The sequence below is a fragment of the Acinetobacter sp. ANC 3813 genome (assembly GCF_002135435.1).
Classification (GTDB): Bacteria; Pseudomonadota; Gammaproteobacteria; order Pseudomonadales; family Moraxellaceae; genus Acinetobacter.
The window spans coordinates 57,672-288,357 of the sequence record NZ_NEGK01000003.1 but is presented as its reverse complement, the minus strand read 5'-3'; the positions used below and the strand labels follow the sequence as shown (position 1 = coordinate 288,357).

Genomic DNA, 230,686 nt, shown 5'->3' with positions numbered 1-230,686 from the left:
GTCTGGGCCAGCCAATAAGAAATTGCCTGCTTCATTACCCGTTGCACGGCTACCAATATAATCAAAGTTATGAGTAAACATATCAATCATTTGGATAGAGTAATATCGTTTAGCATCTACTTTGGGTACGCTAATGACCATGGGTTCGGTGCGTAAATCTACGCCAACAAATGAATAAGGCGTGTCAGAGTTTGGTGTTTGAATGGCGGTGTCTTTTGGGGTAAAGACGCGTGCAACATTGTGAACTTTATTCCATTCACCTTTATATTCGGGATTTGCTTTATCAATAAAGTATGAGTGCTGGATTCGATAGCTGTCTACAATCGGGTAGCCATAAGTATAGGCGTCTTTAACGAGAGCAACAGCTTGCTGTTCGGTGAGTTTAGCAATCGCCGCAGGACTCATACCTAGGCTCAATCCAATGGCCGCCGCCATTAAAAATTTATTATTCATCATCATATTTATGTATTCCATTTGAGCAGATCAAAAACAAAAGGGAAGCAAATACTTCCCTTAGCGTCATTTATTTAGGCTGAGCAACAGGGAATTTCCATGTTCCATTCAAAATAGACTCTTGTGGCTGATACAAGCGAACCATGTAGTTCCAACCATCTGTAGTTGGTAAGCAGTTGACTGTGGACTTGGTGCAGTTGCCAAACTGAATCTTATATTGACCATCTTTATCTGCTTTGGCTGTAATGTTGTTCAGTGTGTAACGATCGATATCGTTCTTTTGGAAATATCCATCTTTGTTATAAACGCTGATAGACCAGAAGCCATTCACTGGTACGTTGTTCGGTATAGTAATGGTATGTACAGTTTTCCCATCATTTTTTTCTGGGTAGACGTTTAAGTAGGTTGCATCACGTTGTGGATTGCCACCCCATGCAGATGCAGCCCCAATTAGATAGCGAACTGGATCGACTTCATTTTTCTTACCAAACATACCGTTGGTATTTGGCAATGGTTTATTCAGTACAAGCAGTGCTTCGCGGGTTTCTTTTTGGCTTACAGTATCCCATTCAGGCAGTTCAAGTTTACCTGGGCCACCCGGTTGGGACACTTTAATGCTGTCTTGAATTTTATGCGCAATTTTCAGATCTTTAGGATCATCTGGATTGGTAAATGTACGTATTGCTAAGGCGACATAGCGTGTACCTACATTTTGTTCGTTCAGTGTGTAACTACCAGGTTTGTATACCACCATTGGGGTATATTGATCCTGTGAAATTACTTGCATTGAAATAAAACGTTTACCTGCATCTGGTAAAGTAATGGTGAGTGGTCCAGCTGCTAGATCAAATACACCAGAAGAATATAATGTATCGCGATTAAGGCGTACCACATTTTGTTGATCGAGTGGGGCAGGTTCACGCGTGTGAGTGAATTTACCAAAGCCTTTGTTTGCCACTGCAATATTTTTGAAAAATAAATCACTTTCTGCGCGGACAAAGTTATCAATAGTGACGGGTGTGGGTGCAGCGTGAAGTTGTAATGAGCTTGTAACTAATGCTGCTAGTACGAGTGCTTTGTTTGAAAATTCCATATTTATTTTTACTCAAGTTGATTAAATGAAGTGGTTAAATGAATTACTTAGGAAAAATGAAAGAGGCGATTAAACGTACGCCAAAATCTTTCGGGCTACTGTCTGTATCATGTGCCCAGTAACGTACGCCAGCACCAACGCTAATCAGTTGTTTTTCAATTTTGACAATTTTTGTCGCACTTAAATTAACAGGAATGGTGTAATCATCTGTGTTCCAGTCATAAGTGCTTTCTGTATTTAATGAATAGGTCACACTGGTAGGTGTGGTGTAGTTAATAAAGGGCTGCAAAAAGGTATTGTTGATACCTTCGTCACCGTCTTTTTTTTCCACTGCCCAAATGTGGTTTGCCAGTGCGCCAACCGTCCAGCCATTGGTTTGCTTGGCAATCACAGCAGTTGGTCCGAGTCCATATTGGTCTGGGCCAAATACTTTTTCAGATGCAGTAGGCAGATAAATAACAGGGCCAAAGCCTAAAATTAGGCCATCAGGGCTTTTGGGTGTTGGAGTAAAGAAAAAGCTTTGGGTAATATCGCCGACACCCCAGTCATCGTCTTTATTCATGCCGTCATATTGCTGGTAAATGACTGGCAAAACGGTACGCGAAATGACATTCCAATCATCATTCAGCTTGATTGGAATAACAGGTTGAATATTCAGTTGGTAGCGTTCAATATTTTCAGCAGGGCCTATGTTTTGGTCATAGTTCAGCTGAAATGGCATATTGATGACATCTGCCACAGGGTTGGAAAGCTTTTTCGCAAGTTCTGCTGCATCATCGGCTTGAGCTGTGTTACTGAATATGCAACATAGCGAAACAAACGGAATGCTGATTGTTTTGAATGTTACTCTATGCATGCCTAAGTCCTTGTTATTAAAATTAGTATTGATAATTTAAGCTAAATTGGTATGCCTCACCTTCAGGACGATTTTTAACATCAAATTCGTATACGCCTCGTAATGAAGCAGATATTCCTGCTGTTTTACTCAGTTTTTTGTCATAAGTGATAATTGGACCAACACCCATCGATTTGCCTTTGAAGCCATTCATCAAATCTGCCAAAGGGCCTTTGTCATCGGTTGTTTGTTCAATCCAGCCAAATACTGCGCCAACGCCTAATCCATCTCCACCTAACTCACCAAAGCGTTTTAGTCCTAATAAATCCAGACGGAAAATGTCGCCATTTTCATATTGGGTTGCATCATTTTTGCTATAGAACTCATATGCCATATTGGCGGTGATTTCGCCGTTCATTTTGGGAAGAATGGTTGTAAATGCGAGATTGGGAACAATTGTCCAAGTATTTTGGCCAGCATTGGCTAAGGCATCTACGTCATAGCTACCCGTTGGCGCATAAAATGTGACACCGAATAAAGCATGCATGATTGGGTTTAGGTGATAGTTCAACATAAGCGGTGAGAACATGACATCGCCAATTTTAGTCGAGCTTTCTTCATATTCACGGTTGTTAATGTAAGCACCAATTTTGGTATGTTGTACGGGTGCTGCAACAGTGGTTGCTAAGCTCCACTTTTCATTGGTTTTCCAAACAAAAATGCCATTTAGCAAGTTATAAGAAACACCGTAATCTAAGCCGGCGGTTACTTTTCCAATCAGCGGTGTCGTACGGCTGCGTTCGAAGTTTCCATCATAATAAATACTTGAAAGGGTAAGTACTCCGCCTTCTTCGATGGGCAATAAACCGTTGAGTGGTTGAACTTGCATCCCAGTAATGGGACGACCAATGCCGCCTTCTACAGCTAAAGCAGATTGAAAGCCGCCAATTGTAAGTAGTACCGTAAAAGCAAGTTTGTGAATCATGCATAACCCTCATTTTGACTTTAAAATTTGTTATAAATTAGAATGATTTTTGTACTGGTTAATATTTATACACCTGTGGTATTTTTGCTTCAATGCTTTTTTTATACAAACGTAAGACCAAGAAAATACTGTTTTTTAGATGGAAAAAATATAATATATTTTTTAACGATAGGTATAATAATTATAACTGCATGTTTTGTTTTATGAATTTTTTGTATTAAATAATAAGATAATATTTTTACTTGAATGTTCAGTAAAAAATAATAAAAGTCTATAGCTAATCATTTATTTTTCTAAAAATAGGATAATTATATGATGCATCTATTGTATTAGTATGGTGAAGATATCAAGGTTTTCTCAAAAATTTGTAGGCTAAATTTAATTTGTGTTGTGATTTATTGACTGTCATGAAACATCATGAAAGTGTCACATGGTTGTAACCTATTTGTCATACTCTAAACTCAAAATGCAGTTATCGAAATAAGTACAAAACTGAATAAAAAGTGGCGTACTCCTAAACTGTATCAAATATGAGAGATCAGAATGCGCTTTAATAACATCGCACTTGCTTTGGCATTAACTGGGGCAGCGGCTGCAACAACTGCAAACGCAGCACGTGACACAATTCAAATCGCTGGTTCTTCAACAGTATTGCCTTATGCAAGTATTGTTGCAGAAGAGTTTGGCAATACTTTCCCGCAATTTAAAGCGCCTGTCGTTGGCTCTGGCGGTACGTCTGGCGGCTTGAAGCAATTTTGTAATGGTGTAGGCGACAATACCATTGATATTGCAAACGCATCTCGTAAGATTAAAGACACTGAGTTAGCTGCATGTAAAAAAGCAGGCGTTAATCAAGTTTTAGAAATTAAAATCGGTTATGACGGCATTGTATTTGCGTCAAACTCGCATAAAGCTGCATTTAAACTGCGTCCACAGCATGTATTTGCTGCTTTAGCTGCAGAGCTTCCATCAAACGGTAAAATGGTGCCTAACCCATATACCCGCTGGAACCAAATTGATAAATCATTGCCAAATGAGCCAATCACTTTAGTGATTCCAGCATCTAACCACGGTACACGTGAAGTGTTCCAAGAAAAAATGGTTGATGCGGGCTGCGAAACTTATGAAGCTTACGCAAAATTAGACAAAGACGCTCAGAAAAAAGCATGTTCAACTTTCCGTAAAGATGGCCGTGTGATCGAAATTTCTGGCGATTACACAGAAACACTGGCTCGCTTAAAAACTTCTCCAAGCGCAGTAGGTGTATTTGGTCTAGGTTTCTATGACCAAAACCGCGATAAATTACGTGTAGCAACAGTGAATAATGTAGCGCCTTCAGAGAAAACGATTCTGAACGGTTCATACCCAGTTTCACGTCCATTGTTCTTCTACGTGAAAGGCGAACACTTAAAATCAATTAAAGGCTTGCCACAGTTCACTGAGTTCTTCTTGAGCAAGAAAGTATCAGGCAAAGGTTCTAAATTGGAAAAATCTGGTCTGATTTCTATGTCTGACAAAGAACGCGCTAAAGTTCTAGCAGACTTTAAAGCAGGCAAAGCGGTTAAATAAGATTGAACAATAAGCTGAGGGCAGGGATAACCTGCCTTTGGCCTTTTGCAAAGAAAATGTTTTTTCAAAGAATGAAAATTGAAAAAACGGTGGAGAATACATGAATCTGCTCCTTATAGGTGTACTGCTGGCGATTATTGCCATCGCCTACCAAATAGGCTTAACCAAAAGCCGGAAGATGGCAGGCAAGGGAAATAATTCTGCATTGCTGCATTCGCGTCCAGGCTATTATGGCGCGCTGGTTGCACTTTGGTGCGGTATCCCTGCTTTTTTAATTTTGATTGTTTGGAATATTGTTGAGCCCAGCATTTTAAAGCATGTGGTACTTGACAGTGTCCCTGCACAAATAAAAGCAACACTGGATCCTGCGAGTACCAGTGTGTTGATTGATCGTGTACAGGCGATTGCTTCAGGCTTTGGTGTTAGTGATCAGCCAGCAGCATATGAAACTGCTGCGGCAAATCAGCTGGCAAAATTTGAAAACATTGCTTCATTTGCCAAATTGGCGGTGGTGATCTGTGCTGCGCTCATTGGCTTGGTATGGGCGAAAAGCCGTGTGGCTAAACAGTTCCGTGCCCGCAACCAAGTAGAAAAAGTCATTAATGTCGCTTTGGCGCTGTGTTCTGGTGTTGCGATCCTCACTACGATTGGCATTGTGATGTCGATGTTCAGTGAAGCGATGCGGTTCTTCAGCTTTGTCAGCCCGCTAGATTTCTTCTTTGGTACAGAGTGGAACCCAGGTTTCAGTACATCAGGCAATGCAGAAGGCAGCTATGGTTTGCTTCCTTTGCTTTGGGGGACCTTGATGGTCAGCGGTATTGCACTGCTGGTTGCGGTTCCTGTCGGTTTAATGATTGCGATTTATCTTGCTGAATATGCAAAACCAAGCTTCCGTTCATGGGCAAAACCTGCTATCGAGATTCTAGCGGGTATTCCGACCATCGTTTACGGCGTGTTTGCTTTAATGATTATTGGCCCGTTTATTAAACAGCTGGGTGCTTATATTGGCTTGGACATCAATGCGACAAGCGCACTTACGGCTGGTTTCGTGATGGGGATTATGATCATTCCATTTGTGTCTTCACTGTCGGATGACATTATTACCCAAGTGCCGCGTTCACTGCGTGATGGTTCATTAGGCCTTGGCGCAACCAAATCAGAAACGATTCGTCAGGTGGTTGTACCAGCGGCGTTGCCAGGTATTATTGGCGCATTTTTGCTGGCTGCTTCACGTGCCATAGGTGAAACCATGATTGTGGTTCTCGCTGCCGGCAACAGTCCGCTGCTGCATGCCAACCCGCTTGAAGCGATTTCTACAGTGACCATTACCATTGTTAACCAGCTAACAGGTGATACTGATTTTGCTAGCCCGCAAGCGCTGGTGGCATTTGCACTGGGATTAACCTTGTTTGTGATTACCTTAGGTTTAAACATTGTTGCGCTGTACATTGTGCGCAAATACCGTGAGCAATACGACTAATGAGTACTTCAAACACATCATCTATGGATCCGGTTTTAGATCCTCGAGCTGCGGCTGAATTACGCGAAAAACGTAAGAAGACCATTGAAAGCTCATTATCGAAGCGTCACCGTAAAGAAAAAGTATTTAAATTCTTCGGTTTCTCTGCAGTCATCACAGGCTTATTTTTTGTTGCGCTGCTGTTTGGAAGCATTTTAATTAAAGGCTTGCCATCATTTTGGCAAAGCAGCATGACAGTGCCTGTATATTTTGATCCAGCCATTATTACTGCTGGGCCAAAACCTTTGCAAAAAGCTGGCGAGTCTCCTGCACACTATCAAGAGCGCTACGTGGCTTGGCAAACTGATATGGGCATGGTGGATTGGGATGCTCTGCTTGCAAACGGCCTGATTGCCAAAGATAAAGCATTGGAATCTAAGCGTGATGATTTAACCTCACTGTATACCAGTTCTGAAGCCTACCGCTTGCGTGACATGGTGTTTGCAGATCCATCTTTGGTGGGTAAACAGCAGGATATTAAGATTCTGGCAGATGCCAATGTTGACGTCTGGCTGGCAGGAAATATTGACCGTTCTTTACCGGATGAACAGCAGCAGTTAAGTCCTGAAGTTCGCCAATTGGCGGATCAGCTGAAAGCGCAAGGCATTATCACGAATAGTTTTAATACCAGCATTTTTAGCAATCCAGACTCACGCAGCTCACCTGCAACATCAGGTCTGGCGGGCGCATTCATGGGCTCTCTGTTCATGATGATGATCGTGATCATTATCTCGATTCCAATTGGTGTCGCATCGGCCATTTACTTGGAAGAGTTTGCGCCTAAAAACTGGATTACTGATGTGGTTGAAGTCAATATCAATAACTTGGCTGCTGTTCCATCAATTGTGTTTGGTTTGCTGGGCGCGTCTATCTTTATTGGCTGGATGCATCTGCCGCTGTCAGCTCCGCTCGTGGGCGGCTTGGTACTCAGCTTGATGACGTTGCCTACGGTGATTATTACCACGCGCGCATCTTTAAAAGCCGTGCCGCCATCGATCCGTCAAGCCGCTTTAGGCTTGGGCGCATCACGCTTGCAAACCGTATTCCACCATGTGCTGCCATTGGCGCTGCCTGGTATTTTAACGGGCGCGATTATTGGTGTAGCGCAAGCTTTAGGTGAAACAGCTCCATTGCTTTTAATCGGCATGAGCGCATTTGTAGCGAGTGTGCCGGCAACACCATTAGATCAGTCTACGGCTTTGCCTGTACAGATTTTCTTATGGCAAGGCAATGAACTGCGCAACTTCTTTGAAGGCCGTACCGCGGCTGCCATTATTGTACTTCTTGCGCTCATGATTGGCTTAAACAGTTTAGCCATCTGGTTACGAAAGAAATTTGAAGTCCGCTGGTAATTGAGAGCATGATATGAATACTGCAACGGCAACATCTAAAACAAATTCCTTAGGTCAGGATAAATCAGTGAATCCAGAGCAAACAAATTTTACAGCTTCTTCGGATGCTCAAAAGCAAACTACGACTTCATTTGTATCGCAGTTTGATACACAGCAGCATTCTAAAAAAGACGAAAAATCCAAGAATGTAAAACTCAGCACTTCAGATGTGCATGTGTATTATGGCGAAGCTGAAGCGATCAAAGGCATTGATTTGCAGGTGTATGAGAATGAAGTCATCGCATTTATTGGGCCGTCTGGCTGCGGTAAATCGACTTTCTTACGTACCTTAAACCGTATGAATGACACCATTGATACTTGCCGAGTGACAGGCAAGGTGATGCTGGACAATCAAGACATCTATGACCCGAACCTAGATGTGGTACTGCTGCGCGCTCAAGTGGGCATGGTATTCCAAAAACCGAACCCATTTCCAAAGTCTATTTTTGACAACGTTGCTTATGGACCGAAACTGCATGGTCTTGCGCGTGATAAATATGACATGGAAGAGATTGTAGAAAACAGCCTGCGTAAAGCGGGTCTGTGGGATGAAGTGAAAGACCGTTTAAGCCAGCCGGGCACAGGCCTTTCTGGCGGTCAACAGCAGCGTTTATGTATTGCGCGTACTATTGCGGTCAGCCCAGAAGTGATCTTGATGGATGAGCCATGTTCGGCGCTAGACCCGATTGCGACAGCAAAAGTGGAAGAGCTGATTTCAGAGTTGTCTAATCAATATACCATTGCAATCGTAACGCACTCTATGCAGCAGGCAGCACGTGTTTCTGACCGTACCGCTTACTTCCATTTGGGTGATTTGATTGAAGTGAACTCGACTGAAAAAGTATTTACGCAGCCAGATCACCAGCTGACTGAAGCTTATATTACAGGGCGTTTCGGTTAATTTTGTTTTAAATGCTAATCTGAAAATAAAAAACAGAGCCTTATGGCTCTGTTTTTTATTGTGTATGCTGTAAATCTGGCTTACTGTCTATTCGATGACAGGTTCTTCAATGCAATAGGCTGGTGCGCCAATAATAAGATTACTGAATGCTATTGAAAAATACTCTCATTGACCTAATCTAAGAAACAAGCCTGCCTCTATTAGAGTAAAGAATTTATATGTTATTTCATACGTCTAAACTGCCTGCCGAGATTCGTATTCATCATCTGAATGCGCGAATTAATGAGCAGCGAAAAAAAATGGCTCAGTCTGCAGGGTCTAAATTAGAATTTTTTCAACTGACGCAGCAGCTTGCAAAAGAAGCCCGTGCGCGTAAGAAAAATAGTCAAAAAATTTATGTTTTGGATTTTAAAGGTGATACAGCAGCCTCTGCTGTAGAGCAATTGCGTGAAGAAATTACCTTGATTTTAGCCACTGCAAAATCTGGCCGTGACCGTGTAGTGGTTCGACTTGAAAGCCCAGGCGGTATGGTGCATGGTTATGGTTTAGCAGCTGCGCAGCTGGTACGTTTGCGTGATGCAGGTTTTCATCTCACCATTTGTGTAGACAAAGTGGCTGCTAGCGGCGGGTATATGATGGCTTGTATTGCCTCTGAGATTGTCTCTGCGCCGTTTGCGGTTGTGGGTTCAATTGGCGTGGTTGCGCAAGTGCCGAACTTTAACCGGTTACTAAAAGAAAAGCATATTGATTTTGAGCTGTATACCGCGGGTCAATTCAAGCGGACTGTAACCATGTTTGGTGAAAATACAGCAGAAGGCAAAGCGAAGTTTGAAGAAGAGCTGCAGCAGACCCATGAGCTATTTAAGCACTTTGTAGAAAAATACCGTCCAAAACTGAATGTAGAAAAAGTAGCGACGGGTGAGCACTGGTATGGGAAAGATGCGCTGGATTTAAACTTGGTGGATCAGCTGAAAACTTCAGATGAATTCTTATTAAGTCTATTGCAGCAGCACGATGTATATGTAATAGAAACGCGAAAAAAACCGACTTTAGGCGAAAAGTTGGGTCTGCAGGCGGCGCAAATTGCAGATTCACTGGTGCCAGCAGTCATGTCAAAAGTGATGGAATCACTGAGCAAAGCAAATGCAAGTTTGGTGCAGCTGCGTGATCCAAAACTCTAAAACTTTATTGTTATAAAGTAGTTAAGGCTCACTTCGGTGAGCCTTTTTTATTGAAACTTTTAGTCATGTGTTAAATTTGATGTTGAGCAAACATATTGACTAAATAAAGTCTAATTTTTTGATTATATTCGGGTTATTTTTTTCTTCTATTTTTCGGTTTTATGAGCGATATCAATATTCACATTTAAAAAGTTCACAGATTACACAGTGGCTTGAGCTTTGAATAAAGTCTAAGGGGGGGATAAGCATGTTTAGCTTTATGGTTTTGATTGGGCTGCTCAGTTTAATGATGATCCCATTTTTGACGATAATCTTTATCGTACCGAAGTTAACGGATAAAAATTATCGGGATACTTTTTCGTATTTTGCATTATTGCCGGGCTGTTTAATTTTGGTCTTAGCTGCATATTTAAAAGAAGAAAAAGTGATTTTACCGTCACAAGCATGCGGTGTAGTACAGTTTTATAAGACGTATTCAATTAAGCATGATTATTTTGAGCGGATTACAATTTTATTTGAAGGTCGAAAATATAATCGGCACCTGCGTTTTGATGAAAGTATTGAGCGAAAGCAGAGAGGCGATCATGTCTGCTTTGAATATTTAGATAAGTTTAAATTCCCAGATTTGGCTGAATCTAAAATTTTAAAATGGATAGATCGATAGTGTATTCGACCGATGTGGCGCGAAAAGTAAACACATGATGTCACTGCTGTTTATTTTAGCTGGTGTAATTTGCCTGATTGTTTGGCCTTGGGTGTATGTGCTGTATGTTCGCAGTGCTCAAACATCTGTGCCGAAGCAGTATGCCATGCTATTTGGCCCTGCAATGGCGCTGTTGGTGGGCTATTTTTATTATTCGGCACAGCAGACAGTAATTCGTTCTCAAGCTTGTGGGACAATTGTGGGTTATCAAAACTATATGAGCAGCGGCAACAAAAATAAAAGACAGCCTTTTGAGCGGGTAGAAATTGTAGTCGATCACTTGGAATATTCACGGCATTTTCGCATTGAGGATGATCTGCAAAAATCGCCTGCGGGGACTAAGCATTGCTTTGAATATTATGATCGGAAACTGAATCCGCAGATGCAGGATTCAGTTTTGATTCGATGGCTAAATGAGCTGAATTAAGAGTTTAGCTCAACACTGTTTGTGGCTAATACGATTTAGACGGGTTAGATTTCACTAAGCAAATAGCGCCAGTCACCATCGCTCCAAGCGTTGCCAGCAGCATATCTTTATGCGCATCCCAAATGTCGCCTTGCTGGCCGTTGTATTTTTCAGCATCATCTGGAGACAGGCCAATTGCCAACAGCCATTCGATCCATTCATAAAATAGGCTGCTTGCCATTACGAATTGTACAACCAGCAGAAACAGTGCTTTGGGTGTTAGGCTCGGCAGCCAGACTTGAAATAAGCGCAAGAAAAAAGGGTAGAGTAATAATCCATAAGCAAGATGTACAAATCGGTCAAACATATTGCGCGTCCAGCCCATTTTCTCATTTAGGCTGAATCCAAACAGCTGTTGAGTCCATTCGTTGTAAGGAACATAAGAATAAAGATAATGCGCTGCCGTCACATGAACCAGTAAAAAGCTTAAATACAGGCAAAAGCTGGTGAATGACAGTCCAATTTTATATACACAGATAATCAATACGGCCAGCATAATGACTGTGCCTGCCTGATGCAGTAAATAGGAGTCAAATTCGAGCGGGTTGATACTTGCAAAGATGATGGCGCAGCTAAGAATTGCAAATGCAATGAAATGTTTAGGATAAAGCTGAAAGTCAATCATTGAAGATTTCTGCAATGTTATAGTTGAATTTTCGCGCATTATAAATCAATCTGCTGCTGATAGAGCAATTATAAATAAAGAAAAACCTACTGGCTGTTTAATTCAAAAAATTGAATGAATACCGCATGCGCTGAAGTGGCTACTCAACCTCGCCTAAAGTTTTAAAAGGTCATAAGTTTATGGATTGAGCAGTTGTCAGCCACTTTAAAGCCTGAATCTATTACACTGGCAGTTATTTATCTTAGGTATTGAAAATGGCGGCCGCAGAAGCATTTGAAGCAAAACAGAATTGCTACTTTAATTATGATTTTGAAGAACTGTATTTGGCAGATGATTTTCCGGAAGAGCTTTCAGTTTCTTTACGCGGCACGCTGTACCGTAATGAAATTCAGTACCCCAATGTGACTTACTATATTTATTACAGCGATATTTTAACGGGCTGTGAATTACAGCGAATGAAAGATGACTGGGCTAAATATTGTCCTGTGGAATAAAAATTCCTTCTAAATTTCCCCTCTCCTTGTAGGAGAGGGTTAGGGAGAGGTGGATACCCTCATCTCCTTGTGGAGCATGCTCCTCATCCCAAAGGGATGAAGGAGTATATAAGTGGAAATAAAAAACGAGGCATAAAGCCTCGTTTTTTGATTTATCTAAAAATTAGATTTTAGAAATCAGATCAGCAACTTGTTTTGCTTGAGTCGATGCATTACCTGTATAAGTCGCAGGAGTCATTTCTGCAAGGCGTGCACGATCTTCAGCAGGAACGGCAGTAAGTTCTGTACCGTTTACAAAGTCAACCATCATGTCACGAGTCATGGCTTGACCGCGAGTCAATGCTTTCAGTTTTTCGTATGGTTTTTCAACTGCATAACGGCGCATTACTGTTTGAATTGGTTCAGCAAGCACTTCTTGAGCATGGTCAAGATCTTCAAGAATACGCTGAGCATTCAATTCAAGTTTGCCAATACCTTTAGAGCAAGCTTCAAATGCGATCAAGCTTTGTGCAAAACCAACACCCATGTTGCGAAGAACAGTAGAGTCAGTTAAGTCACGCTGCCAGCGAGACACAGGAAGTTTTTCACCCAAGTGTGCAAGTACTGCATTTGCAATACCCAAGTTACCTTCAGAGTTTTCGAAGTCGATTGGGTTAACTTTGTGCGGCATGGTTGAAGAACCCACTTCGCCATCTTTTAAACGTTGTTTGAAGAAACCAAGAGAGATGTAGCCCCAAACATCGCGGTTAAAGTCGATCAGAATCGTATTAAAACGGCGCAGCGCATCAAAAAGTTCCGCCATGTAGTCATGTGGTTCAATTTGAGTGGTGTACGGGTTGAACTCTAAACCTAAAGACTCAACAAATGCTTGTGAGTGCGCAGGCCAGTTGATTTCTGGGTAAGCAGAGTAGTGTGCGTTGTAGTTACCTACTGCACCGTTGATTTTACCGAGTAATTCAACTTGTTTGAATTGTTTGATTTGGCGAGCAAGGCGGTAAGCCACGTTGGCCATTTCTTTACCCAAAGTTGTAGGGCTTGCAGTTTGGCCGTGTGTACGAGATAACATTGGTTGTTCAGCATGAGTTTCAGCCAAAGCAACAATTGAATCGATGATTTGCTGCATTGCTGCAACTAAAACTTCACGGCCATTTTTAAGCATTAAAGCATGAGACAAGTTGTTAATGTCTTCAGAAGTACATGCAAAGTGAATGAATTCGCCTGCATTTTTAAGCTCATCAATATGCGCGATTTGTTCTTTTAAGAAGTACTCAACCGCTTTTACATCATGGTTTGTTGTACGTTCAATTTCTTTAATGCGGTTAGCATTGTCTTCAGAAAAGTTCGCAACGATTGCATCAAGCGCAACATTGGTTTCTGCAGAAAAAGCAGGAACTTCAGTGATTTCAGGACGGTTTGCAAGCGCCTGAAGCCAACGCACTTCAACAGTCACACGAGCATGGATTAAACCAAACTCAGAGAGGAAAGGGCGCAAAGCATCACATTTGCTAGCGTAGCGTCCATCTAATGGAGAAAGTGCGGTTAAAGCGTTCATAGCGATTCCTTAAACTTTGGAATTAAACGTAAAACGGGAAGCAAGATACAGTTCAAGTTAAACCACCTGATACTGCAATCGTGCAAGATCTTGAATATCTTTAAGCAGCTTGCGCTTGCTGAAAATCATGCCCCAAGAACTGCCGCCATGCTGACGCCATAAATGCGCCATTTGCAGGCCAGTAAAAAGGGATGCGCGAATTCGGTTGGTATGCGAAGAATCTTTAAAGGCTTCTGCATTGCCGCGCACCATAATGCGCGGATTAATCTGACCCGCAGTATCTACATAGGCTTGCGCAAGACTGGCAAGCACGCTGGGGTGTAAATAATTATGATCAAAAAAAGAAAGCTGACGGAGAATTTTTTGCTGGGATTGTTCTATGATTTCGACAAATTTTGGATTGCTATACACTTTTTTTTCTAATTGCAGCAAGGCCATCGCATAGCTCATTGGGAGTTTTGCGCTGGACAGTTTGGGAATTCTTGAAGTAGGAGAAGTGTTGAAGGGTTGATTGATGCTGCTTTCTAGGGTTTTTAATCCAAGGGAGACATCTGAGAGCTGATGGAAAAAATCTAAGGTCTGGCTGCTGCATTTACCGCTTGCGCGAATGTTTAAACTGGCCTTAATCATCTGCTCTAAATAAAAGTTACCGCTTTCGCCAATGCTCTTTTGGCCCGTCAGCGCCGTCATATGCGTCAGCTGGGCCGCTTGAAAAACGCCCGCTAACGCCAATGCACGATTATGGCGAACATTCAGAGTTTGAGACTGTTGAAACGGTAACTCTGTCATGCCGAAACAATCCTTTTAAATAAAATCCGGTTTAGGCGCATTGGTATGATGAATCACACCGCCGCCTAAACAAACTTCACCTGAGTAAAACACCACACTTTGGCCTGGTGTAACAGCGCGCTGCTGTTCATCAAATTCTACGCGGACACCATTTTGAGCAGTTGGGTCTTTGTATAAAGTACAAGCCTGATCTTCTTGGCGGTAACGGGTTTTTGCCGTACAGCGGAAACCTGTTTCTGGAATGTCCTGTTCACCAGCCACCCAATCAATCGCTTCACTCCAAAGTATAGTACTTTGCATGAGCGGATGTTCATGACCTTGACCAACAACCAGACGGTTGCCTTCGATATCTTTATGCAGAACAAACCAAGCGCCTTCTTCAGCGCCTTTTAAACCGCCAATGCCAATACCGCCGCGCTGACCGAGCGTATAGTACATTAAGCCGTGGTGTTCACCAACCTCTTTGCCCGTATCCAGCACAATTTTTCCAGGCTGAGCGGGTAAATATTGTTTTAAAAAGTCATTAAAACGGCGTTCCCCAATAAAGCAGATACCCGTTGAGTCTTTTTTCTTCGCTGTAGCCAAGCCCAGCTCTTCTGCAATTTTACGCACTTGCGGCTTTTCAATTTCGCCGACAGGGAACAAAGTTTTATTGATTTCACGACCATGCACAGCATGCAGGAAATAGGTCTGGTCTTTGTTGTTGTCCACACCGCGCAGTAAAGGCGCATATTCTTCACCGCGGGAATTGGTTGCGGTCTCACCGCGGCGGCAGTAGTGGCCTGTGGCAATAAAATCTGCGCCTAAATTCACTGCATGATCTAAAAATGCGCGGAATTTAATCTCTTTGTTGCATAGGATATCTGGGTTTGGTGTACGGCCTGCAGCATATTCTGCCAAGAAATGCTCAAACACGCGGTCCCAGTATTCCATTGCAAAGTTGGCTGTATGCAGTTTGATGCGAATTTTGTCGCAAACGGCTTGTGCATCAGCTAAATCATCCATTGCCGTGCAGTATTCTGTACCGTCATCTTCTTCCCAGTTTTTCATGAACAGGCCTTCAACCTGATAACCTTGCTGAAGAAGAAGCGCTGCAGAAACAGATGAATCTACACCGCCAGACATACCGACAATGACACGTTGTTGCATAGGATTAAGCATCCAAATTTGAAATTAAGGGAGAGTTGTGATGCTCATAAACGAGCGATAAAGGAAATTTTTGACCTGATAAGGCATCTTTTACAGCTTTAATCACCAATGGGCTGCGCGCGCGGGCAGATTCCAGCAGTTCATCTAAAGTCATCCACTTTGGACCGACAATACCTTTGTCTAATTCAGCTTCTGGAAAATATTCCAGCACATGCGCTAAAAAGCAGAATCTGTAATAAGTGCGGTCAGGAAACATCGGCGGGGTATAAGTGTAAATGCCTAGAAGGGCATCAACGTCTACAGCGTGGCCAGTTTCTTCCATGGTTTCACGAATCGCTGCCTGCACGATGGTCTCACCGCATTCTACATGACCAGCCGGCTGGTTAAAGACGGTATGCGTAACGCCTTCTGTATGTTCTTCTACAAAAAGAAATTTTCCATCTTTTTCAACAACAGTTGCAACGGTAACGTGAGCAGTCCAAGCGGTCATAGAAAAGCACCATGGTAAGGGATGCGCTATTGTATAAAATTTTGGGGTGTGTGGCTATGTTAAGAGGGGATTTCTTTGTTGGTTTATAAAATTGCAATGAATGAATGTCTTTTTAGAATTTCCTTTTACAAATAGGTTGCATAAATATAAATTATTAATAATAGCTAACTAAAATCGTGGAACAATGTTTGAATAGTGAGCGTGAAACTTGAATATTTAGATAAAAGTCCCTCAATTGCGCTGCTTACTGGAGTGATTTGAGTTAAGGTATTGATGTTAAAATGGAAATTTTGAGTATTTCGTATAACGCCCATTATGTTAATTTTAGAAAAATTAAATTCTAATTCCTTTAGAGATTATTGATCCAATGTTCAAATTTATTATTCCTGTCCTTTTAATGATTAGTCCAATTACCTATGCTGGCTATAATGTGTATATAACAAAAAAAGAGTTTTATCTTAATGATGGAGAATGTATTGCCAAACAGGAATGGAATACATATTTAGAAACAGACCCAACAATAACGGCAGACCTTCAAAACTCAGAAGAAGACTTTCTTGTATCCATTGATGAACAAGAGTTTTCTCTATGGTATGACGACCGTAACTCTTGTGATTTACTAACGAAAAATCCAACACCTGAAGCTATTGGTAAGATGATTGATATATCAAAAAAATTAAAAGCCACTGTACAAGGTGAAGAATCAGAAATTTATCTCACTCCTAATGATGTGATTAAACGATAAATACCCCATTTAACATAATGGCTGTTATACGAAATTTTTAAGCTGCTGATATTGTAATAAGTCAATTGGCAGTGCCATTGTATGTACAGTTAAAGTGTCATCTAGCTTCTTCCATTTTTCCAAAAAGTAGCATCCATGTAGTACATACACTGTAGAAGATGACACAAAAAATTCTTCGATTTTCAGACTCTCAGTATTTTCAATTGTTTTAATTGAATAGATATCGAATTGATTTTTATTATTTAAAATAAAGTTAAATAAATTATTATTAATTTCGATAGTTTTTTCAATTTGCTCAAATCCAGATTCTAGATAAACGCTGAGATAAAAATTATTAGAATATTGAATGATTCTAAAACTTGTCTGAGGATTCGACAGATGAAAAATTTCTAGGTAATTTTGTTCCAAGTAAAACTTTCCTAAATTAGTTCTATCATATTAAATCTTCTAGTCATTATTTAACATAAAATCTCTTATGCGAAACAATCCTGATCTAAATAATTCCCCGCCACTTTCACATAATACCGTGCCGAATACGGTAAAAATTCTTTTTCTTTATCGGTCAGTGGGCGAACTTTCTTAACGGGACTGCCCACATATAAATAACCACTTTCTAGAACTTTATTGGGTGGAACAAGAGAGCCTGCGCCAATCATGACGTCATCTTCAATAATGGCATCATCTAAAATAATCGTACTGATGCCGACCAGTACACGATTGCCAATGGTACAGCCGTGCAATTTTACATGATGTCCAATTGTTACATCTTCACCAATAATCAATGGAGAGCCTTCAGGCTTATCGGCTTTTTTATGGCTGACATGCAGCATAGCGTGATCTTGCACATTGGAATTACGGCCAATATGAATATGATTGACATCACCGCGGATCACAGCAAAAGGCCAGACAGAAACATTTTCCGCCAAAGTCACTTCACCAATCACCACAGACATTTCATCTATATAGCAAGTCGAATCTATTTGAGGATGATGTTCTAAATAGGGGCGGATATTCTTTTTCATGACGGTCCATCGTAAAACTTTAAATGTGGAGAGTATAAAATAAAAAAGCATCCGAACCGAGGCTGGGATGCTTTAGTCTAAGCTGAAAAAAATCAGCTTTCGAAAATCTTAGAACAAGTTAGCAAAGAATTGTTTGATGTGATCAATCATTTTTGCAAAGAAACCCGCTTCTTCAACGGGTTTAAGCGCTACAAGCGGCTTTTCTGCAATTACTTTGCCGTTTAAAGTTGCAACATATTTACCCACCACTTGACCTTGTTTTAAAGGTGCAGTCAGTTTTGGCTGAACAACAAGCTGGGTTTTGATTGCGTTAGCATCGCCTTTAGGCATAGTCACGTTAAAGTTTTCAGGCAAACCAATTTGCACATCGCTTTCTTTACCGTACCAAACTTTAGCTTTAGCTAAAACTTGATTTGCAGGCTGTACTTTAACCTTTTCGAAGTTTGCATAGCCCCAAGCTAAAATTTCACGAGTTTGCGATGCGCGTTCGTTCATGCTTGGCGCGCCAAAAATCACAGAAATTAAACGTAAAGGACCACGTTTAGCAGAAGTGGTTAAACAGTAGCCGGCTTCGTCAGTGTGACCCGTTTTTAAACCGTCAACACTTGGGTCTGTATAAAGCAAGGCATTACGGTTGCCTTGTTTAATGCCGTTAAAGCTGAATTCTTTTTCAGAATAAATAGGATAGTACTTTGAGCTGTCATGGATGATGTGCTGTGCAAGCGTCGCCATGTCTTTTGCAGTAGAGTAGTGGCCTTCTGCAGGCATGCCTGTAGAGTTGATGAATTGAGTATTCACCATGCCAATACGCTTAGCTTCCTGGTTCATCATGTGGGCAAATGTGCCTTCATTGCCGGCAATGTGTTCAGCCATAGCTTTAGACGCATCGTTGCCTGACTGAATGATAATGCCACGAAGCATTTCAAGCGCTGTTGCTGTACCGTTCAATGGCACATACATGCATGACTCTGTGCTGCTGCCGCGGCACCAAGCAGACTCATTCATGCGGACTTTTTCATTTTCAGTTAACTCTCCGCTTAATAACTTTTGTTCAATGATGTAACTGGTCATCATTTTAGTCATTGAAGCAGGCGCTAATTTTTCATTTTCATTTTTTGAAGCAAGGATTTGCCCTGTCTCATAGTCCATTAGCACATAAGATTTATTATTTAATTCTGGCGGTGCGGAAAGGACAGTTGCCGCGAAAGAAAAACTAGGTGCAAGTAGTAATGCGGCAAGGACGGTTTTTCGGGTCATTGTGGGGGGTTCCAATAACTTGTTATAAGCTCGAAGAGCCTAGCATTTTAGGACAAAGCTAGGCTGACTTCTATGGGGGAAAATAGCTTATTTTAAAAGTATTGTAACCAAGTGGAATTAATTTGCGTAAGCGGTGAGCTCTTGGCAAATTTCTTTGTTTTTTGCAGTGCCTGCTTTTTTCGCATCGTTTTGCGCTTCATCTAAAATTTTGGCAAAACTTTTCTGTTTGCTCAGCTTTTCTAAAGCGGCGACAGGTGATTTTTCATTGGGCATATATTCTTTGGCAAGCTTTGCATAGCCTTGATCAAATTTAGCCTGATCATTAACCAGTTTAGGGCAAACTTCAGACAAGACATAAATTGCGGCCAACTCTTGTTTTGAAATTTGAGTGGTTGGCGTAACTTCAATTTTTTCATCTGCGGCAAAGGCAGTGCTGGCATTTAATGCAAATACGGAAAACGTTGCAGCAGTAAAAGCTTTAAGTAAAACATTTTTCATTTAATCACAACCTGAATATTTCAATAAAATTAAGCAATGCGCATAGCTTAAAACGATTTGGCAGAAATAAAAGCAGCACTTTGTATTGAAGCTGTTGAAAAATGAAGGGATTGTGAAATAAAAAAGGATAATGTACAGCGCATTATCCTTTTTTCATTGCTTTTAATTAAGCTTCGTAATCTAAAACATCACCGCAAACCATTTTTTGCTCATCTGCAGATGTTTCTTTCGCAGCTTTACGCGCTTCGTCTAACACCGCTTTATATTCGCTGTCAGATTGCATTTTTTCATAGCTCATCGCTTTGTCAGAGTATTCTGCCAAGTAGCTTTGAATCAGTACTTTAATATTGCTGTCAAATTTTGCATTTTGACCAATCACAGCAGGGCAGACTTCTGCCATAACTTGAGCAGATGCAAGGTCTTCTTTTACGATGGTATTTGCTTCAGCCTGCGTTAACCCCTCATCAGCCATAACGGCTTGGGAAAAAATTGCTGCAAAACCTAAACCTAGGATGCTGCGAAATGATATAGTTTTAATCATTTGAAAATCACACATTTATGATGGATGTTGAGCTTTGAATATATATAATTCTTGATATTTTTCAACGAAAAGTTCTGCTCAGTCATTTTTTGAAACGAGATTTTAGCCAGTGAATATTTTAATTGCCAACGATGATGGCGTTTTTGCTCCCGGTATCCAAGCTTTGGCCAAAGCATTGCGTCCTTTGGGCCGTGTTGTGATTGTTGCGCCTGAAGCAGAGCGCAGCGGCTTTTCAAGCGCTTTGACTTTAGATCGTCCACTGCGTCCAATTCAAATTGCACCCGATATGTGGGCGGTGAATGGGACACCTGCAGACTGTGTCTATCTGTCTATGAATGGTCTATTTGACTTCGAGTTTGATCTTGTGGTGAGCGGGATCAATAGCGGTGCAAATTTGGGTGACGATGTATTGTATTCAGGCACTGTAGGCGCAGCTTTTGAAGGCCGTCTTATGAAGCAGCCAGCAATAGCTGTATCGCTTGCTGGACCCAATGTACGTTCATATGAAACGCCAGAAGGCTTCGCATATGCCGCACAATGGGTGCATGATTTTATTGCGGCGGGTTTACCTGTTTTGCCGCCGCGCCATATTTTTAATATTAATATTCCAGATGTCACAGAGTTTCTGGGCGCTAAAATTACCTATCAAGGCCGCCGCAGCCAATCAAAACCGATTACCAGTCACGTAGATCCGCGTGGCCGTCAAGTGTATTGGATTGGTTTGTCGGGCGAATCTGTGGCAGAACCTAAGAAAGGTTTAACGGAGATTGAGTCTGATTTTTTTGCCGTTGCGAATGGCTATGTCAGCATTACGCCAATTCAAATGGATGCGACTAATTATGAAATTTTAAATGACTTACATATAGAATTTTCTAAAAATGCGTAACTAATGTTATAACTTTGTGAAAATGCCGGTGATGCGGCTTTTTGTACGGCTTTTTTTGCTACTCTTAGCCACATTATCGCATCCCATTTTTCGTGTGTAGAGAGGAAAATAATGTCTCTGGTGTCGCAATCTCACCTAAAAGCAGCCCCTGCGGGTTTAATAAAGTTACTGTTTCTTTCAGTGGCGGCTGTTTCGACCATTATTTTGAGTGGCTGTGCATCAAAACCACTGGTGAATAATACAGCCCGCTATGCTGCGGCGCCTGATTTTTATACCGTGCGGTCTGGTGATACTTTAAGCGGCATTGCTGGGCGCTATGGCCTAAGCTATATCAGTGTAGCGGAAATGAATGATATTGCTTCGCCGTACCGTATTTATGTCGGCCAATCTATCCGTTTAAAAAATTCAGCTTCACGCCGCGCTGCATCTACGCAAGCAATGACGCAAACTGCGCCAATTCAGCGTCAGACCATTCCATTGCCGCAAAATGCGCCAGTCGCTCCAGCAGTTGCGGCTCCAGCTGCAGCCGCGCCTGTGATCTCTTCAAATACGCAAAGCACCAATTTACGCTGGGTTAAACCGTCAGCTGGCGCTGTAATTGCGAGATTTAATCTGGCAAATAACATTAAAGGTACACGTTATGGCGGCAATGTTGGCGATCCAATTCTTGCAGCTGCAGATGGTCAAGTAGTTTATGCTGCAGATGGTTTGAAAGAATACGGCAATCTCATTCTGTTAAAGCATATCAATGGTTACATTACTGCCTATGCACATAACAGCAAAATGATTGTTAAAAGCGGTGAAAATGTTCAGGCTGGACAAAAGATTGCAGAAATGGGTTCTAGCGGCACAAGCAGCACTATGCTTGAGTTTCAAGTTCGCCTAGATGGCAAGCCGATTAATCCTGAGACGGTTCTGCCTGTTAATTAAATTTAACTAATGCAAAACATAAATATACTCGTATAATGAATTGAAATGCTTTTAATATGATTAAAAGCATTCATAAATTTGGGGGGGATTTATGTTGGATCAACTACGGGCAATGGGCGTCTTTGCTTGCGTTGTAGAAAAAAATTCATTCAGCGGCGCAGCCAAAGAATTAGGCATCACTACAAGTGCGGTGAGCCAGCAAATCCGTTCATTAGAACAGGATATGGAAGTTGTATTGCTTCATCGTTCTACACGCAAACTGAGCCTGACAGAAGCGGGACAAGCTTTTTTACATAGCTGCCAAGAAATGCTTTCTGCCGCAGAGCGCGGCAAAGTCCGCATTAATGAATTGCGTGATGATTTGGTTGGTGATTTACGTATTGCTTCTACACCGGAACTTTGCGCAAATCATATTGTGCCAGCACTTTCACATTGGTTGTCTGCACATCGCGGGCTTTCTGTGCATTTTGAAGCAGATAATCAATATATTGACTTAATTGAAGGCCGCATTGATATTGCACTGCGCATGAGCCCAAATATTGAATGTCATAATTTAAGTGTTATTCCGTTAGCGCGGGTGGAGCAAATTCTTGTTGCATCTCCTAGTTTTGTTAACCATTCGTCTTTGATTTCACGGCCTGAAGATTTAGCCGAACATGCTTTATTGGCATTAAATACTGAAAAAAACCAAAACCTATGTTCTTTTGAGAATAGTGTTACGGGTGAACGAGTTAATGTTGATGTATCTTCGCGTTTGTCGACCAATAACATCCTTGTATCTAAGTCGATGTGCATGCTGGGGCAGGGTGTAGCGAAAATCCTGTTTTTAGATGTGCAAAAAGATTTGATGAATGGATCTTTAATTGAAGTTCTTCCAGAGTGGCGCCTGCCAGCATTTACTTTATATGCTGTTGTGGCAAAGCATGAAGAACAGCCCGCTAAAATTGGCCGCTGTTTAGATGTGCTTAAGCAATATTTTGCGCAGATACCTGCCGGACGGGTCTACCAAGAAGCATCATAATCTGAATTTTTGACTTGATTGAGTTCAATAAAACCAGATATAAAAAAAGCCGCAATGCGGCTTTTTTTATGGGTATTCAATTCAGCTTAAGCTAAGAATTTTTTAACCATAGTCACTATACGCTCAATCAGCAGGTCAGTTTGTTCTTGCGTAATATTTAAAGCTGGCAGTAAACGGATGACAGAGCCTGCAGTCACATTAATGATCAAGTGATGCTCATCACGCGCAACTTCAACCAGTTCGCCGCAAGCTTTAGGCAGTTCAATGCCAATCATCAGGCCAAAGCCACGGACAGTGACATTTTGCTCTGCTAGCTTTTCACTCAGCTGCTGTACAATGTATGCGCCTTTTTCAGCAGCATTCGCAACTAAGTTTTCCTTTTCAATGGTGTCCAGTACTGTGTAAACCACACGAGAGCCTAGCGGTGTGCCGCTATAAGTAGAACCGTGGTTGCCTGCAGTCAATACGCCTACACCGCGGCCTTGCGTCATTACGGCACCAATAGGGAAGCCATTGCCTAAGCCTTTTGCAGTGGTTAATACATCTGGAATAATATTGGTGTGCTGATATGCAAAGTATTTACCGGTACGGCCATTACCCGTTTGCACTTCGTCCAGCATCATCAGCCAGTTGTGCTGATTGCAGATTTGGCGGATTTCTTCTAAATAGCTGAAACCTTGAGGAGCAGTATTCACACCGCCTTCACCTTGAATAGGCTCGACTAAAATGGCCACGATATCTGGGTGGTTAATCGCTGCTTCCTCAATGGCTTCAATATCGCCAAATGGAACACGGATAAAACCTTCAACCAGCGGAGCAAAGCCTTCTTGAACTTTTTTGTTGCCAGTTGCAGACAGGGTAGCCAATGTGCGGCCGTGGAATGAATGATCCGCAACAATAATCTTCGGGTTCGCAACGCCTTGCATATGGCCAAACTTACGGGCGATTTTAATTGCGCCTTCGTTTGATTCTGCACCTGAGTTCGAGAAGAACACTTCTTCCATACCAGCAGCAGCAGCCAATTTTTGCGCAGCGGCAGTTTGCCAAGGCACTTCAAAGATATTGCTGGTATGAATTAATGTCGCAGCTTGATCTGCAATCGCTTCAGTAATGGCTGGGTGAGAGTGGCCTAAACCGCAAACAGCAATGCCTGTCAGCGCATCTAAATACTCAGTGCCATCTTCTGTATAGAGATAAGAACCTCGGCCTCGGACAAAGCTGATCGGCTGACGGCCAAATACAGGCATCAAATGTGACGGTTGATCAGTTTGCACAGGGGCAAGGGTAATGTTATTCATGACTAACTCTTATCTGTTAGGTGGATTGAAAAAATGCATAGGAGCACAATATAGATTGATGCGCCAAGACGTTCTATATAAGCAAAAACTCCCCCAGATTTAAAGCCCGATTGTAAATAAAATTGGATTTATTGCTTTAGTCATACTGTTTTGCTGAGTTTTGGGTATAATGCCAAGCAGAATTATTGAGGATTTATCAATGACTGAACAAGCACGCGATACAGAAGCGTTAATTCGTGACCAAATTGCTAAACATGCGGTTCTACTTTACATGAAAGGCACACCACAATTTCCACAATGTGGTTTCTCTGCTCGTGCTGTAGAAGCGCTCAGTCAAATTGGCCGTCCTTTTGCATATGTAAATATTTTGGAAAATCAAGATATCCGCGCAATTTTGCCGCAAATTGCAAACTGGCCGACTTTCCCGCAATTATGGATCAATGGCGAATTGATCGGCGGTAGCGACATTATGCTCGACATGTTCCAAAAAGGTGAATTAAAAACTTTGGTTGAACAGTATAGCCCAGCGCCTGAAGCTTAATTCAGACGATGTAAAAAAGCGCCTATAGAGGCGCTTTTTTTGTGCTGAGTTTAATTGGATTAGAATTGGGAACAACCTGCATTAATCTTTCGCAGGCTGTTCAATATCTACACTTGCAGCAGATTCAGCTGCTTGTTCGAGCGCTTTTTTTTCTGCTTTTACTTTTTTCTTGTCCTTCTTCTTTTTTTTCTTTTTCTTAGGTTCTTCTTCCAATTCTGCGCCATCTTCTATGGCTTGCCAGTATTCCAGCTGTTCCATAACAGCAGCAAAGATAGAATTTTTGCTGTAACGGCCTTTTTTATCCAATGTGCCAACAGGGCGGGCCATTAAAATTTCAAGCGCTTGGTCAATTGTATCAATTGCATGAATATGGAACTGGCCTGCAGTCACAGCTTCAATCACATCTTTACGCAGCATGAGATGCTGCATGTTTTGACGTGGAATAATTACACCTTGCTTGCCAGTTAAGCCTTGCAGCTTGCAGGCATCATAAAAGCCTTCAATTTTTGCGTTTACGCCGCCAATCGGCTGCACTTGGCCCAATTGGTTCATGGAGCCGGTAATGGCCCAAGACTGATCAATTGGCAATTGGCTAATTGCTGAAATCAAAGCAGACAATTCTGCAACGGTTGCGCTGTCACCATCCACCTGACCATAACTTTGCTCAAAGGCGAGGGCTGCAGAAAAGTGCAGGATCTGCTCACGTCCAAAGTGTGCTTTTAAGAAGCTGGACATCAGCAGTACGCCTTTGGCATGCAAAGAACCGCCAAGTTCTACGCTGCGTTCAATATCTAAAATATCGCCGCCGCCTTGATATACAGAGGCTGTTAGACGTGAAGGCAGGCCAAACTCTACATCGGCATAATGAATGACAGATAAGGCATTGATTTGACCAAGCCGGTGACCGCGGGTTTCAATCAGCTGTGTGCCGCGCGATAAATCTTGCCAATATAATTCACGCAAATAGCCTAAGCGATATTTGCGGTGATCCAATGCCATATTGATATGCTGTTCGGTCACCATAGTATCGCCCGCTTTGGCCGCATGATGATGCGATTCGCGGATTAAATCACCTAAGGTGAGGGCATGTAGCGATAGTGAGCTTTGGTCTTCTGCCTGACGGCTGGAATCAGTTAAGAGCGCAGCGAGGGCAGAACGGTCAAAGGGCAGCAGTTTGTCGGCTTGCACATAATCGGCAATCAGCTGCATATAGGCCTGTTCATTGCTTTCATTGCGCTGGAGGGTATCGGTAAAATCTGCACGGATTTTAAAGACGCTGCCAAGCTCTGGCTCTAGCTCTAAAATTTCATAATAAATTTCAGGTTCTGCCAGTAAAATCACTTTGATGTCTAAAGGGATAGACGCAGGTTCAATCGAAATACTGCCCGTTAAAGTCAGCATATGCTCTAAGGATGACAGTTTAAGCTGACCTGATTTTAATGCGCGTTTCAAACCTTGCCATGCATAAGGCTGTTCGAGCAGCTGCTCTGCTTCCAGCATTAAAAAACCGCCGTTAGCTTTATGCAAAGCGCCGGGACGGATTAGGGTAAAGTCAGTGGTAATGGTGCCGTTTTGGGTCAACTGTTCCACATGGCCCAGCAAATTATAATGTGTCGGGAAGTCATCAAAAATGACTGGCGCGCCTGAATGCGGTTTATGCGACACGATAATATTGGCTTGATAGCGTGACGGAACGCGGCTGAATGCACCAGGTGTAAAGTCATCTTCTTCTTGCTCAAGTACAATTTCAACATTATTGATAATGTCGTCAGCATAATACTTGAGATAGTTTTCCAGCCCATCAATATCAATATATTTATTCAGCAGAGAGTCAATGCGCGGCAATACCACTTGTTTGGCAATATCACGGTTCAGGACTTGCACTTGATCACGGGCATCGTCTTCTAAATCACCCAGATGCAGACCTAAACGTTCCAGCTTTTTATTCATATAGCGGATATTAGAAGCAATTTCTGCGCGTTCTTTATTGTTCAGCGCATTAATTTCATCTTTGTTCATTTCCTGAATTGTATTGTCTTTGACATGAACAGGAACGAAGCAATGTTCATCTTCTTGTGAAATTAACTTTAAATCTAGTTCGGCGCCTTCTTTGGTTAACTCGACCAGTGCTTGATGCTGCTCATCGCCAGTTTGCTGGCGAATCATTTCAATGCGGTTGTGGTAGGTTTCCGCTGTAAAGCGGCGTTCCAGCTGTTTTAAAATGATTTGCCAAGTCTGATGCAGCACGCTTTGAAATTTAGGCGCCTGGCCTGCAGGAAGCTGTAAGGCAATGGGCTGGCGCGGCGATTTAAAATTATAAACATACACCCAGTCATTCGGGGTTTTCATGCTTTTTGCGTGCTGCTGCAGCAAACGCTTAATCATTGTGCGTTTGCCCAAACCCGCTGTACCAACGGCAAAAATATTGTAGCCTGAATACGGCAGGGAAATGCCTGCTTCAACCGAGGCTCGGGCACGGTCTTGGCCTAAGAAATCATTTAACGGTTTAATGCGTTTGGTTGATGTTGGAATTTTCTTTAAATTGGTCGGATGTGTCAGCTGTTCAGCGGCTAGCTTGGTTTTGCTTAATGTCGTTTGAATTTCTGTGCAGTCGAAGACACTGTTCAACTGGTTTTTCGCTGGCTGTAGAGTTTGTTCGGAATTGTTTTGTTCTGAAAGTTGAGTAGATAGAGAAGATTGAATATTGTCTAGTTTTTGGGGCACTGTTAAATCCAAAACAAATTAATGACGGCAGAATTTAAAGGTATACTGGATTGATCCGAAAGATCAAGCAAGCGCAATGCTTTTCTCGATAAATAAAACAATCATTGCGTAAATCTAGTTGAAACCAAAGCCATTAAGAGTTTGAATAGCATCAATCGTTTTTTTGACAAAAATAATGTAATGACAACACAAGCATCCGGATGGAAGTCGGCTTTTACTGCATTTTTAGACCGCCGCGCATTGATTATGCTGTTTTTAGGTTTTTCTGCAGGTATTCCTATTCTGCTGATTTTTTCAAGCTTGTCTTTATGGCTGGGCGAGGCAGGAATTGATAAAAGCGCTGTAACTTTCTTCAGTTGGGCCGCGCTGGGCTATTCATTTAAATTTGTTTGGGCGCCGCTGGTAGATGAGCTGCCTGTTCCATTCTTAACTAAAATGCTGGGCCGCAGACGCGCTTGGCTGCTGATCGCGCAATGTCTGATTATTTGCGCCATCTGTATTATGGCGTTTTCAGATCCATCTTTAGGTCAAAGCTATTTATATCAAATGGCGGCAGGCGCAGTATTGCTTGGATTTTCTGCTGCAACGCAGGATATTGTGATAGATGCTTACCGGATTGAACTTGCAGAAACAGAAATGCAGACGGTTTTGGCATCGACTTATAATGCGGGCTACCGTATCGGGATGATTGTGGCGGGCGCAGGCGCATTATTCTTAGCCGCGTATTTAGGCACAGCGAAAGGCAATTATATCTACGAGGCATGGAAAACCACATATCTAGCTATGGCCGGTGTGATGCTGGTCGGTATTTGCACCACATTGATGATTCGCGAACCACAAGTGGATCGCAAGTATAAAGAATATAAGCGCGTAGATTATTATCGTTTGGTTGCTGTATTTTTTGTGGCTGTAATCAGTTTTGTACTGAGCTACATCTATTCAGGTGTGATGGTCGAGGCTTTAAAGACCCAGTTGCAAATTAAGGATTCTTTCCTGCTGTTCTGTTTAGAATCAGTTCGTTTTATTGGTTCTGGAGCTGCTGCTTTGGCGGCGGGTTCTATATTGATTAAATTGGGCGCAGTCAATAAGCAGATGGCTTATGAAACTTGGGTCAATCCAATTGCGGATTTTTTCAAACGCTACGGCATGAAATTGGCGCTGGTTCTGCTGTTGCTCATTGGTTTTTACCGGATTTCAGACATTATTGCGGGTGTGATTTCCAATGTTTTTTATCAAGATTTAAACTTCAGTAAAGAGCAGATTGCAGAAGCTGTAAAAGTTTATGGGGTCATTTTCAGCCTTGTCGGCGGCTTCTTAGGCGGCCTGCTGGCGCAGCGTATGAACATTATGAAGCTGATGTTTGTTGGTGCAGTGCTGGCGAGCTCAACCAATTTAATTTTTATTGGTTTAGTGAAGTCTGGGCAACCTTTAAATGATGTTGAAGTTATCGCTGGCGGGAGAAGCTATATTGTGCATCCAGATGAAACTGGCGCTTGGAAAATTCAAGTTCCAGCGGAAAGTTTGAAGGCAGGAGAATCAATTCAAACTCGCGCAAGTTATTTAAAAGATGAGTCAGCGCCAGTGACCGTTTCTATGCCGTACTTAAATGGCGCTTCTGCAAATCAGCTACTGCTGTTGCCTGTTACTGCCGATAACGTTATCAATGCCAATGAGAGCCAAAACAGTATTGTGGTGCGTGGGCAGTTTGCGCAAACGCTGCAAGACAATCAAAAGCTGCAAGTTGTACTGGATGGAAAACCATTTGAAGCTAAATTAGATAAAGATGGTATTTTCAGCGCAGCTATTCCAGGAAAAGATTTAGCTTCTTCTGCTTCTCAAAAAGTAACTGCACAACTTCTAAATGGCCAGCAAGTACAAGCGAGCATAGATCGATCTTATAATGTAAATACTTCAGCCAATATGGCAGGCGTGCTGGATATTGATATTCAGCCCATTAATCTAGCATCTACAGATCAAGGTCAAATTGAGCTCAAGGGCAAAGTCATTAAATCGTACAGTTCGCTGTGGCTGTATTTCGCGATTATTGTAGATAACCTAGCCTCAGGTTTGGCGGGCGCGGCATTTATTGCATTTTTATCCAGTTTGACCAGTGTGTCATTTACTGCGGTTCAATATGCAATTTTCAGCTCTCTCATGACTTTAACCCCTAAGATTTTGGGCGGCTATTCAGGTACTATAGTCAGCAATATTGGTTACCCAAAATTCTTTCTCATGACGACTTTAATTGGCATTCCAATATTGCTGCTGGTCGTTTGGGTTGGAAAATTACTGCGTGATCACAACAACGCACAATTGAACGAAAAAGGTGAATAACAATGCGCATGCTGCATACCATGTTACGTGTAGGCAATTTAGAACGCTCTTTGCAGTTCTATACTGAAGTACTCGGTATGACTTTACTTCGTAAGCGTGATTATGAAGAGGGTCGTTTTACCTTGGCATTTGTAGGCTACGGTGCGGAAGACAGCCACACAGTTTTAGAGTTAACCCATAACTGGGATACTGACCATTATGAATTGGGCAATGCCTACGGCCATATTGCCATTGCTGTAGATGATGCATACAAAGCTTGCGATGAAATTAAAGCACGCGGCGGTAATGTGGTACGTGAGGCAGGCCCAATGAAAGGCGGTGTAACTGTCATTGCATTTGTAGAAGATCCTGACGGCTATAAAATTGAGCTGATTCAGCAAGATGGTAATGCCCGTAATAACTAAGTTAGATCATTAAATGTTAATTATTTGCTGATTAAGCGGCATAGCTTAGCGAAATGATGAACATTGCGTTGAAAAACTAGCTTTATTATCGAAGCCCAGTAAGATGAAACTTACCGTATGGTAAATAAATCTTATTGGGCTTTTGTATGTTTCTTATGGCCCATTTTACTAAGACAGTTTTAAATACAGGATGTAGACATGCTGAAATTACTGGCGCTAGACCGTTTTACAATACTTCTATTTGTCATGGTGTTATTGGCAACTTTTTTGCCTGTTTCGGGGCAGGCGGCGGAGATTTTTGGTGTGGTCACTACCGCAGCAATTGCGATCTTATTTTTTCTGCATGGCGCTAAATTATCAAGGGAAGCAGTCGTTGAGGGGTTGATGCACTGGAAATTGCATGCATTGGTTTTTGCATTTACTTTTGCGTTATTTCCAATCCTCGGCCTTATGGCTAAACCGATATTGGTTCCTATGCTGGGGCAAGAGCTGTATTGGGGATTCTTGTTCATGTGCTTTTTGCCTTCTACTGTACAGTCCTCTATTGCATTTACATCTGTTGCACAGGGTAATGTTGCCAGCGCGATATGCAGCGCTTCATTTTCAAATATTGCAGGCATGTTCATTACACCAGTATTGGTCAGTTTATTTATTCTGGGTGAGACGCAGCACGATTTTGATCCTACGGCTTCGATTATTCAAATTACACTGCTATTGCTTGTACCGTTTGTGTTAGGGCAAATTTTAAGACCTTATGTTTTTCCATATATGAAAAAAATGCCAAAGATTGTAAAAGTCTTTGATCAAGGTTCAATTTTGATGGTGGTCTATGGCGCATTCAGCAGCGCCGTTGTAGCTGGATTATGGCAGCAGGTCAGCGGGACAACATTAATCTTGCTGATTATCGCGTGCTCGGTACTATTGACTGTGATTATGCTGCTGTCACTCTATGTGCCGCGCTGGATGGGCTTTAATCGCGCGGATCAAAAGGCGATTTTCTTTTGCGGTTCAAAGAAAACCCTAGCCAGTGGTGTACCTATGGCGCAAGTATTATTTATCGGACAACCACTAGGCATGATTGTATTGCCGATCATGATTTTCCATCAAATTCAGCTGATGGTTTGCGGCGTAATTGCGAATTTATGGTCTAAGCAAAGTCGTGGTGTTGAATAAATTGCATTTGATTTGAGAATTTCAGTGTTAAAAGACTCGGGAGCTACCGAGTCTTTTAATGGATCATGTAAACTGAGTGTGTTGTCTATAGCTAAAATCTAAAAACAGAATGGATAAAAATGAAAAAAAGAATTGCTGGTTTTAGTTCTCAGCTGTAATACAGCGTGTATAGCTGATGATGATTTAACGCTAAGAGTGAATCGAGATCTTATAAAAAGATGCCTTTGTTGACGCTGCAGCCGATGCTGGACTTTTACCGTGATCAACAGCTGCAGCTCAATCCTGAACTTGAACGAGCCTATGCAGGCGCTAAAGCAAAAGTGCTCAAGGTTGCAGAAGAGGGTGCAATCTCTGTCCTTAAGCATAGTGAAGAATCATTTCAAGAAGATGAGCTTAATTAACCTATAGATAGAGGCAAACTTGAAACGGCAGTTTCAAGAAAAACTGGAAATGATGAGTAAATCTTTACAGCAGGTGGATTCAGCCGCCTATTGTCCTGTATTGATTCAGCGTTTGAATCAGTATGACCAGCGCGCTTTTCAGCAAAGTGTAGAAATGAAATTTAAACAAATGTCAGAGCAAGCAAAAGTACAGAAGAAAGTCATTCAGCCTGAATGAGCTATTTATTAACAGTAAAAAATCAGCTATAATTTCCCCCAACTTGTTGTGCTTAGCTCTGACGGAAGCCGTCTCGGTGGGCCAAAAGAATGGTCTGTTATGGTGTTGATCTGCTGGTGACAGCACTTCCTCCTGCTTGCAGGAGAGTGGTCAATTGCGATGACAGCAAAACCTTCTTAACTTTATGGAGTAATCGACGATGCGCGCCGATATTCACCCAAAATACGATACTTTAGTTGCTACTTGCTCATGCGGTAACGTAATCGAAACTCGTTCTGCACTTGGTAAAGAAACTGTTTACCTAGACGTATGTTCAGCTTGCCACCCATTCTACACTGGTAAACAAAAGAATGTGGACACTGGCGGCCGTATCGACAAATTCAAACAACGTTTTGCTGGTATGTCTCGTTCAATCAAACGCGACTAATCATCAAAATGAGAAAAAACGGGCGATTAGCCCGTTTTTTTATATCTAAAATTTAGCACAAAAAAACCGAATCAATTTGATTCGGTTTTTTTGATATTCAGTAATTACTGATCTTGTACGTCAATCAAATGATCCAGTTTCTTCTGGAAATAATCGCCTTGAATGAAGCGCGCATCGACATTCCATGCATTTGCAAAGAGAGTCATGTCATTAAGTTCACGTAGCATAATTTGCAAAGGTCGAATATCGTGGAAAATACACAGCTTTTCACGCAATTCTTGACATTGTTTATCAGTACCAAGCAGTTTGGTCAGATTCTGATGCAGTGTTAAGCAATGGACGTCTAATTTACGCAATAACGTTTCACTAAACATTGAGTCGCCAAATTCACGCAGAGAAATCTCAGCGCCATTTTTACGCAGCTCTTTGAATGCTTTCTGAGCTTCATCAATATTTTGGTCAATATCTAATTCAGAGAATTGCAGTACCAGAGGGTTTTGCAATTTGCTTCGGATAATAGTGATGAGCTTAGAAATAAATTCTGGGAAGGTGCGGTCTTGCAGCAGTATTTCTTTATTTAAGTTAATAATCAGTTTTGCATCTGGATATTGAGTAATAAAGTTATGCAGCTGTTTGCAAGATTCCACCAAAATCCAGCGATCTAATTTAATGGACAGCTCGCTATCATCAGATAATTCTTTAAGCGTCGAAATATCTTTCCATTTATTTTCAAAAATGAATCCGCTGGTCACTTCATAAGTGTATAGGTTCAAATCTTCTTTATCATACAGCTGCTGATACTTCAGGTGAATTTCACCGCGCTCTAAGCAGGTGCGCAGCGCCTTAATTACTGCAGGCTCATTTAAAACAACAGGCGCTTCAATTTCAGGCTTGCTAAAATTGATGCTGAGCGGAATTTCAGCTGATGCGATTTCAGGAGTTGCTACTGGTTCTTGAATAGAAAATTGCAGTTCGGGAATTGATAGATCTAATTCAGGCGCAGGCTGATTTTGCGGCAGGGCAGTAGAAAAAGCTTTTCCTACATATTGATCGAGATGAGCCTCATCACGCAAATCACCGTCTAAAACAGTATAGCCGATGCGTAAATTGAGCGGGTAGCTTTCATTATTTACGCTAATCAGCTGCGGTTTAGTAAGCGCATTTAAGCCGATCAGTTTTGAATCCAGTTTAGCGGTCGTTTCTGCTTGGAATAGCCCTGTGAAAATGCCACTTTCCAGCTTGAACAATGGCGCATGTGTTTGTTCTTTTAGGAAGTTGCTCACACCTTGGAAGTATGCTGTATAAGTTTTCCAGTCTGCATGTAAGATACTTTCTTCATAAGAAGATAAAGAGAACGTCACCAAAGCATTAATGTCAGAAGGCTGCTTAGTCATGGTTCTATTGATTTGCTGGAAGGCATTGGCTTTTGCAGGGCCTTTTTCTACTGCAGGACTGCTATTGCCAATATCAATCGTAATTTGCAGCGCATCATCTTCAGTAGCTGGAATAAACTCAATTTTCAGAGGATTTTGTGCGGTAACATGATTATTTAATGAATTTAATTCAAATTTTCCAAAATCAAATTGTCCTTGATTAATCTTTTTGAATCGCACTTTAAAATCATTTAGGTCTTTCGGCTGCAATAAGTCTAGTAACGGTAAGCCGATGATTTCATCTGCAGTTTTGAAACCGAAAAGTTTCAAATATTCATCATTGGCTTCCAGATGGATGCCTTCTTGAATCATGGCTACGGCTTTGTTGCTGTCTTCAACGAATGACTGTGCCTGACTTTGTGCAGTTTCCAGTTCATCCATTAAGTGCTTTTGAGTTTGCACTAAACGGCTGAACGAAAGCGCACGAATAAAGCCAATATAGAATTGATCCAGATGCTCTAAATTGAGGACATCGTAGATGCCTTTGTGCACATAGTTTGAATATTTTGCAGCATCAAAATCTTCAGGCTGAATCAGAATGAGCGGCAGATTCGGCTGGCTGGATAAACGAATTAAACTTAACGCTTGATCATACTTTAAATCATACGCACGGCCGAAAATTACAAGATCCCAAGGTAAATTCAGCTGTTTTTCAAAGTTTTGCAGATCATCAAGCAATGCTGCTTGTACGTGATGTTCACTGTCAGTTAAAAGATCACGGATCTGGTTAAAACGTATTTGATTATCATCAATAATGAGTAAACGTGTTTCGGTACGTTTTAACTTTTTAGACAATAACGGATTTCTCACTTCAATGCTTCCCATAAATCGTGATTCTTGATCTCATTGACTTGTTTGTTAATAAAATCTTTCACAGTGCTTTCTTGCTGATCATTTAATAATTCGTATTCAAAGCGGATAAAGCTTTGAGTGATCAGCTGCGCTTTCGTTAAATAAACTTTCAGCTCTTCTTTGCCTAAGCGAAGATGAATCGTTTGCTTTTCTCTGTATAGATGAGAGCCTTGCAAAATAAGTGTTGTTGTCGTCTGATCCAGCTGAGATGTTTGCACCAGCAGTGCAGGCTGGTAGTTTTGCGTATTGCGGTCTGTACGGACGTATGATGCGCAAGGATACATATCTTGCGTAAGCACTTCTAAGCCAAGTTCAAGACTTTTATCTGTAGATTGCTTGATCCAGCGGATCACCCCGCCACGCCATTGGCTTTGCGCATTTTCCTGAATCAAAATGAATTCACCGGTTTTTAATTGGGCAGGGGTTTCACCTGTCCATTTAATACGGTAACCATTAACACTGATATCCAGTACTTCTGCAGAGTGTATTTGTTTGGCTTCACGGTCCAAGGCTTTGGCATTGGAAAGCGAAACTTGCCCGCTGGTATCCATTGAGTTGACGAAACTGGATTCATTATGGAAATTGTAGTTGGCTTCCACATCCAGCGTTTCATGCAAATTTTTGCCATTTGATAAATAGAAATGCGCGACAGACAAGCCAAAGCAAATATTGATTTGTGCCGAGTATTCATAACGCTCATGGCGGCGTTCAGTATTGTTGGTTAATAAGTTATGAATATGGAAATGCAGGGCAGGTGTTAAAAAAAGCTTTTCATTTTTGGACAAATATTGGCCGTTTTTGGTTTGAGTTTCACTCAGGTGATCCAGTAAATTTTGAGTAGAGATAAACACACTGGCCTGATAGTTTGCAGGCTGATCAATATTGAACGCAGGCGGATGATCTTTAGAAATATCTACTGTATAGCGAGAAAGAGTCGTTTCTTTCGGTAAAATTTGGATCAGTTTTGCCCAGTCAACGCTGCACAGGAATAACCCTTGAATTTCTGCGGGGCGAATTTGGTTGGTATTGAAAATATCTAACAGAATAAGCTGTGCATAGGCCTGAGAAATCGTCGAGATCTGATGCTGAGTGCCTAAAATCTGGTTGAGATTGCTCTGATAAAAATTATGCTGAATCGCGCAGTGTATTAATTGATGCGACGCCAGCCATTGTCCCGGCATAGGTTCAGTATAAAGCATCTGCTGTTGATACAGCAGCATCGTCAACTGCTGAATGGCATAGTAGATTGATGCCATGCGGGCAGTTTGAAGGCTCTTTTTATGGCCGAAAGAGAAAATTGAAAATTTCTGCTGACTCAGCTGTTCTTCACATCGCTTAGCCGTGTCGATATACACTTTGGCAAAATGGCTGCGCAGCAGCATCGCCAGCTCAATGATCTGATCATTGCGGTCTGTTGTGATTAGACTCTGGTTTGAGAAGTGCTTTTCTAAACTGGTTAAAATATTTTCGATTGTAGGATGTAAAATTTGAATTAAGTCAAAGCGCAGCATTTCTTGGCATTTCAGTTCTGAAATTTCCAGCAATGCATTGAACAATGCTTTAGATGATGTTCCCAACTGCAGAATTGAAACACTGCCGAGCCATTCCTGCAGGCCTTTAGCATTGGTCGGGCAGAAGCTGAGTTTGTCTAACTTAAGTTCTGTCGGATTTTGAAAAATATCTGAAGTATGCTTAGTCATCTTTATTATTTAACTCAAAAAGTTGAAACCCCAAAAAGCGGTGTTTTGTTTTTTTCGCCCGCAATTTCCCGCACTAGCTTAGGCACCAAATATCCAGGTAGTCTGGCTAAAACCTCTGCATAAAGTTGATTTATGTACTCTGGCGATCGATCAAAGTGATGAGCGCCTTTAACTTTATCAAGTACATGTAAATAGTAAGGCATTACGCCTGCGTCAAATAAGCGGTAGCTTAAATTGACCAATACATCTGCAGTATCATTTACCCCTTTCAACAATACTGCTTGATTTAGTACAGTGATTTGTTCCTTGACTAACTCAGAAAGTTTGCTGCAGGTAAAATCATCTAATTCAGATGCGTGATTTGAGTGTACCACTAGAATAATGCGCAGCCTACTGTTTTTTAATATAGAAATCAGCTCTTCGTCGACACGGTTGGGGATTACAATCGGAACCCGTGAATGAATTCTCAAAAATTTTATTTGAGGCAGTGTCTCTAGGCGGTCAATCCAGAGTTTTAATTTCCGATTTGACAAAGTTAAGGGGTCACCGCCGCTTAAAATGACCTCATTAATGTCGGGCTGGCTTAAAATGTATTGCTGAATGTTTAGCCAATCTTCACTTTTTGGCAGATTTTCCTGATAGGGGAAATGGCGTCTGAAACAATAGCGGCAATGCACTGCACATGCGCCAGTCAGTGTCAGTAAGAAACGCGATTGATATTTATGCAGTACACCGGGCTGCTGGTTAGCCTGCTCTTCGCCTAATGGGTCTGTCACATAGCCTGCATGATCTTCTAATTCTAAATGATGCGGCAGAACTTGAAGCAATAGCGGATCGTGCGGATTTCCCGCATTCATTTTGGCAGCAAACGCGCGCGGAACACGCAGTTTAAACTGTTCAGAGGCAAGTATAGCGCCTGACAATAATTGATCAGGTGAAAGCTTAAGCGTCTCCAGCAGGTCTAAAGGATCAGTAATTAAGTCACTGAGTTGTGATTGCCAGTTTTGCTCTTGATACAAATAGTTTATCATGCCACGTGTTATATAATGCTAGGTTAGGGATTGCAGGCAATTCATATGACCTAAATAAGTGTTATTAGGCTAAATTGTCTCGATTAGGGCGCGAACTTAGTCAATGGGTTTGCCATTGTCAATTTTTTCGTTCATTTGCAGATAGTTTACCTTTAAGCCGAAGGTTCAGGGTCATTTTTTACGTTGCTTCGCTGTGTATTGCTCATTTAGAATACTAAACATCACAATATACGCATTGCTTTCGGTTAAAAACTTCGCTGTCAAAAAGCTAATGTATTAGCAGAATTCCTTCGCATTCATAGATTAAACTAGTAAGTTTGGAGTGCCAGTCATGGCCTATTATTCTACAAATGATTTCAAGTCAGGCCTTAAGGTTATGCTTGACGGAAACCCATGTTCAATCATGGAAAATGAATACGTAAAACCTGGTAAGGGCCAAGCGTTCAACCGCGTGAAATTGCGTAACCTGCGTTCAGGTAAAGTGTTGGAAAAAACATTTAAATCTGGCGAATCTCTAGAAGCTGCAGACATCCAAGAAGTAGAAATGAACTACTTGTATAACGATGGCGAAATGTGGAACTTCATGGATCCTGAATCTTTTGAACAAATTGCTGCAGACAAAGTTGCTATGGGCGACGCTGCAAAATGGTTAAAAGACGACTCTAACGAATTGTGCACAATCATGCTGTTCAATGGTGTTCCATTGAACGTAAGTGCGCCGAACTTCGTGGTATTGAAGATCGTTGAAACTGATCCAGGTGTTCGCGGTGATACATCAGGCGGCGGCGGTAAACCTGCTAAGCTTGAAACTGGTGCAGTTGTACGTGTTCCATTGTTCGTACAGCAAGAAGAAAGCGTTCGTGTAGATACTCGTACAGGCGATTATTTAGAACGTGCATAATGGTTTTAAAATAGACTATTATTGGAAGGGATGATGAAAATCATCCCTTTTTTTATGCCAAAGTCTTACATGAAAAGTAGAACATCAGGAGTAGAGTCGCAAGGGAAGAAACAGCAGTACCTCGAACAAGAAAAAATTTAAAGCTGATTTAATGCAAACAGATATGAGGGATTGAAATGGAATCTATTCAAAAAAAGTCAGGACCATTTTCCAAACTTATTTGGATTTTGGTTGCAATCGTGGGCGCAGTATCCTTTGGGATACTTGCCGTCAGCCGCGGTGAGCATGTGAATGCCGTATGGCTTATTTTGGCAGCAATCTGTGTATACAGCATTGCATACCGCTTTTATAGCTTATTTATCGCCACCAAAGTTTTTGAACTCAATCCGCGGCGTTTAACGCCAGCGCATCGGCTGAATGACGGCTTAGATTATGTGCCGACCAATAAAAGCGTTTTGTTTGGGCATCACTTTGCAGCCATTGCTGGCGCTGGACCTTTAGTCGGGCCGATTCTCGCTGCGCAAATGGGTTATTTGCCGGGGACACTCTGGCTTTTAATTGGTGTGGTGCTGGCCGGTGCGGTACAGGACTTTTTAGTACTGTTTATCTCGACGCGCCGTGATGGACGTTCGCTGGGTGAAATGGCCAAGCAGGAACTGGGTTCCTTCGCTGGTGTGATTGTCATGCTGGGTGCTTTAGGTGTAATGATCATCATCCTTGCTGTATTGGCCCTAGTGGTTGTCAAAGCATTGACCAATAGCCCTTGGGGTGTATTCAGTATTGCTGCGACGGTGCCAATTGCAATTTTTATGGGCATTTACATGCGTTTCCTGCGCCCAGGTAAAATTGCTGAAGTTTCAATCATTGGCTTTGTGCTGATGATGGCCGGCATTATTTATGGCGGCGATATTGCACAGCATCCATACTGGGGCCCATTCTTTACCCTGAGCGGTACGGAGTTAACCTGGTGGCTGATTGGTTACGGCTTTGTTGCGTCAGTATTGCCTGTATGGTTATTGCTTGCGCCGCGTGATTATTTATCAACGTTCTTAAAAATTGGTGTAATTGCAGGTTTGGCGTTCGGCATTATGGTGGCTATGCCTATGCTGAAAATGCCATCAGTTACGCATTTTGTAGATGGAACAGGTCCTGTATTTGCAGGCTCTATGTTCCCATTTTTGTTCATCACCATTGCCTGCGGCGCAATTTCAGGCTTCCATGCATTAGTCTCTTCAGGTACAACGCCAAAGTTAGTCAACAACGAAACAGATATTCGCATGATTGGCTACGGCGGCATGCTGATGGAGTCATTCGTTGCGATTATGGCAATGATTTGTGCAACTGTGCTTGAGCCGGGTGTTTATTTTGCCATTAATGCGCCTGCGGCCGTACTGGGTACAACTGTAGAGTCTGCAGCTGAAGCAGTGCGCAATCTTGGTTTTGTCGTTACGCCAGAAACGCTTAGCCTACTGGCGAAAGAAGTGGGTGAAAACTCGATTCTGTCACGTACAGGAGGCGCACCGACTTTTGCTATTGGTATGGCGCATATCATCACGGAAATTTTTAATAACCGTTCAATGATGGCGTTCTGGTATCACTTTGCAATTCTGTTCGAAGCATTGTTTATTTTAACTGCTGTAGATGCGGGTACACGCGCATGCCGTTTTATGGTGCAGGATACTGTAGGTATTGTTATTCCTGCAGTGAAGAACTCTCATAACTTCTTTGGTAACTTGCTGGGTACAGCGGTTGCAGTTGCTGGCTGGGGCTTCTTTGTTTATCAGGGCGTAGTCGATCCGCTGGGTGGCATTAACAGCTTATGGCCGCTGTTTGGTATTGGTAACCAAATGCTGGCAGCAATGGCGCTGATTTTGGGTACAGTGATTTTGTTCAAAATGAAGAAAGAAAAATATGTGTGGATCACAATTATTCCAACCATTTTCCTTTTCATTACCTGTATGACTGCAGGCTGGCAGAAAATCTTCCATACAAACCCGAAAATTGGTTTCTTGGCGCAGGCCGACCGCTTCAATGCTGCAATTGCTAAAAATGAACTTTTGGCGCCAGCTAAAACCATGGCGGAAATGCAGACCGTGGCGATGTCTAATCAAATCAATGCGGCCTTATGCGCATTCTTTATGATTGTTGCTGTCGTAATGCTGATTGCTGCTATAGGCGTGATCCGCAAAGCATTAGCCAGCCCAGTGCCAACAGTGAAAGAATCAGAAGCAGTTTACCGCGATCCTGAAGATATTGTCGCATCGAATCAGCACTAAGCAGGAGATGGCGATGAATCTGAAATTTGCAAAAAGTGGTAAAACGGTGATTTATAAAATCATCAAAATGACCATCATGTCGCAAAAGGATTTGATCCTGAATCCTAAAAATTGGTCACGTATTGCAACGCTTTGGCAGCGTCTGCAGCAGAGTTTTCGTTTGATGGTGGGTGTGCCAGATTATCAAAACTATCTGGAACATATGAAAAAGCATCATCCGGATTTAGAAGCAATGGATGCAAAAACATTTTACCGTTACTGTGTGGATGCGCGTTATCCATCTGCAGGCGGGAATATGAAGAAATGTCCTTGCTGATCAATGTTTAAAATAAAAAATGCGCCTTTCGGGGCGCATTTTTTTATGGCTTAAGTTCTTCGATTGGAATGCAGGCTGTATTACTGATTTTGCGCTCTAAATACCCTGCTGCCGAAGCAATGTGCTTTAAATCGAGAACATGACCTGATAATTGTATTTATTAGTGCGCATTTTCATATCAAGTTGTGCGCTGGCAACTTTGCGTATTGTGAAAAAGCCTGTATGTTTAAGCCTGATGATGCTTTTGTATTTTTGGGGAATTAAAGTGTTTTTGGGAAAAGAAAATTCTAAAGAAGTCATGACCGTAGAAATGGATCAGCAAAAGCTGGCTTCGCTATATCCCAAAATTCAACAATTTATCACTCAAATTAATTACATCATTTTAGATAAGCAACAGCAGACCAGACTGGCTTTATGCAGTCTGATTGCAGGCGGGCATGTTTTATTTGAGGATTTGCCGGGTTTGGGCAAAACCACATTGGCCAGCAGCCTATCGCATTTGGCAGGGCTGTCTTTTCAGCGGATTCAATTTACCAATGATATGCTGGCCAGCGACGTAATTGGCATCAATATGTTTAATCAAAAAGAACACAGTTTTGAGTTTAAACAAGGCCCGATTTTTACTCAAATTTTACTGGCGGATGAAATTAACCGCAGCAGCCCGAAAACCCAAAGCGCTTTGCTGGAAGCCATGGAAGAAGGGATTGCCACGGTAGATGGAGTGCGCTATGTATTGCCGCAGCCATTTTGGGTGATTGCAACGCAAAATCCGCTGTTTCAAAGTGGGACATATGCTTTGCCTGAGTCGCAGCTGGATCGTTTTATGATGCGCTTAACCATGGGCTACCCATCACGTCAGGCAGAAAAGACTTTATTGCAGCAAAGCTCCCGCCAAGCGCTCATCGCGCATCTGCCGCATGTATTTACGGAGCAGGATATTTTAGATTTACAGCAATTGGCTGTGCAGATTCATGTTGCTGAACCAGTATTGGAATATCTGCTGGATTTAGCCGCAGAAACCCGTAAAAGCCAGCATGGGCTCTCAACCCGAGGCGTACTGGCGTTGAAAAAAGCAGCGCAGGCGCATGCTTTAGTTGAGCAGCGCAGTTTTGCAACACCAGATGATGTTCAGGCTGTTTTTAATGCTGTTGTGGCGCATCGTATTGGAATGAGTGAAGCTGAAACCACCCAAATTATGCGGCGTGTAGCTGTTGCCTAAGCCGGCTGTATAGGGAGTCTGTCCGTGGGATTTGCATGGCAAAACTGGCTGTTTAAGCGTTTTAAATTTCAGGGTGAAAAAAAGCTGAAAGAGAGTGATGTGCTGATCTTTATGTATCAGCAGGGTTATCTTTTTGCGGTGCTGATTTTAATCACCTTTATTGCAGGAATAAATTACGCCAATAATTTGATTTTGGGTTTTTGCTTTTTAATCAGCGCCGTGCTTTGCATCAGTTTTTATCTGACTTTTCAGCAGCTTTATGCCTTAAAAATAGAAGTCCATTGCCAAGAAGTAGGGCAAGTTGGCGAAGAATTGCATCTGGATTTTTATTTTAGCCAGATGCACAAAAAATCCCGCTATTTATGGCTAAAAGCAGATGATCAGCTGCATAAGCTTGCGCTCAATGATTTAAAGCAATCTTTTCAGTTGAGTTTTTTAGCAGATGCGCGCGGGCAGTTTCATTATCCTATGATCCAAATTTTTTCAGTTTATCCCTTTGGCCTAGTGCGAGCTTGGACATATCTTAATCTGCAGTCCTTTAGCTGGGTTGCGCCGCAATCGTCGATGGCGGTGCCTGAAAATAAAAACATGCATCACCGTTTTGAACAGGATGTCGATGAGTTTCGTGAGTTAAAGGCATACAGTGAAGGACAGTCTTTACAAGCAGTGTCGTGGAAGCATGCTGCGCGGGGGCAGGGTTTATATATAAAAGTCTTTGAGCAGTATCAAGAGCAGCATGAGGTTGAAATTCGTTACGATTATATGCCAAGTTCCTCCCACGAGGAAAAACTCAGCTTGATGATGGGTCTGGCGGAACAGTGTGATCATTTGAATTGCGCATACTCATTATATTTGCCTAATGTGCAGCTGCCGAGCGCTTCCGGTGAGAAGCAGCTGCATCAAGCCAAACTTCTTTTAGCGCAGGCTGAGTGATGATTGCAGTTTCGGTTCGAATTTCTATGCTGATCAGCTTGGCATTATTGCTGGCAGCGCAAGCGCTTTTTCTATCACCAGCATTAACTGCAGTACTTGGGTTAATCTGGCTGTACTTGCTTTATGCAAATTTAAAGCCCAATCGAAAAATCAAAAAAATATGGACTATGCTGCTGATTGGCTTGGCCTTGGCGAGCATTTATTTCAATCATAAAACCTTTATTGGGGTGGATGCAGGTGTTTCGGTTTTAATGACCTTTTTATTTGCAAAAGCCTTAGAAACCAAAAATCAGCGTGATGCAATTATTCTGTTTAATTTCGCTCTATTTGTGAGCGCCAGTTCATTTTTATTTAGCCAATCTTTTCTGATGGCAGTCATGATTTTAGGCTGCTTAATCAGTAATTTTATAGGGCTTTACCGCATACAAACCAGTGCATTCGCAACACAGCAGACAGCAGTATGGCATTCGCTGAAACAGGATTCGGCAGATGTCGCTAAATGCATTGTCTATGCGCTGCCATTTTTTGTTTTACTGTTTCTATTTTTTCCGCGTCTGCCGCCTTTGTGGCATATCCCGATTCCTGAAAATAAGGCTGTAACAGGTATCAGTGACAGCATGTCTCCGGGCGAGATAGCTGAGCTTTCACAATCGAGTGAATTGGCTTTTCGGGTGCTAGGCGATATGCGGTATTTGCCTGCACGTACAGAGCTGTATTGGCGGGCTATGGTTTTAGATGACTATGATGGACAGCGCTGGACCAGCAGTCCATTAAATCAGCAGATTATCTCCCCTGATCAGCTTAGTGCATTCGCTGCAGAAAGCATTTGGCAATATCAATATTTGCCTGCTGACCCCAAAGTACAATGGATTATGGGCTTGGAGCAGTCACTTCCGCAGGGAAGCCGATACTTGTTGGGTTTCGATGGGAGGATTACACCGCGGCGCATGACATTGAAGACGGATCCGATAGCGTTGCATTGGATACAGCAACAGGCGCTGCCGCCGTTGAATCCGCAGCAAATCAAATGGATGCAATTGCATAATACCGCGGTGCAGCGTGGATTGGATTTAAAGGCGCAGCGGCTTGCACAGCAGCTTTTTGCTAAAAGTCAGAATAACACAACGATCTATATTCAAAATGTGCTGGCTTGGTTCAAGCAGCAGGGGTTTGCATATACTTTGACGCCTGGTGTACTGGGAGACAATCGGATAGACGTTTTTTTATTTGGAACGCGGCAAGGTTTTTGTGAACATTATGCTTCGAGTTTTGCGATGCTGATGCGTTATGCAGGAATCCCAGCACGCGTGGTGGTTGGCTATCAAGGCGGGCAATTAGCCCCAGATCAGCAAAGCTGGGAAATCCGCCAGTTGGATGCCCATGCATGGACTGAAGTGTGGGTAGAAGGGAAATGGGTACGTTATGATCCTACTGCAATCATTGCACCCAACCGTATAGATCAAGGCATGCAAAATTATTTAGAGAATGATCAGCATGCATTTGGCAGCAGCCGTTCGAATTTTGCTTATCGTCAATATGCTTTCATGACTAAAATGCGGATTTGGAGTGATTATGCCAGCTATCAATGGCAGAGCAAGATTGTTGGTTATAATGCTGAATCGCAGCTCAATTGGTTCCAGAAAATAGGTTTAAATTCTGTCTATTCTGGGGTAATCAGCCTAATGGTTGGTATATTCAGTTTAGTTTTGCTTTATTTTACCTATATCTTCTGGAATTCTAGACAGCGTAGGTCAGTTTTGGATCATGCCATTGTTCAATTTAATGCCAAGCTGAAAATAGAATTGCAGCAAAAGAAGGGGGAAACATTTTCTGCTTGGATGGAGCGTTTGGCAGATCATGTGCCAGCAGATGAAAAACAATATTTTCTGCAGCTCAAGACAAAATATGAGCATTATCGGTACATGCCGAATGGGTCGGAGAGTATAGATATTCAAGAAATTACAGGTTTGCTTAAAACTTGTTCATCTGTGATTAAAAAAGTGATGAAAAATCTTGTCTAACGAAATAAAAATGAATATTATGCTTGAACTTCAGGTGTATAGCTCAGTTGGTTAGAGCGCTACGTTGACATCGTAGAGGTCTCCAGTTCGAGTCTGGATATACCTACCAAAATATTTCAAAGCCCTACACGTTATTTTTATTAACTTGTGGGTCTTTTTTTGCAAGAAATTTGACAGAAATAGTTTGGAATTTGTGCATTTTAATAAAAATAAGCCAAGACCGTTAGAATAGAATTATTCAAGCTCAGAAAAAGAAGTGAGGCTTATCGAATTGAAATTATGTTTGATGGCAATCGCCATTCAGTAATGCGCGATAGTGAAAAGAATTTGAACAATAGGCTGTTCTAAAAAATAAAAGAATTATTTTGGCTATGCACCTAGTGATGTGAAGCTATTTCATTTTTTGTGCTTTTTAAGACGACCCGCTTTGACTATTTAATAATGACTTAAATTTACGCATTGAAGAGCTAAAAATTAGGTTACCTAAAAGTGCTTCATTTTGTGAAAAATAGCTGCAGGGATGGTTGAAAATTAAATAGCCTAAAAATTGATAAAGTATTTTTTTTTTGCAGTTCCCAAGAATGATTAAACAATTGCGTTGCCTGCTATACTTCTAATTTTAGCAGCTTCGGAAGGTGCTGCATAATATGCCAAAATTTTAGGATATTAAGAATATTTTCACTGCTTGCCCTTGGTCAGGCATATGGCTTAACTATTGCGATAAAAGTGAGTTTAAAATCTCTAGACTGTTTAATAGCACGCCAATTGATGGGCTTTTCTGCTGCTTAAAATGGTATGATTACAACAATACTTAAGTACTTGGTTACATGTCAGAATCTTACAGATACATTTATACTCATTTTAGTACATTTGGTTCCTTGCCTACCTATAAGGTTTTTTTAGATGAAGTCGGTGGAAGAGTAAAATTTATATTTGCAGATAATAGCTTTATGTATGGAACTATTTCTGATTGGGGACTGAGACATTCGGGCCTCAATAAGCGACATAGCTTATGGTCTGATGAACCTAAATCATTTCTCGAAAGTGAAAAAAATAGGCTGCTAAAATATAGACATTCACATCCCGAGTTTGTGACGGAAATTAATAATAGTCATGTTTAAATTACTATAGATTTCCTGCAAAATTTAAAAGACTTCATTTAAAGTTTGCTTAGTTCTTGTATAAGGCGTATAAAGGTACCTCGTTGATGCGGGATGGAGCAGTCTGGTAGCTCGTCGGGCTCATAACCCGAAGGTCGTTGGTTCAAATCCAGCTCCCGCTACCAACGAAAAATTAAAAGTTTATATACCTGCTTTCTAATAAAGCAGGTATTTTTTTTGTGTAAAAATAACCTAAATAAATGATGCTCTAAACACGACAGAACGTACATCAGCGCACAAGACATAGTTAAAAGCCTAACCCAAATGTTAGGCTTTTTTGTGCCAGCTGTTTAATCCCATCTGCTTTAAAATGAATTCAGCCAGCGCCAATAATCCTATGCTCCAATTTTTTTAAATGTCCATTTGGCCGCTATGACGAAATCGAAATCGAGTACTTAAGACTGATGGCAAAATTAAATTGAGGCGCAATTGTTCAAAAAAATGTAATTTAGCTCGACCTATTACGTTATTCTAGACTTATTGGATTTCTAAGGTTGGCAGGGTTTTACTTTTAAAACATTCAGCTAAAATATAGTCATGAAAAGACCGTATAGACGAAAAGCAATTTCAGCATCTGTTTGGACTACAGAGCAGGACATCTTTCTAATCGAAAACAGTTCACGAAATTTAAGTGAGCTTAGTGCGCAGCTGCCATACACTGAGGAGCAGATTGCCGAACGTAAGGAATTACTTGGTTTGATCAGGCGTGAGTGGCAAATGAGACAGAAATTTTAAATTTTTGTTTAAAAAAAATAGTGATTTATTAATCATTTTTGTCATTGATGTTTCTTTGCATTTCATTGAATAATTAATCAATAATTATAAAGATGGAATAACAAAATGATGGCCAGTAAATTACCAATTCTACTATTCTTATTGTTTGCAGTTATAGTATTTCTCTCAGTTACATTTTATTCTGAACGTAAGCGCGCACGGAGCGAAGAGATCAAGAAGATCATTCAAGAAGCTGAACAAAGTCTGGATCAGTCACGGATGAATTCGCAGTATAAAAAATCGATTTAAAATACTTAATTTGAAATATTTTGCCAATCCTAGCTTTTGTAACTTTAAACAGGTAAGACTTGAAAATAGCTTGGGTTTGCCTAATTGAAATCAATGTATAAATTTTATAGCCAGCTATCTATGTGTGGCTTTTTATAAATAAATAGCCACATTAATTGAGCAATTTAGAGAAATTTCATAGCAGCATTTTATTGTGTGAAATATCTAGAAAATTCAAAAATGATGAGTGGAATAGATTTTTTGAAAGTATTGCCAGCAAAATTGAAATAAGATTTTAGACTTAATTGATAATTTTGCGATATTCATTCCGCCGTTTGAAGATAAAAGTGAATTGATGTGATTGAAAACGTTCTACTCTGAACGCCATAGACTCATCATTAAATATTGAGCAGCCTTATCAGCTGATCGGTAGAACTTCCTTTTATTTTGATATCAAAGGGAGTGGAGTAATTGCGGCACTAATGATAGGAACGGCAGCTTGAGCAGGTTATTGATTGCCGCAGTTGCAGACATAACAGAGCTTGCTTTAGGGCTCGATATTTTAATAGCGGATTTAGGTGAACGAAAAAGGCTTCTAATGCTAGAGCTTGGGAATTGGCACTCGAAGCAAGGTATAAATTTTGACCTAAACAAATTCAAGCCCTATATTGGAGTGGGTATTATGTTTGCTTACTTTAATGACATTAAACCTGAGTCGGCAACTGGTTCAGATTTGAAAGCAGCCGTTTATATGATTCAAAATAAGTAAGACGTAAAATCAGGTCAATTTTTGAGGGGCGGCAACTGCAAATACAATAAAATAAAGGCTGATCCAAATACAGTAATTGCGTCAAGAGAAAGCCCTCAATTGAGGGCTTTCGTGACAGTACAGCAGAGTTTAAGCTTCAATCCAATTATCTTTGACTTCTTGAGAGTCTTTAATGAGTGTAATTTTATTGTCGGTAATTTCACCAACCCAGGAAGCAGGGATTAAGTGGTGGTGACCATCCCCATGCTTTGTCAGCTTAATTTGATCAGAGCCTTGCATGTGGTCGACTTCACCTACTTTAGTTCCGCAAGAAGCAATTACATCTGCATGTTTCTTAATATTTTCAACATTAATAGTAGTCATTTGATTACTTTCCTATCTAAATGTGATTGAAAATTTAGCCTATACGAATTCTTTAGTGATAACTGATTTTGAAATAGAAGGGATACAAAGTGGATATTATACTTACGGTCTAATACAGATAACTTACATTGTATTATTTAGAAATAAGTCCCCCATATGAGGACTTATTACATTTTACTTATGCTTGGTTTTTATCAGATCGGATAAATCAAAACCTAATGATTGCGCATAATTCAGATATTCATCAATCGTGGCTTGTTCGGGATTTGCTGTTCTGCTTAAGACCCAAAGATACTTTTTATTTGGTGAACCAACTAAAGCAGTTTGATAATCGTCATCAATTTTCAATACCCAATAATCGCCGCGGGCTACAGGAATCCAGCGGATCGCTTTGGGTAAAAAGCTGACTTTTAATTTGGAGTTGGCAGGAGAATTTTGAACAGATGCCTCACCAATAGACTGGTTTAGCTTACCATCTGCACTGTAGCAGCTATTATCAACTTTCACGTTGCCATTTTCATTTAACGAATATTTGGCAGTAACGTTGTAATCACATTTTTTTTGGAAATATAAAGGTTTTCTGGCAACTTCATGCCATGTGCCTAGATATTTATTTAGATCAACCTGTGATACAGCTTTGACTTCTGGGACGTTTGCATTTGCTGTAGAAAGTAAGGAACCCGCTATTAATACAGCCCCGCCGGCTAAAAGGAGCTTACGCGTTATTGAATTCATGTAAAGCCTGCTTTAATTTGAAAGTTAATTAATTACTATAAAATGATTTTAAACATATTTTGTTTTTTTATGTATTATGTATTTAACAATTTTAATTGAAAAATTTATGTTTATAATCATTTAAATACATAATTTTAATTTAAAAATAATAATATTAGTTATTTTAATAATTTATCTATATTATTGATATGTATGGTTTTAAATTAATAATTTTCCTATAGTATTTAAAAATATGATAATTCGTCGCTTTAGGTTTGATCGTGAAAAATAGCCCTGATGTATATTAATCTCAATTAAATGGTGTTAAATAATAAATATTCATCATATTTTTAAAATGAAGGACTATTTTTAGGAAGGAGATCCATGGAGGTAATAAATGTATATTAAATAGCGTGTAGTTGCTTGATGCGAAGTACACAAATTTTTAATTGCCGACAGAAAATATTCAAATAGTGACAGTTCCAGATAAAGCGAGCTTAATCTCAAATAAGGACATTATTTACCATGGGGATGATATTGTTGTTAATTTGAGCAGTATTTTAGATATGGACATCGGAACGAAGTGATTACTGAATAAAAAGTGGTTTTTTATTAAACATTTTTCTTTTCGTCAATTAAAGCGCAAAGTGAAGAGCCGCATGTTATAAAAAATATTGGCTACCATTTTATAGAAGTAATCAATTACCTTAAAAAAGTTTGCAGAACAAAGATAAAGGAGAGCTTTATGTAGATGAAGTCCATCTATAGACATGCTTTGCATGCTAAGTTTTTCCAAGTATAGCTATACATGCATTGCGCAGCATCAGGCAAGCTAAATACATATTTTGTGTCTATTGAGGGATGAAAATATATGTTGTATGAGCTATGCCATATCGGAAGCATAAAAAAGGAAAGGGTCAAATTGTCAACTTAAGACCTTGATCCTAAATTTGAGTTGAAAATACTTTCACATGAGTGAGACTTGTTGCTGCAGAAAATAGAACGACTTTTCGTGATTTTTTATAATAAAAACAAAGCTGGATTGCCAGTTTGGGATATTTGAACCGCTTAATAGCATTAGGCGAAAATGCAAATTTTTCAAAAGTGATTCATATTAAACTTGATTTTTACACGAATTAATGTATCATTAGGACAACTAGAAAAAAAGTATTGTTTAGTAAATTTTCTTAAAGTATCGCAGTTTTAGTCATAATCCTCCGTTTTTTTTGATATTGAGCTTATCTTATATTATTTTCAAAGTTATGTAGCTAATCTAATGCTAGCTATGAATTTCTACAAATCAATAGGAAATTATTATGTCTAATACTGTAACCGGTACTGTTAAATGGTTTAATGAAACTAAAGGTTTTGGCTTCATTCAACAAGAATCTGGTCCAGACGTTTTTGCTCACTTCCGTGAAATTACTGGCTCAGGCTTCAAAACTTTGCAAGAAGGCCAACGAGTATCATTCAGTGTAGTAGAAGGTCAAAAAGGACCTAATGCTGTAAATATTGTAGCTCTGTAAGTCTTTGTAAAAAATAAGAAAGCACAAAATTGTGCTTTCTTTTTAAATTTAAAATTAAATAAATCGGTGTAATTAATTAATACTCTCAATCATGTAGCAACCTCTCAAAACGGTACTGAAATCTTAGTATCTTTAATACCTTTAAATAAAATTCAAAATACGCGTAAAGGCTTTAAAGCCATTGAAGTCGGTAAGCGTGTACTTCTCGAATCTGGGATTATCGTCGATCTAAATTTAGACGGACAAACCTTCTATACCTCTTTAAATAAAATGTTTAAATTAAATTTTAAAGCAATGTAATTTTATTAAAATTGAATGTAGGTGAAAAAATGTTTAAAAAAGAAATCACAGTAAAAGATCAGTTTGGCGAACAATATGCAGTAGAAGCTGCAATTGAAAAGCACCGTAATGGTCAAGAATCATCACTCTCACATTTAAAATACATTACGATAGATGGCGAGGATATTCGTCCTGGTTTTGATATGTGTTTTCAAAGTTTGCTGAGTGGCAAAATTTTTAAATTAATTTAGTAGTTTTGAAGGCTTTACAGTATAAAGATTTATAAGTACGAGCATTCCTAAGTCACTCAAATTTAAGTCCGACTTGGGTATGGTTCTTCATAATTTTGTGAATTTATTAATACTTTAAATATTCGCATGTGCTTTATAGATATAATTTGAAAAGAGTTTTTTGATTATCCTATCGCCAAATAATTCAATCTCATATATTTTTGTTTCAAACAAACTTCGACAATAATATCTAGTCATTTTTCAGACTTTCCAGCCTAAACCTTAACCGTTCTAATCAGTTCATTTCTTTATCGAGAGTGAACTTTTGTATTTTTCCACGGTTTCACCTTTGTTCTTGGCTGAATCACCGCATGTTATTGTTTATCTGCAATCGTCTTTTTTTGTATCATAGACACCATCGATATATAACAATCTGCGTCTCTTCTGGAATTTAATCGAATAAATCAGCAACATTGTTTGTGGTGCACTGAATTGCCTGTATCAGCAAGGTTTTAGCATCGATATCAATGTGGAGTTTACGAGATTGCCGCTGGTATTCAGGGTTATGTTTCTTGCACTTTTATTCGCTATGACCTAGAGGCTTAAGCCAGTAGAGTTGATAAGCAAATGAATTCCGTTATTACCATTCTTAATAGCTGACCTCAATTTCAATATTTTTTGTTTTCTACTTAGCGTCAAGTAGTTCTGGCTGTCCAATCTAAAACACAAAGTTTAATGAGACTCTAAACAACGCCTGTAAGCATAGGTTAAGCGCTTCGATAATAAAGGTTTAATCTTGTGGCAACATTGGGTAGTTGCATCAGCATAAATTTGTTTTCGTCCTTGTTTGCCTTTGGTATTTAGATCAAACCAAATCAAGTATTTCCTTGATTAATCAATTTTTGATTATAGAAAGACCAATGAGTATGCGAAAGATTTTAGGTAAAGCCTATTCATACGAGCAATATATTGTGGAATAAAACCCCAATAGCAGGTTTGTGCAACAAGACAGTATATATTTAAAAAAATTAAAAGAATGACTGATTTGGATGGGGGCGGAAAATTTCGCGATTTAAAAAATTCTGCTTGAGAATGGAAGTATATTGAAGCGGTGATTTTTATAGTAATTATAAAAATCTGCTTATATTTTTTGTATAAGCAGGGATTAGCCATTTGACTTCAATATTCACTGAGTAAGTAAAAAGTAATTAACTACTTACGTAAAATCATTAATGTTGCAGTGGCGTGAGCGTAAATTTTACCATTTTCATCAACAATTTTGCCTTCTGTACTTACGATGGTACGGCCTGCGTTGATCAATGTACCTACACCTAAATAGGTTTTTCCAGCCTGCATAGGTCTGATCATCTTAATGTTTAAATCAATAGTCGCAAAGCCAACGCCCGTGTCCATTAAACTATGTGCGGCAGCACCGGTCACGCTGTCTAGAACAGTTGCGCAAAATCCGCCATGAATTCCGCCTTGAAGGTTTAAATGTTCTTCATTTGGTGTAGTTTCATAGATGATTTTTCCAGTTTCTGCCTGAACCAATTTCATCGGAATGACTTTTGCCATCGCAGAATGAGGAATACTGCCGTCAATTAATCCTTTAAGCGTGTCTAGTCCTGAAAGCTGCTGTGTGGTCATGCGGTTCCTTTACATGAAAAGTTGAATAATTTAATTCAATATTATCATATTTGATTTATAGTTTTGTATAGTGAAATAAAACAATTTAAATGATTTAATTTTGTGCTTCATATAAACAGACTTTGTAGATTATAAGGGTGCAGAATGTGGAACCTGTTTCTGAAAGTACATGCATTTTATTGCAAATACTGAAAGCTTAGCCCTATACAGACATCGTACTAGAATTAAAAAAAGGAGCGCAAAGGCTCCTTTAAAATGAATGGATCTGTTGAAATTACATATTATTCAAAGTTAGACCAATATTACTTACCATATGAATCAGACGTGGGCCAATTTCATTTTCTAATTTTTCTTGATTCAATAAATAGCTCGGCGCACCGCAGTTAAAAACTAAAATGCCGTGCTTAGAGTGAATCAAAGGTACAGCAACAGAGTTCACATCTTTTGCCCAATCGCCAATCGATAAGCAATAGCCATAGTCTTGATAATCGCGCACAGCGCGTTCTAAATTCCGTTTAATGGTTTGCCAGTTGTCTTCATTGCGCTTTTTAATGGCATCAAATAAGTACTCACGTTCTTTCACTTCCATGGCGGCCAAACATGCACGGCCCATAGAGGTGGAGTGGATTGGCAGGGTAGAGCCAATAGGGCGGCGCATGGTGAGTTTTGCGTCAGTATCAACCACTTCAAGATAAATCATGCTTAAACGGTCACGAGTTGCCATGGCCACAGGCGCTTGCGCATAGCGTGACATTTCTTCCATAAAGGGATGCGCTTGGGTACGTGCGGAAATGTTGGAAAGGGCAGCATAACCTAAAGCCAATACGCCAATGTCCAGTAAATATTTTGTGGTATTTGGAAGCTGCTTTAAATAGCCAAGCGAAACCAGAGTGCTGGTAATACGTGCAACAGTTGGCTTTGGAAGATTGGTTAACTGCGCAATTTCCTGATTGCCTAAAAGCTGATTCGTTGATGAAAAGCAGCGTAAAATTTCAAGGCCGCGTGCAATTGACGCAATAAATTGCGGATTATTTTCACGATGAATATGTGAAATCGGATCTAATCGAATTTCATCTAAGTGTGTACTGTCGACGAATTTATTTTTTGTCATATTAAAAAAGTTAAAGAGGATTGAGCGCATCATAACAATATAATTTCACGATGCAAAATAAATATCTATATATGGAATTATATTATAGATAAGCGGAGGTTTGAGCTATTTTTGAACAATCCTAAAAAATGGAAAGTGTGAACCACCATTTTTTAGGTCGTATATACGTTTCTTTTAGGTGATATGCGCGGTAAAAACCCGCAGCTTATGCATTTGTATTTTGAATAACCATAGCTAAACCTTGGCCCACACCAATACAGAGGCTGATGACTGCATATTTTTGTCCTGTGCGCTGCAATTGGCGGGCAACGGTTAATGCTAAGCGTGCACCCGATGCGCCTAATGGATGACCGACAGCAATTGCGCCGCCATTGGGGTTTACACGAGGGTCATCCAGTGCAATATCTAACCCTTTTAGACATGAGAGTACCTGCGATGCAAAGGCTTCATTAATTTCAATAATGTCCATATCGTCTAAGCTGAGCCCAGCACGTGCAACAGCTTTTTTTATCGCTTCAATGGGGCCTGCGCCCATAATACGTGGTTCAACACCTGCTGCGGCGGCAGACAGAATTTTCGCCATAGGCTGCATACCATATTGCTGCTGTACAGCTTCACTACCAATTAAAAGCGCGGCTGCACCGTCATTGACGCCAGATGCATTTCCAGCAGTCACCACGCCATTTGCAAATAAAGGACGCAATTTTTCTAAGGCACTCAAATCAGAGGCTGGGCGAGGGTGCTCATCTTGTAAAATGACTTTAGGCGGCAGTTTTCGGCCTTGTGAAACTTCAACCGCTGTAATTTCATGATCAAAAAAGCCTGCTTGTTTGGCTGCTTCATATTTGGCTTGAGAGGCTGCAGCAAAAGCATCGGCTTCTTCGCGGCTGATGCCAAATTCAACAGCAACATTATCGCCAGTTTCAGGCATGCTGTAGCTGCCAAACTTTTGTTCAATGAGCGGATTAGGAAAGCGTGCGCCAATGGTGGTATCAAAAATTTTAGCTTCACGGCTGTAGGCACTTTCTGCTTTTGCCATGACAAATGGCGCACGTGTCATAGATTCCACACCGCCTGCAATATATAAATCGCCTTCACCGCAGCTGATGGCGCGGGCGGCATCAATGACAGCCGCTAGGCCTGAAGCACATAAGCGGTTAACCGTTTGGCCAGGCACAGTCACGGGTAATCCTGCAAGTAAAGCGGCATGGCGTGCAACATTACGGCAGTCTTCTCCTGCCTGATTGGTATTGCCAAAAATCACATCTTCTACATCTGCGCCAGGAATACCTGTTTTTTCGATTAAGCGTCGAATGACTAGAGCGGCCAAATCATCTGGACGGACTGAAGCCAAAGCACCTGCATGGCGGCCAAAAGGAGTGCGTAATCCATCATAAATATAAGCATTGAGCATTTTCTTTCCTTGAAATTAAGCAGTAAATGTTAAAGATTGATTTAGTTTGACGCGGCGCTGCAGCCATGGGCTAGGGCGGTAGCGAGGGTCTGCGGTAATTTGTGTCATGCGCTCAAGCGTGAGCAGTATTTTTTCTTTGCCTAAAGTATCACCCCAACTGATCGGCCCTTGCGGATAGCCTAAGCCTAAATGTACTGCCGCGTTAATATCATCTACGGTTGCTATGCCTTGCTGCGCAATATCGCAGGCCAAATTAATCACCATGGCAATAACACGCTGTGCGACAAAACCAACACTTTCTTTAATCACGCTTATTGAGCCGCCATCTAAATTAAACATGCTGTGTGCAGCTTGGATCATTTCAGATTGTGTAATCAGACTAGGCATGAGCGTACGGTGGCTGTTCAAACCATTAATTAAATCAATAGCAACTGTTCTTTCGGCATCAAGATTTAAGCGCTGTATGACCGAACTGGCATCTTCACCATAGGTCGCGGTTAAAATGAGGCTGTCCGCTGCTGGTGTTTCGTGGAGATCTAACTGAATATGCTGCGCAGTCAGATAGTTAACCAGTGTTTGGCGGTCTTGCTCAAAGTCTGCCGCAATCCAAACCGCAGGATATGCAGCCTGTTTTTCTAGCAGTATAGATTGCTGTTCTTGGCTTTTTTTCCCATCAGCATAGGTATAAAAGCCCTGTCCAGTTTTGCGTCCTAGCTGTTTAGCAATCAGCATTTGCTTGGTCAGCACATTTGGACGGTAGCGCGGCTCTTGATAGTACTGCTCATATACAGATTCCATCACAGGATGGGAAACATCTAAACCTGTTAAATCCAACAGCTCAAATGGGCCCATTTTAAAGCCGAGGCTGAGTTTTAAAATGCGGTCAACTTCATCGATAGAAGCCACTTGCTCATTTAGAATTTTTAAGGCTTCTGTGCCATAAGCGCGCCCAGCATGATTAATAATAAAACCAGGCGTGTCTTTGGCTATAACAGGACGGTGGCCCATTGTATGCGCAAGCTTCGAAAGCAGTTCTACAATGTGCTGATCTGTGCGGATGCCGGGAATGACTTCAACCACTTTCATTAATGGCACTGGGTTAAAAAAATGATAGCCCGCGATCCGTTCGGGATGGCGGCTTTCAGCAGCAATTGCGGTAATGGACAGTGAAGAGGTATTTGAGGCAATGATCGTGTCTGCAGGCAAAAGATCTTCTAACTGCTGCATTAACTGCTGTTTAACAGTTAGGTTTTCGACGATGGCCTCAATAATTAAGTCGCAGGTTTTTAGCTCAGTCAAAGCTCCTGCAATGACCAATTGAGACATGGCTTGTTCTGCTGCATCTGCAGTGAGTTTATTTTTTTCAACCAATTTATCCAGTGTGCTGCTCAGCCGTGATTGTGCGGCAAGGGCGGCACCTTCTTTGGCATCGAATAAAATAACTTGATGATTGGATTGCAGCGCAATTTGGGCAATTCCAGTACCCATTACACCTGAACCGATTATGCCAATAGTGCGGATTTCAGTTTTCATTGCAGTAAATGTCCTTATTGAATGTACTGATTCAATCAGCAGATGAGGTTATCTTTATTTGCCTTGATACTGCGGATGGCGTTTTTCTATAAAGGCATTCATCCCTTCTTTCTGGTCCTGCGTATCAAACAGCAATTGGAATGATTTACGCTCTAAGCTCAAGCCGGCATTTAACGGCACATCTTCAGACATCAGCGCCACTTCTTTAATATGTTCTAAGGCAATGGGCGGCAGGCGGGCAATGCCTTTTGCCATTTTAATGGCAGTATTTAAAGTTTCACTGTCGGCAACCACTTGAGAAACCAATCCTATTTGAAATGCTTCAGCTGCTGGAACCAAGCAGCCTGTTAAGATCATGCGCATCGCATGAAATTTGCCGACAGCGCGAAACAGGCGCTGTGTGCCTCCCGCACCAGGCATGACACCGACTTTGACTTCTGGCTGGCCAAATTGCGCAGACTCACCAGCAATAATAATGTCTGCATGCATGGCCAGTTCGCAGCCGCCGCCAAGCGCATAACCGTTTACAGCCGCAATAACAGGCTTATGATAATTCGCAATGGCTTGCCAGTAGCGCTCTGTATGGCGCAAATACATTTCTGTGCTTTGCGCAGCAGCCAGTTCCTTTAAATCTGCACCAGCGGCAAATACATCTTCGCCGCCTGTCAGTACGACAGCTCGAATGTCATCATTTAAAGCCAGTTCATTAAAAATTTGAGCCAATCCTTTACGCACGTCGGTATTCAGGGCATTTTTAGCTTCAGGGCGTTGAATGCAGACCATTGCAACACCGTCGCCTAGGCATTCCACTGTTACTGATTGTTTCATTATTAGTCCATTTATTTCGCTATACGGAATTATATTTTTTACTAAATTAATGCTATTTAAATAAAAACTCAATATTTTTGTCTTCAGAAAATAATATTTAATGTTTTTCTTGCTGTTTTTGTAATTTTATGGTTATTTATTTCGTATTGCGAAATAATATAAATGGGTAAAGGAATTTACCAGAAAACGGAAAAAAGGAGCCTTAGCATGATTCGTGATCCTGAAATGCTGGAACAATTACTGTCGACGATTCGTGATTTTGTAAAAAATGAATTGGTGCCGCGTGAACATGAAGTAGAAGATAGCAACGCGATTCCAGAAGATATTGTGAATCAAATGAAAGAGCTGGGACTTTTTGGATTAACTATTCCAGAAGAATACGGCGGCCTTGGCATTACCATGGAAGAAGAAATTCTCGTTGCCATGGAAATGGGGCGTACCTCTGCAGCTTTCCGCTCACTGATTGGCACCAATAATGGCATTGGTTCAAGCGGCATTTTGATTGACGGCACTGAAGCGCAAAAACAGAAGTATTTACCGCGCTATGCCAGCGGCGACATTATCGGTTCATTCTGCTTGACCGAGCCAGATTCAGGCTCAGATGCTGCAGCCTTAAAAACTTCTGCGGTTAAAGACGGCGAGTACTATGTGTTAACTGGCACAAAACGCTTTATTACCAATGCGCCACGTGCGCAAACTTTTACAGTAATGGCGCGAACAAACCCGGAAATTAAAGGTGCAGGCGGCATTTCAGCGTTTTTAGTTGAAGCAGGTACTGCAGGACTGTCTTTGGGAAAAATTGATAAAAAAATGGGCCAGCACGGTTCATATACTTGTGATGTGATTTTTGACAACTGCCGCGTGCATCAGGATCAATTGATTGGCGGTGTAGAAGGCATTGGCTTTAAAACGGCAATGCGCGTATTGGATAAAGGCCGTTTACATATTGCAGGCTACAGTGTCGGTATGGCGGAGCGTATGCTGGATGATGCGCTGAATTATGCGGTAGAAAGAAAGCAGTTTGGACAGCCTATTGCGAATTTTCAGCTCATTCAAGGCATGCTGGCAGATTCTAAAGCGGAAATTTATGCATCTAAATGCATGGTTTTAGATGCTGCCCGTTTACGTGATGCGGGACAGAATGTCACCACTGAATCTTCATGCGCAAAAATGTTCGCAACAGAAATGTGCGGACGTGTAGCAGACCGCTGCTTGCAGATTCATGGCGGTGCTGGCTATATCAGTGAGTATTCAATTGAACGCTTTTACCGTGATGTGCGCTTATTCCGTTTGTACGAAGGCACAACACAAATTCAGCAGATTATTATTGCACGTGAAATGATCAAACAGGCAACAGCTTAAGCCGATTGAAAAGGAAAACAAGACATGTCGACAAATGCAAAATTTAATTGGAAAGACCCGTTTTTATTGGAACTGCAGCTGACAGAAGAAGAACGCATGATCCGCGATACTGCGCATGCATACTGCCAAGACCGCCTGCAGCCGCGTGTGCTGGAACAGTTCCGCCATGAGCAAACCGATGCTTCAATTTTCCGTGAAATGGGTGAGCTTGGCCTTCTAGGTCCAACTATTCCAGAGCAGTACGGCGGTGCAGGTCTAAACTATGTCAGCTATGGCCTAGTGGCGCGTGAAATTGAATATGTTGATTCGGGCTACCGTTCAATGGCCAGCGTACAAAGTTCTTTGGTGATGGTTCCGATTAATGAATTTGGCTCAGAAGAACAAAAACAAAAATACCTGCCAAAACTGGCGACAGGTGAATACATTGGCTGTTTTGGTTTAACCGAGCCTGACCATGGTTCAGATCCTGGCAGCATGATTACTCGTGCCAAAAAAGTAGACGGCGGCTACCGCTTAAGCGGGGCGAAAATGTGGATTACCAACAGTCCAATTGCCGATGTATTTGTGGTGTGGGCCAAAGAAGTATCAAAAGAAGGCAATGTTGGCGACATTCGCGGATTTATTTTAGAAAAAGGCTGGGAAGGCCTGTCTGCACCTGCAATTCACGGCAAGGTGGGTCTACGCGCATCCATCACAGGTGAAATTGTGATGGACAATGTTTTTGTCCCGGAAGAAAACGCTTTTCCAGAAGTACGCGGTTTAAAAGGCCCATTTACTTGCCTAAACAGTGCACGTTATGGCATTGCTTGGGGCGCAATGGGCGCAGCAGAATTCTGTTGGCATACGGCACATCAATATACGATGGATCGCAAGCAGTTTGGCCGTCCTTTGGCAGCGAATCAGCTGATTCAAAAGAAGCTGGCAGATATGCAGACTGAGATTGCGTTGGGGCTACAAGCTGCACTGCGTTTTGGCCGCATGAAAGACGAGGGCATTGCCGCAGTAGAAGGCACATCACTGATTAAGCGCAACAACTGCGGTAAAGCACTAGATATTGCCCGTGTAGCGCGAGACATGCTGGGCGGCAACGGCATTTCAGATGAGTTTGGTGTGGCGCGCCATTTGGTGAACCTTGAAGTGGTGAATACCTATGAAGGCACGCATGATGTACATGCGCTGATTCTTGGCCGTGCGCAAACAGGGATTGCAGCCTTCTGTAATTAATATTTTTTGAAATTAAATCAGCCAGCTTTTGCTGGCTGATTGTGTTAGGTATAGAAATTTTAAAATATGCATTACTTCTGTGGCTTTAAGAAAAATGAATGATCTTAGTTATAAGGTGCTTATGATCATTCATTGTTCATAAAACGTATATACCTATTCAAGTAGGCAAAAAATCTACTATAAAGAGTGGCGATGGATTCTGGAGAAATTCAGTGCTCTGGCTAATTTGATATAAGGAATAGCTTATAAATGCTGCTGAAATAAAAAGGAACCCAATTGGATTCCTTTTTATTTAAATCATAAATGGTATTAACGCTGCTGAATAACGCCTTGTGCTTTCAGCTGTGCAATTTCGTCTTGCGAAATAAATTGGCTCAAAACAGTATCAGTGTCTTCACCAAGGCAGGGCGGCGCCTTTTTATATTCGACTGGCGTTTTAGACAGCTTAATTGGAGAGCCGATTGAGGTGTAATCTTCCCGCAGAGTATGCGGCATTTTAATCACCATTTCACGGGAGAGTAAGGCTGCTTGAATGGCAATCGCTGAATATAAACCTGTTGTTAAATCAGCAAAGGCTAATCCTGCTTTTTGCGGTCCGCCGCCAGGCAAATCATCTCGCTCACCGGTCACACTCATCATGCCGCCCATACCTTGCACAATAAAGTCATAGCCAGGTTCTGCTGCGCGAGGCCCATTTTGCCCAAAACCTGTAATTGAGCAATACACGATTTTAGGGTTCAGCGTGCTCAGGGTTTCGTAATCTAGGCTGTAACGCTTTAAAGAGCCTGCTTTGTAGTTTTCAATGACGACATCACTTTCAAGCACCAGCTTATGAATCAGCGTTTGACCTGCTGGCGTCGAAATATCCACAGCAACAGAATGTTTGCCGCGATTGGCAGAAAGGTAGTATGCAGATTCATGTGTATCTTCGTTACTGTTGTTTTTGAGCCATGGCGGCCCCCAGATTCGGGTGTCATCGCCATGATCCGGCTTTTCTATTTTAATCACTTCTGCGCCCAGATCAGCCAAAATTTGACTGCACCAAGGGCCGGCTAAAATTCTGCTCAAGTCCAGTATGCGAAAGCCTGTTAACGCACCCATTTCACACTCCGTGTTTTTTGTAATTCGGTATTAAGTCCATTTTAAACATAGCTTAAAAGCGGTAATTTATCAATTATTTGATAATAAATTTCGCAATACAAAATTAATATTCAAAAATTGTTGAATTATCATCCTGTTTTGATTAGTCTCAAACCGCGATATGGGCTTTTAGAAAAGCCTATTTTTATTCAGGATTAGTACAAGCGGAGAATTCATATTGGGATTTAAAAAAGTGTTTATTTCATAAACAAAATTTTCTTCCTAAGGATTGAAAGATAATTTTGAAAAATAACGAATTGACCTAAATAAATGAAATAAGGGAATAATTTACATGACGGATGCATTAACAATTGAGCTGGCGAAAATCAAGCCAGCAACCAAAAATACTCAAAAAATTGCTTTTATCTTCGCATTTCTAGCACTGCTGGTGGATGGCGCGGATATGCTGCTGCTTTCATTCAGTTTAAATAGTTTAAAAGCAGAATTTGGATTGACCAATTTGCAGGCGGGAGCACTAGGCAGTTTTACACTTGCGGGTATGGCCGTGGGCGGTTTTATGGGCGGCTGGGCATGTGATAAGTTAGGCCGAGTAAAGACGGTGGTCATTTCAATATTAGTTTTTTCAATTTTAACTGCAGCCTTAGGCTTTACCCAAAACTTTGAGCAATTTGCAGTACTGCGTTTCCTCTCTGCTTTTGGGATTGGCTCTTTGTATATTGCGGCCAATACACTGATGGCTGAATATGTGCCGACCGAATATAGAACAACGGTATTGGGTACATTACAGGCAGGCTGGACGGTTGGCTATATTGTAGCGACTTTGCTGGCAGGCTGGATCATTCCTGATTATGGCTGGAGAGTTTTATTCTTTGTCGCAATTATTCCTGCAGCTTTAGCGATCTTTATTCAAAAACTGGTGCCAGAGCCAGAGTCATGGCAGCGTGCGCGTTTAATGCAAAAATATGCACCGCAGCAAGCAGTACAAGCAGATGTGAAGAAGAAAAGCACAGTCAAAGAAATTTTTGCTGACTCGCGTAACCGCAAAATGTTTATCCTTTGGATGATCACAGCCGGCTTTCTGCAGTTTGGCTACTATGGCGTAAACAACTGGATGCCCGCGTATTTAGAATCAGAGCTACACATGAACTTTAAAGCGATGGCAGGGTATATGATTGGTACGTATGTGGCGATGATTTTCGGTAAGGTGATTGCTGGCTATGCAGCTGACCGCCTAGGACGCCGTTTTGTTTTTGCCTTTGGCGCAATTGGTACTGCTGTGTTTTTACCTGTGATTGTTTTGTTTAACTCTCCAGATAATATTGCTTACTTACTGATTTTCTTTGGTTTCCTTTATGGCATCCCATACGCAATTAATGCAACCTATATGACAGAAAGCTTTGCAACTTCTATTCGCGGTACGGCGGTGGGCGGTGCTTACAATGCTGGCCGTATTGGTGCAATGTTTGCTCCAGCCATTATTGGCGCGGCGGCGAGCGGCGGTTCTATTGGCCTCGGTTTCTTAATTATGGGCGGCGCTTATTTCTTATGCGGCGCTGTCTCTGGTCTGTTCATTAAAGACAAGCAGTACGATCCGCAAAAGGCAGAATAATCTAAAGCATAATATCTTCAGGCTGGCCCTGATCGCTGATTCGTCAATGGTTAGGGCTTTCTTTTTACAGCGCACAATAAAAGCTTGTTTCACAGCCTATATTGAAAATAAAACGAATTGAAGCATCAGTATTCAAATCTTTATAGTTAATCTAAATCAATTATTTAAATACAATTGATTAAAAATCATTCGCTTGCATCGTCAATATCTTCGATTTTAATCTGCTTGAGTCCATCATTTAATTTATTCAGTAAATGAATCAGTGTAACTGCATCATCAAAGACAAAATTTTGCATGCCCTGACTATAGAACTGAAAAAACTTCATTTGATAATCGTCCCAGCTTTGGTGGCCTAAAGGAGTCAGCGCGACATTCTTTGCGCGTTTGTCATGGCTTGCAGTCACTCGCTGAACGATATCTTCACGTTCCAGTCTTTTCAGTACATTGTCCAAACTCTGCCGGCTAATGCCTAAATATTCGGTTAGATCAGAAAAAGACATGCCGATATTTTTAACATGCGGGCGGGAAAGCGCACCAAGAACAGACCAGTGCACAGGCGAAATGCCTAACTCTTTTAAGCATTGACGGTCTAAGCTATTGCCCACTTGAAACAATCTAAAGAACAGCCGGTTATGGACGGAGTATAAGGACTGATCGTATGGCGGTGTATTTGAACCTTGCATGTATTTCCGTAAGTCTTTGTTCACGTATGGCGCCTATAGTATATCGGCTAGACATATAAACAGAAGAGGGCAGTTTTAGCAGAGCGGTCCATTTGATGAATGAACGCATCTGCTGAGCATTATTTCTGAACTTAAGCACCCTAATGAAGCGATCTATATGTATAGGCTTATTGTATATCCATTATTTTTGCTGAAATTGAGCGGGGCGTTTGGCTAAAAAAGCATATATACCTTCCGCAGCGTCTGCTGTTTGGCTCGCGCCAATAAATAAATCAGCTTCTAAAGCCAGTCCTGTATGAATATCTAAATCTGAGGCACTCTGTACAGCTTTAAGCGCATGCTGCACTGCTGCTGGAAATTGTGCACCAAAGCTGTCTAGGTATTGCAGGCCAGCATTTACGGGATCTTCTGACTCAAAAATGTGCTGCACTAATCCGATTCTGAACGCTTCTTCTGCATTGATGATTTTCCCGCTGAGAATTAATTCAAGTGCTTTAGATTGGCCTATCAGACGTGGCAAACGCTGTGTGCCGCCATATCCAGGAATGAGCCCTAATTTAATCTCTGGCAAGCCTAAACGTGCGGCCGTGCTGCAAATTCGAAATGTGCAAGCCAGTGCCAGTTCCAGACCGCCGCCCAAAGCAGCGCCTTGTATGCAGGCCAGTGTAGGAAAGTTTAATTGATGAATCTGCTGAAATAAGTTTTGACCTTTGCGTATTGTATCCAAATGCCTTTCAGCACTGCGATGCTGAAGCTCGGTGATATCTGCGCCAGCGCAAAAAGCTTGTGTACCATCGCCAGTGAATATTGCTGCACGCAAGCTGCGCTGTGAAATTTTACTCACAATGCTTTCAAGATTGGCAATCATCTCTGTGTTTAAAGCATTTCGAGCTTCAGGACGCTTTAAAGTAATGATTGCAATATTATTTTGATATTTTAATTCTGCGCTCATGCGCTTCGTCCTTGCTGAATATCTATTAAAAAGCATAGATTTTATTGAAAATATGTCAATACATATAAATTAAAAAATTATAAAATATTGTATTTAAAGTAATTATAAAAATGAATTTAAAAATATATGTAATGGTATTGACATAAAATCATTGTATGATTAGTCTAATTTCAGTGGCAGTATAAAAATAATCGCACTGCATTTCTTGAGCAGCCTCGCTATCAGCAGAGGCTTGTAAAACATAGAAAGCAGGCAATTTTAAATAATACATAAGGATGAAAACGGATATGAAAGGCCTCAAGGATAAAGTCATTATTGTAACTGGCGGCGCTGGCGGTATAGGCAGTGCAACATGTAAGCGCTTAGCGCAGGAAGGCGCAAAAGTTGCAGTTTTTGATATGAATACTGATGCTGCGCAAAAGCTGGCTGCAGATATTCAAAAAGCAGGCGGCGTTGCACTGGCAGTACAGTGTGACATTACCAATAAAGACGTCGTTGATCAGGCCATTGCGCAAACAGAAGCTCAGCTGGGTCCAATTGACGGTTTAGTGAATAACGCAGGCTGGGACATCTTTAAGCCATTCATTAAATCTGTTCCAGAAGAGTGGGAAAAACTCATTCAAATCAATTTGGTGGGTATGCTGAACATGCATCATGCGGTGCTTAAAGGTATGGTTGAGCGCAATCAAGGCCGCATCGTGAATATTGCTTCGGACGCTGCGCGTGTGGGTTCTTCTGGTGAAGCGGTCTATGCAGCCTGCAAAGGCGGATTGCTGGCTTTCTCTAAAACGCTGGCGCGTGAACATTCCCGCAATAACATTACTGTCAATGTGATTTGCCCTGGCCCAACCGATACGGCGCTTTTAGCAGGTGTCACCGAAGGCGCATCAAACCCTGAAAAACTTCGTGAAGCATTTACCCGTGCGATCCCGCTCGGCCGTTTAGGGCTGCCAGATGATCTTGCTTCATCGATCGCATTTTTCTTAAGTGATGATGCCAGCTTTATTACAGGACAGGTGCTGAGTGTTTCAGGCGGTTTAACCATGAATGGTTAAGCGTTTTAAACGAGCAGAGTTAAGCAATAGGCAAAGGCTCTGCAGAATGCTCAAACGCTCAAAATGAGATGCAATAAAAGTTAAAAGCAGTTTTCAAGGAAAGGAACAGTTTATGAATTTTGAAGATATTTTATACGAAGTAAAAAATGGCGTGGCATGGATCACAATTAACCGCCCAGAAAAAATGAATGCTTTTCGTGGACAAACCTGCGATGAAATTATCCGTGCCCTCAACAAAGCTGGCTATGACCGTGAAATTGGTGCGATTGTACTGACGGGTGCTGGTGAAAAAGCCTTTTGTACTGGCGGAGATCAATCTGCGCATGACGGCAACTATGATGGACGCGGCACCATTGGCTTGCCAATGGAAGAGCTGCATACTGCGATTCGTGATGTGCCAAAACCAGTGATTGCCCGTGTTCAAGGTTATGCCATTGGCGGCGGCAACGTTCTAGCCACCATTTGCGATTTAACCATTTGCTCTGAAAATGCAATTTTTGGTCAAGTTGGTCCAAAAATGGGTTCAGTCGACCCAGGATTTGGCACTGCATATTTAGCGCGTGTGGTCGGTGAAAAGAAAGCCCGTGAAATTTGGTATTTATGCCGCCGCTATAAAGGTCAAGAAGCTGTTGAGATTGGCCTAGCCAATAAATGTGTACCAGCGGATCAATTAGATGCCGAAGTACAAGCATGGGCAGAAGAAATTTGTGAGCGCAGCCCAACCGCAATTGCGATTGCTAAACGCAGCTTCAATATGGATACCGCTCATCAAGCGGGTATCGCAGGCATGGGCATGTATGCTTTGAAACTGTATTACGATACGGAAGAATCGCGTGAAGGCGTCAATGCGTTTAAAGAAAAGCGTAAACCTGAATTCCGTAAATTTTTTAAGTAAGGAGGAGTGAGCCATGAGTAAAAATCCTTACATCACCGAAGATTTAGAATTTTTAGCGGAAACTGCAGAAAAATTTGCGCAAAAATATATTGCGCCGGGTTTTTTAGAACGTGATCAAAGCCGAATTTTCGACCGTGATTTAGTCAAAAAAATGGGTGAAATGGGCTTTATTGCACCTGAACTGCCAGAGCAATATGGCGGTCAAGGCATGGGTCGATTAGCCGCAGGTGTAATTCATGAAGCCGTTGCTAAAGCAGATTTAAGTTTTTCGTATATTAATTTACTGGCATCGTTAAATGGTCAAATTTTGGCGGAACATGGCGATCCAGAAGTAGTAGAGCCTTGGCTGCGAAAATTAACGGCGGGTGAGGCCATTTTTTCCATTGGTCTCACTGAGCCGCGCGGCGGATCGGATGCAGGGAGTCTGCGTCTTAAAATTGAACGTGATGGCGATGAATATGTTTTAAATGGTGAAAAAACTTCAATTTCAGCTGCCGATCAAGCCGATGCATCGGTTATTTTTGGACGTACAGGCACGATTGAATCTGGTGCGCATGGCGTCACAGCAGTACTTGTCCCTATGGATTTGCCGGGAATCACCACCACACGTTTCGATTGTCATGGTCAGCGTGCGATTGGCCGCGGTTCTATTTTCTTTGATAATGTGCGAGTTCCAGTGAATCACCGTCTAGGTGAAGAAAATAAAGGTTTTGTTCAAGTGATGCAGGGTTTTGACTTTTCCCGTGCATTGATTGGGTTGCAAGTACTGGCGGTTGCACGTGTGTCTTTGGATGAGGCATGGGAATATGCAGCGCAGCGTGAAGCGTTTGGCAAACCGCTGACTGCATTTCAAGGGGTTTCACATCCATTGGCGGATTATGAAACGCAAGTTGAAGCAGCTCGCTTGCTTTGCCTGCAAACCCTCTGGCTGAAAGACAATCACTTGCCGCATACTGCAGAAGCAGGCATGTGCAAATGGTGGGGGCCAAAATTGGCTTATGATGTAATCCATCAATGTCTACTGACCTTCGGTCACGCAGGTTATGACCGCGGCGTGATGGAACAGCGCATGCGTGATGTCTTGGGTTTCCAAATTGGTGATGGTACTGCGCAAATTATGAAAACCATTATTGCCCGTCACAAGGCGGGGCGTAAGGCAGTGCCAGCTTAAATTAATGCAAAAGGTTTGATGTGTCTATTACCGATGTTCAGCTTGGGTAATAGACAAAATTTGAAATAAAAAACAGTTGTGAAACTGGCAATAACGCGGTTTGAAGTAAAACGGTTGGATAACTATAAATTGGAGTTACGGAATGGATTTCGATGCGGTTCTTTTACACCCTCGCAGGGAAAAAATGATTCAAGAAGGTTACTGGTTGAATAAGACCATCCTGCAATCCTTAAATGAAGCGGTGCACCAATATCCCGATAAAATAGCCTTGGTCAGCTACAAAACGGAAACCCGGTCTGAAACTAGCTTTACTTACCGTGAAATGCTGCATACAGCCAATCGAATTGCTTTGGGTTTAAAGCGCCTAGGCGTGCAAAAACAAGATATCGTTTCTTGCCAATTGCCCAATTGGTGGGAATTTACACTGCTGTATATTGCTTGCCGCCGCATTGGTGCTGTACTGAATCCACTCATGCCGATTTTCAGAGAGCGCGAGCTTTCTTTCATGTTGAAACATACTGAAAGCAAAGTATTTATTGTGCCAAAAATCTTCCGTAAATTTGATTATGAAAAACAGGCCAATCAGCTGCAAAACCTCATTCCGAGCCTTGAGCAGGTTGTTGTGATTGGTGGAGAGGGTGAAAACAGCTTTGAAAAATTGCTGCTCAACCATGGCTTAGACAATGATCCGCAAATTCTCAACACTTTAAATGATGTCACGATTACTGCAGACGATATAGCACAGTTGGTCTTTACTTCAGGGACAACGGGTGAACCCAAAGGTGTGATGCATACAGCGAATACATTATTTTCTAATATTGTGCCTTATGCCAAACGGCTGCATTTGGATAAAGATGATGTGATTTTGATGGGATCGCCAATGGCGCATCAAACGGGCTTTATGTATGGCTTAATCATGCCTGTACTGCTCAAAGCCAAAGCCGTGCTCTTGGATGTTTGGGAAGTGAATGCGGCCATTGATTTGATCCATAAGCATCAAGCGACCTTTACCATGGCATCTACGCCATTCTTAAATGATCTGTCTGAGGCGGTTTTAGATACGCATCAATCGCTAGAGAGCTTGAAGTTATTCCTATGCGCAGGTGCGCCGATCCCAAGTGCTTTGGTGCAAAAAGCGCGTCAAAATATGGGCGTTAAAGTGATTTCCGCGTGGGGAATGACGGAGTGCGGCGCCGTGACTATGACCTGTCCAGAAGACGATGATGAGCGTTCATTCAATACGGATGGGCGGCCGCTGCCTGGCGTAGAGGTGAAAATAGTGGGGGATGAGGGCGAAACTTTAGCGCCTATGCAATCTGGCACGTTGATGATCCGCAGCTGCTCAAATTTTGGCGGTTACTTAAAACGTCCACATTTAAATGAAACAGATGCTGAGGATTGGTTTGATACTGGTGATATTGCCTATCAGGATGAGCAGGGCTATATCCGCATTGCAGGACGCAAAAAAGATGTGATTATCCGAGGTGGGGAAAATATACCTGTGGCGGAAGTGGAGTCATTGATTTATCAGCATCCTGAGATTGCGACAGTCGCTTTAGTGCCATATCCGGATGAACGCATGGGGGAAAGAGCGTGCGCCGTGGTGAAACTAAAAAATCCAGAACATGAACTGACACTGCCATCGCTATTGGCATTTTTAAAAACCCATCAATTGGCCAATCAATATTTACCAGAACGCTTAGAAGTTTGGGATGAACTTCCAATGACGCCGTCAGGTAAAATTCAAAAATTTAAAATTCGTGAATTATTGAAAAACGATTAAATACAGAGGCGTATTTAACTTACCAAAATTTAAACAGATCCATTTGATAAACATCATTTTATGAGTTTATCAATGGCTTTGTTCGGCCTGAAAAAACAGTAGGTATACCCAATTACGCATTTGGGGCATAAAAGGACTTTAATAATGAAAAAAAATGTACGATTTTTTGCTAAAAGCACATTAACACTCTCCATGCTGGTGCTTACATCGCTTACGCATGCAGAGATGAGCTTGGAACAGCAAGTTGCGAAGTTGCAGCAGCAAGTTCAAGCCTTGCAGGAATTGGTGCAGCAACAGCAAAAAGCCAATGAACAAAAATTGAATGAACAGACCATGGCATCTGTACCTGCAAGGGTTGAAAGCGCGGCACCGCAAAAAACGGCTGCACCTGTTATGCAGCATACGACAAAGGGCGGTGCTGAGTTTGAGTTATACGGCAATGTGCGCGCGGACATGAGTTATCAAATGAAAGGTCCAAGCACCATGTATAACTTAATCAGCGCCGTGCCGCTTGAAGGATCGGCAGAAGAGCGTAAAAATTCAGATAAATTCCAAAGCACTTTAAATGCCACACGTTTCGGCTTCAATTTTAAAACCCCTCAGCTAGGAGAGCATGCTGTTGGCGGTAAAGTGGAAATGGACTTTTTTGGCGGATCTGGCCGCGATACTTTCCGTATTCGTCATGCTTATATGACCTATGATCAATGGTTATTGGGTCAAACTTGGTCGAACTTCAATGCGATTGAATATTACCCTGAAACGGTTGATGCCTCACTTTCTGTCGGCGGGTCACTCACACGTGTGCCGCAAATCAAATACTCGGTTCCGGTAAATTCCAACTTGAATTTGGCCTTTAGTTTGGAAGACTCTAAAGCTGAAACCGTAACGCGTACAGGAACGCAGGACTTTACAACGGATCCAGATGCAAAATTAAAACTGCCTTCAGCAACTGGACGGTTAAATTATAAATTTGATAATGGTTCAGCACTTTCAGGCCGAGCTTTTGTTACGCAAAAAGCAACTAATCATGCAGGCAATGATGATTTCTTGGCATGGGGTGTAGCGCTAGGCGGCAAATATCAAGCTGCGGAAAATACTTTAATTCGTGTTGACTATAACCATATTAAAGGCGATACCAAAAACTTGCTCTGGTCTAATATGGCCTATGTTTTTGATGATAATAACAAAATGCGCGCCAATCAGTTTGATGCAGTCACTGTGGGTTTAACCCAAAAATTAACACCTAAAATCCGTTCCACTTTAGGTTTTGGCTACATGAAAGCAGATGATAATAATGCCTTTTCGCGGCTCGTACATAATGATGAAACCCAAAATGCAGAGCTTAAAGAAGGCTGGATTAACCTATTCTACAATCCAGTAAAACCAGTCAATTTTGGACTGGAATATATGTATGGTGAGCGTAAAACATTTAATGATAAAAAAGGGATTGATAACCGAGTCAATTTCACAGCAATTTATGATTTTTAAACAAGAATCGATGTAAATTGAATAACGATGCACTCCAAGCAGAACGCACAATGTTCTGCTTTTTATTTGTAGGAAAACTATGGATATTCGTTTTAAACCACGCGATTTATGGTCATAAAAAAATCATAATGCTTATAAATACTGAATGATTAACCCCGTGCATTGATCAGAACGACAGATAGGATGACTGCAGTGAGCTGATCTTGCTGGAGGCATATTTATATTGATGTAAGCAGTAATTGTTTGCCAAGGCTGCAGTTATGGCATTACATGGTTTTCAATTAAATGAATTAATTGGCTTTTGTTCTTTTTACGGTAACTGATATACAGCGGGACTTTTAAATAAATATTTTCCGTGAGGCAGTTTAAATGCTCTAAGAGATGCTGTGGCACAATTGACCAACATGTAATCGATTTAAAAATATTTAAAAACTGGAATAAATTGGAGGTCACAATGCGCTTTTCCACATCTATATTGGACTGGCGGATATAGTGATTGGCTTGTTCATTGACAATCGGATCTTCAAAAGGAGAAAAAGCAAGATAAGGTGTTTTGGATAAATTGCCTTTGTTGCTGGTTTTATTCATGACCAAATACAGGTCTTCTTCTTTAATGAGTTTACTCACATAATCAATTTCTTTGACCGAAAACCGAGAAAAGGTGACATCAATTTTAAAGTTCTTGAGGTCATGAATATTGTTCATACAGCTGTCACTGTTTAGCTCTAAAGCAATATTATGATGCTCCAAATAGGCGCAAATATCCGATAAGAAAAAATGTTCTGCAGCAGAATTCATTCCAATTTTGATTTTCTGCTCAGCATTATTGACTACCTGTTTGGCAATAGTCACGGCTTTGGTGGCACTGGCAAGGGTTTCATAAGCATACTTTAAAAACTCTTCTCCTGCAGCGGTAAGGCAGACTTTGCGTTTATCTCGTTCGAATAGAAGTACTCCAACTTCATCTTCAAGATCTTTAATTTGCTTACTCAAAGAGGGCTGCACAATGCATAAACGTGTGGCGGCTTTGGTAAAGTTCAGCTCTTCTGCGACGGCAATAAAATACCGCATATGTCTTAGTTCCATTAAAGATTCCTTTTTTAACATGAACTTAGCTTGTTATGGTTTTAAACTATTTTATTAGCTCTAATAAATATAATTTACTATAGAACGAGCGTTCTATAAATAGATAGCTTAAAAAATAGAAATAATCAATCACAAAAGGGAGCATGTGATGAAAGGTTTTTCGAAGCTTAGCTATATTGCCATCGAGGCTAAAAACCTAGATCAATGGAAAGAGTTTGCACAATGCCTAGGTTTGCACATAGATGCCAGCACTGTTGGGGGCGTTAAATCTGCGTACCAATGAAAAAGTCTATTCATTGAAAGTTGTGCAGGGTGATGCTGATGATGTTGTAGCATTGGGTTGGGAGTTTCAGCATCCGCAAGATTTACAGAATTATGTTGCTGGTTTGCAGGCAAAAAATTATGCCATAGCAGAAAATAGCGATTTGGCTGCGGACCGCCACGTGCAGCGTTTATTTGCTCTTGCAGATTTAAATAATATCAGCCATGAGTTTATCTATGGCCTAGCAGATACGGATGCAGCACTAGCAGCGAATACCACAGAGTTTATGACTGAAAATGGTATTGGTCATGCCTTGGTCTGTGCACAGAACAAAGCAGATAGCCTGAAATTTTATCAAGACTTGGGCTTAGGCATTACCGATACGATTTTGGAAGAAGTCATGCCGGGTATGGTCATTGATGCAACCTTTATGCATGTGAATGGACGACACCATTCTTTTGCCTTTGCGCCAATGCCGCCGGGCTCAAAAAAAGTCCACCATATTATGCTAGAGTGCCTTTCAATAGATGATGTTGGCCGCGCTTACGAAAATTGCATTCAGCATAAAGACAATATTGTGCTGGATTTTGGCAAGCATCCAAACGATGAAGTATTTTCTTTTTATGTGAATACACCGTCAGGCTTTGCCATTGAAATTGGTACAGGCGGCAAGAAAATCAATTTTGAAAATTGGATCCCTGAAAGCTTTGAAAAATTAAGTGCATGGGGGCATAAACCTAAACTTTAACAGTTATGACGATTCTAATGAGCGAAAAACAAAAGACTGAACTGAAGGCTAAACAAAGACTGAGAAATATTCCAGATCCAGACAAAATTTTGAAAATGACCTATGAGTTAATGTCAATCAATGGATATTCTGGAACGACGATTTCCATGATTTGTGAAAAAAGCGGTTATCCTCCAGCCTCAATTTACTGGCACTTTGGCAATAAAAAAAATCTTTTGTTAGCCGCATTAGAATTTGGCATCAAGCAAACTTTAGGGCGCATGGATGTCCAAAATTTGAATCAGGATGATTATGACGCTGCGATTCTGATCGCCGATGTCGAGTTTTTCGGCGAACCGCCTTTAATCTACCGAATGATGTTTCTCATCGGCTTAGAAAATAATGGTGAAGATCAGGAGTTGGCGGACTTTATTTATAAAGTCAGGGAATATGCCCGCACAATCATGCGAGAACAAATTAAATTCTATGCACATAAAAAGGAAAAAACACTCAGCTTAGATATACAGGAATCGATAGCGGATATGGTGCTGATCATGGCAGACGGCATCATCTTATCCACTCAGTTAGAGCCAGGAAAAATCCAGATTGCGCAAATAACTGAGATGTTTAATTCCGCGATTCAGGGGCTGATTGATAAATATGGTTAAAAAAATTGGGAAATCATATGGAAACGAATTATGGCGAATCTGCTTTTGCAGAAACTTCGGATGGAACAGTTGTACATTATCACCAATGGGGTGAAGGTCCATATTTAGTCTGGTTGCATGGCGGTGGTCCAGGTGCAACAGGGCTAAGCAATTATGCAAAAAATATTTCTGCTTTTGCCAATTACACAAATATAGTGATTGATATGCCGCGTTATGGTTTATCGAGTAAACCAGTCATTAACGGTTCTTTACCGACCATTTTGGCAAAATATTTAATTGAAGCACTGGAATCAATTGGTGTCAAAAAAGCCAGTTTTATTGGTAATTCTTTGGGCGGCGCAGTATCTATTTCAATACATGATTTAAAGCCTGAGCTGGTAGAAAAATTAATTCTAATGGCGCCAGGCGGTATGCAAAATTCAGAGTTACCTTTATCTGACCCGCTTAAATTGATGCTTCAGGCAATTGCGGGACATCCAAGCAAAGAAAATATTTATCAGTTCTTGGAGCATTTGGTTTTTGATAAAAAAATGCTGACAGAGGAAACCAAAGAAGCACGCTATTTGGCGGCTATGGACCCTGAGCTGATTGAAAGCGCGAAGCAATCAAAGTTTCATGCTGAATCTTTAAGACCAGCACTGGCAAAAATTAAATCACCTACTTTGGTGCTTTGGGGGCGTGAAGATGAAGTTTTGCCGCTCAAAGATGCCTTTGATTCTTTTAACTATATAGAAAACTGTGAGGTGCGGATTATCAGTCAGTGCGGCCATTGGGTGCAGGTGGAACACCCAGAGTTTTTTAATAACGCAGTAAAAGAATTTTTAGCTTAAGTCGACATTTTAAAGGATTAAAATGCTATGAAATATGATGCTGATGTAGCAATTGTAGGATATGGGCCTTCTGGCGTAGTGGCAGCAAATTTGCTGGGCCAATATGGCATTAAATGTATTGTGCTGGAAAAAGATAAAGACATTTATGCACGTGCACGCGCCGTGACAGTAAATGACTGGACAATGCGCTGTTTTCAAGCCATGGGTTTGGATCAGGAATTAGCCAAAACCATGGATGAAATGGCAGGGCTGCGCTGGGTTACTTATGATGGCAATGAAATTTTACGCTTAACATTTCCAGACAGCATGATGGGACGTCATCCTTCCACGTATTCAATATACCAGCCAGCAATGGAAAAAATATTGAGAGATGGTGTAGACCGCTATAAGGACAATATTGAAATCCGTTATGAAACAATGTTCAGCGATATACAGGAAGTTGATGCTGGTGTTGAGGTCCGTTATAAAAACTTAAAAACAGATCAAGACGAAAGTATTAATGTTCAATACGTCTTAGGCTGTGATGGCGGCTCAAGCTTAGTACGTGAAAAACTCGGCATTAAGCTGGTCGGAGATACTGTTAATACACGTTGGGTGGTGATTGATGCGCGTGTTAAACGTTGGTGGAAAAATCGCCATTTGCTGACTTTCTGGTCGGATAAAAAATTCCCAGTGGTGGATATTGCATTGGCGCTTGGGAACCATCGCTGGGAAATCCCATTAGATGAAGACCAGTCCTTAGATGACTTCCAGACACATGAACAGTTGTGGCCAATTTTGAATGAGCTGGGTGTGACAGATAAAGAAGTCGAAATTCATCAGCATGCATTCTATCGCCACCATGTGCGTCATGCAGAGAAATGGTCAGAAGGCAGAACGTATCTCTTGGGTGATGCTGCACATATGATGCCGCCTTGGGCAGGTTCTGGCATGCAGTCAGGCATCCGTGATGCTTTTAACTTATGCTGGAAGTTAAAACGGGTGCTCAATGGCGACGTATCTGCAGACATTCTAAGCAGCTATGAAGTAGAACGCGCACCTGATGTTGCTTTCTATACCGATGTCTCAGTGAAGTTAGGCCAAATTATTAAACAGGAGCTGTCTCAAGAAGAGTTGTCACATATTGTGCCAATGCTGGAAAAAGAACGTCCAATGTTCCGAGTGCCAGAGTTGAATGAAGGCTGGTTGCTGCAAAAAGCAGAGCAGAATCCAGCAGTCGGTAAGATTTTGCCACAGCCGATGGTAACCAATTCACAAGGTAAACTGGCTTATCTGGATGATTTGCTAGAGGATAATTTTGTTGCTATTGGCAATAAAAAAGATCCGCGTCAGATCATGACTGCCGAAGAACAGCAATCATGGGAAAAGCTGAATCTGAAATATTATACGCTGATGGATGTCGATGCCGATGGCAAAGGCTATGACGATATTATTGACATCAAAGGCAGTTTAATTGAATGGATGACGCAGCATAATGCAGATGTCGTGATTGTACGTCCAGATAAATTTATTATGGCAGCAAATCATAACCTTGCGTTTAATGCATAGATTTAATAAAAAAAATTATTGTATTTTAAATTAAAATAATTTCACTATTTAAAAGGAGCTGAGGTTCCTTTTATTAATTGTAATTAAAAAGTTATCATAGTTATAAAATATATCATTATGGTTTTTTAATTTTAAATTTGTTAATAATTTAACTTATTAATTTTCTAAAGTATGATTAATATTCAAATTGTATTGAAATGGAAGTTCAATGTATAAAAATATTATGTTGCTCATGCTGTCAGGGTTGTCTTGCTCTGCATTTGCCTTAGAAAATGGTGTCTCTATTTATAAGCATGGTGTTGAAAGCTTCTTGGGCGGTGCAGTGCCGCCGCCGGGTGTACACTCACTGGTTTATGCAAATTATTATAATGCAGATCAATTAAATGATGGAAATGGTGATAACCGAAATATTCCTGGTTTTGAAGTAAGTGCTGTAGCTCTTGCACCGCGGGTAATTTGGGTCTCAGAGCAAAAGCTATTTGGCGGTAATATGGTGCTGGGTGCAATTTTGCCTTTGGTGCGTATGGACAGCAAAATGATGGGGCAAATTGAGCGTAAAGAAGGCTTAGGCGATGCAATTTTAGAAGCCGCATTGGGCTATCATCACTCGCCAAATTTGCATACTGCAGTCGCGCTGGAAATGTATTTCCCGACAGGTGATTACGATAAAAATGATTTTGCGAATATTGGTACTAATCGTTATGCAGTGGAACCATTATATGCCTTATCTTTTATTAATGGTCGCTACAGTGCAGATTTTAAGGCGGGATATATTTTTAATGGTGAAAATAAAGATACAGATTATAAAAGCGGTGATGAATTTCATTTTGATTATGCGCTGGGTTTGAATTTTGGTAGTTATACTTTAGGTGTTGGCGGGTATTATCATCAGCAGATTCAAGAGGATGAAGTGAATGGTGTGAGTCTTGAAAATAGTAAAACACGCGGTTTTTCAATTGGCCCAAATGTGAAATATCAAGTGGGTGATTGGTTTGCGACTTTTAAGTACGAAAAAGAAATTATCGCGGAAAATAAAACCAAAGGTGATTCAGTCTGGCTAAAAGTGATTATGCCTTTCTAATTTACTTCTTGTACAAATCAAATATTAATGAGCATTCGGTTTATACTGAATGCTCTTTTTTTAGTATCAGAAATGTTGTTCCGCAGGTGAGCAAGCATTTATGTAAACAGTTTCTTAAATCTCTTGCGGGGGCATGCTTCGCATCGCTACGAGAGAAGCAACTTTTCTTTATTTATTGAAAAATTAATTCTGAATGTTTTTGATTTTTGGCAAGAGATCAAATTGATCCTAATAAAACTCATTTTTTTAATGAGTTTTATTTTTTACTGATGAAATAAGCGAAAAAGCAGATTAAACAACTGCCATTGAAAATACTGCCGAAGCAATATTTTTTCCTGCTTGCTGATACAGCTTGGCTGATGCAAAGACCATTTTACTCCCAGCTTTGTCTAATTCAGCTTCTACAAAATACTGTCCAGCAGGCGCCGCACGCAGATAATTGATCGATAAATTTGTAGTCACGACAACTTTATCTGGCTCAGTATTTAATAGACCAATATAAGCTGCGCCAAAATCCAGCATTGCGGAAACAATACCGCCTTGAATGACGCCATTGCCTTGGGTAAACATGCGGCTGATCGTAAATTTTAAAATTATTTTATGCAGTGAAATTTTTTCAATATGCAGCTGCATTGCCTCACCTAAAGGGTTTCCTGCAAAATGCGAATTTATTGTTTCACCATTTAATAATTTATTTAGAAAAATTTTATCTGCATGGGTGTCAGTACTCATGTGTTCCAGTCCTTGGCCAAAATTCGTTTCAAATGCATAAAATCTTCTTCACCTAAAAGCTGACTCAGCTGCTGCTCTAGGCTCGCCAAATCCCTGATTGCAGATTTAGACATGATTTTGCCTTGTTCAGTAAAAATTACTAATTTAATGCGCTTATTTTTTTCATCGTCAATTAGTTCGACATAGCCTAATTCTTTGGCTTCCATCAGCAATTTGTGTACGGCCTGACGTGAAATCACCATCTTGCGTGCCAGATCCGAAATAGAAACAGGCTTCTGCCGCATATGACCAAAAAGACGTGTTAATGCAGGCGTAAGATGCCCATAGCCCGCTTTAACCGCGCTGTCATGGATTTGGCTTTCAATCCAGTCATATTTTAAACCCAGCAGCTGTCGTAAATAGGGATGTGTGATGTTCATAAGACATTTAATTTTTTGAGTTATTCATAGCAGAAATCTTAGCTTAAAAAATAATTATGTCAATGTGGTTGACAATTATTAGAACACTGCATAGGATGATTAATGTCAACTAAGTTGATGTTTAATTAAAGAGATATGCAAAAGAAAAACTTAAGGATAAGTGGATGACACAGTATCAAGCGCCAATTGATGATGCGAAATTTTTAATTGAAGGTGTGATTGGCTTAGATCGCACTGCAAAAATTCGCCAGCGCGATGACATCAGCCCTGAATTGGTGGATATGCTGCTGCAGGAAGCTGGGAAATTCTCAAGTGAAATATTGGCGCCGCTGAATCATTCGGGCGACCGTGAAGGTTGCCGCTGGGAAAATGGCACTGTATTTACCCCTAAAGGTTTTAAACAGGCCTATCAACAGTATGTAGATGCAGGCTGGAATGGTATCCGATGTGAAGAAGAGTTTGGCGGACAAAATCTGCCGCATTTATTGGCCATAGCCATTGAAGAAATGATTACCTCTGCAAACTTGTCATTTGCACTCAGTCCAGCCTTAAATATGGGGGCAATTGAGGCGTTGAGCTTTGGCGCTTCTGAAGAATTAAAACAGACGTATTTAGCCAAAATGGTGTCAGGCGAGTGGGCAGGCACTATGAATTTGACAGAGCCGCAAGCAGGTTCAGATCTAGCGAATATCCGCACCAAAGCTGTTCCACAAGATGATCATTATTTAATTTCTGGTCAGAAAATATTTATCACCTATGGTGAGCATGATTTCACCGACAACATTATTCATTTGGTTTTAGCCCGTACACCGACTGCACCTGCTGGGGTAAAAGGCATTTCATTATTTGTTGTACCTAAATGTTTAGTCAATGCTGACGGCAGCTTAGGTGCACGCAATGATGTGCAGTGTGTATCTATTGAGCACAAATTGGGAATTCATGGCAGTCCAACTTGTGTCATGAGCTATGGTGATAATGGCGGTGCAGTAGGCTATTTGGTTGGAGAAGAAAACCGCGGACTGGAATATATGTTCGTGATGATGAATTTATCGCGTCTAAATTCGGGTATGCAAGGCCCAGCCTTGGGCGAACGAGCTTATCAGCAAGCCGTGGACTATGCCAAAACCCGCGTGCAGGGTGGACGAAATGCCGCAGGTGAAAAGCTGCCGATTATTGAATATCCAGATGTCAAACGCATGCTGCTGAGCATGAAAGCGCAAAATGAAGCGATGCGTGCCTTGGTCTATGCTGCAGCTGAAATGCTGGATGGAAGTTTAAGTCACAATGCAGACCCATCACTTTCAGCCTTGCCAGAACTGCTGACTCCAATTGTGAAAGGCTGGTGTACAGAAGTTGGGCAGGAAGTGACTTACTTAGGTATACAAGTGCATGGCGGCATGGGCTTTATTGAAGAAACTGGTGTTGCACAGCATTATCGAGATGCACGAATTATTACCATTTATGAAGGTACTACCGCGATTCAAGCCAATGATTTGCTGATGCGTAAAATTTACCGAGATAAAGGTGAAATCTTTAGACAGCTGTTGGCCTTAATGCAAAAGACAGAAGACCAGCTGGCTCAAATTCCCGAATTGCAGAGTATTTACCGACCTTATGCGCAAGGTGTGGAACGTTTAGAGCAGGCATTAACAGATATGCTTAGCCTGGAGCTGAATGAAAAGCTGGCGGTCGCTGTACCATTCCTAATGCTTGCGGGCTATACCGCAGGTGCATGGATGATGGCGCGTAGTGCAATTGTGGCTCATGAAAAACTGCAAAATAGCCCAGCGAATAGTGTGTTTTATCAAACTAAGATTCAGACTGCTGAATTTTATATGCATGGCATTTTAAGCAAGGGCATTTATTTTTCCGCGCTTCTGCAAAGCGGAGCTGCATGTATTGCATCATTTGAAAGCCAAGCACTATAAGGATAATCAGATCATGCCATATCAATATTTAAACGATCATATTGCCTTAGTTGAAATGTCGAATGGGCCAATGCATGTGCTGAATCAGGTACAGCGTCAGCAACTATTTGATGCTTTGTTGGCAGCAGAACAAGATGACCAAGTACAGGCAGTCATTATTTCTGGTAAAGATGGTGTATTTTCTGTCGGTGGTGATTTAACAGAATTTGCAGCAGGACAAGCCTTTGCTTATCCGCATTTGACACAAGATTTATTTTACTTGATTGAAAATTATCAGAAACCTATCGTAGCGTGCTTGCAAGGTTTTGTGTTGGGCGGTGGTTTGGAATTAGCCATGGCTTGCCATGCCCGTGTTGCAGATGCGAAATGTAAAATTGGCTTGCCTGAAACAAAATTAGGTCTGATTCCGGGCGGTGAAGGTACGCAACGTTTACCGCGTGCAGTGGGTTTAGAGCGTAGTATGTCAATGATGCTGTCAGCAGAATTAAGTAATGCAGACTCATTCAAAGACACATTGCTGCTGCAGGCTATAGCGGATCAAAATGTATTGGATGAAGCGCTTAAGCTGGCAGAACAATTGATCCAAGACAGCCAAAGCATTGTCCGTTTATCACAAGTGAAATTGGATCAGCTCAGCGCAGCACCGTTGCTGGAATTTGCCAAACTACAGCTGCGTGCTTATCCGCATAATAATCCTGCTTTAGAAAAAGTGTTGGATGCTGTCGCTGTTGGCATTCACAAAGGTTTTGCACAAGGCTGTGAGCAAGAAGCCCAGCTTTTTGCACAAGTATTGTATTCAAAAGAATCTGAAGCATTGCGCCATATCTTTTTTGCTGAAAAATCAGCACAGAAATTGCCAAAGCTAGCACCAGACGCGCCCAAAATTCAGCGTGCTGCAGTGATTGGTGCAGGCTTCATGGGGCAAGGAATTGCTGCCTGCTTAAACAGTGCTGGAATTAAAACCTATGTATTTGATATCAATACAGAGGCAGCACAAAAAGCGGTAGATAAAATAGCAGTTTCCAAAGGTGCTAAAGCTGAAAAAATCCATGTTTTAAATGGCCTTGAAAATGCAAGTGATATGGATTTGGTGATTGAGGCTGTCAGTGAAAATTTAGCGCTGAAACAATCTATTTTTAAAAGCTTGGGTGAACACTGTCCAGCATCGGTTATTTTGGCCAGCAATACCTCTAGCTTAGATTTAAATCAGATTGCTTCGGTCACGGCTCATCCAGAACGTGTATTAGGCCTGCATTTCTTTGGCCCTGTACAGTACATGAAATTGCTGGAAGTGATTCAGGGTGCTCAAACAGCGGATGCCGTTTTGGCGCATGCCAAACATTTAGCGCAGCGTATTCGAAAAATACCTGTTGTATCGCAAGTTGGACCAGGCTTTATTGGCAAACGTATTTTTGATGCTTATTTATCACAAGCTTTGGCTTTAGCTTCTACAGGTGTTTCACCTGAGCAGATTGACCGTGCTATGCGCAGCTGGGGCATGAAAATGGGGCCATTCCAAGTGATGGATCTCATTGGCAATGATTTACTGCTTAGTTCATGGAACGGCAAATTTAATGGTGCAGGCATACGGCTTTTGCAAAAGCTCGTTGATGCCCAGCTTTTTGGCCAAAAAACACAGCAGGGATGGTACAGCTATGAAGCTAAAAATAGCCATTTCAATTTAGACAGCTTGTCTGAGCTTTCAAATCAAGCATTTAAAATCAAATTGCCTGCAGAACAGATTGCGCAGCGCCTAATCTTAAGTTTGTATCTTGAAGGATTAGATGTGCTAAATGATGAGATTGCTTCCACTAAAGCAGATATCGATTTGGTTTTTGTACATGGTTATGGTTTCCCAGCAGGACGCGGTGGGCCAATGCATTACATCGAACAGCATTTTTCGGATGCTTTGATTCAGCGTCAAATTCGAATGTTGGCCTCTGACCAAGCTGATTCATTTTGGCAGAAGCATGTGAAAACCCAAGCACTAGAAAAAATTGCTTAAGAATTTAAGGATAATAAAATGAAAAAAGCAGTCATTGTTTCTACTGCACGGACACCGTTCACAAAATCTTGGAAAGGATCTTTCAACACAACACATACCGCAACACTGGCAGGCCATGTCATACAGGCGGCAGTTGAACGTGCAGGCATTGAAGGTGCCTTGGTAGAAGATGTAGTTTTGGGCTGTGCGAATCCGGAAGCGGCCAACGGTTTTAACCTTGCTCGTATGGCGGCGCTACGAGCAGGTTTGCCAGCAAGTACTAGCGGCGTAACGGTGAATCGTTTTTGCAGCAGTGGTTTACAGGCCATTGCACAAAGTGCGCACCGCATTATGCTGGGTGAAAGTGAAATTTTAGTCGCTGGTGGTGCTGAGTCTATTTCATGTGTACAAAACCAGCTCAATATGCACATGTCTCAGGAAGTATGACTAAAAGCCAATAAACCAGAAATTTACTGGAATATGCTGCAAACTGCAGAGACAGTGGCAAAGCGTTATCAAGTCAGTAAATCCGAACAGGATGCTTATGGCGCATTGAGCCAGCAGCGAGCGGAAAAGGCCTGTGTAGAAGGACTGTTTCAGCAGGAAATTGCACCGATTAAGATCAGCCGTACATTGTTTGATCGGGCTTCGGGAAGCATTCAAACTGAAACTGCAGAAGTGTCTTTAGATGAAGGCATTCGCGTAGGCACAACGCTGGAAGATGTTATTAAAATCCGTACAGCAATGCCGAAAGGGACGGTGAGTGCGGGGAATGCCAGTCAATTCTCTGATGGTGCATCTGCTTGCGTATTAATGTCTGAAGATGAAGCTACGCGTAAAAATCTGCAGCCTTTAGGCGCTTTTAGAGCCTTTGCTGTAAGTGGCTGTGAGCCTGATGAAATGGGCATTGGTCCAGTCTATGCCATTCCAAAACTGCTGAAACAGCAGGGCCTGACTGTAGATGATATTGATTTGTGGGAAATTAACGAAGCCTTTGCTGTACAAGTGCTGTATTGTCAGCAAAAGTTGGGCATACCCATGGAAAAATTAAATGTGAATGGCGGGGCCATTGCTTTGGGTCATCCTTATGGTGCCAGCGGTTCGCGCTTAACAGGCCATCTGCTGATTGAAGGGCAACGCCGTAAAGCCAAATTAGGTGTAGTCAGCATGTGCATTGGCGGCGGTCAAGGGGCTGCAGCATTGTTTGAAATTTACTAATTAGATCAATATTTAAAAAATCAAAAGGAAATCAAAATGGATGTGATTGACTTTAATGCATTGCGTGAAGCGCATGCAGCTCAGGCGATTCAAAACACAATGATGAATGTGCCGCTGCGGGTAACTGATTTAATTAAACGCGCAGAACTGATCTTTCCAAACCGTAAAATTATTTCACGCATTGGGCCGAATCAAACAGAGACTTTGACCTATCGCGAATTAGCGCATCAGGCAAAAAGTATTGCTGGCGGTTTAAAAGCACTAAATATTCCATCGGGTACCCGTGTTGCAACGCTGATGTGGAGTCATGCTGCGCACTTAGCCTGTTACTACGCTATACCAGCAGTAGATGCCATATTGCATCCGTTAAATTTACGTCTAACGCCAGAAGAGCTGGCTTATATTATTGCTGATGCAGGTGACAGTATTTTAATTGTTGATGAAGATCTGATTCCGCTGCTGAAAAAGATTGAACAGCTGGTGAAGATTCCAACCATTATTGTGAATGGTCAGCATGCTGATTACCCATTGACTTTGCAGCAGTTAAAAAATGCTGAGCCATTAGAGGATTGGCCTTCTGGAGCATTTGATGAAAATGCAGCGGTTGGCATTTGCTATACATCGGGGACGACTGGTCGCCCTAAAGGTGTGGTGTACTCACATCGTTCCACTGTGCTGCATGCATTAAGCTGCTCGCTGCAAAGCGGTTTTGGTTTTAGCAGCAATGATACTTTGCTGACTTTAACGCCCCTGTTTCATGTTAATGCATGGGGTATTCCATATTCAGGCACCATGCTGGGCATTAACCAAATATTGCCGGGTGCGCGAATTAACATGACCGAAGTTCTGGATTTGGCCGTGCAGCATCAAGCGACGGCTATTCTTGGAGTGCCAACTTTCTGGACTGAAATTTTAGACCTATTGGAAACTCAGCCTGAGCGCTGGCATTTTGATTACCGCATGCGTATTCATTCTGGCGGTTCTCAAGCAACGGATGATATGTTCTACCGTTTCGAAAAGCTGAATATGTCACTGCAAAATGGCTGGGGCATGACGGAATGTTCACCGATTGCAAGTCAGACTTGGCTGCAGCAAGAACATTTTCAGTTGCCTGAAGCAGAACAGTTTGAAATTAAAACCAGCAATGGCTTGCCTATTCCTTTGGTGGATATGCGCATTATGGGTCATGACGGAACAGCACAGGCATGGGATGGCGAAAGCTGTGGTGAGCTGCAAGTACGCTCTGCGTGGATTACACAAAATTATCTTTCTTGGGAGCAAACCATTAGCGCATGTTCGGAAGATGGCTGGCTGCTCACAGGGGATATTGCAACCATCCGTCCAGATGGCTATATCCGCATTGTTGACCGAATGAAAGATCTGATTAAGTCAGGCGGCGAGTGGATCAGCTCTGTCGATATGGAGAACCGTTTATGCAGTCATCATCAAATTTCTGAAGCTGCAGTGATTGCTATACCTGATGCAAAATGGGGCGAACGTCCAATGGTGGTACTAGTCAGTCAGAGTGGATTGAGTGAGAAGGATGTCAAAAGCTATTTGGCGCAGTTCTATGAGAAGTGGATGTTACCTGAGAGCATCGTGATTACAGGCAGCTTGCCCAAAACATCTACAGGGAAACTCGATAAAAAATTGCTGCGTGTGCAGTATCAGCCGAGTACAGTGGCTTAATTTGCTTCGGCAACCCACAGCTGAATAGGTTCCGTTTATGCGGCAGCTGAAAGGATATCAGTACGCTGATTAAAGCAGAATCTTAAAATCTTTATTCAACTCTCACTTTTCAGCGAAGTTCATCTTCGCTGAGGGGAAAACTTTTACTGAAAAAAGCTGAACACAGGAATTTGTTCAGACTTCTTATTAAAAATGCATCGTGATGATGCTTGCTGAAAGGGATAGACAATGTCGATAGATATTAAAGCAGCAATTGAAAATAAAGCCATGAGCCGTTACCAATGGGCCGTGGTGACTTTACTGGCCGTACTTTTTTTAATTGACGGTCTAGATTTTATGATTATGACCTTCGTCGCAAATTCAGTGGCGCAGGATTTAGCGTTAACCTCAACGCAAGTTGGATTGCTGATCAGTATGGGGTTGATCGGTATGACAGTCGGTTCAATTTTTATTTCGCCTTTGGCAGACAAAATTGGCCGCCGTAATTTGATTTTAATCAGCCTCGTGATTTGCTTCACGAGCATGTTTGGCTCAGGCATTGCCAATACTATGAATGAATTGTTGGCATTGCGTTTCATTTCGGGCTTAGGTTTGGGTGGAATTTCAACAGTTTGCATGGTTTTGGCCAGTGAATATTCTTCTAAAAAGAATAAAGGGCTTTCGGTTGCCATACTTTCAGCATGCTACGGTGCTGGAGGCTTTCTAGGCGGAATGCTAACTAAGTATTACATCAATGACTTTGGCTGGCGCTATATCTTTATAGCAGCAGGTGTCATTACTTTAGTGATGTTCTTTGTTTCTCTAAAAGCCTTGCCAGAATCGATTGAATATCTGATGTATAAGAAACCAAAAAATGCGCTGCAGCGCCTGAATCATTTGCTCAATAAAATGGAGATGGATACAGTTCAAAACTTGCCTGAATTGGAATTGAAAACTGAAGCGAAAGGGTCATTTAAATTATTGCTTTCGGGTCAATATATCCGTCAGACAGTACTTCTTTGGTTTGCCATGTTCTTTATTTTATTTGGTTTCTATTTTATTTTGGGCTTTACGCCAAAAATTATTGCGGCATCAGGATTAAGCAATGAGCAAAGTATTCAAATTGGCATGATGGTGAGTTTGGGAGCAATTGTCGGCTCAATTATCTTGGGCGTATTGACGACTAAAATTGGCCTGTTTAAATCGCTGATGGCATTTTTAATTTGCAATGCAATTTCTATGATTTGTTTTGTTGCCCTGTCAAATGTACTCACTTTCATGATCGTATTTGGCATTGCATTGGGCATGTTTGTAGCGGGCTCTCTGGCAGGTACTTACTCAACCACCATGAATGTTTACGACGCCAATATGCGTTCGACAGGTTTAGGTGTGGCGACCGGTGTAGGCCGTTTTGGTGGAATATCATCTCCAATTACAGCCGGTTATTTACTTGATCAAGGTATTCCAGCGCTCACGCTTTATGGATATTTTGCACTAATTTTTGTCTTTGCTGCATTGGCTATATTCGTACTGTACAGATTGATTAACCGACAGCCGCACCTAGCAGCGCAGACGTCATAAAACACGTCAGATTTAATACTTCAAATTTAAATTTTCGATTTTAACTAAAGCACATTTCAGGACATGCACTGCATGTCTTGTGCTGAACTATGCATGGAATAAAGCAAATGGAATTTCGTTTAACACAAAGTGCAGTGATTTTAGGGTGTTTCATCAGCTCAGCGGCATTGGCTGATTTTGTTGAAGATAGCAGTGTTGCTGTAACTGCCCGTAATTTTTATTTAGACCGCAATTTTACCGATCCAGAAGTGAAACAATCAGCTGCCCGCCAGTGGTCGCAAGGGTTTATTTTAAATGCAAAGTCTGGCTATACAGAGGGTGCCGTTGGGTTGGGTATAGATTTATATGCAGGTGCAGGCTTTAATCTCTGGGGGAAAGAAGGCTATCAAGGTACTGCTTTGATGCCTGTAGATAAAAATGGTGATCCAGCCGATTCTTTTGGCAAAATTGGCCTGACTGCAAAAGCCAAAGTGTCACAAACTGAAATTAAAGCAGGCACGCTATTTCCAAATATTCCTGTTTTGCTTGGTTCTCCAGCACGACTCTTGCCGCAAATCTATCGGGGTGTGGCTTTAGAATCTAAAGACTTAGAAAACTTTAAATTAGAAGCGGGCTATGTAGACCGTGTAACGCATCGAGATTCTACCAACTGGGAAAAAATCAAGCTTTCAGGCGCGAACATGAAATATCCGTCGGTGGAAACCTCAGGCCTGCATTATGCAGGCGGCTATTACTACTTTAACCCTGAACGCGTGGTGGGTCTGTTCTATGGCAATTTACATGATGTATATAACCAATATACGTTGTGGTCGAAAAATACCTACCATTTTGATGAGCACTACAGCCTATTCAATGATTTCCGCTATTTCCAAACAGTCGATGAAGGTGAAGCTTTAGCGGGTAATATTGATAACCATCATGGCAATATGATTGTGGGACTCGGCATTGATAACCATAAAATTAGCGCAGGCTATATTCATAACTCAGGTGATACAGGTTTTCCCTACTTAAGTGGCGGCGAAACCAATACTTATATGGATGCCTGGGGCAGTGATTTTTTAAACCCAAATGAAAAAGCATGGTCTGTCCGCTATGACTACGACTTTAAAAATCAGCTGCCGGGTTTGAAATTGATGACTCGCTATACCAAAGGCTCAGATATTCATCTTGAAAACTTAAAGCCGGGTCAGGAACTCGAAGAGCGCAAATTTGGTATTGAGTTAAGCTATCAGCTGCAAAGCACGCCGTTAAAAGGCTTGTTTATCCGCCTGCGCCATGAAGATTACAAAAATGATTTTGGCCCCAAGGCAACCTTTAAAACGGCCAAAGAGCAGCGTGTAAATATCGACTATACGTGGAAGTTTAAATAATTCTTTCCACTTGTTTAAGTCAAGATAAAGAATAATCCTGCAAGAGGATTATTCTTTATTTTTTCAGAGGATTATGCGGTAAAAGAAATCCTCAACTGAATAAAAAAACACATTTTTAAAAACTTGATTTTTCATATTTCTAACAGCATACTTATTAAAAATTACTTAATATGTAAATAAATTATGTAATGCATAATTTATTAAATAAGAGAAAATATTTTGCAGTCTGAAATTTGGGTATTGAAGCTGTTGAGACACAAGTGAACGTATCCAGCTGAATCGGCAACTGTAATGAAAATGAAGAATGAAATGACAAGGAGTCAATGATGCATAACCCAGCTACAGAGCCTAGAAAGTCTTTGTATTATAACTACCAAGTGTATCCATATTTTCACACTGCTGAAGCTGATGCAGCAGATGATCAGACAGTCACAGTGGTGGGGGCAGGTCCTATAGGCATGACGGTTGCACTTTTGCTCGCGAAGCAAGGTGTTAAGGTTATTTTACTTACTGCCGAACAGCAGCTGTCTGAGGGCAGCCGAGCTTTGGTGTACACCAAACGGTCCATGGAAATTTTACAAGCGGCAGGTGCTGCTGAACGCATCATGACTAAAGCTTTGCCGTGGACGCATGGCAATTCTATTTATAAAGGCCAAATTGCTTTCCGTATGGCATCGCCGACCAGTGTTCATGATCAGTTTGCGCCTTTAAATAATCTGCAGCAGAACTGGCTGGAACATTTCCTTTTAGACAGTATTCAACAGCAGCCCAATATTGAGGTGCGTTGGGGCAACAAGGTTAGTGATCATATTCAAGAAAATGATCAAGTCACTTTAACAATTGAAACGTCGGAGGGCAGCTATACACATCACGCAAAATGGGTTGTTGCAGCCGATGGCGGCCGTTCCCCAATCCGTGAGCGCATGAAGCTGCGAATGCAAGGTGCCAGTTATGAAGGTCGGTTTGTGATTGCTGATATTCGTATTAAGCTGGATTATCCAACTGAGCGTTTAGCTTATTTTTCTCCAGACTGGAATCCCGGCAATACTATTTTGATGCATCGTGAACCAGACAGCATTTGGCGATTTGATTATCAGCTAGACCCTGCGATTTCTCCGGAAGAAGCGCTGTTGCCTGAAAATTTGCATAAGGCTGTCAATGACCAGCTGAAAATGATTGGCAAAGACCATTTAGAATGGGAAATGGATTGGAGTACCGTTTATTCTGCACGTGCTTTAACTTTAGATCGTTATGTTCATAATCGAATTATTTTTGCGGGTGATGCAGCTCATTTACTGCCTATTTTTGGTGTGCGGGGAGCCAATACAGGCTTTCAAGATGCGCAAGATATAGCGTGGAAACTCGCTGGCGTAGTGAAGGGCTGGGCCTCAGAGAAACTATTGCAGAGCTATAGTTGTGATAGAGTTGGTGCTGCACGGGAAATTATTGCAGAAGCAGGAAAATCCACGCGTTTTATGGCGCCGCCAACAGAGGGCTATCGCTTATTGCGTGACGCGGTGCTGTCATTATCATTGGAGCATGAATTTGTGCGCCCGCTTTATCATTGGCGTACCTCAAGACCGCATGCATATACACTTTCACCTTTAAATAGTGCTTGTGATGACAACGCTAAAATGAATGAAATCACAGAAAATGGCGCGTTAATCCCGAATTTAAAATTTGCAGATGGCTCATATTTATATGATGCAATTTCTGGAAAATTTACTGTCCTAGCGATAACGGAGCAAGGCCAGCTGCCTGCGACTTTAAGTGCAGAAATAACTGCGCTGAAAGTGCAAGGTATTCCAATTCAAATCATCGCTTTAGCAGTAGACGGACAAAAGTCAACAGAAGCTGAGCATACTTTTAGTATTACACCAGAAATTGCTGCAGAACAATTTTTTGCTCAAGCTGGCGCTGTTTATTTAGTCCGTCCTGAACACCATATAAATGGACGTTGGATGAACTATGTCGAACAGTCCATCACACAAACTTTAAATCAATTTCTGCACAGCGCACAAGGAGTGACAGTATGAACACAATCAGCATTCCAGATTTAGAAAAAGTCTATGATCTGCTGGCAGAAACTTTAGATAGCGTTTCTGAGTCCAAACGAGAACTTTTTTTAGTGAAACTGGCATTACTCAGCGCCAACCAAATACAGGATGGGGCTGTATTTCAGGACTTGGTGCATCAAGCCAAAGTATTTGAAGATTAATGGCGAGATTTATCGTGTAGCTCATGTTTAAAAACAAGCTAGTACTGCTTTGAAATAGCGGTGTGATTTCAGCATCTCTATTTCATGGAGCTGAGCTGTCTATCTCAAAAAAAAAGCAGAATGCTTTAGATTCTGCTTTTTTTAATTAAAATTCATGATTTTTTTGATTATTACTCGTCTCATTCTTATAGATAGAATTGCTATTTATGCTGCTGCAGCATCACTCTGGTATCTATTAATTTCATAACTGAATTCGTGTTTTTTTGGTGACTTTATTTTGTACATTTCAATAGTTTAACAACTGGAATAAACAAAGCTAATGGAGTCAGCAATGTTAAAAAAACAATTAAAGCAGGTATTTGCTTTAAGTATTTTGAGCATGTCTATTGTTCAAACGGTTTGGGCTTTAGAGCCAGGGGCAGCACCGCAGGCGCCAGCAGGCAATACCATGGGTATTCCTTTAAGTGCGCCGCTTCCGCCAGGTTTGTACTACACCAGTTCAACCAAGCATCTAAACGGCCAATTGAAGGATGATAACGGCGACAATATGGGGCTTAAATTAAATGCGCCAGCGTCTACCTCTATTTTTATCTATACCCCAGGCTTCCAGCTGTTAGGCGGTGATTATCGTGCATGGCTGGCTGTGCCATTTATTCTGGCAGAGGAAGAAATCAGCAACCCTATGCTTGGGGAAGTAGGCACGCATTCAAATACCAATATTGCCAATATTGATGTGCATTTTGCAGATATTGCTTGGACTTTAAGCCCAGGGCAATTTGTCAGTGCAGGGGTGGGCGCCATTGCAACAACAGGTTCTTGGAAACTTGGCGGCACCAATACCAGCGGTGAATACTGGTCAATTAATCCACGTGTTGGCTATAGCTTAATGAATCAAGACTGGAATATGTCTTTTGAATCTCATTATTTTTATAACTTTGAAAATGATAAGACCAAGTACCTCTCTGGCGATGAATTTTTCTTTGATGCTACTGTGCTGAAAAAACTGGATTCGATTCATCAGGGCCTGCAAATTGGACCGATTGGCTATGTGCGTGAGCAGGTAACCAGTGATGAAAACAACGGCACTGCTTATTATGGCACGACCAATGGCAAAGCGCGCCAGATTGGTTTAGGCGTACAGGTGCTGAAAGATTTTGGCCGCGGCTTGTTCGTAGGTTTGAGCTGGTCTAAAGATTTAGAAACTAAAAATGCAGTCAGCAATGATGGCCGTTTTGCGCTGAATATTTCAGTGCCAGTGTTTATGAAAAATAAGCCTAAACCTGCTAACGCGCCAGCAGAATTTTAAATAAAATTGGAAAATAGAGCCTGTGATATGCAGGCTCTTTAAATGAAAGGACGGACATTATGCTGCTGCAAAATCATACGATATTGATCACAGGCGCGGGCTCAGGATTGGGGCTGGGCATTGCAAAATACTGCAAGGCGCAAGGCGCAGAAGTTATTGTTACAGATATCGCAGAAGAAAAGCTGCAGCTAATTGCTTCTGATTTTAATGAGCAGGATTTATTGCTTTGCTGTGATGTCACTAAAATTGCAGACTTGCAGCGCTGCAAATCTGCAATTTTAGATAAATACTCAAAATTAGACGCCGTAATTGGCGCACAGGGTATTTTTGATGGCAATTTGCCGATACAAAGCATGACAGCAGAGCATTTGGATCAACTCTTTGATGAACTGTTTCATGTCAATGTAAAAGGCTACATGCTGACAGCACACATTTTTGCCGATTTGCTGAAAGCCAGCAAGGGTGCACTGGTCTTGACGACGTCTACGGCTGCCTATGCTGCAGATGGCGGCGGCGCTGTATACACAGCAACAAAAGGCGCAATCCGCAGTTTAATTCAGCAATTGGCTTTTGAGTTTGCACCCGAGATTCGGGTCAATGGCGTAGCGCCAGCGGCGATTGGCAACAGTCAATTAAAAGGCCCGAAAGCCTTGAATTTGGATCATCAAAAACAGTCTGATATTCCTAAAGATGCCTTTTTAAATCTGTTTCAATCCATCAGTCTGCTGCAGGATTTGCCGGATGCAGAAGATTATGGCGCAATTTACGCCTTTTTAGCTTCACAGCAAAACAAAGTGATGACAGGGCAAACCATTGTGGCTGATCAAGGGCTATTAAACCGTTCTGTATTAAGCCAATCACACTAAAATCTGACGTTATATGTTAAGCAGCTTGCTGAGTAACGGCGGGCTGCAGACTGATATTTAAAATAATAAGGAAAATGGACCATGCAAGTGACTGCATCTTCAAATCCGTACCGTAAGAGCTGGATTTTATTGCTGGCTGTCCTTACAGCCATTGCGCCATTATCGACAGATATGTATTTGCCTGCTTTGCCAGATATGGCGCAGGACTTTAATGTGTCTACAATCTTGGCTGCAAATTCACTGCCAGCCTATTTTTTGGGCTTAGCTATCGGCCAGCTGATCTATGGGCCGATCAGTGACCGCATTGGACGTAAAATACCGCTTATTTTTGGTTTAAGCCTGCATATTATTGCCAGCATCTTATGTATTTATGCAGACAGTTTAAGCACCTTGCTGATTGTCCGTGTGCTGCAGGCGCTGGGCAGCTGTGTGGGGCTTGTTCTTGCGCGCGCAGCAATCCGTGATGTTTTAGATACTGCCAGTGCCGCCAAAGCATTTGCCAGCATGATGATTGTGATGGGGATTGCACCTGTCATTGCTCCGACACTTGGCGCATGGCTGCTGATCTTTTTTCCATGGCAGTCTATTTTTGTAGCCTTAACAGCGTTGGGGATTGTCAGTCTCATTTGGGTGCTGCTGCAATTTAAAGAAACGTTGCCTGCAGAACGCCGTTTAAAGCTGTCCTTTATGCAGGCAGGTCAATTGTATGTGCATATTGCGCAAGACCGCAGTTACATATACCCCATGCTGGCTGGCTGCTTCAGCTTTGGTATTTTGTTCTGTTATATCAATGCAGCATCTGCGGTTTTAATGGACCAATACCATTTCAGCCAGCAGCAGTTCGCCTATGTTTTTGGTTTAAATGCTGTAGGCACAGTTTTGCTTTCATCTATGAATCATAAGCTGGAAAAGAAACACAGCGTAGCGCAGCGTTTGAAAATGGGCGGTGCAGTACAAGCATTTGGTGTAGTTATATTGCTGCTTGCATTTATCTTTTCGGCATTTGAGCTGCCTTTAATGCTGGTAGGTCTGTTTTTAGCTGTCGCTGGTATCGGGTTAACTGCGCCTAACTCTACGGCTTTAGCCATGTCGCAGCAAGGGCGTCAGGCAGGGTCTGCCAGCGCTTTGATGGGCAGCTTGCAATTTGGCTTTGGTCTGCTCAGCGGGGTGTTGCTGAATGTTCTGTTATGGACTGCGCAAATCAATATGACCCTTTCAATGCTGTTCTTTGTGGTCTGTGCAAATGCAGCAATTTTTATGACGCAGCGCTATTTAAAATCGCAGCTCCTTTTTGCCAAATAAAATATCAAAATAACGCTGAAACCGTTTTCCTTGGTTGCCGTTCGAAAGAGCGGTTTTTTTTGTTATCTATTTTTGCCATAGCTAATATCCAGCTTCATCCATTTAAGTCTAAAAAGCCTGCGCTATGCTAAAAATCTCTAATGATTAAATGCATAGACAAGGATGCGCATATGCATATTCAAGCATTTTTAGATCAGCATGGCTGGACTAAATTTCAATGGTTTATATTTATCATGATGTTTTTGGTGGCGTTCTTCGACGGTATGGACACGGCTGTGATGGGCTATATCGCGCCAGATTTAATCCGTGACTGGAATATCAGCAAAACTGATTTAATTCCTGTCCTCAGTGCGGCGCTGGTTGGCGCAGCGATTGGCGCAATTGTTTTAGGTCCATTGGCAGATCGCTTAGGACGTAAGACATTACTCTTATTTTCGGTCTTTATTTTTTCATTCAGCTGTGTACTATCCAGTTTTGCACAAAATCTGACTCAGCTGGAGATTTTACGCTTTATTACCGGTTTAGGGCTGGGTGCGGCCTTGCCGAATGCCGTGACGCTGCTTTCAGAATATTGTCCTAGCCAGCGCCGTGCATTTATTGTGAATACCATGTATTGCGGGTTTCCAATAGGAGCTGCTGCGGGCGGTTTTGCGGCCGCTTATATTATTCCGTATTTTGGATGGCAAAGCATGTTAATGCTATGCGGCGCTTTGCCTTTGCTTCTTTGCATATTTATGGCGGTATTTCTGCCTGAATCTGTCCGCTACTTATTGTTAAAAGACGCATCGAATGATCGTGTACAGAAGATTTTACAAAAGCTAAAGCCAGCTGTGCAGCCCATCCAGATTCATTTAGAAGAAAAGAACACGCCATTGTCAGCTATGCAGTCTATGAGAATGGTCTTTTCCAGAAAATACGCCGTTGGAACCCTCAGTTTATGGCTATGCTTTTTTTCAGGACTGATGATTTTTTACGGCATTATTAACTGGATGCCTGTACTGTTTAAAGAAGCGGGCATGCCGCCGCATTTAGGCCCAGCAGTATCTGGCTTATTCGCTTTGGGCGGCATAGGCGCGATGCTGAACGGCTGGCTCATGGACCGCTTTAATGGCAATCGCATTATTGCCATTTGTACTTTTCTAACAGCTATTTGTGTTGCACTGATTGGCACAGTCATCGATTTTTCTTTAGCGCTGTTTATCCTCTTGATGATTTGTGCAGGCACACTGCAAAATACTGCTCAATCATCATTGCCAGTTTTGGCGGCAAAATTTTACCCCACAGCTATCCGTACGACAGGAGTATCTTGGATGTGCGGTGTCGGCCGTTTTGGTGCTGTGGCGGGAACCATGAGTATGGGTTATCTAGTCAATAGCTCAATGAGCTGGGGGCTTATTTTTGCCGTGTTAGCGATTCCTGCTGTGGTGATGACCGTGTGCATGCTGCTTAAGAATCATTATGAAGAAAAGGCAGATGAAGGAAAGTATTCAGCTTCATCCTATTCTGCAGAATAAATTGAAATGGAAGGCAAATCCGCTTTTGCTATCACAATTTTGCATAACTGTTTTCAGGCTAAAGAGCTAGAGCAAAAGCTGGAATTTAACTAAGATCAAAAGATTGCAAAGGAAAATTTGCAGTCTCAGGACTCAACAATTAAGGATTAATAATGAATATACTCGTGCTTGGCGGCGGTATTGGCGGCATGGCGGCTGCAATAAAATTAAAACAGTCTGGACACGCAGTAGAGCTGGTCGAAAAATCTGCTGATTGGAAAGCCTTGGGCACTGGGCTGACTTTATCTGTATTAACGCTTCGCGCACTTTGTGATTTAGGCGTTCAAGATGAAATTGCTGCGCAAGGCTTTGTGCACGATGGCGTTGATATTTATGATCAGCACGGCGGTTTTATCCGTACAGTATTGTCCAAGCGAATGATTTCTGATGATTTTCCATCTGAAGGCGCAATTTTACGTCCTGTACTGCATGATATTTTATCTAAAAAAGTCATGGCTTTAGAAATCCCAGTATTTTTAGGTGACAGTATTGCTGAAATACGAAGCAGTTTAGAGCATGGCAACTTTGTAAAATTTGAAAGCGGACGCGAACAGCATTATGACTTAGTGGTAGGCGCAGACGGCGTGTTTTCAAAATTGCGCCAGCTGCTGATGCCAGAACAGCAAGCGCCTGAGTATACGGGGCAAGCCTGCTGGCGTTTGCAGTTTGACCGTCCAGCAGACATTGTGCGCGGCCGTATGTTTCAGTCAGAAAAGATGAAAGTTGGTTTTAATCCCTGCAGCCCAACGCAAATGTATATGTATATGATGGAATGCGTGCCTAAAGAGCAGGTATGGCGTGAGCCTGAAGATTTGCCTCGTATTGCTAAGGAACTGCTTCAAGAATTTGATGCCGTCTTAAAACCGTATATTGACAGTATTGATGATCAAACGCCTATTATTTACCGTCCTTTAGAACGGGTTATGGTCAATGGTGATTGGCACCGCGGCGCGGCTTTGCTCATTGGCGATGCTGTGCATGCAACGACACCGCACTTAGGCTCTGGCGCGGGTTTAGCGGTTGAAGATGCGATTGTACTGGCGCAGATCATAGACCAATATGGCAATGATTTAGAAAATGTATTTAAAGCTTTTATGCAAAAACGCTTAGATCGCGCCCGCTTTGTGGTGGAAACTTCGGGCGAAATTGGCCGTATGGAAATTGCAGGCGAGTCGATGATGGCGCGCAGTATGCTGTTAGCCAAAGGTTTTGAGCAGGTGACAACTCCATATCTATAAGCAAAAATCGACATATGAAAAAAGCCTGCTGAATGCAGGCTTTTTATTTCAATTCATTTATCGAATGCGCACCCAAGACAGTTTGCGGCTGGCTTTATCAGAATCGGAAGGACTGCGTAAAATCATCATATTGCCACGTTTGCTTAGCTTGCCTTTAACTTGATACTGCTGATTAATCACAGGGTCTGTAACGGAACCAGAAGTCAGCTGATAAGGGTCTTTAAGATCCTGCTTCATATCTTTCAGTAAATGAAAACCTTTTAGTTTGGATAAATCTTGAGCAGGCACGTTAGGCGGGTTAAATGCTTCGACAATATGGCCTTGATAGAGATTTGGACGAGGTTCAGTAATTTGAACCTTCACTAATGTAAATCCGCTTTTATCATCTATAACTTTCCATTGGCCTGCCAAATCAGTGGCCTCACTGGAAAAAACCGACTGAGCTATGGCTAATGTGATTAGCGCGCTAAAAATCCTTTTAAGCATAATTTCAACCATGAATATTCAAAAAGAGTGAAAAATCATCAATTTTTTAAAATCATAAAAATTAATAATTTGAGTGTTAAATTGAAAAGAAAATATATGATTTGATTAGAATTTATGCAATGGCATAGACAGAGTGCAGCGCCATTGAATTGTGATATCAGATATATAGGAATTGTATATCTTTTAATCAGATTTAAGACTTAGAAGATTCTGCTTAAATCTATTTGTTGAATTAGAAATGTTTTTAGCGTGAATATAAAAAATATAATGCCGATGGGGGCTGCGCAGAATAAAAACTGGCATTAAACAATAATAAAGACATTAAAAATGTGGATTGAATTAAAGCAACGCAGAGCGTGATAAAACTTTAACTCGTACAAGTTTAAATCGGACTCCAATCCGAAATAATGAAAATGCCGATACACACCCATGTTCGGCATTTTCAAGCTCTATTTAATTTGCTGCTTGGGTTTCTTTTTCCGCTTCAGATGAAACTGGAATATTGGTTTGCCCGTTCAAAACGGCTTTACGAGTTTGGCTAAATAAGAAAACTTGCACAGCCACTGCCACACAACAAGCGTAGCCGATTGCTTCGAAGCCAATGAATTTTACCAATGTGCCACTGATAAAAGGCGCAATGGCAGCACCGACCATCAGCATGGCTGGTGTACCAGCCACTGCACGTCCTGTTGGATCTAAACGCGCCAGCAGACCGAAGGCAAAGGTATGTACAAACAGAATGGTAAATGCCATAAATGGCCCAGCAAATGCAAAGATGTAATATTGATTGGTTTGTGTAACCATCAAAGCAAAAATGGCTTGGAATATTGGACCAAAAGCAATAATGGCAGTAATGCTGACGCGTTTTTCCAAAAGTGCGGCTAAAGGAGCTGGGAAGATCGTGACTATGCCATAGATCACTAAGGCCATAGTGACCATATCCCGGCCAAAACCGCGCTCTAAACCAATCCGCTCATAAAAGCTTAAGGTCATCGCTTGTGTCATCGCGAGAAGTGCAACACCAATCATACAAAACCAAACCGGTTTGCCTAATGGGGGAAGATTTTTGATTTGCTCAAAATTATCAAAATCCACAGAACGCGTTGGTTTAGGAAAGAAAAATAAACAGGCGATCGCGGCAAGGCCCATCACAGCGGCCATCACCAAAAACATACTGCTACCGCCAAACTGTTGAATGATGCCCGGTGTACCTCCTAAGAAGATGACGCCAAAAATACCAATAGCAAGACCTGCAATACCAAAAATACGGTGAGGGTTTAAGCCATGTCCCATGGTGCCATGCGTGACACTCAGTGCTGCACCTGCCGCCATACCGCCAAACAAATGTAAAGCTGCTAAGACAGGGAAACTATATGTATTTGCAGATAAAATAAATGCAACCATTGCTAAGGCAAAGCCTAATACAGCGGCGATTTTTACCTGTATTTTATTGAACCGTGGTGCAAAATAAAGACTTGCCCCAGCGGCTCCCATTAAGAATAGTGTTGCTAAACCACCTGCTTGCTGAGGGTCAAAATGGTAATGCGCAATCAATGTACCAACCCAAATTGGTAATGCAACCAAGTCAACCATACCTGCACAATGCGCGAGCATGAGTGCAAGCATTCCTCGCTTACTTTCAATTTTAACCATAATGTTTCTCCTATGGCGTACTTGCCATGTATTTGCTCGTCTATGAGCCCGATTTATGTAATGTTGATCCGTTTCTATTTCTTGTTTTTATAAAAAATAAGCCCCCGCAAATGATGCAGGGGCTTTGAATTAAATGGCTTCTTTTAACAGTTCTAAGGCTTTGCTGACGACAGCTGTTTGCGCTTCGACAGGCGCGCGCTGCTGTTCTAAACGTCCTATCTCCATAGAGCTTTGTGTGACTAGGCGGCAGCGCTGTTCACGCCGCTGCATAAACTGCGTAAAGGCTTTTTCCACGTCAGATTCTGCTGCAAATATTTCAGCCAATACCAAGGCATCTTCAATTCCCATGCCTGCACCAGAAGCCAATTGCGGGGTAGTCGGATGCGCTGAATCACCAATCAGCAAGATGCGGCCTTTATACCAAGGCCCCGGCAGATCAAAGCATTCCAGCGGGCGGAAGTTGATATCTTTATTATCCGCCTCAGTCAGTGATTCGCGGATGTCCGCCAAAATGCCGTCATAGCCTTCAAGCAACTGCTTCAAATTTTTGTAGTTGTCTTCTGGTTCCTGCCAGCGCTGTTCACAGCGTTCAAGTAAGAACATATACATATGATCTTGCGATACTGGAGTAAAACCGACTTTAACTGGGCCGCCAAGGAAATAGGTGCGGCGTTCGACCGAAGCTGGGCGTTTTAAAAATAAACGCCAGCAGCTTTGACCGGTATATTCGGCTTTCGGCGCATCTGGGAACAGCATTTGACGGGTTTTAGACAATACGCCATCTGAGCCTAAGACAAAGTCATAGCGGCCCGAAGTGCCGTCGCTGAAAGCAACCGTCACTGCATTTTCGCCTTGATCAAAAGCATCAGCAGTAATGCCTAAACGCATTTCAATGCCCGCATCTTTGACATATTTATGCATAATCGAATGCATGGTCGGACGCATGATGCCGCCGCTGCCTGCCGTGTCAGCATCTTGCAGCATAGGTGTTGGTAAAATGCGCAGCGGGTTGCCTTGCGGGTCGCAGACTTGAATGCCTTCACCCACATAGGCTTGATTGGTGACTTCATCATAAACACCGAGCTGTTTCAGCGCGCGTAAAGTTGGGCCAGTAATGGTTAAGCCTGCGCCGAGTGCGCCCCAATTTGGGTTAATGTCGATTAAATCCACTTTCAGGCCAATGCGTGAAAGGGTAATGGCAGCAGCCATGCCGGCTGTGCCTGCGCCGATAATCAGTACTTTTTTACCGGCAGATGCGGATTGTTGAGTCATCTGAGTCTTCCTTGATTCATTCTGATTTCAAAAAATTAGCGACGAGCTGGGTAAAGCTCTTTGCATGCTCAATTTGCGTCCAATGACCGCACTGGCTGAAAATGTGCAATTGACTGTTTTCAATCCAGTTCAGCATGGTCATTGAAGTAGAGAGCGGAATGACTTTGTCATCACGGCCATGTACCATCAAAGTTGGCTGTTGAATTTTGCGGATATCGCTTTCTGCATGCGACATGGCTTCGACCCATTGCTGACGCGGTGCAGGGAACATGCGCTCGTATGCTGCGCGGGTATCTTCTTTGGTACTGGCGATATAACGCATTTGTACCAAGTCATCGCCCACCAAATTTTGGTTGTAGGCAAAAATTTTCATAATGGCCTGCATATTTTCAAACGATGGGGTGTAGCCCCAAACTGCATCCAGTCCAGCCGTCAGCTCAAAGGGCACACCGACACTTCCCATGAGAATCAATTTATTCACGCGTTCAGGGTGATAAATGGCCAATGCCAAAGCCATTGAACCGCCAAATGAGTTACCAATCACATTGACTTTGTCTAAGCCAAGGGCATCCATAAATGACACGATTTGCTTAAGCCAGTTTTCACGGTTAAAGCTCACGTCTTCAGGAAATTTGCTGTAGCCAAACCCTGCAAAATCAGGGGCAATTAAGCGGTAATCGTTTTGCAATGCTTGAATAGTCAGACGCCAGTTAGCCCATGCACTGACGCCTGGGCCAGAACCGTGCAATAGTAAAACGGGTTCGCCTTGGCCGACATCATGATAATTGGTGAGGATGTCGCCGCATTGAATGCTGTGGCCAATTTCAGGGTTTGTCATTGTGTTCATATTCATTCCTTGAAAATCTGTAAAATGGCTTCATTTATCTTTTACACCCTCTTTGTATTTCTCCCAGAGGGAGAAAGGGGCGACATAGCAAAGAAGCGCCTTTAAAAATTTATGCGCGTTTCCACAGCAGCAGCGCTGTACGGGCTTCTGAAGTATTTTCTTCAAGACGTGCGGTTAGGCTGAGTAGGCCTTGTTCATCAAACTTGAATTGACGTTTTTGCTGTCCGCCCACCCAGTTTGGAAATAGACTCAGATCGACTAAATGGGTGACCACGCCTTCTTCCAAGGTGTAACGGCCTGCATAAGACAGCATGCTGTTATAGGCGCCAGCCTTTTCTGCATCAGAGGCGTTCCATTGACCGCCTGTAGTGAAATTGCCGCGGTTGGCTTTGGTGATTTGGCAGCTCATATAGCCGTCTTCTGTATATTGGATCACGCCTTGTGGGCCTTCACCCATGGGAAAAACCACGCGCCCATCGTCATAATTCTGTTCGAAAGTCACCAGTTCCCAGCGGCCGGTTAAATTTGGCTGTGTCATGTGTATTTCCTATTTATTCATCATTGGTTTGCAGGTCTTGCCCGAGCAGAAATTGCGTCACGATGCTGTTATGCACCTCAGGGCTTTCAAATTGCGCCCAGTGACCGGTGTCCTTCGCGCAGAAGAACTGACCTTGTTGCACTTGCGCTGCGATGTGCTGACCCAAAGTCGGCGGTGTGCGGTTGGCATCGCCCCAATACACCAAAGTTGGCTGTGAAATTTGCGCTGCCAAAGCATCCGTTACTGCATGCTGCTGAATGGTGCTGCCAGACAGATATTCGGTAATAAACTGCTTCTGCACTTCAGCCAGTTTTGGCTGCTGATACAGCGCTTGACGTACCTGAATCGCTTCATCAGTCAAGCGTTCAGATTTGGCTAAAATACGCGCCATGCGGGTACGCACATTGTCAAAAGTTGGCTGTTCCAAAACTTCAATCGAGCTGGCTAAATTACTTGCCCAAATCGGTTCGACATAGCCTGCAATGGCGCCTTCATCCGGTTTGTAGCCCATGGTGGTGGTCAGCACCAAACGGTCGACTTTTTCAGGGTGCTGAATCGCCAGTTGCATGGCGACCCAACCGCCCATAGACTGACCTTCAAAATGCGCAGATGAAATATTCAGCACATTCATCACATCTAAAATCTGATCAATTAACAGGGGAATCACTGCGCGATCAAAGCCTTCCGTTTGTGAACGGCCATGCCATAAAAAGTCCATGGCAATCACATGGAAGTGCTCTGCCAATGCTGGAATGTTGCGGGCATAATTTTCCAAATGTCCGCCTGTGCCATGCAGCAGGAATAGTGCAGGTGCAGCTGGATTGCCTGCTTCTAAAATACGGCTGCAGTACTTGCCTTGAACAATACGAATATCACTGTGAATCAGCTGTACCCAATAATGTTCTACAGGCTGAACGCTGTTTTCAGCCTTGTTTTGAGTTTTATCTTGCACTGCATTTTGAATGTTGGCATTCATCTTAAAATCCCTTTCTCAATCAAATCATCGTGACCAAGTGCTTAATCGTTTAGCGTTTCAGCCTTGCTTTGTGAGATCGGGCCTTTCAGTGTGCCATCCGATTTTTCTAGACCAAAGGTCCATTCAGTGAAGATGTGCGCTTCGGCTGCAAAGTCGGTCGACTCCCAATCTTCCGTCACGATGTCTTCATCAGCTGCATATTCCCAAGCGCCGCCAAATGGGGTGAGGAAGTACCAGAAGCAAGCAGATGAAACCCGGTGACGGCCTGGGCCTGCAAAAGTTGTCCAGCCTTGTGAGTCGATATGCTGACCGCCAAAAATCACTTCATGAATATCGCGGACTTTAAATGCCAAATGGTTGAAGCGCGTACCCGGCTGTTTGCCATTCATAAAGAATAGGTGGTGGTGGTTGCCTTCTGCGGAGCAGCGGATAAATACACCGCGGTCTGCATAGCGGTCTGAAACACGGAAGCCTAAGCGGTTTAAATAGAACTTTACGGCATCGCCAGCGTTGTCTACGCCAATCGCCAAGTGGCTGATTTCATAAGGCTGGGCTTTTTCATAACGCGGGGCACGGCTGTTGACACGCTTTGGCTGACTTGGTGAATTAAACTGTGTATCGTTAAATGGAATATAGCTGCGTTGAGCCAAACGGAATGCAAGGCGAATACCCAAGTCATCTTGGCTATGTACTGTGCCGTCGGCATCAATCGTCACTTCACGGTCGGTACGCAGTTCTGCGGCAATCGCATCCAAATCTGCTTGATCAGCCACGCCCCAGACCATTTCGCACATGCCGCTTGGGCTGCCAATAGGAGTGCGCAACGGGTTGGAAGCATCTGCTTGGAAAATTTCAACTTGTGAACCGTCGGTGGTTTCAAACAGATAGCTGTTGTCTTGAATGGCCTGCACCTGTTTTAAGCCCCAGTCATTGGCAAAACGCAGCGCATCTTGCAAATTTTCTACGCCAAAACGCAGGCAGTCCAAACCTTTAATATGAAAATCTTTTTCTGTAGACATCATCTACTCCCTATTCGAAAACCATCAAGTTATTCATCCTTGATGCTCACTTTAGAGAGCAACGGCATGTAAAAAAAGCATTTAACTTATAAAGCAGTTATGCATTATTTAGATAACTGCTTTAGATTTTAAAACCTAGCGGATCACTCAGCAAATTGCGTAAGGTAGCCAAAATATAAAGATTTGGAGCAATTCGACATGAGGTCACTTCCGCTATTTCATTATCAAACACAGGGTAAAGCTGGCGCAGACTGGATCACCTTTATACCGGGCATAGGCAATGACTTAAGCTTTTGGGCGGCGCATGCAGAAATTTTAGCAGCGCATTTTCAGGTTCTCACTTTTGATCCGTGGGGACATAATCTCAGCCCAGAGCCGCCAGAAAATTGCAGCTTTCAAGATGTGGTTGATGGCGTGATTGCGCTGTGGGATCATCTCGGCATTCAGCAAAGCGGTGTGGTAGGTCTTGGTTTTGGCGGCTCGGTGTCTTTATCTATTGGGCTGAAATATCCAGAGCGCGTGAGCCAAATTGTGGCCTGCTGCTGCCGTCCACGCCAGCCGGATGACCGCCATGAGTTTTGGCGTGACCGCTGTGCCAAAGCCCGCGCCAACGGTTTGGAAAAACTCGGTGATGTCACGGTAGACCGCTGGTTAAGTGAAGAATTCAGAGCAGCACATCCGGATGTTGATGCGCAGTTGCGTGCCATGATCAAACGCACGTCGGTCGAAGGTTACTGCGCTTATGTAAATGCTTTTATTGAAATGGATTTTTCACAGCAACTGGGCAACATTCAAACGCCCGTTTTACTGCTGGCGGCAGAGCATGATCATGGCGGCGGTCCAGTCGAAGATATGCAGAAAATGGCAGAACAATTGCCAAATGCAGAAATAAAAATGATTCAAAACAGCGGGCATATTTGTAATTTTGAAGCCCCAGAACAAGTCACACAGCACCTCAAACAATTTTTTAAAGCTGATGCAATTCAAGGAGTGAAAAGCGCATGATGAAACGAGTTGTCATTATAGGCGGTGGACACGCCGGCTGCAGCTGTGCCAAAGCACTGCGCCATGAACAATTTAACGGTGAAATTGTTTTAATCAGCAATGAATCGGAACTGCCGTACCACCGTCCGCCATTGTCCAAGAGTTTCATTAAAGATGAAACGGAAATGGAATTGTCCAAGCTGTGTTTACAGCCTGAGAACTTTTATGAGAAATATCAAATTGATTTAAGGCTGAATACATCCGTCAGCGAAATTGATCCAGAGGAAAAACTGGTCAAACTCTATCATGGCGACATGCTGCATTATGATTATTTGGTTTTAGCAATGGGTACACGCCCGCGGCAATTACCTTTGCCGGGTTTAGAGCTGGACGGCGTGATGAGCCTACGTACTTTGCAGGATGCACGTAAGCTGCGTGACTCACTGTCAAAAGTGAAAAATGTAGTCATCATCGGCGGCGGTTTTATTGGACTAGAGCTGGCTTCTACTGCACGCACTTTGGGTAAAGATGTGACAGTTTTAGAGCATACACCGCGCGTCTTAGGCCGTTCAGTGGCGCCATTGGTGTCGGATTATATTGCCAATATTCACCGTGAAAACGGCATCAAGATTGAAACTGGCGTATTCATTAATGAATTTGTCGGTGACAATGGCAAAGTTTCAGGTGTGAAATGCGCACATGGCGTGATTCCTGCAGAATTGGTTTTGGTCGGTGTAGGCGCAATTCCAAATACAGAACTGGCAGAACAAGCAGGCATTCAATGTGAAAATGGCATTGTGGTGAACACTTCGATGCAAACCAATTTTGATGATATTTATGCCATAGGCGACTGCGCCAATCATCAAAATGCTTTTGCTGGCGAACGCCGCATCCGTCTTGAGTCGGTACAAAATGCCAATGATCAGGCTTTGACCGTAGCCAAAATGATTTTGTCGCAAAAAGCGGAATATAAAACTGTGCCATGGTTTTGGACCGATCAGGGCGATATCCGCCTGCAAATGACCGGTTTATCTTTTGATACGAGCGATTATGTGATTCGCGGTGATATGAAAAGCGGGCGTTTTTCTGTGTTCCATTATGCGAAAGATAAACTTGTTGCTATTGATTCGGTGAACCAACCTGTAGATCATATGATTGCACGGAAATTGCTGGAAGCTGGGATTACACCTTCCAAAATTCAAGCGGCTGATATCAATACCAATTTAAAGAGCTTACTTGCTGTTTAAACACAATTGATTCTGCGCGTTACTGAACCAGCCAACCCTCGGCTGGTTTAGTCATATAAGGATATTACAATGCAATCAATTTTGGATTCGAAGTGGCTGGTGTTTATTAAAGTTGCGGAGCTGGGCAGTCTGTCCAAGGCTGCGCATGCCTTTAATGTGCCGCAATCCATGATCAGCCGTCATATTGCACAGTTAGAAGAGCAGTGCGGTACACGCTTGTTTAACCGTACTGGGCGCGGTGTGGTACTAACGGAACTGGGCTATGAACTGCTGCCGCGCATTATTAACCTTGCGATTGAATGCGGTGCGATTGAAGATGACATTCGCACCTATGGCGGTGAGCCAATTGGTGAAGTGCGTGTGGGTTTATTGCCTGCTTTGGTGCGTCAGCTTTCAGGCGCGTTATACCGCTACGTAAAAGAACACCATCCGAGGATTGATTTGCATTTAAGCGAAGGCTCGAATGTGCATTTGGAAGAAATGATTGAGGAAGGCCGTATAGATATGGCTTTACTGCTTCGCGAGGGAGAAATGGTGAAGCAGGAAGAAGCCGTGATTGCGGAATTTGGCCTTATGCTGGTGGGGCAAAGCAATGACCCTTTGGTACAGCAGCCGACCATTAAACTGCGCGATTTACAGGATTTACCGTTAATAGTACCGAGCCGTCCGCATCCTTTACGTGCACGTTTAGACTTATTGGCACGGCAGATGGAATGCAAGTTTGACTGCATTGTAGAAGCGGACTCGAACCGTTTGCAGCATGAACTTGTGGCGGCTGGCGGCGGTTATGCGATTTCTTCAGGCCTGTTTGGTTTGGAAAATCAGCAGCGTTTGTCTGCAAGTCTCATTGTAGAACCTGAGTTGCACCGTAGTGTGGTGCTGGCGCATACCATACGCAGACCGAATACACGGGCGGCAAGAGTGGTGCAGCAATGGTTTGAGAAGCAAGCGCCGCAGATTTTGAAAGGAATGATTGTGAATCGGTGATGCACCGCATATGAGTCAAAAGGGTATAAAAAATGGGAGCTAACTGCTCCCATTTTTTATAGGTCGTTCATTTTAGACTTCGAAGCTTAAAGTTTAAAATTGAACATTTTTCCACTAATTACGAAAGCGAGTGGAGATATCACAAGGGAGAATAAAAACGCAACAGGCCAAGCGATTGCAAAGCTTGTTAACCATTCTTGAATCATTAAAGCGTTCAAACCTAAGTTTAGGATCGAGAAGAAGAGCGTCATAACAAACGCCATCATTCCTGAAATGAAAACTTGGGTGATGATAATGAATTTTTTCTGGTTCATTGCGTGAAAAACCTTATGTAACATTGATTCAGCGTGTGCTGAATGATGGTTAACGCCAAGGGTTCTAAACAGACTAATTCTCATATAGATGAGGGCCAGAATAACCAACTGACCTATCATTTTTAGGCAATAAGCGCGCATTATAATTTTTTTGCGTATTTAATTCAAACCAGCGTTAAGTTGCTTATGGCATGTACTTGTGAGCGATTATGCAATTTCTTGGGGTTTATTTGGTTTGGAAAATCAGCAGCGTTTGTCTGCCAGTTTGATGGTAGAGCCTGAGTTACACCGCAGTGTGGTGCTGGCGCATACAATACGCAGACCGAATACACGGGCGGCACGAGTGGTACAGCAGTGGTTTGAGAAGCAAGCGCCGCAGATATTGAAAGGGATGATTGTGAATCGGTGATGGTGTATGTAAAATTTAACTTCGTATAAGAAATTTTATGTTAAATGGAAACAGTTACCTACACAGTAGGGATTCCTTTCACTATTAAAGAATATATTTGGATATTAACTAATATGTTAATATCAATTTATAAGTAACAAATGATCAAATTTAGGGAAATATAATGTCGAATCAAGGTAATACAGCTTGGACATTTTCAATCAAAAACCTTGGTAATCTTGAAGAAGGTAAGATTGAGGTCAAACCACTTACCTTACTTTGCGGACCCAATAACACAGGAAAAACGTGGGTAATGTATACCCTTTACGGTTTTTTAAATAATCGTGATATTAATAATTTGACTGGGGTTGATCAAATCGTTATCTCTCTTAAAGAAAATGGTCTATGGGAATTTGATCTAGAAGAATGGCTTAACGAAAACTTTAAAAACACATTAAAATCAATAGAAAAAACAATAAAACATAAGTTACCTAGCATATTTAACTCGGAAAATAGTTTATTTGAAAACTCTGTATTCAGTTGGGAAGTTTCCTTAAAAGATATTATTGAGAGAAATAAATCCGAGCACTTTGAGTTCGAGTTTTCTTTAGGTTCAAAGCAAATTCCAGCTTTTAAAGCTCTTAAAGAAAAAGATAGTCATATTATATCAATGACACTCATAAAAGATTTACCTAAAGAAATTTTAAGTGATGTTATTAGTTCGTTAATTTATGACTATTTATTAGGAAAAAATGCACAAGACCAAACAGCATTTCTAATACCTGCAGAAAGAAATGGTTTACACCTTTTTTATAGAGAATTAAGTAGTAGAAGAACAGCTTTATTACATCATGCGTCTAGAGATGAACTAGACTTACATCTATTGCTGAAGGATGTTCTTGGCTCTAAATATGCTAAACCTATTGCTGATTATATAGACTGGTTGAATGATTTAACTAATATCAAAAAAGGTGCAGAAAAAACCAAATATCACGATTTAGCTGAAGAAGTTAAAAAGCTAATTGGTGGTAAATACAATATTGATGCTGAAGGTAATATTACTTTTGTGCCTAAAAAGAAGAGAGGCGGTCCAACTGCTCCAAAAATGGATTTACATTTATCTTCTTCTACGGCTAAAAGTCTGTTTGGTCTTTGGTTTTATTTGGAATATCAAGCCAAAGAAAATAGTATTTTGATGATAGATGAGCCAGAACTAAATTTACATCCGAGCAATCAACGATTGGTTGCTCGCCTAATCGCAAAAATGGTCAACAAGGGATTAAAAATAGTAATAAGCACACATAGTGATTATTTTGTTAGAGAATTAAATTCCTTGATCATGCTAGGTGAAAATAATGGTAATCAAGTTGTTAAAAATCAAATACTTAAAAAATATTCTATAGATAATGAATCATTGTTAACTAAAGACCAAATTGGTGCGTATGTTTTCGAGTGTGGTCTTCTTAAATCTATGGAAGTTAACCAAGAAGGGATAATTGCTACAACTTTTGATGAGCAAATCAATTTGTTGAATGATAGTAGTGACGATATTTACTATTCATATGTGCTAGGTGAAGGTTCTGAATAATGCCAGTAACATTAACCCAAGCATTTGAACAAATTATTGAACCAAATTATAAACTTGCACGATCCGGAAATATGTTTGAAGTTGAAGAAAAATCTTTAAGTTCAACAAATAAATTTTTAAAAATAGGTGGTTGTCAGGGTTTTGGATTTTCTTTAGATCAAGATGGTCGCCATCCTTGGGGATTTATTGTTGATGGACCTTTAGAAGGCATTGTTAGTGTATGTGATGGAATAATTCTCCTTAATTATCAGAATGAGAATTACATTATCGTTTTAGATCTTAAATCTAAAAAAGCAGGTACAAAAGCATTTAAACAAGTTAACTCTGGGATTTATCTATGTGAATGGCTATGTAGTTTATTGAAGCTAAATAAGCATCTGATAGAGGAATACAAATTTATAGGAATTGTATGTAAAACAAGAGGTAGTGTATCTAAGAAGACCTCGAGGAAAGGTTTAAATGCGGAGGTAAACAGAGATTATGAAATACCACTAGTAGTCATTTCTAATCCCGGAACAATTCATATTAAAGAACTTCTACCTCTTATTTAGTTTTTTTAGACTTAATCAGATTAGAATCATTTATATAGTATTTTTACTATTAACATAATACACGTTATACGAAATTACTTTTTTATTTCATATAATTCATGATCTTATGTTGATCTTAAAAGCCCAATCCTGACTGATTGGACTTTTCTATGGGTTTTTATAGTTTTCTGTTAAATAAGTGATCAATTATCCAGAATATTGCTTAGAAATTTTTTCTATCTTTTAACTCAAACATTCATTTCACACTCATCCATTTTATAGATATCTGCTTTACACCTTACATGCTAGCTCCGCATATCTCAGTTCAGTACATTAGAAAAAAATGACTGAAACGGAGTTCAGCAGTGAACCACGCACACCATCCAACCTTATTTATCAATGATGATAATGTCGCAGAATTGGCTACTTGGCCAAATGCGATTGAAGCACTCAGCGAAGCCTACAAACAGCCAATCTCAGCAGCAATGGTACCGCCACGAACTATGGCGCGCGGTGAAGGTTTTTGGCTGCGCAGCTTATGTGCAGTATCACCATCTAAACAATACATGGGCTGCAAACTCATTGCTGCAAGCCCAAAAAATAAAAAAGCCAGCTATCTCATTTCATTGTTTGACCAAGACACCATGCACCTTGCTGCACTCATTGACGGCAACCGTATTACAGACATCCGTACCGCAGCCAGTTCAGCTGTTGCAGTCAACGCATTGGCGGCAGCCGACAAACTTGATATTGCAGTTCTTGGTTCAAGCGCATTGGCACGCAGTCATTTACATGCACTTAATGCCACAGGCCGTATTGGCAAAGTCCGCGTGTACAGCCCAACACAAGCCAACCGTGAAAAATTGGCGCAAGAATTTGCAGAACTGTATGGCTTAGACATACAGGCCGTATCTAGCCCAGAAGAAGCGGTAAAACATGCCAATGTGGTGGTGTGCGCATCACGCAGCCGTGACGGCGGGCCAGTTTTTGATGCAGCGTGGCTAGAGCCGGGCATGACCATTGTATCCGTCAGCTCAACTTTGCCAGAACAGCGCGAACTGGATGTTGCCACTATGCAAGCTGCGCATCTCATTGTGGCGGATATGCCAGAAGAAGTGTTGCACGAAACAGGTGATTCACTGGTGGCGATTCAAGCTGGCTGTGATGTAGCAGCAAAAACTGTATCGCTGTCAGATGTGATGACAGGTCAGGTGCAAGTGCGCCAAAAGCCAGAAGACATTGTCATTTACAAATCTGTCGGTTCAGCACTGCAAGATATCGTGACTGCAGAAATGCTGCTGCGCAATGCCAAAACCGCAGACCTGTACCAAGAAATGCAAGACAGCATTGTCACCATTGACCGTTAAAAGACGGTGCATTAAACAGCACTGTATTTGGCTGAAAAAATTTAGATTTAAACGTGATTTATTTAAAAAATATTGATTAAGCAAGTAAAAAGGATAAGGAGTTTCAACATGGCGAATTACAAACGTGAAGATGCACGCGCGTGGGCAAAGGAACATTTAAAGGGCTGTTCATCGGTCACCATTCCAAGCTATAGCCAAGATTTAAGCCGTTTAAACGAAAAAGGGATTCGCCACGATATCCAAAAAGTCATCGACCTAGGCTACACCTACACACTGTTATGTACAGAAGTTGCGATTACGCCTGAAGAAAATGCACAATTTACCGCATGGGCAAAAGATCAGGCAGGGGACAAACTCGGCTTATTCTTCCACGCAGGTTTCGGCACATTAGAAGAAAATATCCGTGCGGTGAAATTGGCTGAAAAAGCAGGTGCAGATATTGTCTTGCTGTCTTATCCGTCAAACTTCTGGCCGACCTCTGAACAAGACATTTATGACTATACCAAAGCATTCTGTGATGCGACGGATTTAGGCGTAATGCTGTTTGCTATTCCGCTTTGGGGCTTTGAACGTGTCCATCCGCAAGGCATGTCACCTGAATTGATTCAGCGTTTAATCGACGATTGTCCAAATGTCGTGTCACTTAAAGCAGAGCAAGGCTTCCCGCACATTGCTGGTTTAATCGACAGCTACGAGCGCTTTAACGATCAGATCGTAGTGACCTGCCCAATTGAAAGTGACGTGATTCCATTGCTTCGTTATACCGATATGCAATTCTCAGGAACCAGCTATACACAGTGGATGGGTGATCATTTTGTAAAAACCTTTAATCTAGCCAAAGAAGGCAATTTTGATGAAGCGATGAAATTGTACTGGCAAGCTCAGCCTGCACGCGGTGCAGTGGGTGCAGCGACAGGCGCTTATATGCCAGGTTCAAACTATATCAACCGTGCACACTGGAAATACATGGACTGGCTGGCAGGCTTTAACGGCGGCCCATTACGCGCACCAATTGCCCGTATTCCAGACCGTCAAATGAAAGTGCTGCGTCAAGGACTGGTTGCATCAGGCTTGCCATGCACCAATGATCCAGACAGCGAATTCCTGAAAGGCCGTTTCCCTGAATAAGGCGAAGAATAAAGGATTTAAATTATGAACAGCATTGCACAGATCAATCCTGCGGATTTATTAAAAGATCCAAGCCTTTGGAAAACAGGCGCATTTATTAATGGTCAGTGGCTGCAAGAAACTGCACATGGCACTTACAGTTTAAATAACCCTGCAACGGGTTTAGAGCTGGTGAAACTGCCGCGCTGTAAGGAAGAAGAGACCAATACCGCCATTGCCACTGCGCAAATGGCCTTTGAAAAATGGCGTAAAACCACAGCTAAACAGCGTTCAGAAATTATCAACCGCTGGTATCAATTGGTAGTGGAAAATAAAGAAGACTTAGCCACCATCATTACTTTGGAAGAAGGCAAGCCTTTATCTGAAGCGCACGGTGAAATGGATTATGCCTCTTCATTCCTGCAATGGTTTGCCGAAGAAGCAAAACGTATCCGCGGTGATGTATTGCCTGCGCCTAAAGACACCCAGCGTATTGTGGTGCTGAAACAGCCGATTGGCGTTTGCGCAGCCATTACGCCTTGGAACTTCCCAGCGGCAATGATTACCCGTAAAGCAGGCCCTGCACTGGCAGCAGGCTGTACCATGGTGGTGAAACCTGCCAGCCAAACGCCGATGACGGCTTTGGCCTTGGCTGAGCTTGCACGCCGCGCTGGTGTGCCAGACGGTGTATTTAGTGTGCTAACAGGTAACGATACACGCATTATTGGCGGCATTCTGACCTCGCATCCGTTGGTTCGTAAAATTACTTTTACAGGTTCAACAGAAGTGGGCCGTACTTTGCTGGAACAGTCAGCAGCCACCATTAAAAAATGCTCGATGGAATTGGGCGGCAACGCGCCATCGATTGTGTTTGATGATGCAGACTTGAACTTAGCGGTAGATGGCGTGATTGCCTCTAAATTCCGCAACACGGGTCAAGCGTGTATTTCTGCCAACCGTATTTATGTGCAAGATGCCATTTATGACGAATTTGCACAGCGCCTCGCGGCAAAAGTGAAAGAGTTAAAAGTCGGCAATGGCTTGGAAGAAGGCGTGGTTCAAGGGCCACTGATTGATGCTGGCGCAGTGGAAAAAGTGCAGTCGCATATTGCCAATGCTGTAGAGCATGGTGCATCTGTGGTGTGCGGTGGACGACGCAGCGAATTGGGCGGTTTCTTCTTTGAACCGACTGTTCTGACCAATGTCACCAAAGACATGGTGATTGCGCATGACGAAACTTTTGGTCCTGTCGCGCCACTCATCCGCTTTAGTACAGATGAAGATGTGATTGCGCAAGCCAACGATACCGAATTTGGTCTGGCTGCATACCTTTATAGTCAGAATGCCGCGCGTGTATGGCGTACTTCAGAGGCTTTAGAAGCAGGCATGATCGGTATTAATACGGGTTTAATTTCGAATGAAGTTGCACCATTCGGCGGTGTGAAACAAAGCGGTTTAGGCCGTGAAGGATCGCATTACGGCATCGATGAATTCTTGGAAATGAAATACATGTGCTGGGACGGATTGCTCACAGGCTAAGTCAATAGTCAATTAGCACTATATCTACTATTGGATGTTCAGCCATATGGACACAATGCTGAATATCCGATAGCCGATGCATGATGCAATCAAACGGCAACATAAAAAGATCAAAGTAATACGCGTATTCCTAGGAATGGAATACAGGAGTAATGGAATGAATATTATCGGGATTGATCAGCTGATTTACGGTGCAAATGATTTGGCCGCATCAGTGAAATTTATGCAGGACTTTGGCTTGACCGAAGTGCCGAACCAAGCCTTTGGACGTTATTTTGAAACCTTGAATGGTACAGGTATTTTGGCCGCTGAAGCTGAGCATGCATCATTGCCAGCGAAACTGCCGTCGATGAGCCAGCTGCGCAAAATGGTTTATGGCGTAGCAGACCAAGCCACTTTAGACGCCATTCAAGCAGAACTGAGCACAGACCGTGAAGTCAAGGTGCTGGACAACGGCGCTTTAGAGACCATTGATGATTCAGGCATTACGATTGGTTTTCAAATCAGCATCCGCCGTGAATTGAATCTTCCAGCTGAAAAAATCAATGCACCAGGCGCTGCACATGAACGGGCCTTGAATGTATTAGGTGTAGATCATTCTATTGAAATTCAGCCGCGCACTATTGCACATACTGCGGTATTTGTACCCGATGCAGCGAAAGCTGAAGCGTTTTATGTGAAACGTTTGGGTTTCCGTGTCAGTGACCGTTTAGGCGGCGGGCCATTCCTGCGTTCTGGCGGCACAACAGACCACCACACCCTGTTTTTAATTCAAGCGCCTGAACATATTAAAGGTGTAGAGCACATTTCATTCCACCTTTCAGGTCCAAGCGAATTGATGCTGGCAGGCCAGCGTTTCCAAAAAGCAGGGCATGAAAGCTTCTGGGGGCCGGGCCGTCACGGTTTAGGCTCGAACTGGTTCTGGTATTTTGACGGCCCACTCGGCTGCCGTTTTGAATACGACGCCGATATGGACCAGCTGGATACAGACTGGGTGCCGCGTGAATTGCCATTGCATGAAGACAATGCGCAAGCTTACCTGCTGGAATTCCGCAAGCAGAACTGGGCGCCATTTAATGGTCCTGCGAAGAAAGCAGGCTAATCGGTTTATCTCAACATTTTAAGTACCAAGCGAATTTACTGTCAGATCAGTTTTTTGATCTGACCGCCAGGCAGGCATAACAAAAATGGAAGGAGAGTCACATGTTCAAGTACATTCAAGTGACAGCAGGAAGTGATGAAGATTACGTAGACAATTTATGTGATCGCGTTGAGGCAAGCATCAATAAAGGCTTTTTGCCGATTGATATCTTTAATGATGATGCGGTATTCCGTGCCGAAATGGAGCGCATTTATACCCGCAACTGGATTTTTATTGCACATGAAACTGAAATTCCAAATTCGGGTGACTATGTACTGCGCCGCTTAGGTTTAGATAAAGTCATTGTGACTCGTGACAGCGAAAATAAAATTAATGTTTTGCTGAATCATTGCCGTCACCGCGGCACAGAAGTATGTCATAACGATAAAGGCAATGCCTCTAGCTTCAAATGCCCGTACCATGGCTGGGTATATAAAAACAACGGCGACTGGATGGGCGCGCCGCACATGAAAGATGCTTACGGCGGCAAGCTGGACGCGAAAGAGTGGGGACTTCTTCGCGCAGCCAAAGTTGAAAGCATTTACGGTTTTATCTTTGCGTCGCTAAATGAAGATGTACCGCCATTACGTGAATATTTAGGCGATACCGTTTGGGCTTTAGATGCTATTTTCGGTATTCATCCAGACGGTGTACGTTTGCTTAAAGAGCCTGAACGCTTCCAAGTCAAAGCAGACTGGAAAAGCGGCGCAGAAAACTTCTGCGGCGATGCTTACCACGTGAGTACAGCCCATTTATCGGCAGCAAGTTCAGGCTTTATTCCAAGTGTCAACCAAGTGAGCACACATGCTTCGGGTTATGACTTTGGCAACGGCAACAGCTTCATTGGACATGATCTTTCTGGCATGGTGGGTATTCCATTGCCAAACTGGGGTTATCCGCCAGAATTGCAAGCCAATTTTGATCTTTCAAATTTAGATGAAGTTCAAATTAAAATGATCAAAGAAGTGCCGCCAACGATTGGCACGATTTTCCCGAACTTCAGCTATATGCGTCTGCCGCATCCGCCTGCACCAGGTGAAATGCCAATTCCATTTACCAATATCCGCATGTGGCAGCCTGTTGCGCCGGGTGTGATGGAGCTGTGGAATTACGAGTTTGAGTTCAGCTTTGTACCTGAAGCCTATGCAGAAAAAGCTTATGCAGCTGGGCAATATGCTTTCGGTTCAGGCGGTATTTTTGAAGCAGATGACACCGCAGTTTGGGAAGGTATTGCCAAAGGCGCGCAAAGCCCGTGGATGCGTAAAGAGCAAGTGAATTTGCACTATAGCCAAAAGCAATTGGGTAAAGATCCAGAGTGGAAAGGCCCAGGTGAATTCCATCCATCAATTTATGGCGAATACTGCCAAATTGGCTTCTGGCGCCGCTGGTTAAAAGAAATGCGTGAAGGCAAAAAAGCCAAAGAAACTTGCCTAGCGGATGAAAATGCGCAGCAAAAAGGAGTGGCATAAATGGATTTTACAACTCGCGAAACTGTACATAACTTTTTAGCGCAAGAAGCGCTATTGCTGGATGAGCGCCGTTTTGACGAATGGTTTGCGCTTTTGGATGATGAAATTGTCTATGAAGTGCCGCTGCGCATCAGCTCACTTCATTATAAAGACGAATTCCCAGGGAATGCGTACCGCATATTAGATACAAAGGCGCACATCAAAGTACGTATTGACCGCATGGCGTCTGGTCAGGCTTGGGCGGAAGTGCCGCCGTCACGGACTTTACGTGTTATTGGCAGCGTGATGATAGAGCCGACTGAGCAGGCGGATGTGGTGAATGTACATAGCGCAACCATCATGTACCGCCAGCGCGGCCATGACGAGCAGGGCGATATTATTCCTTACCGCCGCGTAGATACTTTAAAAATCACTGAGCAAGGCGCGCGTTTGCTGAAGCGCAAAGCGGTATTGACTGAAGCGGTGCTGCGTACACCCAACCTTGGCGTATTTTTATAAAAAACAACACCATATTTGATTTAAGGATGAAATCTCATGACACAGAAAATTGAAGTCATTTTAGACAGCAAACAATGCCAAGGTTACGGTATGTGCCTCATGTCTGAGGATATTTTTGAAATTCCGCAAGGCAGTCAAGTGGCTCAGCTCAAGCTACATATGGTGGATTTAGACCGTGAAGATGAAATTAAAGAACTGGCAAGTGCTTGTCCAGCTCAAGCGATTAGTTTTCGCATTTTAGAAACAGCATAAGGAGCATTTAAATGTCACAAGTCAATGCAATGCTCAGCAAGCGTTTTGATCAAATCTGTTTTGTCGTAGAAGACTTACAGCAGGCTATGGATTTTTTCAGTAAAACCAATGGTGTGGAAGTGTGGAACGTGGCTGAAGGCCTTTCTCAAACGCAAAAAGAGAAAGAATATTATGGTCAGCCGGGTGACTTTCAGTTCAGCTGCGCTTATGGCTTTGCCGGCGAGACTTTAATTGAGCTGGCGCGCCATGACGGCGGTCAAAGCGTGTATAAAGACTGGCTGGATGATAAAGGCAAAGGCCCGCATCACATTGGCTTCCGCCAAAAAGATGCTGAAGAATATGCGCAGGCTGAACAGCATTATACCGATTTAGGCATCAAAAAAGCCATGGCAGGCTTCTTTGAAGGGCCATTCGGCAATTGCCGCTGGGCCTATTTTGATACCCGTGATCAAATCGGCTGTTTCACAGAACTTTATTATGTGGATGGCGAATTGAACGACCGCATGGCTGAATTAAAAAGCGGTAAAAACGTCAGCATTACCGACTAAAACAATTTTAGGATTCCAGCTGTCCTCAGCGGCTGGAATTTTTCAAATCTCAAACGCGGTCAAACTGCGGCAATAACCCAATCAATAATGAAATAAGCGTTAACTGCTTAGGGGTTCCCTTTGCCTAAATTTTGCCAAGCGCATAAAGAATAAGGATGATCACCATGCCACAAGCTGCGGAACATTTTGCACAGGCATTATTTGATGCAGAGCATTCCAGACAAGCCATAGCTCCGATCCGAGCAGCACTGGGCGAACACGCCACAGTAGATAATGCCTATGCCATTCAGGACATCAATACTGAACGTGCTTTAAACAGCGGCCGGCGTTTGGTGGGCCGAAAAATTGGCCTGACGTCAGTAGCTGTGCAGAAACAGCTGGGTGTGGATTCTCCAGACTTTGGCATGCTGTTTGCCGACATGGCCTATGGTGACGGTGAAGCGATTCCTCCAGGCAAACTGATTCAGCCGAAGGTTGAGGCGGAAATTGCTTTAGTGCTGAAAGCCGATCTGACACAAGCCCAGCATACTTATGCCGACATTATCAGCGCGACTGATTATGCCTTGGCCGCCATTGAAGTGGTGGATAGCCGGATTGAAAACTGGAAAATTTCACTGCTGGACACGGTAGCTGACAATGCATCTTCGGCCGCATATGTGCTGAGTTCTCAGCCTGTACAGCTGGCAGATGTCGACTTAGTGAATTGCAAAATGCAGATGATGCGCGCAGGTGAGGTGGTGTCGGAAGGCATCGGCAAAGCCTGCTTAGCCAATCCTTTAAATGCCGCAGTCTGGCTGGCGGATGAAATGGTCAAGCGCGGCCGTCCCTTGCAAAAAGGTGATCTGGTGCTGACGGGCGCTTTGGGGCCAATGGCGGTGGCCAATCCGGGTGATGAGTTTCAGGTACAGATTGAAGGTTTTGGCTCAGTCACGGCTGTATTTGCATAGATACATTGATAAGGAAAACAACATGTCAAAAATTAAAAGCGCCATCATCGGTTCAGGCAATATCGGCACGGATCTGATGATTAAAATCATGCGCAATGCCAAATATGTCGAAATGGGCGCAATGGTTGGGGTTGATCCAAACTCTGACGGTTTGGCCCGCGCTGCGCGTTTTGGCTTTGAAACCACCGCAGAAAGTGTGGAAGGTTTACTGAAGCTGCCATCATTTAAAGACATTAAAATTGTCTTTGATGCGACCTCAGCAGGTGCACATGCGCATCATAATGCGGTTTTACAGCAGCATGGCATTCAGGTGATTGACCTGACACCCGCTGCCATTGGCCCTTATGTGGTGCCTGTGGTGAATCTCGATGAGCATATGGATGCGCCAAATATCAACATGGTGACCTGCGGCGGGCAGGCGACCATCCCGATGGTGAAAGCGGTTTCCCGTATTGCCAAAGTGCACTATGCCGAAATCATCGCCTCAATCGCGAGCAAATCTGCAGGGCCGGGTACGCGCGCCAATATTGATGAATTTACCGAAACGACTTCTAAAGCCATAGAAGAAGTCGGCGGCGCGCAAAAAGGCAAAGCCATCATCATTATGAATCCAGCAGAACCACCTTTAATTATGCGTGACACAGTGTATTGCCTGGCAGAGTTGGGTGCGGATCAAGAGGCGATCCGTCAATCCGTTAAAGAGATGGCAGATGCTGTGCATGCCTATGTGCCGGGTTACCGCTTAAAGCAGGAAGTGCAGTTTGAAGAGTTCGGTGCAGACCGTCCTTTGAATGTTTCAGGACTGGGCAAACTCACAGGCTTAAAAGTCTCGATCTTCCTTGAAGTGGAAGGCGCAGCGCATTACTTACCCGCTTATGCAGGCAACTTAGACATTATGACCAGTGCAGCATTGGCAGCAGCTGAACGCTTTGCTGAAACCCATCTTAATCAAAAGCTAGACTCAAATTCCATAACAGCAGAAGGAGCATAAAATGATAGATCCGCAGCGTAAAATTTATGTTTCTGATGTGACCTTGCGTGACGGCATGCATGCCATCCGCCATCAGTATTCTCTCGATCAAGTCCGTCAAATCGCGCGCGCTTTAGACGAGGCAGGTGTCGACAGCATTGAAGTGGCGCATGGTGACGGCCTGCAAGGTTCCAGCTTTAACTATGGCTTTGGTGCACATACCGACCTAGAGTGGATAGAAGCGGTTGCCAGTGAAGTCAAACAGGCCAAAGTGGCGACATTGCTATTGCCGGGCATTGGCACCATTCATGACTTAAAAGCGGCTTATGATGCAGGCGCACGTGTGGTGCGTGTAGCAACGCATTGTACTGAAGCAGACGTGTCTAGGCAGCACATTGAATATGCGCGTGAACTGGGCATGGACACGGTTGGTTTCTTGATGATGAGCCATATGAACACGCCTGAAGGCTTGGCGCAGCAGGGCAAGCTGATGGAAAGCTATGGCGCAGAGTGCATCTATGTGGTGGACTCAGGCGGCGCAATGAATATGTATGACATTGCAGACCGTTTCAAAGCCATGAAAGATGTGCTCAAGCCAGAAACTGAAACGGGCATGCATGCGCATCACAATCTTAGCCTCGGTGTTGCGAACAGCATTGTCGCGCTTGAGCATGGCTGCAACCGAATTGATGCCAGCCTGACCGGCATGGGCGCAGGCGCAGGCAATGCACCGCTGGAAGTGTTTATTGCAGCCGTACAGCGTATGGGTTTGAACCATGGCTGTGATGTGAAAAAGCTGATTGATGCCGCCGAAGATATTGTGCGTCCATTGCAAGAACGTCCGGTACGAGTCGACCGTGAGACTTTGGCGCTGGGCTATGCAGGTGTGTATTCAAGTTTCTTACGCCATACCGAAACCGCTGCGCAGAAATATGGTTTATCAGCATTCGATATTTTGGTTGAGCTGGGCAAGCGCCGCATGGTGGGCGGTCAGGAAGACATGATCGTCGATGTCGCGTTGAATATGCTGAAAGAACAGCAGGCAAGTTAATTTATTACACCATTTAATTAGATTTTTATTAAAATTAAAGCAGTCGAAAACGACTGCTTTTTTTGATGCTTTGAAAGTGAGTCTTAAGCCAATTTCTTTTGTTTATAGCCCATTTGCGCTCGGCTGATTCCTAATAGCCTTGCCGCGGCGCATAAATTACCCTTGCTGCGCTGAATGGCGGCTTTCACAAATAAGTTCTCAATTGAATCTAAACTTGTTTGTTTATCTAGAAGGTTATTTACAAACTCTTCAAAGGGTTTATTTACAGCTTCAGTGATTTTTCCTTCACGGTCTAAAATGTTTATATTTTCATCAAGCAGGGTGGTGTATGAGGGTGGAAATAACATAGCAGCATCAATGAAGCTGTCCTGATGTGCAAGGATTATGCCCCGTTCAATGACATTTTCCAGTTCCCGAATATTACCTGGCCAGTCGTGTGACTGCAGTGCATGAATAGCCTTGTCAGTAAGCCCTTTGATTCGTTTACCTTCACGAGCAGAAAACTTATCAATAAAGCGCTGTGCTAGAGCCAAAATGTCGTTCTTACGTTCTTTTAACGGCGGAATAGATACGGGAAAAACGTTCAAACGGTAATACAAATCCTTTCTAAAGCTTCCATTTGCTACAGCTTCAGCAAGGTCGACATTGGTCGCAGCAATGACACGTACATTCACTTTACGTGTTTCAGTACTGCCTAAGCGGTCTATATCGCCAGATTGCAAAGCGCGTAAAAGGCGTGTTTGAGCCGCCATGCTTAGCTCGCCAACTTCGTCTAAAAAGAGTGTGCCGCCATCAGCCCGTTCAAATCGTCCAGCTCGTGACGTTTGTGCTCCAGTAAAAGCACCTTTTTCAATACCAAAGAGCTCTGATTCAATGAGTTCATTTGGTAGAGCGCCACAGTTTACAGCGACAAAGGGTTTGTCCGCTCTAGGACTTGCATTATGAATGGCGTTGGCGAAAACATCTTTACCTACTCCAGTTTCACCTAATAACAAAACAGTGACGGTGCTTGATGATGCTTTTTCAGCCAGTGTCCAAGCCTCTTTGAATTTTTCAGATTCGCCAATTAAATCAGTAGGCATAAACGGCTTAGGAAGCGCTTGCTTTAAATCTTCAACCTGATTTTGCAAGGCTAAAATTTGTTCTACAATTGAATCAGATTGATAGTATTTAAGCTCTTCAGAAACTTCGTCCCATTCTTCTAAAGGTTTGCCGACAAAACGGGGGCCTTTAGGCGTAATTTCAACCTGCTTATGCAGAATAAACCGGTTCATGATGCCGCTGACATATCCTGTTGCGTGACCTAATTCACTCCATGCTATAGGGGTTTGATCAGGGCCAATAAAACCTTTGTGGATTTGATACTCAATTGAATTTTCCCAAATCGCATCTATAAAATAGTTTCCCTTTTCAATGTCAATTTCAACGGCTCTTAGCTCTACTTTCACCATCCCTTCTAGCGCATGGAGAAGAGGGCCTTTGTGCAATAATTCTAAATCGGAAAGACCTTTGTAGCTTGCTTTGACAATTTCAGCATCTCTTAAACCCGCGGCATATCCAATACGGGTTAAAATACCGCGTGTGCGCTCTAAGCCAAGCGTTTCAATGAGTTCTTTACGCAGAGCGATTAATGATGAGGAATGCATGAGCATCATGCGTTCTTCATCAAGCCAAATCTGTCCCGTTTCAAACGAGAATCTAAGTCTCGAAGAAATTTCGGAAATACCTGGTGAACTCTTGTCCCAATCCTTGAGACGAACCGTTTGAGTCATTTGAGTGTTCCTGCACTTTATTTTTATCATTCCTAATAATTTATAAGATTACAATTAGGGTGCAGGAAGTCAATTGTATAAAAGTTAAATCGACATTTTATTGAGTTCTAAGCTGATGCTGATATTTTTGGATGTTGAAAAATTTCATTAATAGTATTGCACAAAAATGAGATGATTCTTTTTAAGCCTCCATTAGTGACTTATAGTGTGTCAACTTAGCTGGAAACAATTCCAGTAGTGTTTAATGCTGTTATGCTTTACATAAGTTATGATACTCCTTTATAAAATGCTGTTTTATTTATATTATTTTTTTTCTGATATTTGAAGTAGGTGTATTCATGGCTGGACGGCTGCTCAATAAAACTATATACAGTCTAATTAATCTTGCAATGGCAACGTTTTAGATTTGGTTTAGAAAACGACTGTTCCTAAGGCGCATCATCGTGAAACTTTATTGTTTTTCTATTTATGTTCAGAATGTCATTACAAGATCCGCACTAAAATAAATTTATTCAGATTTCATTGTTTTGTTTTTAGAAGTGCAGTTATTTTTGAGCATTATTAAAACGCATATTGTTTAATAAATATATAGTTAATTTAAAAGTCAATTTCATTTTTTGATAGATATGGAAAGTGCGCAGTATAGCTTTGGTTAGGCTGAGGTACGCAGCATGTAAATCTATGCAAAAAAGAGCAGAATAAAGTCAGCCTTATCTCAATGGAGATTTGAAATGACGGATATAGCGAAGAATACGATTTGCCTTTGGTATGATGATAATGCTGAAGAAGCTGCTAAATTTTACGCCGAGACATTTCCAGATTCATTTATTAGCGCCATTCACCGCGCGCCTGGTGATTATCCATCGGGAAGTGAGGGGGATGTGCTGACAGTGGAGTTCACAGTGCTGGGGGTTGCATGCTTAGGGCTGAATGGCGGTCCGTATTTCAAACACAGTGAAGCATTTTCATTTCAGGTTGCAACTGAAGATCAAGATGAAACAGACCGTTATTGGAATGCCATTGTTGGAAATGGCGGTCAGGAAAGTGATTGCGGATGGTGCAAAGACAAGTGGGGCATTTCTTGGCAAATCACGCCGGTTGTTTTAACCAAGGCTTTCACAAGCCCAAACCGTGCGGCTGCTAAACGGGCATTTGATGCAATGATGACTATGAAGAAAATAGATATCTCTGTGATTGAAAATGCGTTTCGAGGCTGAAAAATCTTGATAAGTTGAGCATCGGCGCTTTGATTGCTTTTATACAAGTATGAATACTGCGTTTAGAAGCAGCTATGAATAAGCCCCTTTCAAAAAGGGGCTTATTATGTCAAGAGATCATATTTCAAATAAAAATCAATGATTCACTGTATATATTTGAAATTACATCGCGCTTTCAGATGTATATACATCTTTGTTGTGCGCGCTGACTTCGGTCTCAGCTAAAGTGGCATTATGTGGAGGATTTTGTTCTGACAAAGCAGTCGATAATGTATTTTGAGGCAAAGCCTTTTCAGTATCGGATATGTTCGGAATGATATTGTTGCTTACAATAATCTTCTTGGGAAATTTCCATTGAATTATGTTTGATGTATCTACAACTGCAGTCACATCATAGGCTTGATAAACTTTGTTCAGCGCTTCAAGATTTTCGTAGACAAATTTCCGTCGCTGTTCAAAATGCGGGTGAGTCGCGAATAGTGTAGGTAAACGAGACAAAACTGGGTGCGCCTTTTTAAATACAGGTTCAATTTTATTGAATGTATCTACTGCCGCTAAAGGGTTATAGCCTGCACGCGCCAATAAGTCTAAACCGATAATATCAGCCTCTTTTTCTATCGTGCGTGAGTAAGTGTTGCCATAAATATCATGCGTTAGGCTGGATACATATGCAGTCGCACCATTGGTCACAAAAGCTGCGGCCAATAATGACGGGGCAACCACTTTTTTCCAGCTCATCGCTTCACGGTTATGCTGGCGGATTGCATGCGCCATTTCGTGAGAAATAATAACCGCGAGATTATCGTCAGTTAGATCTTGGTAATACAGGGCAGATGAAATGAAAATTGCGCCATTATCTAAAGCATAGGCATTAATTTTACGGTTGGATTGCAGTGTAATGGACCAGTTAATTTTACGGTCATTGTCCAAATAGTGCGCTGTGTATGGAATGAGCCGATTCATAACGCTGACTAGGCGGTCTTCATAGGACTCATACTTAATCTTTGATGCAGCACCAAAGATTTTAGTCATTTCTTTCTCACTTTTGTTCTGAACATATTGTTCAGATAAAAGCATAAATTGTTTACGTTCAGCAGCTTGTGTGCCTATTTTGGTTGTACTCATACAGCCAGTAAAGACAGTGGCTGCTAAAGATAGGGCAAGAATTCCTATCTTGCGGAACTTGATCATTTTCAAGGGTGGGAACTCTGTCAGCAAATTAAAAAAAGCAAAAAATGTACAAATAAAAAGCGACTGATTATTAACAATAAGGTTTATAAAAAAAACAATAAAATACTGGTAAAAATAAAAAAAATAATATTTAAAATTTAATTGATGAAAATAGTATATAAATTACAAATACTTAATTTTTTAGATTTTATGATTTTTATCTACATGTGTTATCACAGTGGTTGTATTTGAGATTGATGTTGTGATCTGTAGGATGACAGTTGTGGAAAGAAGCGGAGAAGCTTTACAACATCTAGGATGTATTGAAGACCAATGACTATTTTTATTTAATGAGAAAAAATTAAAAGGTGTGTATTTTATAAAAATTATTATTTATTTTAATTAATGATTATTTAATTGAATGTTGTTGCTGGTTGATTGTACTGGTAATAAGATATTAAAATAAATAAACCCGCATGATGCGGGTTTATTGATAAACACGGGGGAGGTGTTTATTTTGCAACTGCTTCAGAAGCTGCAGCTTCAACAGCAGGAGTTACTGTAACAGTTGCTTCTTGAACAGCAACTTCAGATGCAGCGGCTTCTACAGGTTGTTTTTCAACTTCTGCTGCAACAGCGGCAACACAGTTAACAGAAATAACAGCAGTAAGTGCCAGTTTAGATAAAATGTTCATATATATGAATCCATTAAGTTGATTTAGGTTTCAAACTTTAATGAATTTTTAATAGATACAATGTTAGTAACAGTGGCTTTTGTGTAACTAAAAAAGGTGAAATGTTACATGAAAAGTGATTCTTATCATGATTGTAAAATGATTTGTGATTTAAGTCGGCGCTCGGTTTTTTGTGAAAAATAAGAAATAGAAGAATTTATTTTTATTCTAGATTTGTTTAATGCGATTATTTTGATTGTTTAATTGGTCTTTTTAACTTGTATTTATATTTTTTTAAGATGCTATAAGCATATTTTATAATTTGAATATATTTATAAAATTGTTTTCATTTTGTTCGTGCTAGTTTTTATTCCCGCTTTAAATACACGTGCTTGATGCACGGATAAGGCAGTTTATTTTAATTCAAGGAATGAATCATGGCGCTTACAAAGCATGCTTTAGCGATAGCTGTATGTACTTTACCTACCATCATCTGGGCAAACGGCAATTTAAATACGGAAATTGAAGAGCTCCGGAAAAAACTAGAGGTTCTGGAACAAAAGGCCAATGTGCAGGATCAGCAGATTAAAGAAATGACTGCGGTGAAACCTGAAGCTGCAAAACCATTAAGTGGCATAGAATTAAAGCCTTATGGTTTTGTTCGTGCTGATATCGCCTATCATTTTGAAGGCTCAGATAAGATTTTTAATAAAATAAATACAGTTCCATTAAATGACAGTACGCAAAGTGCCAATGGAAAAACATTATTCAATGTGAATGCCAGCCGTTTGGGTTTGGATCTGAAAACGAAGATTGATCAGCAGGATGTCAGCGGCAAGATAGAAATTGATTTTCGGGGCGGCAGCGAACAAGATCAGTTGCGAATTCGTCATGCCTATATCAAAGTGAATAATTGGCTATTTGGACAAACAACGTCGCCTTTTGTCTCTGCAGATATATTGCCGGAAATGGTGGATTTTATGGCCAATGTAGGCGGCGGAATTCAGCGCAATCCGATGATCCAATATCAGCATCAATTTAATAAAAATATGAGCAGCTGGGTAGCACTGGAAGATGGCGCCAACAGTAAAAATCTGGTTGATAAAACACGCTTGCCTGCACTGACCACTAAAACTCAGTTTAAGTCAGATGATGGCAAAAGTGTTCTGAATGTTAGAACATTGGCGATGCAGAAAAAAACCAGTTCTGACGAAGCCCTGACATGGGGGCTTGGCGTGGGCGGGGTATATCAAATTGATAGCCAGAATAAGCTGCATGCGGATTATTACCATGTCAAAGGTGATAATAAATTTATGCTCTTCGCCAATGATGCCTATGCCGTAAATGCGGATAAAGAAATTATTGAAAATGAATATGATTCATTGGCGTTGGGCTTTACACATAATTGGAATAGTCAGTGGCGTTCGACACTGGGCTTTGGAGCTATGCGGGCAGATGATGGCGGTGAGTATGCGCGGTTAATGCCTGCAGCGAATGAAAGCCTATATCAAGGCTGGGTGAATTTATTTTATAGCCCGAGCAAATCACTCACTTATGCTGTGGAATATGTATATGGTGAGCGTACAACATTTGAGTCTAAGCAGGGTACAGACAGCCGTTTAGAAGCAATGGTCCGTTATGCATTTTAAAGAAAATTTCATCTGCAGATTTTGTCATTAATCGGCCATGAAAAAATTATAGCTTATGGCGTTTAGAAGTCCTAAAAGCATTTGGGACTTCATTTTCAACAGCAGGTCAAATGAATTATGAAGAATGATTGGCGTCATAATTTTGACTAAATTCTGGCATACATGTTGATTTTTTTGATGCATCTGTAGATAAAATATAGGATATGCAGATTTGCAGTAATCTGTCTTTGGTCTTGTGCTAATGAATTGATCTTAAATTGATTTTTAATATTCCCGCTGATCTATCCAGCAGTTAGTGGCGCACTTTTTTGTGCTCAATATTTTGATTTTTGCTCTATAGCAGATTTTATAACATTGGAAAATTAATTAATAAATTTAATAAATTTTTGATAGAGACTGAATATATCCTAGATCATACCTGACTAATTCAGATGGAATATTTTTAGAGCTATAAATTGACATGATGTCGGCTCACATATTTAAAGTTTAGGACTCATGGCTGAGTCACAAGGAAGGAAATATGGATGTAAATGAAAATTCAGTGATTGCAAAAGCGATGGACCGTAAAGTGACTTTACGGCTCATGCCATTGCTGCTGGTCTGTTACGTTTTTGCAAACCTAGACCGTATTAATATCGGCTTTGCGAAAATGCAGATGTCAATGGATCTTGGCTTCTCAGACACGATGTATGGTTTAGGGGCGGGTTTATTCTTTATTGCTTATGCACTGTTTGGCCTGCCGAGTAATATGGCTTTGGATAAATTTGGCGCGAAACGCTGGATCTGTACCATTATGGTGATTTGGGGCATTTTGTCTGCGGGGATGTGCTTTGTTAAAACTGCGGAGCAATTCTACACATTGCGCTTCTTATTAGGTGCTGCAGAAGCGGGTTTCTTCCCTGGTATTATTTTATATATTACTCGCTGGTTCCCACGCCGCCGCCGCGCAACCATGAGCGCTTGGTTTGCTTTAGCCGTGCCAATTGCGGGTATTTTGGGTGGGCCAATTTCAGGTTTAATCATTGATGGCATGAATCATGTCAGCGGATTAAGCGGCTGGCAATGGATGTTTATCCTTGAAGGTATTCCAGTCCTGTTCCTTGGCTATCTTGTGTACAAAATACTGCCAGATACCATCAATGAAGCGACTTTCTTAACAGCTCAAGAAAAAGCGCAATTAGTGGGTGAGCTAAACGCTGAAGAGACCAAGAAAACCGAGGCTGCAACGTCATTTGCGGGCATATTTTTCAATAAATATGTGTGGATTCTGGTCATTATGTATTTCGCTGTACGTCTCAGCGTAAATACCTTGTCTTATTGGATGCCGACATTTATTCATGGTACAGGGGTTTCAAGCAATACCACAGTCGGTTTCCTTACAGCAATTCCGTATATTGCTGGCGTAATATTCATGCTGTACATTGGCCGATCTTCTGACCGTACGGGTGAGCGCCGCTGGCATTTGTTTACTTGTATGGTAATGAGTGCAATTGGCCTTGCTATTGCTGGTGTCATGTCGAGCAGTGTCGTAGCCGTGATGATTGGTCTATCAATTGCCTGCATGGGCGGAAATGCTGCCTTGCCGCTTTATTGGCAGTTCCCGCCAGCATTCTTAACAACGGCAATGCTATCTGCAGGTTTGGCAATTATCAGTTCCTTCGGCAGTATCGCATCATTTGCAGCACCTTATATGATTGGCTGGATGCGCGACAATATTGCAGATCCTGGCATGGCGCTGTATATCATTTCCTTTATGATTTTCTTGGGTGCGTTGGTTGTGTTAACCATTCCTGCAAAGCAAGTGAACCGTACATCTTCAAATGAAAATACTAAATCTGGTGTTAAAAATGAGGCAGTAACAAGCTAAGTTGCATATAGTGCTTGTACTAAGGAAGACACTCTGTTTATGCAGAGTGTCTTTTTGACTTTCATAAATAAGTAGATGATATGAATAATAAACAGGCTGATATTTCAGGGCCAATCATTTTATTGATGGCAATTGCATGCGGCTTATGTACTGGCAGCAATTATTATAGTCAGCCTTTGCTGAATTCGATTGCAATTGAATTTGGCGCTGAAAAAACATCTGCAGCCTATATCAGCTTTATTGCGCAAAGCATGTATACCTTGGGGCTTTTCCTCCTTGTGCCCTTGGGTGACATGTTTGAAAAAAAGAAAACGATTGTTTGCTTTATGGCGCTGGCAGCATGCGGTCAGCTGATTTGCGCATTTTCCAGCAGTTTAAATTGGATGTATATCGGGACAGCCATCAGCAGTTTGTTCTCCATTGGCGCGCAAGTGTTGATTCCATTTGCAACCCTATTGGTACGGCCTGAACGCAGTGCGCAGGTTGTCGGTACGCTAATGAGCGGTTTGCTGATGGGCATTCTCTTTGCCCGAACAGTAGCAGGCTTACTTTCGACCTTTATGAGCTGGCATGCCATTTATGTGTTAAGCGGACTATTGCTGGCTGGTGCATCTGTTCTAATCTATTTGAAACTGCCAGAGTTTCAGCCCAAAAAAATTGTCTACAAAGATATTTTTATATCCATGCATGATTTGTTGAAAACGCAGCCCATTTTACAAAAGCGCGCGATTTTAGGCGGGCTGTGTTTTGCGGCAGTCAGCTCTGTATTTACCACGATGGCTCTGGTTTTGTCCGAAGCGCCTTATTTTTATTCAGACTTTCAGATTGGCTTGGTTGGTTTAGTTGGGATTACCGGCGTGTTGCTGGGGCCATGGACCGGTAAAGTTTTTCAGCGCGGCGATGAAGCAAAATGGACTCGTAACTCAATGTATCTGCTGGTTATAAGTTGGGTGGTTTTATTGGGCGCGCAAATCCATCTGCTGATTTATTTGGCAGGGTTGATCATTATTTATGTGGCGCTCTCCATTATTCATATTTTAAATCAAAATGTGGTTTATCAAATTGATCCAAACTCGCGCTCACGGCTTAATTCAATTTATATGACCATTTATTTTTCGGGTGCAGCGCTCGGCTCTATTGCCGCAATTTATCTTTGGCATCACTGGGGCTGGATCGGCTGCTGCATGTTTGGATTAGCGCTATCTATAAGCTGTACAGTGATTAATACGTTTTGGAAAGCAGCCACACAGCCAGTTCCATCAATGAACTACGAATAAGCTATATTTACTGTAATTTATAAAGGCTGCATGCATAAACTATTGGTCAGAAATTGGGTGATTAATTTATGCAGGCAGCTGATTCAAAAATGCTTGGGCGCTAGGACTCAGATTTTTATCTTTTAAATGAATGAGTGAAATATTACGCTGCACAATCGGGTCTGTGAGCGGGTAAACCTTTACATCCTGATCGGCGGCATTTACCGCAGAGCGCGGGACTAAGCCAATACCTAAACCTGATTTGACTAATGCCAATACAGTACTGATCAGTGAAACTTCATGTGCAATGCAGACATCCTGCAGTATATTTTTTTGTTGCAGCACTTGGTCAATAGACGTGCGTATACCATAGCCGACTTTGGTCAAAATTAAGGGCTGCTGTTTTAAATCCTCCCAATAAATATCAGCAGAAGGGAGTTCAAACTTATCGGTGCAGACTGCAACAATTTCATCTTGCATGACGGTATAAGTGCTAAGGCTTGGCAGTTGCTTATCTAAAGCGCCTAAGGCCAAATCAGCTTTATCTTTGAGTAAGCAAGGTATGAGTTGCAGTGGTTCACATTCTACAATATGGATTCTGATTTGCGGATGCTGTTCCTGAAAAGAGGATAGCAATTTAGGCAGTACATTTTGTGAGCTGTAAGGCGTCACAGCCAGCGTTAAACTGCCCGCATGCAGCGCTGTATAATCCTGCATGACACGGTTTAAATCATCTAACTCATTCAGTGCGCGTAATATGAAAGGCAGGACTTGTTCTGCCGCAGCAGTCGGTTTGAGTGTGCGGGTGGCGCGGTCAAATAATTTAACCCCCAGTTTATTTTCCAGCTCTTTAATCAGTACCGTAACCGCAGGTTGAGTCAGGGCTAAATCTTCAGCTGCAGCTGACATATGTCCAAATTCATAAACCGCAATAAAAGCAAGCATTTGACGAATGCTTGGTAAGTCTTTTAACAATAATTTTTTTTTATCAATCTGCATAAAAAATTCATTTCCTTATGATGTTTATGTTCAGTTTAATGAGTGGGCAGTGTGAATATTGATCAGGAGGAAAAATGATTCAGCACTATCAAACTCAGGTATGCATTATTGGCGCAGGCCCAGTGGGTTTAACATTGGCGATGGATTTGGCTCAGCGCGGCATACAAGTCATCATCACCGAAATTCGTCATAAGGGCGAAGCGCCCAATGTAAAATGCAATCATGTTTCTGCCCGTTCTATGGAAATTTTCCGCCGTTTGGGTGTTGCTCAAATGGTGCGTCAAACAGGATTGCCAGATGATTACCCTAATGATGTTGCGTATAAAACCCGATTTTTAGGTCAGGAATTGTCACGTATTCGTATTCCCAGCCGCAATGCGCGCTATAGTGCAATCGAAGGGCCAGATACGGGTTGGCCAACTGCGGAACCGCCGCATCGAATTAACCAAATTTATTTGGAGCCAGTGCTATTTCAGCATGCTGAAAAACAGCAGAATATTCGTATTTTAAACCGTACAGAAGCTTTAGATTTTAGTGAAAATTCCACTTCTTGTGAAGTACAGGCAATAGATTTAGAGAGCCAAAAACAGATTAAAATCAGTGCAGATTTTATTGTTGGCTGTGATGGCGGACGCTCGATGGTTCGCAAGAAAATGGGCACTCAGCTTTCAGGTGTGGGTGAGCTGGGCAAAGTGCAATCGACTTGTATTCGAGCGCCGAAATTACTCTCCAAATTAACGCAGGCACCTGCTTGGACGACCTTCTCCGTGAACCCAGAACGAAGCGGCAATGTCTACGCAATTGATGGTAAGGAAATCTGGCTCATTCATAATTACTTAAATGATCATGAACATGATTTTGACGCCATTGACCGCAATGATTCTATACGGGCTATTTTAGGTGTAGATGAGCAGTTTGAATATGAGGTACTGTCTAAAGAAGACTGGACAGCGCGGCGCTTGGTCGCGGATCAATTCCGTAAAGGACGAGTGTTTATTTGTGGAGATGCAGCGCATTTATGGGTGCCTATGGCGGGCTATGGCATGAATGCTGGTATTGCCGACGCCATGAATTTATCTTGGACTTTGGCGGCATATTTAAATGGCTGGGCGGGAGAGGAAATTTTAGATATTTACCAAATTGAACGTCAGCCCATTACCAGCCAAGTCTCAAAATTCGCAATGAATCATGCTTTGGCGCTGCATAAAGAGCGTCAGCAAATACCGTCTGATATTGAAGATCAAACGGAATCAGGTGCGGTAAGCCGTGCGGCATTTGGTCAGGTGCTGTACGATTTAAATGTTCGCCAATACTGCTGTTCTGGTTTGAATTTTGGCTATTATTATGAAAATTCGCCCGTTATTGCTTATGACGAGGAAAGTGCTCCAGCCTATGATATGAATGCATTTGTCAGCTCGACAGTACCGGGCTGCAGGCTGCCGGATTTTTATCTCAAGAATCAGGATTCTTTGTATGATTGCTTGGGCGCAGAATACAGCTTGCTGTGTTTTGGTTCAGATATAGATCTTCAGCGAATCCAACAGCAGGCTACGGACATGAATTTTCCATTAAGCATTCTTTTATTGCAGCAAGAGCAGGTGCCGGAAGGTTTAGGCTATAAACATGCTTATATCTTGGTGCGGCCAGACCAGCATGTGGCATGGCGCGGAAATACCTTGCCAGAAAATTTAGAAGCATTTTTGAATCAATTTTCTGCAAAACAATTGCCGCGCTCATTGGCTGTGTAAATATATTTTGAGCAATTTAATACCGCGAAGATAGATATTGCTGTCTTTGCGGTTTTTAAACTTAGCTTTATCGCTAGAGCGGGTGACGTAAAAAAAGAATAAATGGATAGCAATCTGTGAATAAAAATGGCGTTAGAATTGCGCCATTTTTCTACTTTAGATTTTATCTTTAAAATTGGTTTTAATGAAATTAATAAAATCATAAAGATAGTGATCAACCTGAATCGATTTAGAATAAACCAGTGAGATAGTGCGAGAGATTTCAGGCTCGATCAGCAGTTTGTAGCAGAAGTCGTCATCGGCAAAATATTTAGCAATAGATAGCGGCACAATGGTTGTGCCCAGCCCAGCTTTAGCCAATGAAATAGCGGTATTAATCATAGTCACTTGCTGAACAATATTTAATTCTTCCAGCAAGTTTAAGTTTAAAAAGGTATGGTTAATTAGGTCACGGATACCATAACCGGGTTTAACCAAAATCAGTTTATGAGTTTGCAGGGAACTCCATGCGATGCTGTCCTGCTCAGTTGCAAAAAAATTCTTCGGCCCAAGCGCAACCAGAGGATCTTCAAATAATGCCGAAATTTTATAGCCATCAATATTGCGTATAGAGGCACCAATAGCAATATCGGCATCGTTTTGATTGAGATAGCTGTAAAACTCAGTCGGAGAACAGTCTTCTAAATTTAAGCGTATGTCCGGGTTGAGCACCGAAAATTCTTGAAGCAGGGGGGCAAGAAAAGTTTGGGTGACGGTTGCCGTAGAGACGATATTAATCTGCTTAATGGGTGAGCTGTTTTTGTGCTGAAAATTATCGTACAGTTCATTTAAATCACGAAGCACACGCGAGATATAGCGGTTGGCCTCATGCGCTTCTTCGGTACGTTCTAATTTTCGAGTAGTGCGCTTGAACAGCTGTACGCCTAACTTATCTTCTAAATCCTTAATCAGTGTCGTGATTGCAGGCTGGGTTACATGCATGCGTTTGGCTGTTTCTGAAACACTGCCTAATTCATACAGAATTTGAAACGCGCGCATCTGCTGAATACTGGGGATATATTTCATAAGCTGTTTTCTTCCATAAATAAAGATAGACCGTCCTGACCTATTCAATTCTTCGCTTTGCGGATATATCCCTAGCATAATCTATTTTATATAAATATTGCTTATAAAAAAATCAACCTTGCTGTGAAGGCAGATAAATTTTAATGCCATCCAGTTGTTCGCTCATTTTAATTTGGCAGCTTAGGCGGGAAGTATCTTTCACTTCAAAGGCAAATTCCAGCATGCCTTCTTCGTCGCCTTCCGCAGCGCCAACTTTGCTGAACCAGTCATCCCCAACATAGCAATGGCAAGTTGCACAAGAGCATGCGCCGCCGCAATCTGCTTGAATGCCTTGTATACCGTTTCGTACAGCTGTTTCCATAATTGAGCGGCCGTTTTCAGCTTCGACAACTGTAGATTGACCCATGTGGTCGATAAATTCGATTTTAGCCATTTAAAAAATTCCTTTTCATTGAATAAGCTTAATTTAGGCGCAGCCTTTCTAAAATCCTATTTATGAAATCTTATAAGTGAAAAAATCATATAAATTTTAATAATAAATTTGCTTTTGGATAATTTTAATTGATAAATAAATTAGATTTTTTAATGTCTGAATTTTATTTATAAAAATTCCTTATACCTAATTTGCTGATTATTTTTCTAGGATAGATGTATCTGAAATAGGCAGTTCAAGCTTGCCTTTGACTCTATCGCTGTAAAAGGAAATCGTGATGACGGATCAAGGAAATCAAAAGAAATTTATCAATCAGGTGCGGGGCACGGTCGACCGCAAAATTTTTACCGCAGAAGATATTTTCCAAAAAGAACTGGAAACTGTCTACACCCGCGCTTGGCTATTTGTGGGCCATGAAAGCCAAATTCCGAAACCAGGTGACTTTTTCAGCTCACGCATGGGTAAAGAATCAGTCATTTTAGTGCGTGATAAAAACAGCCAAGTTCACGTATTTTTAAACTCTTGCCGTCATCGCGGGATGAAGGTTTGCCGTCATGAATCAGGCAATACGTCATTATTTACTTGCCCATATCACAGCTGGTCATTCTCTACAGATGGACAGCTGCGCGGCGTGCCGATGCAAAAAGACATTTATGGCGATTGCTTTGATAAAGCCGATTGGTCATTGATTGAAGTTGCAAAACTGGAAATTTATAAGGGCACAGTTTGGGCAACGTGGGATCCAGAAGCGCCAGATTTTCTAGAATATTTAGGCGATGCGAAAACTCATTTAGATTTAGCGCTCGATCACCGTGATGGCCGTCTAGGCGGTTCGGAAGTGGTGGGTGTCCATAAGTGGATTTTCCCTGCGAACTGGAAATACGCCGCAGAAAACTTCTTAGGCGATACTTATCATAACCCAAGTCACCGTTCGGTAGATTTGATCGGTATTGGCCCATCGGCTGAGCAAGGCGTAAAAGGCCGCCGTGATAATGAACTTGAGTTTTCAAAGCATGTTTGGGTGAGCTTCCCGCATGGCCATGGTGTGCATTCTGCTGTTCAGCCTGAAGGTCAGGAATACGTCGAACAGTTTAAGAATGATCCAGAAATTGAAGAATACTTCCGTTCTAACTTTGAAAAACGCAAAGCGGTCAAAGGTGATGATTACCGCCTGCGTCCATTTGTCGGCACGATTTTCCCAAATACATCGTTCCATGGCACACAGCCGCGAAGTTTATGTGTATGGCATCCGCATAGTGCAACAGAAACTGAAGGCTGGCGCTTCTTCTTGGTCGATGCCGATGCACCTGAAAAAGTGAAAAGTTTCCTGCGTCATTACTACATGCGCTATTCAGGCCCTGCAGGCATGACAGAGCAGGACGATATGGAAAACTGGCTGTATGCAACCCAAGCTTGTGCTGGGGTGATTTCACAGCGTTATCCATTTAACTATCAGCAGTCATTGGGCAAAACTTATCTCAATCCAGTGGTGAATGGCCTGCAAATTAATGGTGATGTCAGTACAACTGTGACAGAGCACATGGCGCGCGGTTTCTACTTGCGCTGGAATGATTACATCAATGGTGAAAACTGGGATGTGTTGTCTGGCAAGCAGGATGAACGTTTTGATCCAGCCTTTGCAAATACCTTAGAAGCTGCACCTGTAAAGGAAATTGCTGATGAATAAAGTGGTGATGGTGTCTGGCGGCAATGCAGGTTTAGGGCTGGAAATCAGCCAGCGCCTGCAAGCGCTTGGCAATACCGTGGTTGCCTTTGGTTTGGCAGAGCATTTGCAGCATGAAACTGAAGTGTTTGTAACGGGGCAGGTCAATTATGCCGCTGCCGATTTGACCAATGAACAACATATACAGCAATTGTGTGAACGCACGGCAGAAGCTTTTGGACGCATTGATGCCATTGTGAATAACGCAGCTTTAGGGCCGCTTGGAACTTTGGACAATACATCGGTTGAAACTTGGCAAGCTATTCACAATGTGAATTTGCTTGGCCCATTTATTTTTGCCAAAGCTGCTCTGCCTTATATGAAAGAACAGGGCGGTGGGTGTGTGGTGAACATTGGATCTGGTGCAGGTTGGGGTAAGGCCAATATGTTGGCTTATGCAGCTTCTAAAGGTGGTCTGATGGCTTTTAATCAGGCGCTGGCACTGGATGTATTTCAATACAAAATCCGAGTGAATGCGCTGATTCCTGGCGGCGGCGGGATTGTCACGCCAATGAGCTTAGAGCGCTTCCAAGGCAGTCAAGAGGCTTTGCAGGCCAAAGCTATTGGTTCAGTGGCTGGACGGCCAATTCATGGCAGCGATATGGCGGATGCCATTGAGTTTTTAATTTCTGATGCGTCGCAAACCATCAGCGGCACCATTATTGATGTGGGCTGCTTCCATCATCAGGGAACATCAACACCATTAGGGATAGCAAAATGACTGTATTAGCAGAATTAACTGAAGCAAAACCAGCCATTAATTTGGCCTTAAAAGCAGAGATTGAAGACTTCTTTTATCAAGAAGCGGATTTTGTCGATGAGCGTAAGTTTAAAGACTGGCTGGATATGCTGCATGAAGACATTAAATACTTCATGCCAATGCGCCGCAATGTGAAATTCGGTCAGCATGCAGAACGTGAAAATACCCGTGAGGGACAGGACATCAGCTGGTTTGATGAAGGCAAATGGACGCTAGCCAAACGTGTCGAGCAAATTCTGACTGGCGTGCATTATGCCGAAGAACCGTTATCACGTACGTCACATCTGCTCACCAATATTCGTGTGCTGGAACATGGTGTAGACGAAAATCAGCAGGAATTTGTCAAAACCAGCTGCCGCTTTTTTGTTTATCTGAACCGTGTGGAATATGAGGTCAATGAAATGATTGGCAAGCGCTACGACACACTGGTCAAAACTGAAGCAGGCTGGAAAGTACTGCGCCGTGAAATCATTCTTGACCAAAATGTGTTGTTGGTGAAGAACTTAACGACATTCTTCTAAGGAGCAGAAGCATGATTAATCTATACGATATTCAAGTAGGCGATGGTATTACCACCAAAAAAGGCCTGCAGGGAATTTGCACAGAAAATATGGGCGATGGTCAATGGATTGAAATTGAGTGTGACGGCAATATCGAGCTGGTGCACAGTCAGGATATTCAAGACGTTCAGCCTGCTGCTGGACAAAATTAAATGCTGCGGGCCTATTTTTTGGCCTGCGATTTTTATCCCCAGATACTTTTCGCAGGCGATAAGCCGGATTTGGTGCCGCTGCTGGATGCCTTGGATGAGCTGACAGATTTTGGGCAGCCTATTTCGCTGCAGCAAGATTCTAGGATTTATTTGCAAGACTTCAGCTTATCGCTTGCGCTTTGCGAGGCAGAAGCTGAAGGCGGCGTGTTTGAGCTTGATGCGATGCGCTTTGAATGGCGTATGAGCAAAGATACGGCATTGGATTTTTATCAAGACTTGGAAGATTTGCTGTGCCAGCCTGAGTTATCGGGATCACTCTTTTTTGAAATGCTGCGGCTGGACGAAATCAAAATTAAAATTTCGATGAATGAATTTGACGATTCATATCTGCAAAATTAAGGAACCAGTATGGAATATGGTTTGATTATTATCGGTGCAGGGCAAGCCGCAGCGCAATGCGCTGTAAAAACACGGGATAAAGGATTTACAGGCAGTATTTTAGTCATTGGTGCAGAAGCCTATTTGCCTTATCAGCGTCCGCCCTTATCCAAAAAATATTTGAGCGGTGAATTGGCGTATGAAGAATTGCTGATTTATCCAGAAAGTTTTTATAATGGCAAAAACATTCAATTTCAATTGAATACGCAGATTAGCCAGATTCATCCACAAGATAATGCAGTGGAAACATCAGCGGGTGAAAAACTGCATTATCAGAATTTGGTCATCGCGACAGGATCACGGCCAAATCAGCTGCCAGAAAGCATATTGCCTAAGCTAGACAATGTTTTTTCATTCCGTGGCATCGACGATTGTCATGATATTCAAAACCACTTTCAGCCTGATCAGCATTTGGTGATTTTGGGTGGAGGATATATTGGTTTGGAATTGGCAGCGGTGGCTAAAAATAAAGGACTCCATGTGACCTTGCTGGAAAAAAGTCCACGTATTTTGCAGCGTGTGGCTTGTGAAGAAAGCAGTACCTATATTCGTAAAGTGCATCAGCAGCATGGCGTAAATATTTTGGAAAATGCCAATGTTGCCACTTTTATGCATGACGCGGGCAATTTGCAAAAAATCGTTTTAGACGATCAGCAAGAATTGCCCGTTGATTTAATGGTGGTGGGTATTGGTGTGACTGCCAATTATGAACAGGCGGAAGCTTGCGGCATCACCATTCAGAATCGTGCGATTTATGTCGATGCCCAGTGCCGTACCAATATTCAGAATATTTATGCCATTGGTGACTGTACGTGCTTTGAGCTAGGTGGACAGCTGACACGTTTAGAATCTGTACAAAACGCCAATGAACAGGCAGAGATTGCCGCCAGTGCCATCAACCAGCAGGCGTGCAGCTATAAACCTGTTCCATGGTTCTGGTCAGATCAGTTTAATTTAAAACTGCAAATTTCAGGCTTTGCGCGCGATTATAACCGCGTTTATAGCCGTATTGATGAGGCAAAAGCGACAGCCAGCTTCTGGTATTTTTATCAGAATCACTTGGTGGCTGTCGATGCGATTAATGATCCGCGTGCCTTTATGCTGTCTAAAAAATATTTAGGCAAATCAGTTGTACAGGCAGAGCGTATTGAAGATTTACAGTGTGAGTTAAAAGAAGTGTTTAGTCCGCAACCTGATAAAATAGCGGGCTAATTCAATCTGAATATTGCTCTAAATCAACATGTATGCCTCCTTCGGGAGGCATTTTATTGTCCTTTAATAGTGATTTAATCAGATGAAGTGCTTGAGCTGAATCTTCTTGCTTTATAATAAGCGGGGTTAAAATACGTGGCGGCGTTTTTAAGTGTATTGCCAGCCCATTTCAAGTAAAGGATAGCGCATATGAAATACATGGAAATCAGGAACTTGATTGGGCAGGAACTGCAGCAATATGCTCCCAATCAGCTGATTCCATCCGAGCGTTATTTGGCGCTGAAATATAATTGCTCGCGTGAAACTGTGCGTAAAGCTTATGAACAGCTGCGCGCTGAAGATAAAATTTATAAAGTGCATAATGTAGGCTGGTTTGTTAGCAATAAAAAAATTCAGTACTATCCAGCTTCGATTGAAAACTTTAACAGCTACTTAAAAGCGCAGGGTTTTAGCGCTAAAACAGAATTAATTTCTGCCAAATTGGTCGATGCCGCTTTTGATGGCGCAGATGTTTTCGACCCTGCAATAAGCCAAGACGGTTTTTTTGAAATTATCCGTTTGCGTTATGCCGATAATGTTCCAGTTTTGCTCGAATATAATTATTTACCTGCTGCTTTATTTCCCAATTTTCTTGATTTTGATGTCATTCCTTCAGTTGAAGAGGTTGTAAAAAACCATTTTAAATTGAATTACAGCAGCAGCCGTTTAAAAATTAAGAATACAGCAGCAGAAGCGTTTGATGGCAAGCAGCTTGGGATTCCATCGAGTCAAACAGCGATTCGTATTGAGCGTATTTCTATGTCTGATAATCAAGTGATTGAATTTGATATTGAAATATGGCCTGAAGATAAAATTGAGATGAATATGGAGATCCATGCTTAAACGGATTTTTTTTTAGAATGTAGAGATCTGCTTCTCTGGGATCTTATTATTTATAGCACGAAAGTGTTTTACAGATAAAACAAATGCTGTTCAATGATTTAAAAACGAACTGATAATAATGATGCATCGAATAAATAGTTTAAAAAAATAATTTGATCAGTAAATAATATTGGTATGTACCACTTATATCTAATACATTTCGCACTGTTTTATCGGGTGTGGGGTGATGCATGGCTCAAAGTTTTCAATATAACTATGATCGTCAAGATTGCTGGCTGGGCTTAAATCCATTCAGCTTTTTGAATGCTCCACTTCATGTGTTTGACGCTATTCGATTTTTGGGTGCTGCCGCATGATGGATCAGACCGAAAATTTGGGTCATGGCATGGGAGAAAGCCCCGAAGCCAAAGATTGGCAGGATATTTCCAGCATTGATCTGCACTTACTTCAACAGCACTATCCGCAACTGATTGGTCAACAGACTATTTTATGGCGCAGCCCGCGTCCTTTTTCCGCTGCACTGTTGCTGCAGGTAAATGCTCAGATCTTTTTTGTTAAACGCAGCAGCCGGTTATTCCGCAGTGCGCAAGATTTAAAGCAAGAACATCAACTGATCCGCTATTTAAATGTGCAAGGCATAGTTGTGCCAAAAATTGTATCTGCACGTCATGGCGCAACGGCAGTGGAATTGGGGGAGTGGAGCTATGAAGTGCATGAAAAAGCGCATGGCGTTGATCCCTATGCCAATCAGCTGTCTTGGAAACCGTTCTTTTGTGCAGCGCATGCCGCCAAAGCAGGCCAAAAATTAGCAGCACTGCATCAAGCGTCAATGCATTATTCAGTCACTCAGGGGCGAAGTGCTAAGCAGTTGATTTCGAATCAAGACTTGCTGGAAAGTGAAAATATCCATCTAGCTATTTCACACCGCATTAAACGCAGTCCAGCGCTGAGTGAATATTTTGCAGATAAAGTTCTAGATGCAGCTTGGCTGAATCAGCTGAGCAGTGTGCATAGCCAGATTAAAAGCACAATGCAGCAAGTGCCCAAAATTTGGACTCATAACGATTTTCATGCCTCTAATTTACTGTGGTCAGATGCAAGTGATGCAGCAAAGATTACAACCGTTATTGATTTTGGCTTAGCGGATCGCTGCAGTGCTGTTTATGATTTGGCTGTGGCGATTGAGCGTAATTTTATTGATTGGCTGGCGTTGGCACAGGGGCCTGATCTTTATATCGATGAAGCGGGTTTGACTGCTTTTGTTCAGGCTTATATTGAGCAGGCGGGATTGAGTCCAGAGCTGGACGTGCTGCCTGAACTAATCAAAATTGTGCATAGCGATTTTGCCCTGTCGGAGTTGGAATACTTTGCGGGTATTACCCAAAATATCAAACATGCCGATGCTGCCTATTTTGATTGGCTGATTGCGCATACGGCATGGTTCTTCCAGCCGCAAGGCCTGCAATTCTGTCACAAGTTGGCGCAGCTGATTCAGCCTTACAGGATGCTTGAGTCATGAAGCATCTCTACATTTTTAAGGCTGTTTTGATTCACTTCAAGTTTGTAATGAATGCTCTAGGCAATACAGCGATAGCCTGCATTAATTTTTCAATTTCAAAGTTTATTGATTTCAACGCCAAGCTATCACGACTGCAGCTTGCAGATTGATGCACCGCGCTTTAGGGAAAACGGAAAGGTTAAACATGAAGCTTCAATTTAAGCAAAATTCATTGGTATTGGCAGTCAAAGCTGCGGTTCTGTCACAGCTTTGTATTGCGCCTGCTGTGTTTGCAGCAGATGCAATTAAAACTTTAGAGACGATTGTCGTTACAGCGCCGCAAGCGGATGCTGTAGATAAAAAAACTGTGGCATTGGAAGGCTTTGGCACTCAAGAATTAAAAAAAGCGCCGGCATCCATCAGTGTGTTGAATGCGGATATGATTGAAGATCAGCATGCACGGATCTTGGCGGATGTCGTAAAAAATGATGCTTCGGTTGGAGACAGCTATGCGCCGATTGGCTATTACTCAAACTTTGTTTCACGCGGCTTTGCGCTGGATTTAGGTTCCAGCTACCTGCTGAATGGCAATGTGGTGCGCGGTGAGCAAAATCTGTCTTTAGAAAATAAAGAGCGGGTAGAAATTCTGAAAGGCATTTCAGCCATTCAAAGCGGCATGTCTACGCCAGGCGGTGTAGTGAATTATGTGTCCAAGCGCCCAGCAGATGTAAAGTCGGTCAGTTTTAACTTAGATGAATATGGGCAGTTTTCTGTCACAACCGATTTGGGTGGTTTTACTGGCAATGAACAACAGTTCGGTTACCGCGTGAATTTGGTCGGCGAGCAGATCAACAGCTATGTCGATCATGTGGGCGGCAAGCGCTACATGGGTTCTGCGGCGCTGGACTGGAATATCACAGACAAGTCCGCATTGCAGTTTGATTTTGAATCGCAGCGCCAGCAGCAGCGCTCAGTGCCTGGCTATCAGCTTTTAGATGGCAAAGTGCCGCAAAATGTGCAAGCAGACCGCTTATTGGCCTACCAGAGCTGGGGTAAGCCAGTCACTATGGATAGCATTAACAGCAGTTTAAAATACAGCTATGATTTGAATGATCTTTGGACGGCTGATTTAATTGGCGCCTACAGCCGAGTAAAAATTGATGACTACTCCACATTTGCATGGGGCTGTTACAGCAGTGTCTGTCAATATAGCGGCCTAGGCAATGGCTTTGATGCCAACGGCAATTACGATATTTATGATTATCAAAACCCAGACGATACCTATGTCACTCGCCAGTTAAAAGCACAGTTGCAAGGGCAATGGTCATTGGCTAATACTTTGCATCATGTAAATCTTGAGCTGGCGCAAACGGATAAGTCGCGTAAGCGTAACGATAGTCTAAACATCAATTTAAGTGACAGAACTGGAATAGTTGGTAATATTTATAATGATACAGTTGATTTACCACCAGCAACTGAAGCAGTTGGCGCACGCTACAAAGCGCTAGATAGTTCACAAATTGCTTTAACTATTTCGGATCGAATAGAATTTGGAAAGCAATGGTCAGCGTTATTAGGCGGAAAATGGATTCATTTGGACGAACAAGGATATAACGAACTCAGCATTCAAACCCGTGACACCAATTTAGATAAATTCTTGCCGCAGCTAGCGCTGAGCTATAGCCCAACCGACGATATCACCCTATATGCCTCTTATGCCAAAGGTTTATCTGATGGCCGTTCTGCCGCATGGTATGCAGAAAATGGCGATGATATTTTGGCGCCTATTCAATCTGAACAATATGAGTTGGGCTACAAACAGCAAATTAATCAGTTTTTATTGACTGCAGCGCTATTTGATTTGCGTCAGGACAATCAATATACAGTTTATTCACCAGCTGTGGATGAATATTATTTCATTGCAGAAGGCGAGCAGCATAGCCGCGGTATGGAGTTGGGTGTATCAGGCAATATCACTCCGCGTTTAAGTATGAATACGACAATGGCATATAGCCGTACACGTTTGGAAGATGTGTCTAATGCTGTATATGCAGGCCATCAAATGCAAAATGCGCCGAAATTCCGCGCTGCCAGTTTCATGACTTATGATCTGCCGCAAGTTGAAGGGCTAAAACTGATGGCAGGCGGACGCTATAGCTCAAGTAAATTTGCCAACCGTGAAGCCACTGCCAAAGTAGGCGGATATAGTGTATTTGATGCAGGTGCAGCCTATACCTTTAAATGGAATAAAACCGATGCAGAACTACGCTTAAATGTAGACAACCTGTTCAATAAAAAATATTGGCGCGATGTAGGCGAGTCGGATGGTGATGGCTACATGTTCCTTGGCGCGCCGCGTACAGCCAATCTTGCTTTAAAGCTGGATTTCTAAATAGGTAGGACATATGACACATTTAGAAATCGCTGCTTTTATTTTAAATGTTTTGGGGGTCTGGCTTACCTCTAAGCAGTACCGCATTTGCTGGCTGGTCAATATTGTTGCGGTGATTCTCTATATGATTTTGTTTTACCAAGTGCATTTATTTGCCGATGCCGCTTTGCAAGGGGTGTTTGTCATTATGCAAATCTACGGCTGGTACAGCTGGTCGAAAGCTTCTGCAGATCGGCCTTTGCTTGCTGGCTATATGCATAGACCAATGATGGTAAAAAGCATTGTAATTGGTGCAGCAGGCGGCTTGTTTTTAGGCCTGCTGTTTTCTGTTTACACCAAAGCCTCTTTGCCTTGGCTGGATTCAATGCTGGCATCATTCAGCTTGGTGGCCAGTTATTGGGCAGCCAAAAAATATATTGAAAGCTGGGCCATGTGGTGCATTTTAGATGCCATTTATGTGCTGATGTATTTGTATAAATCACTGAATTTGACTGCGTTCTTATATTTCCTCTTTATTTTGCTGGCATTGAATGGCTGGCGTATGTGGAAACAGCAATGGAACGCGCAGCGCCAAAATGAGGTGACATTGTAATGACATCATTAAAACGTTTCAGTGATTGAATGAGATGCGGCAAGTCATTGCAAAGGCAATTCCGTGTGCTGCCAAGAGATGAGTTTGATTATGAACGTGAAAAAAAATTTCCTGAATTTAATGCTGGCGATGCTCGCTGTTTTAGGTGCTGCAAATCTTCAGGCTAAAGAATATCCGAATTGTGCAGCTGTACAGCAATATGGTATGAGCCTGAAATTTCAAAACCGTTCTGCAGAAGTACAGGCTTTGCAACTGCAGGCTTTTAATGTAGCAACACATCGTTTAAAAGAAATTTTGCAGGAACATCCGAATGCTAAAAACTTGGCGATTGTGACCGATTTAGATGAAACTGTTTTAGATAATACAGATGTTTTTGTGCAGGATTTAAAACGCTGTGAAGACTATACCAACTGGAAGTCTTGGGATGCGTGGGAAAAATCTGGACAGCCGCAAGCCATCGAAGGCAGCTTGGATTTTTTAAACTATGCCGACCGGCATGGGGTAAAAATTTTCTATGTTTCGGACCGCTCCGAAAAATTCCGGGCATCGACTATACGCGCCATGAAACAGCTGAATTTGCCGCAAGTGCACAGCCAGCAGATTTTATTATATGGCACGCCTAAAGAGCAGCGCCGTCAAACGGTCAGTGCGGACTACAATGTTGTGATGCTGCTTGGCGATACGCTGCATGATTTTTCAGCTGCCTTCAGCAATCAGCAGACGCCTCAAGAACGTGCAGAAGCAGTTAAAAGCAATAAAGAACAATTTGGTGAGCGCTTTATTGTACTGCCCAATGTCAGTTATGGCGCATGGTCTAAAACCCAGTAATATTGAACGAATAAAAAAGAGCGGATGACCGCTCTTTTTTATTTTGAGAGATTCATTGAGATAAAAATCATCAGCTTTCATGCATGCCTTTGGTCAGCAGCAGGCTGATTAAGCACAGGCTGGCGCTGATGCCAATCACCGCATTCATAGATGCAGCGCCGTAGCTGGAAAATAATAGGCTGACCACATAACTCATGATTGCGCCCATGCCAAACTGCATGGAGACAGAAAGTCCAGACGCTGTACCTGCTTGCTGCGGTAAAATCCGCAATAAATTGGCCATTGAGTTTGCGCCGATAGATCCGGTCACACCGACAAAACAAGCCAGTCCAATGATGAGCCAAATAGGCGACCTTAAGTCTAAACAGCCAATCAAGGCTAGATACAGTCCAGACATGCAGGATATGCAGGCCATAATCTTCAGCAGTTTTAGAGAAGAAAAATATTTTAGTGCGCGGGTGTTGATGCTGGTAAACACTAAAACTGAAAATAAATTAAAAGCAAACAGATAGCCATATTGGGTTGGGCTAAAGCCATAATGCTGAATAAAGACAAAAGAAGAAGCGGTAATGTAGGCAAACATGCCGCCAAAAGAAAAACTGTTGCTGAGCATTAAACCCCAAGCATAGCGGTGGCTCAATACAGTTTTGTAGTTGCTGAGGATACCTGCCGGTATATGCGTGCTGGGCGGCGCATGAATGGCAATTTTGCTCCAAATCAAGCACAGCAGCGCATAGATGAATAAGAAGATAAAAATAGCGTTCCAGCTAAAATGCTCTGCGATCATCGCACCCAATACTGGGGCAGCCAGCGTTGCCATAATAGTGATGATATGCATCAGCGACAGAATTTTAGGGATTTCTGCATTGCTGAATAAATCACGCACTAAGGCTCTAGATAAGACAGAGGCACTAGCGCCGCCAATGGCTTGCAGTAGACGGAACAGCTGCAGTTGTTCAATTTGGCTGGAGAAGACACAGCCCAGTGTCGCTAAAATATAAATCACCATACCAATCAGCAGCAGCATTTTGCGTCCAAACCGGTCTGACAGCGGGCCGTAGACCAGCATGCCGGCACTGAAGCCGATTAAGAATAACGTAATGGTTTGCTGTACTTCACTGACTTGCGTCTGCAAATCCTGAGCAATTAAAGGCAGGCTCGGCAAATACATGTCGATGGACAAAGGCCCAAAAGCCACCAAAGCGCTGAGTAAAACAATGATGGATTTAGGAACTGCATTCTCTATTTTAGACATTACATTCTGACCGTATTCATATGGGTACTGCGGTAGTCAGATGGGCGGACGCCTGCATGACGGGTAAAAAAGCGGCTGAAATAAGCGGGGTCTTTAAAGCCCAGCTGATAGCACACGGTGTTGATGGTTGAATCCGAAAAAATCAGCAAGCGTTTGGCCTCCTGCATTTGACGGTCAAATATCAGTTTCTTTGAAGAAATATCCGCTACACGCCGGCAAATGTCATTTAAACGGGTTTCGGTCACATTCAGTGCCTGGGCATATTCATGCAGCGGCCAATGTTCTAAAAAGTGATTTTCTATTAATTCATTGAACGATCTGAACGTTGCGAGATCACCGCTGCAGCTGTTAATGCGCGGCGCCGTAACATCACCAAGACGGATCATTTGAATAAAAATTAAGGTCACCAGATTTCTTAAAGACGTTTGCCGATGCGGCTTGTTGGACTGGAACTCTCGCTGCAAATCATCAAAGTAATGTTCCAGCTGCATCAGGTCTTCGGTGTTTTTATTCTTTAAGCCATCGAGTGAAATGCACAGCGGAACAATATTCTGCACTTTTAAATCGACCTGCAATAAAGGCCAGACCAAATTTTGCTGCACAGTGAGCACATGTCCTTCACACATCGGATCGGTAATAAAGGAATGCGCAACGGATGGCGGTGTCAAAAAGCACACAGGCGCTTTACAGACATATTTCACATCATCCAAAAAGATGCGGATCGAGCCTTTGGTAAAGAAATGAATTTGAAAGAAACCGTCATGACGGTGCGCGGGCATGTTCACGCCAAAGAAGTCAGCCAGTTTGCCTTGCGCATCATAATGAATTTCCGAATCCATATAGCGCTGATCGTAAACTTCACCTAATTTGATGTTTGGAATCTGCATGTGATTCATACCTTCTAGTCCATGAAAAGTATAATTTTTTAACTTTACCTGTAAAAAGTACTTGAAAAAAGTTAATATGTTAATTATAAAGTTAATATATTAACTAATTTGCAAAATGTCTAGTCAATAATTGATCAGATCATAGATAGAGAGTCTCAAATGAGTGAGTTGAAAAAGATCAGCATGGATGGGAATATTTTTGGTATCGCATTGAATTACAAATGCTTATACGAAAAACTTCAAGCTCAGTTTAATGAAAAGCCTTATGTGAATGAGCCGAAGAAGCCAGTTTTGTTTATTAAAACACCCAATACACGCAATGCGTCTGGCAATTTGGTCATTAAGAAAAAAGATGACATTTTACAAGCAGGCCCAGCACTTGGCATCGTGATCGGCAAAAGTACCAGCCGCGTTTCGGAAAATGATGCTTTGTTGCATGTAGCAGGTTTTGTGGCAGTGAATGAATTGAGCTTACCAGAAGATAGTTACTATCGTCCTGCAATTAAGGCGAAATGCCAAGACGGTTTTTGTGTATTAGGTACACCTGTGGCTGCAGATGCAGTTACAGATCTGAATAACTTGACGTTGCGTGTTTTTGTTAACGGTGAACTGAAACAAGAAGGAACAACAGCCAATTGGATTCGTACACCTGCGCAAATTATTGAAGAAATTTCAGAATATATGCCTTTGAATGAAGGTGACATTATTCTGACAGGTACCCCATATGGCCGTGTAGATCTGCAAGCAGGTGATGAAGTCCGTGTTGAAATTGATCAGCTTGGCTCAGTGACAAATACAATTCAGGAAGAAGGGAACTAATTAATGAAAACTGCACGCATCCGCCATAATGGTGAAATTTTCAATGTTGAAGTGAATGATCAGCTTCAAGTGACTCTTCCGAATGGCCAAGTACTCAATGAACAAGATGTAGAATGGCTGCCGCCAGCACAGGGCACCATGTTCGCTTTAGGTTTGAACTATGCAGACCATGCGCGTGAATTGGCTTTTGAACCGCCAAAAGAACCGCTCATCTTCATTAAAGCGCCAAATACTTATACAGGCCATAATGAAAATACTTGGCGTCCTGACAATGTGGACTATATGCACTATGAGTGTGAGCTGGTTGCCGTGATTGGTAAAACAGCGAAAAACGTGAAACGTGAAGATGCTCTGGATTACGTTGCAGGTTACACACTGTGCAATGATTATGCGATCCGCGACTTCTTAGAAAACTACTACCGTCCGAACTTACGTGTAAAAAACCGTCATTCAACCACGCCAGTTGGCCCATATATCATTGATAAATCATTGGTGCCATCGCCAAATAATTTGGTGCTGAAAACTTGGGTCAATGGTGAACTGCGCCAAGAAGGCACGACTTCAGACATGATTTTTGATGTGCCATTCCTTGTGGAATACATCTCATCATTTATGACTTTACAGCCAGGCGACATGATCGCGACGGGTACACCAGAAGGTTTGTCTGATGTGGTGCCGGGAGATGAAGTGATTGTGGAAATTGAAGGCGTAGGCAAATTACGTAACTTCATCATCTCAGAATCAGAATTTTTTCAAACAGTTTAAGTTAAAGGATTAACAGCATGATTAAGCATTGGATTGACGGCAAAGAAGTCGAAAGCAAAGAAACATTTACCAACTACAACCCAGCAACTAACCAAGCGATTGGTGAAGTGGCAAGCGGCGGTCAGGGAGAAATTGATTTAGCTGTTGCGGCAGCAAAACGCGCAGCGCCGGGCTGGGCAAAAACACCAGCCAAAGAGCGTGCACGTTTAATGCGTAATTTGGGCGACTTGATTGACCAAAACGTTGCAAAAATTGCAGAACTGGAAACTTTAGACACAGGTTTACCAATCCATCAAACCAAAAATGTTCTGATTCCACGTGCTTCGCATAACTTCAACTTCTTCGCTGAAGTATGTACACGTCTAAATGGTCATACTTATCCAGTAGATGACCAAATGCTGAACTACACACTGCACCAGCCTGTAGGTGTATGTGGTTTGGTTTCTCCTTGGAACGTACCGTTTATGACGGCAACGTGGAAAACTGCACCATGTTTAGCATTGGGTAATACTGCTGTACTTAAAATGTCTGAGCTTTCGCCATTAACAGCAAATGAGCTGGGCCGTTTAGCGCTAGAAGCGGGTATTCCTGAAGGCGTATTTAACGTTGTTCAAGGCTATGGCGCAAATGCAGGCGATGCACTTGTAAAACACCCTGATGTACGTGCGATTTCATTCACAGGCGGTACAGCGACAGGCCGTAAAATCATGGCTGGCGCAGGCTTGAAAAAATATTCAATGGAGTTAGGCGGCAAGTCTCCAGTGGTGATTTTTGAAGATGCTGACCTTGACCGTGCATTGGATGCTGCATTATTCACAATCTTCTCTTTAAACGGCGAACGTTGTACTGCAGGCAGCCGTATCTTCATTCAAGAGTCTGTATATGATGAGTTCGTAAAAGAATTTGCGCGCCGTGCGAAAAACATCTTGGTTGGCGATCCGCAAGATCCAAACACGCAAGTTGGCTCAATGATCACCAAAGCGCATTACGACAAAGTTACTGGCTATATCAAAATTGGTATGGAAGAAGGCGCAAACTTGGTTGCAGGCGGTTTAGAGCGTCCAGCAGGTCTAGCGGATCATTTGAAAAATGGTCACTTCGTTCAGCCAACTGTATTCGCTGATGTCGATAACCGTATGCGTATTGCCCAAGAAGAAATCTTTGGCCCAGTGGTATGTTTGATCAAGTTCAAAGATGAAGTTGAAGCGCTTCGTTTGGCAAATGACACTGAATATGGCCTAGCATCTTACATCTGGACGCAGGATATTGGTAAGGCGCACCGTATTGCTGCTGGCATTGAAGCAGGCATGGTGTTCATTAACAGTCAAAACGTGCGTGACTTACGTCAGCCATTTGGCGGCATTAAAGGTTCTGGTACAGGCCGTGAAGGCGGTGAGTACAGCTTAGAAGTGTTCACTGAGCTGAAAAACGTATGTATCTCAATGGGTTCACACCATATTCCAAAGTGGGGCGTGTAAACGCTCCCTTCGGGAAATGAATAAAGAATTTTAAAATTTCAGGAAGAAAGAATATGGGTAAGCTCGCTTTAGCTGCAAAAATTACGCATGTGCCATCGATGTATTTATCTGAACTGCCGGGTCCGCAAAATGGCTGCCGTCAGGCTGCAATTGACGGTCACATTGAAATTGGCCGCCGCTGCCGTGAATTGGGTGTAGATACCATTGTGGTTTTTGACAGCCATTGGCTAGTCAACAGCGCATTTCATATTAACTGCGGCGCGCATTTTGAAGGCGTATATACCAGTAATGAACTGCCGCACTTCATTAAAAACATGGAATTTGATTACGACGGAAACCCTGAATTCGGTCAATTGATGCAAGAGGAAATTGCCAAAACGGGTATCCGTGTTCAAGCGCATAACATCGAAAGCTTACATCTTGAATATGGCACATTGGTTCCAATGCGTTATATGAACCAAGACAAAAAATTTAAAGTGGTTTCTGTATCTGCGTTCTTAACATCGCATGAACTGCAGGACAGCCGTAAATTTGGTGAAGGCTTATTAAACGCGATTGAAAAATACGACGGTACGGTTGCTGTGTTTGCTAGCGGTTCATTGTCGCATCGCTTCATTTGGGATCGTGAAGCGCACCGCGGTATGGACTCATATACACGTGAGTGGGACCGTCAGGTCGATAAGCACGTGGTCGGCATGTGGGAGCGCGCAGAGTGGAAAGAATTCACAGAGATGCTGCCTGAATATGCTGAGTACTGCTATGGCGAAGGCGGTATGCACGACACAGCAATGCTATTGGGCCTCTTGGGTTGGGACAGCTACAGCAAGCCAGTTGAAATTGTGACGCCAGCTTTCCCAAGTTCAGGCACAGGTCAAATCAACGCGATTTTCCCAGTGGAATAATTAGGAGTTCAGATCATGCCTCATTTCATTGCTGAATACAGCGCCAATATTAAGGATGACATCGACTTTCAGGACTTCTTTACTAAGGTAAATACCTTTTTGGGCGCAACAGGTGTATTTCCTTTAGGCGGTATCCGCAGCCGTGCCATCCGCATGGATGACTATGTGATTGCCGATGCCAAGCATGATTATGCCTTTATTCATATGACCTTAAAAGTTGGGGCAGGGCGTGATTTGGAAACACGGCAGCGTGTTGCAGAAGAGCTATTTGCTTTGATAGATGCACATTTTAAGCCTTTGAAAGATAAGCGTCTGCTGGCGGTGTCTTTTGAAATGACAGAACTTGATCCGGTATTGAATTACAAATCCAACAATATCCATCAATTCTTAAATGCACAGAAATAAGCGGATTTATACATATGCTAGATCAAGAAAAAATTAAAGCTCTCGCGTTAGAGTTAGACCAAGGAGAGAAAACCCGTACGCAAATGCGTCAGTTTTCGCTGCAGTACCCAGAAATTACCATTGAAGATGCCTATGCCATTCAGAAAGAATGGGTAGCGCATAAAATTGCCGAAGGCCGTAAGCTGATTGGTCATAAAATTGGCTTAACTTCACGCGCTATGCAAGTCTCTTCAAATATTACTGAACCAGACTATGGCGCGCTGTTGGATGATATGCAGTTTGAAGAGGGTTCAGACATTCCATTCGACCGCTTTATTGTGCCGCGTGTAGAAGTCGAGCTTGCGTTTATTTTAGGTAAAGACCTCACGGGTCCAAACTGCACAATATTCGATGTGCTTGATGCAACGGATTATATTATCCCAGCGATTGAAATCATTGATGCGCGTCTGCATAACACAGACCCTGAAACGGGCATTACCCGCAAAGTATTTGACACTATTTCAGACAATGCTGCCAATGCAGGCATTGTATTAGGCGGGCGTCCGATCAAACCGCATGACCTCGACCTTCGTAAAATTTCTGCAATCCTGTACCGCAATGGTGTGATTGAAGAATCAGGTGTATCGGCTGCAGTACTCAACAACCCTGTAAAAGGTGTGGCATGGTTAGCCAATAAATTGCACCCGCATGGTGTGACTTTAAAAGCAGGCCAAGTGATTTTGGGCGGTTCGTTCACGCGTCCAGTAGCAGCCCGTCCTGGCGATACTTTCCATGTTGATTATGATCAGCTGGGTTCAATCGCGTTCCGTTTTGTTTAAGGAGAAAGGGCAATGTTAGATACAACCAACTACTTTAAGCAAAAACTGAAAACACAGCAGCAGATTGGTATGTGGTTAGGCATGGCAGATGGCTATGCGGCGGAAATCGCAGCCAATGCGAATTTTGACTGGCTGCTGATTGACGGTGAGCACGCGCCAAACGATTTGCGCACAATTTTGCATCAATTGCAGTCAATTGCGGCTTATAAGAGCCAAGCGGTTGTCCGCCCTGTAACAGGTGATGTAGGATTGATTAAGCAGCTGCTGGATATTGGTGCGCAAACACTGCTCATTCCAATGGTCGAGTCTGCAGAACAAGCAGAGTTGATGGTGAGTGCAACCCGCTATCCGCCAGAAGGTATTCGCGGTGTGGGTTCTGCCTTGGCGCGTGCGTCACGCTGGAACAATTTAACAACCTATTTGAACGATGCCGATGAGCAAATCTGTGTCATTGTGCAGATCGAGTCCAAAAAAGGCTTGGAAAATCTAGACGCAATTTTACAAGTAGATGGTGTTGATGGTGTATTTATTGGCCCCGCAGATTTATCGGCGGCGCTTGGCCATCGCGGCAATCCGGGTCATCCAGATGTGCAGGAGATTATTATTTCCAGCATTGAGAAGATCCGTGCGTCTGGCAAAGCAGCAGGAATATTGTCGGCTGATGAAAAGCTGGCAAAACAATACTTAGCGCTAGGAACTGAATTTGTTGCTGTAGGCGTAGACACCAGTTTGCTCATGAAATCCATGAATCAGCTGTTGGCAAAATTTAAAGACGGGTCAGCGCCACAAAGCAGCGCTGCGCCAAGCGTCTATTAAGGAGAACATAGATGCAGCTCAAAAATTCTGAATTGCTCAAACAGCAAGTTTATATTAATGGCCAATGGCTGGATGCAGATGACGGTAAAAGTTTGCCTGTCACCAACCCAGCAACAGATGAAATTATTGGCCGTGTGCCAAGCGTATCTGCTGCGCAGGTTGAGCAGGCTGTACAAGCTGCAGAAGCTGCGCTGGAAGGCTGGAAACAAAAAACCGCGAAAGATCGCTCAGCATTGTTGCGTACTTGGTTCAATCTGATTGTGGAAAACCAAGAAGATTTGGCTGTTATTTTAAGTACAGAACAAGGCAAGCCGATTACCGAAAGCCGCGGTGAGATTCTGTATGGCGCAAGCTTTATTGAATGGTTTGCCGAAGAAGCAAAACGTACTTATGGCGATGTGATTCCACATGATAAACAAGGCCGCCGTTTGGTTGTGATTAAACAGCCAGTGGGTGTGGTTGCTGCCATTACGCCGTGGAATTTTCCAAATGCCATGATAACCCGTAAAGTTGGCCCTGCATTGGCAGCTGGCTGTACGGTGATTATTAAACCTGCATCTGAAACACCACTGTCTGCATTGGCGTTGGTGGCTTTGGCAGAACAGGCGGGTATTCCAAAAGGTGTAGTGAACGTTGTAACAGGCAGTTCACGTGAAATTGGCGGTGTATTGACAACGCATCCAGCAGTGAAAAAAGTCTCTTTCACTGGTTCTACGGGTGTCGGTAAATTGTTGATGGAACAATGTTCTTCAACTATGAAAAAAGTCAGCATGGAACTGGGCGGCAACGCACCGTTTATCGTGTTTGAAGATGCAGATTTAGACAAAGCTGTACAAGGTGCAATTGCATCTAAATTCCGTAACTCAGGTCAAACTTGTGTCTGCACCAACCGTATTCTGGCGCATGAAAGCATTCATGATGTCTTCCTTGAAAAGCTGGTTGCAGAAGTGAACAAACTGAAAGTTGCACCTGCTTTTGAGCAAGGTGCAGAACAAGGCCCGCTGATCAATGAAAAATCAGTGGAAAAAATTGAAGAGCACATTGCAGATGCAGTTGGCAAAGGCGCGAAAATTGTTGCTGGCGGAAAACGCCATGCCTTGGGCCATACGTTCTTTGAACCAACGGTATTGTCAGGGGTAACTCAGGACATGCTGGTAGCTAAAGATGAAACCTTTGCGCCGCTTGCACCTGTATTTAAGTTCAGCACAGATGCTGAAGCGATTCAGATGGCGAATGACACAGAATTTGGTTTAGCTTCGTATATTTATACCGAGAGCCTGAGCCGCGCATGGAAAGTCGGCGAAGCCCTGGAATACGGCATGGTGGGCATTAATGAAGGTCTAATTTCGACTGAAGTCGCGCCATTTGGCGGGATTAAAGAATCAGGCTCAGGCCGTGAAGGTTCAAAATACGGCATTGAAGACTATATGGAAATTAAATATATGTGCATGGGCATCTAAGCCAGCGCTGTATCAATATTTAATTTAAAAACAAGGACCTTTGGGTCCTTTTTTAATTTCAAAATACAGAAAACGAAAAAACTAATCATCTAGGGATAGAAAAATGATCAAAAGAATGGGGCTTTTTCAGCGCCGTCAGGACTTAACACAAACTCAATTCAGCGCCTATTGGGCAAAAAAACACAGTCCGCTGGTCATGCGCATGCCGAAATTTTTGCATTATACCCAAAATCACTGTATAGATTTTCTGCCGAATTTTACTGCAGGGCATCCTGCTTTTGAGATCGACGGCATTGCTGAAATGTATTGGCACGATGAACAGGAGATGCAGCAGGACTTTAACAGCCAGCAGTCGATTGAATTGCTGCGTCAGGATGAAACCGAATTCATGTCGTCTATATCCGTTTGCATTGTTGAGGAAGCGGCAATGCAGGGGATTCAATCCAACGTTAAAATCATTCTATCTTTAAGCAGTGCTAACTCTTTAGTCACTGAGCAGTCGTTGAAGCAGGTACTGCCAAATTTACGCGGCATACAGCGCAGCGATGTGCAGCAGATGATGGACCGTCCGCAGTTGCCTGCGCTGCCGTATGTGCCTCAGCAATTTTTCAGCCTTTGGTATGATCAGTATGCGCATGTTTTGGCTGATTTTGAATCTGGCGCATGGCAAACATTCTATACACAGAGCTTCCAGCACATTCAGCGTATTTCTGTACTGATGGTGCATCCGTTAAAAGTGCGTGTAAATTATTAAAATTCACATGAAATATGCCGTTATAGACCAAAGTCTAAGCGGCATATTTTAAATAAGTTAATGATTTGAAATAGAATAAATGCGCATCATGGAAAGTGCAACTTTAAATGAATTTAGTACCTTTATTGAGCGTATGAGATCGTTTAAAAAATAGTTATGGATATGCTTATTTTAAAAGAAGATCCAAGGAAAATAGCAGGGATACGATTATGGAAAATCGCACGACAGTTTTTGAGGCTGCGCAGTACATCAGCATGCATGAAGCCTTAACCCCCGAATTGCTTCGCCACTATTATCCAGATGAATTTAGCACGGATAAACAGAGTTTAAATGCATATCAGTATGGGATCTTATATCAAATAGTTTCATTTTCAGTTGGTGTATTTACATCTGTAAAGCGCATGCTTCATGCATTTTTACAGCGTTATAAAGGCTAAATGCGTTCAAGTATTTTGACTGGAAGATGCTGAAGCTCCTCAAAGCGGATATTCGAACTCAAGCCAAAATTGATCTTTCAATAGCACATTGATTTAAACAGGCACCTAAATTTTAACAGTGATGAACCAGCAGAAGAATACTGCTGGATGGACGTTTTCATCCCTAAGTTTTACAGTTTTTAAGAGAGGGACATCTCATGTCTACAGCACAGGCTGTTCAAGATAGCAATAAAATGTCTGCCAATGACCGTAAAGTTGCTTTTGCAACGATTATCGGCACAACCGTAGAGTGGTATGATTTTTTTATCTACGCGGCTGCTGCAGGTCTTGTTTTTAAAACATTATTCTTCTCACCGGCAGGTTCAAATTTAGGCACAATGCTGGCATTTGCAACTGTTGGCTTAAGCTTTCTATTCCGGCCGCTGGGCGCGTTCCTCGCAGGTTACTTTGGCGATATATACGGCCGCCGTTCAGTATTGGTGGCGACACTGGTGGTGATGGGCTTATCGACTGCATTGATTGGCTTATTGCCAACCTATGAAACGATTGGAATCTGGGCGCCGATCTTGCTGCTGCTGCTTCGTATTCTTCAGGGTTTATCTGCAGGCGGTGAATGGGGCGGTGCGGTACTCATGGCGGTTGAACATGCGCCTAAGCATAAGCGCGGCCGTTTCGGCTCGTTCCCTCAGATTGGCGTACCTTTAGGTTTATTGCTGGCTTCAGGCATGTTTGCATTGATGAGCGGTGTGATTGCACCAGGCGAAGCTTTTATGGAATGGGGCTGGCGTATACCGTTTCTGTTTAGTATTGTGCTGCTGTTCTTGGGCCATTGGCTGCGTAAATCTGTAGAAGAAAGCCCTGTATTTGAAGAAATTAAGGAGCGTAAATCTGCTTCTAAAACGCCAATTAAAGATCTATTTAAAAACCACGCTGCATTGGTGGTTGTGGCGGCGCTGGTTTTTGCGGGCAATAGTGCAATCGGTTATATGACCACAGGCGGTTTTATTCAAAACTACACGACTAATCCAGAAGGGCCGCTTGCTCTGCCGCGTACTCCTATCCTGATTAGTGTGACAATTTCAGCGGCTATTTGGCTGATTTTTACTTGGTTCTCTGGCGGTTTATCGGACAGAATCGGGCGACGCCAGACTTATATCTATGGTTTTATTATTCAGCTCATGGGTGTGCTGGCCTTGTTCCCCTTGGTGAATATCGGTGAAATCTGGTCAGTATCATTAGGCCTATGCTTCTTGGCAGTCGGCATTGGCATGACCTATGGCGCACAATCAGCGTTTTATTCTGAATTGTTTCCTGCATCGATCCGCTTTTCAGGTGTTTCTATTTCTTATGCTTTAGGCGCAATTTTGGGCGGTGCATTTTCACCATTAATCGCATCGTGGCTGGTCAGCACCACAGGTTCTACAGATTCGGTAGCTTTCTATCTGGCAGGGATGACCATCGTAGGCTTAATAGCAACGATTCTGCTGAAAGACCGTTCAGGCATTCCTTTGGGTCCAGATCATGAAGATTTGCAAAATGAATCTGCTTTTACCTTTAGTAAAGAAAAAGTTAAGCGTGTATATAGTGATTAATCGCTAAAGCATAGCCATAAAAAGCTGGGTTTATCCCAGCTTTTTTATTTTAGATGATTTTGTTATATGAGTTGAAATTGCTCAAATGACCCAATTTTAGGTTTTGTCTGTGCTTAGCTGATTGTGTTTAATGAATTGTAAATGAGACAAAATCCATATTGCCGCGAAGAAAATCAGCAGTGAAAAGACTGCCAAAGACAGCATAATGCCAAAGTGATCAATTAAGACACTGGACAATAATACGGGCCAAATGGTGCCTTGATAGCCGAGCAGCAGGAAAGTTGAAAAAATTGCCGGCGGTTCTTTTTGGGTCATTAATCCGACCAGATAATAGGCTGGACTGAGGCATAAGCCGTGTCCGATCCCTACAGCTAAAATACTGCTGATGAGCCAGAAATTTAAATGCGTATATTGTGCCAGCATTAAAGACGCGCAGCCAAACAGCGTTAAGCACAGTCCTATAATTATACTGGTCGATTCTTTTAAATTTTTACATATTAGCTGCGTGAACGTAGAAATAAACAGAATGACAGAGATTGAAAATCCAGTCAGTGTTGCAGACTGTGCAAGGGGTAAAGCTTTAATAAAGGTGCCTGCCAGAGCGGCATACAGGCTGAACATGCCAAAACAGCACACTGCAGTCATGGCGCAGGGGAAGAAAATCTTTTGATGCAGCGGCAATGCAGGAATATTCCAAATGGAAGCCTGCTTTGCTGCTGTGAGTGGAATATGGCGGTACCGAATCAGCGGGCAAGCGCAGAGTGCAAGGGTGGAAACCGCCGCAATAATCCAATAGGGTGTACTGAGAGGAGACTGGCTATAGTCAGCCAATAATCCGCCAACTAAGGGGCCAAGTCCGAAGCCAAAAACGGTAATCATTGATGAAATTTTTCCAGCATGTTCTTTATGCTTGAAAGGATATTTTTGTGCAAGGCCAATAATCGTTGCAGTGGACAGCAAGCCTGAAGAAATCCCAATAAAAAAGCGCGCTGCGCATAAGTGCGCAATACTGCCAGCCAGCGCAGAATAAGCAAGTGACACAATGCTGAGGGCTAAGCCTGCCATCACAGTTTTTTTATAGCCATATTTAGCGCTTAATCCATTTAAAAACAGCAGGCTGAAGACTACACCGACCATATAAGCAATAAAAGCATAGCCGATTTCAGTGGTGCTGATCTGCCAGCTTTCTATATAAATAGAATATAGCGGGCTTGCCAGTGCGGTACTGAGGACACCCAAACAAAGGCATAAACACAGTATGATGTATTCGAGATATGTGGCTGAAGGCTGCATAATGTTATGTTAAAATTGACCGATGGGTCGATTTTATTTTAAAACTGACCTTTGGGTCAATTTTATTTTTTGGATCAGGACGATTTATTGCATGAAAAAGCGCAGCCCTTCAGTTGAAAAAACAGCTGAAACCCGCAAAAAAATCATTATTGCTGCTTTAAATGAATTTAATCAGTTGGGATACGCCAACAGTAAAATCGCATCGATTGCTGTTTCAGCAGGCATTGGCAAGGGAACGATTTATTCGTATTTTGAAACCAAAGAAAAGCTGTTTGAAGGCGTGATTGATTATTTAATTGAAGACACTTATCACCCGATTCAAAGTGATGAACTGACGCCAGATATCACTGTGGCAGATTTTATTCTGCAGCAGATGCTGCCTGCGATTGATAATCTTGAATCTGCAGGGCGTGCGAATATTGCCCGTTTAGTTTTGAGTGAAGGTAAAAATTTCGATCATATTCGTGAATTGTATTTGCAGAAAATTTATCAGCCCGGGCAAGCCGAACTGCAGAAACTGATTCAGATTGCCGTGCAGCGTAAAGAATTGCCGATGGGAACCGATTCAGAAATATTGGCATTGCTGATACTTGCGCCCATTTGGATGGGGATAGTCCATAACGGTATTTTGTCTCCGCAAAATGCGCAATGCATCCAGTCTTTGTTTGAAATCAATATCCGCAATATTTTTAAGCCAGTGAACTAGGTCGTTAAAGGTGGCATTAGATAAATGATTAGCTGACAACAGCTTATGCAGTCTGCAAACCAAGTCGGTGAACAACGCAATTCATCGTACTGGAGAATACGTGTATAGGCATGTGGTTACCTAAATATTCAGCCCTGTTCTATTCGGGGCTTTTTTATGTGCGACTAAAGTTTTAAATTATCCTATTGGAAAATATTTGTTATATATGTAATTTGGAAAGTGCAATTTTAAGTCGGGAAAATACATTAAAGTTTGCTCAATATTCTTGAATAATGATGATAGCCCAGCAGTATTGCCTGCTATATAAGGATTTACAGGACATAGTGTTTTCAGATGCGAAAGCGCTCGGTAAAAGGAAACTAAGATATGGAAAATACCATCGATTTTAATGCGGATACTGCTTCTTTAGGTCTGCATGATCAGGCACTGGATCATTTTAAAATGAGCTATGTAGAGGCAAAAGCGCCGCTTGCCGCTGATCGCAGCATGCTGGAAAAAATTAAAGAAATTCTTCCTAAAATTGCAGCCAATGCTGAGCATGCAGAGCAGCTGCGTAAAGTGCCGGACGAAAATATTGCATTACTGAAAGAAATTGGTTTCCACCGCGCATTCCAGCCAAAGGTCTATGGCGGTTTGGAAATGAGCCTGCCCGATTTTGCCAACTGTATTGTGACATTGGCAGGCGCATGCGCCGGCACCGCTTGGGCATTTAGTTTACTTTGCACACACAGTCACCAAATTGCTATGTTTCCCAAACAGCTACAGGATGAAATTTGGCTGAATAATCCAGATGCGACAGCCAGCAGCTCGATCGCGCCATTTGGTAAAGTGGAAGAAGTGGAAGGCGGTATTAAATTAAATGGCGATTATGGCTGGAGCAGCGGCTGTGACCACGCTGAATATGCCATTGTAGGTTTTAACCGCTTTGATGCTGAGGGCGCTAAAATTTACTGCTTTGGCGTAATCCCGCGTAAAGACTATGTGATTCATGATAATTGGTTCGCTGGCGCAATCAAGAGCAGCGGATCTAAGCAGCTGCAGATTCGTGACTTATTTATTCCAGAATATCAAATCCAAAAAGCCAAAGACATGATGGAAGGCAAGTCTGCTGGTTTTGGCCTGTATCCAGACAGCAAGATTTTCTATTCACCTTACCGTCCATATTTTGCCAGCGGTTTTTCTGCAGTGAGCTTAGGTGTTGCAGAGCGTATGCTTGAAGCTTTTAAAGAGAAGCAAAAAACACGTATCCGTGCCTACACTGGCGCGAATGTTGGTGCATCTACACCAGCCTTAATGCGTTTGGCGGAGTCGACTCACCAAGTTGCAGCAGCTCGCGCTTTCTTGGAAAAAACTTGGGAAGATCACCGTGTGCATGGTGAAAACAAGATTTATCCGTCTAAAGAAACATTGGCTTTTTGGCGTACCAACCAAGCTTATGCGGTGAAAATGTGCATAGAGGCTGTAGACCGGTTATTTGCGGCGGCGGGCGCAACCAGCTGGCTGGATGGTCAGGAAATGCAGCGTTTATTCCGTGATTCGCACATGACAGGCGCGCATGCGTATACCGATTACGACGTTTGCATGCAGATTTTAGGACGTGAATTGATGGGTCTGGAACCAGATCCAACCATGGTTTAAGGCAAGGAGAGCCCATATGAATTCAATGAATATTCAGCCGGAAATTGGCTTCGACTCGAAAGCTTTCCGCCGCGCTTTAGGCAATTTTGCCACAGGCGTGACCATTATGACGGCGCAAAATGCGCAAGGCGAAAAAGTCGGTGTAACTGCCAACAGCTTTAATTCCGTATCTTTAGAGCCGCCGCTGATTTTATGGAGCATTGATAAGCGTTCTTCAAGCTATGCGGTATTTGAAGAAGCGACACATTTTGCTGTGAATATCTTGTCTGCAGATCAAATTGAATTATCCAATAAATTTGCCCGTTCGAAAGACGACAAATATGCCAATGTAGATTTTGAGTTGGGCGCTGGCAATGCACCGCTTTTAAAAGAATGCTCGGCAGTATTTGAGTGCGAGCGCTTTAATATTATTGAAGGCGGCGACCACTGGATTATTCTGGGCCGCGTGGCGAATTTTCAAGACAATGGCCGTTCGCCGCTGCTTTATCATCAAGGCGCATATTCATCTGTTTTGCCGCATCCAAGCTTAAATGCTCAAGCGGCGACGCCTGCGGAAATTTTCCCGGGCCGCTTATACGACAATATGTACTACCTGCTGACTCAGGCAGTGCGCGCTTATACGAACGATTATCAGCCGAAGCAGCTGGCATCAGGTTTCCGTACCAGTGAAGCGCGGTTGCTTTTGGTGCTGGAAAGCAAAACAGCGACTTCTAAAGATGACCTGCAGCGTGAAGTCGCAATGCCGATTCGGGAAATTGAGCAGGCCACTGAAATTTTGGTGCGTAAGGGATTGATGACGGATACGGGTCATTCTTATGAATTGACAGCGCAAGGCATTCAAAGTGCGCAAATGCTGTATCAGATTGCAGAAAGCCATCAGCAAGATGTATTTGGCGCGTATTCTGATCAAGATAAGGCATTGTTTAAAAAAATGCTGAAAGATCTGATTGGTATTTAATATTTGATTTTTACACTAAAACTGCTTCGGCAGTTTTTTTATACAGTTTATATATAAGTAAAATACTTGCTAATAGGGTAATTAATATTTAATATCTTAACTATATGGCAAGTGATGCTGAATAAGGAACAATTAAGGTTCTCGGGAGTGAACATGGAAAAGAATTTTGATTTTGATGTCGTGGTGGTCGGTTCCGGCGCATCAGGCATGTCGACAGCGATTACGGCAAAATTATTGGGCTTAAATGTCGCAGTCATTGAAAAGTCGAAAAACTATGGCGGTACAACAGCGCGTTCAGGCGGTTGGCTGTGGGTGCCTTGTACGCAATTAGGTAAAAACTATGGCCATGATGATTCACCTGAAGCGGTCAAAGCCTATTTGAAGCATGAAGGCGGTGCGGCGTATAACGAGGCGCGCGTCGATTCATTTGTAAATCATTGTTATGACGCGGTAGATTTTTTCACTAAAAATACAGCGGTGCAGTTTGATATGCCGCTGACATTCCCTGACTATCATGCAGAAGCGCCTGGCGCAATGCAGGGCGGCCGTTCTATGGTGACGCGCCCGTTCGATGCACGTGAGTTGGGTGATCGCTTAGCGCTGTTAGAGCCACCACTGCCAGAATTAACGGTATTTGGCATGATGATTGGTTCTGGTGCAGATTTACGCCACTTTATGAAAGCGACGCGTTCTTTAGAGTCTGCTATTTATACCTTTAAACGCTTTTCTACGCACTTTGCAGAATGCATGAAATACGGACGCGGTATGTTGCTGACGAACGGTAACGCCTTGGCGGGACGTTTGGCAAAAACTGCATTAGATCTAAATATTCCAGTATTGGTCGACACGGCAGCTAAAGAACTGATTTTAAAAGATGGCAAAGTGGCTGGTGTGATCGCGCAATCTGCGGGTCAGGAAATCATCCTCAATGCGTCGAAGGCGGTGGTTTTGGCGGCAGGCGGTTTCCCGCACAATATTGAACTGCGTAAACGCTTATATGGCCACACGCCGACAGGTTTAGAGCATTGGTCACCCACCACAGAAACCAATACCGGCGATAGTATTGCCATGGCTGAAAAGCTGAATGTAGCTGTCGATACCTATTTGCCGAATGCCGCTGCATGGGCGCCAGTATCTTTGGTGAAACGCAAAGATGGCACGACAGGCGTGATGCCGCACTTTATTGACCGCGCTAAGCCAGGTGTGATCGCAGTTAATAAAAAGGGCAAGCGTTTTGTGAATGAAGCCAACTCTTATCATGATTTTGTACAAGGCATGATCAATGGCGCCAACATTGATGGTCAAATTACCTCTTGGCTGATTTGCGACCGTAAAACCCTGCGTATGTATGGCCTAGGTTCTGTACCGCCGCAGCCATTGCCTATTGGCAAGCATTTGAAATCTGGCTATCTGAAAAAAGGCAACAGCATTGCAGAGCTGGCAAAAAACTGCGGTATTGATGCAAAAGGCCTTGAAGAAACCATTCAGAAGTTCAATCCACTGGCAAAAATTGGTCAAGACCCAGATTTCGGCAAAGGTTCTAAAGCGTATAACCGCTACCAAGGTGACCCGCTGCATATGCCAAACCCATGCTTAAAGCCAATTGAACAAGGCCCATTTTATGCGGTTCAACTTCATCCAGGTGACATCGGCACTTATGCAGGCTTGCCGGTAGACCGCCATAGCCGCGTATTGGATCAGTCAGGCAAGGCCGTTGCTGGTCTGTATTCTGTGGGTAATGATGCGACCAGTATTATGGGCGGCAACTATCCAGGTGCGGGTATTACTCTTGGTCCTGCATTGGTCTTTGGTTATCAGACAGGCCTATTTATTGCCAAAGGTCAGGACAACAATCCAGCGGTAGAGACTATAAAGCGCAGCGCTGAGGCAGTCTAAACAGGAGGAGCAGTATGCAAATATTGATTCAATTGCAGGCTCATCCTCGTCAAGTTCAACAGTTACGGCATTGGTGTTTGCATGAGTGGGGGCCAAGCCTTACTCAAGCAGCATCGCTGCAAAAAGTCATTGTGAACTTGGCATTGACAGAGATTCAGCTGCTGCCCTATGGGCAGTCTGAATCTCTGCAGGGTGAAGCACTGGATGCAGTGATTCAACTCTGGCCCCATCCACAGTGTAATGTCACTGAGTTTTTGCAAAGCTTGCAGCAAGTGCTTCAAGAAAAGGCTGCAACGATGCATATCTATCAAGTTAGCGATACGGAAGTGCTAAATCGGCAAGTGCTTGAGTCCGCTGCAGCACCAGTGCCGGGCATCAAAATTATGCGCGGCTTATTTTTATATGAGGATTTGCCTGATACAGCAGCAAAACGCATGTGGGCGCATCACTCAAGCTTAGCTGCCAAAGTGCATATTGGTTTGTCTAGATATGCGAGGCATTGGGTAGATCGGGTTATTACCGAGCATTCCCCCCAAATTCGCGGTTTATCAGATCTGCATTTTCCAGATTTGGACAGCATTCAGAACCGTTATTTTGACAGTGAACGCGGCCGTGAAGAAATTTCTCATGATATTGGGCATTTTATCCAAGATGGCACAGTGCGGTTTTTTGGTGAAGAATACATTTTAAAAAATGAAATCAGCAGGCATGGCTGAATATACAAGGATGATGAACATGTTTGATTTAATGCAAAAGAAAATTGTGGTAACAGGCGCAGCGCAGGGCAATGGTGAAGCGATTGCCAAGAAATTGGCACAGCTTGGTGCTACTGTTATTTTGGCAGATATGAACTATGAAAAACTGCAAAATGTAAAAAATGATATTGAAGTAGCAGGTGGGAGAGCTTATGCCTTTGCTCTGAACGTGGCAGAGCAACAGTGCTGTCAAGATTTTGCCAAAGCAGTGTATGACACGATTGGCGATATTGATGTATTGGTAAATAATGCCGGAATTTTACGCCGCAGCAACTTTGAGTCTGCAACGTCTATTCAGGATTTAAGCGATACCATTGATGTCAATGTGAAAGGCAGCTATTACCTGATCAATGCTTTATTTGAGTCGCTGAAAAAGACCCAAGGCAATATTGTCAATATTGCCTCAATTCAGTCTTTTGTCGCAGCCACAGGCGCTACAGCTTATGCCATTTCTAAAGGCGCAGTGGCGCAAATGACCCGAACGCTGGCGGCAGAGTTGGCAAAATACGATATTCGTGTCAATGCGATTGCCCCAGGAGTCATTGAAACACCAATGACTGAGGCGACCCGTGCAAATCCTGCTGCATTGGAAGGCTATTTGCGCCATGTACCGATGAACCGTATGGGACAGCCGTCTGAACTTGCTGGGCCAGTGGCATTTTTATGCTCTGATGCAGCCAGCTATGTGACAGGTTGCATCTTGCCTGTAGATGGCGGTTATTTAACTGTATAAGTGCGCAGGCTATAAAGGCTATTCCTTTTCCTGTTTGATCTGTTTAGTATGAGCTTAAACTTTAAGTTGTTTAAATTTTAAGAATTATTGTATAGAGGAGCAGGGATGGCTGGTCAGCAGCGAGGGATTCAGACAGTTGAATTATCAGGTGAAATATTAAACTTGATATGCAGGTCAAAAAAATCACTTTCTTTGAGTGAAATTGCTGAAACTTTGGGGCTTGCACCTGGTTCTGCTTATAAATATCTCATTAGCTTACAGCGCACGGGCCTGCTTAAACGCAATGAAAGCACACTCGAATTTGAAGCGGGTGCGCTTAGCCTGCGTTTGGGCATTGCTAAAATCAGTCACAATGAAGTTGTTGCTCAATCACGTCATTTACTGACTCAGATTGCTGAGAAGCACGAGGTGAATGTGTTTACCTCATTGTGGTCAGATTTAAATGGACCGACGGTGGTGTTCTATAAAGAGTTTGCAGGTTTCTTTAACTTAGGTTTCCGTTTGGGCAATAAAATGGCGCTGAGCACCGCGACGGGCCGTCTCTTTGCGGCTTATAAGTCTGTACAGGCAGAAGAAAACTTGTCACTTCAAAAAGCTTTTTTGCCAGAACGTGAGCAATTTTTAGATCCAGCTTTTCAACGGGATTTAGCTGACATTCGCGCACTGGGTTATTCTGCACTCATCGATACGCCGACACCTGGTATCAGCAGCTATGCAGTGCCTGTTTTTAACAGCGAAGGACAAATCAATTTTGCCATTACTGCCTTTGCCAAAACACAGCATTTAAGCCCAGAAAAAATTCAGCAAATTTTGGTTGAATTAAAAGTTGCTGCCCGCGATTTGCAGGAGAGCAGCTATGCATGATTTAAATGAAAATGCAGGCATTCAAAGTATTGATTACACTGCACAGGTTTTAGAGCTGTTTTGCAAAAACCAATCGCGTTTAAGCCTTAAAGAAGTAGCACTGCAGCTGAACGAGAGCCCAGCGAAAATGTTTCGATATTTGGTGAGCTTGACGCGGATTGGCTTGTTGCATAAAACTGAAAATAATGAGTATGAAGTGGGGAGTTTAGCGCTGGATTTATCGTTTCGCGCGTTAAATGCCTTAGACCCTGTAGAAGAAGCCTGTAAAACAGCCAAGGCCATTAATTATGAAACAGGCTTTGGTACAGCGGTCAGTATTTGGGGCTCGCTGGGTCCAACTGTGATTAAAACTTTTGATCCCTCACGTAGTGTATATTCTCAGATCCGTGTGGGGTCTGTGATGACATTGGTCAATAGTTCAATTGGCAATACCTTTGCCAAATACATTCCAGAACATCTGCTCAAACAGGCCTTAGATCAGGACAGCATACGCAGTTCTGGACAAAAACTCAGTCAAAAAGAAAAGCAGGATTTTTTACAGCGAATTAAAGCGCAGCGAGAAGAGCCGCTGACTGTGATGATTGATCGTCCAAGCCGTGGACTCAGTTCTATCAGTATCCCTGTGTTTAGCATTTCTGAAGAAGTCCAATTTGTGATTACTATTTTTCATGTCAGCGATTTGCTGCTGGAGCAGCAAGAAAAGATTCAGGATTATCTCTCTGCCAAAATCTTAGAATTGTCCAAAAGTATTGGCGCAAACTAGCATTATAGAGTTTAGTTAACTTTATGGTTTTTATTGGGTGCGCCGTATATGGCAGCGCCCAGCTTCTGAGTGCTTATTATTTCAAGCTGTATCACTTTTTGCTGAGGCATTTTGCTAGCTCAGCTTTATTGCAAATACCTATCTTTCATGCTCAGGCAAAGCTTCGCTATTACGCTATCAGTTTGTCTGTAAATCGATCAACCTCATGTTTGCTGATACTGCTTTTTATTTATAAAACTCATAAGAAAAATTTATTGTTCTAGCTATTGATTAACATTAGTTAATATATTAACTTTTACTCATTGGCAAATGATTTGCTAATTGGACAATATTTTTGTTTAGCTGAGAAGCTAGAGATGAGGGGTTTGGTATGGATAACCAACTAACGTCAAACATTACACTTTCCAATGCGAGTGAGTTAGAAAAGCAGCAATTGCTGACGAAGCTGTTTTGGAAAATTTTACCCATTTTGTTTATTGCCTATTTCTTTTCGTTTTTAGATCGAGTGAATATTGGCTATGCAAAATTGCAGATGCAGGAAGCTATAGGATTCACAGATTCACAGTACGCCATGGCTGCAGGTATTTTCTTTATTGGCTACGCTTTTTTTGAAATTCCAAGCAACATCCTGATGGGTAAAATCGGTGCGCGTAAAACTTTGGCGCGTATCATGATTTTATGGGGTTTAGCTTCTGCAGCGACCATGTTTGTCAGTACAGCATCGCAGCTGTATTTCCTGCGTTTGCTGCTGGGCATTTTTGAGGCGGGATTTTTTCCAGGTGTAATTTTATACCTCAGCTTCTGGTTCCCAAGCTACATGCGCGGCCGTGTGACATCCATATTAATTTTGGCTACTTTGGCGGCGCCGATTATTGGCGGTCCAATTTCAGGCTTAATCATGACGCATATGAATGGTGTACATGGTTTAGGCGGTTGGCAATGGATGTTTTTTATTGAAGCAATGCCAATTATTTTGATTGGTTTCCTATGCTTGCTATATCTAACAGATAAACCGCAATCTTCAAAATGGCTGAATAACTCCGAACGTGCATTGCATAAACAAATTATGCAAGAAGACCGAAAAGGCGCAGTTGAAGAAGATTCGAATAGCCATAGCGGCGCAGCTGTAATGAGCTGTTTGAAAGACTACCGCGTGTATTTGCTGGCTTCACTGGCATTTGCAGCATACTGCGGTTCATATGGTTTTAACTTCTGGCTGCCGACCATGATTAAAGAAATGGGTGTCACCGATATTGCGCATATTTCTTTTTACGCGGTGATTCCATTTTCATTGGCTGCGGTTGGCATGATTACGGTAGGCCGAAGCTCTGATAAGCGCCGCGAACGCCGTTGGCACTATGCCATTAGTATGCTGTTTGGCGCAGCGATGATGGCGCTTGCGGCATTCTGGGAAGGCGGATTGGTTGCACGTCTGATCATTTTAGGATTAGCAGGCTTTGGTTTCAGTGGCGGTGTGGTTGTGGCATGGTCGTTGCCTGCAGCCTATCTTAAAGATAAAACAGCACCCGCAGGGATTGCAATGGTGAGTACCTTAGCAACCATGAGTGGACTATTTGCCCCATGGCTGATTGGATTTATGCGCGAAAATACAGGTACTAATGCTGCTGCATTGCTCAGTATTGCCGGTGTGATGGTTGTTGCTGCGCTGATTATGATTTTCCTGATTCCTGCCAAAGCTGTATTTGTCAGCGATAAATAAAAGCCTCTGTGAAAATTTAAATTAAGGACAATTTAATGAATACACCAGTGAAACTTTCACTGGTGATAGGGATGCTCATGCCTTTATCACCAGAAATCTTTGCCAATAACATTTTTGAAGACGGCAAATTTGATTTAATGAACCGGAATTTCTATTTCTATCGAGATTTTAGAAATGGCGGCGCCAACCCATCAGGCGCAAACTCGCAGCTTCCCATTTCCGAAAGAGAGGGCTACCGCAGTGAATGGGCGCACGGCATAATCGGCCAGTACAGCTCAGGATTTACTGAGGGCGCGGTGCAAATAGGTTTTGATGCCTATGGCATGGTTGGTATTAAGCTCTATAGTGATGAGTATAAGACCGGAACCAACTTAATTACTTTTGACCCTAAAACAGGCGAAACCAAAGATGCTTATGGTGAAGTTGGCGGTGCAGTCAAAGTTAAATACAAAGACACAGTGCTGACTTATGGTAATCAGTTCCCAAATGTGCCTGTCATCGCCACCAGTACAGTGCGCTTGCTGCCAACAGTGTCTACAGGCGTGTCTTTGCAGGACAAAACTGTCGATAATTTAGTGATGAATGCTGGATATTTTTACAGTATGAATCCATTGGATTCGACCCATGATTTGAATTATTTCACCACGGACTATGCGGCAGGCATCAAGGCCGACAGCATCAGCTTTTTAGGTGGAGCATATAAACTGCCTGCAGGGTCTGTCACGCTTTATGCATCTGAACTGGAAGATGTTTGGAATCAGTATTTCTTAGGTGCAACTTATCAAAAAGCGTTGAATGATCCTGACCAGAAAATCAAAGCGGCCTTTGCTGGCTATAGCAATAATGATACAGGTGAAAAAATAGGCGGAGATATTGATGCGCACATCGCTTCCGCTTTAGTGGGATATCAATATCAAAACCATACAATTTCTGTAGGCTATCAGCAGGTGTTTGGCAATGAGCCTTTTGATTGGGTGGGTTTTTCAACTATTGGCGGCAATTCCTCTATTTTAAACGCCGCACAGTTTGCAACATTCTCAGAAGCCAAAGAAAAATCTTGGCAAATCAAATATGAAGCTGATTTTGCGCCGTATGGCCTGCCGGGCTTAAGCTTAATGGCGCGCTATATTTATGGCTGGGATATTGATAATAGCCGCAGTAATAATCCTTACTACACAAAGCGCCATGTTTATGACACCAATATAGATACCACACATTGGGAGCGTGATATTCAGCTGGCCTATAAAGTGCCTACAGGCTTTGCCAAAGGCATGGATATTAAACTGCGCCAAGCGACACATCGTGCTGTTGATGGCTACAGATATAATGATATTGATGAATTGCGAGTCATCATCGAATATCCTTTATCATTTTAATTTTTCATAATGTTGGTAGAATAGTTAACATATTAATATTTATGCCATCGCCTATATGAAAAATATCCGTCCATCTTTGACGCTGGCTTTGTTGGAAGCCCGTGAAGCACTCATGACCCATTTTCGTCCTGAACTAAACGAGATGGGTCTGACCGAACAGCAGTGGCGAATTATCCGGACACTGGCGCAATATCAGGAACTGGACAGTACAACACTGGCGGACAAAGCGTGTATTTTAAAGCCAAGCCTTACGGGAATTATTAACCGTATGCTGGAAACAGGTCTGATTGTGCGCCGCCGTTCGGACGCAGATCAGCGTTTTTCATTTATTTCATTAAGTGAAGAAGGTCAGAAGATCTTTGCTCAAATGCGAGGTCGGATGGAAAGCCGCTATCAAAAAATTCAGGACCGTTTGGGCGAAGAAAAAATGAAGCAGCTCATGGAGCTTCTGAAAGAGATTCAAAGCCTAAAGCAAGACTGATGTAATTTAGTATAAAAAAAGCGCCGAATTAAATGTTGGGCGCTTTTTTTATACGCGGATAAATCTGCAGCCAATTGAACAGCGCATAGCTCAGTAAAATTGACGCAAAGATCAGCATGACATTCTGCGGTGCTATCAAGCTGGCTAACAGTCCGGCGCAAAGTCCGCCCAGTGCATCAAAACCAAAACGTGTAGAGGTGTAAATGGACACCACGCGTCCGCGTAAAGACTCTGGCGCATCTTGCTGTAAAATAATATTGGTCGAAATATTGGATGTAGAAATACCAAAGCCCAATAAAAACATGGCGAGCATCAGCAGCATATAATTAGATGACAGCGCCAATAGCAGCAGGCCTGCGCCGCAAAATAAAATATTCAGTAAAATTTGCGCATGCACTCGATTAAAGTTTTTTTGGCCAGCCAACAGCATGGAAGAAAGTAGTGAACCAATGCCTGCAGCGCCCCAGAGTATTCCCAGCGTTTTTTCATCGCCTTGCAAAATATCTTTTGCATAGACAGGGAGCAGCGCCACATAGCTGGAAGCTGTCATATTTAGAACGAACACGGTCAGCATTAAATATTTAAAAACATCGTGCTGATAAACATATTCAAAGCCTTCTTTCAGCACATTTTTCATATTACCTTGGGCAATGGAGGATTTAACCTGTTTCATACACAAAACAGCCAGCGCCAACACCAAATAGGACAGGCCATTTAAATAGAAGCACAGTTCTGCACCAATCGATGCCAGCAACAGCCCAGCTATAGGCGGCCCCACAAATCGTGATGCATTGAAAACCATGGCATTTAAGGCCAGTGCATTGGGCAGTGCAGTTTTATCTTCAATGATCAGACTCAATAAAGATTGACGTAGCGGCGTATCAATTGCGGTCAAGATACCCAGCAGCAGTGAAAGTCCAATGAGTGTTGCAGGGGTGAGCCACTGAAAATGATAGGCAACACCCAATAAAATGGCTTGGGAGAACAGCAAAATTTGAATGAAGATCAGTGTTTTGCGTTTGTCGATTTTATCAATCCATGCGCCGGCAAAAGGGCTGACAAACAGCTGAGGAATTAAAGCGCAAAAGCCAATAATGCCCAGCAGGGCAGTGGAGTTTGTTAATTCATAAATAATCCACGCCAGACTGACTTGCTGAATCCATGTTCCCAAAGTGGAAAGCGCGTGGCCGATAAAATAATTTCGGAAATTATGATAGCGAAGTGACAGGAACATAGAGTTGAAATTCACAAGCTTTTTTCATTTGATTAATATGTTAATTATTTTAGCGGAAAATTAGGCAAAGCATATGCATGAGGTAAAATTAAAGATAAAAAAATTAAGATAAAAGTCCAATCCATTAATACTTACAAAGTTTATCGCATAGTGGTTTGCTGTTGACTCTAGATCGGCGGTGTATGAAGACTCAGGTTTTCTGTACTATCTTTAAACCGCTTCTTGATTCAGCCACACTTCGGTATTTTTATGTACATTCCAAGATGCCCAGTTATCAACATCTACACGGATAACAAGCAAGGCATCTTTGGCATGCACATGTATTAACAGATTGTCGCGAACTTGTTCTGCTGTTAAATCAGTTTGCATCAGCCACGTGCCTTTGAGTGGAATTAATGGCGTATGAGTGCTGAGTTGAATGATCTTTTTTTCAAGGCTTGAAAGCTCACGTTTAGTACGCTGTTCTAGGCTAATTAAATAGGTTGCCATGTCTTACTCAATATCTGTAATTGGTTTTATGATGAATCTGTAGTTATTGGCCATGCTTTAAACAATTGTTTTTAAGATGAAGTTTTTAATATTTTAAGTAAAGCACCACAGTCTTATCATAGTTTTTGCAACGAAATTTCGCAACAAATTTGTTAAATAAATATCGTTATCGGTCAATAAGTGTAGATTGAATTGCATTATATAGACTGTAAATTCAGATGAATGATATTTGACTAAAAGGAAAAATATGTTAATAAATTAATTAAGGCTGTGTGGTTGCAGTCTAAATATTTTAGGAAGAAATATTTAAGAAGTAATTCAAAAAATTAAACGGGAGTTTTAACAACATGCTTCAATTATTTAGAAAAATTTTCTGCATGCATATTTATGAGTATGAACAAATGGAAGAAATTGGTGCTCACAAGGAATGCCGGAAGTGCGGTGTGACGAAAGAATAAAAAGTGAGCGAAAGCTCACTTTTTTAATGGAACTTTCAGATTATACATAAAGTGATTAAACTGAACTTCTATTCAATTATTTTATCGTATGCACATGACTAAAGATTTTAAGGCAGACACTTATATTGTTGATGATCAGCTGCAAGATACGCTAGGGTGGCTGTGTCATCATCAAGAGTGTTTCGAATCATTCAGCTATGATGCAATTACCCAAGAATTGACAGTTGTGCATGCCAATGGACAGGATGTCATTAGGAAAGGTGATTATTTAAATGCAAAATATGGAATTTTGATTACTGCGCATAACTTTGCACAGTCTTAAACACCCAAATAAGTGATTTAAACTGTGCACGCTGAATAAAATGATGTCTTGATGATATACGACATGAAACCATATTGAGCAAATGCAGCATTTAGCCAGAATAGCGCATCATTCTATTCTGGCGTTAAGATCTAATTAGCTTGCCATAGCATCTACAGAAAGTTGAGCAACATTCAGTTTTGCTTTTTCTGCAACCAATCCAAGCTTATCAAACAGCTGTCTATCTTTGCCTTCACCAGCATTAGGTGTGGTGAGTAATTTTTCACCTGAAAATAAAGAGTTAGCGCCAGCCATAAAAGCTAAAGCCTGATCAGAATCGGAAAGTGATTCACGGCCTGCAGATAAACGGATATAGCTTTTCGGCATAATGATACGTGCAACAGCAATAGTACGGATCCATTCTGTAACATCTAGCTTTTCTACATTTGCCAGTGGAGTACCATCAATAGGGACCAGCATGTTAATGGGCACAGATTCTGGATGAATTGGCAAAGTCGCTAATTCCTGCAATAAGCCAATACGGTCATTGCGGTTTTCGCCTAGCCCGACAATACCGCCGCTGCAGACTTTCATGCCAGCGCCGCGTACGTATTCCAAGGTATCTAGGCGGTCATCAAAAGTACGTGTACTGATAATGTGAGAGTAATACTCGCGTGATGTATCAAGGTTGTGATTGTAGTAGTCTAAACCAGCGTCTTTTAAACGGACAGCTTGAGATTCGTTCAGCATGCCAAGTGTCATGCAGGTTTCTAAGCCTAAAGCTTTCACTTCACGGACCATTTCCAGCACATAAGGCATATCGCGCTCATGCGGGTTGCGCCATGCAGCCCCCATGCAGAAGCGTGAAGAACCTGATTCTAAGGCTTCTTTTGCCTCGGAAATGACTTTATCAACCGCAATACGTTTTTCAGCTTCTAAATTTGAGTCGTAATGCGCAGACTGTGAGCAATACTTGCAGTCTTCTGGGCATTTACCTGTTTTAATAGACAGCAAAGTACTGACCTGAATGGTATTGGCGTTAAAGTTTTCGCGGTGTATGCGCTGTGCTTCAAAAACCAAATCTAAAAAAGGCTGCTCATATAAAGCCTGAATCTCATCGCGAGCCCAGTCATTACGTAAGTTCATGATCGCTGTCCATCATCATTGTTATGTTGTGCTGTTTATCATACAGAAAGCATGCCAGTTCCAAAGGCAATAAACGTCAACTTTGATAGTATCTATCGATTAAATTTGTAAATATATGGAAATATAAGATTGTATATTTGGCTGCAAAGTTTACATATTTAGCTAAATATCGTTGCAAAGTTTTTTTTGTAATTTTTGACTTTGCAAGGAATGGGTAAGTTCAATTTTAAAATATTGCAAACTTGACTGCAAACAGGTCTTTGCGAGTTTGCAGTAACTTGCTTGAAAAATATTAAGCTTTTGCTTGCTGTTCTGCAATCGCCCAATCAATGTGGACTTGCACAATCTCATCATGCATTGCTCGGTTTTGGCTTAATGCAGCAATAATTTCTGCTGAATATTCTGCATTGCCCAGCCCAATTGCAATATTGCGCATAAAGCTTTGATAACCTGTTCGGCGGATTGGACTGCCTTCAGTACATGTTAAGAATGTTGCTTCATCCCACTGCCAAAGATCCAATAAAGATACCTGATCTAAACCGTGGCGCGGGTGAAAGTCTTCGATGGAAGTTTTCTTGGCAAAACTGTTCCACGGGCAAATGAGCTGGCAGTCATCACAGCCGAATACTCGGTTGCCTATGCCTCTGCGTAATTCTTCTGGAATGATGCCTTTGTATTCAATGGTCAGGTAGGCAATGCATTTACGCGCATCCAGCATATAAGGTTCAACAATAGCCTTTGTTGGACAGATATCAATGCATGCCGTGCAAGAACCGCAGTGTTTTTCTGTAGGGCTGTCAAAAGGCAAGTCTAAAGACGTAAATAATTCGCCAAGGACAAAGAAAGAGCCTGATTTCTTGTGAATCAATAATGTGTGTTTGCCAGTCCAGCCCATGCCTGCATTTTCTGCCAGTGATTTTTCAAAAACAGGGGCCGAGTCTGCAAAGGGGCGTGATTCAAATTCGCCTACTTTTTCTTTAATCTGTTGAGATAAGGTTTTTAGACGTCCGCGCATGGTTTTGTGATAATCGCGTCCGCGCGCATAGCGGGCAATAATGGCTGCATTGGGTTCAAATGGCACATAACGGGGCTTAGGTGTTTCGACTAGATAATCCATGCGCACACAAATGATGCTTTTTGTGCCGGGAATGAGCAATGTTGGGTCGGCGCGCTTGTCTAAATTTTCTTCTAAAAACTTCATGTCGCCATGATAGCCGCGCTTTAAATATTCTTTAAAACGCGGTAATTCCGCTTGAGCATCCGGTTTGGCAATGACACAATCAGAAAAACCTAAAGCCAGCGCTTGATTTTTAATCCATGTCTTCAGTGTTTCAGGATCATCTTGATTGAGCTGAATTTTTGATTGAGCAGAAGTTGCCATAAACCGTTTGGAAGGAAGAAGAATGCAGCAGCAAGTTTACCATAGCCCTGTTTATCATAGCCAAAGTATTCAAGCGTGGGAGCAGCGCTGGTTTGCTCAGCACAATAGTTCTTATGGTTTAATGAAGCAGGTTGCATGGGCCATTGCGAAGCGTTTAATCATTATTTTTCATGAACAGGGCATTAAAAAAACGGCCATTTGCTGCGGTCAGGGCAATAATGCTGGTGATGGCTATTTAATTGCAAAGTATCTGTTCCAAGCGGGTTTGAATGTAGATGTGTATGCCGCGCCCTTAGGAATGTCTAAGGATTTGCATGCTGCAGAGCAGGAAGTCCGAGAAGCGGGTGTACGCATCATTTCAGGCTTTCATTTTCAGCAGACTTATGATGCCTATATAGATGCGCTGTTTGGCATTGGGCTGAACCGTGTCTTAAATGCTGAATGGCAAGGTATTATTCGGCGTATTGATGCGCAAACAGGTTTAAAAATTGCGGTTGATATACCGAGCGGCTTGAATGCCAATAGTGGCCAGCCGTTACCCTGCGCAATAAAGGCAGACTATACCTTTACCGCTTTAGGCTTGAAAGCGGGGTTATTTACAGGTCAGGGCAAGGAATACTGCGGTCAGATTGACGTCATTGATGTTATGCCCACGGATGCAGAACTGCAGCCCATAGCTCATCTTTCATCTACAGATATTCATTTGCCCGAGCGTCAGGCTTTTGGGCACAAGGGCAGTTATGGACATGTGTTGATTGTAGGCGGACATGCCACTATGGGCGGTGCTGTCATTATGGCGGCGGAAGCCGCTTTTCATGCTGGCGCGGGTAAAGTTACCGTGGTGTGTGATGCGCGGCATCATACGGCAATTTTATCGCGTGCACCAAATATGATGCTGCGCGACATTAATGCTTTATCTGCCGAAGATATTCAAAGTTTAATACAGCATGTCGATGCCATTAGCTTTGGTATGGGCTTAGGGCGTGATGATTGGGCTGAAAAGCAATATAAACAATGGTTCCCACTCATACAGCAATCTCAGCTGGAAACTGTTTTAGATGCAGATGCCTTATGGTTCTTGGCAGAGTCCCCAGAACGATTAAAAGTGAAAAGTTATGCCACACCTCATTCTGGAGAGGCTGCAAAATTATTGGGAATGACGGTGCAAGATGTCGAAGCTGACCGCCTCAAGGCAATTCATTTGCTGCAGGAAAAATATGCAGGTCAATGGGTGTTAAAAGGTGCAGGCAGTTTGATTTTGGAAGACAAGCTTTGGATTTGCATTGCTGGCAATGCAGGCATGGGAACGGGCGGTATGGGGGATGTGCTGGCAGGAATGACCGCAAGTTTAAAAGCCCAATTTCATAGTGAAGTGCATTTGCATGAAATTGTGACTTTGCATGCGCTGGCGGGAGATTATTTGGCACAGCAAGGTACACGCGGCCTGCAGGCGCAAGATATGGCGCAAGCGGTCTATCAAGCCGTTAATTTATAAAAATTATGAATAGAAAATTGGCTCTCATATGAAAGCGTTGAAATTGCAGATTCATGGCAAAGTGCAAGGTGTTGGGTATCGCCGCTGGTTTGAACAGCAGGCGATTGCTTTGGATTTAAAAGGCTATGTAAAAAATTTGAAAAATGGTGATGTTGAAGCTGTAATTTGCGGTAATGAAGAAGCTGTGCATGAGATGCTGAAAAGAAGTTTGGTTGGGCCTTTTAATGCGCAAGTTTTGGAAACTCGGAAAAAAGAGTTAATGCTGGATGAGTGCAATTATGTAAGGTTTAAAATACTGAGAAATTAGGAACACCTGTATTTAAATACAGTATTTGGGTTGATTTACTGGGATTTTAGCAAGATGCTTTGTCCAAGCCTGATCGGTTTACTTATCGTATTTATTTTTGTTTCTTCGTGGGGCAGAAAAAATCAAATAGGGGGAGCCATCTAAAAGACCAAAAGTACTTAAGGAAAATTTTAAATCCTTTGGGAAAGATGCTGATCGCCGGCTATCATTATGAGCCTTCCATAAAATAAATGCATGCTGACTTTTCTTTGTATCTTCAATAAGGCCGTCTTTGCGATTAGGTAGGCGCGCTTCGATCAGAAGCTTAAAAAATATAAAGGCGGTTTCAGCTGCATTAAATCTAACGCCGTCTGCTGCTATTGCGGCTGCGTCCGCGCGCCATACCGCCTAAAGCATTCAGTACCGCTAATTTGCTCATACTGCCAGAAGCATGTGCATGGCAAATGGCAGCTGCGAGGGCATCGGCGGCATCTTGCTGCGGCTTAATATCTAAGTTGAGCAGTTTCATCACCATCATTTGAACTTGCTCCTTGTCGGCAGCGCCATAACCCACTACAGACTGCTTAATCTGCCGCGCCGTATATTCGGCAACTTTTAAATCTAAATTGGTTAAGGCCGCAATAGCAGCGCCGCGCGCTTGCCCGAGTTTTAATGCAGAATCTGGATTTTGCGCCATAAAAACTTGTTCTACTGCAGCTTCAGTCGGACCATGAAATTTAACAATACGGTCGACCCCGGCAAAGATGCGTTTTAGCCGTTCAGGCATTTCAGCAGTTTCTGTGCGGATGGTTCCAGCGTCCACAAAACGCAGTTTAGAGCCTTCATGTTCAATAATGCCGTAACCGGTTAGACGCGAACCGGGATCGATACCGATAATTAATGACATGATGGCCCTTTAAAAATAAAATAACGCCCATATTGTTACATAAGCAGATCAAAAAAGCTTGATACGGTTTGACCGCTTGATTGATGCACCTTATTTATTTAATAGAGATTTAATTAATTTTCATGAAATTATTTCTAATTGTCCTTGCGGGCTTAATTCTTGAAGTCTTTGTGTGGATTGGCGTGGGAGACCTCGTCGGCAGCATGTGGTATGTATTCTTCTGGTTCATTGCTGCGTTCTTCATTGGGATGAATATTGTGCGTAAGCATGCAGCAGGCTTAATGCCTCAAATGCAGCAAATGCAAGCGGGTCAGATGAGTGCGGACCCAGCGCTTTCAGGCAACTTGCCAAAAATTATTGCAGGTTTTCTATTAATGCTTCCCGGTCTGGTCACAGATGTTTTGGCGGTGTTGATTTTACTTCCTCCTGTACAAAATGCGCTTAAAGCGACCATGATGAATGTGATGGCAAAACGTCAGCAAGCCATGATGGAAAAAATGATGGGTGATATGGGAGGCATGGGCGGCGCTCAAGGCCAAAATCCATTTGCAGATATGATGCGTCAAATGCAAGAAATGCAAAAACAGCAGGGTGGAAGCCGCGATTCAAGCGTAATTGACGGCGAAGCGCGTGAAGTCACGCCAGAAGCAAAGCAAATTGAAATGAAAGACATCAATCCGAAATAATCGTTTTGAAGCTGTTTTAAGCCGGATCACATGATCCGGCTTTTTTAATGCCTAAATTTTATCTGCCTGCACATTTGTTTTGAACAAACGATATAATGAGATTTTTATCGTTTATTTTCTGCTTTTATGTCACTTCTTTTGACCATTTGCCTGCTGCATTTTGCAGCACAGCTCAGTCCTGGGCCAGATGTATTGCTGATCGCAAAAAGCGCAGCATCAAATACACGTATCAATACATTAAAAATTATTGCCGGTATTTCTGCAGGAATTGTCGTTTGGGTGGTGCTTACACTCATGGGCTTTACCGTATTGGTACAGCAGTTCCCATGGATTCAGCAAGTACTCATGCTGGTCGGCGGCTTGTTTTTAGCAAAGATGGGCTGGGGCATGCTGAATGGCGGCCTAAAGACGCTCAAGCAGGACGTTGCATTAGACAGTTCAGACGTATTGGAAAAGCCGCAGAATTATTTCTTGCAAGGTCTATTCACTAATTTATCCAATCCTAAAACATTGATCTATTTTAGCAGTGTGTTTTCTTTGGCTTTGAGTGCATCAGCGGGTTCTGATTTAAAAACGCAATTGGCGGTTATCATTCCAATTCAGACTTTTTTAGTGTTCAGTTTACTTATGATGATTGTATCGATGCCAAAAATTAAAGTGCTGTATCAGCGCGCAGGCAGTTATATCGATATTATCTCAGGCGTACTGTTTTTAGTCTTTGCGGTCTGGCTTTGGTACGATGCTATAAAAATGTTTTATGTCTGATCAGTGCTGGAAGTTTCCGTTTTTGACTGATCTGGATTAGAAGAGGGAACACTGTTTTCCTCTTTTTTTTCATCTGTACGGTAAGTATTCGGTTTTAAGGTGGCTTCAGTATTTTCTGAACCTTTATAGCTGCGGCTGCGGTTAGCGCGTTCACGCAATCCGCCTTTTTTAATGAGTTGAACCATAATAAAACCTCTTTTGACATTGAGTATTTTAAACGAATTTTCATTTAGTGCTTCATTCAATTTAAAGTTCAAAGCAGTGATGATGTAAAACTTGGCCAGTTTAAAGAGAATTGCAGTCAGATAGCTGAGATCAAAGTATTAGATATGATTTTGGGATGTAAAAAAGCCTGAAATAACTTCAGGCTTTTTTACCCCAGTTAGATATGCATCTACTTGCCGGGTGTTTTTTCATCTTGCTGTAAGACATCAAATAAAGATTGCTGAACAGGAACCTCTTGATGATCTTGCAGATAGACATGCACGGTTTTAAACACGACCGCAGCAACGAGGCAGGTCATAATACAAAAAATCCAAAATCCGTATGGGCTTTTAATATTATGTGATCCGCAATTGGTACATTCTTTGTCAGTAGAAGCAACAACTTTGTTGCAGCAGGCACAGTGATACTGATAGTGCATATTCTTCTCCTTGTTTTTTCTGACATCGTTTGTTGTTTTTATTTTCAATCACATATTCATGACTGAATGTTTATCTTATGTGATGAAATGTAGATAGACAAGCGCAGTCATTTGCCTTGTATAGTCACATTTCGAATAAAAGATCATTCTTCAGCTTAAGGCAATGATTTAAAATAATTAACAGTTTTTACAATTCAATGGTTATTTACAAATATCTGGCTTGAGCGTATTTGTAAAATTGATTTGGGAGTCATTAAACACGCACGAGATGACTGGATGATGACGCTTCTGTGTTGATTGATATTTTGCAGCTCTAGGCATGTGATTACTGTCAATGTGACCTTTAAAATAGTGTCATCTAACAAATAAAAATGAATAGATTAAAGCAATAAAAGTGTGATCGCTTATAAAGTTAGTTATAAAAAGGCGCGTAAAAAAGCCAGTCACAAGGACTGGAATTTTTAATTTAAAAGAGATTACTGACCTGAACGGATGATGTAATCAAATGCAGAGAGTGATGCTTTCGCGCCTTCACCTGTGGCAATGATGATTTGCTTGTACGGTACTGTTGTACAGTCACCTGCTGCAAATACACCCTTAACATTGGTTTCATTGCGGTCGTTAATCACAATCTCGCCGCGGTTTGAAAGGTCTACAGCAGTTTCTTTTAAGAAATCTGTGTTTGGCAGTAAACCGATTTGCACGAAGATGCCCGCAAGCTCAATGGTTTTGATCTCATCTGTTGCGCGGTCTTTGTAGTTCAAGGCAGTCACTTGTGAACCGTCACCCACCACTTCTGTAGACAATGCATTCATAATCACAGTGGTGTTTGGCAAGCTGTTCAGTTTGTCCTGCAATACTTGGTCAGCGCGAAGTTTAGTATCAAACTCAACCAATGTGACATGCTCAACAATACCGGCAAGGTCAATGGCTGCTTCTACGCCAGAGTTGCCGCCGCCAATCACTGCAACACGCTTGCCTTTGAACAATGGACCGTCACAGTGCGGGCAGTATGCAACACCGCGTGTTTTGTACTCTTTCTCGCCAGGAACATTCATCTCTCTCCAGCGTGCGCCAGTTGAAAGAATCACAGTTTTAGATTCAAGTTTCGCACCATTCTCTAAAGTCACTTCCACCAAGCCGTTTGCTGTTTGATCTGCGCCTTTAATGTTAGATACACGCTGCAGGTTCATGATATCTACACCATATTCACGCACATGCTCTTCCATTGCCGCAGCAAATTTAGGGCCTTGGGTTTTTTGAATAGAGGTATAGTTTTCAATATCCATGGTATCCATCACCTGACCGCCCATGCGTTCAGCCACAATACCTGTACGAATGCCTTTACGCGCTGCATAGATCGCAGACGTGTTGCCTGCAGGGCCGCCGCCAATGACCAATACATCAAATGCGTCTTTGGCATTTAATCGTTCAGCATCTTTGGCTGCTGCACCTGTATCCAGCTGAGCAATGATTTCTTCCAAAGTCATGCGGCCTTGACCGATGTGATTGCCGTCTTGGAACACCATCGGCACAGCCATGATTTTGCGTTCTTCCACTTCTTCTTGGAAGAATGCGCCGTCAATCATGGTTGCAGTTGCACCTGGGTTGTAGATTGCAATCAAGTTCAGCGCTTGAACCACGTCTGGGCAGTTATGGCAGCTTAAAGATACAAACACATCGAAGTCTGCAGTTAAGTTTAGGCCTTTGATTTGAGCCAAAACATCATCAGACACTTTAGGCGCATAACCAGACACTTGAAGCAACGCTAGAATCAAAGAAGTGAACTCGTGGCCCATAGGCAGGCCAGCGAAGTTAACACGCGGCTGCTCACCGGTTTTTGCAATGCCAAAACTTGGCGCACGGCTGTTTGTACCATCAAAACGTGCAGTCACCAACTCAGACAGAGCGGCAATTTCAGTCACCAATTCTTTGATTTTGTCTGATTTGTCAGAAGCATTTAAAGTCGCGACGATTTCAATCGGGCCCTCTAAACGTTCTAAAAGTGTTTTTAATTGAGCAGAAGTATTTTGATCCAACATTGCTAACGCCTCCAAAGGAGTAAATATTTATTTGATGAGTGAATCATAGGGGATTCAATTATATAGGTAAAACAGTTAGTTTTTATTTTTATAATCGCTTTTTCCTTTCGTGTCAAGGCAACTATATGTGTGCGGCATTTCTAACTGATCGAGATGCATTATTTTGGCGTAATGCAGTGAATATGGATTGCTTTGATTCTTTTGGTTGAAATGTAAATTGAGTCTCAAAAAATAATGAAAATTCAAATAATTACTCAATTATGTTCTGTGGTTTTAGCATTTAAGTTGAAGATATTCAGCAGTTTAATTTATGAGTGATTGTTATTTTGTCTATGGCAAATAGTATAGTTTAAAGAATAAGCGGCATGAATTTGTAATAAATAAAGAATGAAAAAGGATGTTATTTTTATACAATCACCTCTATTTATACACAAAATATCATTATAAGCTCTATAACTTTATGAAATATATGATTAAAAAATATTAATTAAATTTAATTGAGACTTGAAAGGTATTAATTGTGCGCTCAGGCTATAGTGGGTATATTATGAGCTGAATTTTATGTTTTATGATGAATTTCAAGGCGATGTGATACTTAAAAAATATTATAAATATGATTAATTAATGTGTTAAATTCCATTTGAAAATTTTGACCTGAATGAATCAAAGTTAACAATCGGTGATTTTAATGCTTTTACAGCAGTACAAAATTGTATTTGGCGGAACAATGGGGGCAGGTAAAACTGCAGCAATTAAGGCGCTTTCAGATATATCTGTAGTTTCTACGGAAGCTAGAAATACTGATGTTAAATCACATAATAAGCAGTTGACAACGATTGGTATTGATTACGGTGAAATCAATTTAGAGGATGGAACAAAAATTGGTTTATATGGTACGCCGGGACAAGACCGTTTTGATTTTATGTGGCCAATTGTTTGCAGGGGTGCACTAGGTATTGTTGTGCTTATTGACCATTCAAGCAATGACAGATTACAAAATCTGGAGTTTTATTTAAATGCATTTAAAGAGTATGGCAATAATATTGTTATAGGCATAACCCATTTAGATAAACAAGACGATCAGGTTTTAAAAATATATAGAGATTGGATGGCTTTATATAACTGTCAGTGTCCATTATTTGGTATTGATGCGCGTAAGAAAGATGATGTGCTGCTGATGATTGAAACTCTAATTGCCTCATTAGAAGTTCAATCTAACTTAACAGTTTAAATAGGTGATCTATGTTTGAGCCTGACCTTTGTCGAGAAACTCCGAAATACTTGATTGATGAAGGAAAACATCAGATTCAGGATCTGTTGCATGCTGTGAATGGTATGCATTTTGTTATGCTTTGTTCATCTGATGGCTTTGAATTGGCATCGGCAGCAAAGAAAAATATAGACAATACAGGGAAGATTGCGGCAGTTGGGAGTTCAATTCTTGCGATGGTTTCTGCGTTTGTTTCTGAGATGCAATTAACAGGATGCCAGACATTAACATTGGATGCAGATAATGGAAAAGTTATTTTAAGCAAAATTAATCATACTGAATATCCCATGCTGATAGTGGTATTGGCAGAATCAGATGTTTTGATTGGGAATTTACTGTACAGCGTAAAAAATGCAGCTAAATTATTGGCATCATTCAATGCACAGCTTATTTAAATCATATAGCTTGAATATTCCATTCGCAGCAATAAACATGAAGTGAATCTTTTATGAAACAATTTTTGAATGTTGCAATATTTGGTTTGAGCTTAAAGGTGATGGATCAAATCAAGCAAATGGTGATTTTAGCTATGCCGCAGCAGGTGTCCATTAAATGGTGCAATATTGCAGAAAAAAATATTGATCTGCTGTTGGTTAATGATGTTTTTTTTACTTCAAGCAATATTCAAAAAATTATTCTTCAAGATGTTCAAGCTTATTTAAGATTAGAAAAGCATGAAATTTATGCAGGGCAAATTACTGGAGACTTTTTATATTACCCATTTACTCAATCTGCAGTACTTTCAGATTGGATAAAAAATAGATTTTTTGATTATGGATATTTAAATAAAACTAAAGAATACACTCCAGAGTTTAAAAAAAATGATGATGGCAATGAATTAAAAACAGTGTCTAAGGTTTTAGATGAAGTATTTATTGCACGCAATGGTTTTATTCAATTAATGGATACACGGGGCTGTTTTGCATTAGTTGATACGAGAACAGAACGTATTTGGATGAATGAAGATAATAAGCTAATTCAATTTACTGCTGATATGAGCCAAATGTATGCGACTGGCCAATTTGTAAATGAATTTACACAAAATCGCCATGCACATGATTTACGGACTCAGCTCTGGCCGATATTGCTTAATGCTGGATTTAATCTGGAAGTATCAGAGCAAGATTGTTTTATGCTGAACATTTGGCCGCAGTTTTCTTCAAGCGTTGAGCGTAAAAATTTATTGAAAATGGCAGCATGTTTTGCGCAGGGCGCAAAAATATCAGACGTCAAGCGCTACTTAAATCTGACAAATGATTTGGTTGAACGATTTGTATCAGCGGCGCTGCTTATACGTCTGGGACAAAAAATTGATGCAGATACTGTTAAATTCCGGCTCATTACTTCGGAAAGCGAAACTGGCCAGCAGCTCAGTATTAAGGGTTTTTTCGGAAAGCTGCGAAAAAAATTAGGACTATAAATAGTCTGCATTTTTCAAAAAGGGAATCGTCCCGACTTTAAAAGAGCAAGGAAAAGGAAATGGCACGTATCAGTTTAGACTCACTCACTGGAATAGATGGATTTATTGCAGTAGCACTGGTTGATTCAGAAAGCGGTTTGGCGCTGGCTACGCAAGGATCAGGCATTGATTTAGAGCTTGCAGCAGCAGGCAACACGGAAGTGATCCGCGCAAAACGCAAAGTTGCGAAAGCGCTGAATTTGAATGACAGCATTGAGGATATTTTAATTACTTTAGGTAAGCAATATCACATTATCCGTCCTTTAGATTCTAATGAATCATTATTTTTGTATTTAGTGCTGGATCGCACTAAAGCAAACTTGGCAATGTCACGTTATGAATTAAAAGCCTATGAAAAAGAATTAGATTTTTCATAAGCTGCATGATTAGAAAGCCGCCTTTGGGCGGTTTTTTTATGGATTGATGATATTATTTCAGCTCTAAAATATTATCCTCTTCAGTTAAATCGAGCCAAGGTATGAAAAAAGGCATTTATCAGCATTATAAAGGTCAGCTATATCAAGTGTTTAGTGTGGCAACACATAGCGAAACAGAAGAAAAACTCGTGGTATATCAATGTTTATACGGTGATTACTCATTGTGGGTGCGCCCTTTAACGATGTTTAGCGAAACTGTCGAGCATGAAGGTAAAACGGTCGAACGTTTTAAGCTGATTCAGGAAGTGGAGTAGTGATTGCTATTCTAATATGATAAAAGTATTGACTTAGTTGGGAGGGATCATGAGCATTAGGGAAGAGTTTTTAACGCAAGTTGATAGGCTGTATCAGCAATTTCAGGCACACGATGCTCAACAGTCTGACCGGTTGCAGCGCTATCGCAATATAGAACCTGAGTCTGCTCAGTGTTTAGCGCTTTTAATTCGAGCCCAACAGGCCAAGCGAATATTAGAGATAGGCACATCAACGGGTTATTCTACATTGTGGCTGGCAAATGCAGCGCAAAGCACTTTGGGGCAGGTGACGACCCTTGAGATTGATGCTGAACGGACTGCACAGGCGCAGTCTTATGCACATCAGCTGCAGCTGCAGCATCTTGTAGATTTTAGAACGGTGGATGCTTTGGATTTTTTACAGCAAGCTGCACACAGTTATGATTTTATTTTGCTGGATTCAGAGCGCGATGCATATGTGGAATATTGGCCGTATTTGCAGAAAATATTAACTCAGAAAGGCGGTATGCTGGTGGTGGACAATGTACTGTCACATGCATCTGACGTGGAACAGTTTATTTCCTTAGTGCAAGCCAATCCAAAATATAGTAGCGTGACTTTGCCAATCGGTGCGGGTTTGTTGCTGATCACGGCAAATTAAGCTTTTATCTTACACATGAAAAGCCATCAATTTGTATGTTGATGGCTGCTGAGCTTAGGACAGATCCTTGAGCAGTAAAATCAATATAGCAATATGCTTTAATTATTGAATGCTGATGCGGGTAAAATGCAGATCATATTCTAAATATTTATGCACAAATGCTGTTTTATCTGTACACCGCATCATGTTGTTATAGATAAATTCAGGCACAGGGTGGAATAAATCACCTGTTCCATTGGTGTAAAAAATTTTTAGATAGCGTGAAGAAGCGCTGTATTTCCAAGATTTTACAGCAAGCGGTGTTCCCATAAGCAACCCCCTTATTTATTATGATCAGGCCTTAAAAATGTTTCAGGCTTCATTTGAAATTAAAATAAATAAACATTCAGCGGTGTAGCAGAATTGTAAAAATAAATCGAATATTTAAATATTATTCAGCAGTTAAAATCACTTTTTATGATTAGGCGCCGAAGTCCATAAAGTAAGCATAAAGCGCCGTCAGATGAGGTCGTGCAACAGAAGTATATTTCCATTAAATCTCAAAATTTAAAATATTAATTCTGCAGCGCGCATGCTATAAAAAATAAAGCATATTTGCGTGAAATTTAGTCATGTTATGCTTTGGATTACGGCATTAATCGAGCAGTAATTTTTTAGGAATCTTCAGGCTGCAGCTGGAGAGAGATAGGCTGATTGTTCAGGCCTTTATCTAATAAGACAGCTGTGCAGTTTTATTTGTTTTACATCAATAGACTTTATAACAAATTATTAATTTTTAGAGAGGTTGCAGGTATGAAAAAGACGATTTGCTGTGTATTGGCCGCTTCTGGAATTATGCTGTCCTCATTGGCTGAAGCATGTACACGCTTGGTTTTTCAGGGAGAAAACGGTAATGTCATGACAGCCCGCTCTATGGACTGGAAATCTGATGTGGGCACCAATCTTTGGATTTTGCCCAGCGGTGTAAAACGTGCTGGACAGGCAGGTCCGCAATCTGCACATTGGACTGCAAAATACGGTAGTGTTGTTGCAACGGGTTATGATATTTCTACCACAGATGGGGTGAATGAAGCGGGGCTAAATGCGAATCTGCTGTGGCTGGTAGAATCTGAATATCCGCAAGCTGAAAAATCAAAAAAACCGAAATTGAGCATTTCGTTATGGGCTCAATATGTTTTAGATAATTTTTCTACAGTAGATGACGCTGTAAAATTCTTGCAAAAAGAACCCTTTGATGTCATTACCGATCAAGTTCCGGGTGAAAATCGGTTGGCTACATTGCATTTATCTATTTCGGATAAAAGCGGCGATAGCGCAATTGTTGAATATATTGGCGGCAAACAGGTGATTCATCACAGCAAAGCCTATCAGGTAATGACCAATTCTCCGATCTTTGATCAGCAGCTGGCATTAAATCAGTATTGGAAACAAATTGGCGGTACAACTTTTCTGCCGGGTACAAATCGTGCAGCTGACCGGTTTGCACGCGCTTCGTTTTATATTCATGCCATACCACAGAAGGCAGATTCTAATAGCAGTCTGGCCAGTGTATTTAGTGTCATTCGTAATGTTTCTGTACCATTCGGCCTGAATACAGAAGAAGAGCCGAATATTTCATCGACACGGTGGCGTACGGTGGTGGATCATAAGCGTAATCTGTATTTCTTTGAATCTGCTGTTTCGCCCAATGTGTTTTGGGTCGATTTAAATAAGATTAACTTTAAAGATGGCAAAACTAAAAAACTGAATTTAGGTAAAGACCAAAGCAATACTTACGCAGGAGATGCAACGGCTTCTTTTACAGAAACCAAGCCATTTGCATTTCTTGGCATTAGCTGATGTAAAAATGCAGAGTTAAATTTTTCAATAGGGCTAAGGATGTTTGCTCGTCTTTCATCTTTAACAAAAAAAACCGCGCAAATGGCGCGGTTTTTTATCAGTTCAATCTAATACAGATTAGATTTTACCAACTAGGTCGATTGAAGGAGCAAGAGTTGCGTCGCCTTCTTTCCATTTAGCTGGGCAAACTTCGCCTGGGTGAGCGTGTACATATTGAGCTGCTTTAACTTTGCGAAGAAGTTCAGAAGCGTCACGGCCGATACCGCCAGCATTGATTTCAACGATTTGGATTTTACCTTCTGGATCGATAACGAAAGTACCGCGGTCAGCAAGGCCGTCAGCTTCAATTAATACGTCGAAGTTTTTAGCAAGAGTCCAGTTCGCATCACCAACCATTACGTATTGGATTTTTTTGATTTCTTCAGAAGAATCGTGCCAAGCTTTGTGAGTGAAGTGAGTGTCAGTAGAAACTGAGTAGATTTCAACGCCTAATTTTTGGAATTCAGCGTAGTTGTCTGCAAGGTCACCAAGCTCAGTTGGGCAAACGAAAGTGAAGTCAGCTGGATAGAAGAAAACAACAGACCATTTGCCTTTAAGATCAGCTTCGGTAACTTCGATGAATTTACCGTTTTGGAATGCAGTTGTTTTAAATGGTTTAACTTCAGTATTAATTAAGCTCATCATTGTCTCCATGATTGAGGTTTGTATTTGATTTCGAATAGAGTATAGAACTTCTTGTTATTGCTGAAATGGTATTTTTACATTAAAGATATCGGAAAAACCGAATTAGCCCCAACTACCATCTCATCAAACATATGATTTTAAACATTTCAATAAAGCGCATGACACAGTATTCACATAGTCAAATGATACTAAAATGACAAAATCAGCAAAAAACCATCTGTTCCTCAACTTGGCTTAGAACATGATGCCAATGCTGTTAAAATTCAAGGCTAAATTTAAAAAAAGTTAAAAATAAACTAAATTTAAGTACTTTATTGCTCTTTAGATGTTCTTCCGCTTCATGTCATTACAGCGTAAAATAGCCCTTTGTTGCTTTTACTAGGAATCTTGTTCTGTGCAGAGTCGTTTAAATGTTGATCAGCTTGTGATGGCGCGTGACCTTCACCGTTTAAACCGACTGAAAAAGGGCAAAGATGCGGATCAAAAACAGCATCAGGAATTATTTGAAAAGTCGAATATAAAAGTTCGCGAACGTTTTGAGCGTATTCCGAACATTAAGCTCAACCAAGAACTGCCTGTTACACAGTATGCCGATAAGCTGATTGATGCAATCCAGAAGCATCAAGTGATTATTGTAGCGGGTGAAACAGGTTCAGGTAAAACCACACAGCTGCCGCAAATCGCCATGCTTGCAGGGCGGGGCTTGACGGGTTTAATTGGCCATACTCAGCCGCGCCGTTTGGCTGCGCGCAGCGTCTCGCAGCGTATTGCTGAAGAAGTGGGTGAAAAGCTTGGCGAGTCCATTTCTTTTAAAGTCCGTTTTAATGAACAAGGCTCTCAAGACTCTTTAGTCCGTTTAATGACGGACGGTATTTTACTGGCAGAGCTGGTTAACGACAGATTCTTAACAAAATACGACACCATTATTATTGATGAAGCACATGAGCGGTCACTGAATATTGACTTTATCATGGGTTATCTGAAGCAGCTTTTGCCGCGCCGCAAAGATCTAAAAGTCATCATTACCTCTGCAACGCTAGACGTGAACCGTTTCAGTAATTACTTCAATGGTGCGCCCATTTTTGAAGTTGAAGGGCGAAGCTTTCCTGTAGAGACGCGTTACCGTCCGATTTCTGAAATGAATATTGGCGGCAGCGATGATGATGAGTTTGATGATTTTGAGGAAAATTTACCGCGCGCGGTTGTTTCTGCTGTAGAAGAGTGTTTGCAGGATGCGCAGCAAAAAGGCCATCCGGAACATGCGGATATTTTGATTTTTGCCAGTACAGAGCAGGAAATCCGTGAGCTGCAGGAAACGTTAATTAAACATGGTCCGCGCCATACGGAAGTGTTGCCCCTATTTGCGCGTTTGGCTTTGGGTGAACAGCAAAAGATTTTTAACCCAGCGGGCGGCGGGCGGCGCATTATTATTGCGACTAACGTTGCAGAAACCGCATTGACCGTGCCGAATATCCGTTATGTGATTGACAGCGGCTTTGCGCGTATTTCACGTTATAACTATCGTTCACGTGTGCAGCGCCTGCCGATTGAAGCCGTGTCTCAAGCGGCAGCGAATCAGCGTAAAGGTCGTTGTGGCCGTATTGCGCCAGGCGTGTGTATCCGCCTGTATAGTGAAGATGACTTTAAAAGCCGTCCTGAATTTACCGAGCCTGAAATTAAGCGGACCAACTTGGCATCGGTTATTTTGCAGATGCAAAGTTTGGGCTTTGGCGAATTAGAAGATTTTGATTTTATCGAACCGCCGGATCATCGTTTAGTGAATGATGGCCGTAAGCTTTTAATTGAGCTTGGGGCGATGGTGGAGAAGAGTAAAGCCCCTCTTTCTAAAAGAGGGGTTGGGGGAGATTCCTTAACCAAAATCGGTCAGCAAATGGCAAAAATGCCGATTGATCCGCGTCTTGCTCGAATGATTTTGGGCGGCGCGCACTTTGGTGTGCTGAATGAAGTCTTGGTCATTGTGGCTGCGCTCGCGGTGCAAGATCCGCGTGAACGCCCTGCAGATAAACAAATGCAGGCCGATCAGAAGCATGCGCTGTTCCGTGAGGCGGATTCAGATTTCCTGTTTTATATCAAGCTCTGGGATACATTGCATGATAACCGCGAAAGTATGAGTGAAAATAAGCGCCGCACCTTTGCGCGCAATCATTTTCTCAGCTGGCTGCGCTTGCGTGAATGGAAAAAGACCCATGAGCAATTGGTAGATCTGGCCAAAGGTTTAAAACTGTCGTTCAATGAAAAGAAAGCCAGTTATGAAAATCTGCACCGCGCATTATTAACGGGGCTGCTGTCTTTTATTGCCAATAAAACTGATGAACGTAATGTATTCATGGCGGTGCGTCAGCAAAAAGCGCGTATTTTCCCAGCATCGACTTTGCATAAGACTAATACGCCGTGGGTGATGGCTTTTGAAATGGTGGAAACCTCTCAGGTCTATATTCGCACACTGGCAAAAATTGAGCCTGAATGGATTTTATTGGCTGCGGGTGATTTGCTCAAGCATCATTATTTTGAGCCGCATTGGTCTAAAAAAGCTGGCGTGGTCAATGCCTATGATCAAATCTCGTTGTTTGGCTTAATTGTTGAGCCGAGACGTCAAATTAATTATGAAAAAGTCGATCAGCCAGCGGCGCATGAGATCTTCCTGCGGGATGCGTTGACTACGGGCAACTTAGGCACGAATCCGCCATTTTTACAGCACAATCTGTTAAAGCTGGAAGAAGTGGAGCGGGTAGAGGATAAACTGCGCCGCCGCGATTTAGTGGTGGATGAAGAAACTATTTACCAGTTCTATGCATCTAAAGTACCGGAAGATGTGGCCAGCCGCCGTTCTTTTGAAGACTGGCGTGCAACCGTAGAGCCTAAAAATCCGCGTTATTTATTTGTGGAAGATGATGCGCTGTGGCTGAATGACCGTCCAACCACGCAGCTTTTCCCAGACTATTTACGTAATGGCGAATTGCGTCTTGCCGCCAGCTACCGTTTTGACCCAAGCCATGATGAAGATGGCGCGACGGTAAAAATTCCAGTGCAGGCATTACCGCAAGTGGATGAAAATATTTGGTCATGGGGGATACCGGGCTGGCGTGAAGATCTGATTGAAGCCTTGCTCAAAGCCTTGCCGAAAGACAAGCGCCGCAATTTAGTGCCTATTCCAGACACTGCACGAAAATTGTCTGCACGAATAGATGCGATGCATTTGCAGCAGCATATTTTCAGTTTCTTGGCGTTTCAGCTGCGCGGTGATCAGGTTTCAGAAAAAGATTTTTCATTTGAGCGGATAGAGCAGTACCTGTTGCCGCTGATTAAAGTGCTTGACGATAAAGGCCGTGTGATTGAGCAAGGCCGAGACTTATCTGAACTGAAAGCGCGCTGCCGCACCGAAACGCACAGTCCAGTAAAACAGTTGAAGGGTGAATTTCAGACCTTCCCTGAGCAATTTGTTTTTGAAGCTTCACACAAAGTCACAGGTGTGCTTGTGAAGCAATATCAGGCGCTGGTGCCGGTAAAAAACTTTGCAGCGCTTGAGCAAAAAGATGAATCTGGCGTGGTGATTCAAACCTTTAATGATCAGGCTGAAGCTGTTAAACAGCACCGTGAAGGCATCATCCGTTTGGTGCATATGCAGCTGGGCGATTTAGTGCGTCAGCTGAAAAAACAGATTTCAAAACCCTTGGCTTTGGCATATTCCCCGCTGGGTGACAAAGCAAAACTGGAGCAAATGTTAGTTTATGCCACACTGCAGATGGCAATAAATGATCTTCCTGTCAATGCTGATGAATACCAAAACTTAGTCTTAAATGTAAAAAAATCTTTCTTAACGCATGGGCAAAATGCACTGTCAATGCTGAGTGAAATCTTCATTCAATGGCAGGATATACGCCGCAAACTGCTGGTTTTAGACGATTCTGTGTTTGGAAAAAATATAGATGATGTTGAAGATCAGCTTGATTTGATGAGCCTTTCAGACTTTGTTTACATCAAATCATCCGATGTTTGGCAGGAATTTCCGCGTTATTTAAAAGCCTTAGTCTTGCGTTTGGAGCGCTTACCAAATAACCTGCAAAGGGACAATTCTGCCATTGATCAAATTGATCAATGGATGGAAAAATTATTTAAGTTTAAAAATGACACTCGCCTGAAAGAATTGTATTTCATGGTTGAGGAGTTGCGTATCTCATTGTTCTCTCAGCCGATGAAAACCAAGATGCCGATTTCTCCTTCCCGCCTGCAAAAAGTTTGGGAAAAACTTGGAATCAATTAAGATATAGGTAATTTGAAACAGGAGTTTTACATGGGCATCCGCATTACGGGTACGGGCTTATTCCATCCGGAAGACGTTATTACCAACGAAGAGTTAGTTGAAGGTTTAAATGCCTATGTGGAACAGTACAATTTAGACAATGCTGAAAAAATTGCTGCTGGCGAATTAGAAGCGCGCCGGGGTTCAAGTGCTGAGTTTATTGAAAAGGCATCTGGTGTGAAGGCGCGCTATGTTGCCGAAAAATCTGGGATCTTAGACCCGAAACGTTTGCGTCCAGTGCTGCATGAGCGTTCAAATGATGAATTGTCTATTCAGGCAGAATGGGGTGTGGCAGCGGCGAAGCAAGCGATGGAAAATGCAGGCGTAACAGCGGCAGACATCGATGTGGTGATTTTGTCGTGCTCAAATATTCAGCGCGCTTATCCTGCAGTGGCGATTGAAATTCAAACCGCGCTTGGTATTGAAGGCTATGCTTACGATATGAACGTTGCGTGTTCGGCAGCAACTTTCGGCATTAAGCAAGCTTATGATGCGATCAAAGCGGGCGCGCGCCGTGTGCTGCTGGTAAACGTAGAGATTACCTCTGGCCACACCGATTTTCGTTCACGTGACTGCCACTTTATTTTTGGTGATGTTGCGACAGCATCAATCATTGAAGATACAGAAACCAAAACTGGCTTTGAAGTGCTGGACATCAACTTGTTTACTCAGTTTTCGAACAATATCCGTAACAACTTCGGTTATTTGAACATGAGCGAAGTGGATGCAGACATCGATAACAACCGTTTCCGCCAAGACGGCCGTAAAGTGTTCAAAGAAGTTTGTCCACTCGTTGCGAAGATGATCACGAAGCAGCTGGAAAAGAATGAAATTGCGCCGCAAAACATCAAGCGTTTTTGGCTGCATCAAGCCAATGCCAGCATGAATGAATTGATTCTTAAATTGGTGGTAGGTAAAGAGCATGCGCAGCATGATTTAGTGCCTATCATTCTAGATGAATTTGCCAATACGTCTTCTGCAGGTGTCATCATTGCGCTGCACCGTACTGCAAATGAAGTGAACGACGGCGAATTTGGCGTACTGTGTTCATTTGGCGCAGGCTATTCTGTCGGTTCAATTCTTGTGCAAAAGCACGTAGCTGCATAAGGAACACGGCATTGCAGGTTGAGCATGATGCAAAATGGATCAAGCGCGTTAGCGCTTTGTCCAAGCTGTATTTCACGCCGACTTTTTTAGGCGCGGAGCATATTGATGTCTCAAAACCTGCAATGTATGTCGGTAATCATACAATTTACGGTGTGCTTGATGCACCCATGATTATCGATTATCTGTTCAATGAACATAAAGTGGCTGTGGTGAGCTTGGCTGACCACAGACATTTTTATTTGCCTATTTGGCGCAATATTGTAAAAAAATTTGGCGCTGTAGATGGCGTGCGTGAGTATGCGCGCGTATTGATGCAGCAGGGTTATTCGATTCTGGTCTTTCCAGGCGGAGGCCGTGAAGTATTAAAGCGTAAAGGTGAGGCTTATCAGCTCATTTGGAAAGAGCGTTACGGCTTTTTGAAATTGGCGCAGGAATTCGATTACGAGATTGTTCCTTTTGCGGCTTTAGGCGGCGACGAAGTTTTTGATTTAGGTTTTGACGCCAACCATATTATTCAAAACAAGTATTTTCAGAAATTATTAAAAATTCCAAAGCTGGGAAAACTGCTGCGCAATGGCGAAGTCATTCCATCTTTACCCAGTCACTTTATCCCCAAACGGATTCCCTTTTATTTTCAGTTCATGCCGCGGCAAAGCATTATGCAGATTGAAAATCTAGAGCAGCTCATCAACTTTAGAAGCAATATTCAGCAATCTATTTATATGGCTTTAGATGAGTTGAAGCAGCTCAGAAGCGAAAAGCATTAAGCCATTTTATTCATCTTAATCATTGTCAGCTGTACTGTGCTGGCAGCTTGTTTGGAGTTTTGCAGCCGAAAACTGGCAAGCTTAGATCACATGTTCTATATTGAGTGAGCAATACTGCCAAGTATAATCTGGAGGAGAAATGCATAAGGAATATGTTGTTTCTGAATTGATGCAAGCGGCGCAAGCATTGCAGCGTATTTCTCCTGAGCTGAGCATTTTGGTACAGATGCAGATGGATATTGCTTCGCAGATTACCACGCATCAGCTCTTTAAAATCTATCAAGAGCAGCATCGTATTCAAATTGCGCACCCGCAATTTTATATTCAATTTTACCCTCCGGCACCAAGCTGTCAGCAAGCTAAAACTGTACTGATACAAAGCAATTTTGAAATTCAGCATCAAAAAGCTGAGCTTTTAGAAGATTTTATATTGCAGGAAATCAACTTTCTAACCGGGGATATAAAAGCGCAGCATCCACTTTTTTTAAGGGCAAAGGCGCAGCAGCTCCGGGAAATTTTAGCCAAAGAAATTTTTCATTGGGTTTTAGGCGCAGATAAACTCCGAGAAGCTTTGCAAAAAATGAATATTGCTCAGGCGCAGTATGCAGATCAGCTCCTGATGGATTTAGAACTGTATACGGAGCCGGTATTGCAGGCCTGTATTCGTCAGAATAAAGTCATTCCGCAACATATTGTGCAGCAGTTTGAACAATTGCTGCGCTTAGACAGCATGCTGGGGCATGAGTTTTTACCCATTCAGCCCTTAATGGAAAGCTATGATGAGTTTTGCTTTAGTGCGGCACAATTTTTAGATCCAGCGGTATACCGTATTGCTTCACTTTTTCACCGTGAACAATTTAACTTGCATGAACTGATTGAGCTGGAAGATAATATTCGCTTGCTGTATCCGCATGCAAAAGAGCATCCGCAGCTGTTGGGTTTTGTCCGATTAATGAATCGTGAAGTGTGGGGAAATTCAGATTTACTGTCTAAACAGCACTTCTTATCTGCCAGTCAGCGGATTTGGCAAAAGCAAGCGGCTGTGCTGCCGCTATTTGACTGTACTCGCGCAGTCAATTGGCTGTTTAAGCAGTCTGCGGAAGTGCTGGATTGGATCAGCTTGAATATTCAACACAGCAATATTCGTACAGCGGTAACGGCTCTCAGTTTTATTGACTGCAGTCAAATTCATCCGCAAATTATTTTAGCTGCGCTGCAATATTTTCAGCATGTCAGTGCGCGGTTATTTATACAAAGCTGTCATGTTCTTGCCATCGAAGACAATTGGTTTGAGCATCCGCAGAATCAAGCTGTAGTGATGCAAGGAACCAAGCAGGCTATAGATGACCATCGAGTAGCAATTCGGCCTTCTATTTTGTATTTGGATGAATGGATGGCGCTGGCTTCAAGCGTTGCACAGTCGGATGATCTGGTGATGAAGAAAATCTATCTGCGCTTGAGTCGTGTCATGCAGGCATTTATGCTGCAATTGCGTAAAATGACGCTGAGCTTGCCTGCAGATTTAATGCCTTATATTTTGCCTGATGCACAGCAAAATCGTGATTTTTACACAGTGCTGCAGCGTTATAAAATGCCGCAGGATCAGTTTCGGCAACAGTTTTATTTGCAGCAGGGACCTGTTCGTAAAAGCATTTTCGATGCCTATGTCCGAGACTTTTTAAGCGCGTATTTTGCTGAAGTCGATCGTGTGCCCAAAACTGTAACGTGGACAGGGCTATTTCATCAGGCTGCAGTGTGGCATGAGCAGATTCAAAAAGAAGAAATCTTATCTAAACTCAAAAAAGATTTTTCTTTGGCGGATTGGCGGCCATTTTGTGAGGCGGAAGTGCTGCATTTTGAACAGTGGAAATTTCGAGAGCTGCAAAGCATTGAGCGGATTATTGAAGAATCTCAGCGGCAGCAGCATTGCCTAGCGGTGAGTTACGCGCAGCGCATTTTTGAAAGGGAATACACGGCCTTTCATATGTCACATACACAAGAGCACGTTCATATGACCTTAGGCTGTATACGGCAAAATGAACAGCTGATTTTTGATCAGCTTGAGCTGTCAAATAATGAAAAAGCTGATGCACAGCTGATTCAGGTCGCAAAGCAATTCATTAAGTGGCTGAATGCAAAAATTCATAAATGAAAAAATGGATGAAAGCTGCTGTAAATTCGAACTTTAATCAGCCGGCAACGTGTTAAATAAAATTGCAAATTCAGTTCTGCGCTTAACTTTTTTGCCAAAACTCGTTAGGCTATAGCCGTTCTTTCACGGTCTAGGTCTTATGAAACAGGAAACTGCACTCAAGTTATTAAAAGCGGGCGAAAATGTCTTTCTGACAGGTTCAGCCGGTGCAGGGAAAACGTATACGCTGAATCAGTACATCAACTATTTAAAAGCGCGTAAGGTCACAGTTGCCATAACGGCATCTACAGGCATCGCCGCAACGCATATGAATGGCATGACTATTCATACTTGGGCGGGCATTGGCATAAAAGATGCGATTTCAGAAGACGAACTGAAACGCATGAAAGAACGCAAATACCTGAAAGAACATTTAGAAAATGCCCAAGTATTAATTATTGATGAAATTTCAATGCTGCATGCCAAACAGCTGAATTTGGTCAATAAAGTTCTAAAATACTTTAAAGAAAGTGAAGAAGCTTTTGGCGGGGTGCAAGTAATTGCTGCTGGTGACTTTTTCCAGCTGCCGCCTGTAGGTAAAAAAGAAGAAAGCAACCGCGATAAATTCTGCTTTATGTCCGAAGCATGGGTCGAGGCAAAGTTCCGTGTCTGCTATTTGACAGAACAGCACCGTCAGGGCAATGACTATTTAAATGATATTTTGAATGCCATCCGTTCGCAGCGCATTACGCAAGATCATTTGCATGCATTGAATCAAACGCGTAATCAAGATATTGGTGAAACATTTACCCGTTTGTATACGCACAATATGGATGTCGACAGCATCAACTTCAAACATTTAAATGAAATTGATCAGGTCTCACGCCAATTTGATGCGCAATGCGACGGCAATGACAAGCTGATTGAGACTTTAAAATCGTCTGTACGCGCGCCTGAAAATTTAACCTTGAAAAAAAATGCCAAAGTTATGTTTGTAAAAAACAACTTTGATTTGGGGTATATCAACGGCAGTTTAGGTGAAGTGATTGCTTTTGAAGAAGATGAAGAATATGGTGTGCTTCCGAAAGTGAAACTGACTGACGGGACGACTTTAATTGTCGAGCCGGAAACATGGTCTGTAGATAATGATGACGGCAAGACCATTGCCAGCTTTCAGCAAATTCCACTGCGTTTGGCATGGGCCATTACCATACATAAATCACAAGGCATGACCTTGGAAGCCGCAGAAATCAATCTTGCGCATACCTTTGAAAAGGGGCAGGGCTATGTTGCGCTGTCACGTTTAAAAAGCTTGGGGGGATTGCGCTTATTGGGTATCAATGATCAAGCGCTGGAGCTGGATAGTTTAGCCATTAAAGCGGATCGTCGTTTTCAAGAACTGTCTTCAGAAGCAGAATTGCATTTTGAAGCAGCAGATTTTACGGCACAGCATAAAGCGTTCATCCGACACTGCGGCGGTACGCTCAATGAATACGAAATTGAGCGTAACGAGAAAAAACTGGCGAAATCAGGCGGCAAGCAAAACTATGCTTCTGCCACTTTAGATGAAACGAAAGCGTTGTTTGAAGAAGGTTATGATATTCAGGATATTGCCACCGAGCGCGGTTTAACGCCTGCAACGATTATTAATCACTTGGGCCGCCTGCAAAAAGAGCAAGGCTTAGATATTTCGGTGGCGAATCCTGGTGAAGAAGCGGTTGAGCAAGTGCGTAAAATTTATAAGCGCCTGACCAAACGCAGTGATGCAGAGCATTTTAATGATGATGGCACGATTAAACTGCGCCCAATTGTAGAGCTGACCAGCCCGCGCATGGGCTATGACCAAGTCCGTTTGGCTTTGTTATTTGTTGAATAATTTTTTGCGCATTACCGTTCTCATATATTACTGAAACGTCTTGATTTAATTTTATGATGCATCAGTTAAACTGGTGCATTATTTTTGCTTAAAATTTGACTGCTATGGCATTTACGGCTTGGTATACGCTGCGCAAGTTTGTCTACAATAATTTACATAATGATGAGTATGAAACGGCCTTTAGCCGAGCGCTCAATTACTTCCTCATTCTCTTAATTTTAGGCAATGCCGCTGCGGTCCTATTGGAATCCGTGAATGATATTTATCAGTCTTACCGTGTATTCTTTGACGGCTTTGAGCATATTTCCATTGCCATCTTCAGCGCGGAATATCTGCTGCGGCTTTGGTCTATTGCGGAAAATGAGCCTTTTGAATCGGGCTGGAAAAATCGGCTGAAATGGGTCAAAAGCGGCGGCGCACTGATTGATCTGCTGGCGATTTTACCTGCTTATATTAATTTCTGGGTGCCAATCGATCTGCGCTTCTTGCGTATTCTGCGTCTTCTGAGACTTTTAAAACTCACGCGCTATTTTGTCTCGCTGCAAATTCTGCTGCGGGTGATCGAACGGGAAAAAGGCGCGTTCCAAGCGGTTATATTTATTCTCAGCATTATGATTGTGATGGCGGCGGCTTGCATTTATGTGGTGGAAAGTAAAGCACAGCCGCAGGTTTTTACCTCTATTCCAGCGTCAATGTGGTGGGCTGTAGTCACGCTGACTACAGTGGGTTATGGCGATGTCACGCCTATTACACCATTAGGCCGCTTTCTTGGCGCACTGATTACTATTTTAGGGGTCGGACTGGCAGCGCTGCCAGCAGGTATTCTAGCCAATGGCTTGGCCAATGAACTGGAGCAGCGCAAGCAGTTTTTAGAACTGAAGTTTAGAGAATTGCTGCATCATTCAGAAATAGATTTGATAATTGATCAAGAGAAAATAGAAGAAATCCGTAAAGACATTGGACTAACCAAGGAGCAGACGCAGGATATTTTACTGCAGCTGATGCGTGAGCAGCGTGAAGAAGCTTTAAAACAGGAAAGGGAACAATATGAATATTGCCCGCACTGCGGTAAGAAACTCCCTGAGCTGTAAGGCCGTAGGTTTGCATTGCTGTGGCTTGTTTGAATTTTCAGCACTTAAATATTGTTGAATAAAACTATCTTAAAATATGTTAAGATGAATTACATTCATTAATTGCGGTGCTAAATAGGATGCTTTGTTCTTTCTGATTTAGCCATATTGCAGTGCGGAAAGTTGCTATTATGTTGGAATTACGTCATTTAAAAACCTTAACTGCGCTCAGAGAACACGGTTCTTTGGTCGCTGCGGCCAATGATTTATGTTTAACACCGTCTGCAATTTCCCATCAGCTCAAAGAGTTGGACCATTGGTATGGGGTGGAAGTTGTTAACCGCAGAACGCGCCCTGTGACTTTTTCAAATGTTGGGCAGCGACTACTCAAACTGGCTGATGATGTTTTGCCGCAAGTGCAAATTACCCAGTCAGATATTACCCGTATTGTGCATGGTCAAACGGGACGGATTACTTTTTCTTCTGAATGTCATAGCTGTTTTGACTGGCTGATGCCGCTGCTGAATGTTTACCGCCAGCAGTATCCAGATGTAGATTTAGACTTTGCTTCTGGTTTTGAAGCCAATCCGCATGAGCTGCTGCAAAATGCAGAATTCGACTTATTAATCACAGCAGATCCTATAGCGCTAAAAGGAATTGAGTACTTTCCAATTTTTGAGTATGAATCACGATTGGTGCTGTCACATACACATCCGCTGGTGCGTGCTGAAAACATTACTGTTCAAGATCTGGCCAATGAAACTTTAATTACTTATCCAGTTGATAAGCACCGTTTGGACATTATGGCGAAGCTGTTTATTCCAGAAAATATTCAGCCAAAAAATATTCGAACAACGGATCTCACCCAAATGCTGATCCAGTTAGTGGCCAGCGGGCGCGGTATTGCGGCGTTGCCAGATTGGGTAGTCAACGAATATGAGCAGAAAGGCTGGGTCACTTCACGCCGTTTAAACTGTGTTTCACCCAATGGTTTGCGCCGTACGCTCTATGCTGGATTTAGAACCGAAGAGAAAGAAAAAAGCTATTTTGAAGGTTTCTTAAAGCAGCTAGAAAAGTTTTCACAAAAACGCGCGACGTATTATTCAGCATAATTATGCCGAATCAGCATGGCTGATTTTGTGGGCTGCATCACAGATGTGGTCTTTATTTTTTGACAGAGTTATCAAATTATTGATTTTTAGCCTATACATGATAAAAAAAAATTTTTAAAATTAAATAAATATCCGTTTTAAGAGCCATTCATGCCTAAGTCCAAGCAGCCGACGCCAAAGCAGTTAATGTCTGTTATTCAAACTCAAACAGCCATTGCGAAATTGGGTTTGGATTTAAATGCCGTGATGACTTTAGTGGCGGAACAGGCCCAAGCTTTAACCCATGCCAAAGGTTCAGTCGTGGAATTGGCTGAAGAGGGTGAAATGGTCTATCGAGCGGTTTCCGGCGGTGCAGGCCATTTGCTGGGCCTGCGTCTGCATCAGAAAAATAGCTTATCTGGCTTATGTATTGATGAAAATAAAACCTTATATTGCAAAGATTCCGAAAATGATCCTCGCGTAGACCGTGAAGCATGCAGAAAAGTGGGTTTACGATCTATGGCTGTGGTACCGCTGGTACATTGCGGTGAAGCAATTGGGGTTTTAAAAATCTATTCTGAACGTGAAGATGCATTTAAAGAAGGTGACTTACAGCTGCTGGGCTTAATGTCGGAACTGATTGCCGCTGCGATGTATCATGCCACCAAATATGGCGCGCAAGAGCTGTATAAACTGGCGACTCAGGATAATTTAACTGGACTGGCTAACCGCGCCTTATTTTTAGACTGTTTGCGTCAAGGTTTGGAAAGCGCCAAAAAGAATAAAAAAGTCATGGGCATATTGATGATTGATATGGATGGTCTTAAACCAATTAACGACCAATACGGACATCGGGCGGGGGATGCAGCGCTTCGGGAAATCGGTCAGCGCATTGCCAGCCATACCCGCAATGAAGATCTAGTTGCACGTTTGGGCGGAGATGAGTTTGCGGTTATTTTAACGAATATTGCAGATTTGGATCTCGCCACCAAAGCCATGAATCGGATTGCAGAAACCTGCGGCCTGCCTTTTGTGTTTGAAAATCTCAGTTTAAAAATTGGCGCAAGTATTGGCTTGGCGGTTTATCCTGAAGATGCAGAGTCGATAGACCAGTTAATGGAAACAGCAGATATCAAAATGTATGACAATAAGCGTCAGCGTAAAATGGCAGAAATTTAAATAGAGTAAGCCGAGCACCTTAGTCATATTTATAAATATTCAGAATTTTGGCTGGGTGCTGAAGAGTAAAATAAGATCATATGAACTGATTGGATCTTGTTTTTTCATTTTTTAGATTTTCATTCTTTTTTACTGTACAAAAGCCGCATGATGCATTTTTTTAAGCATCAGATACTACCTAAAAATTTCTAGCCTTCGGTAATTATTTTTAATAAGGAAAAATTGAATTACTGCCAAGGAAAAGGGAAATTGCCTTAATAAGTGATTGATTCATACTGAGACTGTACCGAAAAAAGGAACAGTTAAAATGAAACATACACGCATTCGAACTTTCAACACAAAAAAAACTTATCCAGAGCAAAATCTTGATAATGACTTATGCCAAGCCGTTGTTGCGCGAGGCAGTACGGTTTTTCTGCGCGGTCAAATTGGCCAAAATTTAGATACTTCTGAAAATGTATGCATTGGTGATGCTGCAGGGCAAGCCGAACAAGCCATGTATAACATTGATATGCTGCTAAAAGAAGCGGGTGGTGAACTGGAAGACATCTGCAAAATCACCATTTACATTATTGACCCGCGCTACCGTGAAGACGTTTACCGTGTTGTAGGCAAATGGCTTAAAGGTGTATTCCCCGTTTCTACAGGCATTGTTGTGTCAGCGCTGGCGCGTCCTGAATGGCTGGTAGAAATTGATGCTACTGCTGTCATTCCAGACTAAAGCCAAGGGAGTTATTGCCTATGACGTTTTCAATTATTGCCCGCTGTAAAAAGACCGGACAATTCGGAGGGGCGATCAGCTCCTCTTCTCCTGCGGTGGCTGCGCGCTGCCTGCAGGCCAAAGCTGGGGTGGGTGTTGCGACCTCGCAAAACATCACAGATCCATACTTGGCAAACATTTTGCTTGATATGGTTAAGTATGATCTTGCACCAGAAGAAGCCATTTCTGAATTAGTGAAAAATACCGATTTTATCGAGTATCGGCAGCTATCTGTGGTGAATTCGGATGAGCCTCCTGCTGTATTTAGTGGCAAAAATACATTGGGTGTTCATTCTGAGTGCGTTGGAGAGCACGCTGTTGGTGCGGGAAATCTTCTGGCAAATGAGGACGTTCCTGCAAAAATGGTTGAAGCTTTCCACTCCAGTGAAGGCGCATTAGCCGAACGGTTACTTATTGCGCTGCAGGCGGGTTTGGATGCAGGCGGTGAGGTTGGAGAAGTTCATTCTGCGGGTGTTTTAGTGGTTGATAAACTTGAATGGCCGATTATTAATTTACGTATCGACTGGTCAGAAACACCGATACAAGACTTATTTCAACTTTGGAAAATATATGAACCGCAGGTTGAGGATTATGTTGTCAGGGCGCTAGATCCTTCTGGATCACCAAGTTATGGTGTGCCGGGCGATGAATAATCTGCATGACTGCGGATAAAATAAGGAATCGCGTTGTTAAATCGTATCTCTTTGCGGCAAATGCAATATTTTGTCGCTACAGCAGAAAGCGGCAGTATTATTATTGCATCTGAGAAAATTCACGTTTCTTCTCCTTCAATATCTGCGGCTATTGCGCATATAGAATCAGAACTGCAGGTGCAGCTGTTTATTCGGCAGCATGCAAAAGGACTGATTCTGACTAATATTGGCGATAAAGTGATGCAGGAATGCAAATTCATTTTAAGCCAAGCCAGCAGTTTATATTCTTTGGCGGCGGACTTTTCAGGATCAATCCGCGGGCCTTTGAAACTTGGCTGCTTCACCGCATTTTCACCAATGATTTATGCGGAAATCATCCACGGTTTTACGCATTTATATAAAAATGTCACGCTGGATTTAATTGAGGAAGATCAGCAGGTCTTACTGCATAAATTAATCCGCAATGAGCTGGATGTGGTGTTGACCTATGATTTAAACATTGATCATGATTTGGTGAACTTTGAACCGCTCGCGGTACTGCCGCCGCATGTGTTGGTCAGTGAGGCGCATCCGTTGGCAAAAAATGTTGCGGTAACACTTGAAGAGCTGGCAGAGCTGCCGATGGTGCTGCTGGATATGCCGTATAGCAATGATTATTTTATTTCCTTATTTCGCAATCACAAACTGAGTCCGCAAGTGGCGCATTCATCAAGACATGTAGATGTTGTGCGTTCGATGGTGGCCAATAATTTGGGATACACCATTTTAAATGTGCGGCCAAAAAATAATTTTTCATTGGATGGAAAACGTTTGGTACGCATCCGTATAGCTGGTGAGCACCGCCCAATGAAAATAGGTTTGGCGACGGCTAAAAATGCGGTGCTGAATACGGTATCGCAAGCTTTTATCAGCCGATGCCGCGCATTTTTATCTAATCAATATATTCCGGGCATGGGTGATGCGCATTTTTTTGATCCGCATGTGAAAATTAAAACTCCAGCTGAGGCCTGAAAATCCAGTGATGAAAAGCAGTGAACTTTTAACGCAGCTGATCGCGTTTGATACGACATCTTATAAAAGCAATTTAGATTTAATCCTGCATGTGAAAGCGCTGCTGGATCAGCACAAAATTGACACGCTTCTGAATTTTAATGCTGAGAAAAACAAAGCCAACTTATTGGCGACGGTTGGACCTAAAGATCAGCCGGGAATTATGCTGTCGGGACATTCTGATGTTGTGCCTGTAGAAGGCCAGCAATGGGACAGTCCAGCTTTTGAGGCTCAATTCAAAGACGGTAAAATCTATGGACGCGGCACAGCAGATATGAAAGGATTTTTGGCCTGCGCCATTATGACTATGCTGGATGCATCTAAGCAGATGCTCAAACGGCCGCTGCATTTATGCATCTCTTATGATGAGGAGATCGGCTGTATTGGTGTGCGCGGCATATTGGATCAGCTGGCTGCAACAATTAAGCCGCCAATGCTGTGTGTGATTGGTGAACCGACCATGATGCAGCTGGCTTTGGCGCATAAGGGTAAAACTGTATTTCGTGCGCATTGCTGCGGCGAAGAAGGGCATTCTGCTTTGGCGCCTAATTATGTGAATGCCATCCATGTTGCCAGCAGTTTGGTGGAATCTATTCAAAGGGTTCAGCAAGATCTGCAAAGGGGTGGGCATCAGGATTTGGGTTATGATATTCCTTATACCACAGTGCATGTCGGAAAAATTGCGGGCGGCACTGCGCTGAATATTGTGCCGAACTCATGTGCGGTGGATTATGAAATCCGCCATTTGGCAGAAGACAGCAGTGTGGATATTCAGAATCAGATCTTAAATCAAATTACAGCGCATTTCCGAGATCAGATTGGTGTCGAAGAAGTCAATCAATATCCAGGGCTGAAAACGTCTCCCACTATCGATGCAGTCAAATTTATGCAGGAACTGCTGCCGACAGATACTACTGTAAGCAACATTTCATATGGTACGGAAGGCGGCCTGTTTCAAAATGCATTGCACTGTCCTGTGGTGGTATGCGGACCGGGGGATATTGCTGTGGCGCATCGGCCGAATGAATATGTGGATGTCTCGCAAATACAATTATGTGAGATCTTTTTAGATAAACTTTTACAGAGTATTAAATGCTGATTATTTTATATTAATTTAGTATTTAAAATTAAATCAACATTTATGTTGAAGCGCAATATTATTTCATGTATATATTTATGTGAAGTATTTGTTTTAAATATAAGGCCAATTTTTAATTGGCCTTTTTTATTGCTTTAATTTTTCCATATTAATACCTCAATTTTTCAAAATTACATCTTTAAATAAAATTCGATATAACAAGATTAATAGAACAGAATGATGTAAGCGGGGTCTGGTATGGATTTTAATTGGGATTACACCTTAAATTTATTTTTAAATAAAAACTTTTGGCAAGCGACTTGGACCGTGATTGAATTGAGTGTCATTGTTTGGGTCTTAGGCATCGTATTAGGCTTTGTCTTGGCTTTTGGCAAGCAATCCAAACTCAAAGCGCTGGCTTGGTCAAGTGATATCTATATTTGGTTTTTCCGAAGCCTGCCGCTATTGGTACTGTTGGTTTTTGTGTATAACTTGCCGCAAATTTTCCCAGCGTCTAGCGTGGTGCTGGCATCGCCATTCATTGCGGGATTACTGGCAATGACCTTGAGTGAAGCAGCCTATATTGCGGAAATTCACCGCGGCGGCTTAACGTCTATTCACAAAGGGCAAATTGAGGCAGGTAAAGCGCTTGGCATGAAACCTACCGGTATTCAGCGTCTGATTGTTATTCCGCAGGCATTTCGAGTAGCTTTGCCAGCGCTGGGCAATGAATACGTATCCATTGTTAAACTCACTTCTTTGGTTTCAGTTATTTCTCTAACAGAAATCCTGTTGGTCGGTCAGCGCCTATATACGCAAAACTTTTTGGTGATGGAAACCATGCTGGCAGTGGCATTTTATTATGTGCTGATTGTGACAGTGTTTGGCTGGCTGATTGGCTGGTTTGAACGCCGCATTGATATTGCAAACCGTAAACCAGGCATGCTCAGTGAATCAGATCCTCTGCTGCAGCTACCAAATGCATCAATACGGGCGCGTAAAGAAATTCAATCAGAACGTCACGGCGAGTATGCGCTGGAAGCGATGAATATTCATAAAGCCTATGGGCAGCATGAAGTGTTGAAAGGCATCGATCTGAAAGTACATTGGGGCGAGGTGATTTCAATCATCGGGCCATCAGGTTCAGGCAAGACCACATTAATCCGCACCTTGAATGGTTTAGAGGCGCTGAATCAAGGCACGGTTAATTTATTGGGTCAGCCGTTTTTAAAAGATCAAACAATCACTGAAGATTCGCCTGAATATAAACAGCAAATTGTGCATGTTGGGATGGTGTTCCAAAGTTTTAACCTCTTTCCGCATAAAACGATTTTAGAAAATGTCATGCTGGCGCCGCTGTATCACAAAATGGGCACTGTGCTGGACAACAAGGTAACAGCCCTAGCGATGCTGGAAAAAGTTGGCATGAAGCTGCATGCCAATAAGTATCCGCATCAGCTTTCAGGCGGTCAGCAGCAGCGTGTAGCTATTGCGCGGGCACTGGCAATGCAGCCATCCATTATTTTGTTTGATGAGCCAACGTCTGCTTTAGACCCAGAGTTAGTGAATGAGGTTCTGAAAGTCATTGAAGAGCTGGCGCAGGAAGGTTTGACCATGATTATTGTGACGCATGAAATGCGCTTTGCATTTAAAGTTTCAGACCGCGTGGTGTTTATGGAAAATGGTCATGTGGTATTAAATGATACACCTGAAGTTTTGTTGCAATCTGAAAATGAACGTTTCCAAAAATTCATATCTAAAGAGTAAGTAATTTAAATATATTTAATTTTTAGTTTGTTGCTATTTAAATATTTTAAGCAGTCGATTTGACTGCTTTTTTTATAGCTGATTTTTATAATTCAATTTTTATGAAGGGGTAAATAAAAAAATCCTAATCGGATTGTATAAAAAATGCCGTTATATTGAATTGAACACAAAATCTAATATAGCGTTGGGGTAGAGAATGAAAAACAAAACATTATTCGCAGTAAGCGCATTAGCTGGCGCATTATTATTCAGCGGCTGCGCGAAAAAGGCAGACACCGCATCAGAAGCTTCTGCAGCAGCAACAGAAAAGCGTTTGGTGACAGTGGGTTCGGACTTAACTTTTCCACCATATGAATATATGAAAGATGGTGTGCCTAGCGGGGTTAGCGTTGAAATTATGGAAAAAATTGCTGAAGTGGACGGCAGCTATAAAGCAGACTGGATTGATACCCGCTGGGCCAATTTAATCCCTGGTTTAAAAGGTGAAAAGTACGACATTCTGTTCTCATCCATGTACATCACCAAAGAGCGTCTTGAACAAATTGACATGATTCCGTATTACAAAACGGACATTTCACTTCTGGTGCGCAGCGATTCAGATTTGGCGCCTAAAGGCCCGAGTGATTTGTGCGGCAAAGTTGTCGGCGCGATGAAAGGAACAGCATTTTCAACACAAGTATTTGAAATTTCAGAAAAGCGCTGTGTAGCGCAAGGTAAAAAGGCCATTACTGTTCGCGAATTTGAAACTTCACCGCAAACGACTCAGGCTTTGCTTGCGCATGCGGTAGATATTCAATATGACGATGCGGCAGTGATGAAAGCGGCTGAAAGCAATCTGCCGGGTAAAGTGAAAATTACCTCAACTGAGCAATTCTTCCCAACAGTGGGCGGTATTGGTATCCGCAAAGGCGATACCGCAACTTATAAGCTGGTAGAAGAAGGTTTAAGCCGAATTAAAGCTTCTGGTGAATACGGAAAAATTCTGACTGCTTATGGCCTGAAAGAACCGACAGCAGAAGACATTGCTGCTGTAATGAAATAAGCAGCAAATGAATGAAAAGGTGCCTCAATTCAAGCTTAGAATAGATGCACCTTTTATATATGAATGATCCAGTCGCAGCGTTGACTGACAGATTGATGCACAAGATAGAGAGGACAAAAATGTTAAAAGCGGAACAAATTGAACAATTTCATCGTGATGGTTATTTAGTGGTTGAAAATGTGCTGGATGCAGAAGAACTGCAAGGTCTGCGCGGTCAGCTGGAGATCTGGGTTGATGAAAGCCGAGCGTTTACAGAAGCCTATGGCGAAACCATTGATGGGCGTTCACGATTTGATGTCGACCCGGCAGACCACAGTGCGGATCATCCTGCACTGCGCCGTGTCAGTTCTCCAACTGAGATTTCAGAAGCTTATTTCAAAACTGCAATGCAGTCTAAAATGGCAGAAATGGCGGGTCAGCTGATCGGCGGTTCAGGTACACGCTTCCATCACAGTAAAGTGAATGCCAAGCTGCCGCATACAGCAACTACAGTGAAATGGCATCAAGATTTTCCATTTACACCGCATACCAATGACGACATGATTACTTCACTGCTCATGGTCGGTGAAGTGACGCAAGACAATGGCCCGCTGCAGGTGATTCCGGGCAGCCATAAAGGTGAGCTGTATAACCATTGGCAAGACGGGCGGTTTACTGGAAAAGTAGAAGATGCAGTTGAAGCGCAAGAGTGTCAAAAGTATGTTTCTTGCATAGGCCCAGCGGGTTCGGTATGCTTTATGCATACACGTTTGCTGCATGCTTCTGGCGCGAACAATACTGAATTGCCGCGTTACTTATTTATTACAGTTTATGCGGCTGAAGACGCTGTTGCATTATCGGACAATCCATTGCCAAGCCAGCATCAAGGCCAATTGGTGTATGGCACAGAAAGCGGTCAAATCCGCATGTCACCAAATGCGTTGAGAATGCCACAAAAACCAAAAGGCGCATCTTTCTTTGTACAGCAAGCGGGTTTAGAAATGGCTTAATTGGCTCTGCCTCATGTCGAGTGCATAGCAAATACATAAAAAAGAGCTTCTTCGGAAGCTCTTTTTAATTGAATTGAGTAGTGAATGTTTAAACTATTATTTAATAGATTTTTTGCAAAATTCAAAAAATGTTCAGAATTAGATATCAACAGAATCATATAAAGTCATTCACTCGCACCATATATGGCTTAGGTAGAATGTTAGTGTGAATGAATTTTATAAAAATCCTCTCCTGAACCCTTTCCTTTAAAAAGGAGAGGGAGCATTCATTATGAAATGATTGGTTGTAAATATTTGATTTATAATTAATTATAATACTTTGTATTTAATGTTTGGTTTAGATATTCTTAAAAAGTACAAAGTGAGCAGGAGCGGGTGAATGCTCCTGCACTGATTTTTGTTAATCCATAAAACTTGGATCTTCAGCCATTAAGATGCTTTTCATTTCCTCAAAATGCGCCATGCTGAAATCTTCAATTTTTTCCCAATCCTGCGCAGTTTTTTCTGCTACGGCATCATCCAAAATATTGAGTGTTTGTCCAGTAGAATAGGCTGTCAGCAAGATTTGGCTAGAACGCTCAAAAGTGTACATATCATCAAAAGCCACACCAATATCATGTGAGCCAATCAATACGCCATGGTTGCACATCATCAGGCGGCTCTTATCTTGCAGCAGCTGTGCTAAACGCTGTCCTTCGGCTATTTGATCAGCCATGCCGCTGTAATGATGGTCATAAGCGACGCGGTTAAAATAGCGAGCGCTGTTTTGCTCTACAGGCAGCAGAGTTGGATTTTTGAGGCAAGAGAGCGCCGTCGCATAGATAGGATGCAAATGCATGATCACGCGGATATCAGGGCGCAGTTTATGGATTTGTCCATGAATCGCCCAAGCCGTAGAGTCAATATGTCCTTTTTCGAAACTGTTCGGATCATCTGCATGCACCAAGATTAAGTCGCGGGCTTTGATCTTTGAAAAATGCACCCATTTGGGGTTGAGTAAAAAAGCTTTTCCATCTTCCGACACCGCTGCACTAAAGTGATTAGCGACCGCCTCATGCATGCCTAATTTGGCACATAAGCGTAAGGCCGCAGCCAAATCAATACGGATTTGCTGTTCTGTTTTCATGGGCTAACTCTCATAGAAATATCAGAAAATTCTATGGTGCTTTAGGCGGTTTCTTGCATCGCATTTTTTGGAGTATTGACTAGGATTTTCCAAATTACATTCATAAAAATTCTCACGTATAACAAATATAAAGCTCATAAAAGCCACGGAGAATTTGTCCATGAAATCTATTCTAAGTACGCAATCTCGTTTAAGCATGAAACCGCTTGCAGCGATCCTTTTGACCGTTTTGGGATTGACTGCCTGCAGCCAAAGTTCAGAACCTAAAACAGAAACTGCGCAAAGCAATGCTTCTGATGCCTCTGCCAAGGTCTATCAAATCGGCAGTGATATGACATTTCCGCCATTTGAATATATAGAAAATGACAAACCTGCAGGTTTTGATATTGATATTGCAAATCAAATTTTTGCGCACTCAGGTGCAAAAGTTAATTTTGTGGATAGCCGTTTCTCTAACTTAATTACAGGACTAGAGGCTAAGAAATTTGATCTAGTGATGTCTGCCTTATACATCACCAAAGAGCGCTTAGACAAAGTGGATATGGTGCCGTATTACATGACCACAGAGGCCTTAATTGCGCTAACAGACTCAGACTACAAACCCAAAACACGTGATGATTTATGCGGTAAAACCATTGCTTCACAAAAGGGCTCAATGTTCCCTAAGCAGCTGCATGAAATGTCTGAACAGAGCTGTGTAGCAAAGGGTAAAGCTCCAATTACTGTGCGTGAGTTTGATACATCTCCAGAGTCAGTTCAGGCTCTTCTGGCAAAAGCTGTAGATGCACACTATGACGATGCCAGTGTGGCAAAAAGCACAGTTGAAAAATTAAAAGGCCGTATTGTCATTACTTCTACAGAACCATTCTTCCCAGTCCTAGGTGGCATTGCAATTCCTAAAGGCGATAAAGAAATGCTGAACAAAGTCACAGCTGGTTTAGATGCCATGAAGAAATCTGGCGAATACGACAAGCTGATTGCGAAATACAACTTGCAAGCGCCGACGGATGAAGAAATTCAAAAATACATGCCGAAATAACACCTTACAACATTATTCACTTCTGTTTTAAATGAGAGCATTTTTATGCAAAAAAAAGCTTTAAATTCGGGTATTGCACTGATTCTTCTAGGGTGCATGGGGACACCTGTTTATGCCGCAGATTTAAAAATTGGCGATGCAAAAACAGATTTAGGCGAACTTTCCGTTTCTGGTTTTGTTCGTGCGAAATATCAAGATAAAAGCTGGTCTGATAATGATCATAAACTCAGCTTTGATGCGGCTAAAGTCAATCTGGACTATAAGTCGCCAAAAGTCTTTGGACATATAGAATACCGCTGCTATCAATTTGATAAGCTTTGTGATTTCTCAACCCTAGTTGATGCTTACGCAGGCTACAATTTTAATGAAAATCACTTGATTCAAGCGGGTTTACAGCCTGTGCCTTTTGGGCCTGGACGCTTTTGGGAGAGCAACTATTATGGCGGGATTATCACCCAAATAGGCTTGGAAGATGTGCATAATCTCGGCCTGAAGTATCAAGGTAAATTTGATACAGGCACCAAAGTTGAACTGGCGTATTTTACAGGTGATGGCGGCAAATACAGCGGCCCGTATGCGGATGATGCAAGCCGATACACCACAAACTTTGTGAAACCTGAAGACCCATCTCTTACGCATCTAGATGAGCAAAACATGTTCATTACCCGTGTGCAGCAAGATTTGAGCGGGCTGCCTGAAGGCATGAGTTCAACGCTTGGCGCATCTTACTGGTATTCAGATATCGAAAACAAAACCAATGGTCAAACGGGTGACCGCAAGGCGTGGTCCGTATTTGGCAATATGGCCTATAACGATCTGACTTTTGGGCTGACTGTTGGCAAAAATGATGTTGACAATAAAGATCCAATGACCCCTGAATCATCATTAATGGGTTCGTTTGATGATAACTTTATGGTGGCCAATGAAGGCATGTTCTACACCGCAGATGTCAGCTATACCTTCAAAAATGTCGGCAAGTTTGATGCAGTGACGCCATATGCCATGTACAGCAGCTACGATAAATCTCAAGATGGCTTTAATCGATCTTCACGCAACTTAGTCGGCGTGGCGGCATATTACAAAGACTTATCTTTTGTCGCAGAATATATCGTGGGTAAAAATGACTTTTTGATTGGCGGCCCATCTGATTCTTATGCTGCTGGCAGTGATAAAGATTCGCATGAACTGATCAATCTGCAGGTTTATTACAACTTCTAATATTTTAGTTAGTTGAATTGTTTTTTAAGCGCCGCATAACTGGTTTTATGCGGTGTTTTATTTGTTATTGAAACTTTATTTAGCCGTCAGCGAAAAGGGCCTAGAGAACTTCTTTTTTACTGAGCTAGTTATATTGCAGAAGCTTAGCTTTTAGTGAGTTTTATCTGGAAAATAGCAGCAACTTCCTTCTAAAAATAATACTTAAGATAGCCCCAGAATTGGATATTTTCCACTATGAATTAAAACTGCAGATCATGATTTGTTTGAGTCTATTGATGTTCAATTATTTGCTCTTTGATGGGTATTAGATATGAACTTTGGGATGATTCAAGCTATTTATAATGATCTCGACCCAACAGCATCCGCATTTGAATCAATAGAAGCACAGTAAAATTTATTGCTCTGGACGCAGTATTAAGAATCTTGATTCTGTTTGCTGATCAAAATTATATTGAAAAAATTTACTTGATATAAACAATTTAAAAAGTGAAATTACCGACATTAAAAAAAAGAGGCATTTAGCCTCTTTAATATCATTCTTTTATTAAGCTGCTTGACCTAAGCCTTTCGGAATGCCATTGCGGCCAGGGAAGTCTTTTGCCAGTTTGCGCGCATTCGGCATTTTCAGCCAGAGACGAAGCAGTTTGCGGCGCTGAGCCAGATCATCATAATCTTCAAAGGCATTGCGTGAGTGCATGACACAGTAATTATTGCAAAACTGAATGTCGCCCGGTTCCAGCATCATATCCAATTTTAAATCGGGGTCATGGCTGATCTCATCAAACAAATTTAAAGCATCAAGCTGTACTTGTGACATCGGCACATTGCGGCGCTCATGACCCAATTCAATATAGGCGCGCAAGTAGCGGCAGGCGAGTTTGCCTTCATGGTAGCTGAAAATCGGGCTGAGTGATGGATCGACTTCACCTAGATGGTCGTACCATGCAATATGGTAATAATAACTTAAATATTCAGGGTGTTTTTCTAAGATGCGGTTATAAACACTGGCAGAACTCACCAAGCTGCTGAGGCCGCCTTGTTTGGCTTTACGGATGGATAATAACCCAACAACATCAGACAAATCAGCATGATATGGCAAATAGCTGTTGGTTTCGTATACGCGGGTCATTTTCTGCGTTTTATCGCCAATATTTTCAACATAGCCAATCAAATCACCGCGGGCATTTTGGGTCACTGGTTCGCCTAAATATAATCCCAGCGCATAATACAAATTACTCATTTGCGTTTCTGTATATTTGGCTGCATCTATGCCGCGCAGCACAATAAAACCATAGCCATTTTCCAATTCATCGGCAATTTGGGCTAATTCTTGAAGCGCAGTTGGGCAGCTTATCGATATATCAGCCTGACTGAATTCAGGTGCTGTCAGCTGATTATGTTCAAGCTGCTTTAAGCAGCCATCTAATGCCTCCAGCAAATGAGCAGACATGTGATAAATCCAATCGGTTTGTTGTGCGATATCTTTACCTATCCATGCGCATTTATCGGTAATTGGAGTTTTTAAAATTGTGTTCATACATCAGCCTCTTGCAATGATTGAGTTTCGTCACAGGAATGAATCAAGCGGTAATCCAGCTGGTTTCAAAACTGCTGTTCAAAGTGGGTTAAAGCAAATGGGGGTTAAACTCAGTGAAATACAGAATAAAAACAAAGAAAGCCGCTGTTTTAAGGGCTGCATAGTTGATTTAAAAACACATTTAAGCCTCCGAAGAAACTTAAATGTGCAGGTGGGGGAGCAAGGGAACTATGCAGAATCTTTTAGCGGGCTTTTGGGTGCTTCATACAAGTGATATTTACGCTGAATATCGATGTGTTCTGCGATATGTTTTGCATCGTGCCAAACACCCCAAATAAAGCTAGAACCGCGGCCTGTTAAGTACGGCAAGCCAAGGAAATACACACCGCGCTCAGGGGAAATGCCTTGCTTATGTTTAGGGCGCTGCTGTTCATCAAAGGCATTCACTTGCAGCCAGCTGAAATCATAGCTAAAGCCTGAAGCCCAAATGACTGAAGTAATATTTGCTTCATTCATATCCAATTCTAAGATTGGCTGAGTTACGCAGTCTGGGTCTGGAAGTACATGGCGCAGTTCAGGTTCTGCAGGCAGATCTAGCCCATTGTTCAGTACATAGGCATCGGCATCATCTAAAAATTGCATCAGGACTTCATCACCAATGTCTAAATTGGTTTTTAAATCATCTGCAAATTTAATATTTTGCTGATCAAAAGACTGCGTCATGCCAACCAAAGTCACGCCTTGATTTGCTAAAGCACGGAAATCAATATTGATGCCACCATGCGCGCCGCTGACTGCCAGTCCGCGCAGCGGGCCATTGTCTGTACGCATGTAGTCCCAGCCGCCTAATACGCCAAGCCACCATACATTGTCACGGCCGCGGTAATTGCGCGGCGGACGCTCATGCTGGCCAACAGACAGATAAACCTTCTTGCCTGTGCGGTTAATTTCATCGGCAATTTGCACGCCAGATGAACCAGAGCCAATCACCAATACTGCGCCGTCTGGCAGCTGCTCAGGGTTTTTATACTGATCTGAATGAATTTGGTAAAAGTCGGAATTTTGCGGCGCTACAGCAGGAATAACTGCTTTTTGGAACGCACCAGTCGCAGAAACAATACGCTGTGTTTGAATGGTTCCTTCAGAGGTTTCGACACTGAAACCTGATTTTTTAACATTTTTATACGCTTTTTGAACGGATACGCCAGTGTGAATGGGCATTTTAAATTTGGCAGCATACTGTTCAAAGTAATCTGCAACTTTGTCATGATGGACAAAGGCATCTGGGTCGGCGTCAAAGGCCATATTGGGAAAACAGTCATGCCAGCAAGGACCATTGGCAACCAGTGAATCCCAGCGGCGAGTACGCCAAGCTTCTGCAATGCGGTTTTTTTCTAAAACAACATGGGAAATCCCCAAAGCAGACAAATGTTCACTCATTGCAACACCAGCCTGACCAGCACCGACCACAACTGTATCGACATTTAAATGATCTAATTTCATGTTTTAGTTCCTCCATGCGCATGACAGAAAGCGTATTCATGCGGTATGTGTTAATTCATTCTCAAAGTGGCTGAATTGCCAAAAATGAAATTTATGTTTTGATGAATTGAATATATGGAGAGAGTTGCATTTGCGAAAATCATATAAGCAGAACAAATGCATCAAAAAAACCGAATTGCTTAGCTGGCTTGATGTTCATATAAAAGTGAGACGAATTTTAATTTCAAAAAATTGCTATTTTCTGCATACACAGCTGTGAGTTTTGATGAAGACTAAGCTGTACTTTGATGCAGTGCAGCAGATTTTTTGAAGATGCAATGAACCGCTTTTAATCAATGATGAAGGACATAAAATGAAATCACGCGCAGCTGTTGCCTTTGCTCCGGGCGAGCCTTTAAAAATTATTGAACTGGATGTAGAACCGCCTAAAGCAGGAGAAGTGCTGGTTAAAATTACCCATACAGGCGTTTGCCATACCGATGCATTTACGCTTTCTGGTTCAGATCCTGAAGGGGTGTTTCCAGCTGTTTTAGGGCATGAAGGTGCAGGCATTGTGGTGCAAGTGGGAGAGGGTGTAACTAGTGTGCAGCCGGGCGATCATGTGATTCCACTGTATACTGCAGAATGCGGCGAGTGCTTATTTTGCAAATCTGGCAAAACCAATTTGTGTGTAGCGGTGCGCGCAACGCAAGGCAAGGGCCTCATGCCAGATGGCACCACGCGCTTTTCTTATAATGGTCAGCCTATTTACCACTACATGGGCTGTTCGACCTTTTCCGAATATACCGTGGTGGCTGAAGTTTCATTGGCAAAAATCAGTCCAGAGGCTAACCCGCAGCATGTTTGCCTGCTGGGGTGCGGTGTGACTACAGGTATTGGCGCCGTACATAACACAGCAAAAGTTCAAGAGGGTGACACCGTTGCGGTATTTGGACTTGGCGGTATTGGTTTAGCCGTAGTACAGGGTGCGCGACAAGCCAAAGCAGGCCGTATTATTGTGGTTGATACCAACCCAGAGAAATTCAAATTGGCCAAAGAATTTGGCGCTACAGATTGCTTAAACCCGAAAGATCATGCAGACCCGATTCAGCAAGTGATTGTAGAAATGACGGGCTGGGGTGTTGATCATTCTTTCGAATGTATTGGCAATACACAAGTGATGCGTTCTGCGCTGGAATCTTCACACCGCGGCTGGGGACAGTCAGTGATTATTGGTGTCGCAGGGGCTGGTCAAGAAATTTCGACACGTCCATTTCAGTTGGTTACTGGCCGTTCATGGAAAGGAACAGCTTTTGGTGGCGTAAAGGGCCGCACTCAGCTGCCAAAAATGGTGGAAGATGCGATGAAAGGCGACATCCAGTTAGAACCTTTTGTTACCCATACTATGGGGCTGGATGAGATCAATCATGCTTTTGATTTAATGCATGAGGGTAAATCTATTCGTACAGTTATTCATTTTACTGAACCGTCGATTTAAAGCTCAAGCAAGCTATTTATAAAACATTCATCGTTCCAAATCTAGCTCTGCTGATGCAGGGCTTTTTTAGGTTCAATTTAAATGACTGTAATACAATGTGGAGAATTTTTGGAAATTAAATATCTAAAATAAATAAACTAACTTTTATAAAGTATACTGGGTGTTTGAGATAAGTTTATCAGATGGCCCAGCTATTTGAGCTGTAAATTAAAAAACAAATCAGATGTACTAAACCCAATAAGATTTAAGTTGCGACTATTGAAGTAAAGTCACACAGAAAAAAAAGCCAATGTATAAATGGGTAAACATTGGCAAAAAAGAAAGGGTTTAAAAATGAGGTTTAAGCAATTATCGGAAATTCATCTTCAGGCAATGGATCTCCAGTTGCTAATTTTCCTGCCAAATGTGGATACTGTGGTGATGTTTTTCCACCTCGGTTAATGTACACCGCGTCATCGCCTAACCAGCGGAAAGACACTGCACGGCGTGAATGTTCGTTGGATAAATTGCCCGGAGCGCCATGAATGGTTAAATAGTCAAAGGCAATTGCATCACCTGGCTGCAAATCCCAGCCCAAAATATTGTAATCTTCACGGTGCTGATCAATATCTGGCAAAATTTCTTCTTTAGCGCCAGTATGATCGTAGTATTCGCCATTAAAGCTTTGCGCTTTAAAATGCTTGCCCCATAGATGAGAACCTGCAATAAATTCAATCGCAGATTCTCTAGAGACTGGATCTAGTGGCACCCATAAGCTGAGCGTTTGCTTAGCATCAACGGGATAATAAGGCGCGTCATGATGCCATGGTGTCACTTTTGATGAACCGGGACCTTTGACCAGAACATGTTCATGAAACATGCGAGCCTGTGCAGATTGCATTAATGTTTTGGCAATTTCAGCAGCAGGGCTTTGTTTAATAAATTGCTCAAATGCTGGGTTATTTTGCCAGTTGCAATAGTCTGCCCAAAAGCGTCCTTTAGATTCATTTGGCGTATAGTCTCGGAACCATTGCCCCGGATTTTTCTCATTGGTTTGAATGCCGTCTTGCAGTACATCAATCCAATCTTTAAAAAAGCCGCGTAATACAACGGCGCCATCACGTTTAAATAACTTCTGTTCTTCGGACAACATGATATTTACCCCAGTGTGTAAATGAAGAGTTGTAGCTCAGTGTTGGTGTCATTTGCATCAAAAAATTGATGATGCAAAAACTATAAAAAGAACAGCAGATTTTAGAAATGCGTGCTTTATAAAGCACTAATTTGGTTTTTTTAAAGCAATGAGAATGGTGAATTTAAATAGCAATTAATAGCGTTAGGGTTGATGCAAAAGTAATAGTAATACCAATCAAAAATATCCCCGTGAGCTAAGAATCTGTGTGATTAAGTATCCATTCACCTAAGCACGCGCAGTGTAGAGGAAGCATGGGCTATTTCACTATCAATACTTTAAAGTTTGTCAGCTTTAACCGGTCTGCATCAAAACCTATTTGCATCCCAAAACAAGAAGAATAGTGAAATTTCAGGATTACAGATCTTCTGGCCAGTCCAATTCTAAAATTCGGCGCAGCTCTTTCACATTACTTTCGCCAATGATTTTAGCTAAATCTGCTTCCGCTTGATGGATTTCTGCTAGAGCGACAGCAGACATTTTTTCACCATCTGCTGAAAATTTAACCAGCTTGATGCGTTTGTCTTCAGGGCTGTCAATCACTTCTAAAAAGTTTGCATTAATACCTTCGGTGACTAACTGATGCACAGCTTGACGCGAAATTTTCAGACGGCGTGCAAGTTCAGACATGGGTACGGGTGCCGAGCCTAGGTAACTGTAAAGCCTTGCCATAGATGGGGTTATATAACCATAACCATTTTTTTCTGCGTTTTTCATTAGACGGTCTTCGACCCATTCCAGACGTGTGCGCAGCAGAGTTCTTAGAGATTTCACAAATAATTCAAAACAAAAAATATCTTCCAAATATAAGCAAAAAAGCGCCTTTTTTCTATTTTTATCTACGACTTTTTTCTAATACAAATAACGTCAAGCTTACTTGACAATAATTTCAGAGCAAATTAGTTTGGTTTGGCTAGGAATGCAAAACAAAAAGGATCGGTTGTATGGAACAGCAACAAAGTACGCAGCCTAAGGCTGTCATGACGATATTAATTTGTTTCCTCATTGCGTTTATTGAGGGAATTGATTTGCAGTCTGCAGGGGTTGCAGCTGCAGGTGTAGGGGCACATTTTGGTTTAGACAAATCTGCATTGGGTTTGTTTTTCAGCGCTGCGATTTTAGGCCTGCTGCCGGGTGGCCTAATTGGCGGACGTTTAGGTGACCGAATTGGCCGTAAAAAAGTGCTGATGATTTCAGTTGCGCTCTTTGGCTTATTTTCAATATTAACAGCGTTAGTGACAAGCTATCAGGGCTTACTGTTTGCTCGTTTTATGACAGGTGCAGGACTCGGTGCAGCGCTTCCAAATTTGGTTGCACTGGCCTCTGAAGCGGTAAGTGAAAAAGCGCGCGGACGAGCAATTTCACTCATGTACTGCGGTATGCCAATTGGCGGTATTGCAGTGTCATTACTGGCCAGCAGTGCTTTGGCTACAGATTGGAAAGTCATTTTTTATGTTGGCGGGGTTTTACCGCTCTTGGTTATTCCGTTGATGGCGCGATTTCTACCAGAATCACGCGCATTCTTGGCAACTCAGCAAGCAGCTGCACAAACAGAAAAAGCCAAATTCAGCGATTTATTTAACGCATTTTTCCGACTGCCTACGCTGCTGCTTTGGGTAGGCTACTTTTTCACCATGATGATGGTGTACATGCTGTTGAACTGGCTGCCGTCTTTATTGATGGATCTGGGTTTTCAAAAACAGCAAGCAACCATGGTGCAGATGTTCTTTTCAGTTGGCGCATTTGTAGGAACGATTGTTCTGGGTGTGCTGGTGGACCGCTGGAAAATGCAGTACGTCATTATTTTGATGTACAGCGGCATTGTTTTAGGTCTAGTGGCATTGAACAGCTTTGACACAGTGACTGCGATGTACTTTGCCGGCGCGCTGGTGGGCTGTTTCACCATTGGTGGGCAAATGGTGCTGTATGCCTTGGGCAGCCAAGTTTACCCAACACAAATGCGCGGTACAGGTGTAGGTACAGCCATGACAGTTGGACGTTTTGGCGCGATGGCAGGACCTGCAGTTGCAGGACAGTTTTTAGCCATGGGCAATGGCGCTACTGGGCTGATAGCCGCCTGTATTCCAGGCATTGTCATTGCGGCGGCACTTATTCTTATTTTGCTTGGCGCAATGAAAAAACGCGCTCAGGCCGCAGTTTAAAAGACCCGCTGCAGCAGTCCGAAGCAGGGCGCTGCAGCACAAAAAATATGAATCAATGGAAATGGAAGAAAAGCATGAATCAGGTCAACCGCATTTTGATTGAAACACAAGGCCAAGTCGGCATTGTGAATTTTCAAACAGATAAATTGAATGTGCTGTCACATGCATTACGTGCAGAACTGTATGCTGCAATTGAGCAGCTGCTGAATGATGCTGCGGTTCAATCAATTGTCTTGTCAGGTACTGCAAAATCATTCAGTGCGGGCGCGGACATTGCTGAGTTTGCAGCAGGTACACATCTTCAATTTCCATCATTGCATGATTTAGTCCATTTAATTTCAGATGCCGCGAAACCAGTAACAGCTGCAATTTCAGGTGCTGCACTCGGCGGTGGATTAGAGCTGGCTTTGGCTTGCCATCACCGTGTGGTTCATGCAAAAGCACATTTGGCATTACCAGAAGTTCATTTAGGTTTGTTACCAGGTGCAGCGGGCACACAACTGTTACCGCGTTATATTGGTGTAGAAACTGCTTTGGACGCTATTTTAACGGGCAAGCCGCTGAAGCTCAGTGTTTTACAAGATTCAGCTTTGCTGGATGTTCTGACTGATGCTGATGTAAAACAGGCGGCAATTGAATTTGCATCAGCACTCAGCACGCAGCCAGTTCATATTAAACATCAACGGATTCAGGCAACAGATGCACTAAATGACCTGCTGCAGCAAAAACGTGAAGCAGCAGGCAGCAAGCCGCAGCATATTGTGCAGCATGCGATTATTAATGCGGTTCAAGCAGCTGTGGATTTGGACTTTGAAGCAGGCTTTGCTCAAGAACAACAACTATTTCAACAGCTGACTTCAAGTGATATTTCTAAAAGCTTGCGACATGCTTTTTTTGCAGAACGTGAAGCCAAACATATTCCAAATTTAGATGCCGCTACAGCGGCAAAAGCCATTGAGCGTGTTGCTGTGATTGGTGCAGGAACTATGGGCAGCGGCATAGCCATTTGCTTTTTACAAGCAGGCTTTCCTGTCACTTTAATTGAAAATCAGCAAGCAGGATTAGACCGCGGATTAGCATTGATCACTAAACACTTTGTAGGACAAGTAGCTAAAGGTCGTTTGACTGAAGAAAAAGCCGCGGTGATTCAAGCGAATCTTTCAACGAGCCTTGAATATTCAGCATTAGCCAATGTTGACCTTGCTTTAGAAGCGGTGTTTGAAGATTGGGATGTGAAAACTTCTGTGCTCAAGCAAATGGATGCACATTTACCTACACATGCAGTCTTGGCAAGTAATACCTCTACCTTAGATTTGAATCAACTGGCGGCGCAAACCTCTCGTCCTGAATCTGTGGTTGGCCTGCATTTCTTCAGTCCTGCGCAAATTATGCCACTGCTGGAAATTGTACGCACAGACAGCACAGATCAAGCCACTTTAAAAACAGCTTTAGAGATAGGTAAACGACTGAAAAAAACCGCTGTGGTGGCAGGTGTTTGTGATGGGTTTATTGGCAACCGTATGTTGAATGCCTATTTGCGTATAGCTGGACTTTTGATTGATGCAGGCGCATCTCCGTATCAAATCGATAGTGCTTTAGAAAATTGGGGCATGGCTATGGGGCCGTTCCGTATGTGCGATATGGCGGGTAATGACATTGATTACATGATTCGTAAGCACCAGTTGAAACTTAATTCAAAGAAGAAGTTTTCAGGCTTTGCTGATCAGTTATTTGAACTGAAACGCTTTGGACAAAAGACCCAAAAGGGCTGGTATGACTACAGTCAAGGCAATCGCCGCGGCGATGTTGACGCAGAAGTAATTGCTTTAATTGATGCCTATCGTGCTGAACAAGGTATTACTGCAAAAGCATTCAGTGATGAAGAAATTGTCGCGCGCTGCATCTATGCCTTAGCCAACGAAGGATTCCGTTTACTTGAAGAAGGCATTGCTTTACGCCAGTCAGATATCGATGTGGTGTATTTGGCAGGTTATGGCTTCCCGCGCTGGCGCGGCGGTCCAATGTTCTATGCAGCAGAACAAGGGCTGGAAAACATAATTCACAGCATGGCGCAATTTGCCCAAGACCCGTATACCGATGCAGATTTTTGGCAGGTTTCTGCATTGCTGGCGCAGGCTGCAGCTTAAACGCTGCATGGCATAGAACAGACTTAGAAGGATTTGGTAGACCAGCTGAGATAATCACTGGGCACAGAGGATAGAAAAATGAGCACATTACACTTCAATCATTGGCCGCGTCATTTATCAAAAAATTTATCGTACCCACAAACGGGTCTGTATGAACATTTGGCGACCAATGCACAGCGCTATCCAGATAAAGTGGCAGTGAATTATTACGGCAGCCAAGTGACGTATAAGCAGCTGAATGAACGTGTAGAGCGTTTCGCTGGCTATTTACAGCAGCAGGAAAATGTTCAGGCAGGCGACCGTGTTGTGATCAGCATGCAGAACAGTGTCGCTTTCATTATTGCTTACTATGCCATTTTGCGCTGTGACGCCGTGGCTGTACCTGTGAATCCAATGAATAAGGCATTGGAGCTGGAATGGTATATCACAGACACAGAATCCAAAATTGCGATTGTAGGTTCAGAACTGGTTCATGAGTTTAAGTCGCTACTCGGTCAGACATGCTTAGACACCATCATCGCAGCGCGCTATGCAGACGATTTATTTACCCCAACAGAATTTGTGATTCCAGAAACGGTTTTGCAGGCGCCTGTAGTAGAAGAAACTACGCAAGTGGTGAATCTGCAAACAGCATTGCAGCATGCGCCTATTTGCACTCAAGCAGTACGTTCAGGCGAAGACTTAGCTGTGGTGTTGTATACATCAGGCACCACAGCACATCCCAAGGGCTGCATGCTGAGTCACCGTGCATTGGTTGCGCAGATTTTGACACAAATCAATTGGAGTCCTTGGAATAACACCGCAAAAGTATTGTCGGTTACGCCATTTTTCCATGTCACTGGCATGATCAATGCCATGTGCTTGCCCATTTGGCTGGGTGCAACGACTTATCTTATGACTCGCTGGGACCGGCTTTGTGCAGCGCAAGTGGTCGATATGCATGGCTTAACGCATTGGTGCTGTATTCCAACCATGGTGGTGGATCTGCTGGCTATGCCAAATGTGAATAAATTCAATTTTAAATCGTTCACTCATGTCTATGGTGGCGGCACAGGTATGCCGCATGCAATTGCGCAAGATTTTGAAACTTTAACGGGTATTGAGTTTATAGAAGGCTGGGGCATGACCGAAATGGCGGCGGGTGTGCATCTTAATCCTTATGGCCGCGGTAAGCGCCAATGTTTGGGTGTACCGCTGTTTGATGTAGACACTCGCGTGATTGACCCAGAAACAGGTACAGAGCTAGAGGTGCGCCAAAACGGCGAAATTATTTCAACCAGCCCATGTTTGTTTAGCGGTTACTGGAAAAACCCAGAAGCGACCGAAGCTTCATTTATTGAACATGACGGCAAGCGCTTCTTTAAAACAGGCGATGTTGGCTATTTTGATGAAGAAGGCTACTTCTTTATGGCAGACCGCTTAAAACGCATGATCAATGTGTCTGGCTACAAAGTTTGGCCATCCGAAGTAGAAAGCATTCTGTACCAGAATGAAAAGATCTTAGAAAATTGCATTATTCCCTGCAATAAAAATGACCGCGGCGAAAGTGTCAAAGCCATTGTGGTGCTCAAAGACAATCAGTCTATGACTGAAAACGAATTAAGACAGTGGTGCCGAGACAATATGTCGGCCTACAAAGTGCCGAAAGTGGTGGAGTTCGCAAATGAACTGCCAAAAACAGCAAGCGGAAAAATTAACTGGCGTTTACTGCAAGACAAGGAAATGAGCGCATGAATAGCTACAAAGCCCCTCTCAATGATCTAAGCTTTATCTTCAACCATCTTTTAGATCAAGAGCAATTGGCTCAGCTTCCGGGTTTAGAAGACTTAGGTGTAGATCTGTATGAATCTATTTTGGATGAAGCAGGTAAATTTGCTACCAATGTACTGGATCCGATCAATGCCAGCGGTGACCGTGAAGGTTTAAAAATTACCGATGGCGTGGTGACGACACCGAAAGGTTTTAAAGAAGCGTATGCGCAGTACACGCATGCAGGCTGGAATAATATTTCCTTAGAGCCTGAGTTTGGCGGTCAAGGATTACCTTATATTTTATCGACTGCGGTCAATGAAATCATGATGTCTGCGAACAAATCCTTCGTGATGTGTTCTGGTCTGACCATTGGCGCAATTGAAGCCATCAGCCATGCGGGATCAGATGAGTTAAAGCAAAAGTATTTACCAAAATTGGTCTCCGGCGAATGGGGCGGCACCATGAATCTGACCGAGCCGGGTGCAGGTTCAGATGTAGGTGCGTTAAAAACCAAAGCCATTGATCAGGGAGATGGCACTTACCGCATTCATGGTCAAAAAATCTTTATCACTTTTGGTGAGCATGATTTTACCGACAACATCATTCACTTAGTATTAGCGCGTTTACCCGATGCACCTGAAGGTGTGCGCGGTATTTCGCTATTCCTAGTACCAAAGTTTATGGTCAATGATGATGGTTCATTGGGTGAGCGCAATGATCTGCGCTGCGTATCCATTGAACATAAGCTCGGCATTCATGCCAGCCCAACTTGTGTCATGGCCTATGGCGATAACGAAGGTGCACTGGGTTATTTAGTTGGCGAGAAAAATAAAGGCCTTATGGCAATGTTTGTGATGATGAACATGGCTCGTTTAACTGTAGGTATGGAAGGCGTTGCTTTAACTGAGCGTTCTTACCAAGCGGCGCTTGATTATGCGCGTGAGCGTGTACAGGGCGTAGACGCTGAAACTGGGCAATCAGTTGCAATTATTGAACATGCAGATGTACGCCGCCAGCTGTTGCAAATGAAATCCAATGTGGAAGCTATGCGCGCGCTGTCATTATTTATTGCGCAAGCACAGGACATTAGCTTCCGCCATGCAGATGCAGAGGTACGTCAACACAATCAAGGCTTGGTGGATTTACTCATCCCAGTCTTTAAAGCTTGGGCAACAGAGACAGCATTAAAAACCACTACGATAGGCATTCAAGTGCATGGCGGCTTGGGCTTTATTGAAGAAACCGGTGTGGCGCAGTATTTACGCGATGCCGTGATCAGCGTGATTTATGAAGGCACAACTGCAATTCAAGCCGCAGACTTAGTAGGCCGTAAAGTGGTGAAAGATCAGGGTAAAAACTTAAGTGTGCTGATTGGCTTAATGAAGCAGACTTTAGCCCAAGCAGAAGCCAATGCAGATTTGGCGGATATTGCCTTTGAGCTGAAATATGCCATTGAACTGCTGGAACAGCATAGCCGCGCAATTGCAGGCCAGTTTATGCAGTCAACGAAGCAGGCGCTTTCGGTTTCTGTACCGTACTTAATGCTGACGGGCTTAGTGACAGGTGCATGGCAATTGGCGCAAAGCGCTCTCAAAGCATCTGAACTTTTAGCCGCAGGCGATAGCAACGTTAACTTCCTGAAAGGCAAAATTGAAACCGCACGTTTCTATCACAAAGCCGTATTGCCAGAAATCCGTGGATTGGCTTATACGGTGAGCAATACGGGCAGTGTAATTACAGGTTTTGATAATGCCTATTTTGGTGAATAAGTTTTGGAGAATAAGACCCAATGGCCTTTGATTTAAAAGCGTGTATTCACGGTTTACAACCCCCAGCGATTCATACCTTTCTTGGCGGAAAGATTGAAAGCATTCAGCAGGACGAATGGCAGGCGGTGATCAGCTATCAGCCGCGTCCTGAATTTTCCAATCCAATGGGCCAGCTGCAAGGCGGCATGCTGTGCTCCATGTTGGATGATGCTATGGGCTTATTTGCCATGCTAGCCCAAGAAGGTGCTCCTGCAGCTACGGTCACTATGAATGTATCGTTTTTAAGACCTTGTCAGCTGGAACAGGTCGAAGTTCATGTGTGCTTTGTTCGCCAAGGCCGCAGGATTTCCAATATTGAAGCTGTGGCTTATCAGCAAGCTAAAGCTGTGGCAAAGGCAACAGCCGCATTTACACCTGTTTAAAGGGTAAATAGCCCAAGCTAAACCATGATTTTTGCCTGCTTTCGAGGCGGGCAAAGATTAACTACATCGCTTTACAGACTTTTTAAATGCTCAGGCATATACGAATGAATCGCATCAGGATGATGCATAGGGGAAACAGGGAGAATCATTTGAAAGCACGTATGACCTAAAGATCATCAATTAGCAGCTGTCTAAACGCAGTACACCATCTCAGGTATTAACTTAAATTTCTATCGGCATTTGCCAATGGAACAGGGAACTTTTGTCTAAGGATTTTGAACATGAAAAAAACAGTATTGGCTGCGCTATGCAGCATTGCTACATTATCTCCAGCTGCATGGGCTGACTTTGTCGATGACAGCTCAGTCACGGTAACTGCCCGTAACTTTTATTTAGACCGTAATTTTACCGATCCAGAAGTCAAGCAATCTGCTGCCCGTCAATGGTCGCAAGGATTTATTTTAAATGCTAAGTCAGGTTATACCGAGGGGCCAGTCGGATTTGGTATCGATCTGTATGCAGGCGCAGGCTTTAACCTTTGGGGTAAAGAGGGTTATCAAGGAACTTCGTTAATGCCTGTAGATAAACAGGGCGATCCAGCAGATTCTTTTGGCAAAATTGGACTGACCGCAAAAGCTAAAGTGTCACAAACTGAAATTAAAGCGGGCACATTATTTCCCAACACACCTGTTTTAGTCGGCTCTCCAGCACGCCTATTGCCTCAAATTTATCGCGGTATGGCCTTAGAGTCGAAAGATTTGGACAGCTTTAAACTAGAAGCAGGCTATGTCGACCGCGTGACGCACCGCGATTCGAGCAACTGGGAAAAAATTAAGCTTTCAGGCGCGAATAAGAAATATCCTTCAGTGGAAACATCAGGACTGCATTATGCAGGCGGCTATTATTACTTTAACCCTGAGCGGGTTGTCGGCCTGTTCTATGGCAATCTGCACGAGGTCTATGATCAATATACGCTGTGGGCGAAAAACACGTATCGTTTTGATGACCGCTACAGTGTATTCAATGACTTCCGCTATTTTCGCACAGTCGATGAAGGTGAAGCGCTGGCAGGCAATATCGATAACCATCATGGCAATATGATTTTAGGTTTAGGTATAGATAACCACAAAATCAGCGGCGGTTACATTCATAACTCAGGCGATACGGGCTTTCCTTACTTAAGCGGCGGCGAAGCCAATACCTTTATTGACTCTTGGGCCAGCGACTTTTTAAACCCGAATGAAAAAGCGTGGTCCATCCGTTATGACTACGATTTTAAAGATCAGCTGCCGGGCTTAAGACTGATGACGCGCTATACCAAAGGCTCAGATATTCATCTTGAAAATTTAAAACCAGGGCAGGAACTGGAAGAGCGCAAATTTGGAATTGAGTTAAGCTATCAGCTGCAGAGCACGCCGTTAAAGGGTTTGTTTATCCGTCTGCGCCATGAAGATTACAAAAATGACTTCGGCCCAATGGCGACCTTTAAAACCGCCAAAGAGCAGCGTGTAAACATTGACTATACATGGAAGTTTAAATAGCCCTGAATAAAGCTATAAGTGCCATGAGCTGATCATTGCACGGTCTAAAGTTTGATAGCCTGCAGCATGCTCCTGCTGCAGGTTCTTTTTATTTATTTTAGAAGTTCGGCAGTATCTATGATTCATGTCAGATAATGCGGACACAAATTTCATGACTGATTTAGCTGCCGTTTAAATTTTTTGCGCCAGCAGTGTCGCAAATCGCTGTTTGATGCGTTTGCCTTGAGCATCTGTACGATGCAGTTCCCCGACATTTTCATTGTATTTTAAAATTTTCCAGCCCAAATAGTATTCATTCAGCTCATTGTGCTTAAAGCTGAATGGAAAATCAGGCTGTACAGGATAATCTGCAGTATCCATGGCGCAGACAATCAAATTGAATCCATCTTTTTGGGTCGCTTGCTGCATATTTTTAATCAAATGCGGAATGGTCTGGCGCTCTAAAAACATCATGACCACCGTGCAGCAGATAAAATCATAGAAACCGTCAATATGCGCATCGAGGTTCAAATCACGTGTTTGCGTATGAATGTTGCTGATCTGTTCTGTATGAATGATGTCATTCAGCTTTTGAATACTCATGGCATTTACATCCCATGCATCCACCTCAAAGCCGTGCTGCGCCAAATACAAGCTATTGCGGCCTGTACCGCAGCCAACATCCAGTGCTTTGCCTGACTTTAATTCTGGCATCGCCGCTAAAATTTCAGAATGCGTAGGCGTGAGCTGATATTTTTTTACAAAATAATCATCAGGGCTGCAGTAGAAACTGAGCTGGAATTTAGCATCTGTACTGGCTGACATAATTTTATGCCATGCTTGCGGTGTTATAAACGGGGGCTGCTGGTCTACTGTAAATAGATGTTCTGAAAGAACCTGACCTGATTCATCCAGCATGGCAAAGTTAATATCGCCCTGAAAAATTTGCAGCTTGGCCCATGTTCCTGCTTTGGTGTTATGCGCTTTTAAAAATCCAGCAGGGATGGTTTCAGCTGTCCATATCGGCAGCTGCTTATAACAGACTAAGTTTTCCATAAGGCCTAATCTTCTGAACGCTATAGATTGGAATGTAGCATGTGCGGCTAGGTTTCGGATGAACTTTGAAGATTGAATATGGATAGAGATGGGGAATTTGGCTCAAAAGTTCAAATAAAGAGACAGATGAACAAATATCAAAGCTAAAAAAACCGCAAAATCTGCGGTTTTTTTACACTTTAAATTTTAAACAGCAGCAGCTTCTAAAATTTCAAAGTCATGGGTAATTTCAACACCGCCGTCCATCAGCATTTTGCTGGCAGAGCAATATTTCTCTGCGGAGAGTTCCACTGCTTTTGCGACTTGCTTTTCTTTTACGCCATTGCCGCTAATCACAAAGTGCAGATGAATTTTGGTAAATACTGCTGGAATAGTGTCCGCACGTTCCGCTTTCAGGTCGCAGCGCACATCAGTAATATCTTGGCGAGCCTTCTTCAAAATGGTCACAATATCGAATGATGCACAGCCGCCAAGCCCAGTTAAAATAAGCTCCATTGGGCGAGCGCCCCGGTTTTCGCCGCCGTATTCTGGCGA

213 protein-coding genes, 2 tRNA genes and 2 pseudogenes (2 of these 217 only partly in view) are annotated in these 230,686 nt (G+C 42.4%); 150 read left to right on the top strand and 67 right to left on the bottom strand.

Annotated elements, in window-relative coordinates; all coding sequences use genetic code 11:
• The 4 genes from B9T34_RS06295 to B9T34_RS06280 all read right to left on the bottom strand — a co-directional run.
• A protein-coding gene (locus tag B9T34_RS06295; protein ID WP_213034153.1) for a DUF1254 domain-containing protein crosses the window boundary here: on the bottom strand, positions 1-459 show its 5' end (the start). Its footprint begins 945 nt before the window's first position; only the first 459 of its 1,404 coding nucleotides appear in the window; it begins with the start codon at positions 457-459; the stop codon falls past the left edge of the window.
• Between the two features lie 64 nt (positions 460-523).
• The gene (locus B9T34_RS06290; RefSeq protein WP_086212304.1) at positions 524-1,546 is read right to left on the bottom strand and encodes a DUF1254 domain-containing protein; all 1,023 of its coding nucleotides are present in this window, start codon (positions 1,544-1,546) and stop codon (positions 524-526) included.
• Between the two features lie 43 nt (positions 1,547-1,589).
• Complete coding sequence (locus tag B9T34_RS06285) at positions 1,590-2,402, bottom strand: hypothetical protein (RefSeq protein WP_086212303.1); 813 nt, start codon at positions 2,400-2,402, stop codon at positions 1,590-1,592.
• Between the two features lie 22 nt (positions 2,403-2,424).
• Entirely contained in the window at positions 2,425-3,366 is a 942-nt protein-coding gene (locus B9T34_RS06280; protein ID WP_086212302.1) for a SphA family protein, read from the bottom strand.
• Positions 3,367-3,909: 543 nt separating this feature from the next.
• Between B9T34_RS06280 and B9T34_RS06275 the strand changes: the two genes are divergently transcribed.
• From B9T34_RS06275 to B9T34_RS06245, 7 genes are all read left to right on the top strand, one after another.
• A complete protein-coding gene (locus tag B9T34_RS06275) occupies positions 3,910-4,935 on the top strand; it encodes a substrate-binding domain-containing protein (protein WP_086212301.1) in 1,026 nt (341 codons plus the stop codon).
• Positions 4,936-5,035: 100 nt separating this feature from the next.
• Positions 5,036-6,415, top strand: a complete 1,380-nt coding sequence (gene pstC, locus B9T34_RS06270; protein WP_086212300.1) for a phosphate ABC transporter permease subunit PstC — start codon at positions 5,036-5,038, stop codon at positions 6,413-6,415.
• Complete coding sequence (gene pstA, locus B9T34_RS06265) at positions 6,415-7,806, top strand: phosphate ABC transporter permease PstA (RefSeq protein WP_086212299.1); 1,392 nt, start codon at positions 6,415-6,417, stop codon at positions 7,804-7,806. Before pstC ends, pstA begins: the two co-directional genes overlap by 1 nt.
• Positions 7,807-7,819: 13 nt before the next feature.
• Complete coding sequence (gene pstB, locus B9T34_RS06260; RefSeq protein ID WP_086212298.1) at positions 7,820-8,746, top strand: phosphate ABC transporter ATP-binding protein PstB; 927 nt, start codon at positions 7,820-7,822, stop codon at positions 8,744-8,746.
• Between the two features lie 218 nt (positions 8,747-8,964).
• Positions 8,965-9,927: a protease SohB gene (sohB, locus tag B9T34_RS06255; protein ID WP_086212297.1), complete on the top strand. Its 963-nt coding sequence runs from the start codon at positions 8,965-8,967 to the stop codon at positions 9,925-9,927.
• 247 nt (positions 9,928-10,174) lie between these two features.
• Complete coding sequence (locus B9T34_RS06250) at positions 10,175-10,591, top strand: hypothetical protein (protein ID WP_086212296.1); 417 nt, start codon at positions 10,175-10,177, stop codon at positions 10,589-10,591.
• 34 nt (positions 10,592-10,625) lie between these two features.
• Positions 10,626-11,057, top strand: coding sequence for a hypothetical protein (locus tag B9T34_RS06245; protein ID WP_086212295.1), 432 nt, complete (start codon positions 10,626-10,628; stop codon positions 11,055-11,057).
• Positions 11,058-11,082: 25 nt separating this feature from the next.
• On the opposite strand, the gene B9T34_RS06240 is transcribed toward B9T34_RS06245, so the two are convergent.
• Positions 11,083-11,721: a DUF2238 domain-containing protein gene (locus tag B9T34_RS06240; protein ID WP_086212447.1), complete on the bottom strand. Its 639-nt coding sequence runs from the start codon at positions 11,719-11,721 to the stop codon at positions 11,083-11,085.
• A gap of 254 nt (positions 11,722-11,975) precedes the next feature.
• Here B9T34_RS06240 and B9T34_RS06235 point away from each other — a divergent pair, with 254 nt between their 5' ends.
• The gene (locus tag B9T34_RS06235; RefSeq protein ID WP_086212294.1) at positions 11,976-12,215 is read left to right on the top strand and encodes a hypothetical protein; all 240 of its coding nucleotides are present in this window, start codon (positions 11,976-11,978) and stop codon (positions 12,213-12,215) included.
• Between the two features lie 163 nt (positions 12,216-12,378).
• Here B9T34_RS06235 and purB read toward each other — a convergent pair whose 3' ends face one another.
• The 4 genes from purB to B9T34_RS06215 are packed head-to-tail and all read right to left on the bottom strand — an operon-like array spanning position 12,379 to position 16,195.
• Positions 12,379-13,767 (bottom strand): adenylosuccinate lyase, encoded by a 1,389-nt coding sequence (purB, locus tag B9T34_RS06230; RefSeq protein ID WP_086212293.1) that lies wholly within the window; start codon positions 13,765-13,767, stop codon positions 12,379-12,381.
• 57 nt (positions 13,768-13,824) lie between these two features.
• Positions 13,825-14,556: a high frequency lysogenization protein HflD gene (gene hflD / locus B9T34_RS06225; RefSeq protein ID WP_086212292.1), complete on the bottom strand. Its 732-nt coding sequence runs from the start codon at positions 14,554-14,556 to the stop codon at positions 13,825-13,827.
• 15 nt (positions 14,557-14,571) lie between these two features.
• Positions 14,572-15,705, bottom strand: a complete 1,134-nt coding sequence (mnmA, locus tag B9T34_RS06220) for a tRNA 2-thiouridine(34) synthase MnmA (RefSeq protein ID WP_086212446.1) — start codon at positions 15,703-15,705, stop codon at positions 14,572-14,574.
• A 4-nt stretch (positions 15,706-15,709) separates the two neighbouring features.
• A complete protein-coding gene (locus tag B9T34_RS06215; RefSeq protein ID WP_086212291.1) occupies positions 15,710-16,195 on the bottom strand; it encodes an NUDIX hydrolase in 486 nt (161 codons plus the stop codon).
• A 367-nt stretch (positions 16,196-16,562) separates the two neighbouring features.
• Between B9T34_RS06215 and B9T34_RS06210 the strand changes: the two genes are divergently transcribed.
• Positions 16,563-16,940, top strand: coding sequence for a hypothetical protein (locus B9T34_RS06210; RefSeq protein ID WP_086212290.1), 378 nt, complete (start codon positions 16,563-16,565; stop codon positions 16,938-16,940).
• Positions 16,941-16,964: 24 nt separating this feature from the next.
• Here the strand turns inward: B9T34_RS06210 and B9T34_RS06205 are convergent, their stop codons facing one another.
• The 5 genes from B9T34_RS06205 to B9T34_RS06185 all read right to left on the bottom strand — a co-directional run bounded on the left by B9T34_RS06205 (position 16,965) and on the right by B9T34_RS06185 (position 20,258).
• Positions 16,965-17,348 (bottom strand): hypothetical protein, encoded by a 384-nt coding sequence (locus B9T34_RS06205; protein WP_086212289.1) that lies wholly within the window; start codon positions 17,346-17,348, stop codon positions 16,965-16,967.
• Positions 17,349-17,413: 65 nt separating this feature from the next.
• Positions 17,414-17,962, bottom strand: coding sequence for a gamma carbonic anhydrase family protein (locus B9T34_RS06200; protein WP_086212288.1), 549 nt, complete (start codon positions 17,960-17,962; stop codon positions 17,414-17,416).
• Positions 17,963-18,070: 108 nt separating this feature from the next.
• Complete coding sequence (gene dacC, locus B9T34_RS06195) at positions 18,071-19,219, bottom strand: D-alanyl-D-alanine carboxypeptidase PBP5/6 (protein WP_086212287.1); 1,149 nt, start codon at positions 19,217-19,219, stop codon at positions 18,071-18,073.
• A 117-nt stretch (positions 19,220-19,336) separates the two neighbouring features.
• Positions 19,337-19,717: an MCR_0457 family protein gene (locus B9T34_RS06190; RefSeq protein ID WP_086212286.1), complete on the bottom strand. Its 381-nt coding sequence runs from the start codon at positions 19,715-19,717 to the stop codon at positions 19,337-19,339.
• Positions 19,718-19,883: 166 nt separating this feature from the next.
• Positions 19,884-20,258, bottom strand: a complete 375-nt coding sequence (locus tag B9T34_RS06185) for an MCR_0457 family protein (protein WP_086212445.1) — start codon at positions 20,256-20,258, stop codon at positions 19,884-19,886.
• 109 nt (positions 20,259-20,367) lie between these two features.
• On the opposite strand from B9T34_RS06185, the gene surE reads away from it, so the two are divergent.
• From surE to B9T34_RS06170, 3 genes are all read left to right on the top strand, one after another.
• Entirely contained in the window at positions 20,368-21,144 is a 777-nt protein-coding gene (surE, locus tag B9T34_RS06180; RefSeq protein ID WP_086212285.1) for a 5'/3'-nucleotidase SurE, read from the top strand.
• 111 nt (positions 21,145-21,255) lie between these two features.
• Entirely contained in the window at positions 21,256-22,074 is an 819-nt protein-coding gene (locus B9T34_RS06175; RefSeq protein WP_086212284.1) for a peptidoglycan DD-metalloendopeptidase family protein, read from the top strand.
• Between the two features lie 91 nt (positions 22,075-22,165).
• Positions 22,166-23,095: a LysR family transcriptional regulator gene (locus B9T34_RS06170; protein WP_086212283.1), complete on the top strand. Its 930-nt coding sequence runs from the start codon at positions 22,166-22,168 to the stop codon at positions 23,093-23,095.
• Positions 23,096-23,181: 86 nt separating this feature from the next.
• Here B9T34_RS06170 and B9T34_RS06165 read toward each other — a convergent pair whose 3' ends face one another.
• Positions 23,182-24,393, bottom strand: coding sequence for an aspartate aminotransferase family protein (locus tag B9T34_RS06165; protein WP_086212282.1), 1,212 nt, complete (start codon positions 24,391-24,393; stop codon positions 23,182-23,184).
• A 199-nt stretch (positions 24,394-24,592) separates the two neighbouring features.
• On the opposite strand from B9T34_RS06165, the gene grxD reads away from it, so the two are divergent.
• Positions 24,593-24,934 carry a Grx4 family monothiol glutaredoxin gene (gene grxD, locus B9T34_RS06160; RefSeq protein WP_086212281.1) on the top strand — a complete coding sequence of 114 codons (342 nt, stop codon included), beginning with the start codon at positions 24,593-24,595 and terminating at the stop codon, positions 24,932-24,934.
• 81 nt (positions 24,935-25,015) lie between these two features.
• On the opposite strand, the gene B9T34_RS06155 is transcribed toward grxD, so the two are convergent.
• Complete coding sequence (locus B9T34_RS06155) at positions 25,016-27,658, bottom strand: Lon protease family protein (protein ID WP_086212280.1); 2,643 nt, start codon at positions 27,656-27,658, stop codon at positions 25,016-25,018.
• 180 nt (positions 27,659-27,838) lie between these two features.
• Here B9T34_RS06155 and B9T34_RS06150 point away from each other — a divergent pair, with 180 nt between their 5' ends.
• The 6 genes from B9T34_RS06150 to rpmE all read left to right on the top strand — a co-directional run bounded on the left by B9T34_RS06150 (position 27,839) and on the right by rpmE (position 32,614).
• Positions 27,839-29,992: an AmpG family muropeptide MFS transporter gene (locus B9T34_RS06150; RefSeq protein WP_086212444.1), complete on the top strand. Its 2,154-nt coding sequence runs from the start codon at positions 27,839-27,841 to the stop codon at positions 29,990-29,992.
• A gap of 2 nt (positions 29,993-29,994) precedes the next feature.
• On the top strand, positions 29,995-30,396 hold the full coding sequence (gene gloA, locus B9T34_RS06145) for a lactoylglutathione lyase (RefSeq protein ID WP_086212279.1): 402 nt from the start codon (positions 29,995-29,997) through the stop codon (positions 30,394-30,396).
• A gap of 198 nt (positions 30,397-30,594) precedes the next feature.
• A complete protein-coding gene (locus B9T34_RS06140) occupies positions 30,595-31,569 on the top strand; it encodes a bile acid:sodium symporter family protein (protein WP_086212278.1) in 975 nt (324 codons plus the stop codon).
• A 218-nt stretch (positions 31,570-31,787) separates the two neighbouring features.
• Positions 31,788-31,970 carry a hypothetical protein gene (locus B9T34_RS06135; protein ID WP_086212277.1) on the top strand — a complete coding sequence of 61 codons (183 nt, stop codon included), beginning with the start codon at positions 31,788-31,790 and terminating at the stop codon, positions 31,968-31,970.
• A 19-nt stretch (positions 31,971-31,989) separates the two neighbouring features.
• Positions 31,990-32,187, top strand: coding sequence for a hypothetical protein (locus B9T34_RS06130; protein ID WP_086212276.1), 198 nt, complete (start codon positions 31,990-31,992; stop codon positions 32,185-32,187).
• 199 nt (positions 32,188-32,386) lie between these two features.
• The gene (rpmE, locus tag B9T34_RS06125; protein WP_086177409.1) at positions 32,387-32,614 is read left to right on the top strand and encodes a 50S ribosomal protein L31; all 228 of its coding nucleotides are present in this window, start codon (positions 32,387-32,389) and stop codon (positions 32,612-32,614) included.
• 104 nt (positions 32,615-32,718) lie between these two features.
• Here rpmE and B9T34_RS06120 read toward each other — a convergent pair whose 3' ends face one another.
• Genes B9T34_RS06120 through epmB form a run of 3 tightly spaced genes read right to left on the bottom strand, consistent with a single transcriptional unit; the run spans position 32,719 to position 37,630 of the window.
• A complete protein-coding gene (locus B9T34_RS06120) occupies positions 32,719-34,872 on the bottom strand; it encodes an EAL domain-containing protein (RefSeq protein WP_086212275.1) in 2,154 nt (717 codons plus the stop codon).
• Positions 34,854-36,599: a GTPase gene (locus B9T34_RS06115; protein ID WP_086212274.1), complete on the bottom strand. Its 1,746-nt coding sequence runs from the start codon at positions 36,597-36,599 to the stop codon at positions 34,854-34,856. Before B9T34_RS06115 ends, B9T34_RS06120 begins: the two co-directional genes overlap by 19 nt.
• A 14-nt stretch (positions 36,600-36,613) precedes the next feature.
• The gene (epmB, locus tag B9T34_RS06110) at positions 36,614-37,630 is read right to left on the bottom strand and encodes an EF-P beta-lysylation protein EpmB (protein ID WP_086212273.1); all 1,017 of its coding nucleotides are present in this window, start codon (positions 37,628-37,630) and stop codon (positions 36,614-36,616) included.
• A 331-nt stretch (positions 37,631-37,961) separates the two neighbouring features.
• Between epmB and efp the strand changes: the two genes are divergently transcribed.
• From efp to B9T34_RS06050, 10 genes are all read left to right on the top strand, one after another.
• Positions 37,962-38,531: an elongation factor P gene (efp, locus tag B9T34_RS06105; RefSeq protein ID WP_086177406.1), complete on the top strand. Its 570-nt coding sequence runs from the start codon at positions 37,962-37,964 to the stop codon at positions 38,529-38,531.
• A 176-nt stretch (positions 38,532-38,707) separates the two neighbouring features.
• Positions 38,708-40,807 carry a carbon starvation CstA family protein gene (locus B9T34_RS06100; RefSeq protein WP_086212272.1) on the top strand — a complete coding sequence of 700 codons (2,100 nt, stop codon included), beginning with the start codon at positions 38,708-38,710 and terminating at the stop codon, positions 40,805-40,807.
• 13 nt (positions 40,808-40,820) lie between these two features.
• The gene (locus tag B9T34_RS06095) at positions 40,821-41,123 is read left to right on the top strand and encodes a YbdD/YjiX family protein (protein WP_086212271.1); all 303 of its coding nucleotides are present in this window, start codon (positions 40,821-40,823) and stop codon (positions 41,121-41,123) included.
• Between the two features lie 310 nt (positions 41,124-41,433).
• On the top strand, positions 41,434-42,342 hold the full coding sequence (locus B9T34_RS06090) for an AAA family ATPase (RefSeq protein ID WP_416202703.1): 909 nt from the start codon (positions 41,434-41,436) through the stop codon (positions 42,340-42,342).
• A 24-nt stretch (positions 42,343-42,366) separates the two neighbouring features.
• Positions 42,367-43,275: a DUF58 domain-containing protein gene (locus tag B9T34_RS06085; protein ID WP_086212270.1), complete on the top strand. Its 909-nt coding sequence runs from the start codon at positions 42,367-42,369 to the stop codon at positions 43,273-43,275.
• Positions 43,275-45,296: a transglutaminaseTgpA domain-containing protein gene (locus tag B9T34_RS06080; protein ID WP_086212269.1), complete on the top strand. Its 2,022-nt coding sequence runs from the start codon at positions 43,275-43,277 to the stop codon at positions 45,294-45,296. The genes B9T34_RS06085 and B9T34_RS06080 overlap by 1 nt, the downstream gene beginning before the upstream one ends.
• Positions 45,297-45,328: 32 nt before the next feature.
• Positions 45,329-45,405, top strand: a tRNA-Val gene (locus tag B9T34_RS06075).
• 1,099 nt (positions 45,406-46,504) lie between these two features.
• Positions 46,505-46,581, top strand: a tRNA-Met gene (locus tag B9T34_RS06065).
• 412 nt (positions 46,582-46,993) lie between these two features.
• On the top strand, positions 46,994-47,191 hold the full coding sequence (locus B9T34_RS19010) for an acyl-CoA thioesterase (RefSeq protein WP_086212267.1): 198 nt from the start codon (positions 46,994-46,996) through the stop codon (positions 47,189-47,191).
• 766 nt (positions 47,192-47,957) lie between these two features.
• A complete protein-coding gene (locus tag B9T34_RS06050) occupies positions 47,958-48,227 on the top strand; it encodes a hypothetical protein (RefSeq protein ID WP_139841252.1) in 270 nt (89 codons plus the stop codon).
• 129 nt (positions 48,228-48,356) lie between these two features.
• On the opposite strand, the gene B9T34_RS06045 is transcribed toward B9T34_RS06050, so the two are convergent.
• Positions 48,357-48,590 (bottom strand): DUF2171 domain-containing protein, encoded by a 234-nt coding sequence (locus B9T34_RS06045; protein WP_086212264.1) that lies wholly within the window; start codon positions 48,588-48,590, stop codon positions 48,357-48,359.
• Positions 48,591-48,764: 174 nt separating this feature from the next.
• A complete protein-coding gene (locus B9T34_RS06040; protein WP_086212263.1) occupies positions 48,765-49,325 on the bottom strand; it encodes a lipocalin family protein in 561 nt (186 codons plus the stop codon).
• Between the two features lie 1,295 nt (positions 49,326-50,620).
• On the opposite strand from B9T34_RS06040, the gene B9T34_RS06035 reads away from it, so the two are divergent.
• The 3 genes from B9T34_RS06035 to B9T34_RS06025 all read left to right on the top strand — a co-directional run bounded on the left by B9T34_RS06035 (position 50,621) and on the right by B9T34_RS06025 (position 51,360).
• On the top strand, positions 50,621-50,830 hold the full coding sequence (locus B9T34_RS06035) for a cold-shock protein (protein WP_086212262.1): 210 nt from the start codon (positions 50,621-50,623) through the stop codon (positions 50,828-50,830).
• 75 nt (positions 50,831-50,905) lie between these two features.
• Complete coding sequence (locus tag B9T34_RS06030) at positions 50,906-51,130, top strand: hypothetical protein (protein ID WP_086212442.1); 225 nt, start codon at positions 50,906-50,908, stop codon at positions 51,128-51,130.
• Between the two features lie 29 nt (positions 51,131-51,159).
• The gene (locus tag B9T34_RS06025; protein WP_086212261.1) at positions 51,160-51,360 is read left to right on the top strand and encodes a hypothetical protein; all 201 of its coding nucleotides are present in this window, start codon (positions 51,160-51,162) and stop codon (positions 51,358-51,360) included.
• Positions 51,361-51,474: 114 nt separating this feature from the next.
• Here B9T34_RS06025 and B9T34_RS06020 read toward each other — a convergent pair.
• The 6 genes and pseudogenes from B9T34_RS06020 to B9T34_RS05995 all read right to left on the bottom strand — a co-directional run bounded on the left by B9T34_RS06020 (position 51,475) and on the right by B9T34_RS05995 (position 57,872).
• A pseudogene (locus B9T34_RS06020) lies at positions 51,475-52,276 on the bottom strand (IS5 family transposase).
• A gap of 275 nt (positions 52,277-52,551) precedes the next feature.
• Positions 52,552-52,986, bottom strand: coding sequence for a PaaI family thioesterase (locus B9T34_RS06015; protein ID WP_086212260.1), 435 nt, complete (start codon positions 52,984-52,986; stop codon positions 52,552-52,554).
• Between the two features lie 274 nt (positions 52,987-53,260).
• Positions 53,261-54,097, bottom strand: a complete 837-nt coding sequence (locus B9T34_RS06010; protein ID WP_086212441.1) for an IclR family transcriptional regulator — start codon at positions 54,095-54,097, stop codon at positions 53,261-53,263.
• A 205-nt stretch (positions 54,098-54,302) separates the two neighbouring features.
• On the bottom strand, positions 54,303-55,511 hold the full coding sequence (locus B9T34_RS06005) for a 3-oxoadipyl-CoA thiolase (protein ID WP_086212259.1): 1,209 nt from the start codon (positions 55,509-55,511) through the stop codon (positions 54,303-54,305).
• Between the two features lie 15 nt (positions 55,512-55,526).
• Positions 55,527-57,044, bottom strand: coding sequence for a 3-hydroxyacyl-CoA dehydrogenase (locus B9T34_RS06000; protein WP_086212258.1), 1,518 nt, complete (start codon positions 57,042-57,044; stop codon positions 55,527-55,529).
• A gap of 54 nt (positions 57,045-57,098) precedes the next feature.
• Complete coding sequence (locus tag B9T34_RS05995) at positions 57,099-57,872, bottom strand: enoyl-CoA hydratase (RefSeq protein WP_086212257.1); 774 nt, start codon at positions 57,870-57,872, stop codon at positions 57,099-57,101.
• 207 nt (positions 57,873-58,079) lie between these two features.
• Between B9T34_RS05995 and B9T34_RS05990 the strand changes: the two genes are divergently transcribed.
• Positions 58,080-59,234, top strand: a complete 1,155-nt coding sequence (locus B9T34_RS05990) for an acyl-CoA dehydrogenase family protein (protein ID WP_086212256.1) — start codon at positions 58,080-58,082, stop codon at positions 59,232-59,234.
• A 24-nt stretch (positions 59,235-59,258) separates the two neighbouring features.
• Complete coding sequence (locus B9T34_RS05985; protein ID WP_086212255.1) at positions 59,259-60,458, top strand: acyl-CoA dehydrogenase; 1,200 nt, start codon at positions 59,259-59,261, stop codon at positions 60,456-60,458.
• Between the two features lie 309 nt (positions 60,459-60,767).
• Here B9T34_RS05985 and B9T34_RS05980 read toward each other — a convergent pair whose 3' ends face one another.
• A complete protein-coding gene (locus B9T34_RS05980) occupies positions 60,768-61,559 on the bottom strand; it encodes a CaiB/BaiF CoA transferase family protein (RefSeq protein WP_086212254.1) in 792 nt (263 codons plus the stop codon).
• 331 nt (positions 61,560-61,890) lie between these two features.
• On the opposite strand from B9T34_RS05980, the gene B9T34_RS05975 reads away from it, so the two are divergent.
• The gene (locus tag B9T34_RS05975; RefSeq protein ID WP_086212253.1) at positions 61,891-63,168 is read left to right on the top strand and encodes an MFS transporter; all 1,278 of its coding nucleotides are present in this window, start codon (positions 61,891-61,893) and stop codon (positions 63,166-63,168) included.
• Positions 63,169-63,353: 185 nt separating this feature from the next.
• Here the strand turns inward: B9T34_RS05975 and B9T34_RS05970 are convergent, their stop codons facing one another.
• Together B9T34_RS05970 and B9T34_RS05965 are read right to left on the bottom strand one after the other, a co-directional pair.
• Positions 63,354-63,851: a MarR family winged helix-turn-helix transcriptional regulator gene (locus B9T34_RS05970; RefSeq protein WP_086212252.1), complete on the bottom strand. Its 498-nt coding sequence runs from the start codon at positions 63,849-63,851 to the stop codon at positions 63,354-63,356.
• 181 nt (positions 63,852-64,032) lie between these two features.
• Positions 64,033-64,803, bottom strand: coding sequence for an enoyl-CoA hydratase/isomerase family protein (locus B9T34_RS05965; protein WP_086212251.1), 771 nt, complete (start codon positions 64,801-64,803; stop codon positions 64,033-64,035).
• Positions 64,804-65,090: 287 nt separating this feature from the next.
• Between B9T34_RS05965 and badH the strand changes: the two genes are divergently transcribed.
• From badH to B9T34_RS05940, 5 genes are all read left to right on the top strand, one after another.
• Positions 65,091-65,858, top strand: a complete 768-nt coding sequence (gene badH / locus B9T34_RS05960) for a 2-hydroxycyclohexanecarboxyl-CoA dehydrogenase (protein ID WP_086212440.1) — start codon at positions 65,091-65,093, stop codon at positions 65,856-65,858.
• A 112-nt stretch (positions 65,859-65,970) separates the two neighbouring features.
• A complete protein-coding gene (gene badI / locus B9T34_RS05955) occupies positions 65,971-66,753 on the top strand; it encodes a 2-ketocyclohexanecarboxyl-CoA hydrolase (RefSeq protein WP_086212250.1) in 783 nt (260 codons plus the stop codon).
• A gap of 13 nt (positions 66,754-66,766) precedes the next feature.
• Positions 66,767-67,924: a cyclohexanecarboxyl-CoA dehydrogenase gene (gene aliB, locus B9T34_RS05950; RefSeq protein WP_086212249.1), complete on the top strand. Its 1,158-nt coding sequence runs from the start codon at positions 66,767-66,769 to the stop codon at positions 67,922-67,924.
• 142 nt (positions 67,925-68,066) lie between these two features.
• Complete coding sequence (gene aliA / locus B9T34_RS05945; RefSeq protein ID WP_086212248.1) at positions 68,067-69,707, top strand: cyclohexanecarboxylate-CoA ligase; 1,641 nt, start codon at positions 68,067-68,069, stop codon at positions 69,705-69,707.
• 144 nt (positions 69,708-69,851) lie between these two features.
• Positions 69,852-71,195: a DcaP family trimeric outer membrane transporter gene (locus tag B9T34_RS05940; protein WP_086212247.1), complete on the top strand. Its 1,344-nt coding sequence runs from the start codon at positions 69,852-69,854 to the stop codon at positions 71,193-71,195.
• Positions 71,196-71,453: 258 nt separating this feature from the next.
• On the opposite strand, the gene B9T34_RS19170 is transcribed toward B9T34_RS05940, so the two are convergent.
• Positions 71,454-72,281, bottom strand: a complete 828-nt coding sequence (locus B9T34_RS19170; protein WP_171265134.1) for a LysR family transcriptional regulator — start codon at positions 72,279-72,281, stop codon at positions 71,454-71,456.
• A gap of 242 nt (positions 72,282-72,523) precedes the next feature.
• Between B9T34_RS19170 and B9T34_RS05930 the strand changes: the two genes are divergently transcribed.
• From B9T34_RS05930 to B9T34_RS05910, 5 genes are all read left to right on the top strand, one after another.
• A complete protein-coding gene (locus tag B9T34_RS05930) occupies positions 72,524-73,291 on the top strand; it encodes a VOC family protein (protein WP_086212245.1) in 768 nt (255 codons plus the stop codon).
• A gap of 17 nt (positions 73,292-73,308) precedes the next feature.
• A complete protein-coding gene (locus B9T34_RS05925) occupies positions 73,309-73,938 on the top strand; it encodes a TetR/AcrR family transcriptional regulator (RefSeq protein WP_171265133.1) in 630 nt (209 codons plus the stop codon).
• A gap of 17 nt (positions 73,939-73,955) precedes the next feature.
• On the top strand, positions 73,956-74,768 hold the full coding sequence (locus B9T34_RS05920; protein WP_086212243.1) for an alpha/beta fold hydrolase: 813 nt from the start codon (positions 73,956-73,958) through the stop codon (positions 74,766-74,768).
• Positions 74,769-74,795: 27 nt separating this feature from the next.
• Positions 74,796-76,316 (top strand): bifunctional 3-(3-hydroxy-phenyl)propionate/3-hydroxycinnamic acid hydroxylase, encoded by a 1,521-nt coding sequence (locus B9T34_RS05915; protein WP_086212242.1) that lies wholly within the window; start codon positions 74,796-74,798, stop codon positions 76,314-76,316.
• Between the two features lie 208 nt (positions 76,317-76,524).
• Entirely contained in the window at positions 76,525-77,397 is an 873-nt protein-coding gene (locus B9T34_RS05910) for a SphA family protein (protein WP_086212241.1), read from the top strand.
• Between the two features lie 291 nt (positions 77,398-77,688).
• Here the strand turns inward: B9T34_RS05910 and B9T34_RS05905 are convergent, their stop codons facing one another.
• Positions 77,689-78,129: a PaaI family thioesterase gene (locus B9T34_RS05905; RefSeq protein ID WP_086212240.1), complete on the bottom strand. Its 441-nt coding sequence runs from the start codon at positions 78,127-78,129 to the stop codon at positions 77,689-77,691.
• Positions 78,126-78,548 (bottom strand): MarR family winged helix-turn-helix transcriptional regulator, encoded by a 423-nt coding sequence (locus tag B9T34_RS05900; protein ID WP_086212239.1) that lies wholly within the window; start codon positions 78,546-78,548, stop codon positions 78,126-78,128. Before B9T34_RS05900 ends, B9T34_RS05905 begins: the two co-directional genes overlap by 4 nt.
• A 164-nt stretch (positions 78,549-78,712) precedes the next feature.
• On the opposite strand from B9T34_RS05900, the gene B9T34_RS05895 reads away from it, so the two are divergent.
• The 13 genes and pseudogenes from B9T34_RS05895 (at position 78,713) to B9T34_RS05835 (ending at position 96,780) form a co-directional block, all read left to right on the top strand.
• Complete coding sequence (locus B9T34_RS05895; RefSeq protein ID WP_086212238.1) at positions 78,713-80,476, top strand: acyl-CoA dehydrogenase family protein; 1,764 nt, start codon at positions 78,713-78,715, stop codon at positions 80,474-80,476.
• A 13-nt stretch (positions 80,477-80,489) separates the two neighbouring features.
• Positions 80,490-82,481, top strand: a complete 1,992-nt coding sequence (locus B9T34_RS05890; RefSeq protein ID WP_086212237.1) for a 3-hydroxyacyl-CoA dehydrogenase NAD-binding domain-containing protein — start codon at positions 80,490-80,492, stop codon at positions 82,479-82,481.
• 18 nt (positions 82,482-82,499) lie between these two features.
• Positions 82,500-83,678, top strand: a pseudogene (locus tag B9T34_RS05885) (acetyl-CoA C-acyltransferase).
• 36 nt (positions 83,679-83,714) lie between these two features.
• Positions 83,715-85,367 carry a long-chain-fatty-acid--CoA ligase gene (locus tag B9T34_RS05880; RefSeq protein ID WP_086212236.1) on the top strand — a complete coding sequence of 551 codons (1,653 nt, stop codon included), beginning with the start codon at positions 83,715-83,717 and terminating at the stop codon, positions 85,365-85,367.
• Between the two features lie 228 nt (positions 85,368-85,595).
• Positions 85,596-86,927, top strand: coding sequence for an MFS transporter (locus B9T34_RS05875; RefSeq protein ID WP_086212235.1), 1,332 nt, complete (start codon positions 85,596-85,598; stop codon positions 86,925-86,927).
• Between the two features lie 107 nt (positions 86,928-87,034).
• Positions 87,035-88,297, top strand: coding sequence for an OprD family outer membrane porin (locus B9T34_RS05870; protein WP_086212234.1), 1,263 nt, complete (start codon positions 87,035-87,037; stop codon positions 88,295-88,297).
• Positions 88,298-88,620: 323 nt separating this feature from the next.
• Positions 88,621-90,333: an FAD-dependent monooxygenase gene (locus B9T34_RS05865; protein WP_228147410.1), complete on the top strand. Its 1,713-nt coding sequence runs from the start codon at positions 88,621-88,623 to the stop codon at positions 90,331-90,333.
• Positions 90,330-90,515 (top strand): hypothetical protein, encoded by a 186-nt coding sequence (locus B9T34_RS05860; RefSeq protein ID WP_086212232.1) that lies wholly within the window; start codon positions 90,330-90,332, stop codon positions 90,513-90,515. The genes B9T34_RS05865 and B9T34_RS05860 overlap by 4 nt, the downstream gene beginning before the upstream one ends.
• Before the next feature lie 331 nt (positions 90,516-90,846).
• Positions 90,847-91,821 (top strand): SphA family protein, encoded by a 975-nt coding sequence (locus B9T34_RS05855; protein ID WP_086212231.1) that lies wholly within the window; start codon positions 90,847-90,849, stop codon positions 91,819-91,821.
• A 59-nt stretch (positions 91,822-91,880) separates the two neighbouring features.
• The gene (locus B9T34_RS05850) at positions 91,881-92,687 is read left to right on the top strand and encodes an SDR family oxidoreductase (protein ID WP_228147409.1); all 807 of its coding nucleotides are present in this window, start codon (positions 91,881-91,883) and stop codon (positions 92,685-92,687) included.
• Between the two features lie 81 nt (positions 92,688-92,768).
• Positions 92,769-93,989: a multidrug effflux MFS transporter gene (locus tag B9T34_RS05845; protein ID WP_086212230.1), complete on the top strand. Its 1,221-nt coding sequence runs from the start codon at positions 92,769-92,771 to the stop codon at positions 93,987-93,989.
• 170 nt (positions 93,990-94,159) lie between these two features.
• The gene (locus tag B9T34_RS05840) at positions 94,160-95,503 is read left to right on the top strand and encodes an MFS transporter (RefSeq protein WP_086212229.1); all 1,344 of its coding nucleotides are present in this window, start codon (positions 94,160-94,162) and stop codon (positions 95,501-95,503) included.
• Positions 95,504-95,655: 152 nt separating this feature from the next.
• Positions 95,656-96,780: an FAD-dependent monooxygenase gene (locus B9T34_RS05835; protein WP_086212228.1), complete on the top strand. Its 1,125-nt coding sequence runs from the start codon at positions 95,656-95,658 to the stop codon at positions 96,778-96,780.
• 57 nt (positions 96,781-96,837) lie between these two features.
• Here the strand turns inward: B9T34_RS05835 and B9T34_RS05830 are convergent, their stop codons facing one another.
• The 7 genes from B9T34_RS05830 to B9T34_RS05800 form a co-directional block, all read right to left on the bottom strand.
• A complete protein-coding gene (locus tag B9T34_RS05830) occupies positions 96,838-97,266 on the bottom strand; it encodes a DUF2147 domain-containing protein (protein WP_228147408.1) in 429 nt (142 codons plus the stop codon).
• Positions 97,267-97,719: 453 nt separating this feature from the next.
• The gene (locus tag B9T34_RS05825; protein ID WP_086212227.1) at positions 97,720-98,919 is read right to left on the bottom strand and encodes an MFS transporter; all 1,200 of its coding nucleotides are present in this window, start codon (positions 98,917-98,919) and stop codon (positions 97,720-97,722) included.
• Positions 98,920-99,048: 129 nt separating this feature from the next.
• Positions 99,049-100,191: an FAD-dependent monooxygenase gene (locus B9T34_RS05820; RefSeq protein WP_086212226.1), complete on the bottom strand. Its 1,143-nt coding sequence runs from the start codon at positions 100,189-100,191 to the stop codon at positions 99,049-99,051.
• A gap of 16 nt (positions 100,192-100,207) precedes the next feature.
• A complete protein-coding gene (locus B9T34_RS05815; RefSeq protein ID WP_086212225.1) occupies positions 100,208-101,038 on the bottom strand; it encodes an alpha/beta fold hydrolase in 831 nt (276 codons plus the stop codon).
• A 109-nt stretch (positions 101,039-101,147) separates the two neighbouring features.
• A complete protein-coding gene (locus tag B9T34_RS05810) occupies positions 101,148-101,576 on the bottom strand; it encodes a lipocalin-like domain-containing protein (RefSeq protein WP_086212224.1) in 429 nt (142 codons plus the stop codon).
• A 13-nt stretch (positions 101,577-101,589) separates the two neighbouring features.
• Positions 101,590-102,552 (bottom strand): alpha/beta fold hydrolase, encoded by a 963-nt coding sequence (locus B9T34_RS05805; protein ID WP_086212223.1) that lies wholly within the window; start codon positions 102,550-102,552, stop codon positions 101,590-101,592.
• A 41-nt stretch (positions 102,553-102,593) separates the two neighbouring features.
• Positions 102,594-103,571, bottom strand: a complete 978-nt coding sequence (locus tag B9T34_RS05800) for a VOC family protein (protein ID WP_086212222.1) — start codon at positions 103,569-103,571, stop codon at positions 102,594-102,596.
• A gap of 198 nt (positions 103,572-103,769) precedes the next feature.
• Between B9T34_RS05800 and B9T34_RS05795 the strand changes: the two genes are divergently transcribed.
• From B9T34_RS05795 to B9T34_RS05785, 3 genes are all read left to right on the top strand, one after another.
• On the top strand, positions 103,770-104,576 hold the full coding sequence (locus B9T34_RS05795; RefSeq protein ID WP_086212221.1) for an alpha/beta fold hydrolase: 807 nt from the start codon (positions 103,770-103,772) through the stop codon (positions 104,574-104,576).
• A complete protein-coding gene (locus B9T34_RS05790) occupies positions 104,573-105,802 on the top strand; it encodes an NAD(P)/FAD-dependent oxidoreductase (protein ID WP_086212220.1) in 1,230 nt (409 codons plus the stop codon). The genes B9T34_RS05795 and B9T34_RS05790 overlap by 4 nt, the downstream gene beginning before the upstream one ends.
• 69 nt (positions 105,803-105,871) lie before the next feature.
• A complete protein-coding gene (locus tag B9T34_RS05785; RefSeq protein ID WP_086212219.1) occupies positions 105,872-106,789 on the top strand; it encodes a LysR family transcriptional regulator in 918 nt (305 codons plus the stop codon).
• An 86-nt stretch (positions 106,790-106,875) separates the two neighbouring features.
• On the opposite strand, the gene B9T34_RS05780 is transcribed toward B9T34_RS05785, so the two are convergent.
• Positions 106,876-107,103: a DUF2798 domain-containing protein gene (locus tag B9T34_RS05780; RefSeq protein ID WP_086212437.1), complete on the bottom strand. Its 228-nt coding sequence runs from the start codon at positions 107,101-107,103 to the stop codon at positions 106,876-106,878.
• Positions 107,104-107,302: 199 nt separating this feature from the next.
• Between B9T34_RS05780 and B9T34_RS05775 the strand changes: the two genes are divergently transcribed.
• The 14 genes from B9T34_RS05775 (at position 107,303) to dmpG (ending at position 120,498) form a co-directional block, all read left to right on the top strand.
• On the top strand, positions 107,303-107,512 hold the full coding sequence (locus tag B9T34_RS05775) for a hypothetical protein (RefSeq protein WP_086212218.1): 210 nt from the start codon (positions 107,303-107,305) through the stop codon (positions 107,510-107,512).
• Between the two features lie 163 nt (positions 107,513-107,675).
• A complete protein-coding gene (locus tag B9T34_RS05770) occupies positions 107,676-109,079 on the top strand; it encodes an AAA family ATPase (RefSeq protein ID WP_086212217.1) in 1,404 nt (467 codons plus the stop codon).
• A complete protein-coding gene (locus tag B9T34_RS05765) occupies positions 109,079-109,630 on the top strand; it encodes a hypothetical protein (RefSeq protein ID WP_086212216.1) in 552 nt (183 codons plus the stop codon). Before B9T34_RS05770 ends, B9T34_RS05765 begins: the two co-directional genes overlap by 1 nt.
• 344 nt (positions 109,631-109,974) lie before the next feature.
• The gene (locus B9T34_RS05760; RefSeq protein ID WP_086212215.1) at positions 109,975-110,976 is read left to right on the top strand and encodes an ornithine cyclodeaminase family protein; all 1,002 of its coding nucleotides are present in this window, start codon (positions 109,975-109,977) and stop codon (positions 110,974-110,976) included.
• 108 nt (positions 110,977-111,084) lie between these two features.
• Complete coding sequence (locus B9T34_RS05755) at positions 111,085-112,104, top strand: dihydrodipicolinate synthase family protein (RefSeq protein ID WP_086212214.1); 1,020 nt, start codon at positions 111,085-111,087, stop codon at positions 112,102-112,104.
• A 24-nt stretch (positions 112,105-112,128) separates the two neighbouring features.
• Positions 112,129-113,622 (top strand): NAD-dependent succinate-semialdehyde dehydrogenase, encoded by a 1,494-nt coding sequence (locus tag B9T34_RS05750; RefSeq protein WP_086212213.1) that lies wholly within the window; start codon positions 112,129-112,131, stop codon positions 113,620-113,622.
• Between the two features lie 157 nt (positions 113,623-113,779).
• Positions 113,780-114,724 carry a VOC family protein gene (locus tag B9T34_RS05745; protein ID WP_086212212.1) on the top strand — a complete coding sequence of 315 codons (945 nt, stop codon included), beginning with the start codon at positions 113,780-113,782 and terminating at the stop codon, positions 114,722-114,724.
• 101 nt (positions 114,725-114,825) lie between these two features.
• On the top strand, positions 114,826-116,232 hold the full coding sequence (locus B9T34_RS05740; RefSeq protein WP_005009944.1) for an aromatic ring-hydroxylating oxygenase subunit alpha: 1,407 nt from the start codon (positions 114,826-114,828) through the stop codon (positions 116,230-116,232).
• Positions 116,233-116,730, top strand: a complete 498-nt coding sequence (locus tag B9T34_RS05735) for an aromatic-ring-hydroxylating dioxygenase subunit beta (RefSeq protein WP_086212211.1) — start codon at positions 116,233-116,235, stop codon at positions 116,728-116,730.
• Positions 116,731-116,766: 36 nt separating this feature from the next.
• Positions 116,767-116,982, top strand: a complete 216-nt coding sequence (locus B9T34_RS05730; protein WP_005009939.1) for a ferredoxin — start codon at positions 116,767-116,769, stop codon at positions 116,980-116,982.
• 11 nt (positions 116,983-116,993) lie between these two features.
• Positions 116,994-117,530, top strand: a complete 537-nt coding sequence (locus B9T34_RS05725; protein ID WP_086212210.1) for a VOC family protein — start codon at positions 116,994-116,996, stop codon at positions 117,528-117,530.
• Positions 117,531-117,694: 164 nt separating this feature from the next.
• Positions 117,695-118,477, top strand: a complete 783-nt coding sequence (locus tag B9T34_RS05720; RefSeq protein ID WP_086212209.1) for a 2-keto-4-pentenoate hydratase — start codon at positions 117,695-117,697, stop codon at positions 118,475-118,477.
• Positions 118,478-118,499: 22 nt separating this feature from the next.
• Positions 118,500-119,468, top strand: coding sequence for an acetaldehyde dehydrogenase (acetylating) (locus tag B9T34_RS05715; protein WP_086212208.1), 969 nt, complete (start codon positions 118,500-118,502; stop codon positions 119,466-119,468).
• A gap of 1 nt (position 119,469) precedes the next feature.
• Complete coding sequence (gene dmpG / locus B9T34_RS05710; RefSeq protein ID WP_086212207.1) at positions 119,470-120,498, top strand: 4-hydroxy-2-oxovalerate aldolase; 1,029 nt, start codon at positions 119,470-119,472, stop codon at positions 120,496-120,498.
• A gap of 83 nt (positions 120,499-120,581) precedes the next feature.
• Here the strand turns inward: dmpG and B9T34_RS05705 are convergent, their stop codons facing one another.
• Positions 120,582-122,270 (bottom strand): sigma 54-interacting transcriptional regulator, encoded by a 1,689-nt coding sequence (locus B9T34_RS05705; protein ID WP_086212206.1) that lies wholly within the window; start codon positions 122,268-122,270, stop codon positions 120,582-120,584.
• A 731-nt stretch (positions 122,271-123,001) separates the two neighbouring features.
• Here B9T34_RS05705 and B9T34_RS05700 point away from each other — a divergent pair.
• A complete protein-coding gene (locus tag B9T34_RS05700; RefSeq protein WP_086212205.1) occupies positions 123,002-123,487 on the top strand; it encodes a VOC family protein in 486 nt (161 codons plus the stop codon).
• Positions 123,488-123,649: 162 nt separating this feature from the next.
• On the opposite strand, the gene B9T34_RS05695 is transcribed toward B9T34_RS05700, so the two are convergent.
• Positions 123,650-124,612 carry a M48 family metallopeptidase gene (locus B9T34_RS05695; RefSeq protein WP_171265131.1) on the bottom strand — a complete coding sequence of 321 codons (963 nt, stop codon included), beginning with the start codon at positions 124,610-124,612 and terminating at the stop codon, positions 123,650-123,652.
• 557 nt (positions 124,613-125,169) lie between these two features.
• A complete protein-coding gene (locus B9T34_RS05690) occupies positions 125,170-125,352 on the bottom strand; it encodes a hypothetical protein (RefSeq protein WP_086212203.1) in 183 nt (60 codons plus the stop codon).
• 416 nt (positions 125,353-125,768) lie between these two features.
• Here B9T34_RS05690 and B9T34_RS05685 point away from each other — a divergent pair, with 416 nt between their 5' ends.
• The 3 genes from B9T34_RS05685 (at position 125,769) to B9T34_RS05675 (ending at position 130,124) form a co-directional block, all read left to right on the top strand.
• A complete protein-coding gene (locus tag B9T34_RS05685; RefSeq protein ID WP_086212202.1) occupies positions 125,769-126,980 on the top strand; it encodes a DcaP family trimeric outer membrane transporter in 1,212 nt (403 codons plus the stop codon).
• 520 nt (positions 126,981-127,500) lie between these two features.
• Entirely contained in the window at positions 127,501-128,847 is a 1,347-nt protein-coding gene (locus B9T34_RS05680; protein ID WP_086212201.1) for an MFS transporter, read from the top strand.
• A gap of 80 nt (positions 128,848-128,927) precedes the next feature.
• Positions 128,928-130,124, top strand: a complete 1,197-nt coding sequence (locus B9T34_RS05675) for an MFS transporter (RefSeq protein WP_086212200.1) — start codon at positions 128,928-128,930, stop codon at positions 130,122-130,124.
• A gap of 66 nt (positions 130,125-130,190) precedes the next feature.
• Here the strand turns inward: B9T34_RS05675 and B9T34_RS05670 are convergent, their stop codons facing one another.
• A complete protein-coding gene (locus tag B9T34_RS05670) occupies positions 130,191-131,102 on the bottom strand; it encodes a LysR family transcriptional regulator (RefSeq protein ID WP_086212199.1) in 912 nt (303 codons plus the stop codon).
• A gap of 74 nt (positions 131,103-131,176) precedes the next feature.
• On the opposite strand from B9T34_RS05670, the gene B9T34_RS05665 reads away from it, so the two are divergent.
• Positions 131,177-132,850 carry an FAD-dependent oxidoreductase gene (locus B9T34_RS05665; protein ID WP_086212198.1) on the top strand — a complete coding sequence of 558 codons (1,674 nt, stop codon included), beginning with the start codon at positions 131,177-131,179 and terminating at the stop codon, positions 132,848-132,850.
• Between the two features lie 156 nt (positions 132,851-133,006).
• Here the strand turns inward: B9T34_RS05665 and B9T34_RS05660 are convergent, their stop codons facing one another.
• Both B9T34_RS05660 and B9T34_RS05655 read right to left on the bottom strand, forming a co-directional pair.
• Entirely contained in the window at positions 133,007-133,915 is a 909-nt protein-coding gene (locus B9T34_RS05660) for a LysR family transcriptional regulator (protein ID WP_171265130.1), read from the bottom strand.
• Between the two features lie 112 nt (positions 133,916-134,027).
• Positions 134,028-134,348: a 2Fe-2S iron-sulfur cluster-binding protein gene (locus tag B9T34_RS05655; RefSeq protein WP_086212196.1), complete on the bottom strand. Its 321-nt coding sequence runs from the start codon at positions 134,346-134,348 to the stop codon at positions 134,028-134,030.
• Between the two features lie 277 nt (positions 134,349-134,625).
• Here B9T34_RS05655 and B9T34_RS05650 point away from each other — a divergent pair, with 277 nt between their 5' ends.
• The 12 genes from B9T34_RS05650 (at position 134,626) to B9T34_RS05600 (ending at position 145,385) form a co-directional block, all read left to right on the top strand.
• Positions 134,626-136,035 (top strand): aromatic ring-hydroxylating oxygenase subunit alpha, encoded by a 1,410-nt coding sequence (locus tag B9T34_RS05650; RefSeq protein WP_086212195.1) that lies wholly within the window; start codon positions 134,626-134,628, stop codon positions 136,033-136,035.
• The gene (locus B9T34_RS05645; protein ID WP_086212194.1) at positions 136,028-136,792 is read left to right on the top strand and encodes an SDR family NAD(P)-dependent oxidoreductase; all 765 of its coding nucleotides are present in this window, start codon (positions 136,028-136,030) and stop codon (positions 136,790-136,792) included. Before B9T34_RS05650 ends, B9T34_RS05645 begins: the two co-directional genes overlap by 8 nt.
• Positions 136,789-137,352 (top strand): 3-phenylpropionate/cinnamic acid dioxygenase subunit beta, encoded by a 564-nt coding sequence (locus B9T34_RS05640; protein ID WP_086212193.1) that lies wholly within the window; start codon positions 136,789-136,791, stop codon positions 137,350-137,352. The genes B9T34_RS05645 and B9T34_RS05640 overlap by 4 nt, the downstream gene beginning before the upstream one ends.
• An 11-nt stretch (positions 137,353-137,363) precedes the next feature.
• Positions 137,364-137,543: a hypothetical protein gene (locus tag B9T34_RS05635; RefSeq protein WP_086212192.1), complete on the top strand. Its 180-nt coding sequence runs from the start codon at positions 137,364-137,366 to the stop codon at positions 137,541-137,543.
• Entirely contained in the window at positions 137,544-137,942 is a 399-nt protein-coding gene (locus B9T34_RS05630; RefSeq protein WP_086212191.1) for a hypothetical protein, read from the top strand.
• A gap of 9 nt (positions 137,943-137,951) precedes the next feature.
• Complete coding sequence (locus tag B9T34_RS05625) at positions 137,952-139,193, top strand: NAD(P)/FAD-dependent oxidoreductase (protein WP_086212190.1); 1,242 nt, start codon at positions 137,952-137,954, stop codon at positions 139,191-139,193.
• A 189-nt stretch (positions 139,194-139,382) separates the two neighbouring features.
• On the top strand, positions 139,383-140,075 hold the full coding sequence (locus B9T34_RS05620; RefSeq protein ID WP_086212189.1) for a GntR family transcriptional regulator: 693 nt from the start codon (positions 139,383-139,385) through the stop codon (positions 140,073-140,075).
• A 230-nt stretch (positions 140,076-140,305) separates the two neighbouring features.
• The gene (locus B9T34_RS19110) at positions 140,306-140,431 is read left to right on the top strand and encodes a hypothetical protein (protein ID WP_265733474.1); all 126 of its coding nucleotides are present in this window, start codon (positions 140,306-140,308) and stop codon (positions 140,429-140,431) included.
• On the top strand, positions 140,428-141,594 hold the full coding sequence (locus tag B9T34_RS05615) for a phosphotransferase enzyme family protein (RefSeq protein WP_086212188.1): 1,167 nt from the start codon (positions 140,428-140,430) through the stop codon (positions 141,592-141,594). The genes B9T34_RS19110 and B9T34_RS05615 overlap by 4 nt, the downstream gene beginning before the upstream one ends.
• 184 nt (positions 141,595-141,778) lie before the next feature.
• Positions 141,779-143,965: a TonB-dependent siderophore receptor gene (locus B9T34_RS05610; RefSeq protein ID WP_086212436.1), complete on the top strand. Its 2,187-nt coding sequence runs from the start codon at positions 141,779-141,781 to the stop codon at positions 143,963-143,965.
• Positions 143,966-143,978: 13 nt separating this feature from the next.
• Complete coding sequence (gene pnuC, locus B9T34_RS05605) at positions 143,979-144,557, top strand: nicotinamide riboside transporter PnuC (protein WP_086212187.1); 579 nt, start codon at positions 143,979-143,981, stop codon at positions 144,555-144,557.
• A 90-nt stretch (positions 144,558-144,647) separates the two neighbouring features.
• Positions 144,648-145,385, top strand: coding sequence for a 5'-nucleotidase, lipoprotein e(P4) family (locus B9T34_RS05600; RefSeq protein WP_086212435.1), 738 nt, complete (start codon positions 144,648-144,650; stop codon positions 145,383-145,385).
• 70 nt (positions 145,386-145,455) lie between these two features.
• On the opposite strand, the gene B9T34_RS05595 is transcribed toward B9T34_RS05600, so the two are convergent.
• Positions 145,456-146,640, bottom strand: a complete 1,185-nt coding sequence (locus tag B9T34_RS05595) for a multidrug effflux MFS transporter (RefSeq protein ID WP_086212186.1) — start codon at positions 146,638-146,640, stop codon at positions 145,456-145,458.
• On the bottom strand, positions 146,640-147,536 hold the full coding sequence (hpaA, locus tag B9T34_RS05590) for a 4-hydroxyphenylacetate catabolism regulatory protein HpaA (protein WP_086212185.1): 897 nt from the start codon (positions 147,534-147,536) through the stop codon (positions 146,640-146,642). Before hpaA ends, B9T34_RS05595 begins: the two co-directional genes overlap by 1 nt.
• A 150-nt stretch (positions 147,537-147,686) precedes the next feature.
• Here hpaA and B9T34_RS05585 point away from each other — a divergent pair, with 150 nt between their 5' ends.
• From B9T34_RS05585 to B9T34_RS05535, 11 genes are all read left to right on the top strand, one after another.
• Positions 147,687-148,346 (top strand): fumarylacetoacetate hydrolase family protein, encoded by a 660-nt coding sequence (locus B9T34_RS05585; RefSeq protein WP_086212184.1) that lies wholly within the window; start codon positions 147,687-147,689, stop codon positions 148,344-148,346.
• 3 nt (positions 148,347-148,349) lie between these two features.
• Positions 148,350-149,111, top strand: a complete 762-nt coding sequence (locus B9T34_RS05580) for a fumarylacetoacetate hydrolase family protein (protein WP_086212183.1) — start codon at positions 148,350-148,352, stop codon at positions 149,109-149,111.
• Between the two features lie 17 nt (positions 149,112-149,128).
• On the top strand, positions 149,129-150,589 hold the full coding sequence (gene hpaE / locus B9T34_RS05575; RefSeq protein WP_086212182.1) for a 5-carboxymethyl-2-hydroxymuconate semialdehyde dehydrogenase: 1,461 nt from the start codon (positions 149,129-149,131) through the stop codon (positions 150,587-150,589).
• A gap of 53 nt (positions 150,590-150,642) precedes the next feature.
• Positions 150,643-151,491 carry a 3,4-dihydroxyphenylacetate 2,3-dioxygenase gene (hpaD, locus tag B9T34_RS05570; RefSeq protein ID WP_005010821.1) on the top strand — a complete coding sequence of 283 codons (849 nt, stop codon included), beginning with the start codon at positions 150,643-150,645 and terminating at the stop codon, positions 151,489-151,491.
• A gap of 15 nt (positions 151,492-151,506) precedes the next feature.
• Positions 151,507-151,896, top strand: coding sequence for a 5-carboxymethyl-2-hydroxymuconate Delta-isomerase (locus B9T34_RS05565; RefSeq protein WP_086212181.1), 390 nt, complete (start codon positions 151,507-151,509; stop codon positions 151,894-151,896).
• A 14-nt stretch (positions 151,897-151,910) separates the two neighbouring features.
• The gene (gene hpaH, locus B9T34_RS05560; RefSeq protein WP_086212180.1) at positions 151,911-152,714 is read left to right on the top strand and encodes a 2-oxo-hept-4-ene-1,7-dioate hydratase; all 804 of its coding nucleotides are present in this window, start codon (positions 151,911-151,913) and stop codon (positions 152,712-152,714) included.
• 12 nt (positions 152,715-152,726) lie between these two features.
• Positions 152,727-153,530 (top strand): 4-hydroxy-2-oxoheptanedioate aldolase, encoded by an 804-nt coding sequence (gene hpaI / locus B9T34_RS05555; protein WP_086212179.1) that lies wholly within the window; start codon positions 152,727-152,729, stop codon positions 153,528-153,530.
• A gap of 11 nt (positions 153,531-153,541) precedes the next feature.
• The gene (locus B9T34_RS05550) at positions 153,542-154,990 is read left to right on the top strand and encodes an NAD-dependent succinate-semialdehyde dehydrogenase (RefSeq protein ID WP_086212178.1); all 1,449 of its coding nucleotides are present in this window, start codon (positions 153,542-153,544) and stop codon (positions 154,988-154,990) included.
• A gap of 103 nt (positions 154,991-155,093) precedes the next feature.
• Positions 155,094-155,744 carry an EthD domain-containing protein gene (locus B9T34_RS05545; RefSeq protein ID WP_086212177.1) on the top strand — a complete coding sequence of 217 codons (651 nt, stop codon included), beginning with the start codon at positions 155,094-155,096 and terminating at the stop codon, positions 155,742-155,744.
• A 209-nt stretch (positions 155,745-155,953) separates the two neighbouring features.
• Positions 155,954-156,181, top strand: a complete 228-nt coding sequence (locus B9T34_RS05540) for a hypothetical protein (protein ID WP_086212176.1) — start codon at positions 155,954-155,956, stop codon at positions 156,179-156,181.
• A gap of 197 nt (positions 156,182-156,378) precedes the next feature.
• Positions 156,379-157,773 carry an MFS transporter gene (locus B9T34_RS05535; protein WP_086212175.1) on the top strand — a complete coding sequence of 465 codons (1,395 nt, stop codon included), beginning with the start codon at positions 156,379-156,381 and terminating at the stop codon, positions 157,771-157,773.
• 96 nt (positions 157,774-157,869) lie between these two features.
• On the opposite strand, the gene B9T34_RS05530 is transcribed toward B9T34_RS05535, so the two are convergent.
• On the bottom strand, positions 157,870-159,066 hold the full coding sequence (locus tag B9T34_RS05530; RefSeq protein WP_086212174.1) for an MFS transporter: 1,197 nt from the start codon (positions 159,064-159,066) through the stop codon (positions 157,870-157,872).
• 91 nt (positions 159,067-159,157) lie between these two features.
• Here B9T34_RS05530 and B9T34_RS05525 point away from each other — a divergent pair, with 91 nt between their 5' ends.
• The 11 genes from B9T34_RS05525 (at position 159,158) to hpaR (ending at position 170,956) form a co-directional block, all read left to right on the top strand.
• Positions 159,158-159,772 carry a TetR/AcrR family transcriptional regulator gene (locus B9T34_RS05525; RefSeq protein ID WP_086212173.1) on the top strand — a complete coding sequence of 205 codons (615 nt, stop codon included), beginning with the start codon at positions 159,158-159,160 and terminating at the stop codon, positions 159,770-159,772.
• A 366-nt stretch (positions 159,773-160,138) separates the two neighbouring features.
• Positions 160,139-161,410, top strand: coding sequence for a p-hydroxyphenylacetate 3-hydroxylase oxygenase component (locus B9T34_RS05520; RefSeq protein ID WP_086212172.1), 1,272 nt, complete (start codon positions 160,139-160,141; stop codon positions 161,408-161,410).
• Between the two features lie 16 nt (positions 161,411-161,426).
• Positions 161,427-162,368, top strand: coding sequence for a p-hydroxyphenylacetate 3-hydroxylase reductase component (locus tag B9T34_RS05515; protein WP_086212171.1), 942 nt, complete (start codon positions 161,427-161,429; stop codon positions 162,366-162,368).
• Positions 162,369-162,521: 153 nt separating this feature from the next.
• Positions 162,522-164,264: an FAD-dependent oxidoreductase gene (locus tag B9T34_RS05510; protein WP_086212170.1), complete on the top strand. Its 1,743-nt coding sequence runs from the start codon at positions 162,522-162,524 to the stop codon at positions 164,262-164,264.
• A 14-nt stretch (positions 164,265-164,278) separates the two neighbouring features.
• The gene (locus B9T34_RS05505) at positions 164,279-164,980 is read left to right on the top strand and encodes a hypothetical protein (protein ID WP_086212169.1); all 702 of its coding nucleotides are present in this window, start codon (positions 164,279-164,281) and stop codon (positions 164,978-164,980) included.
• 19 nt (positions 164,981-164,999) lie between these two features.
• Positions 165,000-165,752 (top strand): SDR family NAD(P)-dependent oxidoreductase, encoded by a 753-nt coding sequence (locus tag B9T34_RS05500; protein ID WP_086212168.1) that lies wholly within the window; start codon positions 165,000-165,002, stop codon positions 165,750-165,752.
• Positions 165,753-165,857: 105 nt separating this feature from the next.
• Positions 165,858-166,616 (top strand): IclR family transcriptional regulator, encoded by a 759-nt coding sequence (locus tag B9T34_RS05495; RefSeq protein ID WP_086212167.1) that lies wholly within the window; start codon positions 165,858-165,860, stop codon positions 166,614-166,616.
• Positions 166,609-167,379 carry a helix-turn-helix domain-containing protein gene (locus B9T34_RS05490; protein ID WP_086212166.1) on the top strand — a complete coding sequence of 257 codons (771 nt, stop codon included), beginning with the start codon at positions 166,609-166,611 and terminating at the stop codon, positions 167,377-167,379. The genes B9T34_RS05495 and B9T34_RS05490 overlap by 8 nt, the downstream gene beginning before the upstream one ends.
• A 370-nt stretch (positions 167,380-167,749) precedes the next feature.
• A complete protein-coding gene (locus tag B9T34_RS05485) occupies positions 167,750-169,099 on the top strand; it encodes an MFS transporter (protein WP_086212165.1) in 1,350 nt (449 codons plus the stop codon).
• A 35-nt stretch (positions 169,100-169,134) separates the two neighbouring features.
• Positions 169,135-170,475: an OprD family outer membrane porin gene (locus B9T34_RS05480; protein ID WP_086212164.1), complete on the top strand. Its 1,341-nt coding sequence runs from the start codon at positions 169,135-169,137 to the stop codon at positions 170,473-170,475.
• A gap of 55 nt (positions 170,476-170,530) precedes the next feature.
• Positions 170,531-170,956, top strand: a complete 426-nt coding sequence (hpaR, locus tag B9T34_RS05475) for a homoprotocatechuate degradation operon regulator HpaR (protein WP_086212163.1) — start codon at positions 170,531-170,533, stop codon at positions 170,954-170,956.
• A 28-nt stretch (positions 170,957-170,984) separates the two neighbouring features.
• Here hpaR and B9T34_RS05470 read toward each other — a convergent pair whose 3' ends face one another.
• Together B9T34_RS05470 and B9T34_RS05465 are read right to left on the bottom strand one after the other, a co-directional pair.
• Positions 170,985-172,205 carry an MFS transporter gene (locus tag B9T34_RS05470; RefSeq protein WP_228147407.1) on the bottom strand — a complete coding sequence of 407 codons (1,221 nt, stop codon included), beginning with the start codon at positions 172,203-172,205 and terminating at the stop codon, positions 170,985-170,987.
• A 195-nt stretch (positions 172,206-172,400) separates the two neighbouring features.
• A complete protein-coding gene (locus tag B9T34_RS05465; RefSeq protein WP_086212161.1) occupies positions 172,401-172,679 on the bottom strand; it encodes a hypothetical protein in 279 nt (92 codons plus the stop codon).
• A gap of 552 nt (positions 172,680-173,231) precedes the next feature.
• Here B9T34_RS05465 and B9T34_RS05460 point away from each other — a divergent pair.
• Entirely contained in the window at positions 173,232-173,459 is a 228-nt protein-coding gene (locus B9T34_RS05460; protein WP_086212160.1) for a hypothetical protein, read from the top strand.
• Between the two features lie 135 nt (positions 173,460-173,594).
• On the opposite strand, the gene bioB is transcribed toward B9T34_RS05460, so the two are convergent.
• Entirely contained in the window at positions 173,595-174,584 is a 990-nt protein-coding gene (gene bioB / locus B9T34_RS05455) for a biotin synthase BioB (protein ID WP_086212159.1), read from the bottom strand.
• 292 nt (positions 174,585-174,876) lie between these two features.
• Entirely contained in the window at positions 174,877-175,965 is a 1,089-nt protein-coding gene (queG, locus tag B9T34_RS05450) for a tRNA epoxyqueuosine(34) reductase QueG (RefSeq protein WP_086212158.1), read from the bottom strand.
• 22 nt (positions 175,966-175,987) lie between these two features.
• Between queG and B9T34_RS05445 the strand changes: the two genes are divergently transcribed.
• Both B9T34_RS05445 and B9T34_RS05440 read left to right on the top strand, forming a co-directional pair.
• Positions 175,988-177,460: an NAD(P)H-hydrate dehydratase gene (locus B9T34_RS05445; RefSeq protein ID WP_086212157.1), complete on the top strand. Its 1,473-nt coding sequence runs from the start codon at positions 175,988-175,990 to the stop codon at positions 177,458-177,460.
• Positions 177,461-177,488: 28 nt separating this feature from the next.
• On the top strand, positions 177,489-177,767 hold the full coding sequence (locus tag B9T34_RS05440; protein WP_086212156.1) for an acylphosphatase: 279 nt from the start codon (positions 177,489-177,491) through the stop codon (positions 177,765-177,767).
• 340 nt (positions 177,768-178,107) lie between these two features.
• On the opposite strand, the gene ruvC is transcribed toward B9T34_RS05440, so the two are convergent.
• On the bottom strand, positions 178,108-178,653 hold the full coding sequence (gene ruvC, locus B9T34_RS05435; RefSeq protein WP_086212155.1) for a crossover junction endodeoxyribonuclease RuvC: 546 nt from the start codon (positions 178,651-178,653) through the stop codon (positions 178,108-178,110).
• Between the two features lie 122 nt (positions 178,654-178,775).
• On the opposite strand from ruvC, the gene B9T34_RS05430 reads away from it, so the two are divergent.
• Positions 178,776-179,339, top strand: a complete 564-nt coding sequence (locus tag B9T34_RS05430) for an FxsA family protein (protein WP_086212154.1) — start codon at positions 178,776-178,778, stop codon at positions 179,337-179,339.
• Positions 179,340-179,465: 126 nt separating this feature from the next.
• Positions 179,466-180,104: a LysE family transporter gene (locus B9T34_RS05425; RefSeq protein WP_086212153.1), complete on the top strand. Its 639-nt coding sequence runs from the start codon at positions 179,466-179,468 to the stop codon at positions 180,102-180,104.
• Here the strand turns inward: B9T34_RS05425 and B9T34_RS05420 are convergent.
• The 3 genes from B9T34_RS05420 to ahpF all read right to left on the bottom strand — a co-directional run bounded on the left by B9T34_RS05420 (position 180,095) and on the right by ahpF (position 182,789).
• Positions 180,095-180,289: a hypothetical protein gene (locus B9T34_RS05420; protein ID WP_086212152.1), complete on the bottom strand. Its 195-nt coding sequence runs from the start codon at positions 180,287-180,289 to the stop codon at positions 180,095-180,097. The genes B9T34_RS05425 and B9T34_RS05420 overlap by 10 nt on opposite strands.
• Positions 180,290-180,498: 209 nt before the next feature.
• On the bottom strand, positions 180,499-180,747 hold the full coding sequence (locus tag B9T34_RS05415; RefSeq protein WP_086212151.1) for a hypothetical protein: 249 nt from the start codon (positions 180,745-180,747) through the stop codon (positions 180,499-180,501).
• A gap of 476 nt (positions 180,748-181,223) precedes the next feature.
• Complete coding sequence (gene ahpF / locus B9T34_RS05410; protein WP_086212150.1) at positions 181,224-182,789, bottom strand: alkyl hydroperoxide reductase subunit F; 1,566 nt, start codon at positions 182,787-182,789, stop codon at positions 181,224-181,226.
• A 688-nt stretch (positions 182,790-183,477) separates the two neighbouring features.
• Here ahpF and B9T34_RS05405 point away from each other — a divergent pair.
• From B9T34_RS05405 to B9T34_RS05380, 6 genes are all read left to right on the top strand, one after another.
• Positions 183,478-184,020, top strand: a complete 543-nt coding sequence (locus B9T34_RS05405) for a GTP-binding protein (RefSeq protein WP_086212149.1) — start codon at positions 183,478-183,480, stop codon at positions 184,018-184,020.
• Between the two features lie 11 nt (positions 184,021-184,031).
• Positions 184,032-184,454, top strand: coding sequence for a roadblock/LC7 domain-containing protein (locus B9T34_RS05400; protein ID WP_086212148.1), 423 nt, complete (start codon positions 184,032-184,034; stop codon positions 184,452-184,454).
• Positions 184,455-184,552: 98 nt separating this feature from the next.
• Positions 184,553-185,479 (top strand): hypothetical protein, encoded by a 927-nt coding sequence (locus B9T34_RS05395; protein ID WP_139841250.1) that lies wholly within the window; start codon positions 184,553-184,555, stop codon positions 185,477-185,479.
• A 59-nt stretch (positions 185,480-185,538) separates the two neighbouring features.
• On the top strand, positions 185,539-185,895 hold the full coding sequence (locus B9T34_RS05390) for a hypothetical protein (protein WP_086212146.1): 357 nt from the start codon (positions 185,539-185,541) through the stop codon (positions 185,893-185,895).
• A 101-nt stretch (positions 185,896-185,996) separates the two neighbouring features.
• Positions 185,997-186,209 carry a DUF1653 domain-containing protein gene (locus B9T34_RS05385; protein WP_086212145.1) on the top strand — a complete coding sequence of 71 codons (213 nt, stop codon included), beginning with the start codon at positions 185,997-185,999 and terminating at the stop codon, positions 186,207-186,209.
• A gap of 49 nt (positions 186,210-186,258) precedes the next feature.
• A complete protein-coding gene (locus B9T34_RS05380) occupies positions 186,259-186,849 on the top strand; it encodes an O-methyltransferase (protein WP_086212144.1) in 591 nt (196 codons plus the stop codon).
• 102 nt (positions 186,850-186,951) lie between these two features.
• Here B9T34_RS05380 and B9T34_RS05375 read toward each other — a convergent pair whose 3' ends face one another.
• A complete protein-coding gene (locus tag B9T34_RS05375; protein WP_086212143.1) occupies positions 186,952-187,158 on the bottom strand; it encodes a KTSC domain-containing protein in 207 nt (68 codons plus the stop codon).
• 483 nt (positions 187,159-187,641) lie between these two features.
• Here B9T34_RS05375 and B9T34_RS05370 point away from each other — a divergent pair, with 483 nt between their 5' ends.
• Positions 187,642-188,688, top strand: coding sequence for a linear amide C-N hydrolase (locus B9T34_RS05370; RefSeq protein ID WP_086212142.1), 1,047 nt, complete (start codon positions 187,642-187,644; stop codon positions 188,686-188,688).
• Between the two features lie 117 nt (positions 188,689-188,805).
• Here B9T34_RS05370 and ahpC read toward each other — a convergent pair whose 3' ends face one another.
• Positions 188,806-189,369 carry an alkyl hydroperoxide reductase subunit C gene (gene ahpC, locus B9T34_RS05365; RefSeq protein ID WP_086212141.1) on the bottom strand — a complete coding sequence of 188 codons (564 nt, stop codon included), beginning with the start codon at positions 189,367-189,369 and terminating at the stop codon, positions 188,806-188,808.
• Between the two features lie 397 nt (positions 189,370-189,766).
• Here ahpC and hrpA point away from each other — a divergent pair, with 397 nt between their 5' ends.
• From hrpA to B9T34_RS05290, 15 genes are all read left to right on the top strand, one after another.
• On the top strand, positions 189,767-193,654 hold the full coding sequence (gene hrpA, locus B9T34_RS05360; RefSeq protein WP_086212140.1) for an ATP-dependent RNA helicase HrpA: 3,888 nt from the start codon (positions 189,767-189,769) through the stop codon (positions 193,652-193,654).
• Between the two features lie 30 nt (positions 193,655-193,684).
• The gene (locus tag B9T34_RS05355; RefSeq protein ID WP_086212139.1) at positions 193,685-194,800 is read left to right on the top strand and encodes a beta-ketoacyl-ACP synthase III; all 1,116 of its coding nucleotides are present in this window, start codon (positions 193,685-193,687) and stop codon (positions 194,798-194,800) included.
• An 11-nt stretch (positions 194,801-194,811) separates the two neighbouring features.
• Positions 194,812-195,567, top strand: coding sequence for a lysophospholipid acyltransferase family protein (locus tag B9T34_RS05350; protein ID WP_086212138.1), 756 nt, complete (start codon positions 194,812-194,814; stop codon positions 195,565-195,567).
• A 139-nt stretch (positions 195,568-195,706) separates the two neighbouring features.
• Positions 195,707-197,719, top strand: coding sequence for a hypothetical protein (locus tag B9T34_RS05345; RefSeq protein WP_086212137.1), 2,013 nt, complete (start codon positions 195,707-195,709; stop codon positions 197,717-197,719).
• A gap of 139 nt (positions 197,720-197,858) precedes the next feature.
• On the top strand, positions 197,859-199,574 hold the full coding sequence (locus B9T34_RS05340; protein ID WP_086212136.1) for an AAA family ATPase: 1,716 nt from the start codon (positions 197,859-197,861) through the stop codon (positions 199,572-199,574).
• 104 nt (positions 199,575-199,678) lie between these two features.
• Positions 199,679-200,665, top strand: a complete 987-nt coding sequence (locus tag B9T34_RS05335; protein ID WP_086212135.1) for an ion transporter — start codon at positions 199,679-199,681, stop codon at positions 200,663-200,665.
• 170 nt (positions 200,666-200,835) lie between these two features.
• Positions 200,836-201,756, top strand: a complete 921-nt coding sequence (locus tag B9T34_RS05330; RefSeq protein ID WP_086212134.1) for a LysR family transcriptional regulator — start codon at positions 200,836-200,838, stop codon at positions 201,754-201,756.
• Positions 201,757-201,906: 150 nt separating this feature from the next.
• Positions 201,907-202,914 (top strand): sensor domain-containing diguanylate cyclase, encoded by a 1,008-nt coding sequence (locus B9T34_RS05325; protein WP_086212133.1) that lies wholly within the window; start codon positions 201,907-201,909, stop codon positions 202,912-202,914.
• 307 nt (positions 202,915-203,221) lie between these two features.
• Positions 203,222-203,635, top strand: a complete 414-nt coding sequence (locus tag B9T34_RS05320) for a RidA family protein (protein ID WP_086212132.1) — start codon at positions 203,222-203,224, stop codon at positions 203,633-203,635.
• Positions 203,636-203,655: 20 nt separating this feature from the next.
• Complete coding sequence (locus B9T34_RS05315) at positions 203,656-204,327, top strand: DUF1028 domain-containing protein (protein WP_086212131.1); 672 nt, start codon at positions 203,656-203,658, stop codon at positions 204,325-204,327.
• 33 nt (positions 204,328-204,360) lie between these two features.
• Positions 204,361-205,338, top strand: a complete 978-nt coding sequence (locus tag B9T34_RS05310) for a LysR family transcriptional regulator (protein WP_086212130.1) — start codon at positions 204,361-204,363, stop codon at positions 205,336-205,338.
• Positions 205,339-205,348: 10 nt separating this feature from the next.
• Positions 205,349-206,476, top strand: a complete 1,128-nt coding sequence (argE, locus tag B9T34_RS05305) for an acetylornithine deacetylase (RefSeq protein ID WP_086212129.1) — start codon at positions 205,349-205,351, stop codon at positions 206,474-206,476.
• 237 nt (positions 206,477-206,713) lie between these two features.
• Positions 206,714-208,222, top strand: coding sequence for an amino acid ABC transporter permease/ATP-binding protein (locus B9T34_RS19165; RefSeq protein WP_086212128.1), 1,509 nt, complete (start codon positions 206,714-206,716; stop codon positions 208,220-208,222).
• Between the two features lie 196 nt (positions 208,223-208,418).
• Entirely contained in the window at positions 208,419-209,264 is an 846-nt protein-coding gene (locus tag B9T34_RS05295) for a transporter substrate-binding domain-containing protein (RefSeq protein ID WP_086212127.1), read from the top strand.
• A gap of 119 nt (positions 209,265-209,383) precedes the next feature.
• Positions 209,384-210,253 (top strand): phytanoyl-CoA dioxygenase family protein, encoded by an 870-nt coding sequence (locus B9T34_RS05290; protein ID WP_086212126.1) that lies wholly within the window; start codon positions 209,384-209,386, stop codon positions 210,251-210,253.
• A gap of 400 nt (positions 210,254-210,653) precedes the next feature.
• On the opposite strand, the gene B9T34_RS05285 is transcribed toward B9T34_RS05290, so the two are convergent.
• Positions 210,654-211,379 carry a class II aldolase and adducin N-terminal domain-containing protein gene (locus tag B9T34_RS05285; RefSeq protein ID WP_086212125.1) on the bottom strand — a complete coding sequence of 242 codons (726 nt, stop codon included), beginning with the start codon at positions 211,377-211,379 and terminating at the stop codon, positions 210,654-210,656.
• Positions 211,380-211,539: 160 nt separating this feature from the next.
• On the opposite strand from B9T34_RS05285, the gene B9T34_RS05280 reads away from it, so the two are divergent.
• Positions 211,540-212,418 carry an ABC transporter substrate-binding protein gene (locus B9T34_RS05280; RefSeq protein ID WP_228147406.1) on the top strand — a complete coding sequence of 293 codons (879 nt, stop codon included), beginning with the start codon at positions 211,540-211,542 and terminating at the stop codon, positions 212,416-212,418.
• A gap of 45 nt (positions 212,419-212,463) precedes the next feature.
• Positions 212,464-213,636: a hypothetical protein gene (locus B9T34_RS05275; protein WP_171265128.1), complete on the top strand. Its 1,173-nt coding sequence runs from the start codon at positions 212,464-212,466 to the stop codon at positions 213,634-213,636.
• Positions 213,637-214,180: 544 nt separating this feature from the next.
• Here the strand turns inward: B9T34_RS05275 and B9T34_RS05270 are convergent.
• Positions 214,181-215,173, bottom strand: coding sequence for a TauD/TfdA family dioxygenase (locus B9T34_RS05270; RefSeq protein WP_086212123.1), 993 nt, complete (start codon positions 215,171-215,173; stop codon positions 214,181-214,183).
• A 228-nt stretch (positions 215,174-215,401) separates the two neighbouring features.
• On the bottom strand, positions 215,402-216,676 hold the full coding sequence (locus B9T34_RS05265; RefSeq protein WP_086212122.1) for a flavin-containing monooxygenase: 1,275 nt from the start codon (positions 216,674-216,676) through the stop codon (positions 215,402-215,404).
• A gap of 352 nt (positions 216,677-217,028) precedes the next feature.
• On the opposite strand from B9T34_RS05265, the gene B9T34_RS05260 reads away from it, so the two are divergent.
• Complete coding sequence (locus tag B9T34_RS05260) at positions 217,029-218,153, top strand: S-(hydroxymethyl)glutathione dehydrogenase/class III alcohol dehydrogenase (RefSeq protein WP_086212121.1); 1,125 nt, start codon at positions 217,029-217,031, stop codon at positions 218,151-218,153.
• A 340-nt stretch (positions 218,154-218,493) separates the two neighbouring features.
• Here B9T34_RS05260 and B9T34_RS05255 read toward each other — a convergent pair whose 3' ends face one another.
• The gene (locus B9T34_RS05255) at positions 218,494-219,285 is read right to left on the bottom strand and encodes a phytanoyl-CoA dioxygenase family protein (protein WP_086212120.1); all 792 of its coding nucleotides are present in this window, start codon (positions 219,283-219,285) and stop codon (positions 218,494-218,496) included.
• 396 nt (positions 219,286-219,681) lie between these two features.
• Positions 219,682-220,098 carry a MarR family winged helix-turn-helix transcriptional regulator gene (locus B9T34_RS05250; protein WP_086212433.1) on the bottom strand — a complete coding sequence of 139 codons (417 nt, stop codon included), beginning with the start codon at positions 220,096-220,098 and terminating at the stop codon, positions 219,682-219,684.
• Between the two features lie 170 nt (positions 220,099-220,268).
• Between B9T34_RS05250 and mhpT the strand changes: the two genes are divergently transcribed.
• The 6 genes from mhpT (at position 220,269) to B9T34_RS05220 (ending at position 229,117) form a co-directional block, all read left to right on the top strand.
• Positions 220,269-221,486, top strand: a complete 1,218-nt coding sequence (mhpT, locus tag B9T34_RS05245) for a 3-(3-hydroxy-phenyl)propionate transporter MhpT (protein ID WP_086212119.1) — start codon at positions 220,269-220,271, stop codon at positions 221,484-221,486.
• Between the two features lie 47 nt (positions 221,487-221,533).
• Positions 221,534-223,633, top strand: coding sequence for a 3-hydroxyacyl-CoA dehydrogenase NAD-binding domain-containing protein (locus tag B9T34_RS05240; protein WP_228147405.1), 2,100 nt, complete (start codon positions 221,534-221,536; stop codon positions 223,631-223,633).
• A 78-nt stretch (positions 223,634-223,711) separates the two neighbouring features.
• Complete coding sequence (locus B9T34_RS05235; protein ID WP_086212118.1) at positions 223,712-225,367, top strand: long-chain-fatty-acid--CoA ligase; 1,656 nt, start codon at positions 223,712-223,714, stop codon at positions 225,365-225,367.
• Positions 225,364-227,154, top strand: coding sequence for an acyl-CoA dehydrogenase (locus B9T34_RS05230; protein ID WP_086212117.1), 1,791 nt, complete (start codon positions 225,364-225,366; stop codon positions 227,152-227,154). The genes B9T34_RS05235 and B9T34_RS05230 overlap by 4 nt, the downstream gene beginning before the upstream one ends.
• Positions 227,155-227,174: 20 nt before the next feature.
• Complete coding sequence (locus B9T34_RS05225) at positions 227,175-227,576, top strand: PaaI family thioesterase (RefSeq protein WP_086212116.1); 402 nt, start codon at positions 227,175-227,177, stop codon at positions 227,574-227,576.
• A gap of 281 nt (positions 227,577-227,857) precedes the next feature.
• Positions 227,858-229,117, top strand: a complete 1,260-nt coding sequence (locus tag B9T34_RS05220) for an OprD family outer membrane porin (protein WP_086212115.1) — start codon at positions 227,858-227,860, stop codon at positions 229,115-229,117.
• A gap of 171 nt (positions 229,118-229,288) precedes the next feature.
• On the opposite strand, the gene tehB is transcribed toward B9T34_RS05220, so the two are convergent.
• On the bottom strand, positions 229,289-230,152 hold the full coding sequence (tehB, locus tag B9T34_RS05215; protein WP_086212114.1) for an SAM-dependent methyltransferase TehB: 864 nt from the start codon (positions 230,150-230,152) through the stop codon (positions 229,289-229,291).
• 186 nt (positions 230,153-230,338) lie between these two features.
• Positions 230,339-230,686, bottom strand: partial view of an OsmC family protein gene (locus tag B9T34_RS05210; RefSeq protein ID WP_086212113.1) — the 3' portion only. The gene runs 81 nt beyond the window's last position; the window shows 348 of its 429 coding nt (coding positions 82-429); its start codon lies beyond the right edge, outside the window — the gene reads right to left on this strand; it ends in the stop codon at positions 230,339-230,341.

Excerpts from the sequence above, each read along its gene's own strand:
- B9T34_RS05785 (WP_086212219.1), top strand. The coding sequence starts at position 105,872 with ATGCAATCAATTTTGGATTCGAAGTGGCTGGTGTTTATTAAAGTTGCG.
- B9T34_RS05445 (WP_086212157.1), top strand. The coding sequence starts at position 175,988 with ATGCAGCAGCAAGTTTACCATAGCCCTGTTTATCATAGCCAAAGTATT.
- badH (WP_086212440.1), top strand. The coding sequence starts at position 65,091 with ATGAAAGGCCTCAAGGATAAAGTCATTATTGTAACTGGCGGCGCTGGC.
- epmB (WP_086212273.1), bottom strand. The coding sequence starts at position 37,630 with ATGATAAACTATTTGTATCAAGAGCAAAACTGGCAATCACAACTCAGT.
- B9T34_RS05595 (WP_086212186.1), bottom strand. The coding sequence starts at position 146,640 with ATGTCTAAAATAGAGAATGCAGTTCCTAAATCCATCATTGTTTTACTC.
- B9T34_RS05325 (WP_086212133.1), top strand. The coding sequence starts at position 201,907 with ATGCCTAAGTCCAAGCAGCCGACGCCAAAGCAGTTAATGTCTGTTATT.
- B9T34_RS06035 (WP_086212262.1), top strand. The coding sequence starts at position 50,621 with ATGTCTAATACTGTAACCGGTACTGTTAAATGGTTTAATGAAACTAAA.
- mnmA (WP_086212446.1), bottom strand. The coding sequence starts at position 15,705 with ATGCAACAACGTGTCATTGTCGGTATGTCTGGCGGTGTAGATTCATCT.
- B9T34_RS05680 (WP_086212201.1), top strand. The coding sequence starts at position 127,501 with ATGGATGTAAATGAAAATTCAGTGATTGCAAAAGCGATGGACCGTAAA.
- B9T34_RS06240 (WP_086212447.1), bottom strand. The coding sequence starts at position 11,721 with ATGATTGACTTTCAGCTTTATCCTAAACATTTCATTGCATTTGCAATT.
- mhpT (WP_086212119.1), top strand. The coding sequence starts at position 220,269 with ATGGAACAGCAACAAAGTACGCAGCCTAAGGCTGTCATGACGATATTA.
- B9T34_RS05920 (WP_086212243.1), top strand. The coding sequence starts at position 73,956 with ATGGAAACGAATTATGGCGAATCTGCTTTTGCAGAAACTTCGGATGGA.
- ruvC (WP_086212155.1), bottom strand. The coding sequence starts at position 178,653 with ATGTCATTAATTATCGGTATCGATCCCGGTTCGCGTCTAACCGGTTAC.
- B9T34_RS06290 (WP_086212304.1), bottom strand. The coding sequence starts at position 1,546 with ATGGAATTTTCAAACAAAGCACTCGTACTAGCAGCATTAGTTACAAGC.
- B9T34_RS05525 (WP_086212173.1), top strand. The coding sequence starts at position 159,158 with ATGAAAAAGCGCAGCCCTTCAGTTGAAAAAACAGCTGAAACCCGCAAA.
- pstB (WP_086212298.1), top strand. The coding sequence starts at position 7,820 with ATGAATACTGCAACGGCAACATCTAAAACAAATTCCTTAGGTCAGGAT.
- B9T34_RS05965 (WP_086212251.1), bottom strand. The coding sequence starts at position 64,803 with ATGAGCGCAGAATTAAAATATCAAAATAATATTGCAATCATTACTTTA.
- B9T34_RS05380 (WP_086212144.1), top strand. The coding sequence starts at position 186,259 with ATGAGCATTAGGGAAGAGTTTTTAACGCAAGTTGATAGGCTGTATCAG.
- pnuC (WP_086212187.1), top strand. The coding sequence starts at position 143,979 with ATGACACATTTAGAAATCGCTGCTTTTATTTTAAATGTTTTGGGGGTC.
- B9T34_RS05995 (WP_086212257.1), bottom strand. The coding sequence starts at position 57,872 with ATGAAACAATCAGTAACAGTGGAATGCCTAGGCGACGGTGTTGCAATG.
- B9T34_RS06185 (WP_086212445.1), bottom strand. The coding sequence starts at position 20,258 with ATGATTAAAACTATATCATTTCGCAGCATCCTAGGTTTAGGTTTTGCA.
- B9T34_RS05705 (WP_086212206.1), bottom strand. The coding sequence starts at position 122,270 with ATGACTCAAACGGTTCGTCTCAAGGATTGGGACAAGAGTTCACCAGGT.
- ahpF (WP_086212150.1), bottom strand. The coding sequence starts at position 182,789 with ATGTTGGATCAAAATACTTCTGCTCAATTAAAAACACTTTTAGAACGT.
- B9T34_RS05240 (WP_228147405.1), top strand. The coding sequence starts at position 221,534 with ATGAATCAATGGAAATGGAAGAAAAGCATGAATCAGGTCAACCGCATT.
- B9T34_RS05740 (WP_005009944.1), top strand. The coding sequence starts at position 114,826 with ATGTTCAAGTACATTCAAGTGACAGCAGGAAGTGATGAAGATTACGTA.
- B9T34_RS05855 (WP_086212231.1), top strand. The coding sequence starts at position 90,847 with ATGTTAAAAAAACAATTAAAGCAGGTATTTGCTTTAAGTATTTTGAGC.
- B9T34_RS05850 (WP_228147409.1), top strand. The coding sequence starts at position 91,881 with ATGCTGCTGCAAAATCATACGATATTGATCACAGGCGCGGGCTCAGGA.
- B9T34_RS05890 (WP_086212237.1), top strand. The coding sequence starts at position 80,490 with ATGCCATATCAATATTTAAACGATCATATTGCCTTAGTTGAAATGTCG.
- B9T34_RS05880 (WP_086212236.1), top strand. The coding sequence starts at position 83,715 with ATGGATGTGATTGACTTTAATGCATTGCGTGAAGCGCATGCAGCTCAG.
- B9T34_RS06120 (WP_086212275.1), bottom strand. The coding sequence starts at position 34,872 with ATGGGAAGCATTGAAGTGAGAAATCCGTTATTGTCTAAAAAGTTAAAA.
- B9T34_RS19170 (WP_171265134.1), bottom strand. The coding sequence starts at position 72,281 with ATGGAACTAAGACATATGCGGTATTTTATTGCCGTCGCAGAAGAGCTG.
- B9T34_RS05610 (WP_086212436.1), top strand. The coding sequence starts at position 141,779 with ATGAAGCTTCAATTTAAGCAAAATTCATTGGTATTGGCAGTCAAAGCT.
- B9T34_RS05315 (WP_086212131.1), top strand. The coding sequence starts at position 203,656 with ATGACGTTTTCAATTATTGCCCGCTGTAAAAAGACCGGACAATTCGGA.
- B9T34_RS05655 (WP_086212196.1), bottom strand. The coding sequence starts at position 134,348 with ATGGCTAAAATCGAATTTATCGACCACATGGGTCAATCTACAGTTGTC.
- B9T34_RS05800 (WP_086212222.1), bottom strand. The coding sequence starts at position 103,571 with ATGTCTACAGAAAAAGATTTTCATATTAAAGGTTTGGACTGCCTGCGT.
- B9T34_RS05645 (WP_086212194.1), top strand. The coding sequence starts at position 136,028 with ATGAATAAAGTGGTGATGGTGTCTGGCGGCAATGCAGGTTTAGGGCTG.
- B9T34_RS06015 (WP_086212260.1), bottom strand. The coding sequence starts at position 52,986 with ATGACCACACAGCAGCTTTCAGGACTAGACACGCTTAAAGGATTAATT.
- B9T34_RS05540 (WP_086212176.1), top strand. The coding sequence starts at position 155,954 with ATGGAAAATCGCACGACAGTTTTTGAGGCTGCGCAGTACATCAGCATG.
- B9T34_RS05635 (WP_086212192.1), top strand. The coding sequence starts at position 137,364 with ATGATTAATCTATACGATATTCAAGTAGGCGATGGTATTACCACCAAA.
- ahpC (WP_086212141.1), bottom strand. The coding sequence starts at position 189,369 with ATGAGCTTAATTAATACTGAAGTTAAACCATTTAAAACAACTGCATTC.
- B9T34_RS05510 (WP_086212170.1), top strand. The coding sequence starts at position 162,522 with ATGGAAAAGAATTTTGATTTTGATGTCGTGGTGGTCGGTTCCGGCGCA.
- B9T34_RS06250 (WP_086212296.1), top strand. The coding sequence starts at position 10,175 with ATGTTTAGCTTTATGGTTTTGATTGGGCTGCTCAGTTTAATGATGATC.
- B9T34_RS05485 (WP_086212165.1), top strand. The coding sequence starts at position 167,750 with ATGGATAACCAACTAACGTCAAACATTACACTTTCCAATGCGAGTGAG.
- B9T34_RS05490 (WP_086212166.1), top strand. The coding sequence starts at position 166,609 with ATGCATGATTTAAATGAAAATGCAGGCATTCAAAGTATTGATTACACT.
- B9T34_RS05840 (WP_086212229.1), top strand. The coding sequence starts at position 94,160 with ATGCATATTCAAGCATTTTTAGATCAGCATGGCTGGACTAAATTTCAA.
- B9T34_RS05810 (WP_086212224.1), bottom strand. The coding sequence starts at position 101,576 with ATGACACAGCCAAATTTAACCGGCCGCTGGGAACTGGTGACTTTCGAA.
- bioB (WP_086212159.1), bottom strand. The coding sequence starts at position 174,584 with ATGAACTTACGTAATGACTGGGCTCGCGATGAGATTCAGGCTTTATAT.
- hpaD (WP_005010821.1), top strand. The coding sequence starts at position 150,643 with ATGGGTAAGCTCGCTTTAGCTGCAAAAATTACGCATGTGCCATCGATG.
- B9T34_RS05220 (WP_086212115.1), top strand. The coding sequence starts at position 227,858 with ATGAAAAAAACAGTATTGGCTGCGCTATGCAGCATTGCTACATTATCT.
- B9T34_RS05670 (WP_086212199.1), bottom strand. The coding sequence starts at position 131,102 with ATGCAGATTGATAAAAAAAAATTATTGTTAAAAGACTTACCAAGCATT.
- B9T34_RS06175 (WP_086212284.1), top strand. The coding sequence starts at position 21,256 with ATGTCTCTGGTGTCGCAATCTCACCTAAAAGCAGCCCCTGCGGGTTTA.
- B9T34_RS05905 (WP_086212240.1), bottom strand. The coding sequence starts at position 78,129 with ATGAGTACTGACACCCATGCAGATAAAATTTTTCTAAATAAATTATTA.
- gloA (WP_086212279.1), top strand. The coding sequence starts at position 29,995 with ATGCGCATGCTGCATACCATGTTACGTGTAGGCAATTTAGAACGCTCT.
- B9T34_RS05650 (WP_086212195.1), top strand. The coding sequence starts at position 134,626 with ATGACGGATCAAGGAAATCAAAAGAAATTTATCAATCAGGTGCGGGGC.
- dmpG (WP_086212207.1), top strand. The coding sequence starts at position 119,470 with ATGATAGATCCGCAGCGTAAAATTTATGTTTCTGATGTGACCTTGCGT.
- B9T34_RS06090 (WP_416202703.1), top strand. The coding sequence starts at position 41,434 with ATGGATCAGCAAAAGCTGGCTTCGCTATATCCCAAAATTCAACAATTT.
- B9T34_RS06140 (WP_086212278.1), top strand. The coding sequence starts at position 30,595 with ATGCTGAAATTACTGGCGCTAGACCGTTTTACAATACTTCTATTTGTC.
- B9T34_RS05275 (WP_171265128.1), top strand. The coding sequence starts at position 212,464 with ATGCAAAAAAAAGCTTTAAATTCGGGTATTGCACTGATTCTTCTAGGG.
- B9T34_RS05285 (WP_086212125.1), bottom strand. The coding sequence starts at position 211,379 with ATGAAAACAGAACAGCAAATCCGTATTGATTTGGCTGCGGCCTTACGC.
- B9T34_RS05765 (WP_086212216.1), top strand. The coding sequence starts at position 109,079 with ATGCCAGTAACATTAACCCAAGCATTTGAACAAATTATTGAACCAAAT.
- B9T34_RS05815 (WP_086212225.1), bottom strand. The coding sequence starts at position 101,038 with ATGAACACAATGACAAACCCTGAAATTGGCCACAGCATTCAATGCGGC.
- B9T34_RS05660 (WP_171265130.1), bottom strand. The coding sequence starts at position 133,915 with ATGAAATATATCCCCAGTATTCAGCAGATGCGCGCGTTTCAAATTCTG.
- B9T34_RS06165 (WP_086212282.1), bottom strand. The coding sequence starts at position 24,393 with ATGAATAACATTACCCTTGCCCCTGTGCAAACTGATCAACCGTCACAT.
- B9T34_RS05625 (WP_086212190.1), top strand. The coding sequence starts at position 137,952 with ATGGAATATGGTTTGATTATTATCGGTGCAGGGCAAGCCGCAGCGCAA.
- B9T34_RS05975 (WP_086212253.1), top strand. The coding sequence starts at position 61,891 with ATGACGGATGCATTAACAATTGAGCTGGCGAAAATCAAGCCAGCAACC.
- B9T34_RS05630 (WP_086212191.1), top strand. The coding sequence starts at position 137,544 with ATGCTGCGGGCCTATTTTTTGGCCTGCGATTTTTATCCCCAGATACTT.
- B9T34_RS05270 (WP_086212123.1), bottom strand. The coding sequence starts at position 215,173 with ATGAACACAATTTTAAAAACTCCAATTACCGATAAATGCGCATGGATA.
- B9T34_RS05550 (WP_086212178.1), top strand. The coding sequence starts at position 153,542 with ATGCAGCTCAAAAATTCTGAATTGCTCAAACAGCAAGTTTATATTAAT.
- B9T34_RS06150 (WP_086212444.1), top strand. The coding sequence starts at position 27,839 with ATGACAACACAAGCATCCGGATGGAAGTCGGCTTTTACTGCATTTTTA.
- efp (WP_086177406.1), top strand. The coding sequence starts at position 37,962 with ATGGCCTATTATTCTACAAATGATTTCAAGTCAGGCCTTAAGGTTATG.
- B9T34_RS06280 (WP_086212302.1), bottom strand. The coding sequence starts at position 3,366 with ATGATTCACAAACTTGCTTTTACGGTACTACTTACAATTGGCGGCTTT.
- B9T34_RS19010 (WP_086212267.1), top strand. The coding sequence starts at position 46,994 with ATGAAAAGACCGTATAGACGAAAAGCAATTTCAGCATCTGTTTGGACT.
- B9T34_RS19110 (WP_265733474.1), top strand. The coding sequence starts at position 140,306 with ATGGCTCAAAGTTTTCAATATAACTATGATCGTCAAGATTGCTGGCTG.
- B9T34_RS05845 (WP_086212230.1), top strand. The coding sequence starts at position 92,769 with ATGCAAGTGACTGCATCTTCAAATCCGTACCGTAAGAGCTGGATTTTA.
- B9T34_RS05720 (WP_086212209.1), top strand. The coding sequence starts at position 117,695 with ATGCCACAAGCTGCGGAACATTTTGCACAGGCATTATTTGATGCAGAG.
- B9T34_RS05970 (WP_086212252.1), bottom strand. The coding sequence starts at position 63,851 with ATGCAAGGTTCAAATACACCGCCATACGATCAGTCCTTATACTCCGTC.
- B9T34_RS06215 (WP_086212291.1), bottom strand. The coding sequence starts at position 16,195 with ATGACCGCTTGGACTGCTCACGTTACCGTTGCAACTGTTGTTGAAAAA.
- B9T34_RS05535 (WP_086212175.1), top strand. The coding sequence starts at position 156,379 with ATGTCTACAGCACAGGCTGTTCAAGATAGCAATAAAATGTCTGCCAAT.
- B9T34_RS05530 (WP_086212174.1), bottom strand. The coding sequence starts at position 159,066 with ATGCAGCCTTCAGCCACATATCTCGAATACATCATACTGTGTTTATGC.
- B9T34_RS05715 (WP_086212208.1), top strand. The coding sequence starts at position 118,500 with ATGTCAAAAATTAAAAGCGCCATCATCGGTTCAGGCAATATCGGCACG.
- B9T34_RS05870 (WP_086212234.1), top strand. The coding sequence starts at position 87,035 with ATGGAATTTCGTTTAACACAAAGTGCAGTGATTTTAGGGTGTTTCATC.
- B9T34_RS05990 (WP_086212256.1), top strand. The coding sequence starts at position 58,080 with ATGATTCGTGATCCTGAAATGCTGGAACAATTACTGTCGACGATTCGT.
- badI (WP_086212250.1), top strand. The coding sequence starts at position 65,971 with ATGAATTTTGAAGATATTTTATACGAAGTAAAAAATGGCGTGGCATGG.
- B9T34_RS05615 (WP_086212188.1), top strand. The coding sequence starts at position 140,428 with ATGATGGATCAGACCGAAAATTTGGGTCATGGCATGGGAGAAAGCCCC.
- hpaA (WP_086212185.1), bottom strand. The coding sequence starts at position 147,536 with ATGAATCACATGCAGATTCCAAACATCAAATTAGGTGAAGTTTACGAT.
- purB (WP_086212293.1), bottom strand. The coding sequence starts at position 13,767 with ATGAACGCTTTAACCGCACTTTCTCCATTAGATGGACGCTACGCTAGC.
- B9T34_RS06170 (WP_086212283.1), top strand. The coding sequence starts at position 22,166 with ATGTTGGATCAACTACGGGCAATGGGCGTCTTTGCTTGCGTTGTAGAA.
- B9T34_RS05745 (WP_086212212.1), top strand. The coding sequence starts at position 113,780 with ATGAATATTATCGGGATTGATCAGCTGATTTACGGTGCAAATGATTTG.
- B9T34_RS05385 (WP_086212145.1), top strand. The coding sequence starts at position 185,997 with ATGAAAAAAGGCATTTATCAGCATTATAAAGGTCAGCTATATCAAGTG.
- B9T34_RS05420 (WP_086212152.1), bottom strand. The coding sequence starts at position 180,289 with ATGGTTCAACTCATTAAAAAAGGCGGATTGCGTGAACGCGCTAACCGC.
- B9T34_RS05790 (WP_086212220.1), top strand. The coding sequence starts at position 104,573 with ATGATGAAACGAGTTGTCATTATAGGCGGTGGACACGCCGGCTGCAGC.
- B9T34_RS05520 (WP_086212172.1), top strand. The coding sequence starts at position 160,139 with ATGGAAAATACCATCGATTTTAATGCGGATACTGCTTCTTTAGGTCTG.
- B9T34_RS05980 (WP_086212254.1), bottom strand. The coding sequence starts at position 61,559 with ATGGGTGCGTTAACAGGCTTTCGCATACTGGACTTGAGCAGAATTTTA.
- B9T34_RS05940 (WP_086212247.1), top strand. The coding sequence starts at position 69,852 with ATGAAAAAAAATGTACGATTTTTTGCTAAAAGCACATTAACACTCTCC.
- B9T34_RS05405 (WP_086212149.1), top strand. The coding sequence starts at position 183,478 with ATGCTTTTACAGCAGTACAAAATTGTATTTGGCGGAACAATGGGGGCA.
- rpmE (WP_086177409.1), top strand. The coding sequence starts at position 32,387 with ATGCGCGCCGATATTCACCCAAAATACGATACTTTAGTTGCTACTTGC.
- B9T34_RS05440 (WP_086212156.1), top strand. The coding sequence starts at position 177,489 with ATGAAAGCGTTGAAATTGCAGATTCATGGCAAAGTGCAAGGTGTTGGG.
- B9T34_RS05700 (WP_086212205.1), top strand. The coding sequence starts at position 123,002 with ATGACGGATATAGCGAAGAATACGATTTGCCTTTGGTATGATGATAAT.
- B9T34_RS06285 (WP_086212303.1), bottom strand. The coding sequence starts at position 2,402 with ATGCATAGAGTAACATTCAAAACAATCAGCATTCCGTTTGTTTCGCTA.
- B9T34_RS05345 (WP_086212137.1), top strand. The coding sequence starts at position 195,707 with ATGCATAAGGAATATGTTGTTTCTGAATTGATGCAAGCGGCGCAAGCA.
- B9T34_RS05335 (WP_086212135.1), top strand. The coding sequence starts at position 199,679 with ATGGCATTTACGGCTTGGTATACGCTGCGCAAGTTTGTCTACAATAAT.
- B9T34_RS05695 (WP_171265131.1), bottom strand. The coding sequence starts at position 124,612 with ATGAGTACAACCAAAATAGGCACACAAGCTGCTGAACGTAAACAATTT.
- B9T34_RS05390 (WP_086212146.1), top strand. The coding sequence starts at position 185,539 with ATGGCACGTATCAGTTTAGACTCACTCACTGGAATAGATGGATTTATT.
- B9T34_RS06000 (WP_086212258.1), bottom strand. The coding sequence starts at position 57,044 with ATGAAAACTGAAATCCGCACTATTGGCATAATCGGTTCAGGTGTAATG.
- B9T34_RS06235 (WP_086212294.1), top strand. The coding sequence starts at position 11,976 with ATGGCGGCCGCAGAAGCATTTGAAGCAAAACAGAATTGCTACTTTAAT.
- B9T34_RS05820 (WP_086212226.1), bottom strand. The coding sequence starts at position 100,191 with ATGACTCAACAATCCGCATCTGCCGGTAAAAAAGTACTGATTATCGGC.
- hpaE (WP_086212182.1), top strand. The coding sequence starts at position 149,129 with ATGATTAAGCATTGGATTGACGGCAAAGAAGTCGAAAGCAAAGAAACA.
- B9T34_RS06005 (WP_086212259.1), bottom strand. The coding sequence starts at position 55,511 with ATGCTCAATGCTTATATTTATGATGGATTACGCACTCCTTTTGGCCGC.
- B9T34_RS05370 (WP_086212142.1), top strand. The coding sequence starts at position 187,642 with ATGAAAAAGACGATTTGCTGTGTATTGGCCGCTTCTGGAATTATGCTG.
- B9T34_RS05235 (WP_086212118.1), top strand. The coding sequence starts at position 223,712 with ATGAGCACATTACACTTCAATCATTGGCCGCGTCATTTATCAAAAAAT.
- B9T34_RS06045 (WP_086212264.1), bottom strand. The coding sequence starts at position 48,590 with ATGACTACTATTAATGTTGAAAATATTAAGAAACATGCAGATGTAATT.
- B9T34_RS05930 (WP_086212245.1), top strand. The coding sequence starts at position 72,524 with ATGCCAGCACTGTTGGGGGCGTTAAATCTGCGTACCAATGAAAAAGTC.
- B9T34_RS06200 (WP_086212288.1), bottom strand. The coding sequence starts at position 17,962 with ATGAAAAAGAATATCCGCCCCTATTTAGAACATCATCCTCAAATAGAT.
- B9T34_RS05375 (WP_086212143.1), bottom strand. The coding sequence starts at position 187,158 with ATGGGAACACCGCTTGCTGTAAAATCTTGGAAATACAGCGCTTCTTCA.
- B9T34_RS05290 (WP_086212126.1), top strand. The coding sequence starts at position 209,384 with ATGTTAAAAGCGGAACAAATTGAACAATTTCATCGTGATGGTTATTTA.
- B9T34_RS06135 (WP_086212277.1), top strand. The coding sequence starts at position 31,788 with ATGCCTTTGTTGACGCTGCAGCCGATGCTGGACTTTTACCGTGATCAA.
- B9T34_RS05565 (WP_086212181.1), top strand. The coding sequence starts at position 151,507 with ATGCCTCATTTCATTGCTGAATACAGCGCCAATATTAAGGATGACATC.
- B9T34_RS05640 (WP_086212193.1), top strand. The coding sequence starts at position 136,789 with ATGACTGTATTAGCAGAATTAACTGAAGCAAAACCAGCCATTAATTTG.
- B9T34_RS05340 (WP_086212136.1), top strand. The coding sequence starts at position 197,859 with ATGAAACAGGAAACTGCACTCAAGTTATTAAAAGCGGGCGAAAATGTC.
- B9T34_RS05465 (WP_086212161.1), bottom strand. The coding sequence starts at position 172,679 with ATGGCAACCTATTTAATTAGCCTAGAACAGCGTACTAAACGTGAGCTT.
- pstA (WP_086212299.1), top strand. The coding sequence starts at position 6,415 with ATGAGTACTTCAAACACATCATCTATGGATCCGGTTTTAGATCCTCGA.
- B9T34_RS05265 (WP_086212122.1), bottom strand. The coding sequence starts at position 216,676 with ATGAAATTAGATCATTTAAATGTCGATACAGTTGTGGTCGGTGCTGGT.
- B9T34_RS06010 (WP_086212441.1), bottom strand. The coding sequence starts at position 54,097 with ATGACAAAAAATAAATTCGTCGACAGTACACACTTAGATGAAATTCGA.
- B9T34_RS05295 (WP_086212127.1), top strand. The coding sequence starts at position 208,419 with ATGAAAAACAAAACATTATTCGCAGTAAGCGCATTAGCTGGCGCATTA.
- B9T34_RS05725 (WP_086212210.1), top strand. The coding sequence starts at position 116,994 with ATGTCACAAGTCAATGCAATGCTCAGCAAGCGTTTTGATCAAATCTGT.
- tehB (WP_086212114.1), bottom strand. The coding sequence starts at position 230,152 with ATGGAAAACTTAGTCTGTTATAAGCAGCTGCCGATATGGACAGCTGAA.
- B9T34_RS05780 (WP_086212437.1), bottom strand. The coding sequence starts at position 107,103 with ATGAACCAGAAAAAATTCATTATCATCACCCAAGTTTTCATTTCAGGA.
- B9T34_RS05825 (WP_086212227.1), bottom strand. The coding sequence starts at position 98,919 with ATGGTTAAAATTGAAAGTAAGCGAGGAATGCTTGCACTCATGCTCGCG.
- B9T34_RS05910 (WP_086212241.1), top strand. The coding sequence starts at position 76,525 with ATGTATAAAAATATTATGTTGCTCATGCTGTCAGGGTTGTCTTGCTCT.
- B9T34_RS05255 (WP_086212120.1), bottom strand. The coding sequence starts at position 219,285 with ATGTTGTCCGAAGAACAGAAGTTATTTAAACGTGATGGCGCCGTTGTA.
- queG (WP_086212158.1), bottom strand. The coding sequence starts at position 175,965 with ATGGCAACTTCTGCTCAATCAAAAATTCAGCTCAATCAAGATGATCCT.
- B9T34_RS05750 (WP_086212213.1), top strand. The coding sequence starts at position 112,129 with ATGAACAGCATTGCACAGATCAATCCTGCGGATTTATTAAAAGATCCA.
- B9T34_RS05755 (WP_086212214.1), top strand. The coding sequence starts at position 111,085 with ATGGCGAATTACAAACGTGAAGATGCACGCGCGTGGGCAAAGGAACAT.
- B9T34_RS05430 (WP_086212154.1), top strand. The coding sequence starts at position 178,776 with ATGAAATTATTTCTAATTGTCCTTGCGGGCTTAATTCTTGAAGTCTTT.
- B9T34_RS06095 (WP_086212271.1), top strand. The coding sequence starts at position 40,821 with ATGAATCTGAAATTTGCAAAAAGTGGTAAAACGGTGATTTATAAAATC.
- B9T34_RS05545 (WP_086212177.1), top strand. The coding sequence starts at position 155,094 with ATGATCAAAAGAATGGGGCTTTTTCAGCGCCGTCAGGACTTAACACAA.
- B9T34_RS05895 (WP_086212238.1), top strand. The coding sequence starts at position 78,713 with ATGACACAGTATCAAGCGCCAATTGATGATGCGAAATTTTTAATTGAA.
- B9T34_RS05900 (WP_086212239.1), bottom strand. The coding sequence starts at position 78,548 with ATGAACATCACACATCCCTATTTACGACAGCTGCTGGGTTTAAAATAT.
- B9T34_RS05875 (WP_086212235.1), top strand. The coding sequence starts at position 85,596 with ATGTCGATAGATATTAAAGCAGCAATTGAAAATAAAGCCATGAGCCGT.
- B9T34_RS05460 (WP_086212160.1), top strand. The coding sequence starts at position 173,232 with ATGACTAAAGATTTTAAGGCAGACACTTATATTGTTGATGATCAGCTG.
- B9T34_RS05865 (WP_228147410.1), top strand. The coding sequence starts at position 88,621 with ATGATGCATAACCCAGCTACAGAGCCTAGAAAGTCTTTGTATTATAAC.
- B9T34_RS05835 (WP_086212228.1), top strand. The coding sequence starts at position 95,656 with ATGAATATACTCGTGCTTGGCGGCGGTATTGGCGGCATGGCGGCTGCA.
- B9T34_RS05730 (WP_005009939.1), top strand. The coding sequence starts at position 116,767 with ATGACACAGAAAATTGAAGTCATTTTAGACAGCAAACAATGCCAAGGT.
- B9T34_RS05685 (WP_086212202.1), top strand. The coding sequence starts at position 125,769 with ATGGCGCTTACAAAGCATGCTTTAGCGATAGCTGTATGTACTTTACCT.
- B9T34_RS05480 (WP_086212164.1), top strand. The coding sequence starts at position 169,135 with ATGAATACACCAGTGAAACTTTCACTGGTGATAGGGATGCTCATGCCT.
- B9T34_RS06115 (WP_086212274.1), bottom strand. The coding sequence starts at position 36,599 with ATGACTAAGCATACTTCAGATATTTTTCAAAATCCGACAGAACTTAAG.
- dacC (WP_086212287.1), bottom strand. The coding sequence starts at position 19,219 with ATGACCCGAAAAACCGTCCTTGCCGCATTACTACTTGCACCTAGTTTT.
- B9T34_RS05805 (WP_086212223.1), bottom strand. The coding sequence starts at position 102,552 with ATGAATGCCAACATTCAAAATGCAGTGCAAGATAAAACTCAAAACAAG.
- B9T34_RS05320 (WP_086212132.1), top strand. The coding sequence starts at position 203,222 with ATGAAACATACACGCATTCGAACTTTCAACACAAAAAAAACTTATCCA.
- sohB (WP_086212297.1), top strand. The coding sequence starts at position 8,965 with ATGTTATTTCATACGTCTAAACTGCCTGCCGAGATTCGTATTCATCAT.
- B9T34_RS06100 (WP_086212272.1), top strand. The coding sequence starts at position 38,708 with ATGGAATCTATTCAAAAAAAGTCAGGACCATTTTCCAAACTTATTTGG.
- B9T34_RS05665 (WP_086212198.1), top strand. The coding sequence starts at position 131,177 with ATGATTCAGCACTATCAAACTCAGGTATGCATTATTGGCGCAGGCCCA.
- argE (WP_086212129.1), top strand. The coding sequence starts at position 205,349 with ATGAAAAGCAGTGAACTTTTAACGCAGCTGATCGCGTTTGATACGACA.
- B9T34_RS05260 (WP_086212121.1), top strand. The coding sequence starts at position 217,029 with ATGAAATCACGCGCAGCTGTTGCCTTTGCTCCGGGCGAGCCTTTAAAA.
- B9T34_RS05415 (WP_086212151.1), bottom strand. The coding sequence starts at position 180,747 with ATGCACTATCAGTATCACTGTGCCTGCTGCAACAAAGTTGTTGCTTCT.
- B9T34_RS05860 (WP_086212232.1), top strand. The coding sequence starts at position 90,330 with ATGAACACAATCAGCATTCCAGATTTAGAAAAAGTCTATGATCTGCTG.
- B9T34_RS05770 (WP_086212217.1), top strand. The coding sequence starts at position 107,676 with ATGTCGAATCAAGGTAATACAGCTTGGACATTTTCAATCAAAAACCTT.
- B9T34_RS05505 (WP_086212169.1), top strand. The coding sequence starts at position 164,279 with ATGCAAATATTGATTCAATTGCAGGCTCATCCTCGTCAAGTTCAACAG.
- B9T34_RS06025 (WP_086212261.1), top strand. The coding sequence starts at position 51,160 with ATGTTTAAAAAAGAAATCACAGTAAAAGATCAGTTTGGCGAACAATAT.
- B9T34_RS05830 (WP_228147408.1), bottom strand. The coding sequence starts at position 97,266 with ATGCTTAAAAGGATTTTTAGCGCGCTAATCACATTAGCCATAGCTCAG.
- B9T34_RS06080 (WP_086212269.1), top strand. The coding sequence starts at position 43,275 with ATGATTGCAGTTTCGGTTCGAATTTCTATGCTGATCAGCTTGGCATTA.
- aliA (WP_086212248.1), top strand. The coding sequence starts at position 68,067 with ATGGATTTCGATGCGGTTCTTTTACACCCTCGCAGGGAAAAAATGATT.
- B9T34_RS05675 (WP_086212200.1), top strand. The coding sequence starts at position 128,928 with ATGAATAATAAACAGGCTGATATTTCAGGGCCAATCATTTTATTGATG.
- B9T34_RS05495 (WP_086212167.1), top strand. The coding sequence starts at position 165,858 with ATGGCTGGTCAGCAGCGAGGGATTCAGACAGTTGAATTATCAGGTGAA.
- B9T34_RS05600 (WP_086212435.1), top strand. The coding sequence starts at position 144,648 with ATGAACGTGAAAAAAAATTTCCTGAATTTAATGCTGGCGATGCTCGCT.
- B9T34_RS05500 (WP_086212168.1), top strand. The coding sequence starts at position 165,000 with ATGTTTGATTTAATGCAAAAGAAAATTGTGGTAACAGGCGCAGCGCAG.
- B9T34_RS05230 (WP_086212117.1), top strand. The coding sequence starts at position 225,364 with ATGAATAGCTACAAAGCCCCTCTCAATGATCTAAGCTTTATCTTCAAC.
- hpaI (WP_086212179.1), top strand. The coding sequence starts at position 152,727 with ATGTTAGATACAACCAACTACTTTAAGCAAAAACTGAAAACACAGCAG.
- B9T34_RS05925 (WP_171265133.1), top strand. The coding sequence starts at position 73,309 with ATGAGCGAAAAACAAAAGACTGAACTGAAGGCTAAACAAAGACTGAGA.
- B9T34_RS05690 (WP_086212203.1), bottom strand. The coding sequence starts at position 125,352 with ATGAACATTTTATCTAAACTGGCACTTACTGCTGTTATTTCTGTTAAC.
- B9T34_RS06190 (WP_086212286.1), bottom strand. The coding sequence starts at position 19,717 with ATGAAAAATGTTTTACTTAAAGCTTTTACTGCTGCAACGTTTTCCGTA.
- B9T34_RS06210 (WP_086212290.1), top strand. The coding sequence starts at position 16,563 with ATGTTCAAATTTATTATTCCTGTCCTTTTAATGATTAGTCCAATTACC.
- B9T34_RS05425 (WP_086212153.1), top strand. The coding sequence starts at position 179,466 with ATGTCACTTCTTTTGACCATTTGCCTGCTGCATTTTGCAGCACAGCTC.
- B9T34_RS19165 (WP_086212128.1), top strand. The coding sequence starts at position 206,714 with ATGGATTTTAATTGGGATTACACCTTAAATTTATTTTTAAATAAAAAC.
- B9T34_RS06040 (WP_086212263.1), bottom strand. The coding sequence starts at position 49,325 with ATGAATTCAATAACGCGTAAGCTCCTTTTAGCCGGCGGGGCTGTATTA.
- B9T34_RS06245 (WP_086212295.1), top strand. The coding sequence starts at position 10,626 with ATGATGTCACTGCTGTTTATTTTAGCTGGTGTAATTTGCCTGATTGTT.
- hpaH (WP_086212180.1), top strand. The coding sequence starts at position 151,911 with ATGCTAGATCAAGAAAAAATTAAAGCTCTCGCGTTAGAGTTAGACCAA.
- grxD (WP_086212281.1), top strand. The coding sequence starts at position 24,593 with ATGACTGAACAAGCACGCGATACAGAAGCGTTAATTCGTGACCAAATT.
- B9T34_RS05515 (WP_086212171.1), top strand. The coding sequence starts at position 161,427 with ATGAATTCAATGAATATTCAGCCGGAAATTGGCTTCGACTCGAAAGCT.
- pstC (WP_086212300.1), top strand. The coding sequence starts at position 5,036 with ATGAATCTGCTCCTTATAGGTGTACTGCTGGCGATTATTGCCATCGCC.
- B9T34_RS05620 (WP_086212189.1), top strand. The coding sequence starts at position 139,383 with ATGAAATACATGGAAATCAGGAACTTGATTGGGCAGGAACTGCAGCAA.
- B9T34_RS05400 (WP_086212148.1), top strand. The coding sequence starts at position 184,032 with ATGTTTGAGCCTGACCTTTGTCGAGAAACTCCGAAATACTTGATTGAT.
- B9T34_RS05985 (WP_086212255.1), top strand. The coding sequence starts at position 59,259 with ATGTCGACAAATGCAAAATTTAATTGGAAAGACCCGTTTTTATTGGAA.
- hpaR (WP_086212163.1), top strand. The coding sequence starts at position 170,531 with ATGAAAAATATCCGTCCATCTTTGACGCTGGCTTTGTTGGAAGCCCGT.
- B9T34_RS05580 (WP_086212183.1), top strand. The coding sequence starts at position 148,350 with ATGAAAACTGCACGCATCCGCCATAATGGTGAAATTTTCAATGTTGAA.
- B9T34_RS05915 (WP_086212242.1), top strand. The coding sequence starts at position 74,796 with ATGAAATATGATGCTGATGTAGCAATTGTAGGATATGGGCCTTCTGGC.
- hflD (WP_086212292.1), bottom strand. The coding sequence starts at position 14,556 with ATGACAGAGTTACCGTTTCAACAGTCTCAAACTCTGAATGTTCGCCAT.
- B9T34_RS06275 (WP_086212301.1), top strand. The coding sequence starts at position 3,910 with ATGCGCTTTAATAACATCGCACTTGCTTTGGCATTAACTGGGGCAGCG.
- B9T34_RS05280 (WP_228147406.1), top strand. The coding sequence starts at position 211,540 with ATGAAATCTATTCTAAGTACGCAATCTCGTTTAAGCATGAAACCGCTT.
- B9T34_RS05330 (WP_086212134.1), top strand. The coding sequence starts at position 200,836 with ATGTTGGAATTACGTCATTTAAAAACCTTAACTGCGCTCAGAGAACAC.
- B9T34_RS05585 (WP_086212184.1), top strand. The coding sequence starts at position 147,687 with ATGAGTGAGTTGAAAAAGATCAGCATGGATGGGAATATTTTTGGTATC.
- B9T34_RS05795 (WP_086212221.1), top strand. The coding sequence starts at position 103,770 with ATGAGGTCACTTCCGCTATTTCATTATCAAACACAGGGTAAAGCTGGC.
- B9T34_RS05735 (WP_086212211.1), top strand. The coding sequence starts at position 116,233 with ATGGATTTTACAACTCGCGAAACTGTACATAACTTTTTAGCGCAAGAA.
- B9T34_RS05355 (WP_086212139.1), top strand. The coding sequence starts at position 193,685 with ATGGGCATCCGCATTACGGGTACGGGCTTATTCCATCCGGAAGACGTT.
- aliB (WP_086212249.1), top strand. The coding sequence starts at position 66,767 with ATGAGTAAAAATCCTTACATCACCGAAGATTTAGAATTTTTAGCGGAA.
- B9T34_RS05225 (WP_086212116.1), top strand. The coding sequence starts at position 227,175 with ATGGCCTTTGATTTAAAAGCGTGTATTCACGGTTTACAACCCCCAGCG.